Annotated in this window: 213 protein-coding genes, 4 tRNA genes and 1 pseudogene (1 of these 218 only partly in view); 118 read left to right on the top strand and 100 right to left on the bottom strand. The window is 71.2% G+C overall.

Annotated features, from left to right (window positions below; genetic code table 11):
* The 7 genes from NVV95_RS15615 to NVV95_RS15585 all read left to right on the top strand — a co-directional run.
* Positions 1-752: the 3' portion of an aldo/keto reductase gene (locus NVV95_RS15615; RefSeq protein ID WP_259487467.1), read on the top strand. It extends 154 nt beyond the left edge of the window; the window shows 752 of its 906 coding nt (coding positions 155-906); its start codon lies off the left edge, out of view; its stop codon occupies positions 750-752.
* Positions 753-850: 98 nt separating this feature from the next.
* Positions 851-1,054 carry a hypothetical protein gene (locus tag NVV95_RS15610; RefSeq protein ID WP_259487466.1) on the top strand — a complete coding sequence of 68 codons (204 nt, stop codon included), beginning with the start codon at positions 851-853 and terminating at the stop codon, positions 1,052-1,054.
* A 146-nt stretch (positions 1,055-1,200) separates the two neighbouring features.
* Positions 1,201-3,798: a cell wall-binding repeat-containing protein gene (locus NVV95_RS15605; RefSeq protein ID WP_259487465.1), complete on the top strand. Its 2,598-nt coding sequence runs from the start codon at positions 1,201-1,203 to the stop codon at positions 3,796-3,798.
* A gap of 129 nt (positions 3,799-3,927) precedes the next feature.
* Positions 3,928-4,731 (top strand): SGNH/GDSL hydrolase family protein, encoded by an 804-nt coding sequence (locus NVV95_RS15600; protein ID WP_259487464.1) that lies wholly within the window; start codon positions 3,928-3,930, stop codon positions 4,729-4,731.
* A gap of 32 nt (positions 4,732-4,763) precedes the next feature.
* Positions 4,764-5,588: a FadR/GntR family transcriptional regulator gene (locus NVV95_RS15595; protein ID WP_259487463.1), complete on the top strand. Its 825-nt coding sequence runs from the start codon at positions 4,764-4,766 to the stop codon at positions 5,586-5,588.
* A 59-nt stretch (positions 5,589-5,647) separates the two neighbouring features.
* Positions 5,648-7,093: an alpha-hydroxy acid oxidase gene (locus tag NVV95_RS15590; protein WP_269909054.1), complete on the top strand. Its 1,446-nt coding sequence runs from the start codon at positions 5,648-5,650 to the stop codon at positions 7,091-7,093.
* Positions 7,093-8,220, top strand: coding sequence for a glycerate kinase (locus tag NVV95_RS15585; RefSeq protein WP_259487462.1), 1,128 nt, complete (start codon positions 7,093-7,095; stop codon positions 8,218-8,220). Before NVV95_RS15590 ends, NVV95_RS15585 begins: the two co-directional genes overlap by 1 nt.
* A 92-nt stretch (positions 8,221-8,312) precedes the next feature.
* On the opposite strand, the gene NVV95_RS15580 is transcribed toward NVV95_RS15585, so the two are convergent.
* The 7 genes and pseudogenes from NVV95_RS15580 to NVV95_RS15550 all read right to left on the bottom strand — a co-directional run bounded on the left by NVV95_RS15580 (position 8,313) and on the right by NVV95_RS15550 (position 17,771).
* On the bottom strand, positions 8,313-9,302 hold the full coding sequence (locus tag NVV95_RS15580) for a carbohydrate kinase family protein (RefSeq protein ID WP_259487461.1): 990 nt from the start codon (positions 9,300-9,302) through the stop codon (positions 8,313-8,315).
* Positions 9,303-9,374: 72 nt separating this feature from the next.
* On the bottom strand, positions 9,375-9,827 hold the full coding sequence (locus NVV95_RS15575; protein ID WP_259487460.1) for a carboxymuconolactone decarboxylase family protein: 453 nt from the start codon (positions 9,825-9,827) through the stop codon (positions 9,375-9,377).
* A gap of 32 nt (positions 9,828-9,859) precedes the next feature.
* Entirely contained in the window at positions 9,860-10,909 is a 1,050-nt protein-coding gene (locus NVV95_RS15570) for an agmatine deiminase family protein (RefSeq protein WP_259487476.1), read from the bottom strand.
* Between the two features lie 59 nt (positions 10,910-10,968).
* Entirely contained in the window at positions 10,969-13,962 is a 2,994-nt protein-coding gene (locus NVV95_RS15565) for an aminotransferase class III-fold pyridoxal phosphate-dependent enzyme (RefSeq protein WP_259487459.1), read from the bottom strand.
* Positions 13,963-14,532: 570 nt separating this feature from the next.
* A pseudogene (locus NVV95_RS15560) lies at positions 14,533-16,209 on the bottom strand (amidase); the annotation flags it as partial.
* Between the two features lie 54 nt (positions 16,210-16,263).
* Positions 16,264-16,959: a CoA transferase subunit B gene (locus NVV95_RS15555; protein ID WP_259487458.1), complete on the bottom strand. Its 696-nt coding sequence runs from the start codon at positions 16,957-16,959 to the stop codon at positions 16,264-16,266.
* Complete coding sequence (locus NVV95_RS15550) at positions 16,956-17,771, bottom strand: CoA transferase subunit A (RefSeq protein ID WP_259487457.1); 816 nt, start codon at positions 17,769-17,771, stop codon at positions 16,956-16,958. The genes NVV95_RS15555 and NVV95_RS15550 overlap by 4 nt, the downstream gene beginning before the upstream one ends.
* Positions 17,772-17,925: 154 nt before the next feature.
* Between NVV95_RS15550 and NVV95_RS15545 the strand changes: the two genes are divergently transcribed.
* The 6 genes from NVV95_RS15545 to NVV95_RS15515 all read left to right on the top strand — a co-directional run bounded on the left by NVV95_RS15545 (position 17,926) and on the right by NVV95_RS15515 (position 21,162).
* Positions 17,926-18,711, top strand: coding sequence for an IclR family transcriptional regulator (locus tag NVV95_RS15545; RefSeq protein ID WP_259487456.1), 786 nt, complete (start codon positions 17,926-17,928; stop codon positions 18,709-18,711).
* A 25-nt stretch (positions 18,712-18,736) separates the two neighbouring features.
* Positions 18,737-18,940: a hypothetical protein gene (locus NVV95_RS15540; protein WP_259487455.1), complete on the top strand. Its 204-nt coding sequence runs from the start codon at positions 18,737-18,739 to the stop codon at positions 18,938-18,940.
* A gap of 112 nt (positions 18,941-19,052) precedes the next feature.
* Positions 19,053-19,544 (top strand): tetratricopeptide repeat protein, encoded by a 492-nt coding sequence (locus tag NVV95_RS15535; RefSeq protein ID WP_333474054.1) that lies wholly within the window; start codon positions 19,053-19,055, stop codon positions 19,542-19,544.
* Between the two features lie 9 nt (positions 19,545-19,553).
* The gene (locus NVV95_RS15530) at positions 19,554-19,943 is read left to right on the top strand and encodes a VOC family protein (protein WP_259487453.1); all 390 of its coding nucleotides are present in this window, start codon (positions 19,554-19,556) and stop codon (positions 19,941-19,943) included.
* Positions 19,940-20,215: a DivIVA domain-containing protein gene (locus NVV95_RS18430; RefSeq protein ID WP_310796085.1), complete on the top strand. Its 276-nt coding sequence runs from the start codon at positions 19,940-19,942 to the stop codon at positions 20,213-20,215. The genes NVV95_RS15530 and NVV95_RS18430 overlap by 4 nt, the downstream gene beginning before the upstream one ends.
* Positions 20,216-20,310: 95 nt before the next feature.
* Entirely contained in the window at positions 20,311-21,162 is an 852-nt protein-coding gene (locus NVV95_RS15515) for a DUF3097 domain-containing protein (RefSeq protein WP_259487452.1), read from the top strand.
* A gap of 6 nt (positions 21,163-21,168) precedes the next feature.
* Here NVV95_RS15515 and NVV95_RS15510 read toward each other — a convergent pair whose 3' ends face one another.
* From NVV95_RS15510 to NVV95_RS15500, 3 genes are all read right to left on the bottom strand, one after another.
* Positions 21,169-21,987, bottom strand: coding sequence for a DUF1206 domain-containing protein (locus NVV95_RS15510; protein ID WP_259487451.1), 819 nt, complete (start codon positions 21,985-21,987; stop codon positions 21,169-21,171).
* A 77-nt stretch (positions 21,988-22,064) separates the two neighbouring features.
* Positions 22,065-22,835, bottom strand: coding sequence for a phosphatase PAP2 family protein (locus NVV95_RS15505; RefSeq protein ID WP_259487450.1), 771 nt, complete (start codon positions 22,833-22,835; stop codon positions 22,065-22,067).
* Positions 22,836-22,950: 115 nt separating this feature from the next.
* Positions 22,951-23,628 carry a GntR family transcriptional regulator gene (locus NVV95_RS15500; RefSeq protein ID WP_259487449.1) on the bottom strand — a complete coding sequence of 226 codons (678 nt, stop codon included), beginning with the start codon at positions 23,626-23,628 and terminating at the stop codon, positions 22,951-22,953.
* Between the two features lie 132 nt (positions 23,629-23,760).
* Here NVV95_RS15500 and NVV95_RS15495 point away from each other — a divergent pair, with 132 nt between their 5' ends.
* Positions 23,761-24,714, top strand: coding sequence for an NADP-dependent oxidoreductase (locus tag NVV95_RS15495; protein WP_259487448.1), 954 nt, complete (start codon positions 23,761-23,763; stop codon positions 24,712-24,714).
* A gap of 46 nt (positions 24,715-24,760) precedes the next feature.
* Here NVV95_RS15495 and NVV95_RS15490 read toward each other — a convergent pair whose 3' ends face one another.
* The 3 genes from NVV95_RS15490 to ddaH all read right to left on the bottom strand — a co-directional run bounded on the left by NVV95_RS15490 (position 24,761) and on the right by ddaH (position 27,426).
* Positions 24,761-25,111, bottom strand: a complete 351-nt coding sequence (locus NVV95_RS15490) for a helix-turn-helix domain-containing protein (protein ID WP_259487447.1) — start codon at positions 25,109-25,111, stop codon at positions 24,761-24,763.
* Between the two features lie 150 nt (positions 25,112-25,261).
* Positions 25,262-26,521, bottom strand: a complete 1,260-nt coding sequence (rocD, locus tag NVV95_RS15485) for an ornithine--oxo-acid transaminase (RefSeq protein ID WP_259487475.1) — start codon at positions 26,519-26,521, stop codon at positions 25,262-25,264.
* 38 nt (positions 26,522-26,559) lie between these two features.
* Positions 26,560-27,426, bottom strand: a complete 867-nt coding sequence (gene ddaH, locus NVV95_RS15480; protein ID WP_259487446.1) for a dimethylargininase — start codon at positions 27,424-27,426, stop codon at positions 26,560-26,562.
* Positions 27,427-27,608: 182 nt separating this feature from the next.
* Here ddaH and NVV95_RS15475 point away from each other — a divergent pair, with 182 nt between their 5' ends.
* Entirely contained in the window at positions 27,609-28,037 is a 429-nt protein-coding gene (locus NVV95_RS15475) for an Lrp/AsnC family transcriptional regulator (RefSeq protein WP_173182027.1), read from the top strand.
* Between the two features lie 4 nt (positions 28,038-28,041).
* The gene (locus NVV95_RS15470) at positions 28,042-28,428 is read left to right on the top strand and encodes a GntR family transcriptional regulator (protein ID WP_259487445.1); all 387 of its coding nucleotides are present in this window, start codon (positions 28,042-28,044) and stop codon (positions 28,426-28,428) included.
* A 160-nt stretch (positions 28,429-28,588) separates the two neighbouring features.
* On the opposite strand, the gene NVV95_RS15465 is transcribed toward NVV95_RS15470, so the two are convergent.
* On the bottom strand, positions 28,589-32,605 hold the full coding sequence (locus NVV95_RS15465; RefSeq protein WP_259487444.1) for a proline dehydrogenase family protein: 4,017 nt from the start codon (positions 32,603-32,605) through the stop codon (positions 28,589-28,591).
* Positions 32,606-32,647: 42 nt separating this feature from the next.
* Between NVV95_RS15465 and NVV95_RS15460 the strand changes: the two genes are divergently transcribed.
* A complete protein-coding gene (locus NVV95_RS15460) occupies positions 32,648-34,300 on the top strand; it encodes a phytoene desaturase family protein (RefSeq protein ID WP_259487443.1) in 1,653 nt (550 codons plus the stop codon).
* A gap of 97 nt (positions 34,301-34,397) precedes the next feature.
* Positions 34,398-35,240 (top strand): siderophore-interacting protein, encoded by an 843-nt coding sequence (locus NVV95_RS15455; protein WP_259487442.1) that lies wholly within the window; start codon positions 34,398-34,400, stop codon positions 35,238-35,240.
* Between the two features lie 64 nt (positions 35,241-35,304).
* Here the strand turns inward: NVV95_RS15455 and NVV95_RS15450 are convergent, their stop codons facing one another.
* On the bottom strand, positions 35,305-35,859 hold the full coding sequence (locus NVV95_RS15450) for an acyl-CoA thioesterase (RefSeq protein ID WP_259487441.1): 555 nt from the start codon (positions 35,857-35,859) through the stop codon (positions 35,305-35,307).
* 110 nt (positions 35,860-35,969) lie between these two features.
* Here NVV95_RS15450 and trhO point away from each other — a divergent pair, with 110 nt between their 5' ends.
* On the top strand, positions 35,970-36,893 hold the full coding sequence (gene trhO / locus NVV95_RS15445; RefSeq protein ID WP_259487440.1) for an oxygen-dependent tRNA uridine(34) hydroxylase TrhO: 924 nt from the start codon (positions 35,970-35,972) through the stop codon (positions 36,891-36,893).
* A gap of 60 nt (positions 36,894-36,953) precedes the next feature.
* A complete protein-coding gene (locus tag NVV95_RS15440; RefSeq protein WP_259487439.1) occupies positions 36,954-37,790 on the top strand; it encodes an isocitrate lyase/PEP mutase family protein in 837 nt (278 codons plus the stop codon).
* Between the two features lie 53 nt (positions 37,791-37,843).
* Here the strand turns inward: NVV95_RS15440 and NVV95_RS15435 are convergent, their stop codons facing one another.
* Positions 37,844-39,292, bottom strand: a complete 1,449-nt coding sequence (locus NVV95_RS15435; protein ID WP_259487438.1) for an LssY C-terminal domain-containing protein — start codon at positions 39,290-39,292, stop codon at positions 37,844-37,846.
* Between the two features lie 135 nt (positions 39,293-39,427).
* Between NVV95_RS15435 and NVV95_RS15430 the strand changes: the two genes are divergently transcribed.
* From NVV95_RS15430 to NVV95_RS15420, 3 genes are all read left to right on the top strand, one after another.
* Positions 39,428-40,330, top strand: a complete 903-nt coding sequence (locus NVV95_RS15430; RefSeq protein ID WP_259487437.1) for an ATP-binding cassette domain-containing protein — start codon at positions 39,428-39,430, stop codon at positions 40,328-40,330.
* On the top strand, positions 40,327-41,133 hold the full coding sequence (locus NVV95_RS15425; protein WP_259487436.1) for an ABC transporter permease: 807 nt from the start codon (positions 40,327-40,329) through the stop codon (positions 41,131-41,133). The genes NVV95_RS15430 and NVV95_RS15425 overlap by 4 nt, the downstream gene beginning before the upstream one ends.
* A gap of 80 nt (positions 41,134-41,213) precedes the next feature.
* On the top strand, positions 41,214-42,221 hold the full coding sequence (locus NVV95_RS15420; protein WP_259487435.1) for an MDR family oxidoreductase: 1,008 nt from the start codon (positions 41,214-41,216) through the stop codon (positions 42,219-42,221).
* A gap of 2 nt (positions 42,222-42,223) precedes the next feature.
* On the opposite strand, the gene NVV95_RS15415 is transcribed toward NVV95_RS15420, so the two are convergent.
* The 3 genes from NVV95_RS15415 to hemB form a co-directional block, all read right to left on the bottom strand.
* Complete coding sequence (locus tag NVV95_RS15415) at positions 42,224-42,598, bottom strand: hypothetical protein (protein ID WP_259487434.1); 375 nt, start codon at positions 42,596-42,598, stop codon at positions 42,224-42,226.
* An 81-nt stretch (positions 42,599-42,679) separates the two neighbouring features.
* Complete coding sequence (gene hemL, locus NVV95_RS15410; RefSeq protein WP_259487433.1) at positions 42,680-44,026, bottom strand: glutamate-1-semialdehyde 2,1-aminomutase; 1,347 nt, start codon at positions 44,024-44,026, stop codon at positions 42,680-42,682.
* Positions 44,026-45,021, bottom strand: coding sequence for a porphobilinogen synthase (gene hemB / locus NVV95_RS15405; RefSeq protein WP_259487432.1), 996 nt, complete (start codon positions 45,019-45,021; stop codon positions 44,026-44,028). Before hemB ends, hemL begins: the two co-directional genes overlap by 1 nt.
* A gap of 105 nt (positions 45,022-45,126) precedes the next feature.
* Between hemB and NVV95_RS15400 the strand changes: the two genes are divergently transcribed.
* On the top strand, positions 45,127-45,774 hold the full coding sequence (locus tag NVV95_RS15400; RefSeq protein ID WP_259487431.1) for an alpha-ketoglutarate-dependent dioxygenase AlkB: 648 nt from the start codon (positions 45,127-45,129) through the stop codon (positions 45,772-45,774).
* A gap of 94 nt (positions 45,775-45,868) precedes the next feature.
* Here NVV95_RS15400 and NVV95_RS15395 read toward each other — a convergent pair whose 3' ends face one another.
* From NVV95_RS15395 to hemE, 9 genes are all read right to left on the bottom strand, one after another.
* Complete coding sequence (locus NVV95_RS15395; protein WP_259487430.1) at positions 45,869-46,660, bottom strand: uroporphyrinogen-III synthase; 792 nt, start codon at positions 46,658-46,660, stop codon at positions 45,869-45,871.
* Positions 46,657-47,637, bottom strand: a complete 981-nt coding sequence (gene hemC / locus NVV95_RS15390) for a hydroxymethylbilane synthase (protein WP_259487429.1) — start codon at positions 47,635-47,637, stop codon at positions 46,657-46,659. The genes NVV95_RS15395 and hemC overlap by 4 nt, the downstream gene beginning before the upstream one ends.
* A 51-nt stretch (positions 47,638-47,688) precedes the next feature.
* A complete protein-coding gene (locus NVV95_RS15385; RefSeq protein ID WP_259487428.1) occupies positions 47,689-48,882 on the bottom strand; it encodes a ferrochelatase in 1,194 nt (397 codons plus the stop codon).
* Entirely contained in the window at positions 48,879-49,616 is a 738-nt protein-coding gene (hemQ, locus tag NVV95_RS15380) for a hydrogen peroxide-dependent heme synthase (RefSeq protein WP_259487427.1), read from the bottom strand. The genes NVV95_RS15385 and hemQ overlap by 4 nt, the downstream gene beginning before the upstream one ends.
* 114 nt (positions 49,617-49,730) lie before the next feature.
* On the bottom strand, positions 49,731-50,021 hold the full coding sequence (locus NVV95_RS15375; protein ID WP_259487426.1) for a DUF3618 domain-containing protein: 291 nt from the start codon (positions 50,019-50,021) through the stop codon (positions 49,731-49,733).
* The gene (locus NVV95_RS15370; RefSeq protein ID WP_259487425.1) at positions 50,018-50,422 is read right to left on the bottom strand and encodes a phage holin family protein; all 405 of its coding nucleotides are present in this window, start codon (positions 50,420-50,422) and stop codon (positions 50,018-50,020) included. The genes NVV95_RS15375 and NVV95_RS15370 overlap by 4 nt, the downstream gene beginning before the upstream one ends.
* A 13-nt stretch (positions 50,423-50,435) precedes the next feature.
* Positions 50,436-50,861 carry a YtxH domain-containing protein gene (locus NVV95_RS15365; RefSeq protein ID WP_259487424.1) on the bottom strand — a complete coding sequence of 142 codons (426 nt, stop codon included), beginning with the start codon at positions 50,859-50,861 and terminating at the stop codon, positions 50,436-50,438.
* A gap of 86 nt (positions 50,862-50,947) precedes the next feature.
* Positions 50,948-52,468, bottom strand: a complete 1,521-nt coding sequence (locus NVV95_RS15360; RefSeq protein ID WP_259487423.1) for a protoporphyrinogen/coproporphyrinogen oxidase — start codon at positions 52,466-52,468, stop codon at positions 50,948-50,950.
* Positions 52,465-53,547: a uroporphyrinogen decarboxylase gene (hemE, locus tag NVV95_RS15355; RefSeq protein ID WP_259487422.1), complete on the bottom strand. Its 1,083-nt coding sequence runs from the start codon at positions 53,545-53,547 to the stop codon at positions 52,465-52,467. Before hemE ends, NVV95_RS15360 begins: the two co-directional genes overlap by 4 nt.
* A gap of 84 nt (positions 53,548-53,631) precedes the next feature.
* Between hemE and NVV95_RS15350 the strand changes: the two genes are divergently transcribed.
* The 3 genes from NVV95_RS15350 (at position 53,632) to NVV95_RS15340 (ending at position 56,693) form a co-directional block, all read left to right on the top strand.
* Positions 53,632-54,825 carry a hypothetical protein gene (locus NVV95_RS15350; RefSeq protein WP_259487421.1) on the top strand — a complete coding sequence of 398 codons (1,194 nt, stop codon included), beginning with the start codon at positions 53,632-53,634 and terminating at the stop codon, positions 54,823-54,825.
* A gap of 87 nt (positions 54,826-54,912) precedes the next feature.
* A complete protein-coding gene (locus NVV95_RS15345) occupies positions 54,913-56,268 on the top strand; it encodes a glutamyl-tRNA reductase (protein WP_259487420.1) in 1,356 nt (451 codons plus the stop codon).
* A gap of 20 nt (positions 56,269-56,288) precedes the next feature.
* Positions 56,289-56,693 (top strand): NUDIX domain-containing protein, encoded by a 405-nt coding sequence (locus tag NVV95_RS15340; RefSeq protein ID WP_259487419.1) that lies wholly within the window; start codon positions 56,289-56,291, stop codon positions 56,691-56,693.
* Between the two features lie 125 nt (positions 56,694-56,818).
* Here NVV95_RS15340 and NVV95_RS15335 read toward each other — a convergent pair whose 3' ends face one another.
* Both NVV95_RS15335 and NVV95_RS15330 read right to left on the bottom strand, forming a co-directional pair.
* Positions 56,819-57,847: a hypothetical protein gene (locus NVV95_RS15335; RefSeq protein ID WP_259487418.1), complete on the bottom strand. Its 1,029-nt coding sequence runs from the start codon at positions 57,845-57,847 to the stop codon at positions 56,819-56,821.
* A 16-nt stretch (positions 57,848-57,863) separates the two neighbouring features.
* Positions 57,864-58,976 carry an aminotransferase class V-fold PLP-dependent enzyme gene (locus NVV95_RS15330; protein ID WP_259487417.1) on the bottom strand — a complete coding sequence of 371 codons (1,113 nt, stop codon included), beginning with the start codon at positions 58,974-58,976 and terminating at the stop codon, positions 57,864-57,866.
* A gap of 93 nt (positions 58,977-59,069) precedes the next feature.
* Here NVV95_RS15330 and NVV95_RS15325 point away from each other — a divergent pair, with 93 nt between their 5' ends.
* Positions 59,070-60,044, top strand: coding sequence for a LysR family transcriptional regulator (locus NVV95_RS15325; RefSeq protein ID WP_259487416.1), 975 nt, complete (start codon positions 59,070-59,072; stop codon positions 60,042-60,044).
* Here the strand turns inward: NVV95_RS15325 and NVV95_RS15320 are convergent.
* Positions 60,038-61,000: a serine hydrolase gene (locus NVV95_RS15320; protein ID WP_259487415.1), complete on the bottom strand. Its 963-nt coding sequence runs from the start codon at positions 60,998-61,000 to the stop codon at positions 60,038-60,040. The genes NVV95_RS15325 and NVV95_RS15320 overlap by 7 nt on opposite strands.
* A 25-nt stretch (positions 61,001-61,025) precedes the next feature.
* Entirely contained in the window at positions 61,026-62,984 is a 1,959-nt protein-coding gene (locus NVV95_RS15315; RefSeq protein ID WP_259487414.1) for a M13 family metallopeptidase, read from the bottom strand.
* Between the two features lie 65 nt (positions 62,985-63,049).
* Here NVV95_RS15315 and NVV95_RS15310 point away from each other — a divergent pair, with 65 nt between their 5' ends.
* Complete coding sequence (locus tag NVV95_RS15310) at positions 63,050-64,378, top strand: MATE family efflux transporter (RefSeq protein ID WP_259487413.1); 1,329 nt, start codon at positions 63,050-63,052, stop codon at positions 64,376-64,378.
* Here the strand turns inward: NVV95_RS15310 and NVV95_RS15305 are convergent.
* From NVV95_RS15305 to NVV95_RS15295, 3 genes are all read right to left on the bottom strand, one after another.
* Positions 64,375-65,139, bottom strand: coding sequence for an MBL fold metallo-hydrolase (locus tag NVV95_RS15305; RefSeq protein ID WP_259487412.1), 765 nt, complete (start codon positions 65,137-65,139; stop codon positions 64,375-64,377). The genes NVV95_RS15310 and NVV95_RS15305 overlap by 4 nt on opposite strands.
* Before the next feature lie 4 nt (positions 65,140-65,143).
* Positions 65,144-66,829, bottom strand: a complete 1,686-nt coding sequence (locus NVV95_RS15300; protein ID WP_259487411.1) for an MFS transporter — start codon at positions 66,827-66,829, stop codon at positions 65,144-65,146.
* Positions 66,830-66,909: 80 nt separating this feature from the next.
* A complete protein-coding gene (locus NVV95_RS15295) occupies positions 66,910-67,974 on the bottom strand; it encodes a LacI family DNA-binding transcriptional regulator (protein ID WP_259487410.1) in 1,065 nt (354 codons plus the stop codon).
* A 147-nt stretch (positions 67,975-68,121) separates the two neighbouring features.
* Here NVV95_RS15295 and NVV95_RS15290 point away from each other — a divergent pair, with 147 nt between their 5' ends.
* From NVV95_RS15290 to NVV95_RS15280, 3 genes are all read left to right on the top strand, one after another.
* Positions 68,122-69,339, top strand: coding sequence for an MFS transporter (locus tag NVV95_RS15290; RefSeq protein ID WP_259487409.1), 1,218 nt, complete (start codon positions 68,122-68,124; stop codon positions 69,337-69,339).
* Positions 69,340-69,448: 109 nt separating this feature from the next.
* Complete coding sequence (gene nucS, locus NVV95_RS15285) at positions 69,449-70,144, top strand: endonuclease NucS (protein ID WP_259487408.1); 696 nt, start codon at positions 69,449-69,451, stop codon at positions 70,142-70,144.
* A gap of 236 nt (positions 70,145-70,380) precedes the next feature.
* Positions 70,381-70,782: an SseB family protein gene (locus NVV95_RS15280; protein WP_259487407.1), complete on the top strand. Its 402-nt coding sequence runs from the start codon at positions 70,381-70,383 to the stop codon at positions 70,780-70,782.
* 175 nt (positions 70,783-70,957) lie between these two features.
* On the opposite strand, the gene NVV95_RS15275 is transcribed toward NVV95_RS15280, so the two are convergent.
* Entirely contained in the window at positions 70,958-72,130 is a 1,173-nt protein-coding gene (locus NVV95_RS15275) for an SLC13 family permease (RefSeq protein ID WP_259487406.1), read from the bottom strand.
* A gap of 74 nt (positions 72,131-72,204) precedes the next feature.
* Between NVV95_RS15275 and NVV95_RS15270 the strand changes: the two genes are divergently transcribed.
* Positions 72,205-72,876 (top strand): HAD hydrolase-like protein, encoded by a 672-nt coding sequence (locus tag NVV95_RS15270; RefSeq protein WP_259487405.1) that lies wholly within the window; start codon positions 72,205-72,207, stop codon positions 72,874-72,876.
* A 66-nt stretch (positions 72,877-72,942) separates the two neighbouring features.
* Here NVV95_RS15270 and NVV95_RS15265 read toward each other — a convergent pair whose 3' ends face one another.
* Entirely contained in the window at positions 72,943-74,088 is a 1,146-nt protein-coding gene (locus tag NVV95_RS15265; protein WP_259487404.1) for a choice-of-anchor D domain-containing protein, read from the bottom strand.
* 108 nt (positions 74,089-74,196) lie between these two features.
* Here NVV95_RS15265 and NVV95_RS15260 point away from each other — a divergent pair, with 108 nt between their 5' ends.
* The gene (locus NVV95_RS15260; protein ID WP_259487403.1) at positions 74,197-75,492 is read left to right on the top strand and encodes a coiled-coil domain-containing protein; all 1,296 of its coding nucleotides are present in this window, start codon (positions 74,197-74,199) and stop codon (positions 75,490-75,492) included.
* Between the two features lie 47 nt (positions 75,493-75,539).
* The gene (locus NVV95_RS15255; RefSeq protein ID WP_259487402.1) at positions 75,540-76,316 is read left to right on the top strand and encodes an alpha/beta hydrolase; all 777 of its coding nucleotides are present in this window, start codon (positions 75,540-75,542) and stop codon (positions 76,314-76,316) included.
* Positions 76,317-76,432: 116 nt separating this feature from the next.
* Here the strand turns inward: NVV95_RS15255 and NVV95_RS15250 are convergent.
* Positions 76,433-76,516, bottom strand: a tRNA-Leu gene (locus tag NVV95_RS15250).
* Between the two features lie 226 nt (positions 76,517-76,742).
* Here NVV95_RS15250 and NVV95_RS15245 point away from each other — a divergent pair.
* From NVV95_RS15245 to pknB, 7 genes are read left to right on the top strand one after another with little or no spacing between them, the layout of a single operon-like run.
* Positions 76,743-77,513, top strand: coding sequence for an FHA domain-containing protein (locus NVV95_RS15245; protein ID WP_259487401.1), 771 nt, complete (start codon positions 76,743-76,745; stop codon positions 77,511-77,513).
* Between the two features lie 7 nt (positions 77,514-77,520).
* Positions 77,521-78,150, top strand: a complete 630-nt coding sequence (locus NVV95_RS15240) for an FHA domain-containing protein FhaB/FipA (protein ID WP_259487400.1) — start codon at positions 77,521-77,523, stop codon at positions 78,148-78,150.
* A gap of 18 nt (positions 78,151-78,168) precedes the next feature.
* Entirely contained in the window at positions 78,169-79,515 is a 1,347-nt protein-coding gene (locus NVV95_RS15235) for a PP2C family protein-serine/threonine phosphatase (RefSeq protein WP_259487399.1), read from the top strand.
* Positions 79,515-80,912: an FtsW/RodA/SpoVE family cell cycle protein gene (locus NVV95_RS15230; RefSeq protein WP_259487398.1), complete on the top strand. Its 1,398-nt coding sequence runs from the start codon at positions 79,515-79,517 to the stop codon at positions 80,910-80,912. The genes NVV95_RS15235 and NVV95_RS15230 overlap by 1 nt, the downstream gene beginning before the upstream one ends.
* Positions 80,913-80,916: 4 nt before the next feature.
* A complete protein-coding gene (locus tag NVV95_RS15225) occupies positions 80,917-82,368 on the top strand; it encodes a peptidoglycan D,D-transpeptidase FtsI family protein (RefSeq protein WP_259487397.1) in 1,452 nt (483 codons plus the stop codon).
* Positions 82,365-84,125, top strand: coding sequence for a serine/threonine-protein kinase (locus NVV95_RS15220; protein WP_259487396.1), 1,761 nt, complete (start codon positions 82,365-82,367; stop codon positions 84,123-84,125). The genes NVV95_RS15225 and NVV95_RS15220 overlap by 4 nt, the downstream gene beginning before the upstream one ends.
* A gap of 60 nt (positions 84,126-84,185) precedes the next feature.
* Positions 84,186-85,901, top strand: a complete 1,716-nt coding sequence (pknB, locus tag NVV95_RS15215) for a Stk1 family PASTA domain-containing Ser/Thr kinase (protein WP_259487395.1) — start codon at positions 84,186-84,188, stop codon at positions 85,899-85,901.
* A gap of 10 nt (positions 85,902-85,911) precedes the next feature.
* Here pknB and NVV95_RS15210 read toward each other — a convergent pair whose 3' ends face one another.
* Genes NVV95_RS15210 through NVV95_RS15200 form a run of 3 tightly spaced genes read right to left on the bottom strand, consistent with a single transcriptional unit; the run spans position 85,912 to position 87,514 of the window.
* Positions 85,912-86,550: an anthranilate synthase component II gene (locus NVV95_RS15210; protein ID WP_173182084.1), complete on the bottom strand. Its 639-nt coding sequence runs from the start codon at positions 86,548-86,550 to the stop codon at positions 85,912-85,914.
* A complete protein-coding gene (locus NVV95_RS15205) occupies positions 86,547-86,708 on the bottom strand; it encodes a hypothetical protein (protein WP_259487394.1) in 162 nt (53 codons plus the stop codon). The genes NVV95_RS15210 and NVV95_RS15205 overlap by 4 nt, the downstream gene beginning before the upstream one ends.
* Positions 86,708-87,514, bottom strand: coding sequence for a class E sortase (locus NVV95_RS15200; RefSeq protein ID WP_259487393.1), 807 nt, complete (start codon positions 87,512-87,514; stop codon positions 86,708-86,710). The genes NVV95_RS15205 and NVV95_RS15200 overlap by 1 nt, the downstream gene beginning before the upstream one ends.
* Positions 87,515-87,613: 99 nt before the next feature.
* Here NVV95_RS15200 and NVV95_RS15195 point away from each other — a divergent pair, with 99 nt between their 5' ends.
* Positions 87,614-87,880, top strand: coding sequence for a cell division protein CrgA (locus tag NVV95_RS15195; RefSeq protein WP_259487392.1), 267 nt, complete (start codon positions 87,614-87,616; stop codon positions 87,878-87,880).
* An 84-nt stretch (positions 87,881-87,964) separates the two neighbouring features.
* On the opposite strand, the gene NVV95_RS15190 is transcribed toward NVV95_RS15195, so the two are convergent.
* Positions 87,965-88,822, bottom strand: a complete 858-nt coding sequence (locus NVV95_RS15190) for a rhomboid family intramembrane serine protease (protein ID WP_259487391.1) — start codon at positions 88,820-88,822, stop codon at positions 87,965-87,967.
* 35 nt (positions 88,823-88,857) lie between these two features.
* Complete coding sequence (locus tag NVV95_RS15185; protein ID WP_259487390.1) at positions 88,858-89,397, bottom strand: peptidylprolyl isomerase; 540 nt, start codon at positions 89,395-89,397, stop codon at positions 88,858-88,860.
* A gap of 142 nt (positions 89,398-89,539) precedes the next feature.
* Between NVV95_RS15185 and NVV95_RS15180 the strand changes: the two genes are divergently transcribed.
* On the top strand, positions 89,540-90,091 hold the full coding sequence (locus NVV95_RS15180) for a hypothetical protein (RefSeq protein ID WP_259487389.1): 552 nt from the start codon (positions 89,540-89,542) through the stop codon (positions 90,089-90,091).
* 63 nt (positions 90,092-90,154) lie between these two features.
* Here NVV95_RS15180 and NVV95_RS15175 read toward each other — a convergent pair.
* The 10 genes from NVV95_RS15175 to dnaA all read right to left on the bottom strand — a co-directional run bounded on the left by NVV95_RS15175 (position 90,155) and on the right by dnaA (position 101,038).
* A tRNA-Ala gene (locus tag NVV95_RS15175) sits at positions 90,155-90,227 on the bottom strand.
* Between the two features lie 22 nt (positions 90,228-90,249).
* Positions 90,250-90,323 (bottom strand) — tRNA-Ile (locus tag NVV95_RS15170).
* A 66-nt stretch (positions 90,324-90,389) separates the two neighbouring features.
* Positions 90,390-90,797: a DUF3566 domain-containing protein gene (locus NVV95_RS15165; RefSeq protein WP_173182091.1), complete on the bottom strand. Its 408-nt coding sequence runs from the start codon at positions 90,795-90,797 to the stop codon at positions 90,390-90,392.
* Entirely contained in the window at positions 90,790-93,357 is a 2,568-nt protein-coding gene (gene gyrA / locus NVV95_RS15160; RefSeq protein ID WP_259487388.1) for a DNA gyrase subunit A, read from the bottom strand. Before gyrA ends, NVV95_RS15165 begins: the two co-directional genes overlap by 8 nt.
* A 21-nt stretch (positions 93,358-93,378) precedes the next feature.
* A complete protein-coding gene (gene gyrB / locus NVV95_RS15155; RefSeq protein ID WP_259487387.1) occupies positions 93,379-95,352 on the bottom strand; it encodes a DNA topoisomerase (ATP-hydrolyzing) subunit B in 1,974 nt (657 codons plus the stop codon).
* 135 nt (positions 95,353-95,487) lie between these two features.
* Entirely contained in the window at positions 95,488-95,997 is a 510-nt protein-coding gene (locus tag NVV95_RS15150; protein ID WP_173182094.1) for a DciA family protein, read from the bottom strand.
* The gene (recF, locus tag NVV95_RS15145; RefSeq protein WP_259487386.1) at positions 95,990-97,201 is read right to left on the bottom strand and encodes a DNA replication/repair protein RecF; all 1,212 of its coding nucleotides are present in this window, start codon (positions 97,199-97,201) and stop codon (positions 95,990-95,992) included. The genes NVV95_RS15150 and recF overlap by 8 nt, the downstream gene beginning before the upstream one ends.
* 17 nt (positions 97,202-97,218) lie before the next feature.
* Entirely contained in the window at positions 97,219-98,127 is a 909-nt protein-coding gene (gene gnd / locus NVV95_RS15140) for a phosphogluconate dehydrogenase (NAD(+)-dependent, decarboxylating) (protein WP_333474051.1), read from the bottom strand.
* Positions 98,128-98,175: 48 nt separating this feature from the next.
* Positions 98,176-99,321 (bottom strand): DNA polymerase III subunit beta, encoded by a 1,146-nt coding sequence (gene dnaN / locus NVV95_RS15135; RefSeq protein WP_259487385.1) that lies wholly within the window; start codon positions 99,319-99,321, stop codon positions 98,176-98,178.
* 364 nt (positions 99,322-99,685) lie between these two features.
* The gene (dnaA, locus tag NVV95_RS15130) at positions 99,686-101,038 is read right to left on the bottom strand and encodes a chromosomal replication initiator protein DnaA (RefSeq protein ID WP_375163846.1); all 1,353 of its coding nucleotides are present in this window, start codon (positions 101,036-101,038) and stop codon (positions 99,686-99,688) included.
* A 430-nt stretch (positions 101,039-101,468) separates the two neighbouring features.
* On the opposite strand from dnaA, the gene rpmH reads away from it, so the two are divergent.
* The 8 genes from rpmH to NVV95_RS15090 all read left to right on the top strand — a co-directional run bounded on the left by rpmH (position 101,469) and on the right by NVV95_RS15090 (position 107,676).
* Complete coding sequence (gene rpmH / locus NVV95_RS15125) at positions 101,469-101,606, top strand: 50S ribosomal protein L34 (RefSeq protein WP_055810406.1); 138 nt, start codon at positions 101,469-101,471, stop codon at positions 101,604-101,606.
* A gap of 14 nt (positions 101,607-101,620) precedes the next feature.
* Positions 101,621-101,965, top strand: coding sequence for a ribonuclease P protein component (gene rnpA, locus NVV95_RS15120; protein ID WP_259487383.1), 345 nt, complete (start codon positions 101,621-101,623; stop codon positions 101,963-101,965).
* Positions 101,965-102,273, top strand: coding sequence for a membrane protein insertion efficiency factor YidD (yidD, locus tag NVV95_RS15115; RefSeq protein WP_375163845.1), 309 nt, complete (start codon positions 101,965-101,967; stop codon positions 102,271-102,273). The genes rnpA and yidD overlap by 1 nt, the downstream gene beginning before the upstream one ends.
* Positions 102,274-102,282: 9 nt before the next feature.
* Positions 102,283-103,251, top strand: a complete 969-nt coding sequence (gene yidC, locus NVV95_RS15110) for a membrane protein insertase YidC (protein ID WP_375163841.1) — start codon at positions 102,283-102,285, stop codon at positions 103,249-103,251.
* 137 nt (positions 103,252-103,388) lie between these two features.
* Complete coding sequence (locus tag NVV95_RS15105) at positions 103,389-103,907, top strand: Jag family protein (protein WP_259487381.1); 519 nt, start codon at positions 103,389-103,391, stop codon at positions 103,905-103,907.
* 100 nt (positions 103,908-104,007) lie between these two features.
* Complete coding sequence (gene rsmG / locus NVV95_RS15100; protein WP_375163840.1) at positions 104,008-104,637, top strand: 16S rRNA (guanine(527)-N(7))-methyltransferase RsmG; 630 nt, start codon at positions 104,008-104,010, stop codon at positions 104,635-104,637.
* Between the two features lie 1,142 nt (positions 104,638-105,779).
* Positions 105,780-106,694 (top strand): ParA family protein, encoded by a 915-nt coding sequence (locus tag NVV95_RS15095; RefSeq protein WP_259487380.1) that lies wholly within the window; start codon positions 105,780-105,782, stop codon positions 106,692-106,694.
* Positions 106,684-107,676, top strand: coding sequence for a ParB/RepB/Spo0J family partition protein (locus NVV95_RS15090; RefSeq protein ID WP_259487379.1), 993 nt, complete (start codon positions 106,684-106,686; stop codon positions 107,674-107,676). Before NVV95_RS15095 ends, NVV95_RS15090 begins: the two co-directional genes overlap by 11 nt.
* Before the next feature lie 290 nt (positions 107,677-107,966).
* On the opposite strand, the gene NVV95_RS15085 is transcribed toward NVV95_RS15090, so the two are convergent.
* The 6 genes from NVV95_RS15085 to NVV95_RS15060 form a co-directional block, all read right to left on the bottom strand.
* Entirely contained in the window at positions 107,967-108,935 is a 969-nt protein-coding gene (locus NVV95_RS15085; protein ID WP_259487378.1) for a D-alanine--D-alanine ligase family protein, read from the bottom strand.
* A 4-nt stretch (positions 108,936-108,939) separates the two neighbouring features.
* Complete coding sequence (locus NVV95_RS15080; protein ID WP_375163839.1) at positions 108,940-110,292, bottom strand: aminotransferase-like domain-containing protein; 1,353 nt, start codon at positions 110,290-110,292, stop codon at positions 108,940-108,942.
* Positions 110,293-110,382: 90 nt separating this feature from the next.
* Positions 110,383-110,706 (bottom strand): thioredoxin, encoded by a 324-nt coding sequence (gene trxA, locus NVV95_RS15075; protein ID WP_259487376.1) that lies wholly within the window; start codon positions 110,704-110,706, stop codon positions 110,383-110,385.
* A 70-nt stretch (positions 110,707-110,776) separates the two neighbouring features.
* Positions 110,777-111,739 (bottom strand): thioredoxin-disulfide reductase, encoded by a 963-nt coding sequence (trxB, locus tag NVV95_RS15070; protein WP_259487375.1) that lies wholly within the window; start codon positions 111,737-111,739, stop codon positions 110,777-110,779.
* 206 nt (positions 111,740-111,945) lie between these two features.
* Positions 111,946-113,571, bottom strand: a complete 1,626-nt coding sequence (gene murJ, locus NVV95_RS15065) for a murein biosynthesis integral membrane protein MurJ (RefSeq protein ID WP_259487374.1) — start codon at positions 113,569-113,571, stop codon at positions 111,946-111,948.
* The gene (locus NVV95_RS15060) at positions 113,568-115,709 is read right to left on the bottom strand and encodes a DUF6049 family protein (protein WP_259487373.1); all 2,142 of its coding nucleotides are present in this window, start codon (positions 115,707-115,709) and stop codon (positions 113,568-113,570) included. The genes murJ and NVV95_RS15060 overlap by 4 nt, the downstream gene beginning before the upstream one ends.
* 117 nt (positions 115,710-115,826) lie before the next feature.
* Here NVV95_RS15060 and NVV95_RS15055 point away from each other — a divergent pair, with 117 nt between their 5' ends.
* Positions 115,827-117,293, top strand: a complete 1,467-nt coding sequence (locus NVV95_RS15055) for a CCA tRNA nucleotidyltransferase (RefSeq protein ID WP_259487372.1) — start codon at positions 115,827-115,829, stop codon at positions 117,291-117,293.
* Positions 117,294-117,314: 21 nt separating this feature from the next.
* Here the strand turns inward: NVV95_RS15055 and NVV95_RS15050 are convergent, their stop codons facing one another.
* Both NVV95_RS15050 and NVV95_RS15045 read right to left on the bottom strand, forming a co-directional pair.
* Positions 117,315-118,394 (bottom strand): inositol-3-phosphate synthase, encoded by a 1,080-nt coding sequence (locus NVV95_RS15050; protein WP_259487371.1) that lies wholly within the window; start codon positions 118,392-118,394, stop codon positions 117,315-117,317.
* A gap of 99 nt (positions 118,395-118,493) precedes the next feature.
* On the bottom strand, positions 118,494-120,404 hold the full coding sequence (locus tag NVV95_RS15045) for a glycosyltransferase (RefSeq protein WP_259487370.1): 1,911 nt from the start codon (positions 120,402-120,404) through the stop codon (positions 118,494-118,496).
* A gap of 158 nt (positions 120,405-120,562) precedes the next feature.
* Between NVV95_RS15045 and rpsF the strand changes: the two genes are divergently transcribed.
* The 5 genes from rpsF to dnaB all read left to right on the top strand — a co-directional run bounded on the left by rpsF (position 120,563) and on the right by dnaB (position 124,027).
* Entirely contained in the window at positions 120,563-120,955 is a 393-nt protein-coding gene (gene rpsF / locus NVV95_RS15040) for a 30S ribosomal protein S6 (protein ID WP_259487369.1), read from the top strand.
* Positions 120,956-120,961: 6 nt separating this feature from the next.
* Entirely contained in the window at positions 120,962-121,501 is a 540-nt protein-coding gene (locus tag NVV95_RS15035; protein WP_259487368.1) for a single-stranded DNA-binding protein, read from the top strand.
* 30 nt (positions 121,502-121,531) lie between these two features.
* Complete coding sequence (rpsR, locus tag NVV95_RS15030; RefSeq protein ID WP_022895757.1) at positions 121,532-121,795, top strand: 30S ribosomal protein S18; 264 nt, start codon at positions 121,532-121,534, stop codon at positions 121,793-121,795.
* Positions 121,796-121,806: 11 nt separating this feature from the next.
* A complete protein-coding gene (gene rplI / locus NVV95_RS15025) occupies positions 121,807-122,259 on the top strand; it encodes a 50S ribosomal protein L9 (protein ID WP_259487367.1) in 453 nt (150 codons plus the stop codon).
* A gap of 394 nt (positions 122,260-122,653) precedes the next feature.
* Positions 122,654-124,027: a replicative DNA helicase gene (dnaB, locus tag NVV95_RS15020; protein WP_259487366.1), complete on the top strand. Its 1,374-nt coding sequence runs from the start codon at positions 122,654-122,656 to the stop codon at positions 124,025-124,027.
* Between the two features lie 43 nt (positions 124,028-124,070).
* On the opposite strand, the gene NVV95_RS15015 is transcribed toward dnaB, so the two are convergent.
* Positions 124,071-124,574, bottom strand: coding sequence for a MarR family winged helix-turn-helix transcriptional regulator (locus NVV95_RS15015; protein ID WP_259487365.1), 504 nt, complete (start codon positions 124,572-124,574; stop codon positions 124,071-124,073).
* A 74-nt stretch (positions 124,575-124,648) separates the two neighbouring features.
* Between NVV95_RS15015 and NVV95_RS15010 the strand changes: the two genes are divergently transcribed.
* The 3 genes from NVV95_RS15010 to NVV95_RS15000 are packed head-to-tail and all read left to right on the top strand — an operon-like array spanning position 124,649 to position 127,613.
* Positions 124,649-126,733, top strand: a complete 2,085-nt coding sequence (locus NVV95_RS15010; RefSeq protein ID WP_259487364.1) for an MMPL family transporter — start codon at positions 124,649-124,651, stop codon at positions 126,731-126,733.
* 38 nt (positions 126,734-126,771) lie between these two features.
* The gene (locus NVV95_RS15005; RefSeq protein ID WP_259487363.1) at positions 126,772-127,362 is read left to right on the top strand and encodes an HdeD family acid-resistance protein; all 591 of its coding nucleotides are present in this window, start codon (positions 126,772-126,774) and stop codon (positions 127,360-127,362) included.
* Complete coding sequence (locus tag NVV95_RS15000; RefSeq protein WP_259487362.1) at positions 127,359-127,613, top strand: hypothetical protein; 255 nt, start codon at positions 127,359-127,361, stop codon at positions 127,611-127,613. The genes NVV95_RS15005 and NVV95_RS15000 overlap by 4 nt, the downstream gene beginning before the upstream one ends.
* A 77-nt stretch (positions 127,614-127,690) precedes the next feature.
* Here NVV95_RS15000 and purB read toward each other — a convergent pair whose 3' ends face one another.
* The 3 genes from purB to NVV95_RS14985 all read right to left on the bottom strand — a co-directional run bounded on the left by purB (position 127,691) and on the right by NVV95_RS14985 (position 130,124).
* The gene (purB, locus tag NVV95_RS14995; protein WP_259487361.1) at positions 127,691-129,082 is read right to left on the bottom strand and encodes an adenylosuccinate lyase; all 1,392 of its coding nucleotides are present in this window, start codon (positions 129,080-129,082) and stop codon (positions 127,691-127,693) included.
* A gap of 97 nt (positions 129,083-129,179) precedes the next feature.
* Positions 129,180-129,707 carry a low molecular weight protein-tyrosine-phosphatase gene (locus tag NVV95_RS14990; protein ID WP_259487360.1) on the bottom strand — a complete coding sequence of 176 codons (528 nt, stop codon included), beginning with the start codon at positions 129,705-129,707 and terminating at the stop codon, positions 129,180-129,182.
* A gap of 12 nt (positions 129,708-129,719) precedes the next feature.
* The gene (locus tag NVV95_RS14985) at positions 129,720-130,124 is read right to left on the bottom strand and encodes a phage holin family protein (RefSeq protein WP_259487359.1); all 405 of its coding nucleotides are present in this window, start codon (positions 130,122-130,124) and stop codon (positions 129,720-129,722) included.
* A 39-nt stretch (positions 130,125-130,163) separates the two neighbouring features.
* Here NVV95_RS14985 and NVV95_RS14980 point away from each other — a divergent pair, with 39 nt between their 5' ends.
* The 14 genes from NVV95_RS14980 to NVV95_RS14915 all read left to right on the top strand — a co-directional run bounded on the left by NVV95_RS14980 (position 130,164) and on the right by NVV95_RS14915 (position 141,913).
* Positions 130,164-130,769 (top strand): GNAT family N-acetyltransferase, encoded by a 606-nt coding sequence (locus NVV95_RS14980; protein ID WP_259487358.1) that lies wholly within the window; start codon positions 130,164-130,166, stop codon positions 130,767-130,769.
* A gap of 22 nt (positions 130,770-130,791) precedes the next feature.
* The gene (locus tag NVV95_RS14975; protein WP_259487357.1) at positions 130,792-131,886 is read left to right on the top strand and encodes a histidinol-phosphate transaminase; all 1,095 of its coding nucleotides are present in this window, start codon (positions 130,792-130,794) and stop codon (positions 131,884-131,886) included.
* Complete coding sequence (locus tag NVV95_RS14970; RefSeq protein ID WP_259487356.1) at positions 131,883-133,016, top strand: thiamine pyrophosphate-dependent dehydrogenase E1 component subunit alpha; 1,134 nt, start codon at positions 131,883-131,885, stop codon at positions 133,014-133,016. The genes NVV95_RS14975 and NVV95_RS14970 overlap by 4 nt, the downstream gene beginning before the upstream one ends.
* A gap of 83 nt (positions 133,017-133,099) precedes the next feature.
* On the top strand, positions 133,100-134,059 hold the full coding sequence (locus NVV95_RS14965; RefSeq protein WP_259487471.1) for an alpha-ketoacid dehydrogenase subunit beta: 960 nt from the start codon (positions 133,100-133,102) through the stop codon (positions 134,057-134,059).
* 35 nt (positions 134,060-134,094) lie between these two features.
* Positions 134,095-135,459, top strand: a complete 1,365-nt coding sequence (locus NVV95_RS14960) for a dihydrolipoamide acetyltransferase family protein (RefSeq protein ID WP_259487355.1) — start codon at positions 134,095-134,097, stop codon at positions 135,457-135,459.
* Positions 135,460-135,496: 37 nt separating this feature from the next.
* Positions 135,497-136,414: a metal ABC transporter substrate-binding protein gene (locus NVV95_RS14955; protein WP_259487354.1), complete on the top strand. Its 918-nt coding sequence runs from the start codon at positions 135,497-135,499 to the stop codon at positions 136,412-136,414.
* 60 nt (positions 136,415-136,474) lie between these two features.
* Positions 136,475-137,344, top strand: coding sequence for a metal ABC transporter ATP-binding protein (locus NVV95_RS14950; RefSeq protein WP_259487353.1), 870 nt, complete (start codon positions 136,475-136,477; stop codon positions 137,342-137,344).
* A complete protein-coding gene (locus tag NVV95_RS14945) occupies positions 137,341-138,228 on the top strand; it encodes a metal ABC transporter permease (RefSeq protein WP_259487352.1) in 888 nt (295 codons plus the stop codon). The genes NVV95_RS14950 and NVV95_RS14945 overlap by 4 nt, the downstream gene beginning before the upstream one ends.
* Positions 138,225-138,611 carry a Fur family transcriptional regulator gene (locus NVV95_RS14940; protein WP_259487351.1) on the top strand — a complete coding sequence of 129 codons (387 nt, stop codon included), beginning with the start codon at positions 138,225-138,227 and terminating at the stop codon, positions 138,609-138,611. Before NVV95_RS14945 ends, NVV95_RS14940 begins: the two co-directional genes overlap by 4 nt.
* 122 nt (positions 138,612-138,733) lie before the next feature.
* A complete protein-coding gene (gene rpmB / locus NVV95_RS14935) occupies positions 138,734-138,970 on the top strand; it encodes a 50S ribosomal protein L28 (protein ID WP_173182131.1) in 237 nt (78 codons plus the stop codon).
* Entirely contained in the window at positions 138,970-139,137 is a 168-nt protein-coding gene (gene rpmG / locus NVV95_RS14930; RefSeq protein ID WP_022897487.1) for a 50S ribosomal protein L33, read from the top strand. The genes rpmB and rpmG overlap by 1 nt, the downstream gene beginning before the upstream one ends.
* Positions 139,138-139,141: 4 nt before the next feature.
* Positions 139,142-139,447 (top strand): 30S ribosomal protein S14, encoded by a 306-nt coding sequence (rpsN, locus tag NVV95_RS14925; RefSeq protein ID WP_173182132.1) that lies wholly within the window; start codon positions 139,142-139,144, stop codon positions 139,445-139,447.
* Between the two features lie 102 nt (positions 139,448-139,549).
* Positions 139,550-139,837, top strand: a complete 288-nt coding sequence (locus NVV95_RS14920) for an HU family DNA-binding protein (protein ID WP_022897485.1) — start codon at positions 139,550-139,552, stop codon at positions 139,835-139,837.
* 108 nt (positions 139,838-139,945) lie between these two features.
* Positions 139,946-141,913, top strand: a complete 1,968-nt coding sequence (locus NVV95_RS14915) for a bifunctional copper resistance protein CopD/cytochrome c oxidase assembly protein (protein WP_259487350.1) — start codon at positions 139,946-139,948, stop codon at positions 141,911-141,913.
* A 16-nt stretch (positions 141,914-141,929) separates the two neighbouring features.
* On the opposite strand, the gene NVV95_RS14910 is transcribed toward NVV95_RS14915, so the two are convergent.
* On the bottom strand, positions 141,930-142,961 hold the full coding sequence (locus NVV95_RS14910; RefSeq protein WP_259487349.1) for a hypothetical protein: 1,032 nt from the start codon (positions 142,959-142,961) through the stop codon (positions 141,930-141,932).
* 57 nt (positions 142,962-143,018) lie between these two features.
* Between NVV95_RS14910 and NVV95_RS14905 the strand changes: the two genes are divergently transcribed.
* The 4 genes from NVV95_RS14905 to NVV95_RS14890 all read left to right on the top strand — a co-directional run bounded on the left by NVV95_RS14905 (position 143,019) and on the right by NVV95_RS14890 (position 151,454).
* Positions 143,019-144,305, top strand: a complete 1,287-nt coding sequence (locus NVV95_RS14905; protein ID WP_259487348.1) for an ATP-dependent DNA helicase — start codon at positions 143,019-143,021, stop codon at positions 144,303-144,305.
* 32 nt (positions 144,306-144,337) lie between these two features.
* Entirely contained in the window at positions 144,338-146,317 is a 1,980-nt protein-coding gene (locus NVV95_RS14900) for a cell wall-binding repeat-containing protein (RefSeq protein ID WP_259487347.1), read from the top strand.
* An 86-nt stretch (positions 146,318-146,403) separates the two neighbouring features.
* Positions 146,404-149,418 carry an MMPL family transporter gene (locus NVV95_RS14895; protein ID WP_269909053.1) on the top strand — a complete coding sequence of 1,005 codons (3,015 nt, stop codon included), beginning with the start codon at positions 146,404-146,406 and terminating at the stop codon, positions 149,416-149,418.
* A complete protein-coding gene (locus tag NVV95_RS14890; RefSeq protein WP_259487346.1) occupies positions 149,415-151,454 on the top strand; it encodes a YhgE/Pip domain-containing protein in 2,040 nt (679 codons plus the stop codon). Before NVV95_RS14895 ends, NVV95_RS14890 begins: the two co-directional genes overlap by 4 nt.
* A gap of 53 nt (positions 151,455-151,507) precedes the next feature.
* Here the strand turns inward: NVV95_RS14890 and NVV95_RS14885 are convergent, their stop codons facing one another.
* The 7 genes from NVV95_RS14885 to NVV95_RS14855 form a co-directional block, all read right to left on the bottom strand.
* Positions 151,508-152,161 (bottom strand): biliverdin-producing heme oxygenase, encoded by a 654-nt coding sequence (locus NVV95_RS14885; protein ID WP_259487345.1) that lies wholly within the window; start codon positions 152,159-152,161, stop codon positions 151,508-151,510.
* Between the two features lie 75 nt (positions 152,162-152,236).
* Positions 152,237-152,539 (bottom strand): DUF2470 domain-containing protein, encoded by a 303-nt coding sequence (locus NVV95_RS14880; protein ID WP_259487344.1) that lies wholly within the window; start codon positions 152,537-152,539, stop codon positions 152,237-152,239.
* Between the two features lie 11 nt (positions 152,540-152,550).
* Positions 152,551-153,231 (bottom strand): dienelactone hydrolase family protein, encoded by a 681-nt coding sequence (locus NVV95_RS14875; protein ID WP_259487343.1) that lies wholly within the window; start codon positions 153,229-153,231, stop codon positions 152,551-152,553.
* A complete protein-coding gene (locus NVV95_RS14870) occupies positions 153,231-154,292 on the bottom strand; it encodes an MBL fold metallo-hydrolase (RefSeq protein ID WP_259487342.1) in 1,062 nt (353 codons plus the stop codon). Before NVV95_RS14870 ends, NVV95_RS14875 begins: the two co-directional genes overlap by 1 nt.
* Positions 154,289-155,257, bottom strand: coding sequence for a nucleoside hydrolase (locus tag NVV95_RS14865; RefSeq protein WP_259487341.1), 969 nt, complete (start codon positions 155,255-155,257; stop codon positions 154,289-154,291). The genes NVV95_RS14870 and NVV95_RS14865 overlap by 4 nt, the downstream gene beginning before the upstream one ends.
* Before the next feature lie 9 nt (positions 155,258-155,266).
* Positions 155,267-155,653 (bottom strand): DoxX family protein, encoded by a 387-nt coding sequence (locus tag NVV95_RS14860; protein ID WP_259487340.1) that lies wholly within the window; start codon positions 155,651-155,653, stop codon positions 155,267-155,269.
* 22 nt (positions 155,654-155,675) lie between these two features.
* A tRNA-Gly gene (locus tag NVV95_RS14855) sits at positions 155,676-155,746 on the bottom strand.
* 46 nt (positions 155,747-155,792) lie between these two features.
* On the opposite strand from NVV95_RS14855, the gene dcd reads away from it, so the two are divergent.
* The gene (gene dcd, locus NVV95_RS14850) at positions 155,793-156,398 is read left to right on the top strand and encodes a dCTP deaminase (protein WP_259487339.1); all 606 of its coding nucleotides are present in this window, start codon (positions 155,793-155,795) and stop codon (positions 156,396-156,398) included.
* Positions 156,399-156,419: 21 nt separating this feature from the next.
* On the opposite strand, the gene NVV95_RS14845 is transcribed toward dcd, so the two are convergent.
* Entirely contained in the window at positions 156,420-157,850 is a 1,431-nt protein-coding gene (locus tag NVV95_RS14845) for an alanine--tRNA ligase-related protein (protein ID WP_259487338.1), read from the bottom strand.
* Positions 157,851-157,938: 88 nt separating this feature from the next.
* Positions 157,939-158,472: an isopentenyl-diphosphate Delta-isomerase gene (idi, locus tag NVV95_RS14840; RefSeq protein ID WP_259487337.1), complete on the bottom strand. Its 534-nt coding sequence runs from the start codon at positions 158,470-158,472 to the stop codon at positions 157,939-157,941.
* Positions 158,473-158,517: 45 nt separating this feature from the next.
* Here idi and NVV95_RS14835 point away from each other — a divergent pair, with 45 nt between their 5' ends.
* The 8 genes from NVV95_RS14835 (at position 158,518) to NVV95_RS14800 (ending at position 166,585) form a co-directional block, all read left to right on the top strand.
* Positions 158,518-159,588 carry a polyprenyl synthetase family protein gene (locus tag NVV95_RS14835; RefSeq protein WP_259487336.1) on the top strand — a complete coding sequence of 357 codons (1,071 nt, stop codon included), beginning with the start codon at positions 158,518-158,520 and terminating at the stop codon, positions 159,586-159,588.
* A gap of 4 nt (positions 159,589-159,592) precedes the next feature.
* Positions 159,593-160,510, top strand: coding sequence for a phytoene/squalene synthase family protein (locus NVV95_RS14830; protein ID WP_259487335.1), 918 nt, complete (start codon positions 159,593-159,595; stop codon positions 160,508-160,510).
* The gene (gene crtI / locus NVV95_RS14825) at positions 160,507-162,252 is read left to right on the top strand and encodes a phytoene desaturase family protein (RefSeq protein ID WP_259487334.1); all 1,746 of its coding nucleotides are present in this window, start codon (positions 160,507-160,509) and stop codon (positions 162,250-162,252) included. Before NVV95_RS14830 ends, crtI begins: the two co-directional genes overlap by 4 nt.
* Positions 162,253-162,264: 12 nt before the next feature.
* A complete protein-coding gene (locus NVV95_RS14820) occupies positions 162,265-162,588 on the top strand; it encodes a lycopene cyclase domain-containing protein (RefSeq protein WP_259487333.1) in 324 nt (107 codons plus the stop codon).
* Positions 162,585-162,908 carry a lycopene cyclase domain-containing protein gene (locus NVV95_RS14815; protein ID WP_259487332.1) on the top strand — a complete coding sequence of 108 codons (324 nt, stop codon included), beginning with the start codon at positions 162,585-162,587 and terminating at the stop codon, positions 162,906-162,908. The genes NVV95_RS14820 and NVV95_RS14815 overlap by 4 nt, the downstream gene beginning before the upstream one ends.
* Positions 162,905-163,765: a prenyltransferase gene (locus NVV95_RS14810; RefSeq protein ID WP_259487331.1), complete on the top strand. Its 861-nt coding sequence runs from the start codon at positions 162,905-162,907 to the stop codon at positions 163,763-163,765. The genes NVV95_RS14815 and NVV95_RS14810 overlap by 4 nt, the downstream gene beginning before the upstream one ends.
* Before the next feature lie 30 nt (positions 163,766-163,795).
* Positions 163,796-165,154: an SGNH/GDSL hydrolase family protein gene (locus NVV95_RS14805; RefSeq protein WP_259487330.1), complete on the top strand. Its 1,359-nt coding sequence runs from the start codon at positions 163,796-163,798 to the stop codon at positions 165,152-165,154.
* A 105-nt stretch (positions 165,155-165,259) separates the two neighbouring features.
* Positions 165,260-166,585 (top strand): APC family permease, encoded by a 1,326-nt coding sequence (locus NVV95_RS14800; protein WP_259487329.1) that lies wholly within the window; start codon positions 165,260-165,262, stop codon positions 166,583-166,585.
* Positions 166,586-166,625: 40 nt separating this feature from the next.
* Here NVV95_RS14800 and NVV95_RS14795 read toward each other — a convergent pair whose 3' ends face one another.
* On the bottom strand, positions 166,626-169,175 hold the full coding sequence (locus NVV95_RS14795; protein WP_259487328.1) for an excinuclease ABC subunit UvrA: 2,550 nt from the start codon (positions 169,173-169,175) through the stop codon (positions 166,626-166,628).
* A gap of 74 nt (positions 169,176-169,249) precedes the next feature.
* Positions 169,250-170,224, bottom strand: coding sequence for a sigma-70 family RNA polymerase sigma factor (locus NVV95_RS14790; protein WP_259487327.1), 975 nt, complete (start codon positions 170,222-170,224; stop codon positions 169,250-169,252).
* A gap of 248 nt (positions 170,225-170,472) precedes the next feature.
* Between NVV95_RS14790 and NVV95_RS14785 the strand changes: the two genes are divergently transcribed.
* From NVV95_RS14785 to crcB, 5 genes are all read left to right on the top strand, one after another.
* Entirely contained in the window at positions 170,473-171,165 is a 693-nt protein-coding gene (locus NVV95_RS14785) for a hypothetical protein (RefSeq protein WP_259487326.1), read from the top strand.
* A gap of 79 nt (positions 171,166-171,244) precedes the next feature.
* Entirely contained in the window at positions 171,245-172,057 is an 813-nt protein-coding gene (locus tag NVV95_RS14780) for a YcnI family copper-binding membrane protein (protein ID WP_259487325.1), read from the top strand.
* A complete protein-coding gene (locus tag NVV95_RS14775) occupies positions 172,054-172,761 on the top strand; it encodes a copper resistance CopC family protein (protein WP_259487324.1) in 708 nt (235 codons plus the stop codon). The genes NVV95_RS14780 and NVV95_RS14775 overlap by 4 nt, the downstream gene beginning before the upstream one ends.
* A 76-nt stretch (positions 172,762-172,837) precedes the next feature.
* Positions 172,838-173,308, top strand: coding sequence for a fluoride efflux transporter FluC (locus NVV95_RS14770; protein WP_259487323.1), 471 nt, complete (start codon positions 172,838-172,840; stop codon positions 173,306-173,308).
* Positions 173,305-173,685, top strand: a complete 381-nt coding sequence (crcB, locus tag NVV95_RS14765; RefSeq protein WP_259487322.1) for a fluoride efflux transporter CrcB — start codon at positions 173,305-173,307, stop codon at positions 173,683-173,685. The genes NVV95_RS14770 and crcB overlap by 4 nt, the downstream gene beginning before the upstream one ends.
* 33 nt (positions 173,686-173,718) lie before the next feature.
* Here crcB and NVV95_RS14760 read toward each other — a convergent pair whose 3' ends face one another.
* Positions 173,719-175,068 carry an MFS transporter gene (locus NVV95_RS14760; protein WP_259487321.1) on the bottom strand — a complete coding sequence of 450 codons (1,350 nt, stop codon included), beginning with the start codon at positions 175,066-175,068 and terminating at the stop codon, positions 173,719-173,721.
* Between the two features lie 134 nt (positions 175,069-175,202).
* Between NVV95_RS14760 and NVV95_RS14755 the strand changes: the two genes are divergently transcribed.
* From NVV95_RS14755 to NVV95_RS14720, 8 genes are all read left to right on the top strand, one after another.
* Positions 175,203-176,510, top strand: coding sequence for a S1C family serine protease (locus tag NVV95_RS14755; RefSeq protein WP_259487320.1), 1,308 nt, complete (start codon positions 175,203-175,205; stop codon positions 176,508-176,510).
* A gap of 163 nt (positions 176,511-176,673) precedes the next feature.
* A complete protein-coding gene (dnaK, locus tag NVV95_RS14750) occupies positions 176,674-178,545 on the top strand; it encodes a molecular chaperone DnaK (RefSeq protein WP_259487319.1) in 1,872 nt (623 codons plus the stop codon).
* Between the two features lie 4 nt (positions 178,546-178,549).
* A complete protein-coding gene (locus tag NVV95_RS14745; RefSeq protein ID WP_259487318.1) occupies positions 178,550-179,149 on the top strand; it encodes a nucleotide exchange factor GrpE in 600 nt (199 codons plus the stop codon).
* A complete protein-coding gene (locus tag NVV95_RS14740; RefSeq protein ID WP_259487317.1) occupies positions 179,142-180,131 on the top strand; it encodes a DnaJ C-terminal domain-containing protein in 990 nt (329 codons plus the stop codon). Before NVV95_RS14745 ends, NVV95_RS14740 begins: the two co-directional genes overlap by 8 nt.
* 97 nt (positions 180,132-180,228) lie before the next feature.
* The gene (locus NVV95_RS14735; protein ID WP_259487316.1) at positions 180,229-180,660 is read left to right on the top strand and encodes a heat shock protein transcriptional repressor HspR; all 432 of its coding nucleotides are present in this window, start codon (positions 180,229-180,231) and stop codon (positions 180,658-180,660) included.
* 86 nt (positions 180,661-180,746) lie between these two features.
* Positions 180,747-181,241, top strand: coding sequence for a hypothetical protein (locus NVV95_RS14730; protein WP_259487315.1), 495 nt, complete (start codon positions 180,747-180,749; stop codon positions 181,239-181,241).
* A 46-nt stretch (positions 181,242-181,287) separates the two neighbouring features.
* Positions 181,288-181,821 carry a hypothetical protein gene (locus tag NVV95_RS14725; RefSeq protein WP_259487314.1) on the top strand — a complete coding sequence of 178 codons (534 nt, stop codon included), beginning with the start codon at positions 181,288-181,290 and terminating at the stop codon, positions 181,819-181,821.
* Positions 181,822-181,830: 9 nt separating this feature from the next.
* Positions 181,831-182,967 carry a class I SAM-dependent methyltransferase gene (locus tag NVV95_RS14720; protein ID WP_259487313.1) on the top strand — a complete coding sequence of 379 codons (1,137 nt, stop codon included), beginning with the start codon at positions 181,831-181,833 and terminating at the stop codon, positions 182,965-182,967.
* On the opposite strand, the gene mptB (NVV95_RS14715) is transcribed toward NVV95_RS14720, so the two are convergent.
* Together mptB (NVV95_RS14715) and mptB (NVV95_RS14710) are read right to left on the bottom strand one after the other, a co-directional pair.
* Positions 182,939-184,771 carry a polyprenol phosphomannose-dependent alpha 1,6 mannosyltransferase MptB gene (gene mptB / locus NVV95_RS14715; RefSeq protein ID WP_259487312.1) on the bottom strand — a complete coding sequence of 611 codons (1,833 nt, stop codon included), beginning with the start codon at positions 184,769-184,771 and terminating at the stop codon, positions 182,939-182,941. The two genes, NVV95_RS14720 and mptB (NVV95_RS14715), sit on opposite strands and share 29 nt — an antisense overlap.
* Before the next feature lie 36 nt (positions 184,772-184,807).
* Complete coding sequence (mptB, locus tag NVV95_RS14710) at positions 184,808-186,361, bottom strand: polyprenol phosphomannose-dependent alpha 1,6 mannosyltransferase MptB (protein WP_259487311.1); 1,554 nt, start codon at positions 186,359-186,361, stop codon at positions 184,808-184,810.
* Positions 186,362-186,491: 130 nt separating this feature from the next.
* Between mptB (NVV95_RS14710) and NVV95_RS14705 the strand changes: the two genes are divergently transcribed.
* The 3 genes from NVV95_RS14705 to NVV95_RS14695 all read left to right on the top strand — a co-directional run bounded on the left by NVV95_RS14705 (position 186,492) and on the right by NVV95_RS14695 (position 192,740).
* Positions 186,492-188,663, top strand: a complete 2,172-nt coding sequence (locus NVV95_RS14705; protein ID WP_259487310.1) for an ATP-dependent Clp protease ATP-binding subunit — start codon at positions 186,492-186,494, stop codon at positions 188,661-188,663.
* Positions 188,664-188,744: 81 nt separating this feature from the next.
* Positions 188,745-190,694 (top strand): cell wall-binding repeat-containing protein, encoded by a 1,950-nt coding sequence (locus NVV95_RS14700; RefSeq protein ID WP_259487309.1) that lies wholly within the window; start codon positions 188,745-188,747, stop codon positions 190,692-190,694.
* A 120-nt stretch (positions 190,695-190,814) separates the two neighbouring features.
* The gene (locus NVV95_RS14695) at positions 190,815-192,740 is read left to right on the top strand and encodes a cell wall-binding repeat-containing protein (RefSeq protein ID WP_259487308.1); all 1,926 of its coding nucleotides are present in this window, start codon (positions 190,815-190,817) and stop codon (positions 192,738-192,740) included.
* Positions 192,741-192,931: 191 nt separating this feature from the next.
* Here NVV95_RS14695 and NVV95_RS14690 read toward each other — a convergent pair whose 3' ends face one another.
* The 4 genes from NVV95_RS14690 to NVV95_RS14675 form a co-directional block, all read right to left on the bottom strand.
* Entirely contained in the window at positions 192,932-193,537 is a 606-nt protein-coding gene (locus NVV95_RS14690) for a nitroreductase family protein (RefSeq protein ID WP_259487307.1), read from the bottom strand.
* A 257-nt stretch (positions 193,538-193,794) separates the two neighbouring features.
* Complete coding sequence (locus tag NVV95_RS14685; RefSeq protein WP_259487306.1) at positions 193,795-194,487, bottom strand: DedA family protein; 693 nt, start codon at positions 194,485-194,487, stop codon at positions 193,795-193,797.
* A gap of 88 nt (positions 194,488-194,575) precedes the next feature.
* Entirely contained in the window at positions 194,576-194,941 is a 366-nt protein-coding gene (locus NVV95_RS14680; RefSeq protein WP_269909055.1) for a metal-sensitive transcriptional regulator, read from the bottom strand.
* A gap of 2 nt (positions 194,942-194,943) precedes the next feature.
* Positions 194,944-197,214, bottom strand: a complete 2,271-nt coding sequence (locus tag NVV95_RS14675) for a heavy metal translocating P-type ATPase (protein ID WP_259487304.1) — start codon at positions 197,212-197,214, stop codon at positions 194,944-194,946.
* A gap of 78 nt (positions 197,215-197,292) precedes the next feature.
* On the opposite strand from NVV95_RS14675, the gene NVV95_RS14670 reads away from it, so the two are divergent.
* A complete protein-coding gene (locus NVV95_RS14670) occupies positions 197,293-197,871 on the top strand; it encodes a hypothetical protein (protein WP_259487303.1) in 579 nt (192 codons plus the stop codon).
* On the opposite strand, the gene NVV95_RS14665 is transcribed toward NVV95_RS14670, so the two are convergent.
* The 7 genes from NVV95_RS14665 to NVV95_RS14635 all read right to left on the bottom strand — a co-directional run bounded on the left by NVV95_RS14665 (position 197,859) and on the right by NVV95_RS14635 (position 205,869).
* Positions 197,859-198,920 carry a threonine aldolase family protein gene (locus NVV95_RS14665; protein ID WP_259487302.1) on the bottom strand — a complete coding sequence of 354 codons (1,062 nt, stop codon included), beginning with the start codon at positions 198,918-198,920 and terminating at the stop codon, positions 197,859-197,861. The genes NVV95_RS14670 and NVV95_RS14665 overlap by 13 nt on opposite strands.
* A gap of 141 nt (positions 198,921-199,061) precedes the next feature.
* On the bottom strand, positions 199,062-200,300 hold the full coding sequence (locus NVV95_RS14660) for an ABC transporter permease (RefSeq protein ID WP_259487301.1): 1,239 nt from the start codon (positions 200,298-200,300) through the stop codon (positions 199,062-199,064).
* Positions 200,297-201,193 (bottom strand): ABC transporter ATP-binding protein, encoded by an 897-nt coding sequence (locus tag NVV95_RS14655; protein WP_259487300.1) that lies wholly within the window; start codon positions 201,191-201,193, stop codon positions 200,297-200,299. Before NVV95_RS14655 ends, NVV95_RS14660 begins: the two co-directional genes overlap by 4 nt.
* A gap of 212 nt (positions 201,194-201,405) precedes the next feature.
* Positions 201,406-202,920: an MFS transporter gene (locus tag NVV95_RS14650; protein WP_310796083.1), complete on the bottom strand. Its 1,515-nt coding sequence runs from the start codon at positions 202,918-202,920 to the stop codon at positions 201,406-201,408.
* A gap of 129 nt (positions 202,921-203,049) precedes the next feature.
* Positions 203,050-203,769 (bottom strand): response regulator, encoded by a 720-nt coding sequence (locus NVV95_RS14645; protein ID WP_259487299.1) that lies wholly within the window; start codon positions 203,767-203,769, stop codon positions 203,050-203,052.
* Positions 203,766-205,169, bottom strand: coding sequence for a sensor histidine kinase (locus tag NVV95_RS14640; protein ID WP_259487298.1), 1,404 nt, complete (start codon positions 205,167-205,169; stop codon positions 203,766-203,768). Before NVV95_RS14640 ends, NVV95_RS14645 begins: the two co-directional genes overlap by 4 nt.
* Positions 205,170-205,263: 94 nt before the next feature.
* Positions 205,264-205,869 carry a TetR/AcrR family transcriptional regulator gene (locus tag NVV95_RS14635; protein ID WP_259487297.1) on the bottom strand — a complete coding sequence of 202 codons (606 nt, stop codon included), beginning with the start codon at positions 205,867-205,869 and terminating at the stop codon, positions 205,264-205,266.
* Between the two features lie 93 nt (positions 205,870-205,962).
* On the opposite strand from NVV95_RS14635, the gene NVV95_RS14630 reads away from it, so the two are divergent.
* Both NVV95_RS14630 and NVV95_RS14625 read left to right on the top strand, forming a co-directional pair.
* The gene (locus NVV95_RS14630; RefSeq protein WP_259487296.1) at positions 205,963-206,718 is read left to right on the top strand and encodes an SDR family NAD(P)-dependent oxidoreductase; all 756 of its coding nucleotides are present in this window, start codon (positions 205,963-205,965) and stop codon (positions 206,716-206,718) included.
* A gap of 115 nt (positions 206,719-206,833) precedes the next feature.
* Positions 206,834-206,971 (top strand): hypothetical protein, encoded by a 138-nt coding sequence (locus tag NVV95_RS14625; RefSeq protein ID WP_259487295.1) that lies wholly within the window; start codon positions 206,834-206,836, stop codon positions 206,969-206,971.
* Positions 206,972-207,011: 40 nt separating this feature from the next.
* Here the strand turns inward: NVV95_RS14625 and NVV95_RS14620 are convergent, their stop codons facing one another.
* Positions 207,012-207,734, bottom strand: a complete 723-nt coding sequence (locus NVV95_RS14620) for an SDR family NAD(P)-dependent oxidoreductase (RefSeq protein ID WP_259487294.1) — start codon at positions 207,732-207,734, stop codon at positions 207,012-207,014.
* Positions 207,735-207,809: 75 nt separating this feature from the next.
* Complete coding sequence (locus NVV95_RS14615; protein WP_259487293.1) at positions 207,810-209,261, bottom strand: DUF6421 family protein; 1,452 nt, start codon at positions 209,259-209,261, stop codon at positions 207,810-207,812.
* Between the two features lie 171 nt (positions 209,262-209,432).
* Between NVV95_RS14615 and NVV95_RS14610 the strand changes: the two genes are divergently transcribed.
* The gene (locus NVV95_RS14610) at positions 209,433-211,544 is read left to right on the top strand and encodes an acyltransferase family protein (RefSeq protein ID WP_259487292.1); all 2,112 of its coding nucleotides are present in this window, start codon (positions 209,433-209,435) and stop codon (positions 211,542-211,544) included.
* Positions 211,545-211,570: 26 nt separating this feature from the next.
* Positions 211,571-212,491 (top strand): AEC family transporter, encoded by a 921-nt coding sequence (locus NVV95_RS14605; protein WP_375163844.1) that lies wholly within the window; start codon positions 211,571-211,573, stop codon positions 212,489-212,491.
* Positions 212,492-212,508: 17 nt separating this feature from the next.
* Here the strand turns inward: NVV95_RS14605 and NVV95_RS14600 are convergent, their stop codons facing one another.
* The gene (locus NVV95_RS14600) at positions 212,509-213,492 is read right to left on the bottom strand and encodes a hypothetical protein (protein ID WP_259487290.1); all 984 of its coding nucleotides are present in this window, start codon (positions 213,490-213,492) and stop codon (positions 212,509-212,511) included.
* 67 nt (positions 213,493-213,559) lie between these two features.
* Here NVV95_RS14600 and NVV95_RS14595 point away from each other — a divergent pair, with 67 nt between their 5' ends.
* Both NVV95_RS14595 and NVV95_RS14590 read left to right on the top strand, forming a co-directional pair.
* Positions 213,560-214,066 carry a metallophosphoesterase family protein gene (locus NVV95_RS14595; protein ID WP_259487289.1) on the top strand — a complete coding sequence of 169 codons (507 nt, stop codon included), beginning with the start codon at positions 213,560-213,562 and terminating at the stop codon, positions 214,064-214,066.
* Between the two features lie 12 nt (positions 214,067-214,078).
* The gene (locus tag NVV95_RS14590) at positions 214,079-214,582 is read left to right on the top strand and encodes a DUF6328 family protein (RefSeq protein WP_259487288.1); all 504 of its coding nucleotides are present in this window, start codon (positions 214,079-214,081) and stop codon (positions 214,580-214,582) included.
* Positions 214,583-214,603: 21 nt separating this feature from the next.
* Here NVV95_RS14590 and NVV95_RS14585 read toward each other — a convergent pair whose 3' ends face one another.
* The 3 genes from NVV95_RS14585 to NVV95_RS14575 form a co-directional block, all read right to left on the bottom strand.
* A complete protein-coding gene (locus NVV95_RS14585; protein WP_259487287.1) occupies positions 214,604-215,146 on the bottom strand; it encodes a gluconokinase in 543 nt (180 codons plus the stop codon).
* A gap of 32 nt (positions 215,147-215,178) precedes the next feature.
* A complete protein-coding gene (locus NVV95_RS14580) occupies positions 215,179-215,991 on the bottom strand; it encodes a dienelactone hydrolase family protein (RefSeq protein WP_259487286.1) in 813 nt (270 codons plus the stop codon).
* Positions 215,992-216,084: 93 nt separating this feature from the next.
* On the bottom strand, positions 216,085-216,693 hold the full coding sequence (locus tag NVV95_RS14575; protein ID WP_259487285.1) for a TetR/AcrR family transcriptional regulator: 609 nt from the start codon (positions 216,691-216,693) through the stop codon (positions 216,085-216,087).
* A 103-nt stretch (positions 216,694-216,796) separates the two neighbouring features.
* Between NVV95_RS14575 and NVV95_RS14570 the strand changes: the two genes are divergently transcribed.
* Positions 216,797-217,372 (top strand): NADPH-dependent FMN reductase, encoded by a 576-nt coding sequence (locus tag NVV95_RS14570; protein WP_259487284.1) that lies wholly within the window; start codon positions 216,797-216,799, stop codon positions 217,370-217,372.
* Positions 217,373-217,531: 159 nt separating this feature from the next.
* Here NVV95_RS14570 and trxA (NVV95_RS14565) read toward each other — a convergent pair whose 3' ends face one another.
* Both trxA (NVV95_RS14565) and NVV95_RS14560 read right to left on the bottom strand, forming a co-directional pair.
* Positions 217,532-217,924, bottom strand: a complete 393-nt coding sequence (trxA, locus tag NVV95_RS14565; RefSeq protein WP_259487283.1) for a thioredoxin — start codon at positions 217,922-217,924, stop codon at positions 217,532-217,534.
* A 99-nt stretch (positions 217,925-218,023) separates the two neighbouring features.
* On the bottom strand, positions 218,024-219,985 hold the full coding sequence (locus tag NVV95_RS14560) for an APC family permease (RefSeq protein WP_259487469.1): 1,962 nt from the start codon (positions 219,983-219,985) through the stop codon (positions 218,024-218,026).
* Positions 219,986-220,120: 135 nt separating this feature from the next.
* Between NVV95_RS14560 and NVV95_RS14555 the strand changes: the two genes are divergently transcribed.
* Positions 220,121-222,403, top strand: a complete 2,283-nt coding sequence (locus NVV95_RS14555; protein WP_259487282.1) for a cell wall-binding repeat-containing protein — start codon at positions 220,121-220,123, stop codon at positions 222,401-222,403.
* A gap of 18 nt (positions 222,404-222,421) precedes the next feature.
* On the opposite strand, the gene NVV95_RS14550 is transcribed toward NVV95_RS14555, so the two are convergent.
* Complete coding sequence (locus NVV95_RS14550) at positions 222,422-223,276, bottom strand: exodeoxyribonuclease III (RefSeq protein WP_259487281.1); 855 nt, start codon at positions 223,274-223,276, stop codon at positions 222,422-222,424.
* A 39-nt stretch (positions 223,277-223,315) separates the two neighbouring features.
* Here NVV95_RS14550 and NVV95_RS14545 point away from each other — a divergent pair, with 39 nt between their 5' ends.
* From NVV95_RS14545 to NVV95_RS14525, 5 genes are all read left to right on the top strand, one after another.
* Complete coding sequence (locus NVV95_RS14545; protein ID WP_259487280.1) at positions 223,316-224,587, top strand: YhjD/YihY/BrkB family envelope integrity protein; 1,272 nt, start codon at positions 223,316-223,318, stop codon at positions 224,585-224,587.
* Between the two features lie 3 nt (positions 224,588-224,590).
* Positions 224,591-225,514 carry an SDR family oxidoreductase gene (locus tag NVV95_RS14540; protein ID WP_259487279.1) on the top strand — a complete coding sequence of 308 codons (924 nt, stop codon included), beginning with the start codon at positions 224,591-224,593 and terminating at the stop codon, positions 225,512-225,514.
* Positions 225,515-225,523: 9 nt separating this feature from the next.
* On the top strand, positions 225,524-226,072 hold the full coding sequence (pyrE, locus tag NVV95_RS14535; RefSeq protein WP_259487278.1) for an orotate phosphoribosyltransferase: 549 nt from the start codon (positions 225,524-225,526) through the stop codon (positions 226,070-226,072).
* Between the two features lie 3 nt (positions 226,073-226,075).
* Complete coding sequence (locus NVV95_RS14530) at positions 226,076-226,690, top strand: septum formation family protein (protein WP_259487277.1); 615 nt, start codon at positions 226,076-226,078, stop codon at positions 226,688-226,690.
* Positions 226,691-226,751: 61 nt separating this feature from the next.
* Positions 226,752-227,004: hypothetical protein (locus tag NVV95_RS14525; RefSeq protein WP_259487276.1), on the top strand; the 253-nt coding region annotated here is incomplete at its 3' end.

The raw sequence follows: 227,004 nt of genomic DNA, 5'->3' as shown, positions 1-227,004 counted from the left end.
GCAACTCCGGCGGCGAGTCCGAGACGGTCATCGGCGAGTGGTTCGCGAGCCGCGGTCGGCGGGACGACGTGGTGATCGCCACGAAGGTCTTCTCGCTCCCCGAGCGACCCGGCCTGTCGGCGGACAACGTGCGCGCCACGGTCGACGACTCCCTGCGCCGGCTGCAGACCGACCGCATCGACCTCTACTACGCCCACCGCGACGACCAGCGGGTCGCGCAGGAGGAGTACGTCGGCGTCTTCGACGAGCTGGTGCAGGCGGGCAAGATCGTCGAGGCCGGCGCCTCGAACTTCACGGCCGACCGCCTGCGCTCGGCCGTCTCGATCGCGAAGGCCGCGGGCCTCACCGCCTTCACCGTCGCCCAGGACCAGTACAACCTCGTCGACCGCTCGTTCGAGACCTCGCTGCGCGACACGCTCCAGGAGCTCGGCATCGTGGAGCTGCCCTACTCGGGCCTCGCGAGCGGGTTCCTCACCGGCAAGTACCGGCCGGGCCAGGCCGTCGACTCGGCGCGGGCCGGTGGAGCATCCGCCTACCTCGACGACCCCGCGAACGTCGAGCTGCTCGGCACCCTCGACGCCATCGCGGCCGAGCGCTCGGTGCCCGTGGCGGCGGTGGCGCTGGCGTGGCTGCGCCAGCAGCCGACCGTCGGCGCTCCGATCGCGAGTGCGCGCACGGTGGAGCAGCTGCCCGCCCTCGTGCAATCGTTCGGCCTCGAGCTCGACGCGGAGGAGCTCGCCCGCCTGGCCTGATCGCCGCCTCAGCGGTGCGGCGGCGTTGCGGCGACGGCGCGACGGCGCGGCGGCTCGCGCTTCACCGGCGGTTAACCTCCGGCGGCTACGGTCGGCGGGTGAACGACACGAGCTGGACGCGGGAGGCGCTGATCGCGCGCACCGACGTCGCCTTCGCCCTCGACCATGTGCGCCGACCGGTGACGCCCGAGCGGGCACGCCTGCGGCTGGAGTACTTCGACGTGATCTCGGCCGTGACCGGCGGACGGATGAGCGCCGCGGCGGCTACCGTGCGTTTCGAGGAGATGCTCGACGAGATCTGACCCGCCCGCGCGGCCGCCCTCTCGCGCACTGACGCGGGTGCGCTGATGCTCTGGCGCTGGGGCGCGGGCGGGCCCTAGGATTCGGGCATCCACCGGCACCGTCGCCGGAGGGCATCGCCGTGCACCCGTCCCTTCGGGAGATCGCCATGAGAACGTCCCTCCGCACCGTCGCCCTGGTCACCGCCGTCACCCTCGGGCTGTCGTTCGGCGCCACCACCGCCACCATGTCGGCCAGCGCCGACGAGGGTGCCGGCGGCCTCACCGTCGAGGGGCTCGTGCGGGTGGTGCCGCGCGAGGCACCACCGATCGTCGCCACCGAGCCGACGACCGGTCCGCCCGCGGCGCCCGACGGGCCCGACGGCTTCGACTACGCCGTGATCACCGATGGCGGGGCATCCATGCCGCTGGCCGACCCGCTGCAGGGAGCCCGTCTCGGCGACCGGGTGCAGGTCGAGCTGGCGCTGCCCGACGCCGTGCTCGACCAGCTGTCGGCACCGGTGCGCGACGAGCTCGACGCCGCTGGGACGACGGCGGATCCGTCACCAGAGCTGCTCACCGAGGTCGCCGCCGCGGCGGTCGACGACGGCCCCCGACCCTCGGTCACCGGGTGGACGCTGCTCGCCCCCCGCCCCGCCGCCCCTGACGACGTCGCCGAGACCGCCCCGTCCACCGAGCAGGGCACCGACAGCACCGCCGAGACCACCGCCGCGACCGCCGCCGCCCCCGCCAAACCCCACCTCCTCAACGTCGTCGTGCTCGCCCAGCCCGGCGAGAACTCCAGCGCCGAGTTCCCCACCTCCGTGCTCGACCGCATCGTCAAGAACCTCGGACTCTTCTGGGTGCAGCAGTCGGCCGGCCAGATCTCCTCGCTCGCGGCCTCCGGGGGATACAAGCGCATCACCGTGGCGAGCTGCGATCCGTCGGTGGCATGGTCGAAGGGCGCCGCCGCGTTCGGCAGCACCGAGGAGTCGTACTGGAGCGGCACCCGCAGCACCCCCACCCATCTCGTGGTGATCGCGAGCGAGGCCTGCGGGGCGGGAACCGGGCTCGGCACCGTGGGCACGGGCATCCACGACGGCGGGGAGATCTGGGCCGTGGTGAAGCCGGTGACCGACGAGAGTCAGGTGATGGCGCACGAATTCGGCCACAACATCTCGCTCGGGCACTCGAACAGCGTGCAGTGCCCCGATGCGCCGACGACCGTCGACACGGCCCCGCCCTGCTACGACGCGGTCTACGACGACTACTACGACGTGATGGCCGGGGGCTTCCGCCTGCAGAACTCCCAGGGCGACGCGCTGGCCACCACCGAGGCCCTGGCCGCCCTCAACGTCACCCACCGCGTGCACCTCGGCGTGCTCGCACCCGGCCGCGGGTTGCAGACGGTGGCACTGCCGAGCGGACAGAAGACCGCCACGATCACCTCGACCCTCGCAGCCGCCTCGTCGACCTCGGGCACCCGCGGCATCGTGGTGACCGACCCCCGGTCGGGTGACCCCTACTACCTCGAGTACCGCTCAGGCACCGGCACGTCCATCGCCACCGGGCGCGACGCCGAGAGCTACTACAACACGATCGGCGCCTACGGCTACGACCCGAGCTACGGGGTCGGCGTGCGCGTGCTGCGGCTCCGGCTCGACCGCTTCGACGGCTTCGAGGGGGTCGACGAGTCATCGGCCGCCCTGCTCGACACCGCCGGGGGCGACGGCGTGCGGCACCGCTTCCTCGCCGCCGGCGACAGCCTGAGCACCGATCTCGGCGGACTCACGGTGTCGGTCGGCTCGCTCGGCAGCGCATCCGCGACCGTCACCATCAGCCTCGGCGCCGTCGACGTCTCGGGCGTCACCACCCGCGACCGCCTCTCGGGCGCCGACCGCTACGGCACCGCCATCGCCCTGTCGAAGGCCGCCTTCCCCTCGGGTGCACCGGTCGTCTACCTGGCCACCGGCACGACCTACCCGGATGCCCTCGCCGCCGGCCCCGCGGCGTCGAAGCAGGGCGGCCCGCTGCTGCTCACCACCCCGGGAGCACTCCCCTCGGCGGTCCGCGCCGAGCTGGCACGCCTGGATCCCGATCGCATCGTCGTCGTCGGAGGCGTGAACAGCGTCTCGGCCGCCGTCGCCGACGCGGCGAAGACGATCGCCCCGGTCACCCGGCTGAGCGGCGCCGACCGCTACGCCACCGGACGGGCGATCGTCGCGTACGCCTTCCCCGCCGCGCCGTCGGTGTTCGTCGCCACCGGCGCCAACTTCCCCGACGCGCTCTCGGCGGGGGCGGCCGGCGCGAAGGCGTCGATGCCGGTCGTGCTGGTGAACGGCGCCGCCGGCGTCGACTCCCCGACGCGGTCGCTGCTCGAGAAGCTCGGAACGACCGACGCCGCGATCGTCGGCGGGCCGCTCACCGTCTCGTACGACGTCGAGGCCGAGCTGCAGCTCGTGTCCACCATGCAGCGCATCACCCGCCTCGCCGGCGACGACCGCTATGCCACCAGCTCCGTGATCAACCGCAGCTACTTCTCGACGCCGACCGCGCGGGTGATGCTCGCCAGCGGCTCCGGGTTCGCGGATGCCCTGGCCGGCGGCCCCGTCGCCGCCCGCTTCGGCGCCCCGCTGTTCGTGGTGCAGCCCGATTGTGTGGCGACCGAGGTGCTGGCGGCCCTCGACGCGTTCGAGACCGAGCACGTCACGCTGGTGGGCGGCACGACCTCGCTCAGCGAGAGGGTGCGGTCGCTGACCCCGTGCTGAGCGGGGCGGCGCGGCCCGCTCCCGGATGGGGCCGGCTGGGCGCCCGCTCGCGGGCGGGGGTCGGATGGCGCGGCCCGCTCCCGGGTGACTCGGCGGCGGTTCCCAGGCCCGGGGTCGAGACTGCGAGGCGTGCAGGTCGAGCGGGGTCAGGGTGCGTCACGGTCGACCGGCCGGGCGGGCATCCGTCGCCTGGTACCGCTCGGGCTGCTCGTGGCCGGCGCGATGCTGCTGGCCGGATGCTCGGCCGCCGCCGGAGGTGCCGCGCAGTTCGGGGCGGCGGGGCCCGCGCCCGGTGGCCCGTGGGTGATCGACTCGGGTGCCGAGGCTCCCCCGGCCGGGCAGCGGCAGAAGATCGTGACCATCGGCGACTCGATCATGTCGGGCAACGGGCTCGACACCGAGGAGGCCTGGCCCGCCGTGCTCGCCCGGGCCGACGACTGGCAGCTCACGAACCTGTCCGAGGACGGCTCGGGGTTCGTGCAGCCGGGCGACGACGGGCGCACCTTCTCCGAGCAGGTGGCGCAGGTGATCGACGACGGGCACGGCGATGCGGATGCGCCCGCCCTGATCATCGTCTCCGCTAGCAGCAACGACCTCGGTCTCGATCCGGGCAAGGTCGAGCACGCCGCGAAGAAGGCGTTCCTGGCGCTGCACCGGGCGTTCCCCGACACGGCTCTGGTGGGGCTCAGCGCCATCTGGGGCGATCAGGACACCCCGCCCGAGCTCGGCGGGATCAACGACGCGGTGCGCTCGGCCGCGGAGGCCGAGGGCGCGCGCTGGATCGACCTCGGGGAGCCGCTCGCCGGGCGGTTCGACCTGATGCAGTTCGACGACACGCATCCGACCGCGGCGGGGCAGCGGGTGCTCGCGACGGCGGTCGACGAACGGCTGCGGTCGATGTTCGACGCTGCTGACAGCAGTGCGGTGTTCTGATAGCGTGTGGTCAGACCACACGGTCTGACCATATGGGCAGACCGTTCGCCGCCGTCGAGGAGGACCGCATGGGCGCTGCCGCCGCCGCTTCCTCGTCCGCCGCGCCTGCCCCCGAGGGCGTCGACGGCGGGCGGGCTTGGGAGGTCGTGCTGCGGCGGATCGAGGGCGACCTCGTGGCGGGCATCCTGAAGCCGGGCGATCATCTGCCCGCCGAACGCGCCCTCGCCGCCGAGCTCGGCGTGGGGCGGTCGAGCGTCCGTGAGGCGATCCGGGTGCTCGAGGTGCTCGGGCTGATCAGCACGCGGGCGGGGTCGGGGCCGCAGTCGGGCGCCGTCATCATCGCGCGGCCGACCGGCGGCATGAGCGCGCTGGTGCGGCTGCAGGTCGCGGCGCAGGGCTTCGCCGTGCCCGACGTCGTCGCCACTCGGGTGGTGCTGGAGTCGGCCGTGGTCACCGAGCTCGCCGCGAGCTCCGTGCGCCCCGGGCTCGAGGAGGCCCGGGAGCTGCTCGACGCCATGGAGCAGCCGGGTGCCGACGGGGCGCCGCTCGGGCGCGAGGAGTTCCTCACCCTCGACCAGGCCTTCCACCTCGCCCTCGCCGCGGCGTCGGGCAACGCGGTGATCGCCGCGATGATGTCGGGGCTGCGCGACTCGATCGAGCAGTACATCCGCGTCGGGGCCTCGGTGCTGCCGGACTGGGCGGCGACCGAGCGGCGGCTCGCCGCCGAGCACCGCGCCATCGTCGGCGCGATCGACGACGGTGACGCGGAGGGGGCGCGCACGCGCATCCGGAACCACATCGAGACCTATCACGCCGAGACGAACGTCTCGAGCATCCACGACCGACACGATCACTGACCACCGACCACTGACCACCGACCGCCGGCCCCAGGGCCGCCCCACCGAAGGAGCCATCCATGGTCCAGCGCCGCATCCCGAAGATCCGCGACCTCGCGCCACTCATGCAGTTCAAGGCCCCCGATCTGCAGGCGAAGCGCCGCCGGCTGAACGCCGCGCTGACGATCGACGACCTGCGCACCATCGCGAAGCGCCGCACCCCGAAGGCCGCCTTCGACTACACCGAGGGAGCCGCCGAGGCGGAGATCAGCCTGCAGCGGGCGCGTCAGGCGTTCCAGGACATCCAGTTCAACCCCGCGATCCTGCGCGACGTGTCGACGGTGTCGACCGGGTGGGACGTGCTGGGGGCGCCGGTGTCGCTGCCGTTCGGCATCGCGCCCACCGGCTTCACGCGCATGATGCAGACGGAGGGCGAGATCGCCGGCGCCGGCGCGGCGGGGGCGGCGGGCATCCCGTTCTCGCTGTCGACGATGGGCACGACCGCCATCGAGGACGTGAGGAAGGCGAACCCGACCGGGCGCAACTGGTTCCAGCTCTACATGTGGAAGGACCGGCCGCGCTCGATGGCGCTGGTCGAGCGCGCGGCGGCGGCCGGCTTCGACACGCTGCTCGTGACCGTCGACGTGCCGGTCGCGGGTGCGCGGCTGCGCGACAAGCGGAACGGCTTCTCGATCCCGCCGCAGCTGACGCCCGGCACCGTCATCAACGCCCTGCCGCGGCCTGAGTGGTGGATCAACTTCCTCACCACCGAGCCGCTCTCGTTCGCCTCGCTCGACCGCTGGTCGGGCACGGTCGGCGAGCTGCTCGACACCATGTTCGACCCGACGGTCACCTTCGAGGACCTCGAGTGGATCAAGGAGCAGTGGCCCGGCAAGATCGTCGTCAAGGGTGTGCAGAGCCTCGGCGACGCCCAGCGCCTGGCCGAGATCGGCGTCGACGGCATCACGCTGTCGAACCACGGTGGGCGCCAGCTCGACCGGGCGCCGATCCCGTTCCACCTGCTGCCCGACGTCGCCCGCGAGTTCGGCTCGGAGTACGAGGTGCACCTCGACACCGGCATCATGTCGGGCGCCGACATCGTGGCGTCGGTGGCGCTGGGGGCCCGCTTCACGATGGTCGGCCGCGCCTACCTCTACGGGCTGATGGCCGGCGGGCGCGAGGGCGTCGACCGGATGATCGGCATCCTCGGCGAGCAGATCTCGCGCACCATGCGGCTGCTGGGTGTGAACTCGCTCGAGGAGCTGAACCCGTCGCACGTGACGCAGCTCGAGCGGCTGGCGCCGCGGGCGGTGGCTCCGGCGGTCGCGGCGGCGGCCTCGGCGGCTCCGGCGCGGGCGCGGGCCGTTAAGGCGCGGGGCGGTTCGGCTGGGTCGGGGTCGGGCGGTTCGGCTGCTTCCGGTGGGTCGGCGGCCGCCTCGAAGCCCGCCACCTCGACGTCGAACACCGCGCGCAAGCCGGCCAAGCCCGTCACGGCGGCCGAGGCCGCGACCGGCGCCGACGCCTGATGAGCGGGGGCGGCCTGCGGGTCGTGATCGCTCCCGACTCCTTCAAGGGGTCGGCGAGCGCTGTCGCGGTCGCCTCCGCACTGGCGGCGGGCTGGCGCTCGGTGCGCCCCGCCGACGAGCTCGTGCTGCGCCCGATGGCCGACGGCGGTGAGGGCACGCTCGACGCCCTGGCGACCGCCTATCCGTCAGCCGAGCGGATGCCCGTCACCGTGCTCGGCCCCGCCGACGCCTCGGTGGCGGCGCACTGGCTCCTCGTCACGGCACCCGACGGCACCCGCACCGGCGTCGTCGAGCTCGCGGCCACGAGCGGGATCGAGCTGCTCACCGCACTCCGCCCCCTCGACGCCCACACCCTCGGCTTCGGCCAGGCGATCGCGGCCGCCCTCGACGCGGGCGTCGACCGGCTGGTGCTCGCCATCGGGGGCAGCGCCTCCACCGACGGCGGCGCCGGGCTGCTCACCGCGCTCGGCGCCCGGCTGACGGATGCCGCCGGCACCCCGGTCCCCTCCGGCGCCGCCGGCCTCGCGTCGCTCTCCCGCGCCGAGCTCTCGGGCCTGCGACCGCTCCCGCCCGGCGGTGCGGTGGTGCTGACCGACGTCACCTCGCCGCTGCTCGGCCCCGCCGGCGCGGTCGCGGTCTTCGGGCCCCAGAAGGGCCTCACACCGAGCACCTCCCCCGCCGTCGAGGCGTCGCTCGCGCACCTCGTCGAGCTCGTCGACGGCGGAGCGGGCCTCGCACTCGTGCCGGGCGCCGGGGCGGCGGGCGGTGCCGGGTTCGGGCTGCTCGCGTGGGGTGCGGTGCTGGAACCCGGCGCGGCCGCGGTCGCGCGTGAACTGGGTCTCGCCGACGCCCTGGTCGGCGCCGACGTCGTCGTCACCGGCGAGGGCCGCTTCGACGGGCAGTCAGAAGCCGGCAAGGTGCCCACGCACGTGCGGGAGCTCGCCGCGGCGGCCGGCGCCCGGCCCGCTCTCGTGGCCGGCGTGATCGACGCGGAGCCTGTGGGCTTCGCCGCATCCGCCGCCCTGGTCGACCCGCAGCTCGCGGGGAGCGCCGCCGCCTCGCTCGCCGACCCGCTGCGCTGGCTCACCGCGGCCGGCGCCCACCTCGCCCGCACCCTCGCGCCCTGACGGCGCCGACCCCGGGCTGACGGCGCCGACCCCGGGCCAGCCCGGGTCGGGTCGCGCTCGACCGGAGCGAGACCGGTCCGAGGCAGCCCGGGTCAGTCGGCGATGTCGGCGCGGGTGGGCGGGTTGGCGCCCGGGCGCGAGACCGTGATGGCGGCGCAGCGCACCGCGAAGTCGCCGATCAGGCCGAGGCGGATCGGGTCGAAGGCGTGGCCGTCGCGCAGCGATTCGAGGGGCACGCCCTCGTCGACGAGCCCGGCCAGGCGGTCGATCAGGGCGCTCATGAAGGAGTCGCCCGCGCCGATGGTGTCGGCGACCTCCACCGCCACTCCGGGCACCGGCCGGCGGTGCTCGGCGGTCGCGAGCAGCGCGCCGTCGCCGCCGCGGGTGACGGCGACCACGGCCGGGCCGAGCTCCAGGATGCGGTCGGCCGCCTCGTCGGGTCCCGCGCCCGGGTAGAGCCACTCGGCGTCCTCGTCGCTGAGCTTCAGCAGCGTGGTGAGCGCCGCGAGCTGCTCGAAGCGGGCGAGCACCGTCGCGTGGTCGGGCACGATCGAGGGGCGGATGTTCGGGTCGAAGGTGATCAGCGGCGGGGTCTCGCCCGCCGCCAACGCGGTGAGCAGCGCCGCCACTTCCGAGCCTCCTGGCTCGAGGAAGGCCGCGATCGAGCCGGCGTGCACGATGCCGGCGGCGGTCAGCGCGGGGTCGTCGGCCGCGAGACCCGCGGGCAGCGACCAGCGGAGGTCGAACGTGTAGGAGGCGGAGCCGTCCACACCGAGGTGGGCCGTCGCCGAGGAGGTGGGCTCGTCACGGATCGACCCGGGCGCGAGCGCCACCCCGGCGGAGCGGACGTGCTCCGCGATGGCGGCGCCCCGGTCATCCGTGCCGATCTCGGTGACGAGCGTCACCGGACGCCCCAGGCGGGCCAGCCCGAGCGCGATGTTCATGGGCGAGCCGCCCGGATGCTCGACCGGCTCGGCACCCGGCCGCTGCACCACGTCGACGAGCGCCTCGCCGATGGCCACGATCGTCGTCGAGCCCGGGATGGGCTCGGTGATCTGCGGGGCGGGGGTGTCGTCGCTCATGCCGGGCCTCTCTGCCAACCTCTGCCGTCGGCGACCGCGCGCGCCGAACGCCGCCAGTCTAGGGGGCGGGGGTCAGGAGACCGTGCCGCCGTCGTGCACCGTCACGGTCGGCTCGAGGCCGTCGGCGCCGACGACGCTCTTCCAGGCGTCGAAGCCGATCTGGAACGCCACGACACCGGCCTCGGGGAGGGAGATCTCGATGGCCTCGAGGATCTCCTGCGCGGTGAGGCCGAGGTCGAGCGCGACCCGGATGTGGCTCTCGATCTGCCCCTTAGGCGCCCTCAGCACCGTGAGGCTGACGATGAAGATGAGCTCCTTGGTGGCGCGGTCGAGCAGGCGCGGCTTGAGGTAGGCGGCGTTGACGAGCCCGTTGGTCGCTTGCAGCACCTCGAAGTCGTGCTTCGCCATGACCTTGTGGTAGTCGAGCACGTAGCCGCGGCTCGTCGCCATCTCATCGATGTAGGCCTGCGCGTCGGCGAACTGCGCCGCGTCGGTGCCGGCCTGGGCGTCGGGTGACTCGGTCATCTCGTCCTCCTGGTGTCGATCCGTCGCCTCCATCATCGCGGGTGGCGGGGGCTGGTGGCGGGCGCGGACAGCGCGGGCTGCTGCTGGGTGATGCAGTGGATGCCCCCGCCCCGCTCGAACAGCGGCCGCGCATCCACGGTCACCACCTCGCGCCCGGGGTACGCCTCGCCGAGGATGCCGCGGGCCCGGTCGTCGGCGGCGGTGTCGCCGAAGCTGCAGGCGACGACGCCGTCGTTCACGACGAGGTGGTTGACGTAGCTCCAATCGACGAAGCCGTGGTCGTCGCTGAGGGTCGAGGGGGCCGGGAGCGAGGTGATCGTCATCGGGCGGCCGAGCGCCTCGAAGGCCTCCTCGAACTCGCCGCGGATGAGCGCCGACACCTCGTGGTCGGGATGCGCCGCGTCCTGCTGGTCGTGCAGCAGGATGCGATCGGGCGCCGCGAAGGTCGCGACGATGTCGACGTGGCCGTTCGTGCCGAGCTCGTCGTAGTCGCGGGTGAGCCCCCGGGAGAGCCAGACGGCGTCGGTCGCCCCGATGGTGCGGGCCAGTTCGGCCTCGACGCGCGCGCGGTCGGCCAGCGGGTTGCGGCGGGGGTCGAGCTGCACGGTCTCGGTGAGTAGCACGGTGCCGGCGCCGTCGACGTGCAGTCCCCCGCCCTCGGCGACGAGCAGCGAGCTGATCACCTCGGCACCGGCGTGCCCGCCTGCGATCCGTCCGTGCTCGGCCGACTTCCGCCACTCGGACCACGCCGGGGCACCCCAGCCGTTGAAGATCCAGTCCACCGCACCGAGCACACCGGGGCGGTCGTCGTCGACGACGAAGGTCGGGCCCGTGTCGCGCATCCAGAACTCGTCGACGGGGGCCTCGACGATCTCGATCGACGGGTCGAGCATCCGGCGAGCGCGCGTCAGCTCGGACGGGTCGACGATCATCGTCACCGGCTCGAAGCGAAGCACGGCGTGGGCGACGGCCGTCCAGGTGGCGTAGCCCTCCTCCCGCGTCTGCGCATCGGCGCCGAGCGTGAAGCCCTCGCACGGGAAGGCCATCCACGTGCGCTCGTGGCGGTCGGTCTCTGCGGGCATCCGCCACATGAGGGCTCCTTCGGGGTTCGGGTGGGTGGTCGGCCGGTCGGCGATGGCCGTCACCACCCGGTGTCGAGCACCCGGCCGAGCGCGTCGACGAAGAAGTCGGCCGACTCCCGGGTGATCACCAGCGGCGGTTTGATCTTCAGCACGTTCTGAAAGTCGCCGGTGGGCTGCATGACGACCCCGAGCTCGAGCAGGCGGGCGCAGATCGCCGCGGTCTCCTCGGTCGCCGGCTCGAGGGTCGCGCGGTCGCGCACGAACTCGAGACCGAGGTACAGCCCCGACCCGTGCACCCGCCCCACGATCTCGTGCAGCTCGCCGAGAGCCTCGAGCCGGCGCTTCAGGTGGCCGCCGACGTCGCGGGCGTTGCCCGGCAGGTCGTCGCGCTCGATGACGTCGAGCACGGCCATCCCGATCACCGCGGAGACCGGCGAGCCACCCGTCGACGAGAAGAAGTACCCTCCCGTGCGGTAGCGATCGGCGATCTCGCGACTGGTGACGACGGCCCCCACCGGCTGGCCGCCGCCGATCGACTTGGCGATGGCCACGACGTCGGGCACCGCATCCTGCTGCTGGAAACCCCAGAACCACTCGCCCAGCCGGCCGAACCCGACCTGCACCTCGTCGCTGATCGCGATGCCGCCGTGGCGCCGCACGGCCGCGTAGACCTCGCGCAGGTAGCCGTCGGGCAGGGCGACACCGCCGGCGTTGCCGAAGTACGACTCGCTGATGAAGCCGGCGGGCGGGCGCCCCTCGGCCGCCAGCGCGTCGATCACCGCGACGGCCTCGGGCGCGTAGCGGGCGGCGTCGGCGCCACGGTGCTCGCCCCGGTAGTCGTTGGCCGCGGCGACCGTGTGCACCCACTCGGGCCGGGTCGACAGCGCGTTCGGGTTGTCGGCGATCGAGGTCGAGACGGCGTCGCTGGCGTAGGTCCAGCCGTGGTACGCCTCGCGCATGGCCACGATGTCGGGCCGGCCCGTCGAGGCCATCGCCAGCCGCACGGCCAGATCGGTGGCCTCGGAGCCGGAGTTGACGAAGAACACCGTGTCGAGCCCGTCGGGCAGCAGCGCCGCGAGCCGCTCGGCGAACTCGGCGATCGCCCCGTAGTGGAACCGCGAGTTCGTGTTGAGCAGGCGCAGCTGCCGGGTGGCCGCACCCACGACGTGCGGGTGGGCGTGCCCGACCGAGGCCACGTTGTTGACCATGTCGAGGTAGACCCGGCCGTCGACGTCGGCGAGGTGCTCGCGCCAGCCGCGCTCGATCTGCGGGGGCGTGGCGTAGTAGTGCTCCTGCACCTCGGCGAGGACGCGGTGGCGGCGCTCGAGCAGGTCGTGGGGTGGGGTTCCGGATGCTCGGCCCGCGTCTGCCGCGAGGGTGCCCTCCGCGCCGACGAGGCGCGACGGGCCGCTTACTGCCCCGGCGAGGGCCGACGGGTCGCCCTCCACGCCGATGACGGCCGACGGGTCGCCCTCCACGCCGATGACGGCCGACGGGTCGCCCTCCACGCGCCGCCAGGCCGACGCCAGCTCGGGTGTGACCCGGGCGGGCGGCACGGAGCCGCCGGTGCGGTGGCGCTGCACGAAGAGGCGGGTGCGGGCGGGCAGCTCGTGCCCGGTCGCGCCGGCCGGCAGCCCGGAGATGCGGACGGTCTCGTCGCCGGCGACCCACGTGAGCACGTCGGCGTCGACGGTCACCCGGCCGGCGCCCGGCGCGATCGGAGCCGGCGCGGCGAGCCACAGCGTCACCCCGGTCGGCACGGTCGCCGCGGTGTTCCGCGGGCCCGGCGTGGATCCGGTGAGCACCGGCCGCCAGGCGGGCAGCGTGACGATGCTCGCCCCTCGCTCCAGTGCCGTGGCCGCCGCGTCGTCGAGGGTGTGCGGCCTGAGCCAGGCGCCCTCGTCGTTGAGCGGCGAGACGGTTCCGGCGTCGAGCTCGACTCGCGGGCCCTCGGGGAGCGTCAGGGGGCCGGCCTCGAGGGGTCGCTCGGGACGGGCATCCGTCGCCCCCAGCGCGTCGCGGATCACCTCGGTCATGACCGCCACCGGCACGGCCGCCGCCGTCTCGAGCACACGGAACTCGCGGTCGAGCGCGACGCTCGCGTAGCTGTTCTGCTCGTCGAGCCGCACCTGAGAGCGGCCGCTCAGCACGAGCACCGCACCGCGCAGCACCACCAGCGGCCAGAGCGCGACGATCTCGGCGTCGTCGAGCGGACGCAGGGTGTGGAACGCCCGGACGGCGGGCAGCACGCTCGTCACGTCGGCGCCGTCGTGGTGCAGCACCGAGGACAGGGTGGTCGCGAGCTCGCCGACGCGCCACGACTCCGCGACGTCGCCGAAGTCGATCACGGCGTCGGGGAGGTGCCCGCCGACCGGCCTCAGCATGTTGTCGTCGGTGATGTCGAAGTGGCCGGCCTGCACGGGCAGCTCGGCCGAGACGGGGTCGAGCGTCTCGAGCGCGTCGCGCACGGCCCGTTCGACGAGCGCGCGCACCGCCGCGTCGGGCTCCCCGGGCAGCAGGGTGTCGATGACGCGCACGGCGTGCCGCAGGTTCCACTGCAGCACGCGACCGCTCGCAGGGTGGCGGAAGTCGGCCAGGGCGAGGCTGACCCGCGCCGAGAGCTCGCCCATCCGCTCCACCACGGCCGGGGAGAGGTAGTCGGAGCCCATCAGCGTGCGACCGGTGATGTTCGCGATCACCCGGGCGTGGATGCGGCCCTCCGAGGAGCTCCACCAGGCGGCCATCGGCCCGCGGGGGCCCTCGACGAGGAGCGGGATGCGCAGCCCGGGGTCGCGCTCGGCCACGACCGCGGCGGCGGCATCCTGCATCGCGATCTCGGCCTCGCTGAAGACCGGGTTGCTCAGCTTGAGCACCCCGAGAGGATCGTCGGAGCCGTGCGGGAAGACGCGGAAGTTCTGGTCCTGCTGGCTGCCGAGCGGACGCAGGTCGATCTCGAGGCCGAAGGAGTCGGCGAACAGGCGGCGCACCTCGTCGTCGCCGAGGGTCGGCGTGGGCAGTTCCCCCTGAGCGAAGTAGTCGAAGACCTCGGTCATCGGGGCGGCTCCTCGGATGGTCGGGTGCGGGGCGGTCGGGTGCGGGGCGGTCGGGTGCGGGGCGGTCGGGTGCGGGATGACGCGCGCGTGCGGTCGGCGCTCGGCGGCGGGGCGAACGGGTGCGGGGTCATTCGGTGCACTCGACAAGCATCACAGCGGCGACCCCGGTGTGGTGGCCACGGCGCCGGCGACGACACCGGCCGTGTCGCGGGCGACGACCACGACGAGCGGGCCGAACGGTCCGAACCACTCGCTGACGGGGGTCGAATAGGCGCCGGGTGCGGCCCGGTGCTCGCCGACGAGGATGGCGGTGGCTGTGGCGGTGGCGCTGGCGCTGGCGCTGGAGCTGTCACCGGCGCTGCCGCTGGCGGTGGCGCGGCGGACGGGGACGGCGACCCCGTCGACGTAGGCGGCCAGCTCGTCGGCCGCGCCGCCCTCCACGACCACCCGGAACCGCACCAGCGTGCCGTCGCCCTCGGCGTCGGCTTCGACTTCGGCGCTCACGTCCGCGACGCGCACCGTCAGCGACCCCTCCGCGACGGCACGCGTCGCCGCGAACGGCGCCTCGTCGGCGAGCGGCGGGGTGCGCGGCGGGGCGACACGACGGGGGCGCAGCACTTCGATGGCGGCCGCCAGACGCAGCAGCTGTGAGTCGCTGTAGGCCGGGCCGGCGATGGTGAGCCCGACGGGCATCCGCGTGTCTGACATGACGCCGAGGGGCACGGTCACCGTGGGGATGCCGAGGTGCCGGGGCACCAGGTTGCCGTTCGAGACCCACACGCCGTTGCGCCAGGCGATGTCGGCCGAGGCCTCGTTCACATCGGCGTCGGCCGGGCCGACATCGGCCGCGGCGGGGAAGACGACGGCGTCGAAGCCCTCGGCGGCGAGCCAGTCGTCGAAGTCGACCTGGCGGGTGTGCTCGAGCCCGCGGAGGCCCTCCTCGACACCGGGCGCGGCCGTCCAGTCGGTGCGACCTTCGGCCGCGGCGGCCACGTAGTCGGCGAGGTCGTAGGAGATGTCGAAGGGGAACCGCCCGTAGCGGTCGGGCAGAGCGCCCGGTGGCTCGGGGAAGATCCGGGCGGCGTCCACGTCGGCGAGGCGGTTCAGCGCCGGGTCGCCGTTCTGCCGCAGGAAGGTGTCGAACGCCGCAATCGCGAGCTGACCGACCTCGGCGTCGAGGAACTCCCGGGTCACGAAACCGCGATCGACGAAGTCACGGCTCCCGGCGTGCAGCTTCTCGTAGTTCTCGACCACGGGGAACGCCGTCTCGACGACCTCGGCGCCGGCCGCCTCGAGGTCGGCGCGCAGGGCCCGCCACAGCTCGATCACCGAGTCCCGCGTGCGGATCGGGAGGGCGCTCTCGGGATCGCCGTTGAGGTAAAGACGGGGCGCGGCCAGGCGGACCCCGGCCAGGGGCAGCTCGGGAAGCTCGGCGTAGGACTCCGGCCGCACCTCGGAGGGGCGCGGGAGCGCGACGAAGGGCTGCGTGCGCCAGAAGTCGCCCTCGGTCTCGGGGTCGTCGGCGACCACGACGTCGAGCACGTGCCGCAGGTCGTCGACACCGCGGGTGTGGGGCACGACGACGTCCATCGTCGGCACGAGCGGCCAGTTGCCGCGCACCGAGATGACCCCCCGCGACGGCGTGTAGGCGACGAGCGCGTTGTTCGACGCGGGCGCCCGACCCGACGACCAGGTCTCCTCGCCGAGCCCGAAGGCCGCGAAGGCCGCGGCCGTGGCGGTGCCCGAGCCGTTGGACGAGCCCGAGCCGAAGGCGGCGGTGAGGTAGTCGGGGTCGTACGGGGACTCGGCGCGGCCGTAGAGGCCCCGCTGCATGCCGCCGGCGGCCATCGGCGGCATGGTGGTGAGCCCCAGGAAGACGGCTCCGGCCTCGCGCAACCGGGCCACGGCGAAGGCGTCGTCGCCCGCGACCAGCTCGGCGAACGCGGGCGACCCGGCGGCGACGGTCAGGCCGCGCACGCAGTAGCTGTCCTTCGCCGTGAAGGGGATGCCGTCGAGCACGCCGATGGAGTCGCCGCGGGCACGCCGGGCGTCGGCGGCGCGGGCCTCCTCGAAGACGGCCGGGTTCAGCACGGGCACCGAATTGAGACGGATGCCCGACCGGTCGTAGGCGCCGATGCGGTTGAGGTATCGGGCGACGAGCTCGACGCTGCTCACCGAGCCGTCGGCGAGGGCGGCGTTCAGCGCGGCGATGTCGGCCTCGACGACGGTGACAAGAGGTGTGCCCATGAAGAGAACATACAGACCCGTCGTCGCCAGACCACCGCGCCCGCTGCGCTGCGCTCAGGGGACGCCGACGGACTCGTCGCGCCCTGCGCTCGTCGCGGTCGCGGTCACGGTCTCGTCGAGCTCGACGTCGAAGGCCGCCCCCGTCTTGGCCCGCACCTCGTCGACCGTCACACCCGGGGCGGTCGCCCGCAGCAGCAGCCCGCCGTTCTCGACGTCGAACACCGCGAGGTCGGTGATGATGCGGTCGACGACGCCCGCGCCGGTGAGCGGCAGCTCGCACTCGACGACGATCTTGGGCGAGCCGTCCTTCGCGACGTGATCGGTGGCGACGATCACCCGCGGGGTGCCCGCGACGAGGTCCATCGCACCGCCCATGCCCTTCACGAGTTTGCCCGGGATGGTCCAGTTGGCGAGGTCGCCGTTGCCCGCGACCTGAAGGGCACCGAGGATGGCCGTCGCCACGTGGCCGCCGCGGATCATCCCGAAGCTCGTCGCCGAGTCGAAGTAGCTGCCGCCCGGCAGCAGCGTGACCGTCTGTTTGCCGGCGTTGATGAGGTCGGCGTCCTCCTCGCCCTCGAACGGGAAGGGGCCCATGCCGAGCAGGCCGTTCTCGCTCTGCAGGGTGACCCGCACTCCCGGCGGCAGGTGGTTGGCGACGAGGGTGGGGATGCCGATGCCCAGGTTCACGTACTCGCCGTCGCGCAGCTCGGAGGCGGCGATGGCGGCCATCTGGTCACGGGTCCAGCTCATGATGCGGTCCTTTCGGCGTGGGCCGGTGCGGTCCTCGCGGTGGCGGATGCGGTCATTCCGGCGGCGGCGGATGCGATCCTCTCGGCGGCAGCGGATGCGGTCCCGGCCGCGGCGGTCGGGCGCGGCCGGACCGTGCGCTGCTCGATGTCCTTCACCCGCGGCTCCGCGGTCACCAGGCGCTGCACGAAGATGCCCGGGGTGACGATCGTGTCGGGGTCGAGGTAGTCGTCGACGACCTGCTCGGCCTCGGCGACGGTGAGCCGGCCCGCGGTCGCCACGAGCGGGTTGAAGTTGCGGGCCGTGTGCCGGTAGACGAGGTTGCCCTCGCGATCGGCGCGCCAGGCGTGCACGAGGGCGACGTCGGCGACGATGCCGCGCTCGAGCACGTAGGTCTCGCCGTCGAAGACCTCGAGCGGCTTGCCCTCGGCCACCGGGGTGCCGACGCCGGTTTTCGTGTAGAAGCCGGCGATACCTGCCCCACCGGCGCGGAGGCGCTCGGCGAGCGTGCCCTGCGGCGTGAACTCGACCTCGAGCTCGCCGCTGAGGTACTGCTCGGCGAACAGCTTGTTCTCGCCGACGTAGCTGGCGATCACCTTCCTGACCTGGCGGTTCTCGAGCAGCACCCCGAGACCCTTGCCGTCGACGCCCATGTTGTTGGACACGATCGTGAGGTCGCGGGCCCCGGTGTCTCGGAGCGCCTCGATCAGGTCGCTCGGATTGCCGCTCAGCCCGAACCCGCCGACGGCGATGGTCGCCCCGTCGACGACGGTCTCGGCCAGGGCCTCGGCGGCGGTCGACCACAGTTTGGACATCGTCACTCCCTCGTGAATGGGCGGTTCGCTGCGTGGACAGCGAATACCTCTTCGCCGACGCTAGGGCGACCGCCGTCGCGCGTCAAAGCCGGTGCCCGCAGTCTGAACACCGCCTCGCGCTATGCTCACGATGTGGACAATCGGACCCTCTCGCATGGCTGAGCCGGTGCGCGGAGCCCAGCTCGTCTCCCGGGTGGGCCGCATCCTGAAGGCCGTCGGCGAACACCCGGGCGGGCTCTCGACCGCCGCCGCCGCCCACGCCACCGGACTCACCCGCCCCACCACCCATCGGCTGCTCACCTCGCTCGCGATCGAGGGCTTCGTCGACCACGACAGCGCGAACGGCCGATGGTTCCTCGGCCCCGAGCTGTACCTGCTCGGCTCGCTGGCGGCCGACCGCTACGACATCACGGACGCGGCGCGCGAGAGCGTGCGCCTGCTCGCCCGCGAGACCGGCGAGAGCGCCTTCTTTTCCGCCCGGCGCGGCAGCGAGACGGTGTGCCTGCTGCGCGAGGAGGGCAGCTTCCCGGTGCGCTCGTTCGTGCTGCGCGAAGGGGTGCGGTTCCCGCTCGGGGTGGCGTCGGCGGGGCTCGCCATCCTGGCGTACCTGCCCGAGGAGGAGGTCGAGCGGCATCTGGCGAGCGCGGCGCTCGAGCGGCAGTGGGGGCCCCAGCATGCGACGGATGCTCTGCGAGCGCGCATCGCGGAGACACGCGAGACGGGGTACGCCGTCAATCCGGCGCTCATCCTCGAGGGCAGCTGGGGAATGGGGGCGGCCGTGTTCGACGCCGTGGGGCGGCCGCAGTGGGCGCTGAGTCTCACCGGAATCGAGCCGCGGTTCCGGCCGGAGCGCCGGCCCGAGCTCGGCCGGCTGCTGCTCGAGCAGGCGCACGAGGTGTCGAAGCGTCTCGGGGCGGGGCGTCCGGGGGCGGGGCGCTAGGTCCTGGCGTCGATAGCATCGGGGTGTGACCTTTCCCGTGCGCCTCGCTCTCGCCATCGTCGTCCTCGTGCTGGGGCTCGCGACCCTGACCGCCACGCTCATCCTCGGCCTTGAGAACGCGCCGTCGTGGCTGCATCTCGTCAACTGGGTGGGCGGCGGCATCTTCGGCCTCGGCATCGCTCTGCTCGTCAACGCGATCCGCTCCCGCTCCGTGCCGGCGGTGGGCTGACCCGGTGAGCGACGTCCCCGGCGCCGAGCTCGGTGCAGACCTCGAGACGCAACCCGAAGCGCAGCTCGACGCCCAGCTCGACCGGATCTTCGCCGCGCGGGACCGCGACGACATGGGGCCGAGCATCGCCGCCCTCCGGGTCGTGCACGCCGAGCATCCGCAGAACCCGCGCGTGCTCTACGAGCTGGGCGGGGCCTACGACACCGCCGGTGACGAGGCGACCGCCGCCGCGCTGTACGAGCACGCCATGTCGCTCGGGCTGGCCGGCGACCTGCGCCGCCGCTGCTTCCTGCAGTACGGCAGCACGCTCCGCAACCTCGGCCGGATCGAGGAGTCCCTGGCGACCTTCGACCGGGCCCGCGCGGAGTTCCCCGACTCCGTCGCGCTGCGGGTCTTCGAGTCGCTGACGCTGCATGCCGCCGGGCGGCCGGACGCGGCCCTCGCCGAGCTCCTCGAGGTCGTGGCCGACCACGTCGACTCCCCCGAGCTCGACCGGTACAAGCCCGCCATCCGCGGCAACGCCGCCTACCTCGCGTCCCTCGACATCCCTGACCGGGCCGACCCGACCCCGTCACCCCGCGCCGAGCCGGGAGCCCCCCGCTAGGCTCGCCGCATGGCAGCCCGCATCTCGCACACGACGATCGACAGTCGTGACGCCCTGGCCCAGTCCGTGTTCTGGAGCGCCGTGCTCGGTTTCGCCGAGGACCCCGACGACCCGAACGTGCCGGGCGACGAGGAGTGCATGATCTTCTCGCGCGACCGCACCCAGAAACTGCTCTTCATCGAGGTGCCCGAGGCCAAGCAGGTCAAGAACCGGCTGCACCTCGACCTCGAGCCCGAGGAGGGCACCCGCGACGACGAGCTCGAGCGGCTGCTGCAGCTCGGCGCCCGGCAGGTCGACGACCTGCGGCACCCCGACGGATCGGGCTGGGTCGTGCTGGCCGATCCCGAGGGCAACGAATTCTGCATCCTGCGCAACGATGCCGAGCGGAGCCGCGCATGAACGCCCGGGATGTGCAGGAGAAGACGTTCGCCGGGACCAAGTGGCGTGAGGGGTACGACATCGAGGAGGTCGACGCGATGCTCGCTCGGGTCGCCGAGACGTTGACGGCGTACGAGGAGGGCCGGGCCGCTCCGGGTCAGGTGCTCACCGGCGACGAGGTGGTGCACCAGCGCTTCTCTCAGACGAAGTTCCGCGCGGGGTACGACCAGGACCAGGTCGACGACTTCCTCGACCGGGTCGCCGTCGCCCTGCGCGAGCTCGAGGGCCGCTGAGAGCCGAGCGGCCGCGACAGCGACACCGACCCCGACGCCGGCGGCGCGCTGGGCGGATGCGCGGCGGCGGCCGGGCGGGCACGTAGCCTTGGTCGGTGCCCGCCGACTACGACCGCTACGGATCCGACGTTCTCGCCGACTACAAGCGCCGCGCCAAGCCCGTCGCCCTGCCGAAGGTGCCCGCCGAGTTCGACCTGGTCGTGGAGGAGGTCGCCTCCGACTTCTGCGGGAGCGTGACCCGCGTCGAGGGTCACGCCGTCGAGCTGGAGGACCGGCACGGCAAGCGTCGGATGTTCCCCCTCGGCGCCGGGTTCCTGCTCGAGGGGCGGGCGATCGAGCTGGTGCATCCGGGAGTGACGAGCCGAGCATCCGCCCCGAAGCGCACCGCCTCGGGCAGCATGGCCGGGCCGGAGGAGCGCGCGCGGGTGGCGCGGCCGAGCCGCATCTACGTCGAGGGGCGGCATGACGCCGAGCTCGTGGAGAAGGTGTGGGGCGACGACCTGCGCGGCGAGGGCGTCGTGGTCGAGTACCTCGAGGGCGTCGACGACCTCGACGCGATCGTGCGCGAGTTCGCGCCGAGCCGCGAGCGGCGCATCGGGGTGCTGGTCGACCACCTCGTCGAGGGTTCGAAGGAGAGCCGCATCGCGTCGGCGGTGCAGCGCGGGCCGTTCGGGGCGCACGTGCTGGTGGTCGGGCATCCGTTCGTCGACATCTGGCAGTCGGTGACGCCCAAGGCGATGGGCATCAGGGCGTGGCCGACGGTGCCGCGGTCGATCGAGTGGAAGCACGGCATCTGCGAGGCCTTCGGCTGGCCGCACGCGTCGCAGGCCGACATCGCGCGGGCCTGGAAGCGCATCCTGTCGCGGGTGTCGACCTACACCGACCTCGAGCCGGTGCTGCTCGGCCGCGTCGAGCAGCTGATCGACTTCGTCACCGAACCGCAGTAGCGACGCTCAGAGGCGGGCGTAGCGCGCCCGCACGAAGGTGTACACGCCGTAGGCGATCAGCCCCGCGCCCACCGCCACGAGGATGACCACCCCGAACGGCAGCGACGCCAGCGACTTCAGCGCCCCGTCGAGGCCCGTCGAGCTGCTCGGGTCGACCGTCACGGCGGCGACGACGATCAGCACGCCCATCACGAACACCGCGACGCCCTTCGCCACGTAGCCGACGACTCCGAGCACCCGCACGGCCCTCCCGGCGGTGCCCGAGGGCATGCGCAGGTCCTCCTCGAACTTGCGGGTCACACCCTTGAACACGAAGTAACCGCCGATGCCGGCTGCGGCGACACCCACCACGCCGAGCAGCAGCGGCCCACCGGGCAGGGCCAGGATGCTCGCGCTCGCCTGCTTCGTCGAATCGCTGTTGCTCGTCGAACCGCCCTGCGCGAACGTCAGCGCGGTCACCCCCAGCGCGATGTACGCGACGGCCTTGCCGGCGGGGATGAGGCTGCGCACCCAGCGCTTGTCGGAGGTCGAGCCGATGCCGAGCACGGCCTGCACGATCAGCCAGAGCCCGAGGGCGAACAGCCCGACCACGACGACCCAGATCACGATGGTGCCGCCCGGCAGCTTGGTGATCTCGGCCATGGCGCCCGACTGGTCGGACGACTCCCCGCCCTGATTCAGCGCCACGCGGATCGCGAGGTAGCCGAGCAGCAGGTGCACCAGGGCGCTGGCCGCGAAGCCGACACGCGCGAGGATCTGCAGGGCCCGGCTGTTGCCGGCGCTCGAGGCGGCGCGGCGGGCGGTGGTGCTGGCTCGAGAGCTCATGAGCTGGTGCCTTTCGGGTGACGGGACGGATTCGAAGGGGACGTGGGCCGGTTCGAAGGGGATGTGGGCGGGTCGGATCAGGTGCCGTCGCGCTGCGGCTGCGAGGCCGGCCCGGTGACGGGCTCGCCCGAGACGCGCACGGTGCGGCGGGTGTCGACGGCGATGATCACCCCGAGGATGACGAGGGAGAGCGCGACCGAGGCCGTCGTGTCGCTGATCCAGTGGTAGCCGAGGTAGAGCCGGCTGACGATCTGGGCCGCGATGGCCACGATCGCCACCGTGAACGCCGCGATCGCGAACCAGCGACGCTGAAGCCGACTCGCCAGCAGGTAGGAGGTGATCAGCAGGAAGTCGCAGGTGCCGAGCACATGCCCCGACGGGAACGAGAACGACCGGTCGGGCCCCATCAGCATCTCGCCGATCGGGGGCCGCGGGTGCTGCACGATCGGCGCGATCACCTGCGCGAGCACCACCCCGGTGACCATCCCGATCGCGAGCAGGAACGGCCGCCAGAGGTGCCGCGCGGCGACGATCCACCCGATCAGCACCACGAGGATGATGATCGGCAGCGCCACCGGACCGAACACCACGGCCAGCACCACCATGAACGACGTGGTCGACGGCCGCACCGTCGACTCGAACCAGTCCTCGACCGGGGCGTCGAGCCGCTCGAACCCGGTGTGGGTCACGACCCCGACCAGCAGGGCCACGAAGGCGATGAGCCCCACGACGATCAGCACCGCCGACGTCAGGTACAGCCGCCGCCGGGTCGCGGCCGGGAGGTAGCGCTCCTCGACGACGAACTTCTCGTTCCAGGCCGCCAGCCGCCCCGACTTGAGCGTCGTCATGGCACCGCCCTCTCGCTGATCCACCGCTTCGGCCGAATCAGCCTCGAGTCCTGCCTACCACTCTTCGGTCAACGGCGGTTGACCCATTTCGATGCCGAGAGAAGCGGATGCGCGGTCAGTCGTCGCCGAGGAGGATGGCGGCCGCGGCGATCATCTCGAGCATCCGCTCTCTCATGTGACCGATGTGCTTCTTCACCGCCGGCTCGATGGCCGCGTAGTCGTGGGCGACGATGGCCTGGTAGAGCTCGTCGTACTCCTCGGCGCAGGAGAGCAGCCGGCTCTGCAGCGAGGCGGCCCGCAGCCAGAAGCGCTGGATGCGTCGGCGCGTCTCGCGCACCGTCTCGGCCACCAGCACGTTGCCCGCCAGCGCATTCGCCTTGCGGTGGAACAGCTGGTCGGCGAGCGCCCACGAGGCACGATCGTCGTTCGCGGCCGCCCGGTACATGTCGTCGACGTAGCCCTTGAGGGCGGCGGCGCCCTCGTCGGTGAGCGTCGAGGAGGCCTTGCGGGCGATGTAGGTGTCGAGCACCTCGAGCAGGTCGCAGGCGTCGTTCACCTCGGTAGCGGTGAGCTGGGAGACCGTGAAGCGCGCGTTGTCGGTGCGCTTGACGAGCCCCTCCTTCTCGAGCCGCTGCAGCGCCTCGCGCACCGGGGTGCGGCTGATGCCGAGCTGGTTCGCGAGGCGGTTCTCCGACAGCGGGGAGCCCGACCGCAGCCGGAACCCCGTGATCTCGGCGAGCAGCCACTCGTACGCGTCGTCGACGCGGCTGCCCGTCTCGGTGCCCGTGGCCATCCATCACCTGCCTTCCGCTCGATTCTACCCGCGCGGCGAGGGCCCCGGCCCGGTTCCCGCGGTTCGCATGCGGTGACGGATGCGGCACTGAATTCACAGGGGGATCGTCCGCGCCGGGTCCAGGATGGGGGGATGGCCCAGCAGATCCAGTACCGCACCCTCGGCGGGCCCGAGGTGCTCGAGTTCGTGACAGTTCCCCAGCCGACGCCGCCGAGCGACGGCGTCGTGGTCGAGACGAGAGCGATCGGCGTCAACCCGATTGACGTCAAGCTGCGATCGGGGCTGCGGCCGAGCCCGCCGATCACCGAGCCGCGGGTGCCGGGGTCGGATGCGGCCGGCATCGTCGTGGCGGTCGCCGACTCCGCGCCCGGCTCGTGGGCCGTCGGCGACGAGGTCATCGTGCAGGGGGCGTCCGGCGCGTACCGCACGCACCTGCCGGCCTCGGCCTCGCAGGTGGTCGCCAAGCCCGCGGCGGTGTCGTGGAACGCGGCCGCCGGCATCGGCGTGCCGGCCGGCACGGCCTATCAGGCGCTGCGCTCGCTCGGGGTCGCGGCGGGGCAGACGCTGCTCGTGCACGGCGGCTCGGGTGCGGTCGGCCAGGCGGCCATCCAGTTCGCCCGCGTCTGGGGTGCGACCGTGGTCGCCACGGCGAGCGCCCGCAACCTCGACCGTGTGCGGTCGCTCGGCGCGATCGCGGTCGAGTACGGCGACGGGCTGCTCGCGCGCGTTCAGGCCGCAGCGCCGAACGGGATCGATCGCGTGCTCGACGCCGCGGGCACCGACGAGGCGCTCGAGGTCTCGTTCGCCCTGGTCGAGCGCCGCTCCGACATCGGAACGATCGTCGTCGGCGCGAAGTCCGACGAGCTGGGCATCCGGGCCTGGGCGGGCGGCAGCCCGCATCCGCTCACCGCCGAGGAGCAGGCCTGGCGCCGGGAGGCCTACGGCGTGGCCGCCGACCTCATCGCGGCCGGCCGCTTCGAGGTGGAGATCGCGGGAGTTTGGCCGCTCGCCGAGGCGGCCGCGGCGCAGGAGGCCCTCGCGGCGGGTGGGCTGCGTGGCAAGGTCATCCTCGACCCGCGCGCCTGACCGCGGGCTGGCCGGCGCGCCGTCGGGCCGTCACGCCATCACACCATCACGCCGCGAGCAGCAGAGCGGTTCGGGTCTCGGCCGGATCGCCTGCGGCAGCTCGTTCCAGGGCGGCGCGACCATCGAGGTGCAGCACCGTCACTCCCGGGCGCGCCAGGCGGCTGTCGTCCTCAGCGGCGAGAACCGCCGCCGATTCCGTGAGCAGTTCCCCCGCCGTGACGTCGAGCACCCGGCACAGCACGGCCACGATCTCCGACGATGCCTCCTTGCGCCCCCGCTCGATCTCGGACAGGTAGGGCAGCGACACCCGCGACTCGTCGGCCAGGCGCCGCAGCGTCAGTCCGCGCTCGAGCCGCAGTCGGCGGAGGACGTGCCCGATCGCGTGGCGCAGCAGCATGACGTCAGGCTAGGCCGTGAGGGGCTCGCCGCGCATCCGCCCGCCCCGCCCTTCTGCTCACAGCAGAACCGGGTCGCGCAAAAGCCCCCTCGACCTCTTGGCAAGCGGACTTTGCGCGACCCGGTGGGGCCGAGCGGATGCTCGGGGGCGCTACGCGCGGGTCGCGGCGAGGGTGGACGCCGGGGCGCGGAGCGACGCGAGCACCTCGGCGAGCTGGTCGACGGCCCAGTCGAGCTCGTGCTGCTCGACCACGATCGGGGGCGCGAGGCGGATCGTCGAGCCGTGCGTGTCCTTCGCCAGCACTCCGCGCTCCATGAGCAGCTCGCAGACCGCGCGGCCCATGGCCAGCTCGGGGTCGATGTCGATGCCGGCCCAGAGCCCGGCCCCGCGCACGGTGACGACACCCTGGCCGACGAGCTCCTCGAGCCGGAGGCGCAGGTGCTCGCCGAGGCGGGCGGCGCGCTCCTGGTACTCGCCGGTCGCGAGCATCCGCACCACGGCGAGACCGACGGCCGCCGCCAGCGGGTTGCCGCCGAAGGTCGAGCCGTGCTCGCCCGGGTGCAGCACGCCGAGCACCTCGCGGTTCGCGACGACCGCCGAGACGGGCACGATGCCGCCGCCGAGGGCCTTGCCGAGCAGGTAGACGTCGGGCACGACACCCACGAGGTCGCAGGCGAAGGTGGCTCCGGTGCGGCCGAGGCCCGACTGGATCTCGTCGGCGATGAACAGCACCTCGTGCTCGGTGCACAGCTCGCGCACGCGCGGCAGGTACTCGGCCGGCGGCACGATGATGCCCGCCTCACCCTGGATGGGCTCGAGCAGCACGGCCACGGTGTCGGGGTGCGCGGCCAGGGCGTCGGCCAGAGCATCCGCATCGCCGTAGGGAACACGCACGAAGCCGGGGGTGAACGGGCCGAAGCCGTCGCGGGCGGAGGCGTCGTCGCTGAAGCTGATGATCGTCGTGGTGCGGCCGTGGAAGTTGCCGTCGGCGACGATGATCGTCGCCCGGCCCTCGGGCACGCCCTTCACGCGGTAACCCCAGGCGCGGGCGACCTTGATGCCCGACTCGACGGCTTCGGCGCCGGTGTTCATGGGGAGCACCATGTCCTTGCCGGCGAGGGCCGCGAGCTCCTCGACGAAGGGGCCGAGGCGGTCGGAGTGGAACGCCCGGCTGGTGAGGGTGACGCGGTCGAGCTGCTCCTTGGCGGCGTCGACGAGCAGCGGATGCCCGTGCCCGAAGTTCACCGCCGAGTACGCCGCGAGGCAGTCGAGGTAGCGGCGGCCCTCGACGTCGGTGACCCAGGCGCCGTCGCCCGTGGCGACCACGATGGGGAGGGGGTGGTAGTTGTGGGCGGCGTGCTGCTCGACCTGGCGGATGGCCTCGGCGGCGGCCGTGCCGGGCACGGCCATGCCGGGGGCGGCGGTGCCGGTCGCCTGCTCGGCGGCGCTCATGCGCGCAGCTCCAGGGTGCAGCACTTCACGCCGCCGCCGCCGAGCAGCAGCTCGGACAGGTCGACGCCGATCGGGTTGTAGCCGCGCTCGCGCAGCTGCTTCTCGAATCCGGTCGCGCGCCGGGCGATCACGACGTTCAGGCCGTCGGAGATGGAGTTCAGGCCGAGCACCGACCCGTCCTCCTCGGAGACCAGGATCGCATCCGGATACAGCCGCTCGAGCGTCGCGCGGCTGGCGTCGTCGAAGGCGCTCGGCAGGTAGGCGATGTTGGCGGTGACGTCGTCGGTGAGGGGGTCGAGCACCGAGATCGCGGTGTCGAGGTGGTAGAAGTTCGGGTTCACGAGGGTGAGGGTGACGACCTCGCGGCCGAACAGCTCGGCGACCTCCTCGTGGCTGCGGGTGGCGCTGCGGAAGCCGGTGCCCGCGAGGATGCGCGAGCCGACGAGCAGGAAGTCGCCCTCGCCCTCGTTGACGTTCTGCGGGTCGACCACGCGGTAGCCGCGCTGCTCGAACCAGCGCATGAAGGCGGGGCCCTCGGGCTGGCGCTGCTCGTGCGTGAAGCTCGCACCGTAGGCGATGCCGTCGATGACGAAGCCGCCGTTGGCCGTGTAGACCATGTCGGGCAGGCCCTCGATCTGGTCGATCAGCTCGACGGTGTGGCCGAGACCCACGTAGGTGTCGTAGAGGGTCTGCCACTGGCGCACGGCGAGCGAGGTGTCGGTGGGGACGGCCGGGTCCATCCAGGGGTTGATGCGGTACGCGACCGTGAAGTGGTCGGGGCGGCACATCAGGTAGTGGCGGGGGCTCGCGGTGCGGGCCTCGGTCGCGGGCTGATGGGTCTCTTCGAGCGTGGGCGTCGACATACGTTCTCCTACAGGGTGAAGTGCGAGAGGCGGATGGCGGACCAGCGTGCTGTCCTGAGGCCCCGACCGGGGCACGCCGCTCCCAGTGTCGCACGCACGATCCGACGGATGCCGCGCATCCTGCTCGCGTTTCGTGCGCCTTGCGCGGCTTCACGCACGTTTCTGCCGTAAGATCGTCGATCATGGACGCTCTGGACCACCGCATCATCGACCTGCTCAAGATCAATTCCCGGAGTGGCTACGGCGACATCGGGCAGGTCGTCGGCCTCTCGGCCTCGGCGGTCAAGCGGCGCATCGACCGGCTCGTGGCCGACAACGTGATCACGGGCTTCACCATCCAGCTCAACCCCGCGCTCGACGGCACGGTCACCGAGGCCTACGTCGAATTGTTCTGCCGGGGCACGGTGGCGCCCGCCGAGCTGAAGCGCATCCTCTCGGGGGTGCCCGAGGTCGTCGACGCCGGCACCGTCACGGGCAGCGCCGACGCGATCGTGCACATCCGCTCGCGCGACATCCCCAGCCTCGAAGACGCGCTCGAGCGGGTGCGCATCGCCCCGAACGTCGACCACACGCGCAGCGCGATCGTGCTGTCGAACCTGATCAGGCGGTGAACGGATGCCCGACGCGACCTCTCCCGGCTTCACACCCTCGATCGACCCGGCGTCGTCGGTGCCGCCGTTCGAGCAGCTGCGAACGGGCATCCGCGACGCCATCGTGAACGGCTCGCTCGCGGCCGGGGCCCGGCTGCCGACGGTGCGCACGCTCGCGGCCTCGACCGGGGTCGCGGTCAACACCGTGGCACGGGCGTACCGCGAGCTCGAGGCGGATGCGCTGATCGAGACGCGGGGGCGGCTCGGGTCGTTCGTGGCGGCCACCGGGTCGCCGGTGCAGCGCGAGATGCAGGCGGCGGCGCGGGCCTACGCCGACCGGGCGGCGGCCCTCGGGGTGGCGCCGGACGAGGCGGCGGCGCTGGTCGCGGCGGCGCTCGGCCTGCGCCCCTGAGTAGTGGTTTCTTCCCGGGCCGATCCGTCAGCGGCCGACTGACGGCCACGGCGCCGGCCCGGGGGACGGAGGCGGCCGGGCAGCTCGGTCGGCCGCGTCGCCGCTCCCCCATCCTTCCGCTCCGCCCCGCCGGGGCTGGAGCCGGGCGGAGCGGAGCGGGTCAGAGGACGCCGTCGAGGAGCGGGGTGGGGTTGCCGAAGCGGTGGTCCGTGGCCGAGACCGCCTGCTCGCGCAGGAACGGGAGCAGCTCGAGGCGTCCGGCGAGGGTGACCTCCCCGGCGTGCACCGCCAGCTCGGGCGACCCGTCGAGAGCGACGGCGAGCGCCCCGGCGTCGCCGCCGATCAGCCGGATGCGCGGCACCTGCCCCACGAACTGCGGCGCCCGCTTCAGCCAGGCCGCGTCGTTCTCGATCACGACCTTGACCCCGCGCTCCTTCAGCAGCACCCGGAGGGGCCGCGGCAGCTTGCTCGCCGAGCTCACCGACACCTTCGCGCGGGCGAGCGTGGCGGCGGCGAGCACCCGCACGAGCTCGTGCAGCGGCCGCCCCTCCGACAGCCGGACGGCGACCGGCACCGGCAGGTAGCGGAGCACGTTGCGCTCGACCTCGAGCGCCGACGGATCGCTCGGCGCGAAGAACGAGGTGAGGGCGGCCTGGTCGCTCTTGGCTCCGCGGCGGGCGAAGTCGAAGTCGGTCCAGTCGAGACCGGCGGTCGCCGACTCGAGCAGCTGCACGACAGCCGGCTCGAGGCCGGCGAGGTTGGGGCCCTCTCCGGGTTCGCCCGGCTCGGCGCGCCAGTCGCCGAGGTGCACCAGGTAGTTCGGGCCACCGGCCTTCGCGCCCGCGCCGACCGACGACTTCTTCCACCCGCCGAACGGCTGCCGGCGCACGATCGCGCCGGTGGTGCCGCGGTTGACGTAGAGGTTGCCGGCCTCGACCGTCGCCAGCCACTGCCGCACCTCGTCGGAGTCGAGGGAGTGCAGCCCGGCGGTCAGGCCGTAGGGCACCGCGTTCTGCAATTCGATCGCCTGCTCGAGGCTCGTGGCATGCAGGATGCCGAGCACCGGCCCGAAGTACTCGATGAGGTGGAAGTCGGAGCCGGGGAGCACACCCTCGCGCACGCCGGGCGACCAGAGCCGCCCGCTGCCCTCGAGCTGCTTCGGCTCGACGAGCCAGCGCTCGCCCTGGCCGAGCGTGGTGAGAGCCTCGGCGAGCTTGCCGCTCGCGGGCTCGATCAGCGGACCCATGCGGCTCGCCGGGTCGGTCGGCCAGCCGACCGTCAGCGAGGTGACGGCGTCGACGAGCTGCCGGCGGAACCGCTCCGACCGCGCCACCGAACCCACCAGGATGACGAGGCTCGCGGCCGAGCACTTCTGCCCGGCGTGCCCGAAGGCGCTGGACACCAGATCAGCCACGGCCAGGTCGAGGTCGGCGCTGGGAGTCACCACGATGGCGTTCTTGCCGCTCGTCTCCGCCAGCAGCGGCAGGGTCGGCCGCCACGACCGGAAGAGTGCAGCGGTGTCGTAGGAGCCGGTGAGGATGAGCCGGTCGACCCGCTCGTCGGACATCAGCTGCCGACCGAGATCGCCCTCGTCGACGTCGACCAGGGTGAGCAGCTCACGCGGGATGCCCGACTCCCAGAGCGCCTCGACCATCACCGCCGCCGACCGCCGCGCCTGCGGGGCCGGCTTGATGATGACGGCGCTGCCGGCGGCGAGCGCCGCGAGAACTCCCCCGGCCGGGATGGCGACCGGGAAGTTCCACGGCGGCACCACCACGGTGAGCCGCGACGGCACGAAGACCGCCCCCTCGACGGTGTCGAGTTCGAGGGCTGTGTGGGCGTAGTAGCGGGCGAAGTCGATCGCCTCGCTCACCTCGGGGTCGGCCTGGTCGATGGTCTTGCCCGTCTCGGCCGCCATGACCTCGATCAGGCGGTCGCGGTTGGCCTCGAGGGCGTAGCCGGCCCGACGGATGTACCCCGCGCGCTCGGCGGCACTCCTGGCCCCCCACCGCTCCCCGGCGGCGACCGCGGCCGCGACGATCCCGTCGAGCTGAACCTCGTCGTCGACCCGCGCGGACTCGATCGTCTCGGTGCCGAGGGTCGACCCTGCCACCCGGGCAAGGATCCGCGCTCCCCACGCGCGGTTGGCGGCGAGGGACGTGTCGGTGTCGGGCGTGTTGCGGAATTCTGCCGCGGCGGGCTCCAAGTCCCCCGTCAGCCGGTTCTGCGTGCGCCGCGGCCCGAGCTCGGCCCCGGCGGAATCCCATGGTTCCGGCCACGGCCGGGCACCCGCCTCCGCGACGGCGTGGACGACTCCCCCCGCGTCGGCGGTAACGACTCCCTCCGCGCCGTGGTGCACACCTCCCACGCTGCCGGCGGGAACGACCCCCTCCGCGCCCGGCTGGATGCCTCCCTCTACGCCCGCGTCGGGCTCGTCGCCCTCCGGCTCCCCGCGGAGCTCGGCGAGGGAGACCTGGCGCGCCTGCTCCGCCTCCAGTTCGGCGAGCGCCTCCCGCAGCGCCTCCGCGGCCTCCCGTTCCAGCGCTGACAGCGACCGACCCCCACTCGCGCCACCGTCACCGTCGCCGGGGTCCTGCCCCTGGCCCTCCTCATAGTCGTCACCCGCACCACCGTCGCCACTGCTACCACCGTCACCGTCCACCTGCTCGTGGACGGCACCGTCGCCGTGCTCGTGGTGGTCGGCGCCCGCGCCGCCAGCGCCGCCGTCGCGGCCTACGCCACCCTCCGCGGGGGGCGCCGACAGCTCCGCCTCCAGCGCCGCGAGCGACGCCAGGAAGCGGTCGCGCTCCTTGGCGAAGGCCGAGGGGGTCGAGGCCAGGTCGAAGAGGGACGACATGAAGTTGGCGTCGGAGGCGTTCTCCTCGAGGCGGCGCACGAGGTAGCCGATGGCCACGTCGAACTCCTTCGGCGCGACGACGGGCGTGTAGAGCAGCAGCGAGCCGACGGTCTTGCGCACGGCCTCGGCCTGGCCCGTCGCCATGCCCAGCAGCATCTCGACATCGACCGCCTCGGTAACCCCGCGCTGCTCGGCCAGCAGCCAGGCCCACGCGAGGTCGAACAGGTTGTGGCCGGCGACGCCGATGCGCACGGCGCCGACGTGCTCGGGGCGCAGGGCCCAGTCGAGCACCCGCTTGTAGTTGGTGTCGGTCTGCTGCTTGGTGTCGAAGGTGGCCAGGGGCCACCCGTGCAGCGCCGCGTCGACGTGCTCCATCGCGAGGTTCGCGCCCTTCACGACCCGCACCTTGATCGGGGCTCCGCCGCGGGCGCGGCGTTCGGCAGCCCACGCGTGCAGGCGCTGGAGGGCGGGAAGCGCATCCGGCAGGTAGGCCTGCAGCACGATGCCGGCCTCGAGGTCGAGGAAGTCGGGCTCGTCGAGGATGCGCTGGAAGACCGCGATGGTGAGGTCGAGGTCGCGGTACTCCTCCATGTCGAGATTGATGAAGGTGCGGTCGGGCAGCCCGTTCTCGATCTCGAGCCCCAGCGGACTCTTTCTCGCCGCGATGCGGTAGAGCGGGATGAGCGTCTGGGCGACCCGCTCGACCGTCTCGTCGAAGGCCCACATCGACAGCTGGGCCGCGACCGACGAGACCTTGACCGAGACGTAGTCGACATCGGGGCGCTGCAGGAGCTTCTTCGTGCCGTTCAAGCGGTTCGCGGCCTCGGCGTCGCCGAGCACCGCCTCGCCGAGCAGGTTGATGTTCAGCCGCACGGCGCCCTCGCCGGCCTCGCGCAGCTTCTTCACCGCCGGCCCGAACTTCGAGGGGCGCGAGTCGACGATGAGGTGCCCGACCATCGCCCGCAGCACCCGCCGCGCCAGCGGAACCACCGCGAGCGGCAGCACCTCGCCGACGGCGCCGCCCGTGACCACCGCCGCCCGCAGCGCCGGAGGGAGGAAGTGCGGCACCCGCTCGGCCAGTCGCTTCAGGTTCTTGGCCGCCACGGCGAGGTCTTCGGGGCGTGCCACACCGTCGACGAAGCCCACCGTGAAGCCCAGGCCGTCTGGGTCTTTCAGCACCCCCGCCAGCCGCGCCGCCGCGGGGTCGACCGGCGCATCGGCGCTCTCGTCGACCCACCGCCGCGCCAGCGCCACCGCGGCCTCGCCCAGTGAAGGCGCCGCGAGGGCAGGCTCGGACGGGTGGGAGTGCGGCGCGGTCATGCTCCGAGAATAGATCGCGGGTGCCGCCGTTAGGCTCAGGGCATGCCAGCTGTGCAGAACTTCGACGTGGTCGTCGTCGGTGGAGGACACAACGGCCTCGTGGCCGCCGCCTATCTCGCCCGCGCGGGCCGACGGGTCTGTGTGCTCGAGCGCCAACCGGTGCTCGGCGGCGCAGCCGTCTCGGCGTATGCCTTCGACGGCATGGATGCGCGCCTCAGCCGCTACTCCTACCTCGTCAGCCTGCTGCCGCAGACGATCATCGACGACCTCGGCCTCGAGCTCCGGCTGATCCGCCGCCGCTACTCCTCCTACACACCCGAGCCGGGCACCGACCGCGGCCTCCTCATCGACAACAGCGACATCGAAGCGACCCGGGCGTCCTTCGCCGCCATCGGCGCCGACCGCGACGCCGAGGCCTTCGACGCGCTCGGCGCAGACCTCGCGCGGGTGGCCGCGGCCGTCTGGCCGACGATGACGGGCCCGCTGCCGACCGAGTCCGAGGTGCGACGGATGCTCGGGGACGACGCCCTGTGGACCGAGCTGTTCGAGCATCCGCTCGGCCGCACCCTGCGCGACCGCTTCGAGAACGACCTCGTGCGCGGTGTCGTCGCCACCGACGGCCTGATCGGCACGTTCGCATCGCTCGACGACCCGTCGCTGCAGCAGAACATCTGCTTCCTGTACCACGTGATCGGTGGCGGGACGGGCGACTGGGACGTGCCGGTCGGCGGGATGGGCGCCGTGACCGGCGAGCTCGAGCGGGTGGCGCGCGAGGCGGGAGTGGAGTTCCGCCTGGGCGCCGAGGTGGTGTCGATCGCACCCAGCGGCGAGGTGGTCTACCGAACCGCCGCCGTGGACGGCGACCACGATGACGATCACGACCCCGATGACGACACGATCACCACCCCCACCCGAGACGAGACTGTGCACGGCGACTACGTGCTGGCGAACGTCGCCCCCGCGGTCCTGGCCCACCTGCTTCCGGGCGGAACCGGTGCGACGCCCGCCCCGGCACCCTGGCCGGCACCCATCCCCGAAGGCGCTCAGACGAAGACCAACCTCCTGCTCAGCCGCCTCCCCCGCCTCCGCGACGAGACCGTGCCGCCCGAGGCGGCCTTCGGCGGCACCTTCCACATCAACGAACTCGAGTCGCAGCTCGAGCGGGCGGTGCTCGACGCCGAGGGCGGGCGCATCCCGAGCCCGGTTCCGGCCGAGATCTACTGCCACTCGCTGACCGATCCGAGCATCCTGTCGCCTGAGCTGCGGGAGCAGGGCGCGCAGACCCTCACCGTCTTCGCCCTGCACACTCCGCACCGCCTCGTCGCCGGGTGCGACCGGGCCGAGGCCCGCGCCGAACTGCAGGCCGCCGTGCTCGAGTCGCTGAACAGCGTGCTCGCCGAGCCGATCGAACCGCTCCTGCTCACCGACGCGCACGGCCGCCCCTGCATCGAGACCAAGACCACCGCCGACCTCGAGCAGGCGCTCGGCCTCCCCGGCGGACACATCTTCCACGCCCCGCTCAGCTGGCCCTTCCTGCCCGACGACGCGCCGCGCGCCACCGCCGCCGAGCGCTGGGGTGTCGCGACCGAGCACGCGCGCATCCTGCTTTGCGGCGCGGGCACCCGCCGCGGCGGCGGCGTCTCGGGCCTCGGCGGCCACAGCGCGGCGATGGCCGTGCTCGACGACGCCCTCTGACGGCCGCGACCCCGACCCCGAGTCACCACCCGCGCCGGCCCGCCGCTCCGACCAACCACCCGCGCTTCGCCCACCGCGCCCGACACGAGACCACCGGATGCCCGCCCCCTTCGATCGCCCCACCACCCATCACCTGCCGGCGCTGCGCCCCCTCACCGTGGTGGGCGTCACCCGGGTCACCCCCGTCTTCGCGCGGGTCACCCTCACGGGCCCCGAGCTGGACGACTTCCCCGCCACCGGCCCCGATGACCACGTCAAGGTCTTCTTCCCCGACCCGACGACCGGCGTGCTGACGGTGCCCACCCCCCGAATACCGGCGGCCGGCCCCACCACCCGCCAAGCCCCCGGCGACGCACCGGCCCCGATCCACCCACCAGCGAAAATCCACCCACCAGCAACCATCCACCCCCGCGACTACACCCCCCGCACCTTCCGCCCCGCCACCCCCAAGCGCCCGGCCGAGCTCGACCTCGACGTCCTGCTGCACGGGGACGGCATCGCCTCCACCTGGGCCGCGAGCGCCCGCCCAGGCGACCCCCTCGCCGTCGGCGGCCCCCGCATCTCGAAGGGCCTCCCCCTCGACGCGACCGGCGTGCTGCTCCTCGGCGACGAGTCCGCGCTCCCCGCCATCGCCCGCTGGCTCGAGCAGCTGCCCGCCGCCACACCCGTCTCGGTGCTGCTCGAGGTCGACGACGCCCGCGCCCGCGCCTACTTCCCCGACGAGCTCCGGATGCGCGCCGACATCCTCTGGCTCCTCCGCGAGCACGGCCCCGGCCAGCTCCTCGCGGCACTCCGCGGGCTCGGCCCGCTCGACGACGGCACCTTCGTCTTCGGCGCAGGCGAGGCCGACGCGCTCGTCCCCCTCCGCCAGCACCTCCGCAAGGAGCTCGCCCTGCCCGCAGCCCGCGTCGCCCTCAACGGCTACTGGCGCCGCAGCTGACCCGCCCGGCCGCTCCGCGGAGGCTCGGCCCCGGCCGAGCCGCGTGGCACCGCCGCAGAACCCCTCAGCTCCACTCGCTCCACGTCGGCACCTTCGTCGACGGCAGCTGCGTCCCCGCGGCCCACCCCTCGATCCACTCCGGCATCCGCCCGTCGGCCGGCGCCGCCCCCACCCCCGGCAGCTCCATCAGCTCCGGCACGGTCACGATCCCGCCCGCCCGCTTCAGCAGCCGTGCCCGGATGAACGCCCGCGCGTACACCTCCCCCTTCACCACGAATCGCTGCTCGACGTACAGCGAGCGCTCGTCGAACCCGAGCATCCGCGTCTCGATCTCGAACCGCTGCCACAGCTCGAGCGACCGCCGGAAGCTCATTGTCTCGGCGACCACCACCGGGTACCAGCCGCGTCGCTGCAGCTCGGGCCACAGCCCGCTGCGCGTCAGCACGTCGAGCCGCGCGATGTCGAGCAGCGAGAAGTAGACCCCGTTGTTCATGTGCCGCAGCACGTCGAGATCGGTCGGCAGCACCCGGAACGGGCGGCTCCCCACGTCCCAGATGCCGAGCGGCGAGCGGAAGCGCGCGGTGAGCGTGCCGAGGACGGTCCGGAAGAAGAAGTGCACGCAGCGATCGTAGACATCGTGCGGCGGAACGGCCGCTCTGTTGTGAAGACCTACAAACGGGGGCGGCACGATCGGGCGGGCCACTCATCCCCGACGACTAAAATCAGCGGATGCCCGTGCCGAAGATCATCCTCTACTACGTCTTCGCGCCGGTGGCCGACCCCGCGGCGGTAAGGCTCTGGCAGCGCGACTTGGCCGAGTCGCTGGGGCTGCGGGGGCGCATCCTGATCTCGGAGCACGGCATCAACGGAACGCTCGGCGGGGAGCTCGACGCGGTGAAGCGCTACGTGCGGAAGACCCGGGAGTTCGAGCCGTTCGCTGAGCTCGACGTGAAGTGGAGCGAGGGCACCGGGCTCGAGGACGGGCCGGCGTCGAAGCACACGGTCTATCGCGCGAGCACCGACTTCCCGCGGCTGAGCGTCAAGGTGCGCGACGAGATCGTGAGCTTCGGCGCGCCCGGCGAGCTGACGGTCGACGCCGGCGGAGTGGTGGGCGGGGGTACGCACCTCGCTCCCGAGGAGCTGCACGAGCTGGTCGAGACCAAGCGCGCCGCGGGCGAGGAGGTGGTGTTCTTCGACGGCCGCAACGCCTTCGAGGCCGCCATCGGGCGCTTCGAGGGGGCGGTCGTGCCCGACGTGGCGACCACCCGCGACTTCGTCGCCGAGCTCGACAGCGGCAAGTACGACCACCTGAAAGGCAAGCCGGTGGTGACGTACTGCACCGGGGGCATCCGCTGCGAGGTGCTGTCATCGTTGATGACCGCCCGCGGTTTCGGCGAGGTGTACCAACTCGACGGCGGCATCGTGCGCTACGGCGAGGCCTTCGGCGACCGGGGCCTCTGGAAGGGCGCCCTCTACGTCTTCGACGGCCGCGGCTCGCTCACCTACGCGCCCGACACGCAGCCGATCGGCCGCTGCGTGGTCTGCGGCGAGGCGACCTCGGCCATGCGCAATTGCGCCGACCCCGCCTGCCGCGAGCAGCTCGTCGTCTGCGCCGAGCACGCCGAGCCCGTGCACTGCGCCGCCCACGCCTGACTCGTGCATCGCGCGGGACCGGCCCGACCCGGCAGCCCGCTGCCGCCGTATGCTCACACCATGACCGACCCGCACGGCGGCACCGCCGACGCCTACGACCCCACCGTCGCCCACCCCAGCCATGAGCTCGTGCACGACCGCGCCGACGCGCTGCTCGCCCTGCATCACGCGCCCGAGATCCTCACGGTCGTCAACGTCTGGGACGTCGCCAGCGCGACCGTGCTCGCCGACCTCCCCCAGACGAAGGCGCTCGCCACGGCCAGCCACGCCATCGCCGCCTCCTACGGCTACGAGGACGGCGAGCGCATCCCCGTCGACCTGATGATCGAGGCCGTCGGCCGCATCGCGCTCTCCACCTCGCTGCCCGTGAGCGCCGACCTCGAGGGCGGCTACGGCGACGTGGGCGACACGGTGCGCCGCGCGATCGGCGTGGGTGTCGTGGGCGCCAACCTCGAAGACCGCATGCGCCCGCACATCGAGTCGGTCGAGAACGTCGCCGAGGTGATGAAGGCGGCCGAGGCCGAGGGGGTGCGCTTCGTGCTCAATGCGAGAACGGATGCTCTGCTGATGCGCGGCGACCGGCCGCTCGACGACGCGGTGGCCGACGCGATCGAGCGCGGCCGCGCCTACCTCGACGCCGGGGCGGCCTGCGTGTTCGTGCCCGGGCTGATCGACGAGGAGCTCGCGACGCGGCTCGTCGAGGGCATCGGCGAGCGGAAGGTGAGCGTGATCGGCGTGCCCGGATCGCTCTCGCCGAAGCGCTACGAGGAGCTCGGAATCGCCCGCATCTCGTACGGGCCGTGGCCGCAGCGTGTGGCCCTCACGGCCCTGCAGCGGTCGGCGCTGGAGCTCTATGCGGGCGGCATGCTCCCGCCCGACACGCAGCTGCTCACCTGAGCCGTCGCTCGGCGGCGCGACCGTGCCGGAGAGGCCGGGCTCGCACCTGAGCCTCAGCGGCCGCGCCGCGCCGCGCGCGCCTCGCGCCGTTCGAGTGCCCGACGGTGCGAGAACCGCCGCGCATCCGTGCCCGACAGCGCCAGCAGCACCAGCACGTCGAACGACAGCCCCACCAGGTTCGTCTGCAGGGTGATCTGCGGCCCACCGCCGAAGAAGTCGACGGCGGTGATCAGGATGGCGACCGACCCCAGCCCCATCGCCGTGAAGCGTGCCCAGTTGTGGCCGTGGAAGATCAGGAACGCCAGCACCGAATAGAGCGCGCTGATGACCAGCGCCAGGGCCACGAACACGGCGGCCACGAGCGACGACAGGTAGGCCGAGTCGGCCGGCGTGAGCGCTCCGGTGAGGGTGCGGAAGTCGATCTGCCCGTCGCCGATGGAGAAGGCTACGACGATCACGGCGATCAGTGCCGCCACGACCCGCGCGGCCATCAGCAGCACACCCAGATAGATCGAGGCGGGGCGCCCGCTGCCGGCGATCGGCGACTCCGAGAACACGGCGGCGGGGCTCGGCGCCACCGGCTTCTCGGCGTGCGGCAGGCCGTCGCTGCCGGCCTCGGTCGCCGACGGCACGGGCACCTCGGTCAGGTCGACCACGGGCAGGTCGCCGTCGGTGACGATGGCGTCGCCGCCGCCGTTGACGTGGTGGTAGCCGGTGGAGAAGTTGCGGATCAGCTCGACCGACACCGCCGGGTTGCCCTCGACGAGGGTCGAGACGATGTGGTCGCGCTCCTTGTCGGTCTCCTTGTCGATGCGGTGCGTGACCTGCAGCGTGAAGAACGAGATGCCGATGCTTCGGTCGTAGGTGCCGGCCGCCAGCCAGTCGGCCTCGTGACCGCCGGGGAGCAGCCAGCCGGCCGGGCAGCGCCAGAAGCGCACGTGGTGGCGCTTCGACGGCGTGCCCTCGACCTCCTGCTGGTAGGTGAAGGCCTGCACCGTGCCGAACAGGTACAGGCGCGAGACGGGCGCGCCCGGGTAGCTGCGGTTCAGCAGGGTGCCGCGCACGGTGCGCAGCGCCGAGGTGATGCCCATGTCGTCGGCCCGGTGCCAGCCCGCACGGATCATCGCCTCGTGGATCTGCTCCTCGCTGCCGCGGAGCGCCACGTTCACCGGGTCGCCGAGCAGCCCCTCGCGCGTGCGGGCCCGCCCGATGAAGTAGTCGGGCACGTAGAACAGGGTCAGGATGCTGTGCACCCGCGGCAGCAGCAGGTAGGCCACGACCACCCAGAACACGAGCAGGAACCAGAGCTGCTGCCAGCCCCGGGCGAACGACTCGGTGATGACGAGGAAGGCCAGCCAGCCGATCGAGACGGTGCCGACGAAGAAGAACACGCTGTCGACGACGAGCCCCACCGAGGCGCGCAGAGTGCGGCGACGGATGTGCTCGGCGAGGGAGGAGTCCTCGAGCTCGCGCTCAGCCGCGTCGGCGTCCCGTGGAGCCATCCACAGCGTCCTTTCGTCTCTGGGATTCTCTCAGGGATTCCGGGTTTCCTGTGACAAGCCGCGAGCGCCACCCTAGGCTGGACGGGCGGTGGCGGCCGCGCGTTCCCCTTCCGGACACCGACAGGACAGGCATCCATGCCCACCGGCGTACCCATCGAATTCTCAGGCCTCACGAAGCAGTTCGGGCAGGTGGCTGCGGTCTCCGACCTCTCCTTCACCGTCGAACCAGGCCAGGTCACCGGGTTCCTCGGGCCGAACGGTGCCGGCAAGACCACCACGCTCCGAATGCTGCTCGGTCTCGTGCAGCCGAGCTCGGGCAGCGCGAGCTTCGGCGGCACCGCCTACGCGCAGCTCGACTCCCCGCTCTCCACCGTCGGCGCCTCGCTCGAGGCCGCCAGCTTCCACCCCGGCCGCTCGGCCCGCAACCACCTGGCCGTGTACGCCCAGGCCGCCGGCCTGCCGAAGACGGCTCCGGATGCGGCGCTCGAAAAGGTCGGGCTCGCCGGCTACGCGAACCGCCGGGTCGGCGGCTACTCCCTCGGCATGCGCCAGCGCCTCGGACTCGCCTTCGCGCTGCTCGGCGACCCGGGGGTGCTCGTGCTCGACGAGCCGATCAACGGCCTCGACCCCGAGGGCATCAAGTGGATCCGGCTGCTCCTTCGCGCCATGGCCGCCGAGGGCCGCACCGTGCTGATCAGCTCCCACCTCCTCAGCGAGGTGCAGCAGACCGTCGACGAGGTCGTCATCATCTCCCACGGCACCCTGGTGCACCGCGGCGAGCTGTCGACCCTCGACACCTCCGACACGAAGCAGGTGCAGGTGAACGCCGACGACCGCGACCGACTCGCCGAGATCATCCGCGGGGCCGGCTACACCGTCTCGAACCTGCGCTCGGGGGTACTGGTCGACAACGCCGAGGCGGGGGAGATCGGGCGGCTCGCGTTCGACGCGGGCATCCCCTTGACCGGGCTGTCGCAGAAGCGCACGGGTCTCGAGGAGAGCTTCCTCACCCTCGTCGGCGAGGAGGGTGCGCTGTGAGCCTCGTCCACGCGGTGCGGTCGGAGACCACCAAGATCACCAGCACCCGGCTCTGGTGGGTGCTGGCCCTCATCATGGTCGGCTACGTCGGCATCTGCGCCGGCGGGCTCGGTGCGATCTTCGGCGGGCTCGGCACCAACACGAACGGCCCGGTGCTGCCCGACGCGCAGATCCCGCTGCTCATCTACGGCTTCGCCACCTCGGTCGGCTACGTCTTCCCGGTGCTGTTCGGGGCGCTGGCGGTCACGAGCGAGTTCCGCTTCCAGTCGCTGACGCCCACCTTCCTCGCGACCCCGCGACGTGGGGTGGTGCTCGCGGCGAAGCTGATCACGCTGTTCCTCGCGGGCGCCGGCTTCGGCGTGCTCGCCCTGCTGGCGTCGATGGGTGCGGGTGCCGCGGTGCTCGCGGGCTTCGGCATCGACCCTCTGCTCTCCGACCCCGCCACCTGGGCCTTCGTCGGCCGCTCGCTGCTGGCCATGGCGCTCTGGGCCGCGATCGGCGTGGGCCTCGGCACGCTCGTGCCCAGTCAGGTCGCGGCGATCGTGATCGTGCTGGCGTTCACCCAGTTCGTCGAGCCGCTGCTGCGGCTGGGCTCCGGCATCACCGACTGGTCGGCGCAGATCGGGCAGTTCCTGCCTGGCTCGGCGAGTGACGCGCTCGTGGGGTCGAGCATCTACACCGCCATGTCGGGCGGCGGCGGGGTGGCCCTGGAGTGGTGGCAGGGCGGCCTGGTGCTCGCCGCCATCGCCGCGGTGGCCACGCTGATCGGCTTTGCCACCAGCTGGCGGCGCGACGTCTCCTGACCCGGATGACGCCACTGCGTCCCGGCCCATCGTCCCGACGCATCATCCCGACCCATCATCACCCGATTCGAGGAGGAATCATGTCCCGTGCCTACCTGGTGACCGAGAAGGGTGCGGCGGCCGAACTCGTCGACCGCGACCTGAGCGAGATCTTCGGCGACGACGAGAGCGCGGATACCACCGGCACCGTCGACCTCGAGGTGCTCGCGACGAGCGTCAACTACAAGGACGGCATGGCCCTCACCGGTCGCCCCGGCATCGTGCGCCGGTACCCGCTCGTGCCGGGCATCGACGTGGTCGGGCGGGTGACGGCCTCACGCGCATCCGCCTTCTCGATCGGTGACGTCGTGCTGCTGAACGGCGACGGTCTCGGCGAGACGCGGCACGGCGGGCTGGCCGAGCACGCGCGGGTGCGGGCGGATGCTCTGCTGCCCCTGCCCGAGGGCCTCACCCCCGAGCAGGCCGCCGCGATCGGCACCGCGGGCTTCACGAGCATGCTCGCCGTGCTCGCCCTCGCCGACGCCGGGGTCGAACCGGATGACGGGGAGGTGCTCGTCACGGGCGCCGCCGGCGGGGTCGGGTCGATCGCGATCGCCCTGCTCGCCGGCCGCGGCTACTCGGTGGTCGCGTCGAGCGGTCGCGCCGAGGCCGAGGGCGACTACCTGCGCCGGCTCGGCGCCGCTCGGGTGATCGACCGCTCGGTGCTGGCCGACGACGAGGGCGGGCCGCTGCAGAAGGCCACCTGGGCGGGCGCCGTCGACAGCGTGGGCAGCCGCACCCTGGCGACCGTGCTCGCGCAGACCCGGTACGGCGGAACCGTGGTGGCCTGCGGTCTGGCGCAGGGCTCCGACCTGCCGACGACGGTGCTGCCGTTCATCCTGCGCTCGGTGACGCTCACCGGGGCGAATTCGGTGGAGGCGCCGCGGGCGCTGCGGGAGCGGGCGTGGGCGGCGCTGGCCGAGGAGCTCGACCTGGAGCTGCTCGATTCGCTGACCACGACGGTCGGGTTCGAGGACGTGCCGGCGGTGGCCGAGCGCATCCTCGCGGGCGAGGTGCGGGGGCGCACGGTGGTGCGCGTGGGCGCCTAGCCCTACTCGATGATCTCGGTGCCTTCCAGCGGCGGCAGCCGCAGCGCGCGCAGCAGCTGGATCGAGTGGGAGGTCGTCACGATGATCCGCGAGAACTCCTGGCCCTCGAGGTCGATCACCACCGAGGTGCGTGTGCCCTTGACGAGCAGGAAGTCCTTGCCGTCGTGGAACTTCCAGGTGCCGACCGCCAGCGTCAACGGCACGGCCGCCCCGGGCGCGCGGATGCCCCGTACCCACACCCACGGGTCGTCGGTGAGCGCGGCCGAGCGGATGCTGTCGAGCGGCACCACGATGTCGGTGCGGCGGAACGACAGCACCTTCTCGGCCCGGGTGAGACGGATCTCGAGGCGATCGGTGTGGACGAAGAGAACGGCCATGCGTCTATCCTGCCGTGGGCGACCCGGCGAGCGGGAGGCCCTGCGCCGAGTCGGGGGTAACGATTCGAGAGATCATCGCGATCAGGCGGCCGGCGTCGCAGCGGCGGCCGCCCGCGCGGCGGCGGGCAGGGCATCCAGGATGCGGCCGATCGCCCGGTCGTCGTGCGCGGCCGAGACGAACCAGGCCTCGTAGACCGACGGCGGCAGCGAGACGCCCGCGTCGAGCATGCTGTGGAAGAAGGGCGCGTAGCGGAAGCCCTCCTGACGCTGCACGTCGGCGTAGTCGCGCGGGGCGACGTCGGAGCCGAAGGTGAAGCTGAACAGGCTGCCCGCCCGCTGCAGGCTGTGCGCGACCCCGGCCTCGGAGAAGGCGGCCGAGACGGCGTCGGAGATGGTCGTCGAGACGGCGTCGAGCGTCTCGTAGACCGCCGCGTCGGCCAGGCGCAGCGTGGTGAGACCCGCGGCGACCGCGATCGGGTTCCCCGAGAGCGTGCCGGCCTGGTAGACCGGGCCGAGCGGGGCGAGGTGGTCCATCACGTCGGCCCGCCCGCCGAGCGCCGCGAGCGGCATACCGCCGCCGACGACCTTGCCGAAGGTGACGAGGTCGGGGGTGTACGGATGCGCGACCGCTCCATCGGGCCCGGCGGAGTTCTCGAGCCCCCACCAGCCGGCGGCCCCGACGCGGAACCCCGTGAGCACCTCGTCGACGATCAGCAGCGCACCGTTCTCGTGCGCGATGTCGGCGAGCGCCGCGTTGAAGCCCGGCGCGGGAGGAACGACGCCCATGTTCGCGGGAGCCGCCTCGACGATGATCGCGGCGACCTGCTGGCCGAACTCGGCGAAGGCCGCGCGCACCGCATCGAGGTCGTTGTACGGCAGCACGATGGTGAGCGCGGCTGTCGCGGCCGGCACCCCGGCCGAGGCGGGCAGGGCGAGGGTGGCGAGCCCGGAGCCGGCCTCGGCCAGCAACGGGTCGGAGTGGCCGTGGTAGTGGCCGGCGAACTTGATCAGCACGTCGCGGCCGGTGAACCCGCGGGCGAGGCGGATGGCGGTCATGGTCGCCTCGGTTCCGGTCGAGACGAGCCGCAGCTTCTCGATCGGGGCGACACCACCGGCGATGACGCGGGCGCGCACGAGTTCGGCCAGGTCGGTCTCGGCCGGGGTGGTGGCTCCGAACGAGAGACCGCGGGCCGCCGCATCCTGAACCGCCCTGACGACCTCGGGATGCGCGTGCCCGAGCACCGCGGGGCCCCAGGAGCAGACCAGGTCGACGTACTCGCGGCCCTCGGAGTCGGTGATGTAGGGGCCCTTCGCCGACACCATGAAGCGCGGGGTGCCGCCGACCGAGCGGAAGGCGCGCACCGGGGAGTTCACGCCGCCCGGGATGGAGCGCTGGGCGCGGGCGAACTCGGTGGCGTTGCTGGTCATCACAGGCCCTTCAGGCTTCGGGCGACCTCGACCGCCCAGTAGGTGAGCACGGCCTCGGCGCCGGCTCGACGGATGCTCGTGAGCGACTCGAGGATCGCCCGCTCCCGGTCGATCCAGCCGTTGGCGGCCGCCGCCTCGATCATGGCGTACTCCCCCGACACCTGGTACGCCCAGACCGGCACGGGCACCGCGGCGGAGACGTCGGCCACCAGGTCGAGGTAGCTCAGGGCGGGCTTGACCATGACGATGTCGGCGCCCTCCTCGACGTCGAGCACGGCCTCGCGGAGGCCCTCGCGGCGGTTCGCCGGATCGAGCTGGTAGCTCTTGCGGTCACCGCGCAGCGTCGAGCCGACGGCCTCGCGGAAGGGGCCGTAGAACGCCGAAGCGTACTTCGCCGCGTAGGCGAGGATCGCGACGTCCTGGAAGCCCTCGCCGTCGAGCGCGTCGCGCACGGCCGCGACCTGGCCGTCCATCATTCCGGAGAGGCCGAGCAGGTGGCTGCCCGCGCGGGCCTGCTCGAGGGCCATGTCCCGGTAGCGCACGAGGGTGGCGTCGTTGTCGACGGCTCCCCGGGCATCCAGCACGCCGCAGTGGCCGTGGTCGGTGAACTCGTCGAGGCAGAGATCGGTCTGCACCACGAGCGCGTCGCCGGCCTCCTCGACCACGATGCGTGTGGCGGCGTTGAGCACGCCGTCGGGGTCGGTGGCGGCGGTGCCGACCGCATCCTTGTCGGCGTCGGCGGGCACACCGAAGAGCATCACACCGCCGAGGCCGACCTCGGCCGCTTCGGTCACTGCTCCGCGGAGACTCTCGAAGGTGTGCTGCAGCACGCCGGGCATGGAGTTCAGCGGCACGGGGGCGTCGATGTCGTCGCGCACGAACAGCGGCAGCACGAGCTGGGCGGGGTCGATGCGGGTCTCGGCGACCAGGCGGCGCAGCGCCGGAGTGCCGCGCAGCCGGCGCGGTCGGATCTCGGGGAAGGAGCCGGAAGTCATGACCTCCAGCTTAGATCGGTGCGCCTGGGGCGATGCCGGGCGCGGGCGATGCCGGGGCGTCCTGCGGGACTAGAACAGATGTTCGAATGTCGATAGGGTGGAGGCATGAACATCGACTTCCAGACCTCGCTCTTCGACGACCTCGACGCCGACCCCGGGCTCGAGCCGCTGGGCGGCGCGGTCGAGCGCACGATGCTCGGCGACGGGGCCTGGGTCGACCTGCGGCCGGGGTGGGTCACGAACTCCGACGCGCTGTTCGAGCGGCTCGCCCTCGACGTGCCGTGGCAGGCCGATCGGCGGGAGATGTACGACCGGGTGGTCGACGTTCCGCGGCTGGTGTCGCGCTTCGGGGTGGGCTCGGTCTATCCCGATCTGGCGCTCACCCGGGCACAGGATGCGCTGAACGACCATTACGGCCGCCCTCCGGGCCAGGTGTTCGAGACGGCGGGGCTGTGCTTCTACCGCACGGGCGACGACAGCGTGGCCTGGCACGGCGATCGCGTCGGGCGCACGATCGACCGCGACACGATGGTGGCGATCCTCTCGGTGGGCGCCGCGCGCACGCTGTCGGTGCGACCGAAGCCGGTGAACGGCCGCGCGGTGGGTGAGACGCTGCGTTTCCCGGTCGGGCACGGCGACCTCATCGTCATGGGCGGCAGCTGCCAGCGCACCCACGAGCACGCCATCCTCAAGACGAAGCAGGCGGTCGGCCCGCGCATCAGCGTGCAGTTCCGCCCCGACTGGCCGCGCTGACGCGCCGCGTCACCCTGGTCGCGCAAATGCACCTGGGCTGGACCGCGAAGGGGACTTTGCGCGACCCCGACGGGGAGATCGGCGCGGGGGCGGGTCAGTCGGCGTCGGCGTCGGCGCGCTGCTTCGCGACCTCGATGACCGCGTTGATGAGCGACTCGGCCGAGCGCCCCTTCGCGATCACGTCGACGCGCAGGCCGTAGGCCCGCGCGTCTTCGGCCGTGCGCGGGCCGATGGCCGCCACGAGCGTCGACGACGGGATCGGCCCGAGCTGCTGCTGCACCTGCTCCGCCACCGACCCCGAGGTCACGAAGATCGCGTCGATCGACCCCTCGGCGACGTCGGTGCGGATCTGCGGATCGACGGCCACACCGACCGTGCGGTACGCCACCACGGACTCCACCGTGTGACCCCGCGCGATCAGCCCCTCGGTGAGCACGGGCTTGGCGATGTCGCTGCGCAGGGTCAGCACCTTCAGTTCGGGCCCGAACTGCTCGAAGCGCTTGAGCTCACGCAGCAGGCCGGCGGCCGAGTTGTCCTCCGGCGGCACCAGGTCGACCTTGTAGCCGGCCGCCGTCAGCGCGGCCGCCGTGGTCTCGCCCACAGCGGCGATGTGCGTCTCGGGCGGAACCACGGCCTGATGCGCGGTGAGCACGTCGACCGTGGTGGCGCTCGTCATGGTGAGCCAGTCGAACCGACCGGCGGCGAGGGCCCGCAGCGCCTGCTGCAGCGTCTCGTCGTCTTCGGTGGGGGCGAAGTTGATCATGGGCGCGACGATCGGCTTCGCGCCGACGGCCCGCAGGTCAGCGGCGACACCGTGACCCCACGGGCCTCCGCGCGGGACGAGGATGCGCCAGCCGCCGAGCGGGCGCTGCGCCCAGGCCGTCATTCGGTGCCGCCCGGCCAGCGTGCGGAGGTGGTGGGGTCGGCTCCGCCGTCGGCCGACGGGCCTACCGGCGCGAGCTCGGCCGCGCCGTCGTCGAGCAGCTGACGCGCCACGGCCTCGCCGAGCAGCGACGCCACGTGGATGTCGTCGCCGAGCAGCAGGGCCGATCGCTCGCAGCCCAGCTCGACGGCCCCGTCGGCCTGGTAGACGGTGGCCGAGAGGGTCAGCTCGTCGCCCGAGACGGTGGCCGTGGCTCCGATCGGGGCGGCGCAGCCGGCCTCGAGCGCGGCCAGCACCGAGCGCTCGGCGAGCACCGCGGTGCGCGTCGGCGGGTGTTCGATGCTGAGCAACTCGGGAATGCTGTCTCCCTCTCGGGTCTCGATCGCGAGGGCACCCTGCCCCGGCGCCGTCGGCCAGAGGTCGAGGGCGAAGATCTCGGATGCTGCGTCTAGCCTATCGAGCCTGGTGAGCCCCGCTGACGCCAGCACCACCGCGTCGAGGTCACCGGCCCGCACGCGGCCGAGGCGCGTGTCGACGTTGCCCCGGATGTCGACCACCGTGAGATCGGGCCGCAGGGCGAGCAGCTGCGCCACCCGTCGGGGTGACCCGGTGCCGACGCGGGCACCCTCCGGCAGCTCCTCGAGGGTCAGTCCGTCGCGCGCGCAGAGCACGTCGCGCGGGTCTTCGCGCACCGGCACCGCGCCGATGACGAGGCCCTCGTAGCGGGCGGTCGGGAGGTCTTTCAAGGAGTGCACGATCAGGTCGCAGTCACCGGCGACGAGCGCTTCCCGCAGGGCGCTGGCGAAGACGCCGGTGCCGCCCAGCGACGCGAGCGATTCCTTCGAGCGGTCCCCCTCCGAGGTGATGATCACCGCCTCCACCTCGACGCCGGTGGCCTCGACGAGGGCGGCGACGACGTGCCCCGTCTGGGCGCGCGCGAGTGCGCTTCCCCGTGTGGCGACCCGAAGCTTCCTGTTCACGATGACTGCTGTTCCTCTAGACCTCTGTGGATGCGGCGGCGACTGCGCCGCTCAGGGTGCGAGCCCCGACACGGCCGGCTTGAACCCGAGCCGCACGTTCTCGCAGCACCCAGGGCGACACACGTCGTACCAGGGCCCGAGCCCGGTGACGTGGGGCCGCTCGCCGGCCGGTGTGCCCTCGATGCGCTCGACGACGAGGTCGACGAGCCCGGCGACGTAGGCCGGGTCGACCCCGGGCGTCGGGGTGCGCACGCCGTACAGGCCGTGCTCGGCGCAGCTCTCCAGCGCCTCGTTGTCGAGGTCCCACATGACCTCCATGTGGTCGCTCACGAACCCGAGCGGCACGATCACGACCGCGCGGATGCCCCGAGCCGGGAGCTCGGCGATCGCGTCGTTGATGTCGGGCTCCAGCCAGGGCTGCGAGGGCGGGCCCGAGCGGGACTGGTAGACCAGCTGCCAGGGCACGTCGGGCTGACCCTCGAGCCCCGACGTCGCCGCCAGCTGCACGACCTCCGCCACGGCCTTGTGCTGGGCGGCGTAGGCGCCCTCGGGGCCGAGCTCCCGGAACGACGGCCCCGAGCGCTCGGCGTCGGCCGTGGGGATCGAGTGCGTGCTGAACAGCACCTCCACCTCGGTCGCCAGGTCGATGTCGTCGAACTTCTCGCGGATGCCGGTGAGCGCCGCCGAGAGGCCGTCGATGAACGGCTGCACGAATCCGGGGTGGTCGAAGAACTGCCGCACCTTGTCGATGGTCATCGTCGAGGCGAGGCCGGTCTCGTCGAGCGCCATGGCGAAGTCCTCGCGGTACTGACGGCACGAGCTGTAGGAGCTGTAGGCGCTGGTGGCGACGGCGATCAGGGTGCGCAGCCCCCGGGCATCCGCGTCTCGCAGCACCGAGGGGAGGTACGGGTCCCAGTTGCGGTTGCCCCAGAGCACGGGCAGATCGATGCCCCGGGCGGCGAGCTCGGCCTCGAGCGCCGCCTTGAGCTGGCGGTTCTGCGCGTTGATCGGGCTGACGCCGCCGAAGGCGCGGTAGTGGTGGGCGACCTCCTCGAGACGCTCGTCGGGGATGCCCCGGCCGCGGGTGACGTTGCGGAGGAAGGGGATGACGTCGTCCTGGCCCTCGGGCCCGCCAAACGAGGCGAGCAGGATGGCGTCGTAGGCCGTCGGCTCCGAGACGTGCTCGGGCCCGGCCGCGGCCGCGGGGCTGGCGTTGCGCACGACCGGCGCGACGGTGTCGGTCACTGCAGAACCTCCACGATCTCGGCGGCGTCGATGCGCCGCCCGGTGTAGAACGGCACCTCTTCGCGCACGTGCCGCCGGGCCTCGGTCTGGCGCAGCGCCCGCATCATGTCGACCAGGTTGGTGAGCTCGTCGTCCTCGAGCGCCAGGATCCACTCGTAGTCGCCGAGCGCGAACGAAGCGACCGTGTTGGCGAGCACCGAGCGGAACGCGCCGCCCTTGCGGCCGTGGTCGGCGAGCATCGCGCGCCGGTCCTCCTCGGGCAGGATGTACCAGTCGTAGGAGCGCACGAACGGATAGACCGTGACCCAGCCCCTCGGCTCCTTGCCCCGCATGAAGGCGGGCAGGTGGTTCGACGAGAACTCGGCGTCGCGGTGCACGCCCATCGCGTTCCAGGTCGGCAGCAGCGGCGCGAACAGCTGCGTGCGACGCAGCTGACGCAGGGCCCACTGCAGGGTCTCCGGCACGCTGCCGTGCAACCAGACCATTACGTCGGCGTCGGCCCGCAGGCCCGAGACGTCGTAGAAGCCGCGGAGCATCACGTCCTCGGCCTCGATCATCGCGACCGCCGCGTCGAGCTCGGCCACCGCATCCGGAACCTCGCTGCCGTCGAGCACCAGCGCCCGCTCGGGGTTGCGGCGGAAGACCGCCCACAGCGTGTAGCCGAGCGCCGGCACCTCCTCCGAGTCCTCGACGTCGCGGGTGGTCTCGTCGGTTCGGACTGTCGGGTCAGTCATGATCCCTCTTCGTTTCACTGGTGGTACGGCGAGGCGGTGGCGCGCCCGTACGACCGGCTCGAGACCGGTTCAGACGGGCCGGGGCGAGCGGATGCCCGGGCCTCGACTACAACGCTACCCCTTCGAAGCGGCGCGGAAGCCGAGAACGGCCACTCCGGCCAGCACCACGACGGCGCCGCCGATGCCCGCGTGGACCGCGGTCGGATTCTCGGCGCGGAGGCGGTTGAAGCGGCTCTTCAGCCGGTGCGCCGCGTGGCGCGCCTGCTTCGGCACGTTCAGCTTGAACTCGATCGCGTCGAGCGTCGAGCGCAGCTCGTCGCGCGTCTTCTGGATGTCGGCGTGCAGCGCCGGCGTGCTGCGCTCGGCCGGCGTGGTCGCGGTCTTCGACACCGCCTTGTCGCTCACTGGCCGAGCCCCTTCACGGTGTTGACGTCCTTCTTGATGCTCTCGATGGTCTCCTCCGGCACCGGCGGCAGGCCCTTCTTCAGCGACCTCACCCCGATGAGCACCAGGATGCCCGCGATCAGCAGCAGGGCGACGCCCACGATCAGCGCCGAGAGCCAGGCCGGCAGCGCGGTGGCGATGCCGAGCACGGCGGCGGCGATCAGGGTGGCGAAGGCGAAGAACGCCAGCAGGGCGGCGGCCACGAACAGGCCGACGCCGATGCCGAGCTTCGCGAGCTTCGCGGTGATCTCGCGCTTGAAGTTCTCGAGCTCGTCCTTCAGCAGCTGGATGATGAGGGTGGGCAGCTCGGCCAGGAGGGAGACGAGCGAGCGTCGGGCCTTCTTGTCGCGTTCTTCGGTCACGATCGGAGTCCTTCTAGTCGTCGGAGGGCTGGTGCTGGTCGTCGGAGGGCTGGGTGGTCGAGGCGGGCTTGGTGCCCGACTTCTTCGCGGCGGCGGGCTTGGCGGGCGACTTCGTGACGGCGGGCGCCTTCGGCGCGGGCGTGCGGGGGGCGGTCGAGCCGGCCTTGCGGGCGGCGGCGCTCTGCTGCGGGCCGTCGAGCGGCTCGCGGCCGATCAGCCCGGCGAGCGTCTTGCGCGCCTTCTTCGACAGCTCCGCCTTCGCGGTGTCGACCCGGGCGCCGGCGAACTCCTGCACCTTCTGCACACCCGACTGCACCGCGGGGGTGTTCCACACCTTGTCGGCTCCGGCCTTGATCTGCTCGTAGCGCTGACGGCCCGCCCTCGTGCCGAGCACGTAGCCCGTCGACAGCCCGACGACGAAGATGATCTTTCCGCGCATGTGTGAACTCCGATAGGTCGGGGACAGGGTGCTCCAAAGCGTAGTCCCCCCGTCCCGCGGCCGCATGGACGCGGTCGTGGGCGGCCTCAGCCGGGCAGGCGCGGGTCGCCGCGCAGCTCGGCCGCGATGCCGGATGCGGTGGCCTTCGCCTGCTCGACCGTCGCGGCCAGGCCCGTGCCCGACACCCATGCGCCGACGACGTCGAGGCCGGGCACGGCGGCGACGGCCTCCGACAGCTGCGCCACCCGGGCCTTGTGGCCCACCGTGGCGAAGGCGAGGGAGTCGTCCCAGCGCACCAGGTCGGAGTCGACGACGGCGGCGCGCGAGAGCGGCACCCCGAGCAGGGTCGAGGCGTCGGCGACCACGGTGTCGAGCTCCGGCTCGACGAGGGTCTCGCCGCCGCGGCCGTAGCTCAGGCGCAGCACGTGGCGGTGCGCCGGCAGCCGGGCGGCGAGCCAGGCCCACTTGGCGGTGGCGTGGGTGAGGGCCTTCGCGGTGACACCGGTCGTGCCGGGCGCGACCAGCACCCCGGTGCCCCGCGGGTGGTCGTCGAGGCGGGCGTCGTCGATGACGAGCGTGGCGATGGCGACCGAGGCGGGCTCGGGCCAGGCCTCGGCGGGCGGCAGTCCCGGCACTCCGGCGTCGGCGAGGAGGGCGAGCGCAGGCCGGAAGCCCGCCGCCACGACGAGGGCGCGGGCCGTGACGTGCCGAGGTTCGGCGGTGGCGGGGGCGAGCTCGACGCTCCAGCCCGGCCGTGCATCCGCCCCCTGGTCGAGGCGCTGCCCCTGATCGAGGCGCTGCACCGAGACCACCCGCGTGTCGGTCTCGAGGGTGCCGCCGTAGAAGGCGAGCTGCTCCTCGAGCGCGGTGACGAGGCGGTGCATGCCGCCGACGATGCCCTGCACCTGGCTTCCCGCCGGTGCCTGCTCGCGGAGGGCCATCACGGCCCCCGAGAGCGACCCCTGAGTGGTCATCGCCTGGGTCAGACCGGGTGCGACCGTGCGCACGTCGACGTCGGACGGGTCGGCCGAGTGCACCCCCGCGACCACCGGCGTGACGAGCCGGTCGAGCACGCGGCGGCCCATGCGGCGGCGCACGATGTCGCCCAGGTCGTGCTCGGGGCGCACCCGCAGCAACGGCATCAGCCGGTCGAGGTAGGCCCGCAGGCTGCCGCCCCAGCCGATCACCCGGCGCACGTCGTCGGCCAGCGGCACCCCCGGAATGCCCAGGATGCCCGCTGCCGGCAGCGGGGCCGTGCCTCCGGTCCAGCGCACCCACGCGCCGGCGCGGTTCGGTGCCACGACGTCGTCGCCGAGACCCACCTCGGCGGCGAGCGCCGCCACCGTGCCCTTGCGGGTGGCGAAGCTCTCGGCCCCCGAGTCGAGGCGGATGCCCGCCAGCTCGTGCGCGCCCACGAAGCCGCCCGGCCGCTCGCGGGCCTCGACGACGTGCACCGAGTGGCCGAGCTTCGCGAGCTGCAGCGCGGCCACGAGACCGGCGGCACCGCCGCCGATGACCAGCACGTCCACGTCGGCGGCACCGGACACGTCGGCGGCACCATTCGCGTCGGCGGCACCCGTGGCGTCGGTGTCTGCCCGATCGCTCATCGCGACTCCTCGGCCGCCGCCCCGCCCCGCTCGTGGACGAGTTCGACGATGCGGGTGAGCACGTCGGGATCGGTCTCGGGCGGCACCCCGTGGCCGAGGTTCAGCACGTGGGCGGGGGCGCTCCGGCCACGGCGCAGCACGTCGAGCACGTGCGCCTCGAGCACCGGCCAGGGCGCGGCGAGCAGGGCCGGGTCGACGTTGCCCTGCAGGGTGACACCCCCGCCGAGCCGTCGCGAGGCCTCGTCGAGCGGCAGCCGCCAGTCGACGCCCACGACGTCGGCGCCCACCTGGTGCATCGGCACCAGCACCTCGCCGCTGCCGACGCCGAAGTGCACGACCGGCACGTCGAGGTCGCGGATCGGCTCGAGCGCGGCGCGGGAGAAGGGGGCGACCCGCTCGACGTAGTCGGTCTTCGAGAGCGAGCCGACCCAGGAGTCGAAGAGCTGCGCCGCGCTCGCGCCGGCGAGCAGCTGGGCGCGCAGGAACCGTCCGGTCACGGCGGCGGCCCAGGAGAGCAGGCCCTCCCACGCCTCGGGGTCGGCGTGCATCAGGGTGCGGGCGCGGATGTGGTCCTTTGACGGGCCGCCCTCGACCAGGTAGGCCGCGAGGGTGAAGGGAGCGCCGGCGAAGCCGATCAGAGGGGTGCGGCCGAGCGCGGCGACCGTGAGGGCTACGCCCTGCTCGATGGCGGTGAAGTCGGCGCCGTCGGGATCGGGGAGCGCAGAGACGTCGGCGAGGGTGCGCACGGGCTGGGCCAGCACCGGCCCGCGGCCGGGCACGATCTCGACGTCGACGCCCGCGAGCTTCAGCGGGATGACGATGTCGCTGAAGAAGATGCCCGCGTCGACGCCGTGCCGCCGCACCGGCTGCAGCGTGATCTCGCTGGCCATGGCCGGATCGAGGCAGGCATCGAGCATCCGCGTGCCCACCCGGAGCTCGCGGTACTCGGGCAGGGACCGGCCCGCCTGACGCATGAACCAGACCGGGGTGCGGTCGCCGCGAACGCCCCGGTAGGTCGTCACGAGGGCGGAGTCGGCGGTGCGGCCGTCGCGGAGGGGATGCGTCTCGGGCAGGGTCACCCCCCGATGATACGGAGTCGCTCCGGGCGGGAGCGGGGAGAACTCCCCATGGGGCGATGGCACGGCCGATGGTAGACAGGCGGTGTGAGCCAGAATCCACCGACGCCCCCGTCCGGACCGAACGAACCCGGACTGCCGCCGCTTCCTCCTCAGCAGTGGCAGGACCCGGCTCCTCAAGGCCACTGGCAGCAGCCGCAGCCTCACCCGGGGTATCCGAATGAACCCGGCCAGCCCGGCCAGCCCGGCCGGCCGCCCAAGAAGGGGCTCGGCACCGGCGCCATCCTCGGCATCGTCGGCGGTGGCCTGCTGCTCGTCATCGTCGTGATCATCGTCATCGCCGTCGTCGTCTCGCGCGTGTTCGCCGGTGCCGCCGGCGGCGACTCCGGAGGCGGCAGCGGCTCCGGCGACTCCGGCACCGCCTCCGAGACCGTCGAGGCGTTCTTCACCGCGCTCTCCGACGCCGACTCCGAGACCGCGCTCGGCCTGATCAGTCAGGCCCCCGACGACGACACCCTGCTCACCGACGAGGTGCTCGCCGCGTCGAACGAGCTCGCCCCGATCACCGACGTCGCGATCGTCGACGACACCACCGAGAACGGCTACGGCGACGTGACCGTCAGCTACTCGCTCGGCGGAACCCCGGTCACCGCCGAGTACAGCGTCGACGACTACGACGACGACGGCTGGAAGATCACCGGCGGCCTCAGCTACCTCAACGTCGACCGCTTCGACGGTCTCGGGCTCACCGTGAACGGCCAGGAGGTCAGCGGCACCGAGGTGCAGCTCTTCCCGGGCACCTACCAGCTCGCCACCACCCTGCCGAACTTCACGCTCACGGGCACGACGACCGTCACCGCCACCGAGCCCTTCGGCTCGGTCGACGTCGGCGACATCGAGCCCGGCCTGAGTGACGCCGCCCTCGCCCAGTTCCGAACCCTCGTGCAGTCGGCCGTCGACGCCTGCGTCGCATCGACCACGCTGGCCGCCGGCTGCGGCCTCGAGCTGCCCGCCACGCTCGACGACGGCACGCAGCTCACCGACGGCACGATCACGCGCAGCATCTCGGCCGACGCCACCGTCACCATCCAGAACATGGTGCCGACCCTGAGCTACGACAACCCCACTCTCGCGCAGGGCGAGTTCATCGGCTCGGTGTCGACCTCGGGCCAGTGCACGCAGAACGGTGCGAGCGGCACCTGCGACGTGCTCTTCGGTCCGTCGCTCGGCGCCCCGTCGATCGACATGGCCTCAGCGAACCCCACGGTGCTCTGGGACTGACCCCGAGGCGCCGCCGGTCGGGGGTGGGCGGATGCGCATCCGCCCGCTCCCGGCAGGGGCCGGTCGTTGCAGGAGTACAATCATCTGGTGCTCATCTGCCTGACCGCGAACCATCGCAACGCGAGCTTCGACCTCCTCGAGAAGCTCTCGCTCGGCACCTCCGACGTGGCCAAGGGCCTCGTCGAGCACAGCGACTTCGTGCAGGGCGCCGTGGTGCTGGCCACGTGCAACCGCTTCGAGGCCTACCTCGACATCGACGAGCCGCTCACGGCCGGCATCTCGCTGGCCGTCGAGGAGGCGGCCGCGACGTTCGGCGGAGCATCCGACATCGACGTCGCCGAACTGCGCGACAGCCTCACCGTGCTCTCGGGCGACAGCGTGGCCGACCACCTCTTCGCCGTGTCGTCGGGCCTCGAGTCGGTCGTCGTGGGCGAGGACGAGATCGCCGGGCAGGTCAAGCGTGCCCTCACCACCGCGCGACTGTCGGGCACCACCTCGAGCGACCTCGAGCGCCTGTTCCAGCGGGCCTCGCACACCTCCCGCGACGTGAAGACGAAGACGGGCCTCGGCGGCGCCGGGCGCTCGCTCGTGCGGCTCGCCCTCGACCTGGCCGAGAGCCGGGTCACCGATTGGGCGCAGACGCGCGTGCTGCTCGTCGGCACCGGCCAGTACGCCCGGGTCACCCTGGCCAATCTGCGCGACCGCGGGGTCACCGACATCCGCGTCTACTCGCCCTCGGGCCGCGCCGTCGCCTTCGCCGCGAAGCAGCAGATCGCGCCCGTCGCCGCCGGCGACTACCTCGGCGCCATCGCGACCGCCGACGTGATCATCACCTGCTCGACCGCCGAGACCTACGTGCTCGACGCCACGCACCTGCAGGCCGCCGCCTCGGTTCCGGGGGCGTTCACCCGGCGCCTGGTGATCGACCTCGGCCTGCCGCGCAACGTCGACCCGCTGGTGTCGGGTGTCGGCGGCGCCGAGCTGCTCGACCTCGAGACCATCAGCCTGCACGCCCCCCTCGACGAGTTGAACGCCGAGTCGGATGCACGCGCCCTCGTCGACCGCGCCGCCGCCGAGTACCGTGCCGGCAAGGCCGAGGCCGAGGTCACCCCGGCCGTCGTCGCCCTGCGCTCGCACCTGTTCGACCTGCTCGACGACGAACTGGGCCGCTCGCGCGACCGCGGCGACTCGGAGGAGACGCAGAAGGCGCTGCGCCACCTCGTCGGCGTCATCCTGCACTCGCCGTCGGTGCGCGCCCGCGAGCTCGCCCGCGACGGTCGCTCGGCCGAGGTGTTCGCCGCCGTCGAGACGCTGTTCGGCCTGGGCGGCGCCGCGGCCGACCGCGCAGCCGGCGCCGCTGCCGCTGCGGCCTCCGCCTCCGCCTCCGCCTCCGCCGGGGGCTCGCCGGTCTCGCTCGAGTCCTACCGCCGCGCCGACGGCTGAGCCGCTCCCGTGACGCTGTCATGACGCTGCCGACGATCCGGGTGGCGGCACTCGCGCTGATCCGCGAGCGGCGACTGCTGATGGTGACGGCGCGCGCCCGCGACGTGCTCTACCTCCCCGGCGGCAAGATCGACCCCGGCGAGACCGCCGCCGAGGCCGCGGCTCGCGAGGCCGTCGAGGAGGTCAGCGTCACCGTCGACCCGGCCGCCCTCGAGCCGCTGTTCACGGTGACGGTGCAGGCGCACGGCGAGCCCGTCGGCCGCCTGGTCGAGATGCAGCTCTTCGCCGGCACGACCCCCGACGACCCGCGCCCCTGGGCCGAGGTCTCGGCGGTGCACTGGGTCACCACCGCCGACTCGGATCGCTGCCCGCCCGCAGGCGCCGAGACCCTCGCGCGCCTGGCGGCCCTCGACCTCATCGACTGAGCCGCGATGCCCCGGCCCGGCCCGGCCCGGCCAGCCCCGGCACGGCCGGCCCGTCCCGCCGATCTCCGCCCGGCCCGCCCCGCCCGCGATCGCTCTCCCTCGTCGCCGTCACCCGCCAAGTCGCATCACCCCACGCCGACCTGGGTCACCGACGAGCTCACGAATCGCCTGGGCACGGCTACCAGCGAATCCACCTTGGCCGTCAGTCTGCCGGTCTTCTCATACCCGGGTTCGGCCCTGACCCGGAACGTGAACGTCTGCGTCTGACCCGGCAGCACCGACGAGACCGAGCAGATCTGGGTGCGCGGCGTCGCGGCGGGGCAGCTGCCCGCCCCCGGCAGCCCGAGCACCTCCGTGATCGCGAGCTGGCCCACATCGATGGAGATCAACGCCGCCTGCGGCTCCGAGTCGTCGTTCCTCACGTCGAGTCGGTAGAAGTACTCACCCGGCCGGCCGGGAATGGCGCCGATCGAGCTGCCACCCACGATGACCGGTGGTGTGAAGATCCCGGCAGGCAGCGGTGTCGTCACACCGGGATCGACCGGCCCCGCCGTCGGCGTCAGGTCGGAGTAGCTCTCGGCGCCCCACCTCGGCTGATCGCACTGCCAGCCCAGGCTGATCTGCGCCGGGTAGTGCACGAGGTTGTAGTCGGTGAGGTACATGCGCGCCGGCACGGTGAGCGACCGCTTCGTCGACACGACGTAGTCGCGCGTGGCGAAGCGGTTGCCCTTCGCGTCACGGTACTCGGTGCGGTAGTCCGCGAGCACGTCGTCGGAGCCGCCCGGGTCGGGGTAGTGCACCACCGGGAGATCGACGGCGAAGACCGGCCCGTTCGCGTACAACCAGTCGGGCACGCTCGGAGCCGGATAGCGGCACGCGGAGACCGCCGTCGACGCCGCACCGCCCACCGTGCTGCCGGGCCGGCCGAGCTGTCCACCTCCGGGCGTCGAGCCGCGCGGTTCGCCCCGGTTCGCGCAGGTGAGGCTCGAGTCCTTCAATCGGTCGACGAACGCGGGAAGCCCCGGGGTGTAGCTGCAGTCGATCGCGAGCGCGGACGCGGATGGGGCGGGGACGAGGGCTGCCGACACCACGACGACTCCCACGACCACCCGAGCGAGCAGCCCGCCGAGGGGGAAATGTTGGCGCTTCCGCATGGTACATGAGGATACCTCAGCGGGCTGCGAGAAGAGAAGAGATTTCGAGGGCGGCGACCACCAGCTCGACGTCGGCGGGCGTGTTCCAGACGTGGAAGGCGACGCGGCAGCGGCCCGAGCGCGCCGAGGCGGCCACGTCGGCCGCCGTGAGCGCCGCGATCGCGCGACCGTCGGCGTCGGGCCAGGTCACGATCGCCGAGTCGTCGCTGCCGACCGACGCGACCCCGGCCGCCCGCAGCCGTGCGCGCAGCGAAGCGGCGAGACCGACACAGTGCGAGCGCACCGCGTCGAGGTCGGCCGACGCGAACAGCTCCAGCGACGCGGCCGCACCGATCCACACGGGCCAGGCCGGCGAGAGGTCGAGTCGCCGCGCATCCGGAGCCAGCTGCATGGCGGGCCCGTAGCACGAGCCCCAGACGTCGTCGCCCGAGTACCAGCCGGCGAGCAGCGGCTGCACCCGCCCGAGGTACGACGGGCGCACCGTGGTGAGCGACGCCCCGCGCGGCGCGCAGAGCCACTTGTAGCTGTGGCAGACGGTCACGTCGAAGCGGGAGGCGTCCACGGGCATCCAGCCGCAGGCCTGCGTGGTGTCGCAGAACGTGGCCGCCCCGTGCCGCTCGGCCGCGGCCACGATGGCGTCGGCGTCGGCCACCGCACCGGTCGCCGACTGCACCAGCGAGAACGAGACCAGGGTCGTCGTCGAGCGGATGCTCTCGGCCACCCCCTCGACGGGCACGCACCGCACCGAGATGCGCCCGAGCTGCTGCTGCACGAGGAAGGGGAACACCATCGAGCTGAAGTCGCCCTCGACCAGCAGCACCTCGGAGCCCTCGGGCAGCGACGCCGCCACCATCCCCGCCGTCGCCGAGACCTGCGACCCGGTCGCCACCCACCCGACGGGCACACCCACCAGCTCGGCGTAGGCCGCCCGCGCCTGCTCGACCGCGAGACCGTAGGCGCCGGGAGCGCGGTGCCCCTCGGCCCAGGCCGCCAGGTCGGCGGTGAGCGCGGCGACCGTCTCGCGCGGGGGCACTCCCACCATGCAGGCCGAGAGGTAGCCCGGGCGGGCGTCGAAGTGCTGCTGCAGCTCGGCGACCGAGAGGGCCGGAGCGGCGTCGAGGAGTGTCATGCCTCCAGCATCGAGGTCGCGCATCCATTGGTCCATGCCCAGTCGTTCATGGCATCCATCACGTAACGTTATGGATGCGCTACGCTCCCCACCATGGCCCTCGCACCCCCGTCCGGCAGCTTCGACCTCGACTCGCAGACGCTGCGGGTGGTCGCGGCCGTCGCCGAATACGGGTCGATCACCCGCGCCGCCACCGTGCTCGGCTACAGCCAGCCGGCCGTCAGCCAGCAGCTGAAGCGGGTCGAGGCGCGCCTCGGCATGCCGATCGTGACGCGCTCGGGGCGGGGCATCCGGCTGACGGATGCGGGTGAGGTGCTCGCCCGTCACGCCGATGCCGTGCTCACCGCCCTCGACGCGGCGGCGGGCGAACTCGCCGACCTCGCGGGGCTGCGCTCGGGGCGGGTGCGGCTGGCGGCGTTCCCCTCGGCGTCGTCGACCATCGTGCCTCGGCTGATCGGAGCCCTCGCCGCCGAGCACAGCGGTGTGCAGGTGACGTACCTCGAGGCCGAGCCGCCGGAGGCGGTCGCCGGCGTGCGGGACGGGGTCAGCGACCTGGCCGTGGCGTTCCGGCACCCGGCCGACCGGCACGACCCGTTCGATGCGAGCGCCGAAGGGCTGACGGTGCACGAGTTGGCCCGCGACGACGTGCTGCTGCTCGCCCCGGCGGGCCACCCGGCGGCGAGCGCGGGCGACCCCGTGGACCTCGCCGAGCTGCGAGGGGAGAACTGGATCGCGGGCTGCCCGCGCTGCCGAGGTCACCTGCTCGACTCCTGCGCCCGCGCGGGCTTCGCGCCCAGCATCGCCTTCGAGACCGACAACTTCGTCGCCGTGATGAGCATGGTGGCCGCCGGTCTCGGGGTGGCACTGCTGCCCGAACTGGCGATCTCGGCCTCGGCCCTGCCGCCCGGCGTGACGGCCCACCGCACCCGGGCCGGTGACCACCGGATGCTCGTGGCGGTCACCCGCCCGGGCGCCGACCACATCCCGGCCGTCGCCGAGACGCTGCGGCTGCTCACGGGCCTGACCGCCGGGGGCGCGTCCGCCCGCACCGGCCGCGCGGCTCAGTAGACGTACTCGAGGAAGTCGGTGCCGAGCACCCGCATCGCGTCGAGCACGGCGAGCCGGCCCGAGAGCTCGGCGTCGTTGAAGCGCATGGTGACGGCGTAGGAGATGCCGCCCTGCGGCCCCGTGATCACCCCGGCCTCCGAGCGGATGCCCGCATCCGTGCCCGTCTTGTTGAACAGCCGCAGCCCGTGGTCGGCCTCGACGTGCGCCAGCGGGTCGAGGCCGAAGGCGCTCGCCACCAATGAGAGGTCGGTGCCGAGGCTGAGCCAGCCGCGCACGAGCCGCGAGGTGGTCTCGTCGACCACGGTGCCGGCGTGCAGCCGCCCGAACAGGATGGCGAGCTCGCGCGCCGACCCCACCGAGAGCTGCGGCGCGTCGTCGGGCCCCCGCTCCTCGCGCACGATGTCGAGCAGCAGCGTGCGACGAAGGCCCAGCGACTCGGCCCGGGCCCGCACCGTGTCGAGCCCGATCCGGCGCAACAGCACGTTGGTGGCGAGGTTGTCGCTCGTCGCCCCGATCAGCGCCGCGAGGTCGCTCACCGGCAGCGCCGGCACCTGCAGGTGCTGCCAGAGGCCCGAATCGGCGATCTCGTCACCGGCCGTGCGGTTCAGGATGCTCAGCGCCTCCGCCCCCGGCCCGGGACGCACGGGGCGCGGCCGCGACTCGGTGGACGAACCGTCCCGCGCCGAGATGCGCGCCGCCACCTCGATCAGCAGCAGCACCTTGCCGATCGACGCCGTCGGAACCGAGAGGTGGTCGTCGACCGAGAACAGCACCTTGCCCGAGCCCAGGTCGACCGCGCAGGCCGTCACCTGAACGCCCGACAGCGCCAGTTCGGTCAGCGACGCGAAGCCCTTGCGGAAGATGCCGCCGTCGTTCTCGATCGCGTCGGACCGCCGGCCGCGCGGAGCGGCCTCGTCGCGGTCCTCCCGCGCCCGTCGGCGGATCGATTCCGGCATGCTCAGCTGCTCCTCCCCGCTCGGGTCACCAGATGGTGACACGGTCGGCCGGGTCCAACCAGAGAGCGTCGGACGACGCCACGTCGAAGGCGGCGTAGAACTCGTCGATGTTGCGCACGATCTGGTTGCAGCGGAACTCGTTCGGGGAGTGCGGGTCGATCGAGAGCAGCCGGATGACCTCCTCGTCGCGCGACTTCTGCTGCCAGGCCTGCGCCCAGGAGAGGAAGAAGCGCTGGGCGCCGGTCAGGCCGTCGATCACCGGCGGCTCCTCGCCGTCGAGCGAGAGCAGGTACGCCTTCCAGGCGATGCCGAGCCCGCCGAGGTCACCGATGTTCTCGCCGATGGTCAGCGCCCCGTTGACGTGGTGGTCGGGCACCTGGGCCGGGGCCAGCGCGTCGTACTGCGCGATCAGCGACGAGGTGAGGGTCTCGAACGCCTCGCGGTCGGCCTCGGTCCACCAGTCGGTGAGCCGGCCGTCGCCGTCGAAGCGCGAGCCCTGGTCGTCGAAGCCGTGGCCGATCTCGTGCCCGATCACCGCACCGATCGCTCCGTAGTTGGCCGCCGCGTCGCGGTTCTCGTCGAAGAACGGGTGCTGCAGGATGGCCGCCGGGAAGACGATCTCGTTGAAGCCCGGGTTGTAGTACGCGTTGATCGTCTGCGGCGTCATGAACCACTCGTCGCGGTCGAGCGGCTTGCCGATCTTGCCGAGCTCGCGCTGGAACTCGAACTCGCTGGTGGCCCGCACGTTCGCGATCAGGTCGCCCGGGTCGATCGACAGCGCGGAGTAGTCGCGCCAGCGCGCCGGGAAGCCGATCTTCGGGGTGAACTTGGCCAGCTTCTCGAGGGCGCGCTCCCGGGTGGCCGGGCTCATCCACTCGAGAGTCTCGATCGACTGCCGGTAGGCCTCGATCAGGTTCTCGACCAGCACGTCCATCGCGGCCTTCGCCGTGGGCGGGAAGTGCTTCTCGACGTAGATGCGACCGACGGCCTCGCCCATGGAGCCCTCGACGAGCGAGACGCCGCGCTTCCAGCGGTCGCGGATGCTCGGGGTGCCGGTGAGCGTGCGGGCGTAGAAGTCGAAGTTCTCCTCGACGAAATCGCCGGAGAGGTAGGGCGCCCAGCCGTGCACGACGTTCCAGGCGAGCCAGTCCTTCCAGCTCTCCAGCGGAGCCTCGACCAGGGCGGCGGCGAGCCCGGTGACGAAGCTCGGCTCGCGCACGACGAGCTCGTCGAACACACCCGCGGGGGCCTCGAGCGAGTCGCGCCACAGGCCGAGCAGCTCGCCACCCGAGCTCGCGAGCGACAGCAGCTCGCCCCAGGTCAGGAGGTTGTACGTCGCCTGCGCGTCGCGGGTGCGCACGTTGTCCCAGTGCGAGGCCGCGATCAGCGTCTCCAGCTCGAACACGCGCTGGGCTCGGCGGGGGGCGTCGTCGAGACCGGCCAGGGCGAGCATCCGCTCGATGTGACCGACGTAGGCCTCGCGCACCGCGGCGAACTTCTCGTCGCGGAAATAGCTCTCGTCGGGCAGCGAGATGCCGCCCTGCTCGGCGAACACGAGGTAGCGCTCGGGGTCGCCCGGGTCGTTGTCGACGAACAGCCTCAGGATGCCCGGCACGCCCTGACGCTCGAGTCGCCCCAGCGTGCGCGCGAGCGAGGCGCGGTCGTCGATCGCGTCGACCAGCGCGAGCTGCGGCTCGAGCGGAGCGGCGCCGAGCGACTCGATGCGCTCGACGTCCATGAAGCTCGTGTAGAGGTCGCCGAACTTGCGGGCCTCGGTGCCCTCGGGAGCGTCGGTCGACTCCTCGATGATCGCGCGCACGGCCTTCTCGGCCTCTTCGGCGAGCTGGTAGAACGAGCCGTAGCGGGCCTTGTCGTCGGGGATCGCGGTGCGGGCGATCCACCGGCCGTTGACGTGGCGGAACAGGTCGTCCTGCGCGCGCACGGTGGGGTCGAGTTCTTCGAGGTCGATTCCGGAAGCAGTCACTAGGCAACTCTAATCACCCCCCTCCGACACCCATCCAGGCTCCCGTGCAGTTCTAGGCTGAGGGGATGCCCAGCCTCGACCGCGACATCCTGCGACTCGCGGTGCCGGCCCTCGGGGCCCTGGTCGCCGAACCCCTCTTCCTGCTCACCGACACCGCCCTCGTGGGCCACCTCGGCGAGACGCCGCTCGCCGGATTGGGCGTCGCGAGCACGCTGCTGCAGACCGCGGTGGGCCTGCTGATCTTCCTCGCCTACGCGACCACACCCGCGGTCGCGCGGCGGCTCGGAGCGGGCGACCGGCCCGGCGCGATCAAGGCGGGCATCGACGGCATGTGGCTCGCGCTCGCCATCGGGGTCGCGCTCGCGCTCGTGGCCTGGCCGCTCGCGGGCCCCCTGGTCGGGCTGTTCGGCTCCACCTCCGCGGTCTCCGCCGAGGCGGTCACGTACCTCACGGTGTCGCTGATCGGGCTGCCCGGCATGCTCGTCGTGATCGCGGCCACCGGGCTGCTGCGCGGGCTGCAGGACACCCGCACCCCGCTCGTCGTCGCCGTGTCCGGCTTCGCCGCGAACGCCGCGCTCAACGCCGTGCTGATCTACGGCGCCGGCTGGGGCATCGCGGGGTCGGCCGCCGGCACCGTGCTGGCGCAGTGGGGGATGGCCGCCGTGTACGTCGTGATGGCGGTGCGGGCGGCCCGGGCATCCGGAGTCTCGGTGCGACCCGGCGTCGACGGCGTCTCGGGGGCGGCCCTCGCGGGCGGCTGGCTGCTGCTGCGCACCGCGAGCCTGCGGGCGGCGCTCGTGGGCTCGGTGGTCGTGGCGTCGTCGCTCGGGGTGACCGAGCTCGCGGCGTTCCAGATCGCGCTGACGGTCTACTCGACGCTGGCCTTCATCCTCGACGCGCTGGCGATCGCCGGGCAGGCGCTGATCGGGCACGGGCTGGGCGCCTCCGAGGTTCAGCGGGTGCACGCCGTCACGCGGCGGCTCATCCGCTGGGGCATCGGCGCCGGCGTGGCTCTCGGCGTGCTCGTCGCGGTGGCCGCACCGTTCGCGGGGCCGGTGTTCAGCTCGTCGCCCGAGGTGCAGCAGGCCGTCACCGCGACGCTCCTCACGATGGCGGTCGGCATCCCACTGGCCGGGTTCGTGTTCGTGCTCGACGGCGTGCTGATCGGGGCCGGGGATGCGCGCTACCTCGCCCTCGCGGGGCTGCTCACGCTGGTGGCGTATCTGCCGCTGCTCGTGGCGGTGGAGCTCGTGCATCCGCCCGGAACCGCCGGCCTCGTGTGGCTGTGGCTCGCGTTCGGGCTGGGCTACATCGGGGCGCGGGCGCTGACGCTCGGGCTGCGGGCGCGCGGGTCGCGGTGGATCGTGACGGGGGCGCCGGGCGGGGCGGCTTAGATCTCCACCCTGAGGCCCCGCACCGCCACGTCGATCCCTCCGTCGAAGTGGGCGGATGCCCGTTCCCGGGCGGCCTCGACGGTCAGCGTCTCGGCGCGATGCGTCAGCACGAGGCGTGCGGCCCCCGCCGCCGTGGCCGAGCGGCCCGCGTCCTCCGGGGTGTGGTGCACGGCGTCGCTTCGCACCGGCTCGTCGTACCCGCACTCGACGAGGAAGAGATCTGCTCGCTCCCCGATCTCCTCGAGCGACAGGCAGGGCGCCGAGTCGCCGGAGTAGGCGAAACGGCGGCCGTCCTCCTCCACCGTGAGCCCGAAGGCGGGCACCCCGTGCTGCACCGGCCCCCACTCCACGCGCAGCGAGCCGATCGACGCCTCACCGAACCCGCTCATCGGCCGGTGCTCGAACACGCGCGGCAATTCGTCGACCGAATTCGGGCCGAGATACGCCGCGAGTCGATCGAGCATCCCCTCGGGGGCGATCAGCGGGATCGGGCCGCTCGGCCGGTGCTCGCTGAAGCGCAAGGCGTAGTAGGCCACGAGCAGGTCGGCGGAGTGGTCGGCGTGGCGGTGCGAGACGACGACGGCATCGAGCTGGTCGAGCGTGATGCGGCGCTGCAATTCGGCGAAGGTGCCGGTGCCGGCGTCGAGCCAGACCGAGGTGCGTCGGCCGTCGGCGGCGGGCTCGCTCTGCAGCAGGTAGCCCGAGCAGGGCTCGTCGGGTCGCGGGTAGGGGGTCGCGGTGCCGAGCACGGTGAGGAGCATGCACCTATCCTCCCGTGCGCGGCTCCGCGTTCCCGCCGGCGGGGGCGGCGGCGCCGGCCCGGCCGCTTGCGGGCGCCGGCGCGTCGCCCCCGCCGCCGGCGTACTCGTGGAAGAGCTCGTGCTCCCGCTCCCGGTGCGGATAGAAGAGGAACACCAGCACCGCCCCGATCAGCATGGTGAGCATCCCGGTCGCGTAGGCCCAGTCGGCCCCGTCGAGGAACGACTGCCGCGCGGCCTCGACGATGCCGTCGGCGTACTGCGGATACTGCTTCGCGATCGACACCGCCCCGTCGAACGACTTCTGCAGCTGCGCGGCCACGCTCGACGTCACCTCGGACTGCACGGTGGCGGGAGCATCCGCTATCGACCGCGCGATGGCCGCCGAATAGCCGGCCGTGAGAATGGCCCCCAGCACCGACTGCATGATCGACCCGCCGAGGTCGCGCTGCAGATCGGACGTGCCCGACGCCATGCCCGCCCGCGCGACCGGAACCGAGTCGGTGAGCGAGCGCGACGAGGGCGGCCCGGCGAGCCCCACCCCCACGCCGATCAGTGCGTAGCCGACGCCGACGGGCAGGTAGCTCACGCCGACGTCCCAGAACAGCAGCATCGTGAGGAAGCCGAGCAGGCAGAACGCGAAACCGAGCAGGAACACCACCCGTGCGCCGAAGCGCAGCACGAGCCGGCTCGACAGCGGGGCCGCGAGCACCATCAGCAGGGCCGCGGGCAGGATGCTCGCCCCCGCCTCGAGCGCCGAGTACCGCAGCACGTTCTGCAGGAACAGCTGCCCCACGTACATCGCACCCATCAGCGACCCGAACACGATGATGCCGCCGACGGCCGCCACCCAGAAGGTGCGGCGCGACGCGATACGCAGGTCGTAGAGCGGATGCGCGGCCCGCCGCTGCCGCAGCACGAAGCCCACTCCCGCCACCACCGCCACGGCGCCGAGCCCGAGGGCGAACAGCTGCGCCCCGGGCACCGCCGCGAAGTTGATCCCCAGCACCAGCGCGGCCACCAGCACGATCGACAGCACTCCCCCGAGGTTGTCGACCGGATCGCTGCCCTCGTTCACCTTCGCCGGCACCACGAGCAGCACGATCACGAGCGTCACCGCCGCCAGCGGGATGGTCATCAGGAAGACCGCGCTCCAGTCGAAGACGCCGATCAGGCAGCCGGAGGCGAGCGGGCCGAGGGCCGAGATGGCGCCGCCGAGGCCCGACCAGAGGGCGATGGCGGCGATGCGCTTCGGGCCGGTCCAGAGCGCGGCGATCAGCGCGAGGGTGGTGGGGTAGGCCATGCCGGCCGCGACGCCGCCGAAGACCCGGGCCACGAAGAGCACCTCGATGCCCGGCGCGAAGGCGGCCAGCAGCGCGGCGGGGATGCTGAGGGCGAGGCCGAGCACGAGCATCCGCTTGCGCCCGTAGCGGTCGCCGAGGGCGCCGAGGTAGAGCACCGAGCCCGCCAGGCCGAGCGAGAAGCCCACCGCCACGAGGTTGAGCGCGGTCTGCGAGGCGTCGAAGGCCTGGCCGATGGAGGGCAGGGCGACGTTGGCGACCGAGAGGTTGAGGTTGGCGACGCCCGAGGCGAGCACGAGGGCGAGGAGCACGAGGGGGCCGCGGGCGGGGGCAGTGCCGGCGGTGGTGCCTGGGGTGGTCTTCGTGCTGGGGCTCGCTGCTTCGTGCGCCATGCGCCGCAACCCTCCCCCGATGCCCGGCGGCACCTGGCACGACAGTAGCGCCCCGCCGCCCCGCCGTGCCAGAGCGGTGGTCAGGCGGGAACCGGCCCGGTGGTGTCGCCGAGGCGCAGCTCGCAGGCGAACTGAAGGGAGTGCGCCTCGTCGCCCGCGATCAGCGCGGCCACCGCCTCGCCGGCCGCGCGGCCCTTGTCGGCGGCGGGCTGGCGCATCGTGGTGAGCTCGTGGCCGGTGAGGCCGTCGATGCGCACCCCGTCGAAGCCGGTCACCGAGAGGTCACCCGGCACCGACAGGCCCCGCTCCTCGGCGGCGCGCAGCACCCCGACGGCGAGCAGGTCGCTCTGCGCCATGATCGCGGTCGGCCGCTCCCCGGCCGGCACGTCGAGCAGCGCGGCGGCCGCGGCGGCGCCGTTCTCGACCAGGTTGTACCCGGCCGTGTACGCCGTCAGCCCCGGGAAGACGCGGGCCGCCCCGCGCAGTCGGTCGGCCGTCACGGGGGCGGTGATCTGCGGCAGCTCGTCGACGGCCACCGGGCGCGACACCCGGTCGGGGTCGACGCCGAGCAGCACGGTGCCGACCCTCCGGTGTCCGAGCTCGTGCAGGTGCCGGGCGAGCTCCTCCGAGGCGGTGACGTTGTCGAGCCCGATGTCGACGACCCCCTCGCGCTCGCCCCCCTCGATCGACACCAGCGGGATGCCCCGCCGCCCCAGCGACGCGATCACGTCGTCGAGCACGGTGCTGCAGCCCATCAGCACGGCGGCGTCCACGGCGGCCGAGCGGATGCCCTCCCCCACCGCTCCCGTCTCGGTGAGCAGCAGCAGGCCGTTGCTGTCGACCCCGAGCCCGTCGGCGATGCCGTCGAGCGTCTGCACGTTCACCGGGTCGCGGAAGGCGTGCAGCAGCCGCTCGTCGAAGACGATGCCCACGACGCCCGAGCGGCCCTGCCGCAGCGACCGGGCCCGCGGATCGGGACCGCCGTAGCCCAGCGCGGCCGCCGCCGCGAGCACCCGGTCACGGGTGGCGGCCGACACGGGCCCGTTGCCGCTGAACGCCAGGGACGCCGTCGACCGGGACACCCCGGCGCGCTCCGCCACGTGCGACAGGGTCGCCCGGTGCGTGCCTTGCGATCCGCCGCTCATGCTCGCTACTGTAGTCGAATCGATTCGATCGAAACGATTCGATTCGAGGTCACACCGCATATCCGGCCCCTGACCTCGCCGCCGCTTCGTCGCCACCGCTCCGCCACCGCCAACGCCACCGCCACCTTCGAGTCACCGAGGATTCCCATGACGACCACCATGCTCCCGCTCCGCCGGCTGCACGCCTGGCGCAACGCGATCTTCGTGGTCTTCGCCCTCAGCGGCGTCTCGATCGCGAGCTGGGTCGCGCGGCTCCCCGCCGTGCGCGATCAGCTCGGCATCGACACGGCTCAGGTCGGTCTGCTGATCTTCGCGATGTCGGCGGGTTCGGTGGTCGGGCTGATTGCGGCGCCCCCAATCATGGCCCGCATCGGCGCCCGGGCCGGCATGGCCGTGGTGCTGGGCCTCGTCTCGGTGGGCCTCGTCGGCATCGGGCTCGGTACCGACACGATCGTCGCGCCCGCCGTGGTGGCCGTGGGGCTCGCCCTCTTCGGCTTCGGCAACGGGGCGGTCGACGTGATGATGAACGTCGAGGGCGCCGCCGCCGAACGCGCCATCGGCAAGACGCTGATGCCGCTCATGCACGCGTTCTTCAGCTTCGGCACCGTCGCCGGGGCGGGCATCGGTGCTCTCGCATCCGCTCTCTCGGTGCCCGTCGTGGTGCACCTCGCGGTGATGGCCGTCGTGGTGCTGGCCTCGGTGCTCGTCGCCATCCGCTTCGTGCCGAAGGGCGCGGAGGCCTCCGAACTCGACGACGCGCCGAAGAAGCCCCTCCGCGAGCGCCTCGCCGAGTCGCTCGGCGTGTGGAAGGACGTGCGGCTGCTCGCCATCGGCCTGATCATGCTCGGCATGGCCTTCGCCGAGGGCTCGGCCAACGACTGGCTGGCCATCGCGATGGTCGACGGCTACGACCAGTCGAACACCACCGGCGCCATCGCGTTCGGCGTGTTCACGGTGTCGATGACGGTCGGCCGCGTCGCCGGCGGCCCGGTGCTCGACCGCTTCGGGCGGGTCCCGGTGCTGCGGGTGAGTGCCGGCCTCGCCGTGCTCGGGTTGCTGCTGTTCATCTTCGCCCCGGCGCCGTGGCTGGCCTTCGTGGGTGCGGCCCTGTGGGCGCTCGGCAGCTCGCTCGGCTTCCCGGTGGGCATGTCGGCCGCCGCCGACACCACCGACCCCAAGGTCTCGGCCGCCCGCGTGAGCGCGGTGGCGATCATCGGGTACACCGCGTTCCTGGTGGGGCCGCCGGTGATCGGCCTGCTCGGACACGAGTTCGGCATCCTGCACGCCCTGCTGCTCGTGCTCGTGCTCGTGCTGCTCGCCGGCCTCGCCTCGCCCGCCGCCCGCGAGCGCGCGCCCCGCCGCTGACCCGGGCCGGTCGGCCTCACCTGGCGACCGGGCTCCCTCACCTGCCGGCCGGTCGCCCCCCACCTGCCGACCGGGCGGGTGAGGCCGGGCGGGCGGTTACGCTCTACTGGTGCGTCTCGTCATTGCCACCTGTTCCGTCGACTACGCCGGCCGCCTCAGCGCCCACCTGCCGCTCGCGAAACGGCTGCTGATGCTGAAGAGCGACGGCAGCATCCTGGTGCACTCCGACGGCGGCAGCTACAAGCCCCTGAACTGGATGAGCCCGCCCTGCACCATCACCGTGCAGGAGCCCGACGCCGACCAGGCCGAGGCGGGCATCACCGAGCTCTGGAAGGTGACGCAGAAGAAGACCGACGACGTGCTCGTGGTCTCCCTCTACGACGTCGAGCACGACTCGGCGCACGAGCTCGGCATCGACCCCGGCCTCGTGAAGGACGGCGTCGAGGCGCACCTGCAGAAGCTCCTCGCCGAGCAGATCGAGCTGCTCGGCGACGGCCACACCCTCGTGCGTCGCGAGTACATGACCGCGATCGGCCCCGTCGACATCCTGGCCCGCGACTCGGCCGGGGCATCCGTCGCCGTCGAGATCAAGCGCCGCGGCGACATCGACGGCGTCGAGCAGCTCACCCGCTACCTCGAGCTGATGAACCGCGACCCGCACCTCGCCCCCGTGCAGGGCGTCTTCGCCGCGCAGGAGATCAAGCCGCAGGCGCGCACGCTGGCGCTCGACCGCGGCATCCGCTGCGTCACGCTCGACTACGACGCGATGCGCGGCCTCGACGACGCCGACTCCCGCCTGTTCTGACCCGCCCGCCACCTCCCCTCCCGTCGGGTCCCCCTGCCGTTCCGCCCCTCCGGCCGCGCGCCCTCCGTCGCGTCCCACCTTTTCGCCGACTGGTCACTTTCGGCGCCACCCGCGCCACTTTCGCGCCGAAACCGCCCACTCGCGCGGATCTCGTAGGGGCGAGTGGTCACTTTCGGCGCCACCTGCGCGAGGTTCGCGCCAGAAGTGACCACTCGCGGGGTCGTTAGGGTGGGAGCGTGGCTTCCCGCAGACCCGCCTTCCCCAAGTCGTACTCGAACCGGCCGCTGCGCAAGGCGCTCGAGACCTTCGCGGCGCTGCCGAACCGCACCACCCTCGACGCCCTGCTGAAGGCGATGCGCACCGGCGGCCTCGTGGTCGACATCACCGGGTCGACGGATGCGGCCGACCCGCAGCTGCGCACCGTCCTGTCGACGACGGGTGAGCTCGTGCTGCCGCTGTTCACCTCGATCGCCGAGCTGCGGCTCGCGGTCCCCGAGGAGCAGCGGGCGCTCGCGCAGGCGATGATCCTTCCCGCGCCCGAGGCGCTCGCGCTCGTGTCGACGGCCGACTTCGTCGCCGTGCAGTTCGACGTCGGCTCCCTGGGCCAGGTCGTGAAGCGCGAGTTCGTCGAGGCCTGACGTTTCGGCCCGAGCATCCGCTCGCCACGCCTGAGAGCTCAGGATGCGCAGCCGCCCCAGCGCCGCCACCCACCCTCACCGGGTTCAGCAAGCGCGACCGACCGGCACCGCCACCCACCCACCGCCGGGGTCAGGATGCGCGACCGCCCCAGCGCCGCCACCATGCACCCCGGAGTCAGGCCGTGAAGGCGAGCGCCAGCGTGGCGAGGGGGACGATGATCGCCACCGCGATCAGTCCGAGACCCATGAAGCGCGGCCACGAGATCGTGACGCCCAAGGCCGTGAGGCGCTGGTGCCAGAGCAGGGTCGCGAGCGAGGCCCACGGGGTGACGAGCGGGCCGAGATTGACGCCGATCAGCAGCGCCACCAGCCGCAGCTGGCTGCCCGCCTGCGGCTCGAGCACGAGGTAGGCCGGGAGATTGTTGATGCCGTTGGCGCTGACGGCCGCGACCGCCGCGAGGTGCAGCAGACTGAGCGGGTCGTCGCCGCTGCCGCTGACGGAGGCGAGCAGATCCTCGAGGCCGTGGGCATGGGCCGCCTCGACCAGCACGAACAGGCCGAACGCGATGCCGAGCGCCTGCCAGGGCACGAGCCCGACCGAGATCGCCTCCCGCCGGCGCACGAGGAACGCGGCGAGCAGCAGCACGGCCGCCACTCCCGCGACCCACGCCACCTCGAGGCCCGAGACGAGCATCGGCAGCAGCAGCACGACGACGATCGCCGAGTAGACAAGCAGGCCGCGATCCCGGATGGGCGTGCGCTCGGGCACGAGGTACCGCCCGACGAGCCGCGACCGGTAGACGACGGAGAGGATAGCTACGCTCACGACCACACCCACGAGCGCCGGCGCCCAGACGATGCCGAGGAACTGCACCGGTCCACCGTCGAAGGACCGCGCCGCCAAGAGGTTCGTGAGGTTCGACACCGGCAGGAAGAGGGAGGCCGTGTTCGCCAGCCACACCGTCGCGAGGGCGAACGGGATCGGCGAGACGCCGACGTGCAGCGCCAGCACCACGACCACCGGGGTGACCAGTACGGCGGTGGTGTCGAGAGAGAGGAACGCCGTGCTGACCACGGCGAGCGCGATGACGAGCAGCCAGAGCGCCCAGATGCGTCCGCGGCCCCAGCCCGCGATGCGTTCGGCGAGGGCGGTGAAGACCCCGGCATCGCTCGCCAGTTCGGCGACGATCGTGATGGCGATGACGAACGCGAGCACCGGGGCGACGCGTTCGACGAGGGCGCTGAAGTCGGGCCAGGGGAGCACCCCGGAGGCGACCACCACGACGGCTGCGGCGAGCAGGAGCAGGGTGATGACCACGGGGGCGCGGCGGGCGAGGGAGCTGACCATTTCAGGTGGAGTCTAGGGCGGCGAAGCTGCGGGCCCGCTCCGCTCGGCCGCGGGGCGACCCTAGGATTGGGCGGGTGACTGAGCAGAACCCGTCCAAGCCGTGGTCGTGCATCCTCTTCGACCTCGACGGAACCATCACCGATTCCGCTCCGGGCATCATCGGCCGGCTCTCGCGCACCCTGCAGGCGATGGGGCGGCCGGTGCCGCTGCCGGCTGAGCTCGTGGCCTTCGTGGGGCCGCCGATCCTCGACGGCTTCCGCGACGTGGCGTCGATGACGGAGGCCGAGGCCCGGGAGGCGCTCGTGGTCTACCGCGGGCTCGCCGCGTCGGAGGGGCCGCAGGACGATGCTCGGGTCTACCCGGGGATGATCGATCTGGTGCGCACGCTGCACGCCGCCGGGATCCCGCTCGCGATCGCGACCTCGAAGTCGGAGACGCAGGCGCTGCGCATCCTCGAGCACCTCGAGGTGGCCGACTGCTTCGAGGTCATCTGCGGCTCATCGGAGGACGAGACCCGGAGCGCCAAGGCCGACGTGGTGGAGGAGGCGCTGCGCCGCCTGCGCGCGCAGTCGGTCGACCTGGCGAACATCGTGATGGTGGGCGACCGCGAGCACGACATCATCGGCGCCGCGGCCCACGGGGTGCCGGTCATCATGGTCGAGTGGGGCTACGGCTCCCCCGCCGAGGCGGTCGGCGCGATCGCGGTCGTCCACTCGGTCGACCAGCTCTCGTCGGCGCTCCTCTAGCCCCTCCCGGAACGCCGACGGCCCGCCGGCGTCGGGGGACGGGGCGGGTCGTGGGCGAGGGTGGGGTCAGCCGTGCAGGCGGCGGCGACGGATGCCGAGGACGACCGCAGCGGCACCGCCGAGCAGCATCAGGAGGCCGAAGCCCGACGCGACCAGCGGCTCGGCGCCGGTGCTCGCCAGCGAGGAACCCGCACCTCCGGCACCGCGCGAGCCGCCAGCCCCACCGGTACCGGATCCGGATCCGGCTCCGCCGACACCGGGCGTGGCGGTACCCGACGGTAGCGGCGTCACCGTCGTGGTGGGCCGGGGAGTGGCGGTGCCGGTCGGGCCCGGAGTGGGTCGCGGCGTGGCAGTCGGGGTGGGCGTCGGCGTCGGCGTGGGCCCGGCGGTCGCGACCGCGGTGAACGGTAGCGCCACGACGACGCTCGGCGACTCGGGGTTGCCGTTCATGATGCGACCGGTGATCGTCACCGTGCCCGAGAACGACCCGGCGGCCGTCGGCGCCAGCGCGAGGTCGACCGTCGCGCTCTCCGAGGGACGGTAGATCTTCCCCGTTCCGAACGTCGAGCCGGCCACCTTCACCGCGCTCACGACCGCCCCGCCGGCGTCGGTCACCCGCACGTCGGACTCGGCGAACGACAGCGGGTCGATGCCCCGCACGGTCAGCGTCAACCGCCGCAGAGAGGTCGACCCCACCTTCACCGATCCGAAGTCGAGCGTCGACCCACCGTCGGGAGTCGTCACGTCGAAGTGCGCCCGTGCCGTGGTCAGCGACTCCGACCGGAAAGCGAGCAGGAAGGGAGTCGTGCCCATGCGGTCGGCCGACACCACGGTCAGCGTGATGGGCTGCATCGCCACGGTGGGAGCGGGCGGGGCCGTCAGCGTCACGGAGATGGTGCGCCGTTGCCCCGGCGCGATGACCTCGCCCGCCTTGATGGTGGTGCCGGTCAATGAGAAGGGAGCGGTCAACGCCGAGAGCGGCGCCGGATCGATGGTGATGTTGTCGACGCCGTCGTTCAGCAGCTCGATCGTGCGAGGGATCACGCTGCCCTGCTTCACGTACCCAAAGTCGGGCAGGAGCGCCGGCGTCGACACCGAGATCTGATCGCCGGGAGCCGCAGACGCCGGGGCGACCGCACCACCCAACACGCCGGCGACCAGGAGAGCCCCCGCGAAGACAGCGGCGGAGCGTGAGCGGTGCAGAAAGAACATGGCCCCAACCTCGCGCAGAAGCCGCTGAGGGCGTTATGAGCAATCACTACTCACCGCGAAGCCAGCCGGCACCAGCCGGCACCCACCCTCCCTCCGTAGGCTGTCCCTATGGACGGATTCGACCTGCTGCCGAGCGCGATCATCCTCGGCGCGGTGCTCGTCACCCTGGCCGCCGCGTCCACGGTCCTGCGCCGCCGCGGCACGAGGCAGAAGGCCACCGCCGCCCAGCGCCGCACCGTCGCCCCCACCCGCCTCCCCGTCGACGAGCTCGTCAAGCGTGCGAACATCCAGCTCGTGCAGATGGACGACGCCATCCGCGACGCCGCCGACGAGCTCGAGTTCGCCCGCGCCGAATTCGACGACGCCATCGTGCACGAGTTCGCCGAGGCGCTCGACACCGCGAAGGCACGCGCCTCCGAGGCCTTCGCCCTGAAGCAGCGCCTCGACGACTCCTTCCCCGACACCGAGCAGGAGCAGCGCGACTGGAGCAAGCGCATCCTCTCCCTCAGCGACTCGGCCCTCGCCCTCGTCGCCGCCCAGACGCGAGCCGTCGGCGAGCGCCGCCGCGCCGAGACCGCCGCCCCCGACGCCCTCGCGCGCCTCCGCGACGGCATCGACGACGCCCGCGAACGCCTCCCGCTCGCCTCCGCCACCCTCGACGAACTGCGCGACGCCTACGACCCGGCGGCCCTGAGCGCCGTCGACGACGCCGACAGCCTCGCCCGGGACGCCCTCGACGCCGCGGCCGCCGCCACCCGGCAGGCCGAGCAGGACTTGCAGACCGCCGCCGTCGCCCCCGTCGCCAAGGACGTGCAGCGCGCCGAGCAGCTCCTCCGCGAGGCCGTCACCCGCCTCGACTCCGTCGATCGCACCCGCGACGCCCTCCGCCGGGCCCGCGCCGACCGCGCCAGCGCCCTGGCCCAGGCCGCAATCCGCCTCGCCGATGCCGAGGCCCTGCGAGCGACGGTCGCCGACGCCGACGCGGCCCAGCACATCCTCGACGCCGAGAAGCGGGTGCGCGACACCGTCGCCCTGGCCGAGACGCGCCGCCCCGCGCATCCGACTGCCGACATCGACGCCCTCAACGCCGCTGCCACCGAGCTCGACCACGCCCTGCACACGGCCCGCACCGCCCAGCAGCGCCTGGACTCGGCCCGCGACGCCCTGGCCGGCGCCCTCGCGATCGCCGAGAGCCACATCAGTGCGGCGAGCGAGCTGATCTCGTCGCGCCGCAGCGGCGTCGGCACCGACGCCCGCACGCGCCTGGCGGCCGCCGAACGCGAACTGCAGCTCGCCCGCCTCGAGGCCGACCCGGTCGCCGCCCTCGACGGGGCCCGCCGCTCCGCCACGCTCGCGACCGACGCCGACGCCCTCGCCCGCTACGACACGATGCACGCCCGCTGATGCCCAGGCAGACAAGCCGGCAGACCCGCCGACAGACCCGTCGCCGGATGCCCGGACGAACGATCCGCATCCTGAAGCCCGCCGCGCTTGCGCTCGCCACGCTCCTGGTCGCCCTGATCGTGGGCTTCCTCGTCGACGCGCACATCACCTACGCCGCCGAGCTCGCCCCCGTGCAGGCGGTCGCCGACGACCCCGCCGTCGCCATCCACTGGACCCACGGCGCCGTCGTGATGACCCCCACCGGCGAGTCGAACGGATCCGGCGAACCGAACGGATCCGCCGAGCCGAACGGCACCGGCCTCGTCTTCCTCGCGGGCGCCAAGGTCGACCCGCTCGCCTACGCCGACAAGCTCAGCGGCCTCGTCGACAGCGGCACCACGGTGGTGATCGTCCGCCCGATCCTCAACTTCGCGATCCTCGAGTTCCGGCCGTTCAGCACCTTCACCGATCTGGCCCCCGGCGTCGACGACTGGTACGTCGGCGGCCACTCCCTCGGCGGCGTCAAGGCCTGCCAGTACGCGACCGATGCCGACGTGAAGGGCCTCGTGCTCCTCGGCTCGTACTGCGCCGGCGACCTCAGCGACGGCGGCATCCCCGTGCTCTCGGTCTCGGGCACCGACGACGGCCTCAGCACCCCCGCGAAGATCGACGACTCCCGCGTCGACCTCCCGCCCGACGCCCGCTTCGTGGTGATCGACGGCGCCAACCACGCCTCGTTCGGCGACTACGGCGTGCAGCCGGGCGACGGCACGGCGAGCATCGACGACGAGCGGATGCGCGCCCGGCTCACCGAGGCCCTGACCACCTTCATCGAACCCCGCTGACCAGCAAAAGCCAGCAACAGCCCGCAGAAGCCAGCAACAGACCGCAACAACCGCAGAAACGACGAATGCCGGCCCCCGGAGGTACTCCTCCAGCCGACCGGCATCCCATTCGTCCGTGCGCGAGGGGGGACTTGAACCCCCACGCCCTTGCGGGCACTGGCACCTGAAGCCAGCGCGTCTGCCAATTCCGCCACTCGCGCGAACTAGGAGAGATTAGCACGCGCGGAAGGCAGGTGCGAAACCGGCCCACGCGACCGAGAACCTGCCCGCCGGGGTGCTGAGAGTGCATTAACACCCAAGACAAGTAACATCGACGTAGCATTCACGCCTTAAAGAGCCCGCGCCGCCTGCGCGGAGCATCGAACGACACCCCGACGCCTCCCTCCCGAGGCCGAGCGATGCCGGGAGAACAGGAAACGGAGAGACGTGGGAATACTGGACAACTTCGAGAAGGGTCTCGAGCGCGCCGTCAACGGCGCCTTCGCGAAGACCTTCCGCTCGGGGCTCCAGCCGGTCGAGATCTCCTCCGCGCTGAAGCGCGAGCTCGACACGAAGGCGGCCGTCGTCTCGCGCGACCGCATCCTCGCGCCCAACAGCTTCCGCGTGCTGCTCGCCCCGGCCGACTACGAGCGCATGACGGGCATCGGCCCGACCCTCGTCGACGACCTGAACCAGATCGTGCAGCAGCACGCCGCCCAGCAGGGCTTCCAGTTCGCTGGCGGCGTCGCCATCGAGCTGGTCGACGACCCGAAGCTCACCACCGGCGTCATCCAGATCGACTCGGCCAACGTGCAGAGCGAGGTCAGCTGGATGCCCGTGCTCGACGTCGCGGGTCGCCGCCACCCGATCACCAAGGCGCGCACCGTGGTGGGGCGCGGCAGCGACGCCGACATCACGATCGACGACACCGGCACCTCCCGCAAGCACGTCGAGATCCTGTGGGACGGACAGCACGCCCAGGCGCGCGACCTCGGCTCCACGAACGGCTCGCAGCTGAACGGCCGGCCGTTCCAGCGGGCGAACCTCGACCCCGACTCGGTCATCCAGATCGGGCGCACGACCATCGTCTTCCGCATCGTCCCGCAGACGGCGCCTGGAGGCCGCGGGCCGAGCGCTCCGGGTGCGAACGCCCCGAGGAGCGCGCCGCGCAGCGCGCCGAACGGCGGCACCCCCGACGCCGGCGGATTCTGGCGGTAGGCGGGCCATGAGCGAACTCACACTGCTCATCCTGCAGCTGGCCTTCCTGGCCCTGCTCTGGGTGTTCATCTTCATCATCGTCTACGCGATGCGGTCCGACCTGTTCGGCCAGCGCGTGCGCAAGCTCCGCAGCGACGCGACCCCGGCCGCGGCCGGAGCGACCGGAGCGGCCGGACCAGGCAGCGCAGCAGCCGGCGCCGCAGCAGCACCCGGCGGAGCCCAGCGCCCCACAGCCGCCGCAGCCCCCTCCACCCCCGCGACCCCCGCACCCCCCGCCCCCAAGGTCCCCACCTTCGTCCCGGCCCCCGGCACCGAGCTCTCCGGCCCCCCGCGCGCCACCACCGCCAACGCCGGCCGCCTCGTCATCACCTCCGGCCCCAAGAACAACAGCGAGATCCCCCTCGGCACCGAGCCCCTCACCATCGGCCGCTCGAGCGACTCGAGCGTGGTCATCCGCGACGACTACACCTCCACCCACCACGCCCGCCTCATGGTCTGGGGCGAGGAGTGGGTCATCCAGGACCTCGACTCCACCAACGGCACCTTCCTCGACGGCCAGCGCGTCACCTCCCCCGTCCATGTTCCCCTGAACACGCCGATCCGAATCGGCGCCACGAGCTTCGAACTGCGGCGGTAGCCCGTGGCGATCGTTACGGTGAGCGCAGCCGTCTCCCACGTGGGCAAGATCCGCTCCAACAACCAGGACTCCGGGTTCGCGGGCGAGACGCTCTTCGCGGTGGCCGACGGCATGGGCGGGCACGCCGGCGGCGACGTCGCGAGCGCCCTGGCCCTCCAGCGGCTGGCCGAGATCGACGGCGAGTACGGCTCGGCGGTCGACGCCGAGTTCGCGCTGCAGGAGGCGATCGTGGCCGCGAACGCCGTGCTCACCGAGACGGTGTACGAGCATCCGGAGCTCACCGGCATGGGCACCACCCTGAGCGCCCTCGTGCGCGTGGGCCACTCGGTCGCCCTGGCCCACATCGGCGACTCGCGCGTCTACCGCCTGCGCGACGACGTGCTCACCCAGATCACCGTCGACCACACCTTCGTGCAGCGTCTCGTCGACTCGGGCCGCATCACGCCCGAGGAGGCCAAGACCCACCCCCGGCGCTCGGTGCTGATGCGCGTGCTCGGCGACGTCGACGCGGCCCCCGAGGTCGACCTCCAGGTGATGGACACCCGACCCGGCGACCGGTGGATGCTCTGCTCCGACGGCCTCTCGGGCGTGGTCGAGCACGACGACATCGAGAAGATCCTGAAGAACCAGGTCTCGCCGAGCGACGCCGCCAACGCCCTGGTGAAGGAGAGCCTCGACCACGGCGCCCCCGACAACGTCACCGTCGTGGTGGTCGACGTGCACCAGTCGCTCGAGACCCCCGAGATCGAGCCCGTGGTCGTGGGCTCGGCGGCATCGCCCATCGCCTTCGAGCGCCGCACCGGCCGCCGCACGACCCGGTCCACGAACCTGGCCGGCATCCCCGGTCTGCGGCTGCACCCCCGCGGCCCTGCGAGCACCGAACCGAGCCACTTCGAGCCCGGCTCCGAGGACTACCTCGACGAGCTGATCGAAGAAGACCGGCGCCGCAGCCGCCGCCGCAAGATCACCTGGCTGGTCGGCGCCGTCATCGTGGTCGCCCTGGTCGCCGCCGGTCTCTGGGCCGGCTACCGGTGGACGCAGACGCGCTACTACGTGGGCGAGTCGAACGGCCACGTCTCGATCTACCAGGGCATCCAGCAGGGCGTCGGGCCCGTCTCGCTCTCGCACGTCTACCAGGAGACCGAGATCGACACCGACGCGCTCACCCCCTATGCGCAGAACCAGGTCGAGAACACCATCACTGCCGATTCGGTTCAGGATGCCCGCGAGATCGTCGAGCGCCTGAACTCCGCCACCCCCGCCGACGACGGCAGCAGCACCCCGACGCCGGGCGCGACCCCGACGCCCACGCCTGCCCCGTCCGGAACGCCCGCACCCGCCGCGACCGAGACCCCGGCGCCCTGATGTCGGCCGCCCCCACCGCCCCCGTCTCGTCGAGCCCCGCCCCCACGCCGGGCAAGGGCATTCGGCGCATCCGTGTGCCCCAGAAGCTGCGCAACCTCGAGCTGTTCCTGCTGCTGTTCGTCTGCGCCACCAACGCCTTCGCGGTCGTGATCGTGCAGTTCGGCGCCCTCGGCTACGCCGACCTCACCGTCGTCACGCTGGGCGCGGGGCTCGCGGTGCTGGTGTTCGCCATGCACATCGCGCTGCGGCTCGTCGCCACCAACGCCGACCCGTTCATCCTGCCGATCGCGTCGCTCCTGAACGGCATCGGCATCGCGGTGATCTATCGCATCGACATCGCCGAGAAGCTCACCGGCTGGGAGTCGACGGCCCTGCGCCAGGTGGTCTGGACGTCGGTGGCCGTCGCCCTCGCGATCGTCGTGATCGTCGTCATCCGCAACCACCGCGTGCTGCAGCGCTACACCTACGTGGCCGGGCTGGCCGCCGGTGTGCTGCTGCTCCTGCCGATGCTGCCGGTGCTCGGCCAGGAGATCAACGGCGCCCGCGTCTGGATCCACGTCGGCGCGTTCTCGTTCCAGCCCGGCGAGGTGGCGAAGATCGCCCTGGCCGTGTTCTTCGCGGGCTACCTCGTCTCGCGCCGCGACAGCCTCTCGATGGTGGGGCGACGGATGCTCGGCCTCCGCTTCCCGCGCGGCCGCGACCTCGGCCCCATCCTCGTGCTCTGGGCGCTCTCGATGGCGATCATCATCTTCCAGCGCGACCTCGGAACGGCCCTTCTGTACTTCGGCCTGTTCGTCGTGATGATCTACGTGGCCACCGGGCGGGCCAGCTGGGTCGTGCTCGGGGTCGGCCTGTTCCTCGCGGGCGGGGTGATCGCCGGTCAGGTGCTCGTCTACGTCAACGACCGCTTCACCAACTGGCTCGACGCCTTCAACCCCGACATCTACGACGCCCAGGGCGGCAGCTACCAGCTGGTACAGGGGCTGTTCGGCCTCGCCAACGGCGGCCTGATCGGCACCGGACTCGGCGAGGGCCGGCCCGACATCACGCCGCTGGCGCAGAGCGACTACATCATCGCGTCGCTCGGCGAGGAGCTCGGGCTGGCAGGGCTGTTCGCCATCTTCGGCCTCTACCTCCTGTTCATCTCGCGTGGACTCCGGATCAGCTTCGCGGGGCAGGACGACTTCGGCCGGCTGCTCGGCGTCGGCCTCTCGTTCACGCTCGCCCTGCAGTGCTTCATCGTGATCGGCGGCGTCACCCGGGTCATCCCCCTGACCGGTCTGACCACGCCGTTCCTCGCGGCCGGCGGCTCGTCGCTCGTGGCCAACTGGATCATCGTGGCGCTCCTGCTCCGCCTGTCGGACACAGTGCGCAATCAGCCGAGGCTGGTGATCTAGACCCGTGACCCGAGAACTCAAGCGCGTGAGCATCGTCGTGTTCGCGATGTTCCTGGCGCTGCTCGTCTCCACGACGCTGATCCAGTTCTTCCAGGCCGACAACCTGGCGAGCGACGCCCGGAACGCCCGCACGATCTACGCCAGCTACGACGTCGAGCGCGGGCCGATCCTCGTCGACGGCCAGCCGATCGCGGTCTCGGTGCCGACCGACGACGAGTTCAAGTACCAGCGCAGCTATCCGCAGGGTCCGCTCTACAGCGCGGTGACCGGGTACTACACGCTCGGCCAGGGCTCGAGCCAGATCGAGCAGGCGATGAACGACTACCTCAGCGGCACGAGCGACTCCCAGTTCCTGGAGTACCTCGACCGCCTCGTCACCGGCAAGAACCCGCAGGGCGCCTCGGTCGAGCTGACGATCGACCCGGTCGTGCAGCAGGCGGCCTACGACGCGCTCGGCAGCTACCAGGGCGCCGTCGTCGCCATCGAGCCGTCCACCGGGCGCATCCTGGCCATGGTGTCGAAGCCCGACTACGACCCGAACGCCCTCGCGGCCCACGACAGCCAGCAGGTGCTCGACACCTACGACCAGCTGCTGGCCGCCCAGGGCGACCCGCTGATCAACAAGACCATCAACGACCTGAACCCGCCCGGTTCGACCTTCAAGATCATCACCACCTCGGCGGCGCTGCAGAACGCCGGCCTGCCGGTCGACCACACCGAGCCGAACCTCGCGCGCCTGCCGCTTCCGGGCAGCGACTCGACTGTCGCGAACGCCGGCGGCGGAACCTGCGGCGGCGGCGACCAGGTCTCGATCGCCACCGCGTTCGTGCTCTCCTGCAACATCCCGATGGCGGAGCTCGGCGTCGAGATGGGCGAGTCGTCGCTCGGCGACATGGCCAACGCCTTCGGATTCGGCAGCGAGCTGTCCATCCCGATGGACGTCTCGACCAGCCAGTACCCCCGCGGTCTCGACGACGCCCAGCTCGCCCTCTCGGCCTTCGGCCAGGGCAGCGACGTGGCGACGCCGCTGCAGGTCGCGATGCTCTCGGCCGCGGTCGCGAACGGCGGCACGATCATGACGCCCGACCTCGTCGACGAGATCAGGGCCCCCGATCTGAGCGTGCTGCAGAGCTTCGAGCCCGAAGAGTTCTCGACCCCGCTGACCGATGTAACAGCTTCGGAACTTTCGAAGCTGATGGTCGAGGCAGTCGATAACGGCGCGGCGACTAATGCAAGAATAGACGGCGTCAGTGTGGCTGGTAAGACCGGCACCGCAGAGAACGGGGAGGACGATCCCTACACCCTGTGGTTCACCGGTTTCGCCCCGGCTGACAACCCTCGGGTCGCCGTCGCTGTTGTCGTGGAAGACGGCGGTGGGCTGGGCCAATCGGGCACAGGCAACGAATTGGCCGCGCCGATCGCGAAACGAGTACTAGAGGCGGTGCTGAGTAAATGAGACCCACAGCAGGGGTGACCTTCGGGGGCCGGTACGAGCTGTCGAATCGCATCGCGATCGGCGGCATGGGAGAGGTCTGGCAGGCGACCGACCTCGTGATCGGCCGCACCGTCGCGATCAAGATCCTGAAAGACGAGTACCTGGGCGACCCGGGCTTCCTCGAGCGCTTCCGCGCCGAGGCCCGGCACGCCGCGCTCGTCAACCACGAGGGCATCGCGAACGTCTTCGACTACGGCGAGGAGGAGGGCAGCGCCTACCTCGTGATGGAGCTGGTGCCCGGTGAGGCGCTCTCCACCATCCTCGAGCGCGAGCACGTGCTCTCCACCGATCGGGTGCTCGACATCGTCGCGCAGACCGCGCTGGCCCTGCAGGCCGCGCACGCCGCGGGCCTCGTGCACCGCGACATCAAGCCGGGCAACCTGCTGATCACCCCCGACGGTCGCGTGAAGATCACCGACTTCGGCATCGCCCGCATCGCCGACCAGGTGCCGCTCACGGCCACCGGTCAGGTGATGGGAACGGTGCAGTACCTCTCGCCCGAGCAGGCGAGCGGTCAGCCGGCCTCCCCCACCACCGACATCTACTCGCTCGGCATCGTCGCCTACGAGTGCCTGGCGGGCAAGCGCCCGTTCACCGGCGAGTCGCAGGTCGCCATCGCCATGGCGCAGATCAACGAGACGCCGCCCGACCTGCCCACCACGATCGCCACCCCGGTGCGCAACCTCGTGCTCTCCTGCATCGCCAAGAAGCCCGAAGACCGCCCGTCGTCCACGGGCGCCCTGGCACGCGCCGCCATGGCGCTGCGGCGCGGTGACATCGCCTCCGCGGCGGCCGCCGTTCCCGCGGTGCTCGGTGACGAGCCGCTGCCCCCCACCTCGGCCACCACCGTCATGCCCGCAGCCGGGGCGCCCACCCAGGCCACCACCGTGCTCGCCGCGGCGGGCGCCGGTGCCGCCGGAGGCGCGGCCGCGAACCCGCTGCTGTTCCCTGCCGATCCCGAGACCGACGCGGTCGAGGAGGCACCGAGGAAGCGCAGCCCCTGGACCTGGCCCCTGATCGTGCTGATCATCATCCTGCTGGTCATCGGCATCGGAACCCTCGTTACAGTGCTGTTCCAGGGCAACAGCGGTTCCGTCACCGCGCCGACCACGGCCACGAGCGCTCCCCCCACCTCGGCGGCGCCCACCTCGGCCGCGCCCACCCCCACGCCCACGAACTCCCGCATCGCGGTCTCCGAGGCCGAGCTCAAGGGCAAGTCGTTCGCCGACGCCTCCGCCGTCCTCGACGGCCTGGGCCTGTCCGCGAGCCGCGTGGTCGGCAACGCCGCCCCGTCGGCCGACCAGGTCGACGTCGTCTACCAGGCCACCCCCGTCGGCAACGTCGACCCGGGAACGACCATCCAGCTCACCGTCTACGGCGACGTGATCGTGCCAGACGCCCCGTCGTCGGCCCCCACCACCGACTCCGGCAGCGTCGAGCCCGGTGAGGACTTCACCGTGTCGTGGTCGTCGTACAGCTGCCCCTCGGGCACCACGCTCGACGGCTACACGCTGCAGGCCACGAATGCGACGCTGCAGGCCGAGCCGGGAACCGCCACGAGCGCGGAGTTCACCGCGACCGGCCCCGAGACCTCGACGATCGAGATCAAGTACCAGGTCACCTGCTCCGGCTCGGCCTCGGGATTCTCGCCGGCGCTCACCCTGTCGATCTCCGGCGGCGGCCCCACGCCCAAGCCGAGCGAGACACCCGCGGGTTGAGTCCTGCCGGTAGCCTGACCTCGACACCTGTCCGACCGAGAACCCCGTGGAGCAGCACCTGTGACCGATGACACCCGCCTCCTCGCCGGGAGGTATCGCATCGGTGAGCTCATCGGGCGCGGCGGCATGTCGAACGTCTACTCCGGGCGCGACGAGCGGCTCGGGCGCCAGGTGGCGATCAAGCTGCTGAAGTCGTCGCTCGCGGGCGACCCGGTCTTCCGCACCCGCTTCCGGCAAGAGGCGCAGGCCGCCTCCCGCATGGCGCACCCCACGATCGTGCGCGTGTTCGACGCCGGCGAGGAGCGGGTGGCCGAGGCCGGCGGCTTCGAGGGAATCGTCCCGTTCATCGTGATGGAGTTCGTCGAGGGCAAGCTGCTCAAAGACGTGATCAAGGAGGGCCCGGTCGACTCGGCCGAGGCGATCCGCATCACCGAGGGCATCCTGACCGCTCTGGAGTACTCGCACCGCGCCGGCGTCGTGCACCGCGACATCAAGCCGGGCAACGTGATGATCACGCACGGCGGCCAGGTGAAGGTGATGGACTTCGGCATCGCCCGCGCCATCTCCGACTCCTCCGCCACCGTCGCGCAGACCACCGCGATCCTCGGCACGGCGCAGTACTTCTCGCCGGAGCAGGCGCGCGGCGAGTCGGTCGACGCCCGCACCGACCTCTACTCCACCGGTGTGGTGCTCTTCGAGATGCTCACCGGTCAGCCCCCGTTCAAGGGCGAGACGCCGGTGGCCGTGGCCTACCAGCACGTCAGCGAGATGCCGGTCGCCCCGTCGACCATCAATCCGCAGGTCTCCCCGGCCATCGACCAGGTCACCCTGCACGCCCTGGCGAAAGACCGCTTCGCCCGCTTCCAGAACGCCGTCGAGTTCCGCACCGACCTGCAGATCGCCGGCGCGGGCAAGATCCCGTCGAAGCGGGTGCCGGCCGACGACTTCCAGTCCTCGCTCTTCGGCGCCCCGCCGAGCCTCACGCAGGGCAACGACTCGGCGCTCATCCAGCTCGCCGGCGACGACGAGTACTCGGTGCGCACGCAGTCCCGGCCCCCGGTCGTCTGGATCTGGGCGGGAGTCGTCTCGGTCGCCGTCATCCTGGTGGCGATCGTGTTCTGGGTGCTGACCCTCACCCCCACCGACACGCTGCCCTCCACCTCCCGCGAGATCCCCACCATGACCGGTCAGAGCTACGAGGCGGCCGACGCCACCCTGCAGCAGCTCGATCTGGTGTCCGCGCGCTACGACGTCTACAGCGACACCATCCCCGCGGGTCAGGTCGTCGACAGCGATCCGCCCGCCGGCACCATCGTCGGCCCGGGCACCGTCATCGACGTGCGGGTGTCGCAGGGCCGCCAGTCGGTCACGGTTCCCACGGTGGCCGGTCAGTCGGCGACGGATGCGAGCAACGCCCTCACGACGGCGGGCTTCTCGGTCGGCCAGACGGTCAAGGAGAACTCGCCCGACGTCCCGTCCGACGTCGTCATCCGCACCGATCCCGACGGGGGGACCGGCGCTTTCGCCGGCGACACCATCGAGCTGGTGGTGTCGACCGGGCTCGTCTCGGTGCCGAACGTCACCGGCGAGCCGTACACCGATGCGCAGACCACCCTCACCGGCCTGCAGCTCGAGGTCACGGTGCAGCCCGATCCCGGATGCGCGGCCACACCGCAGAGCGCGGGCGTGAGTCAGCCCGTGTCGAGCCAGTCGATCCGCGAGGGCGACGCCGCGCAGAAGTCGGCGATCACGATCTTCTACTGCAGCGGCGCCTGACGAACAGGGGCTAGACCGCGCGCAGCAGCGGGTTCAGCGTGGCGGCCCGTTCGGGCGCCTCGGCGAGGCCCGCGGTCGCGAGCCAGTTGCCGAGCATCCGGTAGCCGCCCTCGGTGAGCACCGACTCGGGGTGGAACTGCACCCCGTAGACCGGGGCCGTCACGTGGCGCACGCCCATGATGACGCCGCCGTCGGTGCGCGAGGTCACCACGAGCGAATCGGGCACCGTGCCGTCGACCACGGCGAGCGAGTGGTACCGGGTGGCCGTGAAGCCGTCGGGAACACCGTCGTAGAACGGGTCGTCGTCGTGCCGGATGACCGAGGTCTTGCCGTGCATGAGCTCTTCGGCGTTCGTCACGGTGGCCCCGAGCGCCTCGGCGATGGCCTGGTGACCGAGGCACACCCCGAGCAGCGGGGTGCCCGAGTCGAGGGCGGCCAGCACGACCGGGATGGAGACCCCGGCCTCGCTCGGCTTGCCCGGGCCCGGCGAGACGAGCACCGCGTCGTACCCGGCGATGGTCTCGGCCGCGTCGGCGGCGTCGAAGGAGTCGTTGCGCACGACCTCCGTCTCGGCCCCGAGCTGCTGCAGGTAGCCGTTCAGCGTGTAGACGAAGCTGTCGTAGTTGTCGATCACGAGAACACGGGTCATCGATCCACCGTCACATCCTGGCTGGGGGCCGTCATCTGATCGACCCAGGGGAACACGAAGAACGCGAGCAGGTAGAGCACCGCCGCGAGAAGCACGAGCACGATCAGGATGCGCAGCCAGATCGGCCCCGGGATCAGTCGCCAGAGCGTCGCGTACATCAGGCTCCCACCAATCCCGAGATCTCCGCCGGGGCTCCGACGGAGCGCGGCGTCCAGTCGGTGAGCACCGAGTAGGCGATGATGCGCTCACTCGCCACGTAGAGCGGGTTGCAGCTCGTCATCGTGAGGATGCGGTCGGTCGGCGCCGCGTTCGGCACCTGCGGCACGGGGTCGATGACCCCGACACCGTAGGGCGTGACGTACTCGAGCCCGCGGAACGTGTAGGTGTACCAGCCGGCCTGGGTCTCGACGTAGATCTTGTCGCCCAGCTGCAGCTCGTTGATCTTCAGGAACGGGCTGCCCCAGCCGTCGCGGTGCGCCGCGATGGCGAAGTTGCCGACCTCGCCCGGCATCTGCGTGGTGGTGTAGTGACCGGCCCCGCCCTTGTTCAGCACCGAGCGCGGGTCGACCCCCTCGGCGATGGTCTTCTTGAAGTCCGAGCCGAAGCGCGGCACGTAGACCACCGCGAACTCCTCGGCGTCGCCGGGAGCGGCGTCGGGTGCCGGCGGCTCGCCGTAGGCGAAGGCCGGGCTCGCGGTTGTGCCGTCGGTGTTAGGAGCGACCGGGGCGGCCGTGGCACCGTCGGAGGCGCCGCCGTTCTGCCAGCCGTCGATCAGCTGATCGGCGTCGGAGGCCTGCTGGTTGCTCAGGATCACGCCGTTAAGCGTGAACTGCCAGCCGAGGAAGAGCAGCACGAGCAGACCGGCCGTGATGAGGAGCTCACCGAACACCCCGATCACCCGGGAGACGGGGCTGCGCTTCTGCCGTCGGGGGCGCCGGAGCTCACCCTGGGCGCTGTCGGTCATCCCCCAATCCTAGGAGTTGTGGCTGAGCAGCGGCCACGAAGCCGCCGCCTGTGGAGAACCGGTGGAGAACGGGGGATGATCCCCGTTAGAATCGTCGGCATGGCCCGAGACAAAGCATCAACGAAGGATGTCGCCCGTCGCACTCGCGACGTCCAGCGCTCCAGCTCCGACGACTCGGCGCAGAACCCCAACCCGGTCTGGTTCAAGCCGGTCATGTTCGGGTTCATGATCGTCGGTCTGCTGTGGATCATCGTGTTCTACGTGAGCCAGGGCCTGTTCCCCGTTCCCGACCTGGGCAGCTGGAACATCCTGATCGGCTTCGGCATCGCCTTCATCGGCTTCATCATGACCACCAGGTGGCGCTGAACTACACCGGTGTGATTATCCCCAATGTGGAAACTCCTGTGGAGAATTCCACAGTGTGGATAACTCTGTTAGTCGATCTAGCATTCAGACCAGTGCACGAATCACGGTGAGGGCCACGAGGGCCGCCGCGATCGCCGCGACGCCGACGATCTGCGCCGTGCGCTGACTCCGGTTGCGGGTGCGCACGAGCACCAGCGCCACCAGCCCGCCGGCGACGATACCGCCCACGTGGGCCTGCCACGAGATGCCCGGCACGAAGAATCCCCAGGCCAGGTTGAGCACCACCAGCACCACGAACTGGATGCTGTTGCCGCCGAGGTGCCGGTTGATGATGAAGAAGGCGCCCATCAGACCGAAGATGGCTCCGGATGCCCCGACCGTCCCTTGCAGCGGGTCGCCCAGCAGGTCGACGGCCACCGAGCCGCCGAAGCCCGCGATGAGGTAGAGGGCGAGGAACCGCACCCGCCCGAGCATCCGCTCGAGCACCCCGCCGAAGATGAACAGCGAGTACATGTTCAGCAGGATGTGCAGCGGCAGCAGCGACGCCGTGGAGTGCGTGAAGATCGCGGTGATCATGCGCCATGGCTCGAGCGGAGCGCCCGTCGCGGGCTGCACGTAGGCCGGAGCGAAGAGCAGGGCGTTCGTGACGCCGAGGCCAGGGATGAGCTGCAGGCCGAAGACGACCACGCAGAGCGCGATCAGCGAGTACGTGACGACGGGTGCATCGGCGCCCGTCACCCGGCGGGCGAACGCCCGACTGCGCTTCGGGCGCGGGATGCTCGCCCGGTCTCGGCGCGCGCACTCCACACAGTGCACGCCCACCGCCGCCTGCACCTGGCACTCGGGGCAGATGGTGCGCCCGCAGCGCTGGCAGAGCACGAAGCTCTGCCGGCCGGGGTGGCGGTAGCAGTAGTCGTCGGCCGAGACCGGGGCGCTCGTCATCGGTGGATCAGCGTCGGTGGATCAGCGAGTGCGTCTCAGACCTCGGTGACGGTGACGTTCTCGAGTACGACCTCGTCGAGCGGGCGGTCATAGGCGTCGGTGGCGACGCCGGCCAGCTTGTCGACGATGCGACGCGAGGCGTCGTCGGCGACCTCGCCGAAGATGGTGTGCTTGCCCTGCAGCCAGGTGGTCGGGCCCACGGTGATGAAGAACTGCGAGCCGTTCGTGCCCTTGCCGCCCTGCAGGCCGGCGTTGGCCATGGCGAGGATGTAGGGCTCGGTGAAGTCGAGCTCGGGGTTGATCTCGTCGTCGAAGCGGAAGCCGGGGCCGCCGGTGCCGTTGCCCAGGGGGTCGCCGCCCTGGATCATGAAGCCGGGGATGATGCGGTGGAAGACGATGTTCTCGTAGAGGGGCGCCGTGGTGGGCTTGCCGGTCTTGGGGTCGGTCCACTCGATCCCGCCGGTGGCGAGGCCGACGAAGTTCTTGACGGTCTTGGGAGCGTGGTGACCGTAGAGGTTCACGACGATGGGGCCGTGGTTGGTGGTGATGGTCGCGACATGGGTGTGAGCGGGCATGGCTCGATTCTGTCACACCGGCGCGCCGCATCCAGTGAAGGCCCAGGCGATGGGGAGCGGATGATCAGGGCCGCGAACTACTGCCGCGGTGCAGAGCGTGCCAAGATGAGGTTGTCCGTGCTTTCGCCGATGGAGGTTTCCCATGAGTCTTTCCCGCAAGCGTCGCAAGGCGCTCAAGCGCCTGAAGGGTTCGGCAGAAGAACTGTGGCTCGACCAGCAGGACGTGCTCGACCGTGCCAACACGATCATCCGTGAGGCCGGCAAGCAGGCCAGCTTCCTCACCGAGGAGCAGGTCAAGCCCCGCGTCAAGAGCGCAGTCGATTCCGTCGCCCCCACGGTGAGCCGCAAGGTCGCCGAGGTCAAGGTGGCCGGTTCGACCGTGAAGAAGCAGTTCTCCTCCGAGGTCATCCCCGCGCTCGCCAGCACGCTCGGCTCCGCCGCAGCGGTGCTGCAGTCGTCCAAGAACCCGGAGTTCCTCAAGGAAGCCGGCAAGAAGGTCCAGAAGGCCGGCAAGGCCGTCAAGAAGTCGGCCCCGAAGTCGGGCGGCTCGAAGGTCGGCACCGCCTTCGTCGTGAGCCTCGGCGTCGTCACCCTCGTGGGTGTCGGCTATGCCCTGTGGCAGACGTTCCGGGCCGACGACGAGCTCTGGATCGCCGACGAGGACCCGGAGCCCGAGACCAACCCCGAGAGCTGACCCCCAGCCCCTCGCACGACAGAAGCCCCTCACCGACCGGTGGGGGGCTTCTTCGATGTGGAGTGGAGCCTGGGAGAATCGAACTCCCGACATCCTGCTTGCAAAGCAGGCGCTCTACCAACTGAGCTAAGGCCCCGTTCGGGGAGTGAATCTACGGGTGGGGCTACAAGGACTTGAACCTTGGACCTCTTCGTTATCAGCGAAGCGCTCTAACCGCCTGAGCTATAGCCCCGTTTTTTTGACCAGAGTAGAGATTACCCTACGCAGTGCCCGATCACACAATCGAGCCGGTCGGGCGTCACTTGTTGGTGAAGCCCAGCATGATGCCGCCGGTGATCCGCACGGCCAGGTTGTACAGCGCGGCCCAGATCGCTCCGAGCGCGGTGATGACGATGACGTTCAGGATGGCCACGACGATGGAGAAGCCCATCACCTGCGGCAGCGAGGCGAAGTCGAACAGGTCGAAGTTGCCGGCGCCCGCGATGTCCTGCAGCAGCGTGTTGATCGAGTCGAACACACCGGTCTGGTTCAGCACCGACCACACCAGGAAGCTGGCGACCACGGTCACGATGCCGAGGATGATGGCGAGCAGGAACGAGATCTTCAGCACCGACCAGAAGTCGATGTAGACCAGCTTCAGCCGGACCTGCTTGGTGTTGGCGACTCTTGCCGTCTTCTTCGCGAATTTGTCGCCAAGATTACTCATCCGTCGTTACGTCCTCTCCAGGCGCAGACCCGGCGTCTGCGCTCTCCTCGAGTGCCGTCGTCAACACGGGCTCAGCACCCGCCTCGAGCTCGGACTCCAGGTTGCGTTCGGTGTTCTTGGCCACCGCGATGATGCGATCATCGTCCGCGAAGCGGGCGAAGACCACGCCCATCGTGTCGCGTCCCTTGGCCGGAACTTCGGCCACGGCAGAGCGTACCACCTTGCCGCTGGCAAGAACCACAAGCACCTCGTCGTCCTCCCCGACGATCAGGGAGCCGATCAGATCGCCCCGGGCATCCTGCAGCTTGGCCACCTTGATGCCCAGACCGCCGCGGCCCTGCACGCGGTACTCGTCGACCGAGGTGCGCTTGGCGTAGCCGCCCTCGGTGACGATGAAGACGAAGCCCTCGTCGGAGACGACGGAGGCGCCCTGGAGCGAGTCGTCGCCGCGGAACTTCATCCCGATCACGCCGGAGGTGGCCCGGCCCATCGGCCGGAGCGCCTCGTCGCTCGCCGTGAAGCGGATCGACATGCCCTTCTTGGACACCAGGAGCAGATCGCTGTCCTCGTCGACCAGCAGCGCCGAGACGAGCTCGTCGTCGTCGCGCAGGTTGATCGCGATGATGCCGCCCGAGCGGTTGGTGTCGTACTCGGTGAGCGACGTCTTCTTCAGCAGCCCGCCCTTGGTGGCGAGCACCAGGTACTGGGCGGCCTCGTAGTCGCGGATGTCGAGGATCTGCGTGATCTGCTCGTCGGGTGCGAGCGCGAGCAGGTTGGCGACGTGCTGGCCCTTGGCGTCGCGCCCGGCTTCCTGCAGCTCGTAGGCCTTCGTGCGGTAGACCCGGCCGCGATTGGTGAAGAACAGCAGCCAGTGGTGGGTGGTCGTGACGAAGAAGTGCTCGACCACGTCATCCGCTCGCAACTGGGCGCCCTTGACGCCCTTGCCGCCGCGGTGCTGGCTGCGGTAGTTGTCGCTGCGCGTGCGCTTGACGTACCCGCCGCGGGTGACGGTGACGACCATCTCCTCCTCGGGGATGAGGTCTTCGATGTTCATGTCGCCGTCGAAGCCGAACATGATCTCGGTGCGCCGGTCGTCGCCGAACTTCTCGACGATCTCGCCGAGCTCCTCGGTGATGATCTCGCGCTGGCGCTGCGGGCTGCCGAGGATGACGTTGTACTCGTCGATCTTCAGCTGGAGGGCCTCGGCCTCCTCCTGGATCTTCTGCCGCTCGAGCGCGGCGAGGCGGCGCAGCTGCAGCTCGAGGATGGCGCGGGACTGCAGCTCGTCGATGTCGAGCAGCTCCATCAGGCCGTCGCGGGCCTCCTCGACCGTGGGCGAGCGGCGGATCAGCGCGATCACCTCGTCGAGGGCGTCGAGTGCCTTCAGGTAGCCGCGCAGGATGTGCATGCGGGCCTCGGCCTCGCGCAGGCGGAAGCGGGTTCGGCGCACGATGACGTCGATCTGGTGCGCGACCCACTCGGTGATGAAGCCGTCGAGCGGGAGGGTGCGCGGGATGCCGTCGACGATCGCCAGCATGTTGGCGCCGAAGTTCTCCTGCAGCGAGGTGTGCTTGTAGAGGTTGTTCAGCACGACCTTGGCCACGGCGTCGCGCTTCAGCACGATCACGAGGCGCTGACCGGTGCGGCCCGAGGTCTCGTCGCGGATGTCGGCGATGCCGGCGAGCCGGCCGTCCTTCACCAGGTCGGCGATCTTGATCGCGAGGTTATCGGGGTTGACCTGATAGGGCAGCTCGGTGACCACGAGGCAGGTGCGGCCCTGCAGCTCCTCGACGTTCACGACGGCACGCATCGTGATGGAGCCGCGGCCCGTGCGGTAGGCGTCGTGGATGCCCTTGACGCCGAGGATCTGCGCGCCGGTGGGGAAGTCGGGGCCCTTGATGCGCTGCATCAGGGCCTCGAGCAGCTCCTCGCGCGAGGCATCGGGGTTCTCGAGGTACCAGATGGCACCGGCGGCGACCTCGCGCAGGTTGTGGGGCGGGATGTTCGTGGCCATGCCGACCGCGATGCCGACCGAGCCGTTGACCAGCAGGTTCGGGAAGCGGCTCGGCAGTACGACGGGCTCGAGCGTGCGGCCGTCGTAGTTGTCCTGGAAGTCGACGGTCTCTTCCTGGATGTCGCGCACCATCTCGAGCGCGAGCGGAGCCATCTTCGTCTCGGTGTACCGCGGGGCGGCGGCGCCGTCGTTTCCGGGTGAGCCGAAGTTGCCCTGGCCGAGCGCGAGCGGGTAGCGCAGGCTCCACGGCTGGATGAGCCGCACCAGGGTGTCGTAGATCGACGTGTCGCCGTGCGGGTGGAACTGACCCATCACCTCGCCGACCACGCGGGCCGACTTGGAGAAGGCCCGGTCGGGACGGTACCCGCCGTCGTACATCGCGTAGATCACGCGGCGGTGCACGGGCTTCAGGCCGTCGCGCACGTCGGGCAGGGCGCGCCCGACGATGACGCTCATCGCGTAGTCGAGGTAGGAGCGCTGCATCTCCAGCTGGAGATCGACCTGCTCGATGCGATCGCCGGTGGGCGGAGTGATTTCGTCAGTCATGTGTCAGTCTCGATCGAAGGGTCAGATGTCCAGGAAGCGCACGTCTTTGGCGTTCTTCTGGATGAAGTTGCGGCGCGATTCGACGTCTTCGCCCATCAGGGTGGAGAAGATCTCGTCGGCCGCGGCCGCGTCGTCGAGGGTGATCTGGCGGAGGGTGCGGGTGTCCGGGTCCATCGTGGTGTCCCAGAGCTCGCGGTAGTCCATCTCGCCGAGACCCTTGTAGCGCTGGATGCCGTTCTCCTTGGGCATGCGCTTGCCGGCCGCCTGGCCGTCGACGAGCAGCGCGTCGCGCTCGGCGTCGGAGTAGACGTACTCGTGCGGCGAGTTCGACCACTTCAGGCGGTAGAGCGGAGGCATCGCGAGGTAGACGTAGCCGAGCTCGATCAGCGGACGCATGTAGCGGAACACCAGGGTGAGCAGCAGCGTGGTGATGTGCTGGCCGTCGACGTCGGCATCGGCCATCAGCACGATCTTGTGGTACCGCGCCTTGTCGGGGTTGAAGTCCTCGCCGATGCCGGCGCCGAACGCCGTGATCATGGCCTGCACCTCGTTGTTGCCGAGCGCGCGATCGAGTCGGGCCTTCTCGACGTTCAGGATCTTGCCGCGCAGCGGCAGGATGGCCTGGGTCTCGGGGTTGCGGCCCTGGATGGCGGAGCCACCGGCCGAGTCGCCCTCGACGATGAAGATCTCGCTGCGGGCGGGGTCGCGGCTGGAGCAGTCCTTCAGCTTGCCCGGCATGCCGCCGCCCTCGAGCAGGCCCTTGCGGCGGGTCTGCTCCCGGGCCTTGCGGGCGGCGAGGCGCGCCTGCGAGGCCTGGATGGCCTTGCGGATGATGTCGCGGGCCTGCACCGGGTTGCGGTCGAACCAGTCGGTGAGCTCGGTGCCCACGACCTTCTGCACGAACGCCTTCGCCTCGGTGTTGCCGAGCTTGGTCTTCGTCTGACCCTCGAACTGCGGCTCGGCGAGCTTGATCGAGATGACGGCGGTGAGGCCCTCGCGCACGTCGTCGCCGGAGAGGTTGTCGTCCTTCTCCTTGATGATGTTCTTCTCGCGCGCGTAGCGGTTCACGAGAGAGGTGAGCGCCGCGCGGAAGCCCTCCTCGTGGGTGCCACCCTCGTGCGTGTTGATGGTGTTGGCGTAGGTGTGGACGCTCTCGGTGTAGCCCGTCGTCCACTGCATGGCCACCTCGAGCGCGATCTTGCGCTCGGTGTCCTCCTGCTCGAAGGAGATGATCTCGTCGTTGACGAGATCGGCCTTCTTGGAGCGGTTGAGGTACTCGACGTAGTCCTTCAGGCCGTTCTCGTAGAGGTAGGTGACCGAGGTCTCCTCCTCGTCGCCCGATTCGCCACCCCGCTCATCCGTCAGCTTGATGGCCAGGCCCTTGTTCAGGAAGGCCATCTGCTGGAAGCGGGCACGCAGGGTCTCGTAGTCGAACTCGACGGTCTCGAAGATCTCGGCGCTCGGCCAGAAGGTGATGCGCGTGCCGGTCTCGGTGGTCGACTCGCCCTGCTCGAGCGGCGCCTGGGGCACACCGATCTTGTAGCTCTGGCGGTAGACGCTGCCCTGGCGGCGCACCTCGACGTCGAGCTCGCTCGACAGCGCGTTCACGACCGACGAGCCCACACCGTGCAGACCACCCGACACCGCGTACCCGCCGCCGCCGAACTTGCCGCCGGCGTGCAGGATGGTGAGCACGACCTCGACGGTCGATTTCTTCTGCACGGGGTGGATGTCGACGGGGATGCCGCGACCGTTGTCGGTGACCGTGATGCCGCCGTCTTTGCGCATGACCACTTCGATGTGGGTGGCGTAGCCGGCGAGCGCCTCATCGACGGAGTTGTCGACGATCTCGTATACCAGGTGGTGCAGACCTCGAGGCCCTGTCGAGCCGATGTACATGCCGGGGCGCTTGCGCACCGCTTCGAGGCCTTCGAGAACCTGGATCTGGTCGGCGCCGTACTCGTTGTCGGGGTGGACCTTGTCCGATTCAGACATATGGAAATGGGCTCCTCAGTGCCGCGCCCAACGGCCGGGCAGGCGACCCTTAATTCTATCAAACCCGGGATGGGAAAAAGCGCTCAGACGCCCCGTAGACGAGATTTCTCCGAGGGCGTGACCATATTTGCCCCGTCAGCCATAGGTATCGCGAGGACCCCGCCCTGGAATCGATCTGGAGCCCCGTTTCCACGACGGGGCGTGGGGGGCTTCGAAGCGAATGGACTCGATACCCGCCTCGGGGAACCGCTGGGCGATCGTCGTCATGATCAGCACACGCATGTGCCGCAGCTGCGTCGCCCAGGCCGTCGAGTCGCACTGCACGGTCAGCACGGAGTCGGTGATGCCGATCGGACGACTGTGCTCGGCGGTCTCGGGGCCGGCGATCTCGGTCCATGCCAGCAGCAGGTCGCTCTTCGCGAGCGACGAGCCCCAGCCGAGCTCGCTGGAGAGACCCGACATCACGTCGCCGAGGCCTTTCGGGTCGCGACCCACCCCGTAGGGCACGCTCGCCTCGTCGTCGCCGCGGGCCCTCGTCTTCTTCTCCCGCCACCGGGCTGCCCGCGACGTCGGGTCGCCGAACGCGGTCTTCAGCCGCAGGTAGACGTTCTGCGATTCCGGGTTGCGGCGGGTGGGCTCAGGCATCGGGGGCCTCTGGCGTCTCCGCCGCTTCGGGCGTCTCCGCCTCCACGATCGCGCCGGCCTCGATGCGCACCGTGTGGGCGGTCAGCTCCTCGGGCACGTCGTCGTAGACGGCCGCGGTGATCAGCACCTGCTGGTAGTCCTTCACCGCATCCGCCAACCGCCCCCGCCGGCGCTGGTCGAGCTCGGCGAACACGTCGTCGAGGATGACGATCGGGTCGCCGGTCGACGAATCGGCCCGCAGCAGTTCGGCGCAGGCCAGCTTCAGGGCGAGGGCGAACGACCACGACTCGCCGTGGCTCGCGTACCCCTTGGCCGGGAGGGTGTTCAGCCGGAACAGCACGTCGTCGCGATGGGGGCCGACCAGCGTGATGCCCCGGTCGCGCTCGGCCCGGGCGACCCGGTCGAGGGCGGCCCGAAACGCCTCCGCCAGGTCGTCGCGGCTGAGCCCCGCACCCACCGAGGGGGCCGGCTCGCCGCTGTCGTCGGTGTCGGTCTCCGGATGCTCGGACAGCACGCTCATCACGACCTCGAGTGTCGGCTCCTGATCCGACCCCGCCACGGCCTGGTAGGCCTCGCGCACGAAGGGTCCGAGCGCGGCCACGATCGCGAGGCGCTCGGCCATGATCTCGGCGCCCAGGTCGACCAGCCGCTCGTTCCAGAGCTCGAGAGTGGTGAGCTTCGCATCCTTCAAACCGGATGCCCGTGCCGACTTCAGCAGGGCGTTGCGCTGCTTCAGCACCCGCTCGTAGTCGGAGAACACCCCGAGCAGGCGCGGTGCCTTTGCCCCGAGCAGCGCGTCGACGAAACGACGGCGGGTCGACGGCTCGCCGCGCACCAGCGCCAGGTCTTCGGGGGCGAACAGCACGGTCGAGATGTACCGCGGCAGCTCGCGCGGCTTGATCGCCGCCCGGTTGACCTGGGCGCGGTTGGCGGATGCGCGGTTCAGCTGCAGCTCGACCAGCAGCTCCCGGCCGTCGTGCTCGAGCCGGGCCCGAACGATCGCGGCGTCCTCACCCGCGCGGATGAGCGCCTGATCGTTCGAGACCCGGTGCGAGCCGAGAGTGCTGAGGTACCCCAGCGACTCGACGAGGTTGGTCTTGCCCTGACCGTTCCGCCCCACGAACAGGTTCGCACCCGGCTCCAGCGCGACCTCCGCGGTGCGGTAGTTGCGGAAGTCGGTGAGGCTGAGATGACGGACGATCACGACCTGGGCGGGTCGGCTCAGTCGAGCTCTTTGACCGCGTGGCCGCCGAACTGGTTGCGCAGGGCGGCGACGGCCTTCATCGAGGGCGAGTCGTCCTGACGCGAGACGAAGCGGGCAAAGATCGCGGCGCTGATCGCGGGCATCGGCACGGCGTTCTCGATGGCCTCCTCGAGGGTCCAGCGGCCCTCGCCGGAGTCTTCGACGTAGCCCTCGATCTGGTCGAACTCGGGGTCGGCCTCGAGGGCGCGCACGAGGAGGTCGAGCAGCCAGGAGCGCACGACGGTTCCGCGCTGCCAGGCTTTGAAGGTGCCGGTGACGTCCTTGATGATGTCCTTCTTCGCGTCGAGGAGCTCGTAGCCCTCGGCATAGGCCTGCATCATGCCGTACTCGATACCGTTGTGCACCATCTTGGCGTAGTGGCCGGCGCCGACCTCGCCGACGTGCACGAAGCCCTCGGCCCGCGGGCCCTCGGGGCGCAGGGCGTCGAAGACGGGCATGGCGCGCTCGACCATCTCGGCCGTGCCGCCGACCATCAGGCCGTAGCCGTTCTCGAGGCCCCAGACGCCGCCCGAGACTCCGGCATCCATGAACTGGATGCCCTTGGGGCTGAGCAGCTCGGAGTGCTTGAAGTCCTCGGTCCACTTCGAGTTGCCGCCGTCGATGATGAGGTCGCCCTCGTCGAGCACGTTCGACAGGTCGTCGATCACGCTGTCGGTGATCTTGCCAGCCGGCACCATCACCCAGACGATGCGGGGCGCGGGGAGCGCGGCGGCGAGCGCGGCCAGGTCGGCGACGTCGCTCACGGCGGGGTTGGTGTCGTAGCCTACCACGCCGATGCCGGCCTTCTTGAGGCGGGCACGCATGTTGTTGCCCATCTTGCCGAGTCCGATGAGGCCGATCTCCATGGCCGTCTCCTTCTGTGTCATGTCGCGGGTGTCGAGTGGTTCAGAGCTGCTGCAGCAGATGCAGCGGGCTCAGCGCAGCAGCAGGTTCGGCTGCAACAGGTACTTGTAGTCGTCGGAACCGGGCTGGTCCTTCGACGACTGGCTCGTGATGAGCACCGGCCCCGGCTTGTTGGGGTTGTCGGTCTTGGTGAACGAGATGCGCACGAACTCCGAGTGCACCGCGCTCAGCCCGTCGAGCAGGAACTGGGGCTTCAGCGAGACCACCGTGTCCTGACCGGTGAGCAGCGCGTCGATCGACTCGGAGGCCTGCGCCTGCTCGGAGCCGATGGCCTCGAGGGTCACACCGTCGATCGTGAAGGTGAACCGCAGCGCCGCTTCGCGCTCAAGCACCAGGGACACGCGCTTGGTCGCCTCGATCAGGTCGGCGGTGTTGATCACCGCATAGTTGTCGACGCTCTCGGGGAACAGGCGCTTCACGGGAGGGAAGTTGCCCTTGATGAGCAGGGTGGTGACGGTCTTCTTGTCGCTCTTGAACGCGATCAGCTCGCGATCGTCGGAGTTGGTGATGGCCACCGAGATGGTGCCCGCGTTGCCGAAGGTCTTGCCGACCTCCTGCAGGGTGCGTGCCGGCACCAGCGCGGTCGCGGTGGTCGTGCCGGAGTCGTTGGAGTCCCAGTCGATGTTGCGCACGGCGACGCGGTAGCGGTCGGTGGCGACGAGCGAGATGCTGTTCTCGCTGACCTCGAGCTGCACACCGGTGATGACCGGGGTGACGTCGTCCCGCGAGGCGGCCACGGCGACCTGCGAGACCGCGGCGGCGAACTGCTCGGCCGGGAGCAGCCCCGACTCGGCGCCCACCTGGGGCAGGGTCGGGTACTCCTCGACCGGCATGCTCAGCAGGGTGAAGCGCGCGGTGCCGCAGCTGACGACGATGCGCGAGTCCTCGGTGCTGAAGCGCACGGGTGCGTTCGGCAGGCGACTCGCGATGTCGGAGAGCAGGCGACCGGAGACGAGGATGACACCCGGCTCCTCGATGTCGGCGGCGATCTGCGTCTGCGCCGAGACCTCGTAGTCGAAGGACGACAGCTTGAGACCGTCGTCGGTGGCCTCGATCAGCACTCCGCTCAGGATCGGCAGCGTGGTGCGCTGAGGAAGCAGCTTCACGGCGAAGGACACTGCTTCGCTGAAGACGTCTCGGTTTACTTGGAACTTCACGCAGTCACCTCTGTCGGCATTTGAGACCTCTGGTCGGATTCATGTTATCCGCATGCGGCGACGACGGCTGTGACGCGTCATGACCGGCTCGAATCACAAGGTTGTGGGATGTGATTTTCATTAATGTTGGATTTTTAACAGTCTTAACCGCTGTGGATATGTGGATAAGTCTGTTTAAAGCTCGACACTGAGCGGAACTACACCCGTGTGAGTTGTTGGCACCGTGTGAATGACATGGTGACAGCGAGGGACGGGACCTGAACGGCCGGAGAACGATTCCACACGATCGGGGCGGTGTTCAACATCCTGAGCCGGTTTCTCCACATCTTTTTCACAATCTGTGGAAAACGTCGACAGGCGGCTCTCAGGCGCTCTTGTAGCGCTGGTTGTGCTTGATGCGGTTCGAGATCTCGGTGACCTGGTTGTAGATCGAGCGCTTCTCGGTCATCAGCTTGCCGATCTTGTTGTTGGCGTACATCACCGTGGTGTGATCCCGACCGCCGAACAGCTGCCCGATCTTCGGCAGCGACAGACTCGTCATCTCGCGGCACAGGTACATCGCGATCTGCCGGGCTGTGGCGATCGCCTGCGACCGGCTCGAGCCGTAGAGGTCGTCGACCGAGAGCTTGAAGTACTCGGCGGTGTGGTTGATGATGTCGACCGGCGCGATGACGTTGTCGTCGTCGAGCGTGATCAGGTCTTTCAGCACCGTCTGCACCAGCTGCATGTCGACGGGCGTGCGGTTCAGGCTCGCGAAGGCCGTGACGCGGATGAGCGTGCCCTCGAGCTCCCTCACATTGCTCGAGACCTTGGTGGCCATGAACTCGAGGATGTCGTCGGGCACCCGGAGCCGCTCGCTCTGCGCCTTCTTGCGCAGGATCGCGATGCGGGTCTCGAGGTCGGGGGTCTGCACGTCGGTGATCAGACCCCACTCGAAGCGCGTGCGCATCCGGTCTTCGAAGCCCGTGAGGTGCTTGGGCGGCAGGTCGGAGGTGATGACCACCTGCTTGTTGTGGTCGTGCAGGGTGTTGAAGGTGTGGAAGAAGGCCTCCTGCGTCTCGGCCTTGCCCTGCAGGAACTGGATGTCGTCGATCAGCAGCAGGTCGATGTCGCGGTAGCGGCTGTGGAACGCGGCGCCGCGGTTGTTGGCGATCGAGTTGATGAAGTCGTTCGTGAACTCCTCGGAGCTGACGTACCGCACCCGCACCCCGGGATAGAGGGAGATGGCGTAGTGCCCGATGGCGTGCAGGAGGTGGGTCTTGCCGAGCCCGGAGTCGCCGTAGATGAAGAGGGGATTGTAAGCCTTGGCCGGCGCCTCGGCGACGGCGACCGCGGCCGCGTGGGCGAAGCGGTTCGAGCCGCCGATGACGAAGTTGTCGAAGCTGTACTTGGGATTGAGCCGGGTGTCGTTGTTGCGAGCCGGGCCGACGGTCTCCTGAGCGTGGGGGATCGACTCGGCGTAGCTCGAGGTGACGACGGGCTGGGTCAGCTCGTCGCGCGTGTCGACCGCCACCGAGGGCGCGGGGTTGTCGGCGCCGCTGTCGTAGTCGTCGATGTCGGGGTTCACGACCACCGAGAAGTTCGAGACCGCCAGCGCGTCGTCGAGGGTGCCGAGCGCGGAGAGGAGGGAGGGACGGACCCGTTGCTCGAGCATGTCGCGGGTGAAGTCGTTCGGCACCTCGAGGTAGAACGAACCGCCCAGGATGCCCTTCGGCACCACCAGGCCGAGGAAGCCCCTCAGCTGCGGGGTGATCCGGTCATCGGTCGACAGCACCTGGAGGACCGTTCGCCAGTTGTCCTCCGTGGAAGCGGCACCGTCTGCCAATGGAACTCCTGTCGAACGCGCTCGTCTCGTCGAACCGTTCCGTTCGACAGCGCCGTCATCCTGCCCCCGGGACGGCTGTTAGTAACTGTAGGAATCTAAGCTAACTACTGGCACGACAGAGGGCAAGTTCGCTGTATTGACGGGGTGCGTGTCATACACAGATTTTGTCCACAGCGTGTGGATAATTGATCCTTTGCGCCGCCGGTTTGACCCCGGGCGTTCTGGGCCGTAGATTTAGTCAGTTGACTTGTGTGGTTTTGCAGCCGCACCTCTTACTTAAGCCGGGCGTTCACCCTGAAGGCCTGCCCCACCGGAGATCATTATGAGCAAGCGAACCTTCCAGCCGAACAACCGTCGCCGCGCCAAGGTGCACGGCTTCCGTCTGCGCATGCGCACCCGTGCCGGCCGCTCGATCCTTTCGGCTCGGCGCCGTAAGGGTCGCACCGAACTCTCCGCGTAGGCCCCAGACCCGCGGTGCTGGCCAAGAGCAACCGCATCACGCAGGGCGCCGACTATCGCGGCACCGTGCGTCGCGGCAAGAAGTACGTCGGTCCCAGCACCGTCACCTACATTCGCGCATCCGATGATTCGTCGTCGGATGCGCGTTTCGGGTTCATCGTGGCGAAATCGGTCGGCGTCGCCGTCGTGCGCAACCGCGTGCGTCGCCGATTGAAGGCGGCGAGCTTCGCACTGCTCCCCTCGCTCGCCCCGGGCACCGACGTGGTCGTGCGCGCACTGCCCGAAGCTGCGTCACAGCCTTACGGCGTACTCTTCGAAGAACTGTCGCGTTCTCTCACCAAAGGATCAGTACTCGCATGATGTCAGTGGTGACGGCGATCGTACTGCTCCCCCGCAATCTGGCGGTGCTGCTGCTCCGCGCTTACCGCGCGGTGATCTCCCCCTTGTACGGAGACGTCTGCCGCTACTACCCCTCGTGCTCCTCCTACACTCTGCAGGCCATCCAGCAGCGGGGCGTCGTCGTCGGTTCGGCGATGGGCGTCTACCGCATCGCTCGCTGCCACCCATGGGCGAAGGGCGGCGTCGACGACGTGCCTCCCGCGCGCCGGCAGAGATACCGGCTCACGCCGTTCGGTTTCGTCATACCAGCTAGCCACGGAAAGGGCTGACCCCACCCCATGGAAATCCCGCTTCTCGATACGATCCTCTGGCCCATCAAATGGGTCGTGGAGCTGATCCTGGTCGCCTGGCACTACGTCTGGACCTTCTTCGGTCTCGACCCCGCCGCCGGTCTGACCTGGGTGCTCTCGATCGTGGGTCTGGTGCTGGTCGTCCGTGCCGCCCTCATCCCGATCTTCGTACGTCAGATCAAGAGTCAGCGCAAGATGCTCGAGGTCGCACCGCAGCTGAAGAAGATCCAAGACAAGTACCGCGGCAAGAAGGATCAGTTCTCGCGCGAGGCGATGTCGCGCGAGACGATGGAGCTCTACCGCAAGACGGGCACGAATCCCCTGGCTTCCTGTCTCCCGCTGCTGCTGCAGATGCCCATCTTCTTCAGCCTGTTCTCGGTGCTGAACAATGCGCAGAAGGGTCAGGCCGGCGTCGGCCCGCTCGATGCGAACCTCGGCAAGCAGTTCGGTGACGCCACGCTGTTCGGCGTGGCTCCCCTGCATGACACCTTCATCGGTTCATTCAACGCCGGGGGCCCCTGGCAGGTCATGGTCATCGCGGGCCTCATGGTCGTGCTGATGACCGCGTCGCAGTTCTACACTCAGCTGCAGATCATGGCGAAGAACCAGTCGCCCGAGGCTAAGGCCAGCCCGATGTACCGCCAGCAGCGCATCCTGCTCTACATCCTGCCGCTGGTGTTCGTCTTCTCGGGTGTCGCCTTCCCGCTCGGCGTCATGTTCTACTGGCTGACCTCGAACTTCTGGACCATGGGTCAGCAGTTCCTCGTCATCCGCAACATGCCGACGCCCGGCTCGGAGGCCGCGAAGGCCCGTGAGGCGCGCCTGGCGAAGAAGGGCAAGCTGGAGCCCATCAAGGGCGCTCCGGCCATCGAGACTATCCCCGAGGCCCCGAAGACCACGCAACGACAGCAGCCCGTCAACAAGAACCGGGCCAAGAAGCAGGGCGACAAGAAATGAGCGATGTGACCGAGACCACCACGACGGACGCGCCGACCTCCTCGGTCCCGTCTCCCGCTGCCCCTTCCCCCGCCGTCGCGGCCGCCTTCGCGTCGGCGCCCGTCGCTCACGAGGCACTGGCTGTAGAGGACCCCGGCGTGGACGCTTCCGACGCCGCCGCCGCGCCCGCACCATCATCGGCCACGCCGACGCGCTCTGCTGCCTCCCTCGACGACGAGGGCGACGTGGCGGCAGACTACATCGAGGAGCTGCTCGACATCTGCGATCTCGACGGCGACATCGACATCGAGGTCACCGACGGCCGCGCCTACATCTCGGTCAACGCCTCCGGCGAGAGCAACCTCCGCGTGCTCTCCCGTCCCGACACCGTCGCGGCCCTGCAGGAGCTGACCCGCCTCGCCGTGCAGACGAAGACCGGCGAGTTCTCGCGTCTGATCCTCGATGTCGGTGGCAGCCGTGAGCAGCGCCAGCGTGAGTTGGAGAAGCTCGTCGACGACGCGGTGGCGCGGCTGGACGGTGGCGCGGATGCGGCACACCTCGAGCCAATGTCGTCGTACGAGCGCAAGCTGGTGCACGACATCGTCGCGGCTCGCGGTCTCACGTCGGAGTCCGAGGGTGAAGGCCGGGATCGGCACACCGTCGTCTCGCGTGCGTAGGGATTCACCTTCCTTGTCCTCGACCTCAGACCCGTCGTTGTCGCCTACGTCGTCCTCCTCCGGCGCAGCTGACGCGGCCGACTCGTCCGAGACCGCGACCGTGACCGTGATATCGGCTGAGGTCGAACCACCCGCCGCGGCTCGCGTCTTCGGCGACCGCGTCGACCTGGCGCGCGCCTACGCCGCCGACCTGGTCGCGCGCGGCGAGGAACTGGGCCTGATCGGCCCGCTGGAACTCCCCCGACTCTGGACCCGCCACATCGTCAACTGCGGCGTCGTCGCACCACTGCTCCGCCCAGGCGTCGTCGGCGACATCGGCAGCGGCGCCGGCCTGCCGGGTATCATGCTGGCGATCGCCCGTCCCGACGTCGACTTCGTGCTGATCGAACCGATGGAGCGGCGCGTCGCGTGGCTCGCCGAACAGAAGCACAACCTCGGCCTCACCAACGTGACCGTCGTGCGCGAACGCGCCCAGGAGTACCCCAAGGGCCGCCTCGACCAGCTCACCGCCCGCGCCGTCAGCGCTTTCAGCAAGCTGATCCCCATGGCCACTCCCCTGGTGCGCTCGGGCGGCGAGCTCGTCCTCATGAAGGGCGCCTCAGCAGCAGCCGAGATCGAGGCCGCCGAAAAGGCCATCCGCAAGTACAAGCTCACCGCCGTCGAGGTCCTGGAACTCGGTTCCGACGTCGGCGTCGACGTCACCCGCGTCATCCGAGCCCGCGTCCCCTAACCCACCGCTCCCCCCGGCTGTGCGCGAGCGCCGGCGAATCTGCCTGCCGGACCCTGCAGCGTCGAACCGGTGCTGACCAGTTCTATTCACAATCGACGCGCTATGACTTGGGCAGTCGACCACCATTCATCACGACCCTGATAGCGAAATCAAACGCCTACGCGATCCTGAGAACGGCATTCACACTGCCTATGTCGAATGACATGCGAGATCACCCAGCCTTTTCGCCGCGCAGTCACCGCCATTGATGGGAGGCTCATCTGTCGATGTTTCACGTGAAACTGTGATTCGAAACATTGGATAGCGGGACTGACCTGCCTGCGCCTCGGTGCGGAGATCCCGCCAAGCAGCCGGTGGGATGGCTCACGCGCCTTCGAAGGGCGACTGAGTTTCACCGTCAGGCATTGGCGGGCGCCCACCGCGCACCAGCTGCACCCGGCTCCCGCGCAGCGGCGCCCCACTCCTAGGTCCGCCTCGCGAGACCTAGTCGGTGTCCCTGCCGCCGGGATAAGAGCCGCGCCCCCCCGTGGGCGGCTGCTCTGTCGATGTTTCACGTGAAACATGAGCCGTCGAGATCACGGAGAGGGGCCAACCTGCAACCGCCTCCGTGGGGAGATCCCGTCAAGCAACCGGCCGGATGGCTCACGCACCTTCGAACAGCGACTGAGCTTCGCCTTTGGGGCATTAGCGGGATTCCAGCGCGCACGAGCTGCACCCGCGGATCCTAGGTAGGAGCGCCACACTCCTAGGTCCGCCTCGCGATACGCAATCGGTATCATTACCTCCGTTTAAGCAGCCGCGCCTCACGAACCAACTGTTTGGTTCTGCGCCGGTTGCGCCATTGGTAGCTTCCCTACCACCCGGTGGGTCTGAGCCTCAGATTCGGGACATCCCCGACGTTGGCAATAGGTCCGCTCCAATGTCAATGGAGCTCCGGACAGCAGTTCACCACCAGATGTTGCCCGTCTCATCGGGGGAACCCCTGTTGATGGCCTGACCAATGCCCGCAGATCGGCTGACACGGGCTGGCGAACCGGCGCCGTGGTCTTCACTGTCAGTGATGTTCGGTACGATCGAAGTCGTCCGTTCGGGCTTCTCGCTCGCCCATGTTTCACGTGAAACATACCGACAGGATTTAGTGCATGACCAGTGATCCCACCGCCTTTGATGCGTCGACTCCACTGGCTCGGGAACTGGCGAACCTGTCACAGCGAAAGCGCGCTCTCGCAGTCCGGGAGTTCCCCCTCCCCCACTCGCCACGCATCCTGACAGTCGCCAACCAGAAGGGCGGGGTCGGTAAGACCACCACCACGGTGAATCTAGCCGCGGCCCTGGCCAGCGAAGGTGCCCGCGTGCTGGTGATCGACCTCGACCCTCAAGGAAACGCATCTACCGCGCTGGGAGTCGATCACCGCGGAGATCAACCGAGCGTCTACGACGTACTCATCCGCGACGGCTCGATGTCCGAGATCATCCAGCAGAGCCCCGAATCGCCGAACCTGTACTGCCTGCCGGCGACGATCCACCTCGCTGGGGCAGAGATCGAGCTCGTGCCCATGGTCGCGCGCGAGCAGCGCCTGCGCGGTGCGCTCGACCGCTTCCTCACCGAGAAGACTGACGCCGGCGAGACGTTCCACTATGTCTTCATCGATTGCCCGCCGTCGCTCGGCCTGCTGACGATCAACGCTCTCGTGGCAGCGCGCGAGGTTCTCATCCCCATCCAGTGCGAGTACTACGCACTCGAGGGCCTCAGCCAGCTGCTGAACAACATCAGCCTCATCGAGCGTCATCTCAATCCGACGCTCGCGGTGTCGACTATCCTCCTCACCATGTACGACGGACGCACGAGGCTCGCCTTCCAGGTCGCCGAAGACGTTCGAACGCACTTCCCCCAGCAGACCCTCGCGGCGGTCATCCCCCGCTCCGTGCGGATCTCCGAGGCGCCGAGCTACGGCCAGACCGTGATCGGGTTCGATCGGGGTTCGCCCGGCTCTGTCTCCTACCTCGAGGCCGCAGCAGAAATCGCAGAAAGAGGAGCCCCGAACCGTGGCAACTAAGAAGAGAACCGGCCTCGGCCGTGGCATCGGCGCCCTGATCCCCACCGACGAGCCGAGGGTCGAGGGCTCTCGGCCGGTCGACGTGTTCTTCGACGCCCCACGGCGTGATGCACAGACGGATGCACCTGAGCTCGTCGCCGTGCCGGGTGCGCGCCTGGCGCAGCTCGATCCGGCGTCGATCGTCCCGAACCCAAAGCAGCCGCGCAGCGTGTTCGACCCCGCGGATCTGGCCGAACTGGTGCACTCGATTAAGGAGATCGGGGTGCTCCAGCCGATCGTCGTGCGGGAGCTTCCTCGGGAGGGCGACGCCGAGCAGCGGTACGAGCTCGTCATGGGCGAGCGGCGGCTGCGGGCGACCAAGGAGGCAGGGCTCGACGCGATCCCGGCGGTCGTCAAGAACACGGCCGACGAGGACATGCTGCGCGACGCGCTGCTGGAGAACCTCCACCGGTCGCAGCTGAACCCGCTGGAAGAAGCGTCCGCGTATCAGCAGATGATCGAGGACTTCGGTATCACGCAGGAGCAGCTCGCGGAGCGGATCGGTCGGTCTCGGCCGCAGATCACGAACACGCTGCGTCTGCTGCGGCTGCCGGTTGCGGTGCAGAACCGAGTCGCCTCTGGAGTGCTCAGTGCGGGACATGCGCGAGCGGTGCTGGCGGTCGGCGATGTCGAGGCGATGAACAAGCTCGCCGACAAGATCGTGAACGAGGATCTGTCGGTGCGCGCGGCGGAGGCTCTGGCGTCGTCGGCACCGAAGCAGACCCGCGCGAAGACGACGGCCGGGCAGAAGCGCGGGCATCTCGACGAGATCGGTGAGCGGCTGGGCGATCGGCTGAACACGCGGGTGAAAGTGAGCCTGGGGCGGTCGAAGGGCCAGATCGTGATCGATTTTGCGACGATCCAAGACCTCAACCGCATCTTGACCGAGCTGGGCGAAGAGGGCTTCGGTGCTGTGAAGACACAGGGCCCGCACTTCGTCTAATTCCGAGGGGCTCGGGGTGGCTCCGTCGGGCCCGAGCGAGTGCTTCACCAACGTCAGCGCCAAGAGGTTGGCCCACCAACCGGGCACCGACGCGGGCGAGTCGGGCTAGCGCCCGTGCACGTGGTCCACGGACCCCGACGCGGAGCTACTAAGCGCCAGCCGGTGCTGCATGTCCCGATGGCGAGCGTGTGGATTCACGACGCTGTGACCCCTGGCCGACCGAGCGCGGCGCCATCCAAAGAAAAACGCCCGCCACCCGAAGGCAGCGGACGTTTCACGTGAAACATTCCTCAGCGCCCCGCAGCCGCCTCCGCGATCGCGACCTCGCTGAGCGTCCCGTACACCTCACCGAGAGACCGCCCGGTGGCCAGAATCCCCTGCGGCACCATCGACGTCTCCGTCAGCCCAGGCAGCACGTTCGCCTCCAAGAACCACGGCACCCCCGCGTCGTCGATGATCAGGTCGATCCGCGAGATGTGACGCAGCCCGATCGTCTCGTGGATGCGCAACGCCGTCTCCCCCGCCAGCTGCGACGTCTCGTCGTCGAGACGAGCCGGCACGAAGAAGCGCGTCTCCCCCGCGTTGTACCGCGCCTCGAAGCTGTACACGCCCGAGCGGGGCTCGATCTCCACGCCCGGGAGGGCGAACGGGCCATCGCCCAGGTCGAGGATGCCCACCGAGACCTCGACGCCGCGCACACGCTGCTCGATGAGAGCGACGTCGCCGTAGGTGTAGGCGTCGACGACGGCCCGCGGAAGGTCGTCGGCCGAGTCAATGATTCCGACACCGAGGGCTGAGCCGCCCTGCGCCGGCTTGACGACGAGGTCGGTGCCCAGCGACGCGGAGACGCGCGCCAGCACCTCGGTGGCTCCGAGTTCGCGGAAGGTGTCGCGCGGAAGGGTGATCGACCGCGGGGTCTGCAGGCCGGCGCGCGACACGAGCACCTTCGCGGTCGGCTTGTTCCACGCCAGACGCGACGGGTCGGAGGTCGAGCCGACGTACGGGATGTCGAGCGCGTCGAGCAGCGCACGCAGCGCGCCGTCTTCGCCGCTCGCCCCGTGCAGCGCGGGCCACACGACGTCGGGGCGGGTCTCGTCGAGGAACTGCAGCAGGCTGGCGTCAGGGTCGCGCAGGATGACTCGGTGGCCACGCTCGGCGAGGCTGTCGGCCACGCGGCGGCCCGACCGCAGGGAGACGTCGCGCTCGTGCGAGATGCCGCCGGCCAGCACGACGACGGTGTGAGGAGTTGCTTCGCTCATGAGCTCAATTCAGGTTCGGGGGCGGTGCTGAGAAGTTGCGGTCGCGAACGGTGCCGAGCGGCCCGGTCTTCGAGAAGGTCTCGACCAGGTCGGTCTCGCCGCTGATCACGGTCTGCAGGCGACGGATGCCCGTGCGGATGGCTTCGGGCGTCGGGTAGCAGAACGACAGCCGGATGTTGCTGTGGCCGTTGCCGTCGGCATAGAAGGCAGTGCCCGGCGTGTAGGCCACGAGTTCCTTCACGGCGCGGGGCAGCATCTGCTTCGAGTCGAGGTAGGGCGGCAGTGTGAGCCAGACGTAGAAACCACCCTTGGGGTCGGTCCACTGAAGGCTCGGGAGGTAATCGTTCAAAGCCCCGATCATGGCCACTTTTCGCTCCTTGTACACGCCACGGAATCGGTCGACCTGGGCGCGCCAGTCGATGGTGTCGAGGTACTCCGAGATGATCAGCTGGTTGAAGGAGCTGGGTGAGAGCACGGCGGCCTCGTTGGCGAGGATGAGCTTCTCACGGATGGCGTGCGGTGCCAGGGCCCAGCCGACCCGGAAGCCGGGGGCGAGCGTCTTCGAGAAGGTGCCGAGGTAGATCACGCCCTCCTGCTCGATGGAGCGCAGAGCGGGGGGCGGCGGTGCGTCGAAGTGCAGCAGACCGTAGGGGTTGTCCTCGAGTACGAGGATGCCGTTGTCCTTCGCGATCTGGAGGATCTCCAGTCGTCGCTCCCAGCTGAGGGTGACTCCGGCCGGGTTCTGGAAGGAGGGGATCGTGTAGAGGAACTTGATCGTCTTGCCCTCGGCGCGCAGGCGAGCGATGTTCTCACGCAGCGACTCGGGGATCATGCCGTGCTCGTCCATCGCGACGTGATGCGTCTGCGCCTGGAACGACCGGAAGATCACGACCGCGGTGACGTAGCTGGGCCCCTCGGCCAGCACGACGTCTCCCGGGTCGAGGAAGAGCTTCGACACGAGTTCGAGCGCGTGCTGCGACCCGGTGGTGACGACGACGTCGTCGGCGCTGGCCTTGATGCCCTCCATCGCCATCACGTCGAGGATCTGCTCGCGCAGCTTCGGCACACCCTGGCCCGAGCCGTACTGCAGCGCGACCGAACCCTGGTCGCGCATGACCCGGTTCATCGACTCGATGATGAGCTCCTGGGGCAGCGCCGAGACGGCCGGCATCCCACCGGCCAGCGAGACCACCTCGGGTCGGGACGCCACGGCGAACAGGGCTCGCACCTCGGAGGCGGCGAGGCCGGCGGTGCGCGCGGCGTAGTTCGAGTACCAGGGATCGAGGTTGTTACCCGATTGCTGTGGGGGGTTCTGGCTTTTCACTGACGTACATCCCGACGTAGACCGAAATCCCATCGTATGACATGCAAAAGTGGCCCGGCGCGTGAAAGCGACGGGCCACTCGGCGGGGACTGGCTACAGCCTGCCCCAGTAAGGGGGACGGGTTCAGATGAACGCGGCCAGGTCGGCCTCGAGGGCCGCCTTCGGCTTGGCGCCGATGATGGTCTTGACGACCTCGCCGCCCTTGTAGACCTTGAGCGCCGGGATCGAAGTGATCTGGTACTTCATGGCGGTCTGCGGGTTGTCGTCGACGTTCAGCTTGACGATCTCGAGCTTGTCGCCGTGCTCGGCGGCGATCTGGTCGAGGATCGGGGCGACCGCGCGACACGGGCCGCACCACTCGGCCCAGAAGTCGACGAGGATCGTCTTCTCGGAGTTGATGACGTCGGCCTCGAAGCTGGCGTCGGACACGGCCTTGGCGTTGGACATTGTTCCTTCTTTCGTGAGGTTGGTGGGTTCCGGGTGCGGGCCGCGATCTACGGCGGGCACGGGGCGGATGCTAGGAAGCGGTGACGAGATCGCTCGCCTCGGCCTCGGCCTGGTCGAGCGCGGCGAGGAATGCCTCGGCGTCGAGCGCCGCGACCGTTCCGGACGCCGCCGCGGTGACGGCCTGGCGGTAGTGCGGGTCGATGACGTCGCCGGCGGCGAACACCCCGGGGAGATTGGTCATCGACGAGCGGCCCTCGACGGCGATGGTGCCCTCGGCGGTCAGGTCGAGCTGGCCGTGCACGAGGTGCACCCGCGGGTCGTTGCCGATCGCAACGAACAGACCCTGCACCGGCAGCTGGGAGGTGGAGCCGTCGACGGTGTTGCGCAGCTGCAGGCCCTCGACGGCGTTCTCACCCTGGATGCCGACGACTTCGGAGTTCCAGACGAATTCGATCTTGTCGTTGGCGAACGCCCGCTCCTGCATGATCTTCGAGGCCCGCAGGGAGTCCTTGCGGTGCACCAGGTAGACCTTCTCGGCGAAGCGGGTGAGGAAGGTGGCCTCCTCCATCGCCGAGTCGCCGCCACCGACGACCGCGATGGTCTTGGTCTTGAAGAAGAAGCCGTCGCAGGTGGCGCACCACGAGACCCCACGGCCGGACAGCCGCTCCTCGTCGTGCAGGCCGAGCTTGCGGTAGGCCGAGCCGGTCGCGAAGATCACCGAGCGCGCCTCGAAGGTTCCGCTGTAGCCGGTCTCGACCGACTTCACGTCACCGGCGAGGTGAACGGCGGTGACGTCGTCGAGGACGACCTCGGTGCCGAACTTCTCGGCCTGCTCCTGCAGCTTGAGCATCAGCTCGGGGCCCTGGATGCCCTCGGGGAAGCCGGGGAAGTTCTCGACCTCGGTGGTGTTCATCAGCTCGCCGCCGGCCTCGACGCTCGAGGCGAGGAGGAGGGGCTTCAGGCCCGCCCGGGCGGCGTAGATCGCAGCCGTGAATCCGGCGGGGCCGGAGCCGATGATGATGATCTCGCGCATGTCGTTGTCTCCTGTGAGGATGGTCGCGGGGCACACCGGTGGCGTGCGGCGCTGACCGGTACAACACATCCTATCCGCGCGGTATTCCGCGGGTGCGGGGCGCTGAGCGGGCTCTCAGCAGCGCCTCACCGAGCGGCCGGCGGCCCCACCGAGCGGCCAGGCGACCCCACCGAGCGGCGGGCGACCCAGCCGAGCGGCCGACGGGCTCAGCGCCCGCGGCTCAGCCGAGCCCGAACGGGCCCCAGCGCATCCGCCAGCTCAGGCGATCGCACGACGGCCAGCGCCCCCAGGTAGACCGCGAGCATGACGACCCCGATGACGGCCATCGAGACGAGCGGCGTGACGTAGCCGGTGGTCAGGAAGGTCTCACCGAGCAGCGACTGGATTCCGAGGTAGACGAGCACCCCCGCCGCCGCGGACGGGATCGCCGCGACGAGGAAGCGGACGAAGCTCCGCGCCACCCGACCTCCCCCGGTTCCGCCCAGCCGCCGCCGGATGATCACGGCGGCCACGACGACCTGCACACCGGTGGCCAGTGAGAGGGACACGGCGATGCCGACCGCCACCAGCGCATCCGGAAGCAGCAGGCACGACAGCACCAGCACCACGAAGATCGACGCCTGGAGCACCTGCAGGAAGAACGGCGTCTTCGTGTCGCTGAGCGAGTAGAACACCCGCTGCAGCACGAAGAGCACGCTGAACGGGATGAGCCCGACGAGGAACCCGATCAGAAGGTTGCCCATCGCCTGCGTCTGGGCGTAGGTCTCGACAAATATGCTCGCAAAGGGATATGCAGCGACCATCAACACGATCATGCCGAGCACCATGAACAAAAGGGTGATGCGCAGGGCGGCGGAGACGTCACGACGCAGCTCCGGGATCTCCCCGCGGTTGGCGTGCCCGCTCATCTTCGTGAAGTACGCGGTGACCAGCGAGACGGTGATCAGCGAGTGGGGCAGCATGAAGATCAGCCAGGCGTTCTGGAGGGCCAGCACCGAGGCGTTGTCTCCCCCCGACGCCGTCGCGGCCACGGCCGTCTCGACGAGCCCGGCGGCCTGGCTGACGAGCAGCATGCCGAAGGTCCAGCCGGCGAGCTTGCCCGCGGCTCCCAGCCCGACGCCGCGCCAGGCGAAGTCGGGTCGGTAGCGGATGCCCGCCCGGCGCCAGAACAGGAACAGCACCAGCGCCTGGGCGGCGACCGCAGCCGTGGTCGAGCCGGCGAGCAGGGTGATCTTGTCGGGGCCCCAGTCGGTGACGAGCCGCTCCCCCTCGGGGTCGACGCCGAACAGGGCCATGAAGGCGACCAGCCCGACGATGGACACGACGTTGTTGATCACCGGCGCCCAGGTGAACGGACCGAACACCCCCTTGGCGTTCAGCACCTCACCGAGCACTGTGTAGAGCCCGTAGAAGAAGATCTGCGGCAGACACCAGTACGCGAAGGCGATGCCGAGCGCTCGTTGATCGTCGCTCCAGCTCGGCGCCGAGATGGTCACCAAGAGCGGGGCGAGCACGGTCGCGACGAGCGTCGTGACGCCCAGGATCACGATCGAGATCGTCAGCAGCTTGTTGATGTAGCCGCGTCCGCCGTCGTGGTGCAGCATGGCGCGCACGATCTGTGGCACGAGCACCGCCGAGAGGGTGCCTCCGGCGATGATCGCGTAGATGTTGTTCGGCAGTTGGTTGGCGATCGCGAAGGCGTCTCCGCTCGCGCTGCCGACGACGCCTATGGTCTGGGCCAGGATGATCGCCCTGACGAAGCCCATGACGCGCGACACGATCGTGCCCGACGCCAGAAACGCACTCGCGCGCCCGATGCTCGTCGGGCTCACGAGGCATCCTCGACCGACGGGGCTCGCCGCTCCTTGCGCCGCCGCAGGATGTTGCGTGCCAGTCCGCCGCCGAACAGCAGCACCAGCGCGACCACGAAGATCACGGTGCCCCAGGTCTCCCAGTCGGCGCTGACGTTCACCGCGACCGGCGACGGGTTCGCGATCAGCACCCCGCTCGAGCTCGTCAGTTGGAAGCTCAGCGTGACCGAGCCGTTCGCCACCGCCGTGACGGGGATCTGCGCGCTCTTGCGCGAGTTCGCCTCCACCACAACGCCGACGTCGTTCTGGTCGATCAGCAGCCGCCCGTTCGAGGCGGTGACGTGCACGATGACCGAGACGGCGTAGGGCAGCTCGTTGCTGATGGTGAGGGGCAGCGGAGCCGAGCTCGACAGCAGGTTGATGTCGGAACCCTCGACGATCTGCACGCCCCTGAGGGTCGTCGCGGTCTCCTCGTTGAAGGAATCCGTCGCGACGCTCCAGCCGCCCTCGTTGGCGACCCAGGAGTTCGACAGCAGCGCGAGCAGATCGGCCCGGTGCCGACCCGAGAGCAGCTGCGGGTTCGACAGAACCGAGGAGTAGGCGTCGATCTGCTGCCCGCCGAGGAGGAGGTTCGCGATGCGGGTGACCCGCTCGTCGGACTGCGGCCCGTCGACCAGCGAGACCGTCTGCGTCGGCGTGCGCTGCAGCAGGTCGTCGAGGGAGCCCGGGGCGCTCCACGGCAGCGCCTGCACGGTCGAGACGACCTGGTCGATGCTGTTCAGGTTCATGGCCGCGCGATCGAGCACCGCCAGCACGGGGGTGGGGCTCTCGGCCGTGCCGCCGCCCGTCTCGGCGGCGAGGGCGAGGGAGGCCGCCAGCTCGCCGACCGCCTGACCTCGCGCGGTGTCGGTCGTGGCGGCCACCGCATCCTGGATCGCCTCGGACACGGCGTGATCGGCGGCCAGCACGGTGTGCTCCCCGGTGGTCGCCACCGCCTGCACGGCTTCGCCCGCGTCGCCCGACGCGGGGGTGAGCTGCTGCGAGTCGACGATGCTGGCCGAGTAGCCGGATGCGGCGAAGAAGGGCAGATCGGCCGCCGTGACCGAACCGGCGCGCGGCCAGGCGATGGTCGTCGAGGCGTAGTCCCAGTCGGTGAGCTGCTCTAGGGTGGGCACGGTCGGGGCGGCCGGGGTGGGTGAGGTGGTCGCCGGGGCGGTCGTGGTGGGTGTGGCCGTCGGCTCGATCAAGGGATCGACGTCGGTGAAGTCGGCCGGGTCGAGCGCGTAGTCGAAGGAGGTGGGCTGCAGCGCCGAGGAGGCGCCGGCCTGGCGTTCGCCCGAGAGGTCGGAGTCGCCGTAGCTGAGCGGGATGACCGGGTTCGAGGCCGACTCGAGGCGCTGCAGCCAGGCGACCGCCGAGTCGGGCGCGGTGGAGCCCAGTGCGCGGATCGAGACGATGATGCGCGGGTCGACCGCGATCGTCACGGGACGCCCGACGACCGCGTCGAGCTCCCGCGTCAGCACACCGGTGTCGTTGGTGAAGGCCTCGAGCGCGGCGGGCTGGATGAGCCCGGTGGAGCTGGCGACCGAGGTGATCGGCGCGATCACGGTGACGTCGGCGCGGGAGGTGATGCCGTCGTCGACGACGACCGTGCTGCGGGTGCTGACGGGGTCGGAACCGTCCGTGGTCAGGGTCGCTTCGAGACCGTGCGCCCCTCCGAGCCCGGCGGGCAGCTGGGCGGCCGGCACGGTGAGCGTGACGGTCCCCGCTCCGGTGGGGGCGGGGACCGTCACGAGGGCCACGAGCGATCCCCCTTCGCCGCCGTCGAGCCAGCTGCTCAGCGAGGAGGAGGTGCGGAGGGCGCTGTCGTCGATCGACAGCGACACGGTTCCGCCGGCGGAGGCGCCCGTCACCTCGACGGTCACGGTGAGGTCGGCACCAGGGGCGATCACACCGTTGCCGCCGGCGGCGAGCGCGAGCGACACCGGAGAGGACGCGTCGGTCGCCGTCGTGGGCACCGGGACCGCGCTCGCGGAGGGCGACGGATCGGGTGTGGTCGCGGCCGCTCCGAACGGGGTCGCGAACACGGCACCGGCGATCAGCGCGCAGGCTGCGATCGCGGGCGCAACTCGGTTCAGTCGACGCGCAGGTGATGTCATAGGCCGTGACGGGCGCACGAGGTGGGCCTCGCATCCGTCGACCCGATTCTAGGAGGCTCGGCCTGGGAGATCGGGGAACCGCAAGGGCCGGGCGGGGCGCGCGGCTAAAATGACTCGGTGCAGTCCGTTCAGCAGTCCCTGGAATTCCTCGCGACGCTCGCGGGCGAGGGCCCCGTGGCGAAGCTCGCCACCGCCTTCCACGCCGCCGGGCACGAGCTCGCCCTGGTCGGCGGGCCGGTGCGCGACGCCTTCCTCGGCCGACCCATCACCGACCTCGACTTCACGACGGATGCCCGTCCCGACGAGATCCTCGCGATCGTGACCCCGATCTCCCAGGCGCAGTGGGACGTGGGTCGCGCCTTCGGCACGATCGCCGCCCGTATCGACGGGGAGAGCGTCGAGATCACGACCTACCGCTCCGACCAGTACGACCACACCACCCGGAAGCCCGCCGTCGAGTTCGGCGACTCGCTCGAGGGCGACCTGCTGCGCCGCGACTTCACGGTGAACGCCATGGCCCTGCGCCTGCCGTCGCTCACGCTGATCGACCCCTCCGGTGGCATGGACGACCTCATCGCGGGCGTGCTGCGCACCCCGGGCGCCCCCGAGGTCTCGTTCGGCGACGACCCGCTGCGCATGCTGCGCGCCATCCGCTTCACCGCTCAGCTCGGCTTCACCGTCGCGGTCGACACCGCGGTGGCGATCAGCGAGATGAGGGACTCGATCGGCATCGTCTCGGTCGAACGGGTGAACGACGAGCTGTCGAAGCTGCTGAAGACGGATGCGCCCCGGCTCGGCATCGAGCTGCTGGTCGAGAGCGGCCTCGCCGAGCTCGTGCTCCCCGAGGTGCCGGCCCTGCAGCTCGAGAGCGACGAGCACCACCACCACAAGGACGTCTACCAGCACAGCCTCACCGTGCTCGACCAGGCCATCGACCTCGAGAAGACCCGCGGGCGCCTCGACTCCCCCGACCTCGTGCTGCGACTGGCCGCGCTGCTGCACGACATCGGCAAGCCGTCCACGAAGCGCAACGAGCCGGGCGGCCAGGTGTCGTTCCACCACCACGACGTGGTCGGGTCGAAGCTCGCGCGCAAGCGGCTGCGGGCGCTGCGCTTCGACAACGATACGATCGCCGCGGTGTCGCGGCTGATCGAGCTGCACCTGCGGTTCTTCGGCTACACCGACGGGGCGTGGACCGACTCCGCCGTACGACGCTACGTGCGGGATGCGGGCGACCAGCTGGAGCGCCTGCACATCCTGACCCGCGCCGACGTGACCACGCGCAACCGGCGCAAGGCCGACCAGCTGGCCTTCGCCTACGACGACCTCGAGGAGCGCATCGCGACGCTCGCCGCGCAGGAGGAGATCGACTCGGTGCGACCGGATCTGGACGGGGAGCAGATCATGCGCATCCTGAACCTGAAGCCGGGGCGCGAGGTGGGTGAGGCCCGGGCGTTCCTGCTCGAGCTGCGGCTCGACGAGGGCCCCCTCGGCGAGGAGGAAGCCGCCCGTCGGCTCGAGAGCTGGTGGCACGCTGGAGCTAGGGGGATTGCATCGCAATCCCGCGACGCCAGTGCTGACTGAGCTGCGCTCAGTCAGTTCCCGCTAGACCGCAGGCGTGTTCTTCGCGATGAACGCCTCGAGGTCGGCGCGCGCCACGTCGTCGGGCAGCTGCACCGGCGGCGATTTCATGAAGTAGGCGGCGGCCGGCTCCACCGGGCCGCCGAGGCCGGCGTCGAGCGCCACCTTCGCGGCGCGCACGGCGTCGATGATGACACCGGCCGAGTTGGGCGAGTCCCACACCTCGAGCTTGTACTCCAGGCTCATCGGGGCGCCGCCGAAACCGTGGCCCTCGAGGCGCACGAAGGCGAACTTGCGGTCGTCGAGCCACGGCACGTGGTCGCTCGGGCCGATGTGCACGTCGCCGGCAGGCAGGTCGATGTCGATGTTCGAGGTGACCGACTGCGTTTTCGAGATCTTCTTCGAGTTGAGGCGGCGGCGCTCCAGCATGTTCTTGAAGTCCATGTTGCCGCCGACGTTCAGCTGGTAGGTGTGGTCGAGCTGGATGCCCCGGCTCTCGAGCAGGCGGGCCAGCACGCGGTGCGTGATGGTGGCGCCGACCTGGCTCTTGATGTCGTCGCCCACGATCGGCAGCCCGGCCTCGACGAACTTCGCCGCCCACTCGGGATCGGACGCGATGAACACGGGGATCGCGTTGACGAAGCCTACCCCGGCGTCGAGCGCGGCCTGCGCGTAGAACTTCGCGGCCTCCTCCGAACCCACGGGCAGGTAGCAGACGAGCACGTCGGCGCCCGATTCGCGGAGCGCTGCGGCGACGTCGACGGGAGCCGCCTCGGACTCCTCGATCATCTCGACGTAGTACTCGCCGAGCCCGTCGAGGGTGGGGCCGCGCTGCACGGTCACGCCGGTCGTGGAGACGTCGGCGAACTTCAGGGTGTTGTTCTCGCTGGCCCAGATCGCCTCGGCCAGGTCGACGCCCACCTTGGCCGCATCGACGTCGAACGCCGCCACGAACTCGATGTCGCCCACGTGGTACTGGCCGAAGCGCACGTGCATCAGGCCGGGCACCGACTCGGTCTCGTCAGCGTCCTTGTAGTACGTCACCCCCTGGATCAGAGAGTTCGCGCAGTTACCGACGCCCGCGATCGCGACCTTGATGCTCATTCCGTCAGCCCTTTTCCGTCGTGTCAAAACTCCACGATCCTATGCCTGATCAGCTGGGTGACGGATGCGCGGGGCCCGGCAGCGCACCGGCGACGCCGCTCAGCCGACCAGGCGGTACCGCTCGACGACGCCCACCTCGTGCACCTGGCCGCCGCTCAGGGTGAAGCGGGGCGGGTCGCCCGCGACGGTGAGCTGCGTCGCGTGGGCGGCCATCGCCGCCGTCTTGCGCCGCAGCGGCTCGCCCAGGAGGGGCATGGCGACGTCGGCGGCGCCGGAGCCGTCGACCCGCGGTTCGACGATCGCGAAGAAAGGCACGCCGTAGTGAAGCGCGACGAGCCGGGCGGTCTCGTGCATGCGCACGTGGTCGGGATGCCCGTACCCGCCCATCCCGTCGTAGCTCACGACGCTCGTCGGCGACCCGACGGCGAGCCGCTCGATGCCGGCGACCGCGGCGTCGACCACCTCGGCGAGCGGAGCCAGGCTCAGGGCCCCGGCGGGAGCATCCGCCGCCGCCCTCGCGAAGCCGTCGTCCCCCCACTCCATTCCGGAATCGGAATACGCGCCGAGGAATGTCTGGGGCACTCCCCCGAGCTCGTCGAGTGCCCGGGCCAGCTCACCCTCGCGGTGGGGCGCCAGCGCCGGGGTGCCCTCGAGGGGGTGCAGCTCGCCCGGCACGACCTCGCCGCGTTCGCCGCGGGTGCCGGTGAGGATCGACGGACGGCGTCCTGCGTGCACCAGTGCGGCGAGCGTGCCTCCGGTCGAGATCGACTCGTCGTCGGGATGGGCGTGCAGGAAGACGGGACGCTCGCCGAAGACGGCGGTCGGATCGGACTCGAGCTGCTCGACCGCCCCGAGGAGGTCGGCGGCGGCCTCGGCCCAGTCGCGAGCGCGGCCGAAGCGTGCCGCCGTCGCGGCGAGTGCGGAGAGCTGCCCGGGCTGCGCGAGCAGGCCACCCATCACCTCGGCCCAGTCCTCGGGTCGGCGGCTGCGCACGTGCACACCGCTCACCCCGTCGGGAACCGATTCGGCCAGTCCCCCGGCGCCGGTGGTGACGACCGGGGTGCCGCTCGCCGCCGCCTCGAGCGCCACCAGTCCGAAGGTCTCCGAGAACGAGGGCACGATCAGTAGGGCGGCCTCGCGCAGCAGGGCCGCCGTCTGCACGCGGGTCTGCGCCGGGAGGAAGGAGACGTCGTCGTCGAGTCCGAGCTCGTGCACGCGTCGGCGCAGCGCCTCGGCGTACTCGTCATGGCCCGGGCTGGTGCCGCCGGCGATCACGAGGCGGGGGCGTTCCGGGCCGAGCAGCGCGAGCGCCTCGACGGCCAGGTCGATTCCCTTCAACGGCTGCACGCGAGCGAGCACGAGCAGGGTGGGGCGGGGGGCGGAGGTCGCTGCCGCGTGCTGGAAGAGGGAGGTGTCCACACCCGGCGCGAGCACGCGCACCCGCTCGCCGGGGAGAGCGTAGGCGTCGAGCACGGCCGCGCGCTCGGCGGCGCTCAGGGCGAGGGTGAGCTCGGAGGCGTGCACGAGCATCCGCTCGACCGCCAGCCGTTCGGCCGGCTCGGGGTGGTCGCCCGGAGCGAGGTGGGCGTTCTTCAGCGCCGCCACGGTGTGCAGGCTCTGCACGTGCGGTACGCCCCACTCCTGCGCGACCGGCAGGGCCGCGGCGCCCGAGAGCCAGTAGTGGGAGTGCACGAGGTCGAACGGCGTCAGCTCGCGCATCCGCTCGCCGAACGCGCCGAGGTGCGCCGGCAGCTCGCCCTTGGCGACGGATGCCCGGGGCCCCGCCTCGAGGAAGCGGACCCTCGTGCCGCCCGCCGTCCTGGCCTCCGTCGCGGCGACCTCCGCCTCGGACCTGGCCCGGGTGAGCACCTCCGCGTCGTGACCCGCCGCGGTGAGCGCGTCGGCGAGGCCCACGACCACCACGTTCATGCCGCCGGCGTCGCCCGTGCCCGGTGCGTCGAGCGGGGACGTGTGCAGCGAGACGAGGGCGATGCGACGGGGTTCTGGCACAGTCCGACCCTGACACACGAGCGCCGGGAACAGTGCTTCTGGTAGGGTATGGAAGTTGTCCTGTGCCTGGTGGAACTCTCCACGCGGGTGCGGGGCAGATGCATAACCCTCCTGTCACAGAGATTCTGTGGCCGTTCTAGTCCGAAGGAGGTGGGTTTGTGACGCATCAGTACGAACTCATGGTCATCCTCGATCCCGAGATCGACGAGCGCACCGTGGCACCGAGCCTCGACAAGTTCCTCAACGTCATCCGCACGGATGGTGGCACCGTGGACAAGGTCGACATCTGGGGCCGGCGTCGCCTGGCCTACGAGATCAACAAGAAGACCGAAGGCATCTACGCCGTCGTCAACCTGACCGCGTCCTCCGACGCGACCAAGGAGCTCGACCGTCAGCTGAAGCTGTCCGAGGCCGTCATGCGCACCAAGGTGCTGCGGGCCGAAGAGGGCATGGCCCAGGTCGCCGCCGCGTCGAAGCTGGCTGCAGAGAAGGCCGCCCGCAAGGCTGCCGCTCCCGCGAAGCCCGCCGTCAAGGCCGAGGCCGGCGAGTAGTCCGACATGGCCGGCGAAACCGTCATCACCGTGGTGGGCAACCTCACCGCCGATCCTGAGCTGCGCTACACGCAGAACGGGCTCGCGGTCGCGAACTTCACGATCGCCTCGACGCCTCGCACCTTCGACCGCGCGTCGAACGACTGGAAGGACGGCGAAGCGCTGTTCCTCCGGGCCTCGGTGTGGCGTGAGTTCGCCGAGCACGTCGCCGGGTCGCTCACGAAGGGCAGCCGTGTCGTCGCGACCGGTCGTCTGCGTCAGCGCTCCTACGAGACGAAAGAGGGCGAGAAGCGCACCTCGATCGAGCTCGAGGTCGACGAGATCGGTCCCTCGCTCCGTTACGCCACCGCTCAGGTGACCCGTGCCTCCAGCGGCGGTGCCGGTGGCGGCGGCGGCAACTACAACGGTGGCGGTCAGCGTGGCGGCCAGTCGGCCGTCGAAGAGCCCTGGGCAGCCAGCGCGCCCTCGACCTCCTCCTCCAACGGAGGCGGCGGGAACGACGTCTGGAACACGCCCGGCAGCTACGCCGACGACACCCCCTTCTAAACTTCTCTTCTTTCAGAACAGGAACCAACCATGGCTGGAAAGTCAAGCGGCGACCGCCGCAAGCCGCTCCGCGGCGCCAAGGGTGCGAAGAACGCCGCACCCGCGAAGTCGATCCGGGTCGGCGTCATCGACTACAAGGACGTTGCGACCCTTCGCAAGTTCATCTCGGAGCGTGGAAAGATCCGCGCCCGCCGTATCACGGGTGTCTCCGTCCAGGAGCAGCGCCTCATCGCCCGTGCCGTCAAGAACGCCCGCGAGATGGCGCTTCTGCCCTACGCCGGCTCTGGCCGTTAAGGAGTAGCACCATGTCGAAAATCATCCTCACCCACGAGGTGACCGGTCTCGGTACGCCCGGTGACGTCGTTGAGGTCAAGAACGGGTTCGCCCGCAACTACCTCATCCCCAAGGGCTTCGCGGTGACGTGGAGCCGTGGCGGCGAGAAGCAGGTCGAGCAGATCAAGGCTGCCCGCTCCGCTCGCGAGCTCGCCACCATCGAAGAGGCGCAGCACCTCAAGCAGTCGCTCGAGAACGCCGTCGTCAAGCTCACCGTCAAGGCGGGCCAGGGCGGACGTCTGTTCGGCTCGGTGAAGACCTCCGACATCGCCGACGCGGTGCAGGAGGCCGGCATCGGCTCGCTCGACAAGCGCAAGATCGAGATCCCGAACGCCATCAAGGCGACCGGGAACCACGAGGCGACCGTGCGTCTGCGCGACGACCTCTCGGCGACGATCTCGCTGCAGGTGGTCGCGGCCAAGTAGCCGTACCTCGAAGGGGTGCCACGAGCCGAACGGCTCGGGCACCCCTTTTGCATGCCCGAACTGTCCCCACATCTGTACACAGGAACCGGCCTTCCGACGAAGGTTCAACCGGTGGTCGAGGGATGCGGGAACCCACACTCTGTGGAATCGGGATATGCCTGGTCAGGAGGCTCTTTGTCTTACTTCTGGTGGAAGTTTCCACAGACCATTCCACACCTTGTGCACACGGCGGTCGGCGTTTCACGCAGATCGTCCACAGAGTTATCCACAGCCCGGTTTGATTGTGGACAGCGCTCGTTCGTAGTCTGGGCCGGCGTCCCTCCCCACCGCCGTTGTCGGTGGTCGGCGGTAGATGTGAACAGAGCCGCCTCGGGCGGCAGAAGCGGAGCAGACCTTGTCGATCGCCCATCTCGGTCTCGCGGGTGAAGAGCGCCAGGGCGCACCCCGCGCCGGCGACCGCACCCCGCCGCACGACCTGCTCGCCGAGCAGAGCGCGCTCGGCGGCATGCTGCTGTCGAAGGACGCCGTGGCCGACGTGGTCGAGGTCATGCGGGCCGTCGACTTCTACATCCCGAAGCACGAGGTCATCTTCGAGGCGATCCTCAACCTCTACTCCCACGGCGAGCCCACCGACGTCATCGCGGTCACCGACGAGCTCATCAAGAGCGGTGAGCTGAGCCGCGCCGGCGGCGCCGACTACCTGCACACCCTCACCGGCCTGGTTCCCACCGCCGCCAACGCCGGCTACTACGCCCAGATCGTCTCCGAGAAGGCCGTGCTGCGCCGCCTCGTCGAGGCGGGCACGCGCATCGTGCAGATGGGCTACGCCAGCGAGGGCGAGGTCACCGACCTCGTCAACAACGCCCAGGCCGAGGTCTACGCCGTCAACGGCGGCGTCGAGGCCGAAGACTACGTCCCCCTCACCGTCGCCGTCACCGCGGCCATCGACGAGATCGAGGCGGCGGCCGGCAAAGACGGCTCGATGACGGGGGTGCCCACGGGCTTCGCCGATCTCGACAACCTCACGAACGGCTTCCACCCCGGTCAGATGATCATCGTGGCCGCACGTCCTGCGCTCGGAAAGTCGACGCTCGCGCTCGACTTCTGCCGGGCGGCCTCGATCAAGAACGACATGCCGTCGATCTTCTTCTCGCTCGAGATGGGCCGGTCCGAGATCGCCATGCGCCTGCTCTCGGCCGAGGCCTCGGTGCCGCTGCAGAGCATGCGCAAGGGCCGCATCGAGGGCCGGGACTGGACGACGCTGGCCTCCACCCGCGGCCGCATCAACGACGCCCCGTTCTACATCGACGACAGCCCCAACATGACGCTGGTCGAGATCCGTGCGAAGTGCCGTCGGCTGAAGCAGAAGGTCGGCCTGAAGCTGGTCGTCATCGACTACCTGCAGCTCATGACGAGCGGCAAGAAGGTCGAGAGCCGCCAGCAGGAGGTGTCGGAGTTCTCCCGCGCCCTGAAGCTCATGGCGAAGGAGCTCCAGGTGCCGGTCATCGCGCTCTCCCAGCTCAACCGTGGCCCCGAGCAGCGCGCCGACAAGAAGCCGGCCATCTCCGACCTCCGCGAGTCGGGCTCGCTGGAGCAGGACGCCGACATGGTCATCCTGCTGCACCGCGAGGGCGCCTACGAGAAAGACAACCCGCGCGCGGGCGAGGCCGACTTCATCGTCGCCAAGCACCGCAACGGCCCCACGGCCACCATCACGGTCGGCTTCCACGGCCACTTCTCCCGCTTCGCGGACATGCCCCCGGCCTGAGTGCCGTGGCCGGTCGCCGGCGCGGGCCAGGGTCCGCCCCGCGCTAGGGGGCGGAGGCGGCGGTGCGGTAGACGTCGGCGACGCGGTCGAGGAAGGTCGAGACGACCTCGCGGTCGGCCTCGGGCATCTCCTCCACGATGGCGGCCACCCCGAGAATCACGGGCAGCAGCTCCTGCACGGTGCGGTCGACCGAGGCGCGCGCCGGCACCACGACGATCTTGCGGCGGTCGCGCTCGTGCGGGTGCCGCTCGGCGTGGCCCAGGGCGACGAGGCGGTCGACCACGAGCGTCGAGGCGGCGGTCGACACCTTCAGGCGCGTGGCGAGCTCGCTGGGCGTGAGGGGCCCGTCCTGGATGAGGTGCTCCATCGCGGTCAGGTCGGTCTGGTTCACGGTCAGCACGCTGCCGAGTCGGCGTTCGAAGGCGCGCGAGAGGGCGTCCACCTCCCGGAGCTGCTGCGAGATCGGGGAGACCTCGGGCATTCCGCTCTCGGGCAGCTCGTCGCGCGACCACGGGGTCGTGCTGCCGGACTTGCGGGCATCGGTCATGACTGACATGCTAATCCCATATGTAGTTAAGTTGCTTAGCAATCAAGTGACTTTCACGTCGAGAAGGAGCAGTCATGCGGGGCATCGCCCGATTCGTCAGCGGCCGGGGCACGGCCTGGATCACCCTCGCCCTGACCGCGATCGCCGTGGCGCTGCTGTTCGCGCTGCTCCCGCAGGGCGAGAGCGACGCCTTCCCGCCCTCCGGACTGCCGGAGTCGAGCGAGGCCGCGCAGGTGTCGGCACTGCTCGAGGACTTCCCCGACGCCGACACGACGGCCGCCCTCGTCGTGTACACCCGCGGTGGCGACGCCCTCAGCGAGTCGGACCGCGCATCCGTCACCGAGGCGGCCGGCCGGCTCGCCGAGGACTCGATCGCGCCCCAGGCCGTCGTGCCGCAGTTCAGTGACGACGGCACCGCCGCCCTGGTGGCCGTTCCCCTCGAAGCGGATGCGGACGCCGACGTGAACGCCCTCGCCGACCGGGTGCGCGCCGACGCCGACGCCGGCACCGAGGGCCTCACCGCGCTGCTCACCGGCCCCGTCGGGTTCCAGGCCGACATCTCGAACGCCTTCGCCGGAGCCGACTTCCGGCTGCTGCTGGTCACCGTGCTGGTGGTCGCGTTCCTGCTCATCGTCACCTACCGCAGCCCGGTGCTGTGGATCGTGCCGCTCGTGGTGGTCGGCCTCGCCGACGGTCTCGCCCGGGTCGTCGTGACGGCGCTCGCCGAGCCTCTGGGCATCACCATCGACGCGTCGATCGGGGGCATCCTCTCGGTGCTCGTGTTCGGCGCCGGCACGAACTACGCCCTGCTGCTCGTCGCCCGCTACCGCGAGGAGCTCACCCGCGAGGAGAACCGGCACACCGCGATGCTGACGGCCTGGCGGAGCGCCGGGCCGGCCATCGCGGCGAGCGGCGGCACCGTCGCCCTGAGCCTGCTGACCCTGCTGCTCGCACAGCTCTCGGGCAACCGCGCCCTCGGCTTCGCCTGCACGGTCGGAGTGGGCATCGCCATCCTGTTCGCGCTGCTCGTGCTGCCGGCGGCGCTGGTCGTCTGCGGACGTGGCCTGTTCTGGCCCTTCGTGCCCCGCGTGCAGAGCGAGGCGGACGCGGCGGCCCACCCCCGGAAGGCGGGAGTGTGGATGCGCCTCGGCCGTGGTGTGGCCAAGCGCCCGGCCGTGGTGGCGATCGTCGCGGTGCTCGGCATCGGCGTGCTGTCGCTCGGGCTGATCGGCGTGCAGGTGGGTCTCTCGCAGACCGACCAGCTGATCGGCGGACCCGACTCGGTGAAGGCCCAGGCCGTGATCGACGAGTCATTCAACGCGGGCCTGACCGGTCAGACGATCGTGCTCGCCCCGGATGCGGTGGCCTCCGACGCGGCGACGCTCGCCGAGGGCGTGGCGGGCGTCGAGTCGGTGCGCCCCGGGGAGAGCGCCGCCGGTGTCACCCGCCTCGACGTGACCCTCGACGCCGAGCCCGAGAGCGACGCGGCCTTCGCGACCGTCACCGCCCTCCGCAGCGCCTACGCCGACGCGGGCGGCGAGCTCGCCGACACGCTCGTGGGCGGCAACGACGCGACGGCGCTCGACACGAACACCGCCTCCGAGGCCGATCAGGCGCTGATCATCCCGCTCATCCTGGCGATCGTGTTCGTGATCCTCGCCCTGCTGCTGCGGTCGCTGGTGGCGCCCGTGCTGCTGATCGCCAGCGTGCTCGCCACGTTCTTCGCCAGCCTCGGCGCGTCGAACGTGCTGTTCCAGAACGTGCTCGGCTTCCCGGCGTTCGACGCGAACGTCGTGCTGTTCGCGTTCCTGTTCCTGGTGGCGCTCGGCGTCGACTACAACATCTTCCTCACCACCCGGGCGCGGGAGGAGGCGGCCGGCCACGGCACGCGGGAGGGGATGGTCCGCGCCCTCAGCTCGACCGGCGGCGTGATCACCAGTGCGGGCATCCTGCTGGCCGCCGTGTTCGCGGTGCTGGGGGTGCTGCCCGTGGTGGCGCTGACCCAGATCGGCGTGATCGTCTGCATCGGCGTGCTGCTCGATACCCTCGTCGTGCGCACCGTGCTCGTTCCCGCCCTGGTGTTCCTCACGGGGGACCGGTTCTGGTGGCCGTCGCGCCCGGCGCCCGCTCGCGCCCGGCACACAGCCGGGGCGAAATAGACTGGGGGCATCCCTACCGTCGAAACGAGGCATCCGGAGTGACCGAGACCCGCCGCAGCACCGATCGGTCGCCCTACTGGGGCGTGCCGGTGGCCCGGGCGATCCCGTTCATCGTGACCGCCCTCGTGATCACGTTCAGCCCGAACCACTCGGCGCAGGTGGGCCTGTTCGCCTACGGCGTGCTCGCGATCGTCTCGGGGCTCATCGTCGCCGTGCTGTCGTGGCGCACGATCACGGTGAGGTCGACGCGGGTCGTGTTCCTCGTGCAGGGGATGGCGAGCGTGCTCTTCGGCGCCCTGGCCCTCGGCTTCAATGCCGGCGGCCTCGGCTTCCTCCTGTTCTGCGCCACGATGAACTCCGCCATCGGCGGTTTCCTCGAGCTCTACGCGGGCCTCAAGGCGGGCAAGAACCCGGCCGGGCGCGACTGGGCCGTCGGCGGCGGCCTCACCGTGGTGTTCGCGCTGGTGCTGATCTTCTTCCCCACCGACCCCGTCTTCGCGGTCGGGATGCTCGGGGCCTACTCCGCCGTCATCGGCCTGTTCCTCGTGATCGGCGGCCTGTCGCTGCGCTGGGGAACGCAGGCGTCCGTCACCGCCACCGGGTCTGAACCCACCAGAAGGGCATCGTGAACCAACCAACGAGGCGCGACCGGCTGAAGCCGGCCGAGCTGATCGTCCTGTCCGCCATCCTGTCCGGCTTCGTCGGGCTGGTGGTGCTGATGGTGTCGCGCGAGTTCCTGCTGGCCGGCATCTTCTTCGGTGTCGCGTTCATCGTCGTGCTCGTCGTGATGGCGATGCTCTCGCTGTCGATCAAGCCGAACGACCGTGAGCAGCACGAGATCGACGGCGACGAGCCGCAGCAGGGCCCGCTCGGCCACTAGGGCGGCCGCCCACGCCGGCGCCCGCCCACGCCCGGCCGCCCTCGGGGCGCGGCCGGGCATCCGCTCGACCTCGAGATCTAGCCCTGGTCGAGGATGTGGTCGACCAGCGCCGACGCCAGCCCCGTGTACCCCGCCGGCGTGAGCGCCACGAGCCGTGCCTTGGCCTCGGCCCCGATGTCGAGGCCCTCGACGAAGGCCACCAGCTCGGCCTGCCCGATCCGGCGACCGCGGGTGAGCTCCTTCAGCAGCGCGTACGGGTCGCTGATCTGTGAGCGGCCCTCGGTGATCTCGGCGCGCACGACCGTCTGGATCGCCTCGCCGAGCACCTCCCAGTTCTCGTCGAGGTCGCGGGCCAGCGCATCCCGGTTCAGGGAGATCTGACCGAGGCCGCCGAGGATGTTGTCGAGCGCCAGCAGCGAGTGGCCGAGGGCGACGCCGATGTTGCGCTGGGTGGTGCTGTCGGTGAGGTCGCGCTGCAGGCGCGAGGTGACGAGGGTCGCCGCGAGCGAGTCGAGCAGCGCGCTGGAGAGCTCGAGGTTCGCCTCGGCGTTCTCGAAGCGGATGGGGTTCACCTTGTGCGGCATGGTCGACGACCCCGTGGCACCCGCCACCGGGATCTGCGTGAAGTAGCCGATCGAGATGTACGTCCAGACATCGGTGCAGAGGTTGTGCAGGATGCGGTTGGCGTGACTGATGCGGTTGTAGAGCTCGGCCTGCCAGTCGTGCGACTCGATCTGGGTCGTCAGCGGGTTCCAGACCAGGCCGAGCGAGGTGACGAACTCGCGCGAGATGCGCTGCCAGTCGGCGGAGGGGTCGGCGACCAGGTCGGCGGCGAAGGTTCCGGTGGCTCCGCTGAACTTGCCGAGGAACTCGGTGTCCTCGATCTGCGCCTTCACGCGCTCGAGGCGGTGCACGGTGACCGCGAGCTCCTTGCCCATGGTGGTGGGGGTCGCCGGCTGGCCGTGGGTGTGGGCGAGCATCGGCTCGTCGCGGTACAGCACGGCCTGGCGGCGCAGTTCGGCGATCACACGCTCGAACGCGGGCAGCCAGACGCCCTCGACGGCGTCGCGGATGGTCAGGGCGTAGCTGAGGTTGTTGATGTCCTCGCTGGTGCAGCCGAAGTGGGTGAGCTCGGCGACGTCGTTCAGGTCGAGCGCCGCGAGCTTCTCGCGCACGAAGTACTCGACCGCCTTGACGTCGTGGCGGGTCGTCGCCTCGAGCTCGGCGATGCGGTCGATGTCGGCCTGCCCGAAGTCGTCGACGACGGCGCGCAGCTCGGTGACGAGCTGGGGCTCGAGCGGCGTGGAGCCGAACATCCGGTGCTCGGTGAGGAAGAGCAGCCAGTCGATCTCGACGCGAACGCGGGCGCGGTTCAGGCCGGCCTCGGAGAGGAACTCGCCGAGCTCGGTGACGGCGGGGCGGTAGCGGCCGTCGAGGGGGCTGATCGGCTGGGGAGGCAGAGGGGGCATGGCGGGGTGCGGTCTTTCGATGAGGCGGGCGGGGTTCAGGATGCGGCGGGGTTCAGGAGGCAGCAGGGTTCAGGATGCGGGTTCCAGGATGCACGGCTCAGGTTGCGGCGGGCTGCCGGAACGCGGGCTCGAGCTGCCGGAACAGTGCCTGGTCGGCGTGCTCGATCAGTGCGAGCACCGAGTCGAACATGGCCGCGTCGGAGTAGTAGGGGTCTGGCACGTCGGTGCGGCCGGCGGGGTCGGCGTCGAAGGAGAGCAGCAGGCGCACCTTCTGCCGGTCCTCCTCGGTGCGGGCCCAGGAGCGCAGCACACGCTCGTGGCTGCGGTCGAGCGCGACGACGAGGTCGAGCGAGTCGAACCAGGCGGGGTCGAACTGGCGCGCGCGGTGGGTGCTGCCGTCGTAGCCGCGGCTCTTCAGCGAGGCGACCGTGCGCGGGTCGGCGTGCTCGCCGACGTGCCACTCCCCCGTGCCCGCCGAGGTGACCACGACGCGGCCCGAGAGCCCGGCCTTCTCGACCAGGTCGCGCAGCACGATCTCGGCCATCGGCGAGCGGCAGATGTTGCCGGTGCAGACCATGCAGATGCGGAAGGCGGCCTCAGGGGGGTCTTCGGGCTCGCGCGACATGCCTTCAGTCTCTCATCGGCGGTCGCGACGGCCTGCGAGGGGCCGAAGGATCGCACCGATGATCGCGGAGAGGATGGCCAGCACCAGGGCGCCGAGCACCGTCCACCAGAACCCGGCCAGGGTGAGGCCGAAGCCGAACAGTCCGGTGAACACCGCGGTGAGCCAGAGCAGCAGCGCGTTGACGAAGAACGAGATGATGCCGAGCGTGAGGATGTAGAGCGGGAACGCCACGACCCGGATGATGCTGCCGATGATGCCGTTCACGATGCCGAAGACCAGCGCCACCAGGAGGTAGCTGACGATGGTCTCGACGGTGCCGCCGTCGCCGATCGGGTCGATCTTCACCCCGGCGACGATCAGGGTCGTGAGCCACAGTGCGATCGCGTTGACGACCAGGGAGACCAGGAATCTGCGCATGCCCCCCACTATCCCAGCTGGATGGTGCAGAGTCGAGGCATGGTGAACCTGCCCTGGCGGCCGGCCTACCCGATCCTGACCGACCGCCTCGCCCTGCGCCCGCACCGCTCGGGCGACCTCGACGACCTGCTGCGCTACCACTCCGACCCCGAGGTGGTGCGCTACATCCCGTGGCCCGCGCGCACGCGCGAGCAGACCGAGGCGGCGCTCGACTCGCGCACCCGGCAGGGCGAGGTCACCGCTGAGGGGCAGTGGCTCGTGCTGGCCATCCAGCTGCGCGACGACCTCGGTCTGGCCGAGGGCGGGCGGGTGATCGGCGAGGTGCTCCTCAAGTTCGACAGCGAGGCGGATGCCCGGGGCGAGCTCGGCTACGCCATCGCCCGGGACGCCGAGGGGAACGGCTACGCCACCGAGGCCGCGCGCGCCGTTCTCGAGCTGGCCTTCGCCCGGTTCGGGCTGCACCGGGTGGTCGCCCGCCTCGACGCGCGGAACCGCGCATCCGCCGCCCTGCTGGAGCGGCTCGGGATGCGTCGCGAGGCCCTCTTCGTGGAGGACGAGCACTTCAAGGGCGAGTGGACCGACACCCTCGTCTACGCGATGCTCGACCGCGAGCACAGCTCGGCGCATATTCCCGAGGCGGGATGAGACCGAGAACTACACTGGACGGATGACCTCCGGCTCCGAAGCAGCCCCCGCCGTCCCGGTGAGGATGCGCCCCGAGATCCTCGCGCTGCCCGCCTACCGGCAGGGCCAGGCCGCGCCGACCGGCTTCAAGCTCTCGTCGAACGAGAACCCCTACGACCCGCTGCCCGGCGTGCTCGAGGCCGTCGACCGGGCGACCCGGCAGCTGCACCGCTACCCGAACGCCGCCGCACCCGAGATCACGGCCCGCCTGGCCGAGGAGTGGGGCGTCGAGCCCGACGAGGTGATCGTGGCCGCCGGATCGGTGGCCCTGCTGATGCAGTTCACGATGGCCGCGGCCGGGCACGGCGACGAGGTCGTCTTCTCGTGGCGCGCGTTCGAGGTCTACCCGTGGATGACGGTGCTCCCCGGCGCCACCGCGGTGCCGGTGCCGAACACCCCCGACCACCGGCACGATCTCGACGCCATGGCGGCGGCGATCACCGACCGCACCCGGCTCGTGCTCGTCTGCAGCCCGAACAACCCCACCTCGAGCGCCGTGACGGCGGTCGAGTTCGAGGCCTTCATGGCGCAGGTCCCGTCCGATCTGCTGGTCATCCTCGACGAGGCCTACGCCGAGTTCGTCACAGACCCCGCCGCGGTGAACGGGCGCGCCCTGGTGCACCGCTACCCGAACCTGGTGGTGCTGCGCACCTTCTCGAAGGCCTACGGCCTGGCCGGACTGCGCATCGGCTACGGCATCGGGCCCGCCGCGGTGCTCGCGCCGGCCCGCACCACGATCGTGCCGCTGAGTCTCACCGACCACGCGCAGGTGGCGGCCCTGGCGTCCCTCGATCGCGGCGACGAGCTGCGCGAGCGGGTCGCGAACATCGCCGTGCGGCGGGACGCAGTGTACGAGGCGCTGCTCGAGCAGGGCTGGTCGGGCATCCCGAAGCCCAACGGCAACTTCGTCTGGTTCCCCGTGGGCGAGCAGACGCCCGAGGCGCTCGAGGTCTTTCGCCGGCACGGCATCATCGCCCGGGGCTACCTGCCCGACGGCGTCCGACTGACGATCGGCGAGGAGGAGAGCGTGCAGAACGTGCTCGCCGCCGCCGACGAGATAGCGAGGATCCTCCGATGACCGACACCCCGACGGTCCAGTTCCTCTCGGTCGAGGGCGAGTTCGCCCCGACCGAGTCGGCCGAGGAGTACCGCTCCTACCTCGATCGCCTGAGCGACACCGAGCTGCAGCAGTTCTACCGCCAGATGGCGGTGGTGCGCCGCTTCGACGGCGAGGCCACGAATCTGCAGCGGCAGGGCCAGATGGCGCTCTGGGTGCCGAGCCACGGCCAGGAGGGCGCCCAGGTCGGTTCGGCTTACGCCGCCCGCCCGCAGGACCACATCTTCCCGAGCTACCGCGAGCACGCGGTCGGGCTCGTGCGCGGCATCGACATGCTCGCCATCGTCGAGCTGCTGCGCGGCAACACCCACGGCGGGTGGGACCCGGCCGACCCGACGAACGGCAACTTCCACGGCTACTGCCTCGTGATCGGCTCGCACTCGCTGCACGCCACGGGCTACGCCATGGGCCTGCAGCGCGACGGACTCGTCGGAACCGGCGACCCCGAGGTCGACGCGGCCGTGCTGTGCTACTTCGGTGACGGCGCCACCTCTCAGGGCGACGTGAGCGAGGCCTTCGTGTTCTCGGCGTCGAGCCAGACGCCGAACGTGTTCTTCCTGCAGAACAACCAGTGGGCCATCTCGGTGCCGGTGAGCGTGCAGTCGCGCGTGCCCCTCTACCTGCGCTCGCGCGGCTTCGGCGTGCCGAGCGTGCAGATCGACGGCAACGACGTGCTCGCGAGCTACGCCGTGACCGCGAAGGCGCTCGACGACGCCCGCTCGGGCGCCGGACCGCAGTTCATCGAGGCGCTGACGTACCGCATCGGCGCGCACACCACCTCCGACGACCCCACCAAGTACCGCGAGAACGCCGAGCAGGAGTTCTGGGTGAAGCGCGACCCCATCGTGCGCTTCGAGAAGTATCTGCGTGGGCTCGGCGAGGGCGACGCCTTCTTCGACGATGTGCGCACCGAGGCCGACGACTTCGCGGCCGACATCCGCGCCCGCACGCTCGTGCTCGAGGCCCCGCCGATCGGCACGATGTTCGACCACGTGTACTCGGAGCCGCATCCGGTGATGACCGAGCAGAAGCTGTGGCTCGAGAGGTACGAGGCGTCGTTCCAGGAGTCGTTCCAGGAGGAGCAGGCATGACCACCGTGAACCCGTCGACCCCGACGTCGGCCACCCCGCCGGCCACCCCGCCCGCGCCCGCACCCGCCGTGCAGGAGCTGCCGATGGCGAAGGCCCTGAACCTCGGCCTCGCCAAAGCGCTCGCCGACGACCCCAAGGTGCTGCTGATGGGCGAGGACATCGGCCGTCTCGGCGGCGTCTTCCGGGTCACCGAGGGGCTGCAGGCCCAGTTCGGCGCCGACCGGGTGGTCGACACCCCGCTGGCGGAATCGGGCATCATCGGCACGGCCATCGGTCTCGCGATGCGCGGCTACCGGCCCGTCTGCGAGATCCAGTTCGACGGCTTCATCTGGCCGGGCTTCGACCAGATCACCAGCCAGCTCGCGAAGCTGACGAACCGCGGCGGCGGCGCGTTCTCGATGCCCGTGGTCATCCGGGTGCCCTACGGCGGGCACATCGGTGCCGTCGAGCACCACCAGGAGAGCCCGGAGGCCTACTTCGCGCATACCGCCGGCCTGCGGGTGGTGAGCCCGTCGACCCCGAACGACGCCTACTGGATGATGCAGGAGGCGATCCGCTCCAACGACCCCGTGATGTTCTTCGAGCCGAAGAGCCGCTACTGGCCCAAGGGCCCGGTCGACTTCACCGGCTCGGCCGCTCCGCTGCACGCCAGCCGCGTGGGGCGGGTCGGCAGCGACGTCACCCTGCTCGCCCACGGCGCCATGGTGAGCGTGCTGATGCAGGCCGCCGAGATCGCCGACGCCGAGGGCATCAGCGTCGAGGTCATCGACCTTCGTTCCATCAGCCCGATCGACTACGGGCCGATCATCGACTCGGTCACCAAGACCGGCCGGCTCGTGGTGGCGCAGGAGGCCTCCGGCTTCGTCAGCGTCGGCTCCGAGATCGCCGCGACCGTCGCCGAGCGCGCCTTCTACTCGCTGCAGGCCCCCGTGCTGCGGGTGGCGGGCTTCGACACCCCCTTCCCGCCCGCGAAGCTCGAGACCGTCTTCCTGCCCGACGCCGACCGCGTCATGGAAGCCGTCGACCGCGTGATGGCCTACTAGGCCACCGCACCCGACCAGGTACGTCAGGAGAACCCATGTCGTCGCAGTTCAACCTCCCCGATGTCGGCGAGGGCCTCACCGAGGCCGAGATCGTCTCGTGGAAGGTCGCCCCGGGCGACACCGTCACGGTGAACCAGGTGATCGTCGAGATCGAGACCGCCAAGTCGCTCGTCGAGCTGCCCTCCCCGTTCGCGGGCACCGTCGAGAGCGTGCTGGTCGAAGAGGGCACGACCGTCGAGGTCGGCACGCCCATCATCACGGTGTCGGCGGGGTCGGTTCCGGATGCGCGTCCCGCCCCCATCCGCGTGGTGCCCGCCGCCGACCTCACCGAGACCGAGTCGATGGTGGCCACCGCCGAGCGCACGGCGACCGCCGACGAGAAGCCCGGCGCCGTGCTCGTCGGCTACGGCATCAAGGGCCACGTCGCCAGCCGTCGCTCCTCGCGCCGCAGCACCACCGCCATCCCCGCCATCGGCGAGGCCCCCGAGGGCGCCCGCCCGGCCCAGCGCGTCGCCCGGGTGCAGCAGCCCATCCCCGGTCTCCCCGTGATCGCGAAGCCGCCCATCCGCAAGCTCGCGAAAGACCTCGGCGTCGATCTGAACGAGGTCGCCCCCACCGGGCTGATCGGCGACATCACCCGCGACGACGTCGTGCGGCACGCCGACCAGGCGAAGGTCTTCCACAACATCGAGACGCCGCAGTGGGCGCCGGTGCGCGAGGAGCGCATCCCGGTGAAGGGCATGCGCAAGCAGATCGCCAAGGCGATGGTGGCGAGCGCATTCACCGCCCCGCACGTCAGCCTCTTCGTCGACGTCGACGCCACCCGCACGATGGACTACGTCAAGCGGCTGAAGGCCTCCGCCGACTTCACCGGGGTCAAGATCTCCCCCCTCCTGATCATGGCGAAGGCCATCATCTGGGCGGTGCAGCGCAACCCGATGGTCAACTCGGCGTTCACCGAGAAGGAGATCATCGTGCGCAACTACGTGAACCTCGGTATCGCGGCGGCCACCCCGCGCGGCCTGATCGTGCCGAACATCAAGGATGCGCAGGACATGTCGATGCGCACCCTCGCCGAGTCGCTCGAGCAGCTCACGCTGACCGCGCGCGAGGGCCGCACCTCCCCCGCCGACATGGCCGACGGCACCATCACGATCACGAACATCGGCGTCTTCGGCATGGACACCGGCACGCCCATCCTGAACCCGGGCGAGGTCGGCATCGTGGCGCTCGGCACCATCAAGCAGCGCCCCTGGGTCGTCGACGGCGAGGTGCGGCCGCGCTTCGTCACCACGGTCGGGGCGAGCTTCGACCACCGCGTGGTCGACGGCGACGTCGCCAGCCGCTTCGTGGCCGACGTGGCCTCGATCCTCGAGGAACCGGCGCTGCTGCTCGACTGAATTTGCTATTGATAATCACTATCAATAGTGTGGGGGTGTGACCTCCCGACTCCTCCCCGTCCTCGCATCTTCCGCGGTGCTCGCCCTCGGCCTCGCCGGATGCTCGTCCGGAAGCTCGGCCGACACCGCCGACCCCGCCACCGACGGCATCAGCATCGTCGCCTCCACCAACGTCTACGGCAGCATCGCTGAGGCGGTGGCCGGCGACGCCGCCAGCGTGACGTCGATCATCGACAGTCCCGACAAGGATCCGCACGAGTACCAGGCCGACGGCCAGAACCAGCTCTCGCTGTCGAAGGCGCAGATCGTGATCGAGAACGGCGGCGGCTACGACGACTTCATCGACACGATGCTCTCGGCCGCCGACGACTCCGGTGCCACGGTGCTGAACGTCACCGACATCTCGGGCTACGACACCGAGCCGGCCGAGGGCGAGTTCAACGAGCACCTCTGGTACGACTTCCCGACGATGCAGAAGCTCGTCGATCAGCTGGTGACCGAGCTGTCCGCGCTCGACGAGAGCGGAGCATCCGCCTTCTCGGCCAACGGGGAGAAGCTCAAGGAGCAGCTGACCGCGCTCGAGGGCGAGGAGGCCGATCTCGCCTCCGCGCACGAGGGGGCCGGCGTGGCCATCACCGAGCCGGTGCCGCTCTACCTGCTCGAGGCCGCCGGGCTCGAGAACAAGACGCCCGACGAGTTCAGCGAGGCCATCGAGGAGGACACCGACGTGCCCCCGCTCGTGCTGAATGAGACCCTCGCACGGTTCGACGACAAGAGCGTCGACGTGCTGGTCTACAACGAGCAGACCGGCGGTCCGCAGACGGATGCGGTGCTCGAGGCCGCGGAGAAGAACGGCATCCCCGCGGTGGCGGTCACCGAGACGCTCCCCGACGGGGTCGACTACGTCGAGTGGATGACGGCGAACCTGAAGGCGGTGTCCGACGCCCTCGGCTAGGCGCCGCTCGGTCGGCCACCGGGCTGCGGGGCTCCGCGCCCGCGGCAGTAGGGTGTCACAGTGACCGACCCGGTGCTGACCCTGCGCGACGCGAGCCTCGCGTTCGGCCCGCGCACCCTGTGGTCGGGGCTCGACCTCGACGTGCAGCCGGGCGAGTTCATCGCCGTGCTGGGCTCGAACGGCTCGGGCAAGTCGAGCCTGCTCAAGGTCATCCTCGGGCAGCAGCGGCTGAGCGGCGGCTCGGTCTCGTTCCTCGGGGCGCCCGGCCGGCGCGGTGACCGCCGGATCGGCTACGTGCCGCAGCAGAAGCTCGCCGACGACGGCACGCCGCTGCGCGCGCGCGACCTCGTGGCCCTCGGGCTCTCGGGCCATCGCTGGGGCGTGCCGCTGCCCTCGGCGGCCCGCCGCCGCGAGGTCGACGCCCTGCTCGCCGCCGTCGGCGCGACCGAGTACGCGAACGTCGGCGTCGGAACCCTCTCGGGCGGCGAGCAGCAGCGCGTGCGCATCGGGCAGGCGCTCGCCGGGGAACCGCGGCTGCTGCTCTGCGACGAGCCGCTCCTCTCGCTCGACCTCACCCACCAGCGCGCCGTCAGCGAGCTGATCGACCGGCAGCGGCGGGAGCGCGACTTCGGCGTGCTCTTCGTCACCCACGACATCAACCCGATCCTCGACATGGTCGACCGGGTGCTCTACCTCGCCGGCGGCGGCTTCCGGATCGGGACGCCGGAGGAGGTGCTGCGCTCGGAGGTGCTGAGCGAGCTCTACGGCTCGCGGGTCGACGTGATCCGCACGCACGGGCGGGTGATCGTCGTCGGCACGCCCGACGGGGCCCACGGGCATCCGGACGACCAGCTCGCCCACCACGACGCGCACGACCACGGGACGCACGGCCACGGCACCGCCCCCGGACTGCTCGGAGGACTGCCGTGAACGGCGACATCTGGTCGGAGGTCTTCGACTTCGCGAACTACGGCGAGCTCGTGGTGCTGCTGCGCAACTCGATCATCGCGGGCGCCGTGCTCGGCGTGGTCGGCGGCCTGATCGGGGTGTTCGTGATGTCGCGCGACATGGCCTTCGCCGTGCACGGCATCAGCGAGCTGTCGTTCGCCGGCGCCGCGGCCGGGCTGCTGTTCGGCATCGGGGTGGTCGAGGGATCGATCATCGGATCGCTGATCGCCTCGCTGATCATCGGGCTGCTCGGCTCGCGGGCCCGGGACCGCAACTCGATCATCGCGGTGCTGATGCCGTTCGGCTTGGGGCTCGGCATCCTGTGCCTGTCGCTGTACCCGGGGCGGTCGGCGAACAAGTTCGGGCTGCTCACCGGGCAGATCGTCGCCGTCGACGACCCGCGGCTGAACTCGCTGATCGCGATCTCGATCGTCGTCGTGCTCGGGCTGCTGCTCGTCTGGCGGCCGCTCACCTTCGCCAGCGCCGACTCCGACGTCGCCTCGGCCCGGGGGGTGCCGGTTCGCGCGCTGTCGATCGTCTTCATGCTGCTGCTCGGCCTCGCCGTGGCGGTCTCGGTGCAGATCGTCGGCTCGCTGCTGGTGCTGTCGATCCTCGTCACCCCGGCGGCGGCCGCGCTGCGGCTGTCGTCGTCGCCCGTGGTGGTGCCGCTGCTCAGCACGCTGTTCGCCGTGCTGTCGCTCGTGGGCGGCATCATGCTCGCGCTCGGCGCCTCGGTGCCGATCAGCCCCTACGTCACGACCATCTCGTTCGCGATCTACCTGGTCTGCCGCCTCGTCTCCTGGCGACGGACGCGCCGGGGACTCTCGGGGCGGGTACCGTTGACGACGAGGACGGTGATGCAGTGAAGAGGAACACCTGGCAGCGCGAGGCCGTGCGGAGCGCCCTCGGAACCCAGATGGGGTTCGTCAGCGCCCAGAGCCTGCACTCCTCGCTGAAGAACTCGGGTTCGCAGATCGGTCTCGCCACGGTGTACCGCGCGCTGTCCGATCTCGCCCAGGAGGGCGAGGCCGACTCGCTGCAGTCGCCCGAGGGCGAGGCGCTCTACCGCGCCTGCTCGCTCGCGCACCACCATCACCTCATCTGCCGCAGCTGCGGGCTCACGGTCGAGATCGAGGCCGACGAGGTGGAGGCCTGGGCGCAGAAGACGGCCACGCTGCACGGCTTCAGCCGGCCCGAGCACGTCGTCGACATCTTCGGCTTCTGCTCCGCCTGTGTGCCCACGCCCTGATCGTGTAAGCTAGTCAGGTTGGGTGGAATCCTCCGCCCTCTGCGGGCCCGTCATGAGTCGGGCCTGTCGACAAGTCATCTTGGGTGAGGCACTCGTCTCACGGTAGCCAAATGGAGGAAGCAATGGCAGCAGTCTGCCAGGTGACAGGAGCCGTTCCCGGCTTCGGTCACAACATCTCGCACTCGCACCGGCGAACCAATCGCCGCTTCGACCCGAACGTGCAGAAGAAGAAGTACTACGTGCCTTCGCTTCGCCGTAACGTCACGCTGACCCTGTCGGCGAAGGGCATCAAGGTCATCGATGCTCGTGGAATCGAGTCGGTTGTCAAGGACCTCCTCGCTCGTGGGGAGAAGATCTGATGGCAAAGCAGCAGGACGTCCGTCCCATCATCAAGCTCCGCTCGACGGCGGGCACCGGTTACACCTACGTGACCAAGAAGAACCGTCGCAACGACCCCGACCGTCTCGTGCTGAAGAAGTACGACCCGGTCATCCGTAAGCACGTCGACTTCCGAGAGGAGCGGTAAACACATGGCTAAGAAGAGCAAGATCGCCAAGAACGAGCAGCGCAAGGTCATCGTGGAGCGGTACGCCGCGAAGCGCCTCGAGCTGAAGAAGGCCCTCGTCAGCCCCACGTCCACCGACGAGGAGCGCGAGACCGCCCGCCTGGGTCTGCAGAAGCTGCCCCGCAACGCCTCGCCGATCCGCGTGCGCAACCGCGACGCCGTCGACGGCCGCCCCCGCGGAAACCTCAGCAAGTTCGGCATCAGCCGTGTCCGCTTCCGCGACATGGCGCACCGCGGCGAATTGCCGGGCATTACGAAGTCCAGCTGGTAAATTACCCACGGTCGTACCGACCAACCGAACTGGCCCTGTGGCCGGGACCGTTCCACCGAAAAGCTACCGAGGTAGCGAAGAGGTCCGAGGAGGACACCTTAAATGGCTGACAAGTCACTCAACAAGACCGAGCTCGTCGCAGCCGTCGCCGCCGCTTCCGGCCAGACGCAGGCTTCCGTCAACGAGGTGCTCGACGCTCTCTTCTCGACGCTGGCCGACTCGGTCGCCTCGGGCACCAAGGTCACGATCCCGGGCTGGCTCGCCGTCGAGCGCACCTCGCGTGCCGCTCGCACCGGCCGCAACCCGCAGACCGGCGCCACCATCGAGATCCCGGCCGGTCACTCGGTCAAGATCTCGGCCGGTTCGAAGCTGAAGGCTGCTGCCAAGTAGTCTCGCTCCACCAGCTCAGAAGGGCGACGGCTTCGGCCGCCGCCCTTCTGCCATTAACCCTGTGCCGTTAACGACGGAGGCCCAGGCCGGCCCGCGTACAGTGGACTGGTGCTGAGAGTCGTCCGCGTAGCAGGCCCCGCCGTTCTGGTGCTGGCCTCGTTCGCGGCCCTCCTGATCGCCCTCGCCATCGGCGGCGGCGCCGCACCGCAGCTCCTGGAGGATCCGGGACCCGTCGTGCGCTTCGGTCTCCCGATCACCTCCACGCTCGTCAACATCTCGGCCGCCGGCATGATCGGCGCCATCGGTCTCGTCGTCTTCGCCATCCCGCCGTCGAGCCCGGCCTGGGGGCGTGTCCTCGACGTCGCCGCCGCATCCGCCGGTCTGTTCACGGTGACGGCCGCTCTCACGGGCTTCTTCAGCTACCTCAGCGTCACCGCCCGGGCGCTCAGCTTCGACGACGCGTTCAGCCAGGGGCTCGGGCAGTTCCTCACGCAGATCGAACTCGGCCAGGCGTGGCTGCAGACCACGCTGCTCGGCGCCGTGGTCACCGTGCTCTGCTTCGCCGTGCGCAACCACACCGCGCTGGTGTTCGTCGGTCTGCTCGCGGTCGTCTGCCTCGTGCCGATGGCCCAGCAGGGGCACGCCGCGGGGGTCGACGGCCATGACGCCGCGATCACCGCCCTGGGCCTGCACCTCATCTTCGCCGCCGCCTGGCTCGGCGGGCTGGTGGTCATCGTGCTGCTCAGCCGGCAGCTGACGACACCGGTGCTCGTCGACGTCGTCGCCCGGTACTCGACCGTCGCCATCGTGTGCTTCGTCGTGGTGGCCGCCTCCGGCTACGTCAGCGCCGAGCTGCGGGTCGGCTCGCTCGACCGGCTGCTCACGCCCTACGGCCTGCTCGTGCTGGTGAAGGTGGGCGCGCTGATCGCCCTCGGACTGATCGGCGCGCTGCACCGCCGCTACGTCATCGGCAAGCTCGGCAGCACCGATCGCCGTCGGCACTTCTGGTGGCTCGTGGTCGCCGAGCTCGGTTTCATGGGCATCGCCACGGGGTTCGCGGCGGCTCTCGCCCGCACGGCGACCCCGGTGCCGGAGACCGTGCCCGAGACGCAGACCGCCGCGCAGATCCTCACCGGTGAGAAGCTGCCGCCCGAGCTGACCGTGGCGAACTTCCTCACCCAGTGGAACTTCGACCTGATCTGGGTGCTCGTCTGCGCCTTCGCGATCTTCTTCTACGTCGCCGGGGTGCTGCGGCTGCGACGACGCGGCGACCGGTGGCCCTGGTATCGCACGGTGCTCTGGATCGCGGGCATCCTGCTGCTCTTCTACGTCACCAACGGCGGGCTGAACGTCTACGAGAAGTTCCTGTTCAGCGCGCACATGTTCGGGCACATGACACTCAGCATGATGGTGCCGCTGCTGCTCGTGCCCGCCGCGCCCGTCACCCTCGTGCTGCGCGCGGTCAAGAAGCGCACCGACGGCACCCGCGGCGTGCGCGAGTGGACGCTGCTCGCGGTGCACTCGAAGGTCGCCACCGTCATCGCCAACCCTGTGGTGGCCGGCGTGCTCTTCGCCACCAGCCTCGTCACCTTCTACTACACGCCGCTGTTCCGCTGGGCCACCGAGAACCACTTCGGGCACGAGTGGATGATCGTGCACTTCCTGATCGTCGGCTACCTCTTCGTGCAGGCGCTGATCGGCGTCGACCCGGTGCCGTACAAGCTGCCGTACCCGTTCCGGCTGCTGCTGCTGCTCGGAACGATGGCGTTCCACGCCTTCTTCGGGCTCGCCCTGATGGAGGGCACGGGCCTGCTGCTCGCCGACTGGTTCGGCGCCACCGGCCGCGACTGGGGGCCGAGCGCACTGCAGGATCAGCAGAACGGCGGCGGGATCGCGTGGAGCATCGGTGAGATCCCGACGTTCACGCTGGCGCTGATCGTGGCGATCCAGTGGAGCCGGGTCGACAAGAAGGAGACCAAGCGGCGGGATCGCAACGCGGATCGGACGAACGAGGCGGAGCTCGGGGAGTACAACGCGATGCTGGAGCGGCTGGCCGAGAAGGACACGGCGCGCTAGACCCCGGCCGCCGCCCTCAGCCCCGTGGGGCGAACTGGATCGAGCCGTCGGCCCGGATGCTCAGCGCGAAGGTCACGTCGTAGGGGATCGAACGGTCGATCGCGGTGACCGTGCCGTCGAAGAGCGAGCGGATGTCCACCCGCACGTGCGCGCTGCCCGACGCCGTGGGAACCACCCAGCTGTCCTGCCCGGCGATGATCGTCAGGGCCGGGAAGGTCTCGATCGACCAGGCGGGCTCGGTGACGATGCGGTCGTCGACCTCCAGCCCGAACGGACAGCCGGGCGGATAGAGCAGCGTCTCGGTGGCGCACTCGGCGAGGAAGTCGTGCACCGTCGTCTGAACCTCGTCGAGGAAGCGCGTGGTGGGCTGCACGTCGACGATGGCGCTGACCGAGCTGCCGGTGCTGGTGGCCACGAGTTTCGAGGGGTAGGCACCGAGGTAGTGCGAGGTGTGCCCGAGCACCGTGAGGCTCGGCACGAGCAGGTCGTAGCTGCGGTTCGCGCGGAAGGCGCCCGCGTCACCGGCCGCGACCTGCACCGTTCCGGCGGTGAAGGTGCTCGCGTGCGAGACGGTGACGTCGGCCCGCGCGCTCGGCGAGCGCAGGAACTCCCACTCCGGGAAGACGAGCCAGCTCGTGCCGGTCTGCACCACGTCGAACTCGGTCTGACCCTCCACCTGCTGGTCGCCGGTGCCGGTGAGTGTGTAGGAGTAGACGATGCGGTGGCGACCGGGGATGATCTCGGTGTCGCTGACCTCGGTGATGCCCATCAGGCCGCCGAGCGCATCCGGAGTCACCAGGGCCGCCTCACCGGTGCCGGCCGCGTCGCCGCTCGTGAGCGCGACGCCCGGGGTCGCGAGGGCGCCGGCCACGTCGTGCTCGGCCAGGGCCTCGAGGTAGAGCCGCACGAAGGTGCTGGCGCTGAACAGCTCACGGTTCAGGATGCCCACCGCCGACACCAGGGCCGCGACGGTGAGCACGAACAGGCCTACCCAGATGACGATCGATCGGTGCAGGGTCTCGCGCCTGTCCACACCTCCCGCATCCATGTGCACAGTTTAGGCGGGAGCCGGGGGACCGCCCCGGGCGGCGGGTAGATTGGAGGGATGGCCAGGCCCACCCTCTCCGCCGAGCAGCAGCGCGTGTTCGAGCTGATCGAGGGCACCCGCAAGCACGTCTTCGTCACCGGTCGGGCGGGCACCGGCAAGTCGACGCTGCTGAACCACCTCTCGGCGACCACCGAGAAGCAGCTGGTCATCTCGGCCCCCACCGGCGTCGCCGCCCTGAACGTGGGCGGTCAGACCATTCACTCGCTCTTCCGGCTGCCGATCGGGGTGATCGCCGACAGCGAGATCGAGCAGAACGCCGAGGTGCGCAAGCTCCTCAACACCATCGACACGCTCGTCATCGACGAGGTCTCGATGGTGAACGCCGACCTGATGGACGCGATGGACCGCTCGCTCCGGCAGGCCCGCGGCCGCCGCTCGGAGCCGTTCGGCGGCGTGCAGGTCGTGCTGTTCGGCGACCCGTACCAGCTCGCCCCGGTGCCGGGCGACGGCGAGGAGCGCGCCTACTTCGCCGACCACTACCGCTCGATGTGGTTCTTCGACGCCGCGGTGTGGAACGAGACGGAGCTCGAGATCGTCGAGCTGACCGAGATCCACCGGCAGCACGACGACGAGTTCAAGCACATGCTCAACGCGGTGCGCTTCGGCATGGTCACGAAGGAGATCGCCGACGTGCTGAACGGCACGGGCGCCCGCTCCCCCGCTCCCGACAGCGCCATCACGCTCGCCACCCGCAACGACGCCGTCAACCGCATCAACCAGACCGCCCTCGGCCGGCTGCCCGGCCGCGTGCTCAGCGCGAAGGCCGAGATCAGCGGCGACTTCGGCGGCCGAGCCTATCCGGCCGACCTCAATCTGGAACTGAAGGTCGGGGCGCAGGTGATGTTTCTGCGCAACGACGCCGACCAGCGCTGGGTGAACGGCACAGTCGGCACCGTCACCAAGATCGCGTCGACCGTCTGGGTCGAGGTCGATGGCGAGGTGCACGAGGTCGACCCGGTCGCCTGGGAGAAGCACCGCTACTCCTACGCGCCCGAGTCGAAGAAGCTCAGCAAGGAGGTCATCGGCGAGTTCACGCAGTTCCCGCTGCGGCTCGCCTGGGCGGTCACCATCCACAAGTCGCAGGGCCAGAGCTACGACGAGGCGGTCGTCGACCTCGGCGCCCGCGTCTTCAGCCCGGGGCAGACCTACGTGGCGCTGTCGCGCCTCACCTCGCTCGAGGGGCTGTACCTGACGCGGCCGCTGCGGCCCTCCGACATCATCGTCGACCCGGCAGTGCAGGCCTTCATGCGCCGCCGGGGGTCGGCTCCCACTCCCACTCCGTAGCTTAATGAGCTTTGCTCGGGTATCATCGCGGGATGATCTCTCGGGTGCGGGTTGTGGCGATGGCGGTGGCGGTCGTGGTGATGGGTGGTGTCGCCGGGGTGCCGGCGGCGGGGGCGGAGGAGCCCGGCGCTTCTGCCTCGAGCGCGCCGGTGCCGTTTGTGCGCGAGAAGTTCGAGCTGCCCGGGGGGAAGCCGGCGGGGAATGACCTCGCGGTCGATCCCGTGAGTCGCCAGCTGTACCTGGCGGGAGACAGCACGAGGGGTGTGTCGGTCTTCGACACCGTCACGCGTCGATTCAAGTCGTCGATCACGATCGGGGGCGACCGGGCGAACCTGACCAGCATCGCGGTCGATTCCGGACTGGGCCGGGCCCTCGTGCTGGACGACGACGACGAGACCATCTCGGCCATCGACGTGACGACGAACACCGTGATCGGTCGTATCCCATTGCTCGGGCCCGGCGAGACGTTCCGCCCGCAGAGCATCACGATCGACCAGACCGCCCATCGCGCCTACGTGGTCAACTGGGACGCCGCATTCCTGTCGGTGATCGACGTGAAGTCGCTCAAGGTCATCGGTGTGATCGACGAGTTCGGCGGCATCGAGGACGGCTCGATGGCGGCGGGCGTCGACGAAGCCCTCCACAAGGGGTATGTCTCCAACGGCCGGTCGGGCGTGATCTCGGTGTTCGACACGCGCACCGGCGGGAGTCTTGCGTCCATCGCGGGCGGAGGGATGTTCCCCGTCGACGTCGACGTCGATTCGTTCAATCATCGGGCCTACGTCGCGAACGCCTGGAGCAAGACCGTCACGGTGATCGACACGACTCACGACGTCGTGGTCACGACGGTCGCGGTCGGCGACGAGCCCGTCAAGGTCTCGGTCGACCCGAGCACGCGGCTCGTGTACGTGTCCAACAACCAGGACGACACGGTGAGTGTGATCGACGGCAGCGTCGACCGGGTGATCACCACCTTCGAGCGGAGCGGACCGTTCGGGGTGGGCGAGCACCCGTCCACCACGGCCATCGACCCGACCACGTCGACGGCGTACATCCTGGCGGGGTTCGACGCCGCGATCGTCGTGGTGGGGAGCGGGCGGGTCGGGGAGTCGTCGATCGGGCGGGTGGCGGGGGCGGATCGGTACGGGACGGCGGCCGCGGTGTCGCGGGAGACGTATGCGCGGGGCGTGCCGGTGGCGTACGTGGCGTCGGGGGCGGCGTTCCCGGATGCGCTGTCGGGCGGCGCCGCCGCCGCGAAGCTCGGCGGGCCCGTGCTTGTGACACCGAGCGGGGTGCCCGAGGTGGTGGCCGCCGAGCTCGATCGGTTGGATCCGGGGAGGATCGTGGTGCTGGGTGGTGCGCTCGCCGTCGGGGAGGCGGTGGTCGACGCGCTCGAGTCGTATGCGCCGGTGGTGGAGCGGGTCGGGGGTGCGGATCGGTTCGCGGTGTCGGCGGCGGTCTCGGCGACGACGTTCGCGGAGCATCCGGCGGTCGCGTACGTGGCGTCGGGGGTGACGTTCCCGGACGCGCTGGCCGGCGGGGCCGCGGCGGGGCGGAACGGGGGTCCGGTGCTGCTCGTGACGAAGGAGGGGGTGCCGGGGCCGGTGGCCGCGGAGCTCGGGCGGCTGAAGCCGGAGCGGATCGTGCTGCTCGGTGGGCGGGAGGCCGTGTCGGCGGCGGTCGAGGCCGAACTGGCCGCGATCGCTCCCACGACCCGGCTGGCCGGAGCGGATCGCTTCGACGTGTCGGCGGGCATCTCGCACGAGGTGTTCCGGGCCATGCAGACCGACACCGTGTACATCGCGTCGGGTGAGACGTTCCCGGATGCGCTGGCCGGGGCACCCGCGGCCGTGACCGACTACGCCCCGGTGCTGCTGGTGCGGCGTGACGCCGTGCCGGCGGCCACGGCGGCCGAACTGGATCGGCTGCGTCCGTCGCGCATCGTCGTGCTGGGCGGGCCCGCGGCGATCAGCGACGCGACGATGGCCGAGCTGGCCACCCACCTGCGCTGACGGCGGGGTACGCCCCCCTTAATGGGGCGGGCTCGGCCCCGCAGCGGCGCGGGAGCGCCGATAGCCTTGCGGCGAGGGGGTTCACCATGGCCACGCTGCTCTACCGCATCGGCCGGTTCGCCGCGCGACGGAGCATCGTCGTCATCGTCGGCTGGATCGTGCTGCTCGTGCTGATCGTGGGCGGCGGTCAGCTGCTGAAGCAGTCGTTCGCGTCGGCGTTCGAGATCCCGGGCACCGAATCGCAGCAGGCCATCGACATGCTCGACCAGCGGTTCCCGCAGGCCGCGGGTGGCTCGGTGCGGGTCATCTTCGAGGTGCCGGCCGGGTCGAGCATCCGCGATTTCGAGGCGCAGATCGGCGACGCCGACGAGGCGATGCGCGCGGCCCCCGACGTGATCGGGGTCAGCGGGCCCTTCGACGCGAACGTCACCGGCCAGGTCTCCGACGAGGGCGAGTACTCCGACCGACTCGCGTTCAGCACGGTGCAGCTGAAGGTGGCGAGCTCCGACTTCACCGAGGCCGACGCCGAGGCGCTGAAGGCCGCCGCCGAGGGGGCCGCGACCGGAGGGATGACCGTCGCCTATTCCGGCCTCACCGACGTCAGCACCGAGGCCGCTGACACCGAGCTCATCGGTCTCGGGGTCGCGTTCATCGTGCTGCTGATCACCTTCGGCTCGCTCCTCGCGGCCGGCATGCCGCTCGTGACCGCCGTGATCGGCGTCGCGATCGCCTACTCGCTGATCGTGCTCTCGACCGCCGTCGCGAGCGTCTCGTCGACCGCTCCCCTGCTCGCCACCATGCTCGGCCTCGCGGTGGGGATCGACTACGCGCTCTTCATCGTCTCGAGACACCGGGCGCAGCTGATCCGGGGGATGGATCCGAAGGAGTCCGCCGCAGTCGCGACGTCGACGGCGGGCAGTGCGGTCGTGTTCGCCGGCCTCACCGTGGTGATCGCGCTGCTCGGGCTGGCGGTGGTGCAGATCCCGTTCCTCACCGTGATGGGGCTCGGCGCCGCGGTGGCCGTGGTCGTGGCGGTGCTCGTCGCCCTTACGCTGCTGCCGGCCATCCTGGGGCTGTTCGGCCGGAAGCTGGTGCCGAAGCCGACCTCTCGCTCGGCCAAGCGCGAGCTGGCGGCGGAGGGCACGCACCGCACGCTCGGCGCCCGTTGGGTCGCGATCGTCACGGCGAAGCCGGTCGTCACCGTCGCGGTCGTCGTCATCGGGCTGATCGTGGTCGCGCTGCCCGTCGGCTCGATGCGGCTGACGCTGCCCGACGCCGGGTACAACCCGCCGGGGTCGGTCTCGCGCGACGGCTACGACCTGCTGAACGAGGGCTTCGGGCCCGGGTTCAACGGCCCGTTGCTGGTGACGGCCGACGTCTCGGCGGTGAAAGCGGCCGACCTGGGAGCGGCCATCACGGCCTTCGGCGACCGCTTCGGCGGGCTCGACGACGTCGAAGCGGTGAGTCAGGTCATCCCGAACCCCACCGGCGACATGCTGATCGTCTCGATCACCCCCGACTCGGCGCCCGACAGCACCGCCACGCAGAACCTCGTGCAGAGCATCCGTCAGGGCGAGCCCGCGTTCGAGACCGCCAACGGCTTCGGCTACCGGGTGACCGGCCAAACGGCCCTCGGCATCGACGTCTCCGAGCGGCTGCAGAGCGCCCTGGTGCCCTACGGCATCGTCGTGGTGGGGCTCTGCATCATCCTGCTGACCATCGTGTTCCGCTCGCTCGCCGTGCCCGTCACGGCCACCATCGGCTACCTGCTGTCGGTGTTCGCGTCGTTCGGCATCGTGACGGCGGTGTTCGAGTGGGGCTGGCTCGCCGACGTGCTGGGGGTGGCGAAGGTCGGGCCGGTGATCAGCTTCTTCCCCATCCTGTTGATGGCCGTGCTGTTCGGCCTCGCGATGGACTACCAGGTGTTCCTGGTGTCCCGGATGCGCGAGGAGTTCGTCAAGACGGGCGATCCGCACACGGCGGTGCGGCACGGCTTCATCGGCGCCGCGCGCGTCGTGACGGCGGCGGCGCTGATCATGTTCGCCGTCTTCGCCTCGTTCGTGCCCGGCGGCGGAGCCGTGCTGCAGCCGATCGCGCTGGGCCTCGCGGCGGGCGTCTTCATCGACGCGTTCCTCGTGCGCATGACCTTCATCCCGGCGGTGATGATCCTGCTCGGGCGCTGGGGCTGGGCGCTGCCGGCCTGGCTCGGGCGCATCCTGCCGAACGTCGACCTGGAGGGCGAGGGCGTGCGCGAGCTGCTCGGCGCGACCGAGTGGCGGCCCCTCGACGACGCCGGGCGGCCGTTCGCGGTCGCCGCCTCGGGCGCGTTCGTGGCCGGGTCGGGCGCCGCGCCCTTCGAGCTGCGGGCCGAGGCGGGTGAATTGGTGCTCGTCACGGGGGCGTCGTCGACGCATCCGGATGCGGTGGTCGCCGCGTTCGCGGGCCGCCAGGAGCTGCGTGGCGGGCATCTGCGGGTGCTCGACCAGCCGCTCCCGTTCCACGCGGCCGCCCTGCGGCGCAGTTCGGTGCTGGTGCAGCGACCCCTGGATGCTCCGGCCGACGACTCGGCCGGCGAGCTGCCGTCGGGCGCCCCCGGAGTGCTCGCCCGGCTCGAACGCGAGCTCGGGGCCGAGCTCGACGAGCTCTGGGGTGCTCCGATCGCCGAGGAGTGGTTGCGGAGCCTCGCCGTGGCGACCACCACCCGGGCCAGGCTGATCGCGATCGATGCGACGGGCATCCCGACCCCGCTGCTGCAGCGGGCGCTCGCCGTGCTGCACGACGCGCTCCCGCTGGCCGCGACCATCGCGGTGGCGCACCACGGCGCCCGGCTCGAGCTGAGCGGGCGGAGCCTGCGGGTGCTCACCCTCTCCCCCGCACCCGCGGGCCTGGAGCTGATGGCGCACCTGCCCGCGAAGGAGCTCGGTGCGCCCGTCGCGCCGCCCGCCCTCGAGGCGGGGGTGGGCGACGACGCCGCCCCGGACTACCCCGCCGCCCCGGGCTCACCCGCCCCCGGTGCCCCTGGCTCCACCGCTCCGGACCCCGGCGCCGCCGACCCCGCCGCCCCGGCCGACCCGACCTCCCGAGAAGAAGTGACCGCATGACGAGCCTCAACTCCCTCGTGCGCCGCGGTGACACCGCTCCCGTGTCCCCGCTCGGGCGCCGCATCGCCATCGGTCTCGCCGTGATCACGCCCCTGCTGATCGCCGGCGTCGCCGTCAGCGCCTTCCAGAACCCCGCAGGCGCGGACGCGGCGTCGGGCGACAGCTCCACGACGAGCACCGCGCCGAGCACCGCGCCCCTGCTCCCCGCGGCCGTGGTGAACCTCGACCAGTACGTCGACGTGACCGCCGACGACGGCACCACGTCGAAAGCCGTCTTCAGCAAGCTGCTCACCACCGACCTCACCGACGGCACCTCGGGGAACGGCTTCAGCTGGACCCTGACCGACGCGAAGACGGCCTCGGACGGCCTGGCCTCGGGCGAGTTCTCCGCCGTCGTGACCATCCCTTCCGACTTCAGCTCGTCGTTCCAGTCGGTGGGCACCGCGAACCCGGTGCAGTCGACCCTGCAGGTGCAGACGAACGCGGGCAGCAGCTACGCCACCCAGCAGCTGGCCAACGCACTCACGGCCGACCTCCAGGCCTCCGTCTCGCGGCAGATCACCTCGGGCTTCGTGACCAAATCGCTGAGCGCCTTCGAGACGGTGCGCACGAGCCTCGGGGACGCCGCCGGCGGCGCGTCCACGATCGCGGGCTACATCGACCAGTCGGGCACGGGGGCGGACGATCTGGGAGCCGGCCTCACCAAGGCTGTGGACGAGGGCGCGGTGCCGCTCACGACGGGAGCCCAGGGTCTCGCCACCGGGCTGGGCGCGCTGTCGACGGGCGCCGCCGCGCTGCCGGTGGCCGCCGACGGCTTCGCCAAGGCCTCCTCCGACATCTCGGGCGGCATCACCCTGCTGAAGAGCGTGCTCGCCGACGAGACGGCGGCGAGCTACGCGATCGACGAGCGGCAGAAGGCGCTCGAGTCCGACATCGCCGCGCTGAGCGCCGACGTGCCGACCCTCACGCCCGAGCAGATCCAGAGCCGCCTGGCCCAGCTGCAGGACACGGCCGCGGGCATCCGGGTCTCGTCGTTCACGGTGACCCTCGGTCTCGGCGTCGACGCCCTCGGCGTGACGGCGCTCGAGCAGTACTCCAACGGCCTGAGCGCGGCCCAGGCGGAGTTCGCCGCGAAGGTGCCCGAGCTGTCCTCGAACATCACGCTCGCCGCGACCGGGGCGAACGGTCTGGCGACCGGCATGGCCTCGCTCACCGACGGCCTGCGCAAGGCGGCGACGGGGGCCTCCGACCTGGGTGGCGGTCTGCACAAGCTGGCCGGCGCGCAGACGACGCTGGCGACCAATCTGCAGAAGGGGGCCGACGGCATCCCCGCCTACAGCCCCGAGCAGCAGACCCAGCTGGCGACGGTCGTCACCGAGCCCATCCTCACGGCGCAGACCGTCGTGGGAGGCTCCCCCTCCCCCGCCGCCGCCATCGCCGCCGTCGTGATCCCGCTGGCGCTCTGGCTCGGCGCCTTCGCGGTCTACCTCCTGCTCGTGCCGTTCACCCGCCGGGCCCTCGACTCGACGGCGTCGACGCTCCGCGTGGTCGTGACCGCGCTCGCCCCGGCCGCTCTGCTCGGGCTCGTGCAGGCGGCGGTGGTGTCGGTGGTGCTGTTCGCGGTCGGTGTCGATCCGGCTCGGCTGGCGGCGGGCATCCTGTTCTCGCTGCTGATGTCGCTCGTGTTCGTCACCCTGCACCAGGGTCTGATCGCGCTGCTCGGCCAGGCCGGGCGGGTGCTCTCGATCGCGCTGCTGGCGGTGCAGATCGCGGCGGCGGCGGTGATCCTGCCGAGCGGGGTGACCTCGTCGCTGTACACCGGCCTGGCCGGGCTGCTGCCGCTGACCAATGCCATCACGGGGCTGCAGGCGCTGCTGACCGGCGGGTCGACGGATGCGCTGCCGAGCTCCGCCGCAGCCCTGGCCGTGTTCGGGCTGATCGGCCTGGCGCTCGCTCTCGTCGCCGCCTCGCGCAAGCGGTCGCGCGACGTGGTGGTGCTGCCCGCGCTGCCGGCCGGACGCGCCGCGACCGCCTGAGCGCCCGGCGCCAGCGACCGCCAGCGACCGGCGGCGACTCGGGCCGCGACCGCCTAGGCGACCCGCGCGGCCTTCTCCTGCGCGAGATCCAGGAACAGCTCGGTATTGAACCGGTACGCCACCAGCACCTCGTCGATCACCCGCTCCCGCTCCCCGGCGTCCCAGTCGACGGCGTCGAGCTGCGTGCGGTAGGTCTCCTTGAACTCCTTCGGCTTCGCGATGTCGCCGAACAGGTAGAAGCCCACGCCGTTGGTCTCGAAGCCGAACTGGCGCTGCATCAGGGTGCGGATGATCTGGCCACCCGACAGGTCGCCGAGATAGCGCGTGTAGTGGTGCGCGATGAAGCCCCCGTTCCAGGTCGCCGCGACCTCCTCGATGCGCCGCACGTAGCGGGCGGTGGTGGGCAGCGGCACGATCTGCTCGCGCCAGTCGTCGCCGATCAGGAAGCGGAGGTCCTCGACGATCGCCGGCAGTCGCGTGAGCTTCGGCGAGATGAACGCGGCGGCCACGGGGTCGTTCTTCATGCGCTCGGCGGCCGCCTCGATCGCCTCGTAGATGAAGAAGTGCTGGGCGACGAGCGCGATGTAGTCGTCGCGCGACCCCTTCCCGCTCATCAGGTCGGTCATGAATCCGGCACCCTCGCTGTCGGAATGTCCTGTCCAGGTGCGCTCGCGGAGCGCCTGCGAGAAGGGGATCACTGCAGCCATGCGTTCAGTCCAGCCGTCGGAGGTTAGGTTGGCCTAACTCTAGCGGAGGGCACCCTGGTGAGGGCTAGTGCGTCGTCAGGAATGCGGCCGCGGTTCGACGCCGAGCACCGCGCAGGCCTCGTCGTAGAGCGCCACGATCTCCCGTCGCACCTCGGCGCGTTCGGCGATCGTGCCGGCGGGCCAGGCGACGGATGCGCGATGCACGCCGCCCGCCGTCGTGACGTCCCACAGCCCCCCGTCGCCGTCGAGACCGACCATCAGGGCCGACTCGGCCGACGGGTCGACGAAGGCGCGGGCGATCAGCAGGTTGTCGTCGGCGTGGTCGCCGTTCATGTGGCGGAGGATCGCGTCGACGACCTCGGGTGCGAATGCGGTCATGCTCCCGAACGCTAGTCGAGGAGCTGGGCCTGGAGGAAATAGGTGCTGCGGGCGAATGCCAGGGCCGCGGCGTTGCGGTCGACCAGCCGCAGCACCGTGGCGTTGGCGAATCCGGCGACCGTGCCGGCGTAGCTGTGCTGCGTCACCGGTGTGCCGTGCTCCTTCAGGCGGCTGACGAAGCCGTCGATGTCGACCCCTCCGGCCCACGCTGTGCCGTCGGCTCGATGCAGCAGCACGGGGGCCGGGATGACGCCGCCCTCGTCGTCGCCGAGCAGCGCGTGGTAGGCGACCACCGCATCCGCCGCCCCGCTCTGCGCGAGCCGCAGCGCGTACCGGCCGCCGAGGCCGAGCCCGATCAGGCCGACCCGCGCTCGCTCGGCCGGCTCGCCGGAGTCGGCGGCGGGCCCGTCGGGCGTGCGGGCGATCGCCACCGCGTCCTCGAGGGTCGCCAGGGCGAAGCCGGGGTCGAGGCGGGCCTCGAGCTCCGCAGCGCCGTCGGCTTCGATGCTCGCCACGCCGTCGAACAGGTCGGGCACGACGACGAAGAAGCCCTGAGCGGCCAGCGCACGGGCGTAGGCCTCGAGGTAGGGCAGCCGGCCGTAGGCGTCGTGCACGATCACCACCGCCGGCCGCCCGGCCTCCCCGAAGTGGAGCGGCCAGCCCGGCGACGGGATCTCGACGAACTCGGCCATCAGCCGACGCCCTTCTCGGCGGCGAGCCGCAGATGGTTCACGTGCATCGCGGTCTGGGCGAGGGCCGAGAAGCGGTGGAACGGGCGCAGGTTCGCCCAGCCCGCGGACCAGCGGATGCCCTCGGCCACCTGCCAGACGCTGGCGCCCGAGCTCTCCTCCAGCAGTGCGGCGACCTCCGCCGACCGCGCGAGGTGGTGCTCCCGCGTCTCCTGCACCCGGGCCGCGAGACCGGTGAACCGGTAGCCGTGGCCGGGCAGCACCTGATACATGCCGTCGGAGGCATATGCGCCGCCGGGCTCGAGCTCCTCGAGCCGGCCGAGCGATTCGAGGTGGTCGCCGATCGCGTCCTCAACCGGACCACCCAGCCCGATGCCGCCGAAGATCGAGGGGAGGAGATGGTCGCCCGTGAACACGAGCGACTCGTCGCGCACGACGACCGCGATGTGCCCCGGCGTGTGCCCCGGGGTGTCCAGGACCTCGAGCCGGCGCCCCGGGACGTCGAGCAGCTCGCCGCCCACGACGAGCCGGTCGGCGGACGAGCGGGCCGCGGTCACCTCGATCGACATCGGCTCGAGCGCCTCGCGCCGGCCGGCCGGCACACCCCAGCTGATCAACCGGGCCGTGGCCGCGCCCGGGGACTGCCGATCGCGCACGTCGGCGAGCCGGTCGATGGCGGACTGTTCGCGCTCGTGCAGCACGATCTGTGCGCCCACCCGCTCGCGCAGGTGCTCAGCGAGGCCGAGGTGGTCGCGGTGCAGGTGCGTCGAGATCGTGCTGCGCACGTCGTCGACCGAGCGGCCGAGCGTGTCGAGGGCGCTCTCCAGCCGCTCGCGGTTCTCCTCCGAGTCCCACCCCGGGTCGATCACGTGCACGCCGCCCGCGTCGTCGAGCACCAGGTAGCTCAGCGTGTAGCGAGGGGAGTTGGTCGATGCGAGGGCCTGCGGCAGCACGTGCAGCCAGTCGCGCACCGCGGCCAGCGGAGGAAGCCCCTCCCCCGAGGTCTCGGCCCTGAGCTCCTCGTCGCTGACCGCGACGACACCGGACGCCGGCGCCGAGCTCACGGCAGCCGCGCGATCGTCGTGAGGAACAGCTCGGCGAACCGGGGCGCGTCGACATCCAGCGCCACGTCGATCGGATGCGCGGCCGCTCCGCCCGTGGCGTGCACCGTGTCCTCCCCCACCCGTCGCCGCCGGTCGACCACGGTCTGGCCCCGGCTCGCACCGCCGAGCTCGACCCGCACCGGGTGGCGCTCCACCCGGAGGGCCCCGGGATCGACCAGGGCGCAGAGCGCGCCCGCGTCGCCGATGTGGCCGCCGAACGCCGCCGGGTCGGCCGCCTCGGTGGACTCGGGATCGGCCATCTGGAAGTGCAGCAGCGCCCCGGCCAGCCGCTCCGACGCCGACTCCGAGGCGAGCAGCGCGCGGGCCGCCTCTTCGTCGATCGTCACCTGGTTGAACACGTCGAGCCCGTACATGAAGGCGGGCACCCCTGAGTCCAGCACCGCAGCTGCGGCCTCCGGGTCGTGCCAGACGTTGAACTCCGCGACCGCGGTCGCGTTGCCGCCCGAGGCGGAGCCGCCCATGAAGAGGATGCGCTCGATCTTCGGCACGACCTCCGGGTGCAGGCGGAGCAGCAGCGCGAGGTTGGTCTGCGGGGCGAGAGCCACGATCGTGACCGGATGATCGGAGGCCAGCAACAGGTCGCGGGCGAGATCGACGGCGTGACGGGCATCCGGAACCCGCGTGGAGGCGGGCAGGCCCTGGTCGCCGAGGCCGTCGGTGCCGTGCACGTGCGAGGCCCGCGGCGGCTCGATCAGCGGCCGGAGCGAACCGGCGGCGACCGGCAGCTCGGGTGCGCCGGCGATGTCGAGCACGGTCAGCGTGTTGGCGACGACGTTCTCGAGCGAGGTGTTGCCGGCCACGCAGGTGATGCCGATGAGGTCGATGTCAGGATGCGCGACGGCGAAGAGCACCGCGAGGGCGTCATCCACACCGGTGTCGACGTCGAGCAGTACGCGATGGGCCACGGGCCCAATCTAGCGCGGGGTGCGCGTGGACCAGAGAGCCCACGCCACCAGCACGGGCTGGAACAGCAGGCGGAACGCGCGCTTGCGGTCGGTGTCGAGGCCGAAGGCGCTGCGACCGTGCAGCCACTGGGAGACGTTGCCCGGGAAGATCGCGGTGAAGAACAGGGCGGCCACGGTGCCGACGGCCTTCTTGTGACCGGGGAGTGCGACGAGCGCGGCACCCAGGGCGATCTCGGCGACACCCGAGGCGAGCACCACGGTGTCGGTGTCGACCGGCACGAACTCGGGGACCTGGGCCTGGAAGTCGCGACGCGCGAACGTGAGGTGGCTGGTGCCGGCGAAGACGAGCGCCGACCCGAGGGCGACGCGGGCGATGGTGCGGAAGGGGATGGCCATGGAGCAATGATGCTCCGTTCGGAGCGGATGACGGGAATCGAACCCGCGCTATCAGCTTGGGAAGCTGAAGTTCTGCCATTGAACTACATCCGCGTGCTCACCACGGCGGGCGAACGCGTCAAGTCTATACACTGACTGCGTGCTCCTCTCCGACCGCGACATCCGAACCCAGATCCGCGAGAACCGGGTCAGCCTCGAGCCCTTCGATGCGGCCATGGTGCAGCCCTCCTCGGTCGACGTGCGGCTCGACCGGTACTTCCGGCTGTTCGACAACCACAAGTACCCCTTCATCGACCCCGCGGAGGATCAGCCCGAGCTCACCCGTCTGATCGAGGCGAGGCCCGACGAGCCGTTCATCCTGCACCCGGGGGAGTTCGTTCTCGGCGCGACCTTCGAGCGCGTGAGCCTGCCCGACGACCTCGCCGCCCGGCTCGAGGGCAAGAGCTCGCTCGGCCGGCTGGGGCTGCTGACGCACTCCACCGCCGGCTTCATCGACCCGGGATTCTCGGGCCACGTGACCCTGGAGCTGAGCAACGTCGCCACGCTTCCCATCAAGCTCTGGCCCGGCATGAAGATCGGGCAGCTGTGCTTCTTCCAGCTCTCGAGCCCGGCCGAGCGGCCGTACGGCTCGGCCGAGTACAGCTCGCGCTACCAGGGGCAGCGCGGGCCGACTGCCTCGCGCTCGCACCTGAACTTCCACCGCACCGACGTGTCGACTGTGACGGACGGGTCGGCGGGGGAGTAGGGGCCCGGCAGCCCGGCCCCGTCAGCTGCCGGCGCCGCCCGGCAGGCCGGCCGCGCCGAGCCGCGTCGCGCCGCGCGAACGCGCCCGCTGCTCCTCGAGGGCCTCGGCGAAGCTCGCCTCCCAGTCGTCGGCGACGTCGATGCCGAGCCGGCGGGCCTCCTCGACCGAGAGCTCCTTCGGGAACCCGTGGGTGTCGGAGAGCCGGAACACCTCGGTGCCCGTCAGCGTCTGCCCCTCATAGAGCGCCAGGGCGGCGAGCCCGCCCTCGAGCGTGCGGCGGAAGGCGTTCTCCTCCTTCACCAGCACGGCGACGACCTCGTCGCGGGACGCGGCGACCTCGGGGTAGTCGGCGGCGTAGAGGTCGGCGATGACCGGGACGATCTCCGAGAAGAAGTTCTCCGACAGGCCGAGCGAGAGCGCGAGGCGGATGGCGCGGCGCAGCAGCCGCCGCATCACGTAGCCCTGCTCCTTGTTCGAGGGCCGAACGCCGTCGACCGCGAGGAAGGTCGCGCCGCGGAGGTGGTCGGCGATGATCCGCATGGCGGCGGTCTCGTCGTCGTAGGAGCGGCCGGTGAGCTGCTCGAGCTTCCGCACGATCGGCCAGAGCAGCGAGATGCGGAACACGTCGTCGGAGCCGAGCGACGCGGCCGCGATGCGCTCGAGCCCGCCGCCGAAGTCGACGTTGCGCTTGGCGAGCTCCTCGAACGAGCCGTCGGCGAGGCGGTGGTACTGCATGAAGACCTGGTTGCCGATCTCCATGAACTGCCCGCCGTCGCTGGCAGGGTGCGCCAGGCCGTACGCCGGGTCCTGGTGCTCGGCGCCGAAGTCGTAGAAGACCTCGCTGTCGGGGCCGCACGGGTCGCCGATGGGGGTGGCCTCGAGCGAGCCGCCGCGCGACCACCAGTTCTCGCCGCCGTCGTAGAAGAAGATGCGCTCGCCGGGCTTCACGCCGCGGGCGTCGCCGTCGGCCTGTGAGCCGATCTCGGCGATGCCGTTCGAGACGCCCTTCTCGGCGAACACCTGGGCCCAGATCGTCGCCGCCTCGTCGTCGCGGGGGATGCCGTTGGCCGCGTCGCCGATGAAGCAGGTGACGTAGATGTTCTCGGGGTCCAGGCCCACCACGTCGGTGAGGAACGCGTAGAACTGCCGGATCTGCGTCTCCTTGAAGTAGTCGCCGAGCGACCAGTTGCCGAGCATCTCGAAGAAGGTGGTGTGCCGGTTGTCGCCGACGTCGTCGATGTCCTGGGCGCGCACGCAGGGCTGGGAGTCGACGAGGCGGTTGCCGGCGGGGTGCGGCTCGCCGAGCAGATAGGGCAGCAGTGACTGCATACCGCTGCCGTTGAACAGCGTGCTGGTGTCGCCCCGCGGCACGAGCGGCGCCCGCTCGATCACCGTGTGCCCGTTCTTCTCGAGGAAGGCGAGGTAGGAGTTGCGGATCTCGTGGGCGTCCATGGCATCAGCTTCGCACAGCGCCGCCGCCCACGGGGCTGATCCCGACCCCCCAGCCCGGGGGCGTGCCGAGCCCGTGCCCGACTCGTGCTCAGCGGGTCGGCAGGGCCTGCAGCTGCGGCAGCTGCAGGGTCAGCCAGGGGCTGAACGCCCACGGCGTCAGCGCCACCGCGGTGCCGAGCTCCTCGGCGTCGGCCCAGCGCCACTCGGCGACCTCGTCGGGGTTCGGATGCACGGCGGAGGCCGCCCGCGCCGTGAACACCGGGCAGATCTCGTTCTCCACGATGCCGGAGGCGTCGATCGCGAGATAGCGGAAGTCGGGCAGCGCGAGATCGAGACCCGTGATCTCGAGACCCAGCTCCTTCTCGGCCCGCCGCACCACCGCATCCGTCATCAGCTCACCTGGTGCCGGGTGGCCGCAGAACGAATTGGTCCAGACCCCGGGCCAGGTCAGCTTGCCGAGCGCTCGCCGGGTCACGAGGATGCGCCCGTCGTCGTCGAAGACGTGGCAGGAGAAGGCGAGGTGCAGGGGAGTGCGCTCGGTGTGCACCGCGCTCTTGTCGGCGACGCCGATCGGGGCGCCGTCGTCGGAGAGCAGCACGACCTGTTCGTTCACTGGGGTCATTTCGCTATTCTCCTTTATTAGTAGACAGCCATGTAAAGTCGAACCGTGGACACGCACGATCTGGTCGCCGTATCGGAACGCCGACGGCAGCACGTCGAACGGGTTCTGGCGTCGTTCTTCAGCGATTCCCACTATCGCGCCACCGCGCTGGGAGCACCATATGCGGCGCTCTGGCAGACCCTCGAGCGCAACGCCTCCGGCGGCAAGCTGTTCCGGCCGCGCATGGTGATGGCGGCCTACGAGGCCCTGGGCGGCACCGACCTCGACGCGGCCGCGCACGTCGGCGCCGCGTTCGAACTGCTGCACACGGCGCTGATCGTGCACGACGACGTGATCGATCGCGACTTCGTGCGGCGCGGCGGCCCCAACGTGTCGGGCAGCTACCGCGACATCGCGACCACGGCGGGCATCCCGCTGCCCACCGCCGAGCACCGCGGCATGTCGGTCGCCGTGATCGCGGGGGACCTCGCGCTGTTCAACAGCTACCGGCTGCTCGACCGCTCCGGGGCCGAGGGTGTGCTGCGCACGCGCCTGCACGACATCCTCGACGAGGCGATGTTCGTCTCGGCCGCCGGAGAGCTCTACGACGTCGACTTCTCCATCCGCGCCGAGCCCCCGACCGTCGACGAGATCGTCGACATGGAGCGGCTGAAGACGGCCGGCTACTCCTTCGAGGGTCCACTGCAGGCCGGCGCCGTGCTGGCGGGCGCCTCGGGCGAGGCCGTCGACGCGCTCGGGATGTTCGGCCGCAGCATCGGCATCGCCTACCAGATCGTCGACGACCTGCTCGGGGTCTTCGGCGACGAGAGCGACACCGGCAAGACCACGCTCGGCGACCTGCGGGAGGGCAAGCGCACCGTGCTGCTCGCCCACGCCGTGACCCAGCCGGGCTGGACGGCGGTCGAGACGCTCTTCGGCTCGCCCGAGCTGACCGCAGAGGGAGCCGACCGCATCCGCGCCGTGCTCGAGGCGGGCGGGTCGCGCCGTTTCGCCGAGGCCCTCGCCCGTGATTTCGCCAACCGGGCCTGGGAGGCGCTGGTGACGGATGCGCTGCCCGACGCCGTGCGCCAGGAGTTCCAGCCCGTGGTCGCCGCGGTGCTGGGGCGGGTACGCTGAGCGCATGACCGGGCCGAGCCTCTACGACCAGGTCGCCATGGAGACCGCGTCGGTCGTCATCCGCCGCTACTCCACCTCGTTCGGGCTGGCCTCGCGCCTGCTCGCGCCCGCCGTGCGGCAGGACATCGAGAACATCTACGCCCTCGTGCGCCTCGCCGACGAGGTCGTCGACGGGGTCGCCGCCTCGGCCGAGCTGAGCGCCGCCGAGATCACCGAGCGCCTCGACGCGCTCGAGCGCGAGACCTGCAGCGCCCTGCTCTGCGGGTACAGCACCAACCTGGTGGTGCACGCGTTCGTGCTCACCGCTCGCCGCACCGGCTTCGGCGACGAGCTCACCACCCCCTTCTTCCGTTCGATGCGCGCCGACATCTCGGCCAGCCGGCACACGCCTGAGTCGTTCACCGACTACGTCTACGGCTCCGCCGAGGTGGTGGGCCTGATGTGCCTCGCCGCCTTCCTGCGGGGCGAGCGCGTCAGCCCCGCCGAGCACGCCGTGCTCGTCGACGGCGGCCGTCACCTCGGGGCCGCGTTCCAGAAGATCAACTTCCTGCGCGATCTCGCCGCCGACTTCGGCTCGCTCGGCCGCAGCTACTTCCCGGGCATCGACGTGACCACGTTCACCGAGGCCGAGAAGACCCGCATCATCGCCGACATCGACGACGACCTGCGCATCGCCCGTGCGAGCCTGCCCCGGCTGCCCAAGAGCAGCCGCCGGGCGGTCGCCCTGGCCCAGAGCCTGTTCGAGGAGCTCACCGATCGGCTGCGCGCGACGCCGGCCGAGGTGCTGGCCACCTCGCGCATCCGTGTGCCCAACCCGGTGAAGGCGCGGCTCGCGCTCTCGGCGGCGGCAGGGCGCCTGCCGCGCGAGCGGACCACGACCACCACGGCCCGTCGGGCCACCGAGGGAGACACGACCAAGTGACGGCGAAGACAGCGCTCGTGATCGGCGGCGGCATCAGCGGACTCGCGAGCGCGGCCCTGCTGGCCCGCGACGGCTACACGGTGACCCTGCTCGAGAAGAACGACGAGCTGGGCGGGCGCGCGGGCACCTGGGAGAAGGACGGCTTCCACTTCGAGACCGGCCCGTCCTGGTACCTGATGCCCGAGGTCTTCGACCACTTCTTCCGGCTCTTCGGCACCACCGCCGACGCAGAGCTCGAGCTGGTGAAGCTCGACCCGGGGTACCGCGTCTACTTCGAGGGCGAGGAGAAGGCGATCGACCTGCAGGCCGACCGCGCGAAGAACCTCGACCTGTTCGAGTCGCTCGAGCCCGGCTCGGGCGTGCGCATGGCCGGCTACCTCGACTCGGCGCAGGAGACCTACGAGCTGGCCAAGGAGTTCTTCCTCTATTCGACCTTCGAGAAGCTCGGGCCGGTGTTCACGGCCAAGCCCGTGCTGAAGCGCCTGCCGCGCCTGCTCAGGCTGCTCACCGAGCCGCTGAACTCGTTCGCGGGCCGCACGGTGAAGGACCAGCGGCTCGTGCGGGTGCTCGGCTACCCGGCCGTCTTCCTCGGCAGCTCGCCGTATGCCGCTCCGAGCATGTACCACCTGATGAGCCACCTCGACCTCGACGAGGGCGTGCTCTACCCCCAGGGCGGCATCACCACGGTGATCGCCGCGATCGAGCGGATCGCTCGCGCCGAGGGCGTGCAGATCGTCACGGGCGCCGACGTGAAGCGCATCGTGACCGCGGTCGACGGAGCGACGGCCGACGTGCCGCAGGCGGTCGACGCCTTCGACTACGAGACGACGATGTACGACACCGACGTGATCGACCGCGACGAGCTCGCCCGCCTGCTGGCGGGGGAGGAGCCGGGCGGCGAGCCCGCCCGCGCCGGCGGCGCCGACGCCGACGCCACGGACCGGCCCGCCCCGCGCCGCCCGCGCGTCGGCGGCGTGCAGTACATCGACCACGGGGGCCGCGCGCACTCCCTCGAGGCCGACGTCGTGGTCTCGACGGCCGACCTCTGGCACACCGAGACGAGCCTGCTGCTGCCCGAGCTGCAGACCTACCCCGAGTCGTACTGGGAGAAGCGCACGGCCGGCCCGAGCGCCCTGCTCGTGCTGCTCGGCGTCGAGGGCGAGCTGCCCGAGCTCGAGCACCACACCCTGTTCTTCACGAAGGACTGGAAGTCGAACTTCAGCAAGATCTTCGACGACCTCGAGGTTCCCGACCCCGCGTCGCTGTACGTCTGCAAGCCCAGCGCCACCGACCCCGGGGTCGCCCCCGAGGGCCACGAGAACCTCTTCGTGCTCGTGCCGCTGCCGCCCGACCCGGCCATCGGCAAGGGTGGGGTCGACGGGGCGGGCGACGCGCGCATCGAGCAGCTCGCCGACACCGTGATCGAGCAGATCGCCACCTGGGCGGGCATCCCCGACCTCGCCGAGCGCGTGGTCGTGCGCCGCACCATCGGCCCGGCCGACTTCCTCGAGACGCTGAACGCCTGGCGGGGAACCGCCCTGGGGCCGGCGCACACGCTGCGCCAGAGCGCCATGTTCCGCGCGCGCAACGTGAGCACCAAGGTCGACGGCCTCTACTACGCGGGCGGCTCGACGACTCCAGGCATCGGCCTGCCGATGTGTCTGATCAGCGCTGAACTGGTGCTGAAGCGGCTGCACGGCGACACGACCACGACGGCTCTGCCCGAGCCGCTCGCACTCTAGGGCGAGCCCGGCATGGGCATCCTGTATCTCGCCGCCCTGCTGGTGTCGCTCACCGGCATGGTGGTGCTCGATCGGCGGTTCCGGCTGTTCTTCTTCGACGCCCCGCGGCGGGCGGCGATCGTGCTCGTGACCGGCGTGCTGTTCTTCGTGGTGTGGGACCTGTGCGGCATCGGCCTCGGCATCTTCTTCCGCGGCGAGACGGCGTTCATGACCGGGCTCCAGGTGGCGCCCGAGCTGCCGGTCGAGGAGCTGTTCTTCCTCACCCTGCTCTGCTACCTCACGATGAACGTGTTCCGCGGGGCGCAGCTCCTGCTCGAGCGACGGAGGGCGGCATGACCTACTGGGCCCTGAACGCCGTGTTCCTCGCCGTGGTGGCGGTCGTGGCGGTGGTCGCCGCCGTGGTCGTGCGGCGGGCGCATCCGCATGCCCGTCGAGGCATACTGGGCGTCTTCGGACTCACGCTCGGCCTGCTGCTGGTGCTCACGGCGCTGTTCGACAACGTCATGATCGCGGTCGGGCTCGTCGGATACGACGAGGGACGCATCTCGGGGGCCTTCATCGGCATCGCCCCGCTCGAGGACTTCGCCTACGCGCTCGCGGCGGCGGTGCTGCTGCCGTCGCTCTGGCTGCTGCTCGGTTCGCGGAGCCGCGCATGATCCGGCAGCTGCTGGTCTCGTCGCGGCCTCTGTCGTGGGTGAACACCGCGTTCCCGTTCGCGGCGGGGTACCTGATGACCACCCGCGAGGTCGACCTGGTGTTCGTGCTCGGCACGATCTACTTCCTCATCCCGTACAACCTCGCGATGTACGGCATCAACGACGTCTTCGACTACGAGTCCGACCTGCGTAACCCGCGGAAGGGCGGGGTCGAGGGCGCTGTGCTCGATCGGTCGCTGCACAGGGTGACGCTCTGGGCCGTGGCGATCACGAACATCCCGTTCCTCGTCTACCTCGTCGCCGTCGGGTCGCCCCTGTCCTGGCTCGTGCTGGCCGTGAGCGTCTTCGCCGTGATCGCGTACAGCATGAAGGGGCTGCGCTTCAAGGAGCGGCCGTTCCTGGATTCGCTGACCTCGTCGACCCACTTCGTCAGCCCGCTGGTCTACGGTCTCGTGCTGGCGGGGGCGGTGTTCACGCCGGCCCTCTGGGCGGTGCTCGGTGCCTTCTTCCTCTGGGGGGTGGCGAGCCACGCCTTCGGCGCGGTGCAGGACATCGTCGCCGACCGCGAGGGCGGCATCTCCTCGATCGCGACCGTGATCGGCGGGCGGGCGACCGTGCGCTTCGCCTTCGCCTGCTACGTGCTCGCCGGCCTGCTGCTGCTCGCTTCGGACTGGCCAGGGCCCATCGCCGCTGTGCTGGCCCTGCCCTACGCGCTGAGCGTCGTGCCCTACTGGTCGGTGCGGGACGAGGACGCCGAGAGCGCCAACCGGGGCTGGAAGCGCTTCCTGCTGTTCAACTTCCTGAGCGGCTTCGTGGTGACGATGCTGCTGATCTGGACCTGGGTGCTGCGTCCGTGAGCTGACCGGCCGTCTGTCTACACTGCTGGGATGGAACGACGGCCCGCCCGGGAGCGCATCGGAGCCGCGCGCTCGCGGGTGCGGGGGATCGCGGAGCGCCGGCCCCGGCTGCTGATCGGCATCACGGCCGCGTGCGCGGCGCTCGCCCTGGTGGCCTCCGGGATCTCGGTCTGGGCGGTCGCGTCGGAGCCGGCCCCCGAGCCGACCCTCGTCGCCGACGGGCCGGGTCCGTCGGGGCTGACGCTTCGACGGCAGGCCGGCAGCCCCGAACGCACGGTCGACTACAGCTTCGGCCACACCATCGACCACGCCGTGCCGAGCCCTTCGGCGCGGCTGGACGCCGCCATGCGGGTGCCGTTCGAGCTGGGTGCCGACGCGACGGCGTTCCGGGTGCATCTCCGCAACTGGCAGTTCGACACCGAGCAGGTGTTCACCGACCCCGTGACGATCACGGGCATGGCGGTGGGGGAGCAGGCGGCGTCGCCGATCGGGGCGGGAGGAGCATCCGTCACCGGTCTCAGCGGCGAGTTCGAGGGCGCGCCCGTGGGGGTCTCGGGAACCGTGAACCTGGCGGCGGAGGGGGTGGTGACCGACTGGATCGAACCCGACCGGTTCGCCCTCGAGGCGCACACGGGCTACCTGCTCGCGCTCGGCTTCACGGCGCCGGCGGGGGCGACCCTGGCCACGACACCCGGGGTCTCGTGGCTCGACACCGGCGGGGCCTCGCAGCGCTTCGCCGCGAGCGGGCCGGTCGGGCAGGCGGTGTCGCTCGGCTACTTCGACGTCTGGATCGAGTACCGCGTCGATCCCGACGTGCCGGTGCTGGTGAGCATCGGGCACTCGCTGAACGCGCCGGGCAGCTACGACGAGGCGGCCTCGCCCACCCGCGGGCAGGCCACGGCGTGGCCGCAGCAGTGGGCGCTGTCGAACGACGCGGCCGCGGTGACGTTCGCGTCGCCGGGCGCGCAGACCCCGGTGTTCGCACCCGGCTCGGCGAAGTGGGACGAGTACGGCGAGCTCGACCCCGACGTCGTGACCATCTGGACCGCGTCGAACGACATCGCGCACGGCCGCCCGCTGGCCGACATCCAGCGCGACTGGGCGGGGATGGTGGCGACGGTGCATCGATCCTGGCCGGATGCGCGGGTGTACGCCCTGACGGAGCCGCCCCGCGATCTCGGCCCGGCCGAGGAGCAGACCCGGCTCGATTGGAACGCATGGCTCGCGCTGGTGCCGGCCGGGATCGACCGGGTGATCGACGCCGACTACGCGCTGCGCGACCCGCTGCAGCCGTCGCTGCTGAGGGCCGACGTGAACGCCGACGGGATCCACTTCTCGGCGCGGGGGCACTCGATCATCGCGGGCCTCGTGCCGGTGCCGCGGCTCTGAGGCGGCGGGTGGGGGCCGGCGGGTGGTGACCGGCGGGCGGGGCCGCCGGGCTGGATCGCGGGTGCGGGTCGTCCGCCGTTCACGGGGGCGGGGTAGGGTGCGGGCGTGAGCACGTCTGCACCCCTCGACCGGCGGTTGGGGCTCGGCGACGCCGTCGTGATCGGGCTCGCCGCCATGATCGGGGCGGGCATCTTCTCGGCGCTCGCTCCGGCCGCGGCGGCCGCCGGGTCGCTGCTGCTCGTCGCGCTGCTGGTGGCCGCCGTCGTGGCCTACGCGAACGCGAGCTCGTCGGCGCAGCTGGCCGCGCAGTACCCGGCGGCCGGCGGCACCTACGTCTACGGACGCGAGCGCCTGGGGGAGTGGTGGGGGTTCGCCGCGGGGTGGTGCTTCGTGATCGGCAAGACGGCGAGCTGCGCCGCGATGGCGCTGGCGTTCGCGGCGTACGCGGTGCCGGCTGCGTGGCAGCGTCCGGTGGCGGCGCTCGCCGTGGTGGCGCTCGTGGCCGTGAACGCGTTCGGCATCACGCGCACCGCCCGGGTGGCGCGGGTGCTGGTGGTCGCGGTGGTGGCGGTGCTTCTGCTCGTGGTGGCGTCGGGGGTCGCGGGTGCGGGCGGTGCGGGGGTGGGAGCCGGCGGTTCGGGCGAGGTCGGTGGCGCGGGCGCAGGCGGCGCCGCCGGCGGCCTCGCGATCGGCGAGCCCACCGCGTACGGCGTGCTGCAGGCGGCCGGGCTGCTGTTCTTCGCCTTCGCCGGCTACGCCCGCATCGCGACCCTGGGGGAGGAGGTGCGCGACCCGGCGCGCACGATCCCGCGGGCCGTCGCCATCGCGTTCGGCATCGCGCTGGCCCTCTACGCCGTGATCGCCGCCGTCGCGCTCGGCGCGCTGGGGCCGGGCGGGCTGGCGGGGCAGGCGGATCCGCTCGTGGCGGTCGTGCGCGCGAACGGGTGGGACTGGGCCGCTCCCGTCGTGAGGGTGGGTGCCGCGCTGGCGTGCCTCGGAGCGCTGCTCGCGCTGGTCGCCGGGGTGGGCCGCACCACGCTGGCGATGGCCAGGGAGGGCGACCTGCCGCGGGGGCTCACCGCCGTGCATCCGCGCTACCGGGTGCCCCGGCGGGCCGAACTCGTGCTCGGCGCGGTGGTGGTGGTGATCGTGCTGAGCGTCGACCTGCGCGGGGCGATCGGGTTCTCGTCGTTCGGGGTGCTGCTCTACTACTTCGTGGCGAACCTGGCGGCGTTCACCCAGGCGGCGGATGCGCGGCGGTACCCGCGCGCCCTGCAGCTCCTCGGCGCGGTGGGGTGCGTGGTGCTCGTGGTGACGCTGCCCCTGCCCTCGGTCGTCGCGGGCGCCGCGGTGGTGGCGCTGGGGCTGCTCGGCCGGCTGCTGGTGCGCCGGTGGCGCCGCCATCGCGCGACGGGGGCGGCCCGCAGCTAGGCGCCGGGCGAGAGGGGGCCGCGGCGGGTTTCGGGCGCGCTCAGCCGGCCGCGGCGGCGTCGAGGGCGGCCGCCAGGAAGGGTGCCGTGACGCTGTCCGCCGCCCGCGCCACCTCGCCCGGGGTGCCGGCGACCATCACCCTGCCGCCCGCCTCACCCGCGCCGGGCCCCAGGTCGATCACCCAGTCGGCCTGCGCCACCACGCGCATGTCGTGCTCCACCATGATCACCGTGTTGCCGCCGTCGACCAGGCGCTGCAGGTGCTCCAGCAGCCGGTCGGTGTCGGCCGGGTGCAGGCCCGAGGTCGGCTCGTCGAGCAGGTACAGCGTGTCTCCGCGCTGCACCCGCCGCAGCTCCGAGGCGAGCTTCACCCGCTGCGCCTCGCCGCCGGAAAGCTCGGTCGCCGGCTGGCCGAGGGCCACGTAGCCGAGCCCGACGTCGAGCAGGGCATCCAGGTGCCGCACCGCCTCGGCGTCGCCGTCGAACAGTTCACGGGCGCGACGCACGCTGAGCCCGAGCACCTCGGCGATCGTCGCCCCCTCGAACCGGATCTCGAGCGTCTCCTCGTTGTACCGCGCCCCGTGGCAGGTGCTGCACGGCGCGTGCACCGTCGGCAGGAAGAGCAGCTCGACCTCCATCGTGCCCTCGCCCTTGCAGGTGGGGCACCGGCCGCTCGGCAGGTTGAACGAGAAGCGGCTCGCCGCGTAGCGCCGCCGTCGTGCCTCGGGGGTCGCGGCGAACAGCGTGCGGATGCGGTCGAACAGCCCCGTGTACGTCGCCACGTTGGACCGCGGCGTGCGGCCGATCGGCTTCTGGCTGACCTGAACGACCCGGCGCAGCCGCTCGACCGGCCCGGACGCTCGCCCCGCCGTGGCGACGGGAGCGGGGGTGAGCAGCAGGCTGTCGGCCGCCGCCTCCCCGGCCGAGGGCTCGGCTCCTGCCGCGTCCTCCCGCTCCTCGACCTCGCTGGCCAGTCCGGCGCGCAGCAGCTCGGGCACCGCCTGGTTCACCAGCGTCGACTTGCCCGATCCCGAGACGCCCGTGACCGCCGTCAGGCAGCCCACCGGGAACGCCGTCGACAGACCGTCGAGGTTGTTCCGGGTCACGCCGTCGAGCTCCAGCCAAACGTCGGCGGCTCGAGGGCCGGATGCGAGGCGGCGCCCTCCCGCCGACCCACCCTCCGCGCCGAACAGATACCGACGCGTAACCGACTCCTCGGCGTCGCGCAGCCCCTCGAGCTCGCCCGAGTAGACCACCCGTCCACCTTCGACACCGGGGCCCGGGCCGATGTCGACGATCCAGTCGGCCTCGCGGATGACGTCGAGCGAGTGCTCGACGAAGAACACCGTGTTGCCGCTGTCCCGCAGCCGCCGCAGGATGCCGAGCAGCGCGGTGGTATCGGCCGGGTGCAGCCCCGCCGACGGCTCGTCGAGCACGAACACCACGCCGAACAGCTGCGAGAGCACCTGCGTGGCCAGGCGCATCCGCTGCAGCTCGCCCGAGGAGAGGGTCGCGGTGGTGCGGTCGAGCGACAGGTAGCCCAGGCCGAGATCGGTGATCGGCGACAGCCGGGCGAGCAGCTCGGCGATCAGCCGCTGGGCGGCCAGGCGCTTCTCGGGGGCGAGCGGTTCGGCGGCCGGCCCGGCGGAGGCGGCGACCGGCCCGGTGGGGCGGTCCAGCGGCTCCCAGTCCGGCTCCAGCGCGACGGCCATCATCGCGGCGACCTCGTCGAGCGGCATCCCGGCGACCTCGACGATGGTGCGCCCCTCGAAGGTCACGGCCAGGGCCTCGGGCTTGAGGCGACTGCCGCCGCAGCTCGGGCACGGCACACTGCGCATGAACGTCGAGGCGCGCTCGCGCATCCGGGCGCTCTTGGAATTCGCGAAGGTGTCGAGCACGTAACGCCGCACCCCGAGGAAGGTGCTCATGTAGCGCGGCTGCCGACCGGCCGCGACCGCCTTGCGCACCTCGGCCGGCGAGCGGTCGGTGAAGATCGGCACCTGCGGCGACTCGTCGGTGAACAGGGCCCAGTTGCGCTGCTCCTCCGAGAGCTCGCGCCAGGGCACGTCGACGTCGTAGCCGAGCGAGATCAGGCTGTCGCGCAGCTGCTTACCGTGCCAGGCGGTGGGCCAGGCCGCAAGGGCTCCGTCGCGGATGCTCAGCGAGTCGTCGGGCACCATGAGCTCGAGCGGCACGTCGAACACGCGGCCGATGCCGTGGCAGGTGGGGCAGGCGCCCTGCACCGTGTTGGGCGAGAAGTCCTCGGCGTAGAGCATCGGCGCTCCCGGCGGATACGTGCCCACCCGGGAGAACAGCATGCGCAGCACGCTGAAGATGGTCGTGGCGCTGCCGACCGACGACCGGGCGCTGCCACCCGAGCGCTGCTGCGGCAGGGCGACGGCGGGCGGCAGGCCCTCGATCGAGTCGACGTCGGCCACGCCGACCTGGTCGATCAGCCTGCGTGCGTAGGGCGCGACCGACTCGAAGTACCGGCGCTGGGCCTCGGCGTAGAGCGTGCCGAAGGCGAGGGAGCTCTTGCCCGAACCCGAGACGCCGGTGAACGCCACGAGGGCGTCGCGTGGAAGATCCACGTCGACGCCCTGCAGGTTGTGCTCACGGGCCCCTCGCACCTGCACGAGGTCGAGGGGCGTGTGGGGATTCAGAGTCAGGCGATCAGGTAGTCGTGCAGGGCCTCGTCGCGCAGCATGCCGAGCGCGCGACGCTGGATCTGGCGGGCACGCTCGCGGGAGACCCCGAGCACGTCGCCGATCTGGTCGAACGACATGGGGTCTTCGCCGTCGAGGCCGAAGCGCATGCAGACAACCCGGGCCTCGCGAGGAGGCAGGGTGGCCAGTGCGACCGAGAGGTCGTGGTGCTGCAGCGAGGCGGCGGCCGCGTCGAAGGGCTGGGCCTGCGTGGTGTCCTCAATGAGGTCGCCGAGCTCGGCGTCGTCGTCGCCCACCGGCGTGTGGATGGAGACCGTGTCGCGACCGTGGCGGATCAGCTCCTGCACCTTGGCCGGCGGCAGGTCGACCGCGGCGGCGACCTCGTCGATGGAGGGCTCGCGGCCCAGCTCGATCATCAGCCGGCGCTGCATGCGCGTGATGGAGGAGATCTTCTCCGAGGTGTGCACGGGGATGCGGATGATGCGGCCGCTGTCGGCGAGGGCGCGGTTGATGGACTGCTTGATCCACCAGGAGCCGTAGGTCGAGAACTTGAAGCCGGCCTGGTAGTCGAACTTCTCGACGGCCCGCACGAGGCCGATGTTGCCCTCCTGGATCAGGTCGAGGAAGGGCAGGCCGCGCTCGAGGTAGCGCTTGGCGATGGAGACCACGAGGCGGAGGTTCGCCTGGATCAGCTGGCGCTTCGCCGCCTGGCCGTCGCGGGCGAGGTACTGGAGTTCGCGCTTGAGGGTGGCGTCGATGACGGGGTTCTCGGCGAGCTTCGCGTCGGCGATCACGCCGACCTCGATGCGGCGGCCGAGGTCGACCTCGTCCTCGGCGGTGAGGAGGGCCGTGCGGCCGATCTGGCGCAGGTAGTCCTTCACGGGGTCTTCGGAGGCCCCACGGATGTCACTGAGGCGGGCCTGGGGCTCGGCGTCGTCGATCTCGGGGGCGGTCGTGACTGCGGTGCGTGACATGTTGATCTCCGTGTCTACTTCGACTACTTCACTTGCACTGCGACCGCTCCGAGTCGTGCGGGGCGGTGCGTTCGATCAGGTCGTATCGGCAGGCTAGCCCGCCTCGGGTTGTGCCCCCTAATGGGGCCAAGGGGGGTTGACATTCGCTGTCTTTAACGCCATGTATCTAGTTCGTCTAACTTCTCGTCTGTCAGATCTTAAGTCAAGCCCGCGTCGGGAGAGTTCGTTTCCCGACTTAAGATCGAGTTATGACGAGCAGAGCGACGAGGGCCGGGCGCGGCCTCGCCGCCGCCGCTGTCGCCCTGTTCCTCGCGGCCCTGTCGCACGTGGCGGCCGGGGGCGGGGCACCCGGGGTCGTGGGTGCGGCGCTCGCCGCCGCATTCGCCGCGATCGTCTGCGTCGCGTTGGCGGGCCGCCGGCTCTCGTTGCCCCGGCTCGCCATAGCCGTCCCGACCAGCCAGTTCGCCTTCCACCTGCTCTTCGGGGTCGGGGCGGGTTCCGGCTCGGGGCTCACCGTCGCGACCGCCCATCACCACGGCCGGTCGTTCTCGACCCTGGTTCCGGATGCTCTGCAGAGCACTCTCGCCGCTCCGACGCACAGCCACGACTCCGGCTGGATGTGGGCGTCGCACGCCGTGGCCGCGGTGCTGACGGTGCTGGTGCTCGCCCGCGGCGAACTCGTCGCTCGGCGGCTCCTGGAGCTCGGCCGGCACCGGGTCTGGGAGCCCGTGCGGGTGCTCGCCGGGCGGGTCGCCGGTGTGACCCTCGCCCGTCTGGTGGCCGGGCTGCACGCGGCGGTCACCGAGAATTCATCGCTGGTCCACCGGTTGCGCACGTTCAGCGTCGCGGTGGGGCCGGTGCTGAAGGAGTGGATGTTCGCGCTCGGGAGCCTCGGGCACCGGGGGCCGCCTCGGGCGCTCGCCGCGAATCCTTCTCTCTGAACCGTCGACGTCTCGCGTTCGGAGGGTCGGTGTGCGCGCGCTCTCGCGACCCCACAAACCTTCGAACGAAATCGGAACCATGACCACTCAGACCTCCTCTCGGCGTGCCCGCACGACCGGGATCGCGACCCTCTCGGGTCTCGCCGCCCTCGCCCTGGCGATCGCGGCACCTCTCTCGGCCGGCGCGCACGTGCGAGTCGACCCGGGTCAGGCCGGCCCCGGCGGCTACACGACCCTCACCTTCAAGGTGCCGAACGAGTCGGCCACGGCGAGCACCACCTCGCTCACCGTCGACCTGCCGACCGACACCCCCTTCACCAGCGTCAGCTACCAGCCCGTGCCCGGGTGGACCGCCCAGGTCACGACCGCCGCGCTGCCCGAGCCGATCGAGGTCGGCGACGCCACCGTCACCGAGGCTCCCGTCTCGGTCACCTGGACCGCGATCGACGGGGCCGGGATCGGCGACGGGGAGTTCCAGCTCTTCCCGATCTCGGTGGGCCCGGTGCCCGACACCGGGTCGATCGTGCTGCCCGCGCATCAGGGCTACTCCGACGGCACGGTCGTGGACTGGGACGAGCCGCTCGGGGCGGACGGGGCCGAGCCGGAGCACCCGGCGCCGGTGCTGTACGTGAACGACGCGCCGCCGGTGGACGAGCACGCGGGGATGGCGCCGGTGACGGCGGGGTCGGGTTCGGGTGGCTCGGCTTCTGTCGCCGCGGGCGGCTCCTCCTCGGGCGACGAGCTGGGCGCGCTCGGTCTCGGTTTCGGGATCGGGGGCTTCGTGCTCGGCGCGGGTGCCCTGGTCGTGGCAGCGCTGGCGCTGCTGCGCCGGCGTCCGACCGGCGCGGCCGGCGCGTCCGGTGGGGCCGGCGACGGGACGGTCGGGCGATGACCCGCGGGAGGGTCGGTGGGCCGGAGCAGGCGCGGGTGCGGGCTGGCCGCCGATCGCGACTCGTCGGTGGCCTGGCTGCCGGGGTGTTCGCGACCGGGCTCGGGCTCGCGGGCCTGGTGGCGGGCGGCTCGGCCGCATCCGCCCACGACTTCCTCGTCTCGACCTCGCCGGCCGCCGATGCGACCGTGACCGAGGCGCTGAGCGAGGTGTCGTTGACGTTCAACGAGCCGCCGCTGACCGAGCTCGGTGCGGGCATCGCGGTCGAGGTGCACGACCCCGCCGGAGCAACGGTGTCGAGCGGTGAGGTGTCGATCGTCGACAGCACTCTCTCGATCGCGGTGGCGCCGTCGACCACCGGGTCGTACGAGGTGATCTGGCAGACGGTCTCCTCCGACGGGCATCCGGTGTCGGGGGAGTACGCCTTCGACTACGAGGGGCCGGTGGCCGCGGCGCCGACGGCCCCCACCGCGGCGGCGACGGCCGCGGCGACCCCCACGGCGACGGAGCCCCCGCCGAGTGCCGCGGGCACGCCCGCCGCCAGCGCCGATCCGGCGACGGAGACCCCGACGGCGTCGGCTGTGCCGGCCGCCGACGGCTCCTCACCGGTGCCGCTGGTGCTCGTGGGCGTGGGTGCGGCGGTCGCGCTGCTGCTCGCGGTCGTCGTGGCCCTGGCGGTCGTGCTGAGGCGCCGGCCGACCGCCTGAGGCGGGCCCCGGCCCGGCCCACTCCGCGGCCGGGCCCGCTCGGCGGCCCGGACCGCGGGGCGGGTAGCCTGGCTGCGTGACGAGAGCGCAGCGGGCCGACCACCTGCGGGCCGGGCCGGTCGCGCTCGTCGCGGCCGGCGGAGCGGCGGGCACGGCGCTGCGGGCCGCGATCGGGCTGGTCGTGCATCCGGTCGGCGGGTTCCCCCTGGCGATCTTCGGCATCAACCTCGTCGGGGCCTTCGTGCTCGGGCTGCTGCTGCAGGCCCTCACCGCCCGCGGGCCCGACACCGGCCGCCGGCGCACACTGCGCCTGCTCGTCGGCACGGGTGTGCTCGGCGGCTTCACGACCTACAGCGCGCTCTCCTCCGACAGCGCGGTGCTGCTCACCTCGGGCGGTGTCGCGCTGGCCCTCGCCTACGGGCTCGCCACCGTGCTGCTCGGGGCGGTCGCGAGCTGGGGCGGCATCGCGCTCGGCGCCGCCGTCGGCAGCCCCGAGGGTCGCGACCGGATGCCCGTCGACTCCGACTCGTCAGGAGACCCGCAGTGACGCCGCTGCTCTTCGTCGCGGTGGCGGCGGCCGGGGGCGTCGGGGCGGCCCTGCGCTTCGTCGTGGACGGGGTCGTACGGGCGCGCATCCGCTCGAGCTACCCGGTCGGGGTGACGATCATCAACGTGACGGGGTCGTTCCTGCTGGGGCTGCTGACCGGGCTGGCGCTCGCGCAGCTCGTGTCGGAGCAGTGGCTGCTCGTGCTGGGCACCGGGCTGCTCGGCGGCTACACGACCTTCAGCACCGCGAGCTTCGAGACCGTGCGGCTGCTGCAGCTGCGCCGCCCGGGCGCGGCGCTCGCGAACGGCCTCGGGATGCTGGCGGCCTCGGTCGCGGTCGCGACCCTCGGCCTCTGGCTCGGAACCCTCGCGGGCTAGCGCGTCGGCCGTGCACCCTGGTCGACGAGCGGGCTAGCGCGCCCGGCCGCGCACCGGGATGAGCAGCAGCAGCCCCGCGAGCAGCACCAGCGCGATGCCGGCGATGCCCCAGTACTGCACGTTCGCCCCCGCGGGGCTGACGGCGGCGCCGATGCCGATGAACACCGTGAACATCAGCGGAGCCAGGAACGACGCGGCGCGCCCGGTGGTGGCGTACAGCCCGAAGATCTCGCCCTCGCGCCCCGCCGGGATGCGCCGCGAGAGGAACGACCGGCTCGCCGACTGCGCCGGCCCCACGAAGGCGCAGAGTGCGAGCCCGAAGGTCCAGAACACTGTCTGCCCGCCCTCGTGCAGCGCGAACACGAAGCCTGCACAGACGAGAAGCCCCACCAGCGCCGTGACGATCACGGGCTTCGGCCCGAAGCGGTCGTCGAGCAGCCCCACCAGGATCGTCGACACCCCCGCCACCACGTTGGCCGCGATCGCGAAGATGATCACCTGGCCCGAGCTGAAGCCGAACGATCCCGCGGCGAGCACGCCGCCGAAGGTGAACACGCCCGTCAGCCCGTCGCGGAAGACGGCGCTCGCGATCAGGAAGTAGGCGGTCTGCCGGTCCTCCCGGTAGAGGGTGCGGATGTGCCGGAACAGGATCCGGTACGACTCGACGACGCCCACGCGGGGGGCGGCGGCCCGGGCATCCGTCGCCGCCCGGTTCTCGGGCACCGTCAGCAGCACCGGAAGCGCGAAGACGCCGAACCAGATGGCCGACACGAGCACCGTCACCCGCACCGGGTACCCGTCGGTCGAGGGCACCCCGAACAGCGCCGAGCCGCCGATGGGCGCGATGAAGCCGAAGTAGACGAACAGCAGCAGTACGATGCCGCCCACGTAGCCGAGGCCCCAGCCGAGCCCTGAGACCTTGCCGACGGTGGCGGGCGTCGACACCTGCGAGAGCATCGCGTTGTAGTTGACCGAGGCGAACTCGAAGAAGATCGTGCCGACCGCCAGCAGGATGAGCCCGAGCCAGAGGAACGAGGCGGCGGGCGCCACGAAGAACATCAGCGCCGACAGCAGCACCACGATGTAGGTGTTCACCGCGAGCCAGAGCTTGCGGCGCCCCCGCCGGTCGCTGCGCTGCCCGGTGATCGGGGCGAGCAGGGCCACGAGCACACCGGCGATCGTCATGGCGATGCCGAGCTGCGCCGACACCGCGGTCTCGCCGCCGAACGCGTCGCTCGTGAGGTACACGGTGAACACGAAGGTGGTGATCACGGCGTTGAACGAGGCGGAGCCCCAGTCCCACAGCCCCCAGGCGAGCACGTGCCGGCCCTTGGGCCGCTCCGCGGTCGGGGGCAGGTCGGTGAGGGCGGCGCCGTCGGTCATGGGGCTACCGTACTGCGGGGTGGTGAACGGCAGGCGCTGTGAAACGGGTCGGATGCGCGTGCCGCCCGGTCGGTCATAAGAAGCTCATAGCCCGGCCGGAGCCGCCCCCCAATCGAGCGCCGTCAAATGGACGCATGACCGACACCGACCCCCGCGACCTGCCGCCCGTACCGCCCCTGACCGGAGCGACGCCCTCGATGCCCTCGACGCCCTCGTCCCCCTCGACTCCCTCGTCCTTCCTCCCCAACCGCGCCACCCGGCGCAGCCGCCGCGGACGCGTGGCCGTCGTCTCGAGCCTCGCCGCCTTCGGCGCTGCCACCCTGCTCATCGTCGGCGGCGCGTCCTACGCGTCGGGCCTCGCCGCCGCGACCGCGTCGGCGGGCTCGACGCCGACCGGCACCTCCTCCTCGACCGTGGTGGAGCTGCCGTCGTCGCAGCTGCCGTCGTACGGCTACTCGTCGCCCTACGGGCGGGGCGCCGGCTCCGGCTCCGGCAGCTCGAGCAGCACCGGCACCTCGACCCAGACCGACGCCGTCGCCGCCACGGCGGCGCAGACCGCGGGTGTCGTCACCATCGTGTCCGACCTCGGCTACCAGGGCGCCCAGTCGGCGGGCACGGGTATCGTGCTCACCTCCGACGGGATGATCCTGACGAACAACCACGTGATCGAGGGCTCGACGAGCATCCGGGTCACCGACGAGCTGACCGGCGAGAGCTACACGGCCACCGTGGTGGGCACCGACAAGACCCACGACATCGCCGTGCTGCAGCTCGAGGACGCGAGCGGTCTGACCACCGCGGCGCTTGACACCTCGGGCGCGCTCGCGGCGGGCGACGCCGTGACGGCTGTCGGCAACGCGGAGGGTACGGGCGACCTCGTGGCCGCCGCCGGCACCGTGGCGGCGCTCGAGCAGACCATCACCACCCAGAGCGAGTACGGCATCTCGGGTGAGACCCTCTCCGGTCTGATCCAGGTCGACGCCGACATCGTCTCGGGCGACTCGGGCGGCCCGCTGCTCGACGCCGAGGGTGAGGTCGTGGGCATCGACACCGCGGCCTCCTCGGGGTCGGTCGACATCACGGGCTTCGCCATCCCGATCCGGGATGCGCTCGACATCGTCGCCCAGATCGAGGCCGGTGCCGACACCGACACGATCGAGATCGGCTACCCGGGCTTCCTCGGCATCGGCGTGGCCGACACCGGAACCGGGGCCGGGGCCGGCGTGGCCTCGGTGATCGAGGGCACTCCCGCCGCCACCGCGGGGCTTGCGGCGGGTGACGTCATCACGGCCGTGAACGGCGACACGGTGGCCTCGGCCGAGCAGCTGACCGCGGTGCTCGGCGGGATGGAGCCGGGCGAGACGGTGACGCTCGCGGTGACCACCGCATCCGGCACCAGCACCACGGTCGACGTCACGCTGATCGCCGGCCCGGCCGCCTGACCGTCGGGAATACTGGATGCCCGCTGAGAGTTGAGTCGAGTGCACTCAAGTTCTGCCACCTGGACTTGACGCCGGATGGCGTGGGTGGAAAACTTGAGCACACGAGGCTCAAGCCTCACAGGCTTTCAGTATTCAGCACTACCGACAGAAGGAGAACAGCCACATGGCTCGTGCAGTAGGAATCGACCTCGGTACCACCAACTCGGTGGTCGCCGTGCTCGAGGGTGGAGAGCCCACCGTCATCGCGAACGCGGAGGGCTTCCGCACCACGCCCTCCGTCGTCGCCTTCGCCAAAGACGGGGAGGTGCTCGTCGGTGAGACCGCGAAGCGCCAGGCCGTCACCAACGTCGACCGCACCATCTCCAGCGTGAAGCGCCACATCGGCACCGACTGGAAGGCCGACATCGACGGCAAGAAGCTCACGCCGCAGGAGATCTCGGCCCGCATCCTGGGCAAGCTCAAGCGCGACGCCGAGTCGTACCTGGGCGACACCGTCACCGACGCCGTCATCACCGTGCCCGCGTACTTCAACGACTCCGAGCGCCAGGCCACGAAGGAGGCCGGCGAGATCGCGGGCCTGAACGTGCTGCGCATCATCAACGAGCCCACCGCAGCCGCCCTGGCCTACGGCCTCGACAAGGGCAAGGAGGACGAGCTCATCCTCGTCTTCGACCTCGGTGGCGGAACGTTCGACGTGTCGCTGCTCGAAGTGGGCAAGGACGACGACTTCTCGACCATCCAGGTGCGCGCCACCTCGGGCGACAACCGCCTCGGCGGCGACGACTGGGACCAGCGGGTCGTCGAGTACCTGATCAAGCAGTTCAAGGACACCACGGGCGTCGACGTCTCGAAGGACAAGATCGCCCTGCAGCGCCTCAAGGAGGCCGCGGAGCAGGCCAAGAAGGAGCTCTCGTCGGGCATGTCGGCCAGCATCACGCTGCCCTACCTCTCGCTCACCGAGAACGGCCCCGCCAACCTCGACGCCACCCTCACCCGCGCGAAGTTCGAGGAGCTGACGAGCGACCTGCTCGCCCGCACCGAGAAGCCCTTCCGCGACGTGATCGCCGAGGCCGGCGTGTCGGTCAACGACATCGCCCACGTGGTGCTCGTCGGTGGATCGACCCGTATGCCCGCCGTGGTCGAGCTCGTCAAGAAGCTCACCGGTGGAAAGGACCCGAACAAGGGCGTCAACCCCGATGAGGTCGTCGCCGTCGGTGCCGCGCTGCAGGCCGGTGTGCTGAAGGGTGAGCGCAAGGACGTGCTGCTCATCGACGTCACCCCGCTGTCGCTCGGCATCGAGACCAAGGGCGGCATCATGACCAAGCTCATCGAGCGCAACACGGCCATCCCCACCAAGCGCAGCGAGACCTTCACGACCGCCGACGACAACCAGCCGTCGGTCGCCATCCAGGTCTTCCAGGGCGAGCGCGAGTTCACCCGCGACAACAAGAACCTGGGCACCTTCGAGCTCACCGGCATCGCTCCGGCCCCCCGCGGCATCCCGCAGGTGGAGGTCACCTTCGACATCGACGCGAACGGCATCGTGCACGTCTCGGCGAAGGACAAGGGCACCGGCAAGGAGCAGTCGATGACCATCACGGGCGGCTCGTCGCTGCCCAAGGAGGACATCGAGCGCATGGTGCGCGAGGCCGAGGAGCACGCCGCCGAGGACAAGGCGCGTCGCGAGGCCGCCGAGGTGCGCAACCAGGCCGAGACGCTCGCGTACTCGACCGACAAGCTCATCAAGGACAACGCCGACAAGCTGCCCGACGACGTCAAGAACGACGTGCAGGCCGATGTCGACGCCCTCAAGACCGCGCTCGCGGGTGAGGACGACGCGGCCGTGAAGACCGCGTTCGACAAGCTCAACGAGAGCCAGCAGAAGCTCGGCCAGGCCATCTATGCTTCTGCACAGGCCGACGCCTCGGCGCCTGCCGGCGAGCAGGGGGAGCCGACCGAGTCGACGTCGAGCAACGACGACGACGTGGTCGACGCCGAGGTCGTCGAAGACGAAGACGAGCCGAAGGGCAAGTAATCCAATGACTGACGACAACCTGAACGGTCGTCAGCCTGCTGACGAGTCGGGGGCCTCCGAGGAGGAGACCCCCGACTCCGGCCTTCCCCAGGGAGAAGGACAGATCCAGGCTGAAGGACCGGACGTCGAGACCTCGCTGTCCGACGCCGACCTCTCGTTCCTCTCGGGGCAGAGCTCGGCCGACGAGCTGGCCGCCGAGCGGCTGGCCGACCTGCAGCGGGTGACCGCGGAGTACGCCAACTACCGCAAGCGCACCGAGGCCAACCGCGACACCGATCGCGAGCGTGCCGTGGGCGACGTGGTGAAGGTGCTGCTGCCGGTGCTCGACGACCTCGACCGTGCGGCCAAGCACGGCGATCTCGAGGAGGGCGGTCCGTTCACCGCGATCGCCGGCAAGCTGCGTTCGGCCGTGGAGCGCGTGGGCCTCAAGCCCTTCGCCACGGCGGGCGAGGAGTTCGACCCGCAGATCCACGAGGCGATCTTCCAGCAGCCCACCGACGGGGTGACGGCTCCGACCGTCGCCGACGTGGTGGAGTCGGGCTACTACCTCGGGTCAACGCTGCTGCGCGCCGCCAAGGTCGTGGTGGCGGTGCCGAATGGCTAGCCAGGACTGGTTCGACAAGGACTTCTACAAGACGCTCGGGGTGTCGAAGGACATCTCCGACGCCGACCTCAAGAAGGCCTATCGCAAGCTGGCCCGGCAGTACCACCCCGACTCGAACCAGGGCGACGCCCAGGCGGAGTCCCGGTTCAAGGAGATCAGCGAGGCGTACTCGGTGCTCTCCGACGCGGAGCAGCGCAAGGAGTACGACCAGATCCGGGCCATGGGCTCGGGCGCGCGCTTCACGGCGGGCGGCGCCGGCCAGGCCGGGGGGTTCGAAGACGTCTTCGGCGGCATGTTCGGCGGTGGCGGTGGCGGTGCCCGTGGGCAGAGCTACAGCTACCAGCAGGCCCCGGGCGGCTTCGACGACATCCTCGGCGGCATGTTCGGGCGCGGTGGCGGCCGAGCCGGCTTCGGCGGCGCCTACGGCCCCACCCGGGGTCGCGACGTCACGGCGCGCACGACGATCGACTTCGTCACCGCCGTGAAGGGCGACACCATCAAGCTGCAGACGGCCGATGGCAAGCCCATCACCGTGAAGATCCCGGCGGGTGTGGCCGACCAGCAGAAGATCAAGCTGCGCGGCAAGGGCGAGGCGTCGCCCGACGGCGGCGAGGCCGGAGACATCGTTCTCACGGTCTCGGTGCGCAAGCACCCGGTCTTCGAGCGCGACGGGCTCAACCTGCGGGTGAACGTGCCGGTCACGTTCGTCGAAGCGACGCTCGGCGCCACGATCGAGGTGCCCACGCTCGGCGGGGCCCCCGTGAAGCTCAAGGTCGCGGCGGGCACCCCCTCGGGGCGTGTGCTGCGGGTGAAGGGCCGCGGGGTCTCGACCTCGAAGGGCACCGGCGACCTGCTCGCGGTGGTGCAGGTGGCGGTTCCGTCGCACCTGTCCGCCGCTCAGCGCGAGGCGCTCGAAGCGTTCCACGCGGTGGAGCCGCCCGAGAACCCGCGCATCGAGCTGCTCGAGAAGGCTCGCGAATAGCGAACGGCCCCGGCGCGACTCCCCGTGAGTCGGCCGGGGCCGTCTTCTCAGCAGGGACTATATTCACACGACACTGATCCGACGACGGGAGGGCGAGATGGACGGGGTCGACGAGAACTCGCCGCTGTTCGCCATCGCGGTCGCGGCGGAGCTCGCGGGCATGCACCCGCAGACGCTGCGCCAGTACGACCGCCTGGGGCTCGTTCGCCCCACCCGCACGGCGGGCAAGTCCCGCCGCTACTCGATGCGCGACGTCGTGCAACTGCGCGAGATCGCGCGGCTGTCGTCGGAGGGCGTGTCGCTCGAGGGCATCGCGCGCATCCTGCAGCTCGAGAACCAGGTGGCCCAGCTCAGCGCCCGCGTGCGCGAGCTCGAGGGCGCCCTCGCCGACGAGCTCCTCAACCGCCCCGGCCGCCGCGTCTTCGCCGCCGGCGTCGAGGGCGAGGTCATCTCGCTCAAGCACGGCACCCGCACCCAGCGCCGCACGGAGCTCATGATCTGGACGCCGCGCCCCGACACCGACCGCTGATCCGCTCGCGCCCGAGCGGCCCGATCGCCCGTGCCATCTGACGATTACTCATTGACGATGGTCTCCGCCGCTCGCACGCTTGACGTATGACAGGCACCGGCCGACAGCGCCCTCATGCCTTCGTGATCTGCGGTGCGGCCATCGCCGCGCCCCTCGGCGCCGGGGTCGTCCTCCTCGCCGTTCATCTGGCGCTCTTCGATTCGAGCTTCTACCTCGGCGAAGCGACGCTGATCGTCGAGGCGGTCGGTCTCGTGGCGATCGCGGCGGTGGCCGGACTCATCACTGCGAGACGCGTCGGTGTGGACAGGCCGGTGGCCCTCATCGGCTGTACGGCCGGGGCTGCGGTCGCGGCGTGGGTGGTCACGGTGGGTCTGCTGGGGCAGGCGGCGGGAGTGGTGCTCGTGGCTGCCGTCGTCGTCGTCCCCGACGCGGCTCCGACGGTGACGGTCGTGGTGGTGGGAGGGTTCGCCGCGCTGGCGGTGCTCGAGGAGGCGGCCGCCACGGTTCTCCTCTCGGTGCTCTTCGGGCGGGCGCTCCGGCGCCGGGGAGCACCTCCGCCTCGACCACCCGTGTTGATCTGATGATTACTCATTGACGCCGGTGGCCTTCGGGGTGAGGGTGGGGTGCATGACGACGTCAGGTGGGCAGGGCGCGCGACCGAGGCGATGGATCGAGCGTGGGCAGGTCGGCGCGGCCGCCATCGTGGGGCTGCTCGACGGGGTGGGGCTCGCCGTGCTGGTGGCGGGGTTCGGCTGGTGGAGCCTGGGCGGGTGGGACGAGGCGGCCGAGAGCGTGGGTGGGTGGCTGCTGCTGACGCTGACCGCCGTGGTTCTCGCGGGCGCGTGGTTCGCCGGAAGCGCGCTGCTGCGCCGGAAGGGATTGCAGCGGGCGCGCTCCATCGTGTCGTGGTCGCTCGGACTGTCGGCGGTGCTCGTCGCGGTGCTGACCGCGATAGCGGGCTGGGTGGCAGTCGTGATCGGCACCTTCTCGGCACTCCTGCTCTGGTCGGGTGACTACGTCGACGACATCGCGGTGACGGCGGTGCTGCTCGTGTCGGCCGCGGCGGTTCTGCTCTCCACCTCCGTCTGCCTGCTCGTCACCGTCGTGCTCGCGAACCCGCCGCCGCCGGTCGGCGCCGGGCCCGGGTGGCGCAGCGCGTAACGTGGGGGCGTGCCAGAGTTCTCGTTCGACGCCCTCCGCCGCCGGCCCGACGTCGAGGCCGACAATCTGTTCGCCGCCGACGCGAGCGACCGGCTGATCCTCGACGAGGCGCTCGGGGCGCTCGAGGCGGCGGGGGAGCGCGGAGTCGTGGTGATCGGCGACTCCTACGGCGCCCTCACGCTGGGGGCGGCGGCGGTGCTCGACCTGCACGGCATCCGCGTGCACCAGGACTCGCGGGCCGGGGAACTGGCGCTGGCGCAGAACGCCCGCCGGGCATCCGATCGCGACCTCACCGGGCGGTTCGAGAACCTGCCGCTCGGCCCGGAGCTGCTCGAGGGCGCGCGCGTGGTGCTGATGCAGCTGCCGCGCTCGCTCGCCGAGCTCGACGAGCTGGCGCACGCGATCGCGGCCTGGGCCGACCCCGCGATCGTCGTCTACGCCGGCGGGCGCCTCAAGCACATGACGCCCGCGATGAACGAGGTGCTGGAGCGGTCGTTCGGGCGGGTGACCGCGACGCTCGCCCGCCAGAAGTCGCGGGTGCTCGTGGCGTCCGAGCCGCATCCGCACGCCGAGCCCGTGGCGATGCGCCGCGAGTTCCAGGCCGACCCCGCCCCGGGCCTCTGGGTCTGCGCCACCGGCGGGGCCTTCGCGGGCACGAAGATCGACATCGGCACCCGCTTTCTGCTCGAGCACCTCGACGGGCTTCGACCGGATGCACGCACCGCCGTCGATCTCGGCTGCGGCACCGGCGTGCTCAGCGCCTATCTCGCGCGCGCCCGGCCCGAGCTCGCGGTGATCGCGACCGACCAGTCCGCCGCCGCGGTCGAGTCGGCGCGGGCCACGATGGAGGCCAACGGCATCCACAACGTCGAGGTCGTGCAGGACGACGCCCTGAGCACCTTCGACGACGGCAGCGCCGACCTCGTGCTGCTGAATCCGCCGTTCCATCAGGGCTCGACGGTGCACGCGGGCATCGCGCTGAAGCTCTTCCAGGCGGCGGGCCGCGTGCTGGCGCCGGGTGGCGAGCTGTGGACCGTGTTCAACTCCCACCTCGCCTACCGCTCCGCCCTGCAGCGCGCGGTCGGCGAGACGCGTCAGGTGGCGCGGAACGCCAAGTTCACGGTGATGGTGTCGACGAAGCGCTGACCCCGGTGTCGGTGGGTGGCGTCGGGCCGGCCGGGCGCGTCGGGTCGGCGGGCGGGGCCGCGTCGGCGGGCCGGGCCGGGTCGGTGGGCGCGGCACGCACGGGGAGGGTCGCGAGCATGGGCACCTCGGGGGGCGTCGTCGCGGGCATCCGTCGCCGGGCGCGTCGAAGGGCCAGCTCGAAGACCACCAGCAGCGCCACCGAGCCGATCACACCGACCCAGCCGTAGAGGGTCGGGATGCCCGGGTCGGCGCGGATGCGGTCGATCATGTCGAGCTGCTCGCCGTAGATGCCGACCATCGCGAAGAACGCGGTGGCGTAGACGAGCACACGCAGCTGCCAGAGGCGGCGGATGCCCGCGACCGCCAGCAGGCTGAGCACCCACAGTCCGTACCAGGGGTGCAGCACCGGTGAGCAGAGCGCGATCGCCGCGAAGCTGCCCACCAGCAGCCAGAGCGGATCCGACCGGCGATTCACCGTGACGAGGTAGGCGACGACCGCGCAACCGGCCGCGAGGAAGGCCAGCACGACCACGCGCTGCGCGAGTGGCCCGTCGAGGCCGGCGCCGTTCGCGAGGTCGCGGGCGGCGAGCGAGAGGATGCGCGAGGGCGAGTAGAACGAGCCGAGATCCAGCGGGGTGCCGAGGCCGAGGATCCAGCCGAGGCCTGAGCCGATGCCCACGCCGAACGCGACCACACCACCGACCGCGATGGCGGCGACCGCGGCCCAGCACGCGAGCAGGCGACCCCAGCCGAAGGGCTCGGGCGCGGCGGGGGCGGTGGCGTCGGCGGCGTCGACGTAGTGGGAGGGGGTGGTGGCGCTGGGGGCGGCGATCGAGTGGGTGGTGGCCGTGGGGTCGATGGTGGCGCTCGGGGCGGCGACGTCGGGGGCGGCGGCCGCCCGGCGGGGCGAGCGGATGCGGCGGCCCGCCCAGATGATGCCGATCACCGGCAGCGCCACCACCGCGATCGGCTTCACCCCGATGGCGAGGCCGATCAGCACCGCCGCGAGCAGCGGCCGCCGCCGGAGCGCCTGGTACGTTCCGGCGACGATCAATCCGATCATCAGGGCGTCGTTGTGGGCCGAGGCGACGAAGTCCATCAGCACGAGCGGGCTCGCACCGACCGCCCACACGACCGCGGCCTCGTCGTAGCCCCGCAGCCGCGCGATCCGCCAGGCGGAGTAGATCAGCAGCGCGAGACCCGCGACCGCGCCGAGCCTGGTGACGAACAGCGTCACCTCGAGCGGGAACGAGTCGGTCGCCCGCACCACGATGCCCTGCAGCCAGACGAACACCGGGCCGTAGGGGGTGACGGTGGTCGACCACTTGTAGTCGACGCCCGTCTCGTACCAGTTCGGCAGCTCGGCCATCACGTGCGCGTACGGATCGAGGCCCGAGGCGAGCAGCCGCCCCTGACCGATGTAGGCGTAGCTGTCGCGGCTGAACAGGGGCAGGGCGAACAGCAGCGGTGCGCCCCAGGCGACGATCGCGGTGACCACCCGGCGGAGAGGACCACCGTCGCCCGAGCCCGAGCCCGAGCCCGAGCCCGAGCCCGAGCCCGAGCCCCGGCGCCGCAGCGACAGCCCCAGCGACAGCCACGCGAACAACAGCAGCAGCACCCCGCCCACCACCAGCATCGCGGCGACGTACACGGCCCCGCGGCTGTTGCGCAGCGTGGACACGAGCTCCACGCCCCACAGCCCCGAGCCGGGAGCCAGCCACCCGCCGACGACCGACCCCGCGAGGATCATCAGCGACCCCACGAGCCCGATCACAAGACGGAGGCGGTGACGGGCGGAGAGCACAGTCTGTCTTACCACGCCCCCGTGGGGCGCGCCGGGTCAGGCCGGTTCGGGCATCCGGAACCCGAGCGCCACGCGGCGGCGGCGCACGAGCAGCTCGCTGCCGATCAGCACCGCCGTGGTGCCCACGAGCGCCACCCCCACGATGATCACGGGGATGCGTGTGTCGGTCTCGAGCCGCGGGATGAGGTCGAGCGGCTCGGCCAGCCCGATCAGCATGAAGAACACGGTGGAGTAGACGACGGTGCGCATGCTCCACAGGCGCTCCGCGCCCTTCAGCGCGAGCAGCGTGAGCAGCCACAGCCCGTACCAGGGGTGCACGACCGGCGACGAGAGCACGATCGCCGCGAAGCAGCCGAGCAGCAGCGTGAGCGGCTCGAGGCGACGCCGGGCGATCACGAGGTAGGCGGCCAGCGTGCATCCGGCCCCCAGCAGCGCGAGCTTGACGACCGTCTGCGCGACCTCGCCGTCGAGCCCGACGCCCTCGAACAGCCCCCCGACACCGATGCCCAGGATGTTCGCGGGGGCGTACCACGACGAGATGCTCACGGGCGTGGCGAGCGCGCCGAGCCAGCCCATGCCGATGCCGAGGCTCCAGCCGACGAGGGCCAGCCCGCCGAGCGCGATGCCGGCGACCGCGGCCCAGCGGCGCACGATGGCGCCCCAGCCCGCGGCCGCGCCCGCCCAGATCAAGCCGATGATCGGCAGCGCGATCAGCGCGATCGGCTTCACTCCGATGGCGATGGTGACGAACACCGTGCCGAGCAGCGGGCGGTCGCGCAGGGCGTAGTAGACGCCGCCGACGATGAAGGCGAGCATGATCGAGTCGTTGTGGCCGGCCGCCACGAAGTTCATGACGACGAGGGGGCTGGCGGCCACGATCCACAGCACGCCGGCCTCGTTCAGGCCGCGCAGCCGGGCGATGCGCCAGGCGTAGTAGGCCAGCATCGCGAGACCGGCAGCGGCCAGCAGGCGGAAGGCGAACACGGCCACTTCGGTGGGAAGCGCATCCGTCGACTGCACGACCACGCGCTCGAGCCAGACGAACACGGGGCCGTAGGGGGTGCTGGTGTCGGCCCAGAGCGGGTCGACACCGATGCCGTACCAGCCGGGGAGCGCGGCCATGCCGGAGGTGTAGGGGTTCAGGCCGGCGGCCATCAGACGGCCCTGGCCGATGTAGGCGAACATGTCGCGGCTGAACAGGGGGAGCGAGAACAGCAGGGGGGCGGCCCAGGCGGCGGCGGAGGCGACGACCTCGTTCAGCGAGGTGCGGCGGGCGGCGCTGCGGGAGTCATGGGCGGTGCGGGTGTCGCCCTGCAGTCGGGTTTCGTCGCGGCCGCCCCGGGTGCCCCGGCGCTCGAGCAGCGAGAGGCCGAGCGTGATCCAGGCGACGAGCAGCATGAGAGCGCCGACGACCACCAGCAGCCCGGCGATCGTGACCCCGCCGCGGGAGTTGCGGATGAACTCGAGCGCGGCCCAGTCGTGCAGCGTCGACTCGGGCCCGATCCAGCCGACCCCGTAGGAGCCGAGGGCGATGGCGATCGACCCGGCCAGGCCGAGCAGGAATCGCACCGAAGGGGGGAGTACGCGCACAGTGCTGTTCTTACCACGGTGGGATGGACAACAGCCGAACACGGCGGGAATGCTGGTGGCGTCGATGTCGTTCTGGTAAGTTGAGTCCAGTCGACTCAAGTCTTGATCCTCACTAGGAGACACACACCAGATGGCAACCAACCAGGGAACCCCGAACGGCGACGAGCGCCAGAGCGCGCTGGAGCAGTACGGCGTCAACCTGACCGAGATCGCCGCGAGCGGCAAGCTCGACCCCGTGATCGGCCGTGACGCCGAGATCCGCCGCGTCAGCCAGGTGCTGACCCGCCGCACCAAGAACAACCCCGTGCTCATCGGCGAGCCCGGCGTCGGCAAGACGGCCGTCGTCGAGGGGCTCGCCCAGCGCATCGTGGCCGGCGACGTCGCCGACTCGCTGAAGGGCAAGCAGCTCGTCTCGCTCGACCTCGCGGCCCTCGTCGCCGGCGCCAAGTACCGCGGCGAGTTCGAGGAGCGACTGAAGGCCGTACTGAAGGAGATCAACGACGCCGACGGGCAGATCATCACCTTCATCGACGAGCTGCACACCCTGATGGGCGCCGGCGGCGGCGAGGGCTCGGTCGCGGCCTCCAACATGCTGAAGCCGATGCTCGCGCGCGGCGAGCTGCGCCTGATCGGTGCGACGACGCTCGACGAGTACCGCGAGTTCATCGAGAAAGACGCGGCGATGGAGCGCCGCTTCCAGCAGGTCTTCGTGGGCGAGCCCTCGGTGGAGGACACCATCGCGATCCTGCGCGGTCTGAAGGAGCGCTACGAGGCGCACCACAAGGTGGCGATCGCCGACTCCGCGCTGGTGGCGGCAGCCGCCCTGTCGAACCGCTACATCCCCGGGCGCCAGCTGCCCGACAAGGCCATCGACCTGATCGACGAGGCCGCCTCGCGGCTGCGCATGGAGATCGACTCGGCACCCGTCGAGATCGACGAGCTGCGCCGCTCGGTCGACCGGCTCCGGCTGGAGGAGCTCGCGTTGAAGAAGGAGAAGGACGAGGCCTCGCAGGAGCGCCTCGCCGCCCTTCGCGCCACTCTCGCCACCCGCTCGGCCGACCTGGCCGGGTTGCAGGAGCGCTGGGACCGCGAGCGGGCCGCCCTCAACCGCGTCGGCGAGCTGAAGGAGAAGCTCGACGCCGCCCGCATGCGCGCCGAGAAGGCGCAGCGCGAGGGCGACCTCGAGCGTGCGTCGCGCCTGCTCTACGGCGAGATCCCGGTGCTCGAGCGCTCGCTCGCCGAGGCCGAGGCCGCGGAGGTCGACGCCGACGGCGCCGAGCGGATGGTGAACGACCAGGTCGGGTCGGACGACATCGCCGCGGTCATCGCGGCCTGGACGGGCATCCCGGTCGACCGCCTCACCCAGGGCGAGACCGAGCGGCTGCTGAAGCTCGAGACCGAGCTCGGGCGCCGGCTGATCGGCCAGCGCGAGGCCGTCGGTGCGGTGGCGGATGCGGTGCGCCGTTCCCGCGCGGGCATCGCCGACGAAGACCGCCCCACCGGCTCCTTCCTGTTCCTCGGCCCCACCGGCGTCGGCAAGACCGAGCTCGCCAAGGCGCTCGCCGAGTTCCTGTTCGACGACGAGAAGGCGCTCGTGCGCATCGACATGTCGGAGTACGGCGAGAAGCACTCGGTCGCCAGGCTGCTCGGCGCCCCTCCCGGCTACATCGGCTACGAGCAGGGTGGGCAGCTCACCGAGGCGGTGCGCCGGCGGCCTTACTCGGTCATCCTCCTCGACGAGGTCGAGAAGGCGCACTCGGAGGTCTTCGACGTGCTGCTGCAGGTGCTCGACGACGGGCGGCTGACCGACGGCCAGGGCCGCACGGTCGACTTCCGCAACACCATCCTCATCCTCACCTCGAACCTGGGGTCGCAGTACCTCGTCGACCCGACGCTGTCGGCCTCGTCGGCCCGCTCGCTCGTGCTCGACGCGGTTCGCGCCGCGTTCAAGCCCGAGTTCGTCAACCGGCTCGACGACATCGTCGTGTTCTCGGCCCTCTCGGCCGACGACCTCGCGCAGATCGTCTCGCTCTACGTCGACCGGCTCTCGCGCCGGCTGGCCTCGCGGCGCCTGTCGCTGGCGGTGACTCCGGATGCGCGTACCTGGCTGGCCTCGCACGGCTACGACCCGATCTACGGGGCCCGACCGCTGCGCCGGCTGATGCAGCACGAGATCGACGACCGGCTGGCGCGAGCGCTGCTCTCGGGGGCGGTGCGGGATGGGGATACGGTGCGGGTGGACGTCTCGTCCGACGACTCCGGGCTCTCGGTCTCGTCTGTTGCGGACGCTCTGCCTGAGTAGAAAGTACTCGGGGCCCACCCGCCCCTCCCGCACCCACTCTTGATGGGATGGGCCGACTCGCGGCCCGCGGGAGGGCTCCCCATGCTGCATCACCGACGCGTCGCCGTGCTGGCGGCTGCCGCGCTTCTGACGAGTGTGTTGCTGAACGGCGCCCTCACGCCGGCCTCGGCCTCGGCGCCGGCAGAGGTCGAGGCGCCGCCGACCGACCCGGGCGCTGCGCCGTCACCCACGCTCATTGATCCGGGCTCGCATCTCAAGACGTTCGACCTGCCGAACCCGCTGGGCGCGCCAAGTGACGTCGTGGCCGGCCCCGACGGTTCGGTCTGGGTGGCGATCTTCAACGACAAACAGATCCTGCGGGTGAGCCGGAACGGGGTCGTCCTGTCGACCTTCCAGCTCACGGGCGGCCCCACCGACCTGACGACCGACGCCGACGGCGGAGTCTGGGCGGCGGAGTTCGCCTCGAACGCCATCGCCCACGTCGACCCGACCGGCGCGGTCTCAGAGACCAAGCTGCCCACGGCGAACGCCTTCCCCTCGGCGGTCGACGCCTCGGGCCCGCACGTCTACTTCACCGAATCGGCGAACCACGCCTTCGGCCGCATCGCGCGCGCGACGGGGGTAGTGGAGGAGTTCCCCCTCGCCGGCTCAGTCGCCCCCACCGACATCCGTGTGAATGTTGATTCCTTCGTTTGGGTGACAGACCCGGATGCGCGCACATTATGGATTTCCGGACTGAAGGGACAAGCTCTGATGGGCTTCCCGCTTGCGGGTGACTCATACGGAATCGCCGGGACCACCGGTGCCGACCAAGTCCGTCAGGTCTTCAACGGGACTCGGGTACTCTCGCTCACTCGACTGGATCCACCGGACGTGCTCACAAGTCTCGACGGCGCGATGAACCTGGTCGCGGTGATCAATGTGCCGCCGCGGGGTCAGATGTGGTTTGTGGACGCCGGGGCCGGGACGATCGGGTGGATCCGTATGAGCGGCTCGAAATCGAATCCGGTAGCGGTCGATCTCCCTGTCGGAGCGCCGGTGGGTTCGGCCATCACCGACGACCGATACATATGGACGGTTTCGAAGGACTCGGGTCAGCTCATCCGACTCGACATGAGTGTATCGACTGTGGCAGACCGGGTCGGGGGTGCTGATCGCTTCGCCACTGCAGCTTCCGTCGCCTTGGCTGGGCATCCCAAAGGAGCCGAGGCCGTCTTCGTGGCGAGCGGCGAGTCGTTTCCTGACGCTCTTGCGGCGGGACCGATCGCGGCCCAGATGTCGGCTCCCGTGCTGCTGACCCGGAAGAGCGAGCTACCCGAAAGCGCTAGAACCGCTTTGCAGATGCTTCGGCCAACGCGCGTCGTGGTCATCGGAGGAGAGGCTGCAGTGAGCGAAGGCGTCGTACGGGCTCTTCAACAGATGGGCTTGAAGGTCGAACGAGTCGCTGGTGCTGACCGGTTCGCTGTGTCACGCGCTCTCATCGCGAGCGATCTCGCACCCAAAGAGCCCAACCGCGTGTATGTGGTGACGGGTCGCGACTTCCCGGACGCCCTGGCGGCCACGCCGATTGCTGCGTCGGAGAAGGCGGTGTCGTTGCTCGTCGACGGGAGGAGCACGGCGTTGAGCGACCTAGACAAGCAGGTGCTCCAGAGGATCGCAGCTCGGCCGAACGGGGAGGCCGTGATTGTCGGCGGGGAGGCCGCTGTCACTGGGGAGCTGGAGTCAGCGATACGCGGAGTCATTCCTACGTCGCGAATCGCCGGACCGGATCGCTTCGCGGTCGCCGCTGCGTTGAACCGTGGCCTATCCGGCGCGAACGCTTCGGCGTTCCTCGCGAGCGGCGAGTCCTTTGCCGACGCGCTGACGGGGGGCGCGCTGGCTGGGGAACTGAGGAAGCCCCTCTATCTGGCTCGGCGGGGGTGTGTGCCCGAGAGCATCGCGGCGGTCATGGCGGTGAACGTCAATCGGGTCACGTTGCTGGGGGGAGAGGCAGCGCTGTCGCCTGCGGTGGCTTCGATGACGGCCTGTTGAGGTTCGGGTCGGGGTGGCCGGGTTGTCTCGGTAGGTAGGAACTACTTCGGGTCGATGAGGGGCGCCGGGGCGCATCGTGGACAGGAGGTCTGGTCGTCGGTCGGAGGAAGGGCTCGCGTCATGCAGGTAGGTCCACGTGTTGCAGCATCCGCGCGGCGGGTGGTGGCGGTCGCCACCGCGGTCGTCGTCGCGGGGATGGTGGCGGCCCCGCTACCGGCGGTCGGACGTGAGAGCGCGGGTCAGCCGACTCCGCATCTCGTGGAGTTCGAGCTGCCGAGTTCGAAGGGGGCTCCGAACGATGTGGTCGCCGGGGCGGACGGGACCGTGTGGGTCTCGGTTTTCAACGACAAGCAGATCGTCCACGTGAACCGGGACGGTACGGTTCGGTCGGTGGTGCCGCTCTCCGGCGGGCCGACCAGCCTGGCCTCCGACTGGGCGGGCGGGGTCTGGGCGACCGAGTTCGCCTCGAACGCGATCGTGCACGTCGACGACAGCGGCCTGGCCACCGAGTATCCCGTTCCGACGCCGGCGGCGATGCCCGCGAACATCGTCGAGTTCCGCGGCTACGTCTACTTCACCGAGTCCAACACGCAGAAGCTCGGCCGCTTCCATCTGGCCACGAAGACCATGGTGGAGTATCCCCTCGTCGGATCGGTCACCCCGTGGGACCTCAGGGGCGACCTGGCGACTGGCAGCCTCTACATCACCGACACCGGTACGGGCACGGTCTGGAAGCGGTCCATGGATGGTGCGGACCAGGGCAGTTTCGCCGCGGCGTCGGGTGTCTCCTCGTTCGGCCACACGGTGGGCTTCGGCGACCCGGTGACGCACGGCTACTCCGACGGTCAGATCGACGAGCTCGACCCGGCCGCGGGAACACGGTCGACCGTGGTGTCGGGTCGGACGGAGATCGCGGGGGTGGTGGCGGGCGGCGGCTCCCCGGCCGAGGTCTGGTTCGTCGACCGCGGCACCGACTCCTTCGTCGTGGTCGATGACACCGGAGCGACGCAGGAGTTCCCGCTGCCCGGGACCGGCCGCGGGCTCTCGGGGCTCACGATGACCGACGGCCGCTATCTCTGGTCGGCCGAGCGTTCGACGGGCAAACTGGCCCGCATCGACGTCGTCGCCGCGATCGTCACCGACCGCCTGGGCGGCGCGACCCGCTACGAGACGGCGGTGCAGGTGTCGACGGATGCGTATCCGACCGGTGCCGCCATGGCCTTCGTCACGAGCGGCGAGACTTTCGCCGACGCCCTCAGCGCGGGGCCGGTCGCCGGTCTGAATCACGCGCCGCTGCTGCTCACTCCGCGTGCCGGGCTCGCCCCGGTGGTGCGGGACGAACTGGTCAGGCTCGGGCCGTCCCGCGTCATCGTGGTGGGCGGGCCGGTGGCGGTGTCGGAGGGGGCGTTCGACGCCATCCGCGCGGCACTGCCGGACGCGTCGGTGGAGCGCATCGGGGGCGCCGATCGGTACGCCGTGTCCAGCGCGCTCATCGCGTCGAGCCTGGTTCCGCGTGGAAGCGAGAAGATCTACCTCGCGACCGGACGCGACTTCCCCGACGCGCTCTCGGCCGCACCTCGGGCTGTGAACGACAAGACGGCGGTGCTGCTCGTGGACGGCAAGAGCGATCGCCTGAACGCCGCCCAATCGGCCGCGATCGCAACCCAGCTCACGACGAAAGACGGCCGCCCGAAGATCGTCGGCGGGCCTCAGGCGGTCTCGCCGGAGCTGGAGGCCAGCGTCCGCGCGAGCTACAGCACGGTGCAGCGCTTCGGCGGTCAAGACCGGTTCGAGGTCTCGACGGCCATCAACATGGGCTGGACGGCCGGGCCGCCGTACATCGCGAGCGGCGCCGGGTTCGCGGATGCCCTGACCGGAGGGGCGGTCGCCGGTGCGCAGGGCCGCTCGATCATCCTGTCCCGCCAGGAATGCCTGCCGCCGGCGGCGCTCGCGATGATGATCACCACCCAGACCCGCCGCGCGACGCTCCTCGGTGGCGAAGCCGCCCTCGCCCCCGCGGTGAAAGCGCTCACGGTGTGCCCCTGACAGCTCCTCCGAACCCCGGCGAAGCGGCGTAACACCAAACACTCGACACTCCGGCGCGGTCTCGTCACATCGCGATCGTCGAGACGAGACCCGATGAGACGGCGCGGCCGGGGGCGTAGGGGGAGCCGGGCGCACCTGGTGCGGGGCGGGTGGTGCGCCGCGGGGGTGGAGCGGCGAGGGCGCGGCGCGGGTCAGGCGTCGGTGAGGAGGAGGTCGGCCAGGGGGAGGCGGGTGCGGGGCGCGGTCTCGCGGGCGCGGAGGGTGTCGTCGGGGAGGGCGTCGGCCGGGGCGAGGTGGCCGAGGGCCGTGATGGTGACCGGGACGAGGGCGTCGGGGAGGCTGAAGGCCTCGGTCAGCGCGGCCACGTCGAAGCCGCCCATCTGGTGCACGTGCAGTCCGTCGTGGTGGGCCTGCACCGAGAGGTGGGCCATGGCCTGTCCGAGGTCGTACTCTGCCCAGCGGCGGGGCTTGCCGTCGGCGTCCACCACTTCGGCGACGGCCACGATCAGCACGGCGGCCGATCCGGCCCAGACCGAGTTGAAGCCCATCAGGCTGGCGGCGACCGCGTCGAACTCGGGGGTTCCGCGGCGGGCCACGATGAAGCGCGCCGGCTGCGAGTTGGCGGCCGACGGGGACCAGCGGGCGGCCTCGAGAGCGGCCGTGAGCACGGTCTCGTCGATGGCCTTGGCGGCGTCGAAGGAGCGAGGGCTCCAGCGCTCGGCGAGGGTTGTGAGGATCGGCGCACTGGTGGAGGCGGCGCGGTCGAAGGCGGGGCGGGAGGTGTCGGTGATGGTCATGAGGGTGTCCGTTCGTCGAGGCGGGCGCGGCACCTCGTCGTGCCGGCGTAACCGGACTTCAGTCCGGATGAGGGGTGGAACGCGGCATCCGATCGCCCTATTCCCGAGGGCGATGCGGGCCGGCCGGGTGGTGCGGGCTGGGGTCAGGCCGGCCGGGTCGGACTTGCGCCGGGTTCGGGCAGGCCGGGGCCGCGCCGGGGGCGGGCGGCCGGGGTCGCGCCGAGGGCCGGCCAGGCTCGCGCAGGCCGTAGCCGAACTCAGATCGGGCCGTCGGTGCGGCCCGCGCGGTGCTTGCGCACCCGCTTCACCACGAACCAGATCACGGCCCCCGCCACGACCGCGATCACCACGTACTGGAAGATCCCGGCGTACTGCTCCACCACGTGCCACTGCTCGCCCAGCCAGAACCCCGCGAGGATGAACACGGTGTTCCAGATCAGCGAGCCGGCGGTGGTGAGCAGGGCGAACGTGAGCAGGTGCATCCGCTCGATCCCCGCCGGGATGGAGATGAAGCTGCGGAACAGCGGCAGCATGCGCCCGAAGAACACCGCCTTCGGGCCGTGGCGCTGGAACCACGCCTCGGTGCGATCGACGTCGTCGACGTCGACGAGCGGGATGTGGCGCGCGATCGTGCGCATGCGCTCGCGGCCGAGCCAGGCGCCGAGGCCGTAGAGCGCCAGCGCGCCGACGAGCGAGCCGAGCGTGGTGAAGACGATGGCCGCCACGACATTCAGATCGCCGCGGCTGGCCGCGAAGCCCGCCAGCGGCAGGATGACCTCGCTCGGGATCGGCGGGAACAGATTCTCGATCGCCACGGCGAGGCCGGCGCCGGGGGCGCCCAGCGTCTCCATCAGGCCCACCACCCAGTCGCCGATCGGCCCGAGGCTCGCCGTGCCGGAATCGGCGGCGGAGAGGGAGGAGGTCAGTGGGTCGGCGTGCGCCAGGCTCATGCCCTCACTCTATTGAGGGCGGCTGAACCCGGCCTGAAGTGGGTTCAGGATGCTCGCCCAGCGGCCGAGGGCGAGGAGGAGCCACGCGTCAGGACCGCACGAGGCGCGCGATGGCGTCGGTGGCCTCTTTGAGCTTCTGCTCGGCGACCGGTCCGCCCTCGGCGACGGCCTCGACGACGCAGTGGTTCAGGTGGTCGTTCAGCAGCCCGAGCGCCACCGATTCCAGCGCGCTCGTCATCGCCGAGATCTGCGTGAGGATGTCGATGCAGTACTTCTCGTCGTCGACCATGTTCTGCAGCCCGCGTGCCTGGCCCTCGATGCGCTTCAGGCGCTTGAGGTAGGCGGTCTTGTCGGCGATGTAGCCGTGGTGGGCGTGGGCGCGACCACCGCCTCCGTCGCCCTCGCCGGCGGTGGTGGTGTCGACGGCGGGTGCGGGGGTGGCGTCGGGCGACATGGTCACGCTCCCATTCTGGTCGGGCGGAGATCGAGGCGGCGGAGGAGCTGGGCGTTGAGGGCCACGATGATCGTCGAGAGCGACATCAGGATCGCCCCCACCGACATCGGCAGGATGAAGCCGATCGGCGCCAGCACGCCCGCCGCCAGCGGCACCGAGAGCAGGTTGTAGCCGGCGGCCCACCAGAGGTTCTGGGTCATCTTGCGGTATCCGGCCTTCGAGAGGCGGATGACCGACAGCACCGACCGCGGGTCGTCGCTCGCCAGGATGACGCCGGCGGAGGCGATGGCGACGTCGGTTCCGGCGCCGATCGCGATGCCGACGTCGGCCCGAGCCAGGGCGGGGGCGTCGTTCACGCCGTCGCCGACCATCGCGACCTTCCGGCCCTCCGCCTGGAGCTCGGCGACCTTGGCCGCCTTGTCCTCGGGGCGCACTCCGGCGAACACGCGGGTGATGCCGAGCTCGGCCGCGACCGCCTGGGCCACGGGCTCCGCGTCGCCCGTGATCATGACGACCTCGACGCCCTGCCGACGCAGCCCGTCGACCGCGGCGCGCGACTCGGGGCGTATGCCGTCGGCCAGCGTGATCCGCCCGATCTCCTCGTGATCGCGCAGCACGTGCAGCACGGTGTCGCTAGCGGCACCGGCACCGGCACCAGCCGCGGCACCGGTGCCCGCAGCGCGCGCGGGGGCGGCGAGCGGATGCGCGGCGTGCTGCTCGAGCAGGCGGGGGCCGCCCACGTGCACGGTCACGGCCTCGGCCGGGGTGGCGCCGACGCGGGCCGATACGCCGACCGAGGGGGAGGAGGTGAAGGCGGTGGCAGGCGGGAGGGTGAGGCCGCGCATCCGGCCCGCTTCGACGAGCGCTCGGGCGAGGGGGTGCTCGCTGTCGGACTCGGCGGCGGCCGCCAGGGCCAGGACGTCGGACTCGTCGATGCCGGGGGCCGGGGTGATGGAGGTGACGACGGGGGCGCCCAGGGTGAGGGTGCCGGTCTTGTCGAAGAGCACGGTGTCGACGGTGCGCATGGTCTCGAGGGCGAGGCGGTCCTTGACCAGGATGCCCGCCTTCGCGGCGCGCTCGGTGGCGATCGAGACCACCAGCGGGATGGCGAGGCCGAGGGCATGCGGGCAGGCGATGACGAGCACCGTGATGGTGCGGATGACCGCGTCGTCGGGGCTGCCGACGAGCGTCCAGACGATCGCGGTGATCACGGCCGAGCCGAGGGCGAACCAGAACAGCCAGCCCGCGGCCACGTCGGCGATGCGCTGGGCGCGCGAGCTCGAGTTCTGGGCGTCGGTGACGAGGCGCTGGATGCCCGCCAGCGCGGTGTCGTCGCCGATCGCCCTGACGCGGATGCGCAGGGCGGTGTCGGTGGCGACGGTGCCGGCGACGACCGGGGCGCCGGGGCCGCGGGTGACGGGGCGGGACTCTCCGGTGATCATGGACTCGTCGACGGCGGCGGTGCCCTCGACGATCTCGCCGTCGGTGGGCACGCGACCGCCGGGGCGCACGATCACCAGGTCGCCGACGACGAGGTCGGCGGGGGTGACGGTCGAGGTGGATCCGTCGGCGGCGACGCGCTCGGCCTCGTCGGGCAGCAGCGCGGCCAGGGAGTCGAGGGCGGAGGTGGTCTGGGCGAGGGAGCGCATCTCGATCCAGTGGCCGAGCAGCATGATGACGATGAGGAGGGCGAGCTCCCACCAGAAGTCGAGCTGGTGGTCGAGGAGGCCGAGAGTGGCGCCCCAGCTGGCGACGAAGGCGACGGTGATCGCGAGGGCGATCAGAAGCATCATGCCGGGCTGCTTCGCGCGGAGCTCGTCGACACCGCCGGTGAGGAAGGGGCGGCCGCCGATGACGAACATGACGGTGCCGAGGATCGGCGAGATGAGGATCACCGGGCCGTCGGCGGGGAGGTCGTAGCCGAGGATCATGGCGAACATGCCGCTGAAGGCGACCACCGGGATCGCGACGACGAGCATCACCCAGAAGAGGCGGCGGAACATCGCGACGTGGCCGGAGTGGTCGTGGCCGCCGTGGCCCTCGTGGCCGGCGTGGTCGGTGTGCCCCGCATGGCCGTCGTGGTCGTGGTCGTGGTCGTGGTCGTGGCCCGAGTGCTCGGAGTGATCGTGGCCCGAGTGCTCGGAGTGATCGTGCGCCGAGTGCCCGGAGTGATCGTGCGCTGAGTGCCCGTGATGGTCGTGCTCGTGCTCGTCGTGCGAAGCGTGCTGCTGCGGGGCGTGGTCGTGCGCGGGGGAGTGCTGGTGCTCGGGCATGGCATCCACGCTATACCCCCAGGGGGTACCGCGCAACGTCCCGCGCGAGGCGGCGGCGCGCGATGCTACCGTGAGCCCGTGACTGAGGCGCGAGCATCCGGAACCCCCGCCGAAGCGGCGAACGACGGCAAGGCCGCCCGCATCGCCGGAGTGATCGTGGTGGGCATGTGCGCCGCCGTCTGGTGGCCCGCCTTCACGCTCGGCGCCTGGGGAGACTTCTTCTTCGACCAGCTGCTGACCATCTGGGCGGCGGCGACCGGGGCGTTCTTCGTGGTGGTGCTGTTCGGCCGGGGCCGTCGGCGGTGGTGGCGGGCGGCGGCACTGCTCGCACCGAGCCTCTACCTGGCGGCGAACTTCGTCGTGCAGCCCGAGGCGTCCGACGTGGCGACACTCGTGGTGGCGGTGCTGGGCGCCCTGGTGGCGGTGCTCGCGGTGCCGACGACGGTGTGGGTGCTCGCCCGCATCATCTGGCCCGAGTTCGGCGAAGAGGTGTCACCGCGCCGTCGCGTCGTCGTGATCGGCGTGGTCGCCTTCGTCGCGGTGACGTCGTTCCTGCTCGGTGCGAATCAGGCGCACTTCATGACCTGCGGCGAGTTCACGCTCAGCGGCAACTCCGAGCCACCCGGATGCACGCCCGACTCGGTCTACGAGGAGTGAGCAGCGAGCGCTGACCTGAGCGCCGCCGCGAACCCGTCCACGTCGGCCTCGGTGGTGTCGAACGCGCACATCCACCGCACCTCGCCCGCGGCCGCGTTCCAGTCGTAGAACCGGTACGACGAGCGCACCGCGTCGGCCACGCCCGGCGGCACGATCGCGAACACGGCGTTCGACTGCGTCTCCTGCGTGAGCGTCACGCCGGGCAGGTCGACGACGGCCGCCCGCAGCCGCGCCGCCATGGCGTTCGCGTGCGAGGCCGAGCGAAGCCACAGATCCGAGCCGTAGAGCGCGATCAGCTGCGCCGAGACGAAGCGCATCTTCGAGGTGAGCTGCATGTCGAGCTTCCTCAGGAACGGGATGCCGGCCACGGCGTCGGGGTTCAGCACCACGACGGCCTCGCCGTAGAGCAGCCCGTTCTTGGTGCCGCCGAGCGAGAGCACGTCGACGCCCGCATCCGTCGTGAACTCGCGCAGCGGCACACCGAGCGACGCCGCCGCGTTCGAGATGCGCGAGCCGTCGAGGTGCACGGTCATGCCGAGCGAGTGGGCGTGGTCGCTGATCGCCCGGATCTCGGCGGCCGTGTAGGCCGTGCCGAGCTCCGTGGTCTGCGTGATCGAGACGGTCAGCGGCTGGGCGCGGTGCTCGTCGCCCCACCCCCAGGCCTCGACGTCGATCAGCTCGGGGGTGAGCTTGCCGTCGGGCGTGGGCACGGTGAGCAGCTTCAGCCCGGCGACGCGCTCGGGGGCGGCGTTCTCGTCGGTGTGGATGTGCGCGGTCGTCGAGCACACCACGGCGCCCCAGCGCGGCAGCATCGACTGCAGGCCGACGACGTTCGCGCCGGTGCCGTTGAACACGGGGAACGCCTCGGACCGGTCACCGAAGTGGCGCCTGATGACCTTCTGCAGCTCGGCGGTGTAGACGTCCTCGCCGTAGGCCACCTGGTGGCCGCCGTTGGCCTGGGCGATGGCCTCGAGCACCTCGGGGTGCGCCCCGGCGTAGTTGTCGGAGGCGAAGCCGCGGTAGTCCAGGTCGTGCAGAGTCTCGGTCACCCACCGATTCTGCCATCCGCCACGCGCGAGCCCTGCCGCGTGAACGCTCGGGGTCGCGCAAAAGCCCCTCCGGGTCGAGGTGAAGGGACTTTTGCGCGACCCGGCCCGGGTGCGGGCGGGCGAGGGGGCGGATGCTCGGGGTCAGCCCCTGAGGGCGTCGGTGAGCTTCACGCGGGGGCCGGTGCGCAGCAGCGAGTTCGCGTAGATGCGGGAGCCGATCACGACGACGACCGCGGTGGTGGCGAGCAGGACGACGAGCGACACCAGGGGCTCCCACCACTCGGTGTCGCCGAGGAAGAGCCGCAGCGGCATGCCGATCGGGGCCGAGAACGGCACGTACGACATCACCGCCATCACCGTCTCGTTGGAGTTGAAGAAGATGACGAGGAAGTAGGGCAGCATCACGAGCGTGGTCACCGGCGAGGTGACCGAGCCGACGTCCTCCTGGCGGGAGACGAGGGCGGCGCTCGCCGAGTAGAGCGCGGCGATCAGCACGAAGCCGAAGACGAAGAAGACGACGAACCAGGCGATCGCGGGGCCGAGGAGGCCGAGCAGGCCCGACTGCCCGGTGATGGCGAGGCCGAGCACGGCGGCCAGGCCGACCAGTGCGGTCTGGCCGAAGGCGAGCAGGCTGTTGCCGATCACCTTGCCGGCGAGCAGCTCCCGGGCGTTGATCGTCGAGAGCAGGATCTCGACGACGCGCGTCTGCTTCTCCTCGACGACGCTCTGCGCGATGGTCGAACCGAAGGTGACGGCGGCCATGAAGAACACGACACCGAACGCGATGCCGACGATGTAGGCGAGGAAGCCGTCGGAGTCGCCCGGCTCGAGCAGCTGCACCGGAGGGGCGACGCTGAGCAGGGAGACGAGGGTGGTGGGGGTGTCGCTGAGGGCGAGCACTTCGTAGGGGGCCTCGGGGGCGGTGCCGGTTTGGGTCGTGCCGGTGCCGGTCGTGCCGGTCGCGGTGCCGCCGGTCGTGCCGGTGCCGCTCGCGGGGGTCGCGCCTTCGACGGTGCCGGGCAGCACGATCGCCGCCTCGACGTCGCCGTCGCGCACGAGCTGCTCGGCATCCGCGACCGTGGCCGCCTGCGTGACGTCGAGGCGGTCACCGAGCGCCGAGACCAGCGGGGCGGTCTGGGGCACGACCGCGACCTTGGGGGCGCCGGCGTTCGCCGCGAAGATTCCGCCCGCGACGATCGAGCCGAGCACGACCACGAGCAGGATGCCCGTGGAGATCAGGAACGCCTTGCTCCGCAAGCGCATCGAGACCTCGCGCGCCGCGACGAGCCGCACGCCCTGCACGGCCGAGAGGGCGGCGGGACGAGTGGCGCGGGCGGGCCGGGCGGCGTGGCCGGTGGGGGCGGGACGGGTGGCGCTCATCGCACGACCTCCTTGAAGATCTGGGACAGGGTGGGCAGAACGGGGGCGAAACGGCGAACGGGGCCGGTCTCGAGGGCGCGCCGCAGCACGGCCTGGGCCGCATCCTCACCCGAGGGCCCGCGGTCGACCTCGAACACCGCGTAGTCGCCGTCGAGCTCGACCACCCGAACCCCGGGCAGCTCGCGCACCCAGCCGGCGTCGCTCGCGAGGTCGATCTCGTAGCGGGCCGCGGAGTGCTGCTCGCGCAGCTCGTTGCGCGAGCCCTGGGCGCGGATGGTGCCTCCCGCGATCACCACGAGGTCGTCGCAGATGCGCTCCACGATGTCGAGCTGGTGCGACGAGAACAGCACGGGGACCCCGGTCGCCGCGTGCTCGGTGAGCACCGACTGCACGGTCTCGACCGCCATCGGGTCGAGGCCCGAGAAGGGCTCGTCGAGCACCAGCACGCTGGGGTCGTGCACGAGCGCGCCGGCGATCTGGGCGCGCTGCTGGTTGCCGAGCGAGAGGCTCTCGACGGTGGCGTTCGCACGGTCGCCGAGGCCGAGGCGGTCGAGCAGGTCGGCGGTCGAGGACGCGGCGGCCGAGGCCGACATGCCGTGCAGGCGGCCGAGGTAGACGATCTGCTCGGCGACCTTCATCTTCGGGTACAGGCCGCGTTCCTCGGGCATGTAGCCGAACAGGGCGCGGTCGGCGGGCGTCAGCCGCGTGCCGTCGAGCGTCACGGTGCCCCCGTCGCTCGCGAGCACCCCGAGGATGATGCGCATCGTCGTCGTCTTGCCCGCCCCGTTGCCGCCGACGAAGCCGGTCATCCGGCCGTCGCCGACCGTGAAGCTCACGCCGTCGAGCACCCGGTTCGAGCCGAACGACCGGCTCACGTTCTCGATCTCGAGCATGCTGCCCTCCGCTCCCGCGCTGCGAGGTGCCGCGCTGCCTTCACGCTAACGAGCGGATGCACGGCGGCGCGTCCCCCGCGGGACGGGTCTCGGCGCGGACGGGTCCGCCGCGCGGCGGAGGCGGCACGCGCGAGGGCGGGGCGGGCATCCGGAACCCACCCCGCCCTCGCGGCGCGACCCGCAATCGCAGGCGGGCCGTCATTCTCGCGCTGTTACGTGCGGGCCGCGCGCTCGCGGGTCGTGCGCTCGCCCTCGACCTTCACCTTGCCCGGGTTCACGGCGGAGAGCGGACTCGTGATCGCCTCGAGCGGTTTGCGTTCGGAGTTCACCCCGAAGATGAACGCCACGATGCCGCCGGCGAGCATCACGATGCCGGCTCCGATGTAGCCGATCGAGATCGGCCCGCGGTCGGAGCCGTCGCCGATCAGGGTGCCGAAGAGCACCGGGGCGACGGCACCGACGATCTGGCCGATCGAGAAGAAGTACGAGATGACCTGCGAGCGCATCTCGAGCGGGAACAGCTCGCTCACCGTCAGGTACGCCGACGAGGCGCCGGCGCTGGCGAAGAAGAACGACACGCACCAGAAGATCGTCTGGGTGGTGGCGTTCAGCACGTCGGCCTGGAACAGGAAGCCCGAGACGGTGAGAATGATGCCGGCGAGCCCGTAAGTGAGCAGGATCATCTTGCGCCGGCCCCAGGTGTCGAACAGGTGGCCGAGCACGAGCGGCCCGAGCAGGTTGCCGATGGCGAAGGGGAAGAAGAAGTACTGCACCGCGTCGTTCTCGACGCCGTAGAAGTTCTGCAGTGCCAGGGCGTAGGTGAAGAAGATCGCGTTGTAGAGGAACGACTGCGTGATCATCATCGTGAGGCCGACGACCGTGCGGTTGGGGTAGTCGCGGATCAGCACGCTGGCGATCTTCTTGAACGGCACCCGGTCGAGCGGCGTGACCTCGATCGACTGGTCGTCGGGCACCGGGTCGAGCTTCTTGCCCGTCGACTTCTCGACCTGGGCCTCGATGTCGTCGACCGTCTTCTCGGCCTGGTCCTCCTTGCCGTGGGTCATCAGCCAGCGCGGGCTCTCGGGGATGTGCCGGCGCATGTAGATCATGATCAGACCGACCACCGGGCCGATGAAGAACGCGAGCCGCCAGCCGATGTTCTCGGCGAAGTTGTCGGGGTTGAGGAAGAACAGGTTGGCCACCGAGCCGAGGGCGGCGCCGCCCCAGTAGGTGCCGTTGATGGCGATGTCGACGCGGCCGCGGTAGTGGCTCGGGATCAGTTCGTCGATCGCCGAGTTGATGGCGGCGTACTCACCGCCGATGCCGAGACCGGCCACGAAGCGCATCGCGAACAGGAACTCCATGTTCGGCGACAGACCGGCGAGCGCCGAGCCGACGAGGTAGATGCCGAGGGTGATGATGAAGAGCTTCTTGCGCCCCCACTTGTCGGAGAGGCGACCGAAGACCAGGGCTCCGACGACCTGACCGACGAGGTAGATCGTTCCGGCGAGGCCGACCTGGGACGAGTCCATGCCGAGCGACTCCTGGAAGCCGTTCGAGGCGATGATCTGGATCTCCAGGCCGTCGAGGATCCAGGAGACCCCGAGCCCGAACACCACCATCCAGTGGAACCTCGTCCAGGGCAGCCGGTCCATCCTGGCCGGCACCAGGCTCCTCACGGCCTTGGGCTTGGGTGTCGCCCCCGCCGCATCTGTCGTCTTCGACACGTCGCACCTCCGTTTCGCCGGTCGTTCTGCGGGCGGATGCGGATGCGAGTGCGGGCGACGCCGGCGGCGAAACAGAACGTACGCCGAAGTTGCAGTTTGCGCACCGTTTTCGAATCGGGCCCGCCGGCGTCAGGGGCGGCCCGGCACGGCGACGCCCGTCTCGTAGGCGAAGACCACGGCCTGGATGCGGTCGCGGAGCCCGAGCTTCTGCAGGATCTTCGAGACGTGGGTCTTGACCGTGGCCTCGCCGAGGTAGAGCTCGCGGGCGATCTCGGCGTTGGAACGGCCGGCGGCGAGCAGCTCGAGCACCTCGCGCTCGCGGTCGGTGAGGGCGGCCAGTTCGGGGGCCGCCAGCTCGGGTGCCGGGGTGAGAGCGGCGGATGCTCGGCCCGCGTCACCCGCAGCGGGCACCTCGGCTCTGCGCTCGGTGAAGCTCTCGATGACCCGCCGCGTGACGTCGGGAGAGAGCAGCGCGTCGCCGCGCGCCACGACCTGCACCGCCTCGACGAGGCTCTCGGGCGAGGAGTTCTTCAGCACGAAGCCGCTCGCTCCTGCCTCGAGGGCGGCGAAGAGGTAGTCGTCGCGGTCGAAGGTGGTGAGCACCAGGATGCCCGCCGTACTGCCCTGCCGGAGCAGCCGACGGGTGGCCTCCAGGCCGTCGAGCTCGGGCATCTGCACGTCCATGCAGATGACGTCGGGGGCGAGCTCGCGGCCGAGCTCGACCGCCTCGCGGCCGTTGCGCGCTTCGCCGACGACCTCGATCCCGTCCTCCGACTCGAGGATGATGCGGAGACCGACCCGCACCAGATCTTGATCGTCGGCGAGCAGCACGCGGATGGGTGCGGTCACGAGGCCTCCTCGGTGGCGGCGGGGTCGGTGGCGGCGGCGGTGGAAGGCGCGGCGGTGGACGCGGGTGCGCGGGCGGCGGCGGTGTCGGGCATCGGGGTGGGTGCGCTGGTCGCGAGGGGCAGCCGGGCGCGAACGCGGTAGCCGCCGCGGGGCTTGGGGCCGAGTTCGAGTTCGCCGCCGGCGGCCGCGACGCGCTCGCGCATGCCGATCTGGCCGAGGTGCGCGCCGCCGGAGTCGGGGCCGCGGGCCGGGTCGGCGGCGCCCGCGCCCGCGCCGGTGTCGCTCACCTCGAGCTCGATCGCGTCGGCCAGGAAGCGCAGCCGCACGTCGGCCGTCGCGCGCGGGCCGGCGTGCTTGCGCACGTTGGTCAGCGACTCCTGCGCCAGACGGTAGACGGTGAGGCCGATGGCGGGCGGCACGGGGCGCTCGGCTCCGACGGTGGAGAAGGAGACGGGCAACCCGGCCGCGCGGGCCTCGTCGACGAGCTCGCCCAGCTGGGCGATGCCGCGGGTGGAGGCGGTGGTCGAGGGGTCGTCGCCGCGCTCGCGGAGGGCCCCGAGCATCCGCTGCAGTTCGTCGACCGCTTCACGGCCGTTCTCTTCGATGACCGAGAGCGCCTGCACGACCCGCGGGTCGACCGGTTCGCCGCCGGAGCCCCGCTCGAGCACCCGCCGGGCGGCACCGGCCGAGAGCCCCATCACCGAGACGTGGTGGGCCACGACGTCGTGCAGCTCCCGGGCGATGCGCGAGCGCTCGAGCTCGACCGCCTGCCGGCTGCTCACCTCGCGTTCCCGCTCGAGTTCGAGGGTGCGCTGCTCGAGTGCCTCGCGCTGCCGCGCCGAGGCCCAGGCGGCGTTGCCGAACACGTACGCTCCGCCGAAGTAGAGCAGGTTCGTGATGACCTGGATGAGCCCGATCGCCGCGAGCTGGGAGAGCGCGCCGTCGCGTGAGATGTCGGGCGTGGTGTCGGGGTTGAGCGCCTGGAAGATCAGGATGCCCACCAGCCAGAGCAGCATGCCCACGCTGATCAGGATGCGCAGAGCCGTCGCCAGCGTGCGGTTGCGACCCCACGCGCCCACCGTGTAGAGCGCGATGAAGAGGCAGATGTTGTTGAACAGCTGCTCCCAGACGCCCGAGTACTGCCCCACGACGAAGGTGACGGCGACCACCAGCGCCACGGCCTCGGGCCAGCGGCGGCGGAAGGCCAGCGACCCCGCGACGAGCACCGCGAAGATCGCACCTCCCCACCAGGGAGCGTGCTCTCGCCCGGTCACCGCGCTGGAGAACAGAAGCCAGCTGAGGAAGGTGGCCACGGCCAGTGCGCCGGCCGCGACGGCGTCACGCCGGTACCCCGCCGGGCCGGGGCGCGGCCGCTGCCAGTCGTCGGGGTCTGAGCTCATGCCTCCACGCTAGCGATCAGGGCCGGGCGGCCCATCCGTCGCGCGGGGGAGGGGGAGAAGTCGGGGCGATCTGCGAACAGTGGAGGAGCGGTGGTCAGTGCGGAGCGAGCGGGAACCACGACGGCACCAGCCGCCGGTAGCTGCGCAGGAAGGCCTCCGGGTCGCGCGGCTCGGGCTGCTCGAGCCACGCCGCGATCGCCCCCACGCTGCCGTTGGCGACGAACGGCCCGACCATGGTGGCGAGCAGCGGGTCGGCCGCTTCGTCCTCGGTGCTCGGGAAGAGCGCGTGCTGGGCCAGCAGCTGACGGCTCGACTCCTCGAAGTGCGCCGCGAGCATGGGGCGCAGGCTGGTCTCGCCGCTGTGCCCGCCCTGCTCGTCGGCGAGCAGACCGCGCTCGTAGATCGTGGCGTGCGACTCGATGTTCTCCAGCACGGCGAGCGTCACCGCGGTCACGGCCTCCGCCGCCACCGCCCGGGGCACGGATGCCAGATGCCGGTCGCGCAGGGCGTCGAGCTCCTCGCGCAGCACGCTCTCGAGGAGCGCCAGCGGGGAGGCGGCGTGGGCGTAGAACGTCGAGCGGTTGACCCCGGCCGCCGACGCGATCTCCGAGGCCGTGACCTCGTCGATCGGGCGCTCCGAGGCCAGGCGCAGCACCGCCTCGGCGAGCTTGGCGCGACTGCGTCGGTGACGTGCATCCATGGATCCTCCGGAGGAAGCCTAAGGGAATACAATTATCCGACAAACGTTGGATATAACAACGCACACGGACAACGAAACAGGAAGAAGAGAACCATGGCTGCATACGACGTCGCCGGACGATCCGCGATCGTGACGGGAGCCGGCTCGGGCATCGGGCGCGCGGTCGCGCTCGAACTGGCGAAGAACGGAGCGGCCGTGCTGGTCAGCGACGTGCGTGAGGAGCCGGCCCAGAAGGTCGTCGACGAGATCCGCGCCGCGGGCGGCACCGCCGAGGTGCTGGTCGGCGACGTCAGCGACCCCGAGTTCGCCGAGGCGAGCGTCGTGGCCGCCGAGAAGCTCGCGCCGCTCGGCATCGCGGTGAACAACGCGGGCATCGGCGGCGAGGCCGCCACCATCGGCGACTACTCCCTCGACAGCTGGCGCAAGGTCGTCGAGATCAACCTCAACGCGATCTTCTACGGCCTCAAGGCGCAGCTGCCGGCCATGGCGAAGAACGGCGGCGGTGCCATCGTCAACATGGCGTCGGTGCTCGGCTCGGTGGGCATCCCGATGTCGTCGGCCTACGTCACCGCGAAGCACGGACTCGTCGGCCTGACCAAGAACGCCGCCCTCGAGTACGGCGCCCAGAAGGTGCGCGTCAACGCGGTCGGCCCCGGCTTCATCCACACCCCGCTGGTCGACGCCAACCTGTCGGCCGAGGCGCAGGAGGCGCTCGCCGCGAAGCACGCCCTGGGCCGGCTGGGCACGCCCGAGGAGGTGGCTTCTCTCGTCGCCTTCCTCTCCAGCGACGCCGCTTCGTTCATCTCGGGCAGCTACCACCTCGTCGACGGCGGCTACGCGGCCCAGTAAGGGCCTGGTCCGGTCGCCCCGGCACGAGATGCGCCGGGGCGACCCGCCAGACCGTCGCGGAGCGCGTAGCCTTCGGGTACCGGGCCGTCCGTGGCTCGCGATGGAGGTAACGATCATGGCCGAGAAGACCCAGCGCAAAGAGACGGCCAAGACGGCCGCTCGCTCGCTCAAGGAGAAGCGCGCCGACAAGAAGGCCAAGGGCGACAAGGCCGACCACTCGGCTGACGCGGTGTCGAACACCAAGAAGAAGTAGCTCCCACCGAGCGACCAGCCGAGCGGATGCGCGGCTGCTGCTAGTGCAGCACCAGCCGCGTTCCGTTCAGCTCGGCCGCGGGCGCGTTCCACAGGGCGACGACCGCCTCGGCGAGGGTGCTGACGTCGGTCGCCCCGGCGAAGGACTTGTCGGGCGATTCGGCGCGCATCCGGTCGTCGACCAGGGAGCGCACGGCGAAGGTGACCGCCGCCGCATTCGGGGCGTCTTTCGAGAAGCCCTGGGCGACCGAGCGCAGCCACGACTCGGAGGCGGCCTTGGCCGCGGTGTAGTCCGCGCCGGAGGCGGTGGGCGCGTCGACCGAGACCGACGAGACGAAGGCGGCGCGGCCGGCCGGCGACGCCACGAGCGCCGGATAGAACGCGCGCAGCACGGCGCGGAGCGTGCGGAACGAGCGCTCCACCGCCGCCCAGCCCTCGTCGCTCTGCCCGATGATGCCTTTGCCGCCGACCCAGCCGCCCACGAGGTGGACGACGCCGTCGACGGGAGCGCCGAGACGTTCGCTCAACGCCGTGACGGCGGCCGGGTCGCTCAGGTCGGCGACCTCGATGCGGATGCCCGGCACACGCTCGGCGACCGCCGCGACCCTCGCGGGGTTCGACCCGACCGCGACCACCTCGGCCCCCGCCTCGACGAGGGCCGCGCACACGGCGACGCCCGACTCGCTGCTCGCTCCGGTCACCACGACGCGTCGCCCCGCGACCCCGGGCCCCGCGATCCCGGGCCCCGCCACTGTCTCGCTCATGCCCACATCCTCCCGCACCCCTGCCCCGTCCCGCTGCGCCCCTCCTCCCGCCATGAGAGGGAGGGGCGTGCGGCCTCAGCCGCGGGCCGTGATGCCCGCCGTCGAGGAGATGACGTCGCGCATCTTCTTCTCGAGGGCCTCGTAGAACATCGACAGCGGGAACTCGTCGTCGAGCACGGCGTCGGTGAGCCCGCGCGGCGGCCCCGAGAGCACCTCGTCGGAGAGCCCGCGAGCCCAGACCGAGGCCGGGTTCGGCGTCACCGTCGCGGTGATCAGCTCGTAGGCGGCCAGCCAGTGGGCCGTTTTCGGGCGGTCGATCGAGCGCCAGTAGAGCTCGTCGATCGCGTCGCCGAGTGCGGTGACGGCGTCGGCGACCTCGGGCCAGTCGATGGTGAGGCGGGTGTCGGTCCAGTGCAGCACACCGCGCTGGTGCAGCCAGGCGAACAGCAGCTGCCCGCCGAGCCCGTCGTAGTTGCGAACGCGAGAGCCCGTGATCGCGAAGCGGAAGATGCGGTCGAACAGCACCGCGTACTGCACCAGCTTCGCGTGCTCGAGGAGGGTGGCGTCGCCGTCCGACAGTGCCGAGCCGTCCGACAGTGACGACGACGACGCCGACAGCCGCCGCTCGATCTTCACGGCCTCCCGGAACGCGGTCAGGTCGCACCGCAGTTCCTCCAGCGAGTACAGGAAGAAGGGCATCCGCTGCTTGATCATGAACGGGTCGAACGGCAGGTCGCCGCGCATGTGCGTGCGGTCGTGGATGAGGTCCCACATCACGAAGGTGCGCTCCGTGAGCTCCTGGTCCTCCAGCAGGCGTGCCGCGTCGGCGGGCAGCTCGAGCCGGGTGATCTCGGCCGCGGCCCGCACCACGCGGCGGAACCGTGCGGCTTCACGGTCGGCGAAGATGCCGCCCCAGGTGTAGGCCGGGATGCTCGACGTGGCCACCGACTCCGGGAAGAGCACGGCCGAGTTGGTGTCGTACCCCGCCGTGAAGTCGAGGAAGCGGATGGGCAGGAACAGCGCGTTCGAGTACTCCCCGGCCTCGAGCTCGGCGATGAACGACGGCCAGAGCACCTCGATCAGCACCGCCTCGACGTGCCGGTCGGTGCTGCCGTTCTGCGTGTACATCGGGAAGACCACCAGGTGGCGCACCCCGTCGGCCCGGTGCGACGCGGGCGCGAAGGCGACGAGCGAGGCGAGGAAGTCGGGCACGCCGAAGTCGGAGGCGACCCAGCGGGCGAAGTCGTCCTGCACGGCGTCGAGGTAGGCGGCGTCGTGCGGGAACCGCGGCGCGAGCGAGGCGACGGCCTCGACGATGGTCGAGACGAGGTCGCGGGCGGCGGCGTGGTCGACCGGGTCGGGAACCGACCCGTCCTTGACCTGCAGCGGCTGCAGTGCGGCGACGGCCGACTTGAGGTCGAGCCAGGCGGGCAGCGAAGCGACGTCTTCGACGACCTCGGGTTCTCCGATGATGGACTCGGCAGTGCGGTGGTCGGCGCTGACGGCTGAGACGGGGCGTGCGGACATGGTGGAACCTCCAATCGGTCGTTCCCCCGAGCCTAGGCGCAGGGCATCCGCTCTTCTTTGACCGCGGCGGTGATTAGCTGCGCCAGAGCCGCGGATGCGCGCAAGGAACCCGCGACGGCCCCAAATGCCGCACTCAGGAACGCCGCGCCGCCCCGGGTACCATGAGACCCGATGGAGAAGCACCAGGCCGCGCCCCCGGCGAGACACCGCGCCGCGACCGAGCGACCCGACCACTTCCTCCCGCACATCCAGGGCCTGCGCGCCATCGCCGTGCTGCTCGTGGTGGTCTACCACTTCTGGCCCGGTCGTCTCACCGGCGGCTACATCGGCGTCGACGTGTTCTTCGTGATCTCGGGCTTCCTGATCACGCAGCAGCTCGCCCGCCAGCTCGAGCGCACCGACCGCATCGCGCTGCCGTCGTTCTACGCCAAGCGGGCCCGTCGCCTCCTTCCGGCCGCCATCACGGTGCTCGTCTTCGCGAGCCTCGCGACGCTGTTCATCATGCCGCTGTCGAGTCTGACCGAGAACGTGCGCGAGATCCTCGCGTCGACGTTCTATGTGGAGAACTGGGTACTGGCCCTCAACTCTGTGGATTATCTCGCGGCGGCCAACGAGGCCAGCCTCGTGCAGCACTACTGGTCGCTCTCGCTCGAGGAGCAGTTCTACCTGTTCTGGCCCGTACTGATGCTCGGCGCCTCGGTGTTCGCGGTGCGGGTCCTGAAGCGCCGCAAGTGGGTCGGGCTGATCGCCGTGCTCGCGATCGTGGGGCTCGGCAGCTTCGCGCTCTCGGTCGTCGTCACGGCCACCGACCCGGCCGCGGCCTACTTCGTCACGTACACCCGGGTGTGGGAGTTCGCGGTGGGCGGCGCCCTCGCCCTGCTGCCGAGACTGCGGCCGACGCGGGCGTGGCAGTCGAACATCCTGGGCTGGGGCGGCATCGCCGTGGTGCTCGGCTGCGGCTACTTCTTCACGGCCGCGACGCCGTTCCCGGGCTACATGGCCGCGCTGCCGGTGCTCGGCACCGCGGCGATCATCGTGGCGCACCACCGCGAGAAGCCGTGGGACGCCGGCCGTGTGCTCAGCTGGCGCCCCGTCAGCTTCATCGGCGACATCTCCTACTCGCTCTACCTCTGGCACTGGCCGCTGATCGTGATCGCCCCGTACATCCCGGGCTGGGGCCTCAGCATCTACAACCGCATCGCGCTGTTCCTGTTCTGCTTCGTGCTCGCCTGGCTGACGAAGCGGTTCATCGAGGACCCGGCGCGCGACTGGCGCTTCTTCACCACCCGGCGCCCGCGCACCACGCTGATCGCCGTCGTGGCGGCCATGGCGGTGTCGACGCTCTTCGTCACGGGCGCCTGGGCCGTGCAGCAGCCCAAATACGACGCCGAGGCCACGCAGCTCGCCCAGACGCTGGCCGATCCGCCGCAGTGCTTCGGTGCCGCATCCGGGCCCACGGATGGGCTCGCCCCGATCGACCCGTGCGTCAACCCTGAGCTCGACGGCCTGATCATCCCGAGCCCCGGCTTCGGCAACGCCGACCGGCCCGAGCACCCCGACTGCCTCTCGACCCTGAACGACGCCACGGTGCGCGACTGCCAGTTCGGCAGCGACGACGCCGACGCGCCGCAGATCGCGCTGATCGGCGACAGCCACGCCTACGCGCTGATGGACCCGTTCATCCAGATGGCCGAGACGAACGGCTGGCACCTCACCACGTACCTGAAGGGCGGATGCCCGTGGACGACGACCCCGCTCGCCGCCCGTGACGCCTTCGCCGTCTCGTGCGACTCCTGGCGCTCCTCGCTCAGCGCGGCACTGACCTCGCACGAGCCCTTCGACGCCGTGTTCACGGCGGCACTCACCGATCGCACGGTCTCCGGCGCCTCCGACGACGGGACCGCGGCGGTCGGCGGCTACGTCGAGGCGTGGACCCCCGTGCTCGACGCAGGCACCCCGATCGTCACCGTGGTCGACAACCCCGCGTGGGAGGACGACCCGAACAAGTGCCTGCGCACCGAGGACGCCTCGCTCTGCACGGTTCCCCGGGAGGACGGTCTCGCGAGCTTCGACCCGATCGCCTCGGCCGCATCCACCGCCGTCGCCGCCGGCCAGGACGTGACGCTGCTCGACTTCAGCGACACCTACTGCACCGCCGACGAGTGCCCCGCCGTCGTGGGCGGCGCGAACGTCTACCGCGACGTCGACCATCTCACCCGCACCTTCGCGTTCACGCTCGAGCCGTTCATCGCGTCGGCGATGTCCGACGCGATCGCGCGCTGAGACCTCGAGACGCAGAGGCGATGGGCGTGCTGGGGGTGCTGACCGGGTTCGGCATCATCGGGTTCGTCATCGCGGTGGGCTACGGGGTGCAGCGGCTGGGCATCCTGCCACCGGATGCTCGGCTCGTGCTCAACCGGATCGCCTTCTTCGTGGCGACCCCCGCTCTGCTGTTCACCGTGCTGTCGCGGTCGCATCCGTCGACGGTGTTCTCGGCGCCGCTGCTCGTGACGGCGATCAGCGTCGCCGTGGCGGCCTCGGTGTACCTGCTCGCGTCGCGCATCTGGTTCCGGCAGCCGGTCGCCGAGACGGCCGTGGGCATGGCGTCGTCGGGGTACGTCAATGCGAACAACATCGGGCTGCCGGTGGCGATCTACGTGCTCGGCAGTGCGCAGCTCGTGGCGCCGCTGCTGCTCCTGCAGCTGATCGTGCTGGCGCCGTTGACGCTGACCGTGCTCGACATCGCGACGCGGGGGAAGGCGTCGGTGGGGTCGATCCTGTCGCAGCCGGTGCGGAACCCGATGATCATCGCGTCGCTCGTGGGGCTGCTGCTCGCGCTGTTCGGGGTCGAGGTGCCGGCGCCGGTGCTGGCGCCGTTCGAGCTGATCGGCGGGGCGGCGGTGCCGCTCGTGCTGATCGCGTTCGGCATGTCCCTGGTGGGGCAGAAGCCGCTCGCGCCCGGGTCGGGACGGGCGGCGATCATCGTGGCCAGCGCGGTGAAGCTCGTGATCATGCCGCTGACGGCATATCTTCTGGCGCGGTTCGCATTCCACCTGCCGGCGCATCAGGTGTTCGAGGTCGTGGCGCTCGCGTCGCTGCCGACGGCGCAGAACATCTACAACTTCGCGGCGCGGTATCAGCGGGGGGTCGTGATGGCGCGCGACACGGTGCTCGTGACGACGATCGGCTCGGTGCCGCTGCTCGTGGCGGTGGCGGCGCTGCTGGCCTGAGGTGGCCTCCCCGGGCGTCAGTCGTCGAGCCGGGTGAGGCGGGTGCGGGCTCGGGTGGCCAGGCGGTCGGCGGCCTCGGCGGATCGCACCGCGGCGGCCCGCTCCTTGCGCAGGCGCGCGGCGGTCACGTTGGTCTCGGTGAGTTCGCCCTGCACCTCGTCGAGGCGCTCGCGCAGCGCCTGCTGCTCCTCGGCGAGCTCCTCGTGCCGCGCGCGGTTCTCCCGGATGCGCAGCTCCGTCGTCGCGAGCTCCGCCCGGGCGTCCTCGGCGTCCTGCCGCGCCTCTTCCGCCTCGCGCTTCGCGGTGGCCAGCGCCCGCTCGGCGCGCTCGGCGGCCGCCCGCTCGCGGGCCTCCTCGCGTGAGACCTGCGGTTGCCCGGCGGCGGAGTCCTTCTTCGCCGGAGGCCGCCGTGCCGCCGTCGAGCCCGTGGTCGTGGCCGCCGGCGAGGCGGAGGACGCCGTCGTGTTCGACGCCACCGCCGGCACCGGCCCCGCCGACGCCACCGCCACCGCGCCGTCGAGCTCGACCGGATCCACCCCCGTGCTCGAGAACGTCCGCACGAGCAGCCCGCTCCGCACCGCCGCCGCCGCGGCCCGGTCGACCACCGCCGCCTGCAGGGTCTGCTGCACCTCGACGGCGGCGGCTTCCGACACCGCCACCCCGAGCTCGTCGCCGAGCGCCCGCGCCGCCGACGCCGCCGTCGCGAGCAGCTGCTGCCGCTCGCGGCCGAGCTGCCGCACGGCGTCGCGGTCGCCCGAGGTCTGGGCATCGCGCATCCGCTCGCCCAGGTCGAGCAGCGGCTCGACGTCGGAGGCCCGGTGCCGCACCAGCGTGTTCACGGCCCAGGCCGCGACCGAGGGCTTCGCCAGAGAACGGATGCGCGTCGCCAGCTCGGCGTCGCCCCCCGCCTTGGCCTCCGCGGCTCGGGCGTTGCGCGCCGCGATGAACCCCGAGGGGGCCTCACCGTACAGCTGCCCCGCCGCCTGCTCGAGCGGATCCACCCGACCTCCCGCCGTCGAACCTGCCCCGAGCCTACGGTGAGGGCCCGGGCGGGGCCACGATGGAGGCATGCCCACCCGACTGCTGCTGCTCGCCGACACCCACCTGCCCACGCGGGCCAAGGCGCTGCCCGACGAGGTCTGGCGGGCGGTCGACGAGGCCGACGTGGTGTTCCACGCGGGGGACTGGGTCGACGAGGCCACGCTCGACGCGCTCGAGGCCCGGGCCGCGCGGGTGGTCGGCGTCTGGGGCAACAACGACGGCGCGGGGCTGCGGGCGCGGCTGCCCGAGATCGCGCGGGTGGAGTTCGAGGGGGTGCGGTTCGCGATGATCCACGAGACGGGGTCGCGCGAGCGGCGCGAGCAGCGGATGGAGCAGGCCTTCCCCGACACCGACGTGCTGGTGTTCGGGCACAGCCACATCCCGTGGGACAGCACGGCGCCCGGCGGGCTGCGCCTGCTCAACCCCGGGTCGCCGACCGATCGGCGGCGCCAGCCCGTGTGCACGATGATGACCGCGGTCGTCGACGACGAGGCGCTGCGCGACGTCGAGCTCGTGCCGGTGGGGCGATCGTGATAGCAACAGAGTATGAGTGACGACGACGACGCGATCCCCGGTGACGGGCGCGACGAGAGCGAGAACGAGCGCCTCGACCGCAACTGGAACGAGATGCTTCAGGAGCTGCGGGTCATCCAGACCGGCACGCAGATCCTCACCGGCTTCCTGCTCGCCGCCGCGTTCCAGTCGCGCTTCGACGACCTCGACGACTACCAGCGCACCGTGTACCTCTGCCTCGTCGTCGCCTCGATCCTGACGACGGTCTTCGGGCTCGCCCCCGTGAGCCTGCACCGGGCTCTGTTCCGGATGCGCGCGAAGGACCGGGTCGTGCACCTGACCGACCGCATCCTGGAGTTCACGATGATCGGCGTCGCCGTCACGCTCGCGGGCACGGCGCTGCTGATCTTCGACTTCGTGCTCGGGCGCGCGGCGGGCCTCGTCGCGGGCGCGGTGGTGCTCGCGGCCGTGCTGGCCCTCTGGGTGGTGGTGCCGCGCGTCGCCCGCCGTCGCCGCCACCTCGACCTCCGCGCCTGACCCGACGCGCCCGGCGGCGGGCTACGTCAGCGCCAGGCCCGTGACGATCTGCTCGACCACGGTGGCCGGGCCCGCCGAGACGACGACCGCGATGCCGGCCTCGTCGGCGCCCAGCGGTTCGAGGGTCGCGAGCTGCGAGCCGAGTAGGGTTGCCGGCATGAAGTGATCCCGGCGGGCGCGCAGGCGGTCGCCGATCAGCTCGGCCGGTCCGACGAGCTGCACGAACACCGCGGCCGGGGTCTCCTCGCGCAGCACGTCGCGGTAGCCGCGGCGCAGGGCCGAGCACGCGACCACGACGCCGGCGGGCTCGCCCGAGGCGCCCGCGGTGCCGGCCGCGTCCGCTCGCTGCACGCTCGAGGCGGCGGCCGCCCCGACCGTGCGCAGCCACGGCCAGCGGTCGTCGTCGGTGAGCGGGATGCCCGCCGCCATCTTCTCGACGTTCGCCGCCGGGTGCAGGTCGTCGGCGTCGACGAAGGCCCAGCCGAGCCGGTCGGCGAGCAGCACGCCGATCGTCGACTTGCCCGATCCCGAGACCCCGGTGGTGAAGACGACCCGATTGCGCATGCCCCAAGTCCACCATGTCCGGGCGGGCCCGCCTACGTCAGCTGCTCCCGCAGGAAGGCCACCACGCGCTCGCGGGCCACGAGAGTCGGATGACCCGGCACCTCGCGCACCTCGCCTGTCAGCACCGAGTGCGCCGACGCGGAGAAGCCGCCCGCATTGCCGGGCGCGGAATCGAGCTCGATCACCTCGAAGCGGTCGCCGAGCGCGGCGCTCAGGGTGTCGAAGCGGGCACGGGGAGCGTTGCGGTCTTCGGAGAAGCGCAGGCCGAGGGCGCAGAACGGGGTCTCGCGCGAGCGCTCGACCACGCGGTCGAGCTCGGCGCGCGACATCGACGGGTCGGCCTGCCGTGCCCGCCCGACGGGGAACGGCGCCGCGGGCTGGCTCACGACCGAGGCGAGCACGCTGTCATCCACCGCGGTGGCCAGGGCGAAGCCGCCGGTGAAGCACATGCCGATCACACCGACCCCTTTTCCCGGAGTGCGGCTGGCGAGGTCGGCGGCGACCGCGCGCAGGTAGGCCGTGACCGGTCGCTTCGCGTCGATCGCGAAGGCGCGGAACTCGGCGCTGACGCAGATGCGCGCGACGGTGCTCAGCACGTAGCCGGGCGAGGATGCGCGTTCCGGCACCCCGAACGGCGACGGCACCACCACGGTGAACCCCTCGTCGACGAGGTGCTGGGCGAGGCCGAGCACCTGGGGCGTCAGGCCGGGGAGCTCGGGGATGAGCACCACGCCCGGGCCCGAGCCCTTCTCGTAGCAGTCGTGGGTGACGCCGGCGGCCGTGACGGGGCTGCGCGCCCAGCCGTCGAGGGTCGCGGTGGGGGCGGAGGCGGCAGTGGAGGCCATGGGGCCAGTCTGCACCCGCGTTGGACGCGGCCGGTGGGGGCGGTGGCTGTGGCGGTGGCTGCGGCGTCGGCGTTGGCGTCGGCGGTGGCGGGCTCAGGCCAGGCGGCGAACGATGTGCTCCCACGAGTCCGCGATCCGCGGCAGCATCACCGTGAGGTCCTCGTCGGGAAGCCAGACCACCGAGTCAAGGATCGCGAGGAGGTCGAACGCGAGAGCGGGGGCGTCGCCCTCGACCCCGGCCTGCGCCAGCAGGCCCCGGATGTGCGCCGCGGCGAGATGCCTCGCCGGCACCGCGTAGCGCTCGGCAGCCGGGCGCTCGGCGGCGCGCAGCAGCGGGATCTGCCCCGCGGCCGTCCTGAGGCGCTCCCGCCCGAACGCGACGAGCCGCTCGATCGGCGGCGCCCCGGGCCCGAGTGGCGGGGGCCCGCTCAGGAAGCCCGCCTGGAAGCTGCGCTCGGAGTCGTCCACGAGCGCCTGGAACAGCCCCGCGCGCGACCCGAAGCGGCGGAAGATCGTGCCCTTGCCCACGCCGCAGGCGGCGGCCAGCCCGTCCATCGTGAGCGACTCGATGCCGTCGCCCTCGATCAGGCGACGGGCGGTCGTGAGCAGCAGCTCGCGGTTGCGGGCCGCGTCCGACCGCTCGGGGGGCCGGAGGCCGACGGTGGGTGTCAGGGGACCGGGCGGCGCGCCGATCGGATCCATGCCCGGACTGTAGCACGGAGCATCCGGGAATAAACGGACCGGAGTCCGGTTGCACTCCTTGTCCGCGGGCCTCCGCCCGCCCCATCTCACCTCAGGAGACATCATGACCCAGAAGTCCGTCCTCGTGCTCGTCGGCAGCCTTCGCGCCGCCTCCACCAACCGCCAGCTGGCCGAAGCGGCGGTCGACCTCGCTCCCGAGGGCATCGCGCTGACCATCTCCGACGCCCAGCGCGAGCTGCCCCTCTACAACGAGGACATCGACGTCGAGGGCCAGCTGCCCGCCTCGGTCGTCGCCTTCCGCGAGGCCATCGACGCGGTCGACGCTGTGCTCGTCGTGACCCCCGAGCACAACGGCACCGTTCCCGCGAACCTGAAGAATGCGATCGACTGGGCGTCGCGCCCCTACGGCACCGCGGCGATCGTCGGCAAGCCGGTCGCCGTGATCGGCACCGCCTTCGGCCAGTACGGCGGGGTCTGGGCCCAGGACGAGGCCCGCAAGGCATTCGGCATCGCCGGCGCGAAGGTCGTCGAGCCCACGCTCTCAGTGCCGAACTCGGTCGTGCGCTTCGCCGAGACCCACCCGAAGGACGACGCCGAGATCGTCGCCCAGCTGGAGGAGTTCATCAACGCCTTCGCCGCCTCGCTCGACGCGGTCGACTCCGAGGAGCAGGCCGCCTAGAGCCGCCCGCGTCGGTTCGCTCGGATCGCGCCGCGCTCGCGCGAGAGCGCAGGCCGCGCATCCGGAGACCACGAAGGGCCCCCACCGCGAGGTAGGGGCCCTTCGTCGTAGCGCCAGGCTGATCGGCTGATCGCCGACCGGCAGGCCGCGACCGACCGGCTACTCGCCGACCGGCTGCTCGCCCGCCTGCTGCCTGGCGACGGCCTCGGCGTAGTCCTTCTTCACGGCCTCCATGTCGAGCGCGCGCACCTGGGCGATCACGTCGTCGAGCACCTGCCCGGGCAGCGCGCCGGGCTGGGCGAAGATCGGGATGCCGTCGCGGTAGCCGACGAGCGTCGGGATCGAGGTGATGCCGTAGCTCGCGGCCAGCTGCTGCTGGTCTTCCGTGTCGACCTTCGCGAAGGTGATGTCGCTGTTCGCGTCGGACGCCTTCTCGAAGACGGGCGCGAACTGCTTGCAGGGGCCGCACCAGTCGGCCCAGAAGTCGATCAGGACGATGCCGTCGGCGACCGTCTCGTCGTGGTTGTCAATGGTCAGGGTCTTCGTGGACATGCTCCAGTCAACACCCGTGGTGCCGAAAAGCTTCCGGATGCGCGGGCCGCCGCCGAGCATCCGGAACCCCGCACCGGCCGAGCGGGAGCGGCGGACGCCTCAGCTGACGTGCACCTCGGGCCGGTGGCGCCGGTCGTGCTCGGCCCGGCGCAGCACCTCGCGGGTCACCGGGGCGACCTCGCCCGTGCCCGTGACGAGGTACTTGAACATGTTGGAGATGGGGCTGCCCTCGGTCCACTCGAAGTAGATGCCGGGCACCACGCCGGTGAGATCGCGGATCTCGAGCAGCACCGTGGCGATCGTGTTCGGGATGTTGCCGCTCGTGACGCGTAGCACCCGGTAGCCGTGCACGGCCTCGCCGCGCACCAGCAGGTCCTCCTCGAAGTCGGAGGAGTCGGAGGGGTAGACCTCGAGGAAGATGACGGGCGAGCGCATCGGGATGCCGCTGTCGCGCCGCTCCTCGCTGATCTTCTGGCGGTACTCCTCGGCCGAGCCGTCGTCGGGCTCGTTCGCGATGATGCGGATCGAGTCGTAGTCGTCTGCGTCGGTGAGCACGAAGTCGAGGGCCATCGCGTCGAGCGTGACCGAGGTGGCCCGCAGCTGGAACGAGCGGTGCACCCGGGAGACGATCGAGACGATGATGATGCCGAGGATGAACAGCGCGGCGATGCGCACGCCGTCGGGCCGCTCGATGACGTTCGCGACGGTGGTGTAGAGGAAGACCACCGCGATCACCCCGAAGCCGATGGCCGCGGCCCGCTGCTTCTTGCGCGCGGCCGACAGGGTCACCGCCACCGAGGCCGAGGTGATGAGCACCAGCACACCGGTGGCGTAGGCGCCGGCCTGCGCGTCGACGTCGGCCTGGAAGACGAGGGTGATGACGACGGCGATGGCCGCGAACACCAGCACCAGGGGGCGCACGGCGGCCGCCCAGTGCGGCGCCATGCCGTAGCGCGGCAGGTAGCGCGGCACGAGGTTGAGCAGGCCGGCGAGGGCCGACGCCCCGGCGAACCAGAGGATCGCGATCGTGGCGATGTCGTAGGCCGTGCCGAACCCGTCGCCGAGGAATCGGTGCGCGAGATACGCCAGCGCGCGCCCGTTGGCGGGGCCGCCCGACTCGAAGTCCTTCTGCGGGATGAGCAGCGTCGTGACGATGGACGAGGTGATGAGGAACGCCGACATGGTGATGGCCGCCGTCGTGAGCAGCCGCTTCGCACCGCGGATGCGCGCGACCGGCTTCTGGGGCGTGTCACCCGGGGCGCCGTCGATCTGCGGCATCACGGCCACACCGGTCTCGAAGCCCGAGAGCCCGAGTGCGAGCTTCGGGAACGCGATCAGCGCGATGCCCACCATGACGAGCGGGTTGCCGTGCTGGGCGGTGAGCGCCGTCCACCAGTCGCCGATGACCACCGTGTTCTCGGCGACGTGCACCAGCGACACCACGATCACCACGGCGTTCAGCAGCAGGAATGCGGCCACCAGCACCACGGCGATGTTGATGGCCTCCTTGAACCCGCGGAGGAACACCACGCCGAGCGCCAGCACGAGCACGAGGGTGAGCAGCACCTCGTTGCCCTCGAACCACGACGGGGCGAACGGGTTCTCGATCGCGTGCGCCGACGCGTCGGCCGCCGAGAGCGTGATGGTGATCATGAAGTCGGTGGCGGCGAAGCCGAGCAGCACCAGCACCACGAGCTTGCCGCCCCACCAGGGCAGCAGTTTCTCGAGCATGGCGATCGAGCCCTCGCCCTTGAAGCTCTCGCGGGCCACCCGCCGGTAGACGGGCAGGGCGCCGAGCAGCGTCACCAGCACCAGCACGATCGTGGCGATCGGGCTGAGCAGCCCGGCCGCGAGCGCCGCGATGGCGGGCTGGTAGCCGAGCGTCGAGAAATAGTCGACGCCGGTGAGGCACATCACGCGCCACCACGAGTGCGTCTTCTCGGGCTTCGAGGCCCCGGGGCCCGGATGCCGGCCGGCAGTGTCCTGCAGGCCGTCGGTCAGCCACCGCCGCAGACGGCTCTGGGGCGGCGGTGCATCGGGCCACGGCTCGCCGGGCACCATCGGCGACCCGGCGCCGACCGTGGGTGAACTCATGCGCTCACTCTATGACTCGCGGAAGGCCCGCTGTCGCTAGCATCCAGTGCATTTATGAGGTACCCTCAGACATTCTCGAGGTTCTGTCAGAAAGGCACGACGATGGCCGTATCGACCCGCACCGCACCCACCCGATCGGTCAGAGCGGCCGCCTGGGCGGTCGTCGCCGCGATCGCGCTGGCCGTTCCTCTGGTGCCGACTTCCGCACAGGCGGCCGAGGAGAAGACGGTCAGGGTTAGTCTCACGTCGGCGGGGGCGGTGGCTGATCGCGAATCGCGGGACGCGACGGTGTCGGCCGACGGTCGCTTCGTCGCATTCTCCTCCCGGGCGACCAACCTCGGCGGCCCGACTGACGAGACGTCGCAGATCTACGTGCGCGACGTCGTGACGAGGCAACTGCGCCTCGTGAGCGCCGAGCGCGACGGTGCCGCTCCGGCGAACTCCGATGCCGATGCGCCGTCGATCTCGGCCGACGGCCGCTTCGTCGCCTATTCCTCCTCGGCCACGAACCTGGAGCCGACCTCGAGCGCCGCGACCAGGCAGGTCTTCGTGCGAGACCTGGCACCGGGCGGTGCGACACGGCTGGTGTCGATCAACTCCTCGCACCTGAACGGCGGCGTCAACGATTCGACGCACCCGAGCATCTCGGCAGACGGGACGAAGGTGGCCTTCCAGTCCACCTCCTTCGACCTCATCGACGGGATGGGGATGGTCGGGAGTCAGATCTACGTCGCCGACCTGACGATCTCTCCAGCCCAGATCGACCTGGTGTCCAAGCGCGACCAGGTCTCGCCGGCGGTACCCGGGAACGCCGACTCGGTCGCCGCGGCGATCTCGGCGAACGGCTCGGCTGTGGCGTTCCAATCACTGGCCTCCGACCTGACCGCGGATGTGCCGATCGAGGGTACGTCGCAGGTGTTCGTGGGGTACGCCAGCGGGCGCACCCGTCTCGCCAGCACCGCGGCCGACGCGCCGGTCGGCGGAGGCGGCTCGTCGTTCGACCCCGACATCTCCGCCGACGGTGCGGTCGTGGTCTACGCCTCGCTGGCTGCGAACCTCGTCAGCGGGTCGATTACGACGTCGAGCAAGAACCAGGTCTACTCGCGCACGATGAGCGCCCCCGGTTCCGAGCTGGTCAGCGTGGCGAACGCCGGAGGGCCCGGCAACGGCGATTCCTCCTGGCCCGACGTCAGCGCCGACGGCACGCGGGTGGCCTTCTCGTCCGACGCCACGAACCTCGCAGCGGTCGACAACCGCGGATTCCGGCAGGTGTTCCTCCGGACTCGTCCGGCGGCTACCACCACGATCGTCAGCGCGACCGCGGCCGACCCGGCGCGCGGAGGAGCGGCGGGGGCCGACCGCCCCCACCTCTCGGCCAACGGATCCTTAACCGCCTTCCAGTCGTCGTCGCAAGACCTGACGAGCGAGGTGGGTGGCCATCTGTCGATCTACCTCCGGGGAGGGTCGGCGGCGACGCCCACGTCGATCGAGAGGATCGGCGGGGCGGACCGGTTCGTCGTGTCGGCGGCGGTCTCGGCCAAGACGTTCCCCGTCGGAGTGCCCGTCGCCTACGTCGCCTCGGGCGAAGGGTTCTCCGACGCTCTGTCGGGCTCGGCCGCTGCGGGATATCAGGACGGTCCGGTGCTGCTGGTGCGCAAGGACGCGGTGCCGGAGGCGGTGAGGGCCGAACTCGATCGCCTCGACCCGGCGCGGATCGTCGTGCTGGGCGGAGTGAATGCCGTGAGCGATCAGGTGAAGGCGGCTCTCAAGTCACTCGCTCCCACCGTCACCCGCATCGGTGGCGCGGATCGCTTCGTCGTCTCTGCCGCGATCTCGACCGCCGTGTTCCCGATCGGGGCCCCGGTCGCGTTCGTCGCGTCGGGGTCGACCTTCCCCGACGCCCTCGCAGGATCGGCTGCTGCGGGGAAACTGGGCGGCCCGGTGCTTCTGGTCACGAAGGATGCGATCCCTGGCCCGGTGAAGGCCGAGCTCGAGCGACTGCGGCCCGGTGCCATCGTCGTGCTGGGTGGCCGGGCCTCGATCGGTGACGCCGTAGCCGACGCCCTCGACAAGGTCGCTCCGGTGTCGCGCCAGGCCGGCCAGGACCGCTTCGAGACCGCGGCGCAGGTGTCGGCGGCCAACCACCCGCTCGGGAGTGACACGGTGTACGTCGCGTCTGGGGAGACCTTCCCCGACGCGCTGTCAGGCTCGGCGGCCGCCGTCACGGTGGGCGCTCCGGTGCTGCTCGTCACTCGCACCGGGGTCCCGGCTCCGGTCGCGACCGAGCTCGACCGCCTGCAGCCTCGGCACATCATCGTGCTGGGCGGGGCGAACGCCGTGCCCGAGGCAGTGCTGCAGCAATTGAAGAGCCACCTGGCGGGCTAGGTCCGTCGAAGGGCGGCGTCAGCCGAAGATCATGGGGCGGTCGTCGTCGTCGGTCGCGAGCTCTGAGGAGAGGTCGAGGTCGAGGTCGACCACGACGGGCACGTGGTCGGAGGGGGCGTCGCCCTTCCGCTCGTTGCGGTCGATGCGGGCATCCGTCACCAGGTCGGCGAACGGCTGCGAGCCCATCACGAAGTCGATGCGCATGCCCTCGTTGCGCGGGAATCGGAGCTGCTTGTAGTCCCAGTAGGTGTAGCCGGTGGGCACCAGGGGGCGCACGACGTCGGTGAGGCCGATGCGCTCGAACTCGGCGAAGGCGGCGCGCTCGGGGGCCGAGACGTGGGTGGACTCCGCGAAGACACCGATGTCCCAGACGTCGGTGTCGAGGGGGGCGATGTTCCAGTCGCCCATGAGGGCGAGGGGCTGCGTGGGGTGCGCGTCCATCCAGGCCGCGGTCTGGGCGGCGAGCTCCTTCAGCCAGACCAGCTTGTACTCGTAGTGCGGGTCGCCGAGGGCGCGGCCGTTGGGCACGTAGAGGCTCCACAGCCGCACGCCGTCGACGGTCACGCCGAGGGCGCGGGCCTCGAGCGGCAGCGAGCCGTCGTCGAGCGCCTTGCCGAAGCCGGGCATGCCCGTGAAGGTGTTCGCGACGTCCTCCATCGGCAGCCGGCTGGCGAAGGCGACGCCGTTCCACTGGTTCAGGCCGTGCAGCACCACGTCGTAGCCCGCCTCCTGGAAGGCCTCGAACGGGAACTGCGACTCCTTGCACTTGATCTCCTGCATGGCGAGCACGTCGATGTCCTCGCGCACCAGCCAGTCGACGACACGGCCCACTCGGGCCCGGATGGAGTTCACGTTCCAGGTGGCAACACGCATGCCTCCACGCTACCGCCCGGCGCTCACTAGGCTGACGGCATGGCGGCCCGGGGCGACGACGACGGCACCCGCCCCCGCCCCGACCGCGACGACGCCCGCCCCGGGGGCACGCGCCGCGACCGCCCCCGCCCCGACCGCGACGCCCAGGCCGAGATCGCCGCCACCCTCCGCGCCCGCCTCGAGCAGCGCTTCGAACTCCCCCTGGAACGCGTCACCACCGTCACCCAGCAGACCCTCGCCCTCTTCCCCACCCGGGTCTGGCGCCGCTTCCTCGCCGGCAACGGCTTCCTGCTCTCCTCGGGCATGAGCTACCAGGCCCTGTTCGCGGTGTTCGCTGCGGTCTACCTGATCTTCGCGATCGCGGGACTCTGGCTGACGCAGTCGCCCCAGACGATGGATGCGCTCGTCATCCTGATCAACACCTACGTGCCCCGACTGATCGGCGACAAGGGCATCATCTCCCCGGCCGACCTCTCGACCATCGCGAACTCGAGCACGTCGCTCCTCACCATCACGGGTGTCGTCGCGGTGCCCGTGCTGATCTGGACGGCCATCGGCTGGATCACCTACTCCCGCATCGCCGTCCGCACCATCTTCGGCATGCCCCGCGACACCCGCTCCTACCTGCTGCTCAAGGCGCGCGACTTCGTGGTCTCGCTCGTGATCGGCGCGGTGCTGTTCGCGGCGGCCCTGCTCAGCGTCGTGAGCACCTCGGCGCTCGACTGGTTCACCTCGTTCCTCGGCATGGGCTTCCGCGACTGGTCGCGTCCGCTCGTCATCGCCGTCAGCCTGCTGGTCGTCTACCTCATCGACGCGGCGGCCCTCGGCGTGCTCTTCCGCTTCCTGGCCGACGCGCGGCTGACACTGCGACGGATGCTCGGCGGCACCCTCCTCGGCGGGGCCGCCCTGCTCGGCCTGCAGCTGCTCGGCAGCACGCTGCTCGGCGGGGCGAGCCGCAACCCGCTGCTGTCGACCTTCGTGGTGTTCATCGCCCTGCTGCTCTGGTTCCGGCTGACCAGTGTGGTCACGCTCGTGTCGGCCGCCTGGATCGCCGTCTCGACCGAGGACCACGGCGGCTCGCTCTACGAGCCGACCGCCGCCGAGCGCGCGGCGCTCGAGCACGAGGCGCTGCTGATCGCGGCGGAGGTGCGGCTGCGCGACGCCCAGCGCGAGCTCGACGAGGCGGGCTGGTGGCGTGGGCCGGCCGCGCGCTGGCGGCGGGACGCCGCGCTCGAGGAGCTCCGCTCGCTCGAGGCGGTGCGCCTGGAGGCTGTTCCCTCGACGCCGGGCCGTGTCCGGGCCCAGGATTAGGGCATGACCTCCCCGACTCCCATCGCCGTCACCGGCGCGACCGGCGCCGTCGGCGCCCGGGTCGCGCAGCAGCTGCACGACGCGGGCGTACCGCTGCGCCTCGTGGTGCGCGACGCCTCGCGAGCCCCGCGCTGGGAGGGCGGGGCGGCGGTCGAGGTCGTCGAGGCGAGCTACGGCGACTCCGCGGCGGTGCGGCGTGCGCTCGAAGGGATCGAGCTGGCCTTCATGGTCTCGGCCGCCGAGAGCGCCGACCGGGTCGCCGAGCACGCCGCGTTCATCGAGTCGGCACGGGCATCCGGGGTCGGCCACCTCGTCTATACCTCGTTCTTCGGGGCGGCCCCCGACGCGGTGTTCACCCTGGGGCGCGACCACTACGCCACCGAGCAGCTGCTTCGCGCGTCGGGCCTCGGGTTCACCGCGCTGCGCGACAACTTCTACGCGGACTTCCTGCCGATGCTGGCGGGGGAGGACGGGGTCATCCGCGGGCCGGCGCGGGACGGCCGCGTCGCCGCGGTGGCGCGGGCCGACGTGGCCGACGCGGCGGTGGCGGTGCTGCGCGAGCTGCACGCCGCGGCCGCGGGCGCGAGCGGCGGTGGCGCGGGCGCGGGCACGATCTCGCCGCACGTCGGAGCGGTGTACGAGCTCACCGGGCCCGAGGCACTGACCCTCGCCGAGGTGGCGGGCATCGTCTCGGAGCTCGGCGGACGCGGGCCCGTCGTCTTCCACGACGAGACGATCGACGAGGCCTACGCCTCCCGCGCCTCGTACGGGGCGCCCCCGTGGCAGCTCGACGCCTGGGTGAGCACCTACACCGCGATCGCGACGGGCGAGCTCGCGCGGGTCACGCCCGACGTCGAGCGGCTCACGGGCCACCCGCCGCGATCCCTCCGCGACCTGCTGGCCGCGGCCGCCGGGCCCGCTCGGTAGGCTGGGCGGGTGACCGACGCGCGCAGCAGACTCATCGAGTACATCAAGGCCGATGCCGTGTTCCACGGCGACTTCACGCTCACGAGCGGCAAGAAGGCGAGCTACTACGTCGACCTCCGTAAGGTGTCGCTCGACCACCGGGTCGCCCCGCTGATCGGGCAGGTGATGCTCGACCTCATCGCGCCGATCCACGACGTGGCCGCGGTGGGCGGGCTCACGATGGGCGCCGACCCGATCGCCTCGGCCGTGCTGCACCAGGGCGCCGCGCGCGGCCTCGAGTACGACGCCTTCGTCGTGCGCAAGGAGCCGAAGGACCACGGCCGCGGCCGTCAGGTCGAGGGCCCCGACGTCGCCGGCAAGCGCGTGATCGTGCTGGAGGACACCTCGACCACCGGAGGCTCCCCGCTCGCCGCCATCGCCGCACTCGAGAAGGCCGGCGCGATCATCGCGGGGGTCGCCGTGGTGGTCGACCGCGCCACCGGCGCCGGAGAGCGCATCGAAGAGGCCGGCTACCCCTACCACTACGCGATCGGCCTGAGCGACCTCGGTCTGGAGTAGCCCGTGGCGCCGACGAGCCGCCGCACCGTGCGCCTGACGGTGGTGGGGGCGGTGCTGCTCGCGGTGGTCGTGGTCGCGGCGCTCTTCGTCGTGGGGCTGCGGGTCGGCCAGAGCGGCGCGGCCGGCGAGACCTCGGCTCAGGATGCTCGATCCACCCCCTTCGTCACCCCGTCGCCGTCCCCCACCCCGTCCTCGTCGCCCACCCCCGCGGCCCCGGCCCTCCCGCCCGCACCCACCGCGCTGGCGGCACCCGGGGAGCACCCGTACAGCGCCCTCTTCGGCGGTGAGTGCCTCGGCGCGTTCGACTCGCCCTGGGCCGAGACGTTCTCCGTCGTCGACTGTGCCGCCGCGCATCCGTCCCAGCTCACGACGCGGGCGCTGTTCCCCGAGCCGGCCGGCGCGCCCTACCCCGGCGAGGCGGCCCTGGCCTCGCGGATGAACCTGCTCTGCACCGCGCCCACCGCCGTGAACGCGGTGGCGGCGCCCGACGTGGCCGACCTGCGGTGGCAGGCGTCGTTCCCCGCGACGACCGAGGCCTGGGACGCCGGCGACCGCGTCTACCAGTGCTTCTTCACCACGGCATCGGGCGCCCCGCTCACCGGTTCGCTGGCACCCTGACCCGCATCGCGGGCGACAAAACCACCCCCTGAGGATCGCTCACCGCGGGTAGGCTGGCCGCATGCGCACGCTCACCCGGTTCCGGATGCTCGCCGCCCTGCTGCTCGCCGCCGCCCCCGCCCTGGCCACCACACCCGCCCTGGCGGCCGCCCCCGCCCTGGCCGCCACACCCGCCCTGGCGGCCGCCCCCGCCCTGGCCGCCACACCCGCCCTGGCGGCCACCCCCGCGCTCGCGGCCGAGCCCGCCTTGGCGGCCACCCCCGCGCTCGCGGCCGAGCCCGCGCTCGCGGCCGAGCCCGCCCTCGCGGCCGAGA

The organism is Herbiconiux gentiana (assembly GCF_024978135.1).
GTDB lineage: Bacteria > Actinomycetota > Actinomycetes > Actinomycetales > Microbacteriaceae > Herbiconiux > Herbiconiux gentiana.
Note: the sequence above shows the minus strand (reverse complement) of the source record. Positions and strands in the feature narration are given on the sequence as shown.

Bases quoted from the DNA above. Each gene is read 5' to 3' on its own strand.
- NVV95_RS15605 (WP_259487465.1), top strand. From the start codon at position 1,201: ATGAGAACGTCCCTCCGCACCGTCGCCCTGGTCACCGCCGTCACCCTC.
- NVV95_RS15595 (WP_259487463.1), top strand. From the start codon at position 4,764: ATGGGCAGACCGTTCGCCGCCGTCGAGGAGGACCGCATGGGCGCTGCC.
- NVV95_RS15590 (WP_269909054.1), top strand. From the start codon at position 5,648: ATGGTCCAGCGCCGCATCCCGAAGATCCGCGACCTCGCGCCACTCATG.
- NVV95_RS15585 (WP_259487462.1), top strand. From the start codon at position 7,093: ATGAGCGGGGGCGGCCTGCGGGTCGTGATCGCTCCCGACTCCTTCAAG.
- NVV95_RS15580 (WP_259487461.1), bottom strand. From the start codon at position 9,302: ATGAGCGACGACACCCCCGCCCCGCAGATCACCGAGCCCATCCCGGGC.
- NVV95_RS15575 (WP_259487460.1), bottom strand. From the start codon at position 9,827: ATGACCGAGTCACCCGACGCCCAGGCCGGCACCGACGCGGCGCAGTTC.
- NVV95_RS15570 (WP_259487476.1), bottom strand. From the start codon at position 10,909: ATGCCCGCAGAGACCGACCGCCACGAGCGCACGTGGATGGCCTTCCCG.
- NVV95_RS15565 (WP_259487459.1), bottom strand. From the start codon at position 13,962: ATGACCGAGGTCTTCGACTACTTCGCTCAGGGGGAACTGCCCACGCCG.
- NVV95_RS15555 (WP_259487458.1), bottom strand. From the start codon at position 16,959: ATGAGCTGGACCCGTGACCAGATGGCCGCCATCGCCGCCTCCGAGCTG.
- NVV95_RS15550 (WP_259487457.1), bottom strand. From the start codon at position 17,771: ATGTCCAAACTGTGGTCGACCGCCGCCGAGGCCCTGGCCGAGACCGTC.
- NVV95_RS15545 (WP_259487456.1), top strand. From the start codon at position 17,926: ATGGCTGAGCCGGTGCGCGGAGCCCAGCTCGTCTCCCGGGTGGGCCGC.
- NVV95_RS15535 (WP_333474054.1), top strand. From the start codon at position 19,053: ATGGGGCCGAGCATCGCCGCCCTCCGGGTCGTGCACGCCGAGCATCCG.
- NVV95_RS15530 (WP_259487453.1), top strand. From the start codon at position 19,554: ATGGCAGCCCGCATCTCGCACACGACGATCGACAGTCGTGACGCCCTG.
- NVV95_RS18430 (WP_310796085.1), top strand. From the start codon at position 19,940: ATGAACGCCCGGGATGTGCAGGAGAAGACGTTCGCCGGGACCAAGTGG.
- NVV95_RS15510 (WP_259487451.1), bottom strand. From the start codon at position 21,987: ATGAGCTCTCGAGCCAGCACCACCGCCCGCCGCGCCGCCTCGAGCGCC.
- NVV95_RS15505 (WP_259487450.1), bottom strand. From the start codon at position 22,835: ATGACGACGCTCAAGTCGGGGCGGCTGGCGGCCTGGAACGAGAAGTTC.
- NVV95_RS15500 (WP_259487449.1), bottom strand. From the start codon at position 23,628: ATGGCCACGGGCACCGAGACGGGCAGCCGCGTCGACGACGCGTACGAG.
- NVV95_RS15495 (WP_259487448.1), top strand. From the start codon at position 23,761: ATGGCCCAGCAGATCCAGTACCGCACCCTCGGCGGGCCCGAGGTGCTC.
- NVV95_RS15490 (WP_259487447.1), bottom strand. From the start codon at position 25,111: ATGCTGCTGCGCCACGCGATCGGGCACGTCCTCCGCCGACTGCGGCTC.
- rocD (WP_259487475.1), bottom strand. From the start codon at position 26,521: ATGGCCGTGCCCGGCACGGCCGCCGCCGAGGCCATCCGCCAGGTCGAG.
- ddaH (WP_259487446.1), bottom strand. From the start codon at position 27,426: ATGTCGACGCCCACGCTCGAAGAGACCCATCAGCCCGCGACCGAGGCC.
- NVV95_RS15475 (WP_173182027.1), top strand. From the start codon at position 27,609: ATGGACGCTCTGGACCACCGCATCATCGACCTGCTCAAGATCAATTCC.
- NVV95_RS15470 (WP_259487445.1), top strand. From the start codon at position 28,042: ATGCCCGACGCGACCTCTCCCGGCTTCACACCCTCGATCGACCCGGCG.
- NVV95_RS15465 (WP_259487444.1), bottom strand. From the start codon at position 32,605: ATGACCGCGCCGCACTCCCACCCGTCCGAGCCTGCCCTCGCGGCGCCT.
- NVV95_RS15460 (WP_259487443.1), top strand. From the start codon at position 32,648: ATGCCAGCTGTGCAGAACTTCGACGTGGTCGTCGTCGGTGGAGGACAC.
- NVV95_RS15455 (WP_259487442.1), top strand. From the start codon at position 34,398: ATGCCCGCCCCCTTCGATCGCCCCACCACCCATCACCTGCCGGCGCTG.
- trhO (WP_259487440.1), top strand. From the start codon at position 35,970: ATGCCCGTGCCGAAGATCATCCTCTACTACGTCTTCGCGCCGGTGGCC.
- NVV95_RS15440 (WP_259487439.1), top strand. From the start codon at position 36,954: ATGACCGACCCGCACGGCGGCACCGCCGACGCCTACGACCCCACCGTC.
- NVV95_RS15435 (WP_259487438.1), bottom strand. From the start codon at position 39,292: ATGGCTCCACGGGACGCCGACGCGGCTGAGCGCGAGCTCGAGGACTCC.
- NVV95_RS15430 (WP_259487437.1), top strand. From the start codon at position 39,428: ATGCCCACCGGCGTACCCATCGAATTCTCAGGCCTCACGAAGCAGTTC.
- NVV95_RS15420 (WP_259487435.1), top strand. From the start codon at position 41,214: ATGTCCCGTGCCTACCTGGTGACCGAGAAGGGTGCGGCGGCCGAACTC.
- NVV95_RS15415 (WP_259487434.1), bottom strand. From the start codon at position 42,598: ATGGCCGTTCTCTTCGTCCACACCGATCGCCTCGAGATCCGTCTCACC.
- hemL (WP_259487433.1), bottom strand. From the start codon at position 44,026: ATGACCAGCAACGCCACCGAGTTCGCCCGCGCCCAGCGCTCCATCCCG.
- hemB (WP_259487432.1), bottom strand. From the start codon at position 45,021: ATGACTTCCGGCTCCTTCCCCGAGATCCGACCGCGCCGGCTGCGCGGC.
- NVV95_RS15400 (WP_259487431.1), top strand. From the start codon at position 45,127: ATGAACATCGACTTCCAGACCTCGCTCTTCGACGACCTCGACGCCGAC.
- NVV95_RS15395 (WP_259487430.1), bottom strand. From the start codon at position 46,660: ATGACGGCCTGGGCGCAGCGCCCGCTCGGCGGCTGGCGCATCCTCGTC.
- hemQ (WP_259487427.1), bottom strand. From the start codon at position 49,616: ATGACTGACCCGACAGTCCGAACCGACGAGACCACCCGCGACGTCGAG.
- NVV95_RS15365 (WP_259487424.1), bottom strand. From the start codon at position 50,861: ATGCGCGGAAAGATCATCTTCGTCGTCGGGCTGTCGACGGGCTACGTG.
- NVV95_RS15360 (WP_259487423.1), bottom strand. From the start codon at position 52,468: ATGAGCGATCGGGCAGACACCGACGCCACGGGTGCCGCCGACGCGAAT.
- NVV95_RS15340 (WP_259487419.1), top strand. From the start codon at position 56,289: ATGACGCTGCCGACGATCCGGGTGGCGGCACTCGCGCTGATCCGCGAG.
- NVV95_RS15335 (WP_259487418.1), bottom strand. From the start codon at position 57,847: ATGCGGAAGCGCCAACATTTCCCCCTCGGCGGGCTGCTCGCTCGGGTG.
- NVV95_RS15330 (WP_259487417.1), bottom strand. From the start codon at position 58,976: ATGACACTCCTCGACGCCGCTCCGGCCCTCTCGGTCGCCGAGCTGCAG.
- NVV95_RS15325 (WP_259487416.1), top strand. From the start codon at position 59,070: ATGGCCCTCGCACCCCCGTCCGGCAGCTTCGACCTCGACTCGCAGACG.
- NVV95_RS15320 (WP_259487415.1), bottom strand. From the start codon at position 61,000: ATGCCGGAATCGATCCGCCGACGGGCGCGGGAGGACCGCGACGAGGCC.
- NVV95_RS15310 (WP_259487413.1), top strand. From the start codon at position 63,050: ATGCCCAGCCTCGACCGCGACATCCTGCGACTCGCGGTGCCGGCCCTC.
- NVV95_RS15305 (WP_259487412.1), bottom strand. From the start codon at position 65,139: ATGCTCCTCACCGTGCTCGGCACCGCGACCCCCTACCCGCGACCCGAC.
- NVV95_RS15300 (WP_259487411.1), bottom strand. From the start codon at position 66,829: ATGGCGCACGAAGCAGCGAGCCCCAGCACGAAGACCACCCCAGGCACC.
- NVV95_RS15295 (WP_259487410.1), bottom strand. From the start codon at position 67,974: ATGAGCGGCGGATCGCAAGGCACGCACCGGGCGACCCTGTCGCACGTG.
- NVV95_RS15290 (WP_259487409.1), top strand. From the start codon at position 68,122: ATGACGACCACCATGCTCCCGCTCCGCCGGCTGCACGCCTGGCGCAAC.
- NVV95_RS15275 (WP_259487406.1), bottom strand. From the start codon at position 72,130: ATGGTCAGCTCCCTCGCCCGCCGCGCCCCCGTGGTCATCACCCTGCTC.
- NVV95_RS15265 (WP_259487404.1), bottom strand. From the start codon at position 74,088: ATGTTCTTTCTGCACCGCTCACGCTCCGCCGCTGTCTTCGCGGGGGCT.
- NVV95_RS15260 (WP_259487403.1), top strand. From the start codon at position 74,197: ATGGACGGATTCGACCTGCTGCCGAGCGCGATCATCCTCGGCGCGGTG.
- NVV95_RS15255 (WP_259487402.1), top strand. From the start codon at position 75,540: ATGCCCGGACGAACGATCCGCATCCTGAAGCCCGCCGCGCTTGCGCTC.
- NVV95_RS15240 (WP_259487400.1), top strand. From the start codon at position 77,521: ATGAGCGAACTCACACTGCTCATCCTGCAGCTGGCCTTCCTGGCCCTG.
- NVV95_RS15230 (WP_259487398.1), top strand. From the start codon at position 79,515: ATGTCGGCCGCCCCCACCGCCCCCGTCTCGTCGAGCCCCGCCCCCACG.
- NVV95_RS15220 (WP_259487396.1), top strand. From the start codon at position 82,365: ATGAGACCCACAGCAGGGGTGACCTTCGGGGGCCGGTACGAGCTGTCG.
- NVV95_RS15210 (WP_173182084.1), bottom strand. From the start codon at position 86,550: ATGACCCGTGTTCTCGTGATCGACAACTACGACAGCTTCGTCTACACG.
- NVV95_RS15205 (WP_259487394.1), bottom strand. From the start codon at position 86,708: ATGTACGCGACGCTCTGGCGACTGATCCCGGGGCCGATCTGGCTGCGC.
- NVV95_RS15200 (WP_259487393.1), bottom strand. From the start codon at position 87,514: ATGACCGACAGCGCCCAGGGTGAGCTCCGGCGCCCCCGACGGCAGAAG.
- NVV95_RS15195 (WP_259487392.1), top strand. From the start codon at position 87,614: ATGGCCCGAGACAAAGCATCAACGAAGGATGTCGCCCGTCGCACTCGC.
- NVV95_RS15190 (WP_259487391.1), bottom strand. From the start codon at position 88,822: ATGACGAGCGCCCCGGTCTCGGCCGACGACTACTGCTACCGCCACCCC.
- NVV95_RS15185 (WP_259487390.1), bottom strand. From the start codon at position 89,397: ATGCCCGCTCACACCCATGTCGCGACCATCACCACCAACCACGGCCCC.
- NVV95_RS15180 (WP_259487389.1), top strand. From the start codon at position 89,540: ATGAGTCTTTCCCGCAAGCGTCGCAAGGCGCTCAAGCGCCTGAAGGGT.
- NVV95_RS15165 (WP_173182091.1), bottom strand. From the start codon at position 90,797: ATGAGTAATCTTGGCGACAAATTCGCGAAGAAGACGGCAAGAGTCGCC.
- gyrA (WP_259487388.1), bottom strand. From the start codon at position 93,357: ATGACTGACGAAATCACTCCGCCCACCGGCGATCGCATCGAGCAGGTC.
- gyrB (WP_259487387.1), bottom strand. From the start codon at position 95,352: ATGTCTGAATCGGACAAGGTCCACCCCGACAACGAGTACGGCGCCGAC.
- NVV95_RS15150 (WP_173182094.1), bottom strand. From the start codon at position 95,997: ATGCCTGAGCCCACCCGCCGCAACCCGGAATCGCAGAACGTCTACCTG.
- gnd (WP_333474051.1), bottom strand. From the start codon at position 98,127: ATGACACAGAAGGAGACGGCCATGGAGATCGGCCTCATCGGACTCGGC.
- rpmH (WP_055810406.1), top strand. From the start codon at position 101,469: ATGAGCAAGCGAACCTTCCAGCCGAACAACCGTCGCCGCGCCAAGGTG.
- yidD (WP_375163845.1), top strand. From the start codon at position 101,965: ATGTCAGTGGTGACGGCGATCGTACTGCTCCCCCGCAATCTGGCGGTG.
- yidC (WP_375163841.1), top strand. From the start codon at position 102,283: ATGGAAATCCCGCTTCTCGATACGATCCTCTGGCCCATCAAATGGGTC.
- NVV95_RS15095 (WP_259487380.1), top strand. From the start codon at position 105,780: ATGACCAGTGATCCCACCGCCTTTGATGCGTCGACTCCACTGGCTCGG.
- NVV95_RS15085 (WP_259487378.1), bottom strand. From the start codon at position 108,935: ATGAGCGAAGCAACTCCTCACACCGTCGTCGTGCTGGCCGGCGGCATC.
- NVV95_RS15080 (WP_375163839.1), bottom strand. From the start codon at position 110,292: ATGGGATTTCGGTCTACGTCGGGATGTACGTCAGTGAAAAGCCAGAAC.
- trxA (WP_259487376.1), bottom strand. From the start codon at position 110,706: ATGTCCAACGCCAAGGCCGTGTCCGACGCCAGCTTCGAGGCCGACGTC.
- trxB (WP_259487375.1), bottom strand. From the start codon at position 111,739: ATGCGCGAGATCATCATCATCGGCTCCGGCCCCGCCGGATTCACGGCT.
- NVV95_RS15060 (WP_259487373.1), bottom strand. From the start codon at position 115,709: ATGACATCACCTGCGCGTCGACTGAACCGAGTTGCGCCCGCGATCGCA.
- NVV95_RS15050 (WP_259487371.1), bottom strand. From the start codon at position 118,394: ATGAGCATCAAGGTCGCGATCGCGGGCGTCGGTAACTGCGCGAACTCT.
- NVV95_RS15035 (WP_259487368.1), top strand. From the start codon at position 120,962: ATGGCCGGCGAAACCGTCATCACCGTGGTGGGCAACCTCACCGCCGAT.
- rpsR (WP_022895757.1), top strand. From the start codon at position 121,532: ATGGCTGGAAAGTCAAGCGGCGACCGCCGCAAGCCGCTCCGCGGCGCC.
- rplI (WP_259487367.1), top strand. From the start codon at position 121,807: ATGTCGAAAATCATCCTCACCCACGAGGTGACCGGTCTCGGTACGCCC.
- NVV95_RS15015 (WP_259487365.1), bottom strand. From the start codon at position 124,574: ATGACCGATGCCCGCAAGTCCGGCAGCACGACCCCGTGGTCGCGCGAC.
- NVV95_RS15010 (WP_259487364.1), top strand. From the start codon at position 124,649: ATGCGGGGCATCGCCCGATTCGTCAGCGGCCGGGGCACGGCCTGGATC.
- purB (WP_259487361.1), bottom strand. From the start codon at position 129,082: ATGCCCCCTCTGCCTCCCCAGCCGATCAGCCCCCTCGACGGCCGCTAC.
- NVV95_RS14990 (WP_259487360.1), bottom strand. From the start codon at position 129,707: ATGTCGCGCGAGCCCGAAGACCCCCCTGAGGCCGCCTTCCGCATCTGC.
- NVV95_RS14985 (WP_259487359.1), bottom strand. From the start codon at position 130,124: ATGCGCAGATTCCTGGTCTCCCTGGTCGTCAACGCGATCGCACTGTGG.
- NVV95_RS14980 (WP_259487358.1), top strand. From the start codon at position 130,164: ATGGTGAACCTGCCCTGGCGGCCGGCCTACCCGATCCTGACCGACCGC.
- NVV95_RS14975 (WP_259487357.1), top strand. From the start codon at position 130,792: ATGACCTCCGGCTCCGAAGCAGCCCCCGCCGTCCCGGTGAGGATGCGC.
- NVV95_RS14970 (WP_259487356.1), top strand. From the start codon at position 131,883: ATGACCGACACCCCGACGGTCCAGTTCCTCTCGGTCGAGGGCGAGTTC.
- NVV95_RS14965 (WP_259487471.1), top strand. From the start codon at position 133,100: ATGGCGAAGGCCCTGAACCTCGGCCTCGCCAAAGCGCTCGCCGACGAC.
- NVV95_RS14960 (WP_259487355.1), top strand. From the start codon at position 134,095: ATGTCGTCGCAGTTCAACCTCCCCGATGTCGGCGAGGGCCTCACCGAG.
- rpmB (WP_173182131.1), top strand. From the start codon at position 138,734: ATGGCAGCAGTCTGCCAGGTGACAGGAGCCGTTCCCGGCTTCGGTCAC.
- rpmG (WP_022897487.1), top strand. From the start codon at position 138,970: ATGGCAAAGCAGCAGGACGTCCGTCCCATCATCAAGCTCCGCTCGACG.
- rpsN (WP_173182132.1), top strand. From the start codon at position 139,142: ATGGCTAAGAAGAGCAAGATCGCCAAGAACGAGCAGCGCAAGGTCATC.
- NVV95_RS14920 (WP_022897485.1), top strand. From the start codon at position 139,550: ATGGCTGACAAGTCACTCAACAAGACCGAGCTCGTCGCAGCCGTCGCC.
- NVV95_RS14910 (WP_259487349.1), bottom strand. From the start codon at position 142,961: ATGGATGCGGGAGGTGTGGACAGGCGCGAGACCCTGCACCGATCGATC.
- NVV95_RS14905 (WP_259487348.1), top strand. From the start codon at position 143,019: ATGGCCAGGCCCACCCTCTCCGCCGAGCAGCAGCGCGTGTTCGAGCTG.
- NVV95_RS14900 (WP_259487347.1), top strand. From the start codon at position 144,338: ATGATCTCTCGGGTGCGGGTTGTGGCGATGGCGGTGGCGGTCGTGGTG.
- NVV95_RS14895 (WP_269909053.1), top strand. From the start codon at position 146,404: ATGGCCACGCTGCTCTACCGCATCGGCCGGTTCGCCGCGCGACGGAGC.
- NVV95_RS14890 (WP_259487346.1), top strand. From the start codon at position 149,415: ATGACGAGCCTCAACTCCCTCGTGCGCCGCGGTGACACCGCTCCCGTG.
- NVV95_RS14885 (WP_259487345.1), bottom strand. From the start codon at position 152,161: ATGGCTGCAGTGATCCCCTTCTCGCAGGCGCTCCGCGAGCGCACCTGG.
- NVV95_RS14880 (WP_259487344.1), bottom strand. From the start codon at position 152,539: ATGACCGCATTCGCACCCGAGGTCGTCGACGCGATCCTCCGCCACATG.
- NVV95_RS14875 (WP_259487343.1), bottom strand. From the start codon at position 153,231: ATGGCCGAGTTCGTCGAGATCCCGTCGCCGGGCTGGCCGCTCCACTTC.
- NVV95_RS14860 (WP_259487340.1), bottom strand. From the start codon at position 155,653: ATGGCCATCCCCTTCCGCACCATCGCCCGCGTCGCCCTCGGGTCGGCG.
- NVV95_RS14845 (WP_259487338.1), bottom strand. From the start codon at position 157,850: ATGGACGCCCACGAGATCCGCAACTCCTACCTCGCCTTCCTCGAGAAG.
- idi (WP_259487337.1), bottom strand. From the start codon at position 158,472: ATGACCCCAGTGAACGAACAGGTCGTGCTGCTCTCCGACGACGGCGCC.
- NVV95_RS14830 (WP_259487335.1), top strand. From the start codon at position 159,593: ATGACCGGGCCGAGCCTCTACGACCAGGTCGCCATGGAGACCGCGTCG.
- NVV95_RS14820 (WP_259487333.1), top strand. From the start codon at position 162,265: ATGGGCATCCTGTATCTCGCCGCCCTGCTGGTGTCGCTCACCGGCATG.
- NVV95_RS14815 (WP_259487332.1), top strand. From the start codon at position 162,585: ATGACCTACTGGGCCCTGAACGCCGTGTTCCTCGCCGTGGTGGCGGTC.
- NVV95_RS14810 (WP_259487331.1), top strand. From the start codon at position 162,905: ATGATCCGGCAGCTGCTGGTCTCGTCGCGGCCTCTGTCGTGGGTGAAC.
- NVV95_RS14805 (WP_259487330.1), top strand. From the start codon at position 163,796: ATGGAACGACGGCCCGCCCGGGAGCGCATCGGAGCCGCGCGCTCGCGG.
- NVV95_RS14790 (WP_259487327.1), bottom strand. From the start codon at position 170,224: ATGTCACGCACCGCAGTCACGACCGCCCCCGAGATCGACGACGCCGAG.
- NVV95_RS14785 (WP_259487326.1), top strand. From the start codon at position 170,473: ATGACGAGCAGAGCGACGAGGGCCGGGCGCGGCCTCGCCGCCGCCGCT.
- NVV95_RS14780 (WP_259487325.1), top strand. From the start codon at position 171,245: ATGACCACTCAGACCTCCTCTCGGCGTGCCCGCACGACCGGGATCGCG.
- NVV95_RS14775 (WP_259487324.1), top strand. From the start codon at position 172,054: ATGACCCGCGGGAGGGTCGGTGGGCCGGAGCAGGCGCGGGTGCGGGCT.
- NVV95_RS14760 (WP_259487321.1), bottom strand. From the start codon at position 175,068: ATGACCGACGGCGCCGCCCTCACCGACCTGCCCCCGACCGCGGAGCGG.
- NVV95_RS14755 (WP_259487320.1), top strand. From the start codon at position 175,203: ATGACCGACACCGACCCCCGCGACCTGCCGCCCGTACCGCCCCTGACC.
- dnaK (WP_259487319.1), top strand. From the start codon at position 176,674: ATGGCTCGTGCAGTAGGAATCGACCTCGGTACCACCAACTCGGTGGTC.
- NVV95_RS14745 (WP_259487318.1), top strand. From the start codon at position 178,550: ATGACTGACGACAACCTGAACGGTCGTCAGCCTGCTGACGAGTCGGGG.
- NVV95_RS14740 (WP_259487317.1), top strand. From the start codon at position 179,142: ATGGCTAGCCAGGACTGGTTCGACAAGGACTTCTACAAGACGCTCGGG.
- NVV95_RS14735 (WP_259487316.1), top strand. From the start codon at position 180,229: ATGGACGGGGTCGACGAGAACTCGCCGCTGTTCGCCATCGCGGTCGCG.
- NVV95_RS14730 (WP_259487315.1), top strand. From the start codon at position 180,747: ATGACAGGCACCGGCCGACAGCGCCCTCATGCCTTCGTGATCTGCGGT.
- NVV95_RS14725 (WP_259487314.1), top strand. From the start codon at position 181,288: ATGACGACGTCAGGTGGGCAGGGCGCGCGACCGAGGCGATGGATCGAG.
- NVV95_RS14705 (WP_259487310.1), top strand. From the start codon at position 186,492: ATGGCAACCAACCAGGGAACCCCGAACGGCGACGAGCGCCAGAGCGCG.
- NVV95_RS14700 (WP_259487309.1), top strand. From the start codon at position 188,745: ATGCTGCATCACCGACGCGTCGCCGTGCTGGCGGCTGCCGCGCTTCTG.
- NVV95_RS14695 (WP_259487308.1), top strand. From the start codon at position 190,815: ATGCAGGTAGGTCCACGTGTTGCAGCATCCGCGCGGCGGGTGGTGGCG.
- NVV95_RS14690 (WP_259487307.1), bottom strand. From the start codon at position 193,537: ATGACCATCACCGACACCTCCCGCCCCGCCTTCGACCGCGCCGCCTCC.
- NVV95_RS14685 (WP_259487306.1), bottom strand. From the start codon at position 194,487: ATGAGCCTGGCGCACGCCGACCCACTGACCTCCTCCCTCTCCGCCGCC.
- NVV95_RS14680 (WP_269909055.1), bottom strand. From the start codon at position 194,941: ATGTCGCCCGACGCCACCCCCGCACCCGCCGTCGACACCACCACCGCC.
- NVV95_RS14675 (WP_259487304.1), bottom strand. From the start codon at position 197,214: ATGCCCGAGCACCAGCACTCCCCCGCGCACGACCACGCCCCGCAGCAG.
- NVV95_RS14660 (WP_259487301.1), bottom strand. From the start codon at position 200,300: ATGAGCGCCACCCGTCCCGCCCCCACCGGCCACGCCGCCCGGCCCGCC.
- NVV95_RS14655 (WP_259487300.1), bottom strand. From the start codon at position 201,193: ATGCTCGAGATCGAGAACGTGAGCCGGTCGTTCGGCTCGAACCGGGTG.
- NVV95_RS14640 (WP_259487298.1), bottom strand. From the start codon at position 205,169: ATGAGCTCAGACCCCGACGACTGGCAGCGGCCGCGCCCCGGCCCGGCG.
- NVV95_RS14635 (WP_259487297.1), bottom strand. From the start codon at position 205,869: ATGGATGCACGTCACCGACGCAGTCGCGCCAAGCTCGCCGAGGCGGTG.
- NVV95_RS14630 (WP_259487296.1), top strand. From the start codon at position 205,963: ATGGCTGCATACGACGTCGCCGGACGATCCGCGATCGTGACGGGAGCC.
- NVV95_RS14625 (WP_259487295.1), top strand. From the start codon at position 206,834: ATGGCCGAGAAGACCCAGCGCAAAGAGACGGCCAAGACGGCCGCTCGC.
- NVV95_RS14620 (WP_259487294.1), bottom strand. From the start codon at position 207,734: ATGAGCGAGACAGTGGCGGGGCCCGGGATCGCGGGGCCCGGGGTCGCG.
- NVV95_RS14615 (WP_259487293.1), bottom strand. From the start codon at position 209,261: ATGTCCGCACGCCCCGTCTCAGCCGTCAGCGCCGACCACCGCACTGCC.
- NVV95_RS14610 (WP_259487292.1), top strand. From the start codon at position 209,433: ATGGAGAAGCACCAGGCCGCGCCCCCGGCGAGACACCGCGCCGCGACC.
- NVV95_RS14595 (WP_259487289.1), top strand. From the start codon at position 213,560: ATGCCCACCCGACTGCTGCTGCTCGCCGACACCCACCTGCCCACGCGG.
- NVV95_RS14590 (WP_259487288.1), top strand. From the start codon at position 214,079: ATGAGTGACGACGACGACGCGATCCCCGGTGACGGGCGCGACGAGAGC.
- NVV95_RS14585 (WP_259487287.1), bottom strand. From the start codon at position 215,146: ATGCGCAATCGGGTCGTCTTCACCACCGGGGTCTCGGGATCGGGCAAG.
- NVV95_RS14580 (WP_259487286.1), bottom strand. From the start codon at position 215,991: ATGGCCTCCACTGCCGCCTCCGCCCCCACCGCGACCCTCGACGGCTGG.
- NVV95_RS14575 (WP_259487285.1), bottom strand. From the start codon at position 216,693: ATGGATCCGATCGGCGCGCCGCCCGGTCCCCTGACACCCACCGTCGGC.
- NVV95_RS14570 (WP_259487284.1), top strand. From the start codon at position 216,797: ATGACCCAGAAGTCCGTCCTCGTGCTCGTCGGCAGCCTTCGCGCCGCC.
- trxA (WP_259487283.1), bottom strand. From the start codon at position 217,924: ATGTCCACGAAGACCCTGACCATTGACAACCACGACGAGACGGTCGCC.
- NVV95_RS14560 (WP_259487469.1), bottom strand. From the start codon at position 219,985: ATGGTGCCCGGCGAGCCGTGGCCCGATGCACCGCCGCCCCAGAGCCGT.
- NVV95_RS14555 (WP_259487282.1), top strand. From the start codon at position 220,121: ATGGCCGTATCGACCCGCACCGCACCCACCCGATCGGTCAGAGCGGCC.
- NVV95_RS14550 (WP_259487281.1), bottom strand. From the start codon at position 223,276: ATGCGTGTTGCCACCTGGAACGTGAACTCCATCCGGGCCCGAGTGGGC.
- NVV95_RS14545 (WP_259487280.1), top strand. From the start codon at position 223,316: ATGGCGGCCCGGGGCGACGACGACGGCACCCGCCCCCGCCCCGACCGC.
- NVV95_RS14540 (WP_259487279.1), top strand. From the start codon at position 224,591: ATGACCTCCCCGACTCCCATCGCCGTCACCGGCGCGACCGGCGCCGTC.